Genomic DNA, 225,137 nt, shown 5'->3' on the forward strand with positions numbered 1-225,137 from the left:
TGGGCGCGGCCGAGTCCAAGGGGGCGCTGCGGGCCAGCGGCCTGCCCGCCGTGTCCAACGTGGGGGAGAAGGGCGGCTCCGCGGTGGCCGCCGCCGCCCTCAACGCCCTGCTGTACCTGGAGGACAAGTGAAGCACCTTCCCCCGCTGCTGATCGTCGGGCACGGCACCCGCAGCACGGCCGGCGTCGCGCAGTTCGCCGCGCTGGTCGAGCGGATCCGTCGCCGGGGCGCGGTCGCCGACGTCGAGGGCGGCTTCATCGAGCTGTCCCGCCCGCCGCTGACCGACGCGGTCGGCGCGCTGGTCGGCCGGGGCCACCGGAATGTGGTGGCGCTGCCGCTGGTGCTGGCCGCCGCCGGGCACGGCAAGGGGGACATCCCCGCCGCCCTCGCCCGGGAGAAGCAGCGCCACCCCGGCCTGCGGTACGCGTACGGGCGGCCGCTCGGGCCGCATCCGCTGCTCCAGGAGGTGCTGGCGCGGCGGATCGACGCGGCGCTCGACGGCGCCGACCGGGCCGGCACGTGGGTGGCGCTGATCGGGCGCGGCTCCACCGACCCGGACGCCAACGCCGAGGTGACGAAGGTGGCCCGGCTGCTCTGGGAGGGGCGCGGCTACGCCGGCGTGGAACCCGGCTTCGTCTCGCTCGCCGAGCCGTCCGTGCCGGCCGTGCTGGAGCGGCTGCGCCGGCTCGGCGCCCGGCGGATCGTGGTCGCCCCGTACTTCCTCTTCGCCGGGGTGCTGCCGGACCGGATCGTGGCGCAGACCCGGGAGTTCGCCGCCGACCATCCCGGCCTGGACGTGCGGGTGGCCGAGGTGATCGGCGACTGCGACGCTCTCGCCGACCTGGTCCTGGAACGGCACGCCGAGGCGCTGCGCGGGGACATCCGGATGAACTGCGACACCTGCGCGTACCGGGTGGCGCTGCCCGGGTTCGCCGACAAGGTGGGCCGGCCGCAGACTCCGCACCACCACCCCGACGACCCGGCCGACGGGCACGGCCACCACCATCATCATCACCACGCCGGCCAACACGAGCCGGCGCTGCGCCCCGGGCAGGTGGCCGTGGTGGGCGGCGGGCCCGGCCCGGACGACCTGATCACCGTACGGGGCCGGGCACTGCTCGACGCCGCGGACGTGGTGGTGGTCGACCGGCTCGCCCCGGCGGGGCTGCTGCGCCGGCTCCGGCCGGGCGTGCTGGTGGTGGACGCCGCCAAGGTGCCCCGGGGCCCGTCGATGACCCAGGACGCCATCAACGACACGCTGATCGCGCACGCCCGCGCCGGGCGGCGGGTGGTCCGGCTCAAGGGCGGCGACCCGTACGTCTTCGGCCGCGGCCACGAGGAGGTCCTGGCCTGCGCGGCGGCCGGGGTGGAGACGGTGCTGGTGCCCGGGGTGAGCAGTGCGGTGGCCGCGCCCGCCCTCGCCGGGGTGCCGGTGACCCACCGGGGCGTGGCGCACGAGGTCACCGTGGTGTCCGGGCACCTGCCGCCCGGGCATCCGGACTCCCTCGTGGACTGGGCCACGCTGGCCCGGGCCCGGGGCACGCTCGTGCTGCTCATGGCGGTGGACACCGTCGGGCGGATCGCCGCCGAGCTGCTCGCCCACGGGCGGGCGGCGGAGACGCCGGTGCTGGTGGTCCGCGACGCCGGCCACCCGGAGCAGTGGACGGCCCGGTGCCGGCTGGACGAGGTCGGCGCGCTCGCCGAGCGGGACGAGGTCCGGCCGCCGGCGGTCTTCGTGGTCGGGCCGGTGGTGGGGCTCGCCGCCGAAGCCACTGCGGAGTCCGCCGCCGCCGACCCGGTGCCCGCCGCCGTCCCCGCGCGGGGGTGAGCGCGGGCCCGGCGGTTCAGCCGGTCACGGCGTGGGCCAGGGCGTATCCGACGGTGGCCGCGGTGAGGCCGGCGGCGACGCTGCCCAGCGCGTTGGCCAGCGCGTGCCCGCGGTGGCGCGCGCGGTGCAGCCGCAGGGTCTCGTAGCCGAGCGTGGACCAGGTGGTCAGCGCGCCGCAGAAGCCGGTGCCGACCAGGGCGGTCACCGCGGGGGAGGCGGGCACGGCGGCCACCGCGCCGAGCACCAGCGACCCGACCACGTTGACCGCCAGCGTGCCCCACGGGAAGGGGGAGCCGTGCCGGGCCTGCACGGCCCGGTCGGTCAGGTAGCGCAGCGGCGCGCCCACCGCCGCCCCGAGCGCGATCAGCAGGACGGTCACCGGGCCGCCCCGCCGCGGGCTCGGGCCAGCAGCCGGCCGGCCACCGCGTCCCCGGCCCAGACCGCCAGCAGCGCCCCGGCCAGCGTCGCCGCCAGGTATGCCAGCGCGATGCCCGGCGCCCCGGCGGCGATCGCCCGCTGGGCGTCCACGGCGTAGGTGGAGAAGGTGGTGAAGCCGCCGAGCACGCCGACGCCGAGGAACGGCCGGACCAGCGGCCCGGCCGGGCGGGCGGTGAGCACCGCCATCAGCGCGCCGATCAGCAGGCAGCCGGCGACGTTGATGCCGAAGGTGGCCGACGGGAAGCCGGTGGGCGGGTGCGGGAACGCGGCCTGCAGTCCGGCCCGGGCCAGCGCGCCGAGCACCCCGCCGGCGGCGATGGCCCCGAGCACCGCCGCCGGGTGGGCGGGCAACTCCCGCCGGTCGGCGGGGACGCGCAGGTCGACGTCGGGGTCGACGCGGAACTCGGACGGTCCGGTCACGGTGCCTCCCACCAGGACGGGCATCACTGGCAGGGACCGTTGGCGAGCGTGTCGCGGTTCTCCCGGCGAATGCGCGGGACGGCGGGCCCCACCGCCGCGCCGAGCATAACGCCGCCCGCTCCGGCCGGCCGCCGCCCGCCGGACCGGGGGGAGACCGTCAGGCCGTGGCGTCGACCAGCTCGGGGCCGGCCGCCGCGTCCGCCGGGGTACGCGGGGCGCGCCGCTCGGCCACCAGCAGCACCGCGAGGCCGAGCAGGGTGAGCCCGGCGCCGGCCCAGATCGGGGCGGTGAAGCCGAGGCCGGCGTCGATGGTCAGCCCGCCGAGCCAGGCGCCGAGCGCGTTGCCGACGTTGAACGCGGCGATGTTCGCCCCGGAGGCCAGCGTCGGGGCCCGACGGGCGTACCTCATGATCCGCATCTGGAGCGGCGGGACGGTGGCGAAGCCGAACGCGCCCATCAGCACCAGCGCGACCACGGTCAGCGCCGGGCTCTCGGCGACCAGCGCGAAGCCGACCAGCACCAGGGTCAGCACCGCCAGGACGGTGACCAGGGTCCGGGACAGCGACACGTCGGCGGCCCGGCCGCCGGCCAGGTTGCCGGCGAACAGCCCGACCCCGAAGAGCACCAGCAGCCACGGCACGGTGCCGGCCGCGAAGCCGCTCACCTCGGTCAGCGTGTACGCGATGTAGGTGAACGCGCCGAACATGCCGCCGAAGCCGAGCACGGTGACCACCAGCGAGAACCAGACCTGGGCGTGGGTGAACGCCCGCAGTTCGCCGCGCAGCCCGCCGCCGGGGGCGGCGTCGGTGGCCGGACCGCGGCCGGGCACCAGCACGGCGAGGCCGACCAGCGCGACCAGCCCGATGCCGGTGATCGCCCAGAACGTGGCGCGCCAGCCGAGGTGCTGGCCGAGGAGGGTGCCGAACGGCACGCCGAGGACGTTGGCGATGGTGAGGCCGGCGAACATCATGGCGATCGCGCCCGCCCGGCGGGCCGGCGGGACCAGACCGGCCGCCACCACCGCGCCGATGCCGAAGAACGCGCCGTGGCAGAGCGCCGCGACGATCCGGCCGGCCAGCATGGTGCCGTAGTCGCCGGCCAGGGCGGAGAGCAGGTTGCCGGCGATGAAGAGCACCATCAGCCCGAGCAGCACCGGCTTGCGGCGCAGCCGGGTGACGGCCGCGGTGAGCGCCACCCCGCCGACGGCGACGCTGAGGGCGTACCCGGAGATCAACCAGCCGGCCACCGACTCGCTGACCGCGAAGTCGGCGGCGACCTGGGGGAGCAGCCCCATGATCACGAACTCGGTCAGCCCGATGCCGAACGCCCCGATCGCCAGGGCGATCAGGCCGCCGGGGAGGGCCGAGGTGCGCTGTGTCATGACGTACCCAATCCATGCGCTCGAAACAAAAAGGCGCGTGCAACTACCCGCGCCAGCAACAAGATAGTTGCACGCGCCGTATACCGGCGCAAGGGTGGTAGCCTGGGGGGACGTCCAGGTCACACCGGAGGGGGCGCCATGGGAATCGCCGACGACGCGGTGGAGATCCGCGCGCAGGGCTGGCGCACCCTCGCCGCGCTGCATGGCCTGATCGAGACCGCCCTGGAGCGCGCCCTCCAGGCCGAGCACGACCTCTCCGTCGTCGAGTACACGGTGCTCGACGCGCTCTCCCGGCAGGACGGCTGGCACATGCGGATGCGGCAGCTCGCCCGCGCCGCCGCGCTCTCCGGCAGCGCCACCACCCGCCTGGTCACCCGGCTGGAGGAGCGCGGCCTGCTCACCCGCGTGCTCTGCGCGGACGACCGGCGCGGCATCTACACCGAGCTGACCCCGGCCGGTTCGGAGCTGCTCGGCCGGGCCCGCCCGACCCACGACCGGGTGCTCGCCGACGCGCTCGCCGAGGCCGAGCGCACCCCGGAGCTGGCCCCGCTGGTCGACGCCCTGCACCGGCTCCCCGCCGCCCGCTGAGCCGCGCACCTGCCAGTCCGCCGACCGCAAGGAGGCCCCGCCGGACGCGCTGCTGCGCGAGCGGGGACTCGACCCGGACAACCGCTGACGAGCGGCCGCAGCCGCATCGGCGGCCGGCGATGCGGACCCCGCTGACCTGGCAGGACGGGCCGTACGGGCGTACGGTGATCGGCACCCGCCCGGCGCGACGCGGCGTCCGGGACCCCGTCGCGCAGGAGGCCACCGTGCAGGACCGCACCCCTCGTCCGGACGAGCTGGAACCCGTCGAGCGGGCCGGCGTCGACGAGCTGCGGGCGCTGCAACTCGACCGGCTGCGCTGGTCGCTGCGGCACGCGTACGACAACGTGCCGCACTACCGGCAGGCCTTCGCGGCGGCCGGCGTGCACCCCGACGACCTGCGCGAGCTGGCCGACTTGGCCCGCTTCCCGTTCACCGGCAAGGCCGAGCTGCGGGAGAACTACCCGTTCGGCATGTTCGCGGTGCCCCGGGAGCGGGTCGCCCGGCTGCACGCCTCCTCCGGCACCACCGGGCGGCCCACCGTCGTCGGCTACACCCGCGCCGACCTCGACACCTGGGCGAAGCTGATGGCCCGCTCGATCCGGGCCTCCGGCGGCCGCCCCGGCGACCGGGTGCACGTGGCGTACGGCTACGGGCTGTTCACCGGCGGGCTCGGCGCGCACTACGGCGCCGAGGAGTTGGGCTGCACGGTCATCCCGGTCTCCGGCGGCATGACCGAACGGCAGGTCATGCTGATCCGCGACTTCGCGCCGGACGTCATCATGGTCACGCCCAGCTACATGCTGGCCATCGTCGACGAGATGGAGCGCCAGGGCGTCGACCCGAGGTCCACCTCGCTCCAGGTCGGCATCTTCGGCGCCGAGCCGTGGACCGAGGACATGCGCCGGGAGATGGAGCAGCGACTCGACATGCACGCCGTGGACATCTACGGCCTCTCCGAGGTGATGGGCCCCGGGGTGGCGGTCGAGTGCGTGGAGACCAAGGACGGCCTGCACCTCTGGGAGGACCACTTCTACCCGGAGATCATCGACCCGGTCACCGGCGAGGCGCTGCCCGACGGCGAGCGGGGCGAGCTGGTGCTCACCTCCCTGACCAAGGAGGCCATGCCGGTGGTCCGCTACCGCACCCGCGACCTCACCCGGTTGCTGCCCGGCACCGCCCGCAGCATGCGCCGGATCGAGAAGATCACCGGCCGCACCGACGACATGATGATCGTGCGCGGGGTCAACGTCTTCCCGACCCAGATCGAGGAGCTGATCCTGCGCACGCCCGCGCTGTCGCCGCACTTCCAGTGCGTGCTGGACCGGCAGGGCCGGATGGACACCCTCACCGTCAAGGTGGAGCGGCGGGCCGGGGTGGCCGCCGACGAGGCCGAGCGGACCGGCGCGGCCCTGGTCGAGCAGATCAAGAACACCATCGGGGTGAGCGTGGCGGTCCAGGTCATCGAGCCGGACGGGGTCGAGCGTTCGATGGGCAAGATGCGCCGGATCGTCGACGAGCGGCGGGGGAACTGACGTGGCGGGCGAGGACGGCCGCACGGCGGCCCACGACATGTTCGACGCCGACGTGGCGTCCGAGGGGCTCGGCATCGAGCTGGTCTCGGCCGGCGACGGCGCGGCCGTGGCCCGGATGCGGGTCACCGCGGCCATGCTCAACGGCCACGCCATCGGCCACGGCGGCTTCGTCTTCCTGCTCGCCGACACCGCGTTCGCGCTGGCCTGCAACAGCCACGGCCCGGCCACCGTGGCCGCCGGCGGCGAGATCAGCTTCCTCCGCCCGGTCCGCGAGGGTGACCTGCTGGAGGCCCGGGCCGCCGAGCGGGTCCGCTACGGCCGCAGCGGCATCTACGATGTCACCGTGTGGCGGGACGGCGAGGTGGTCGCCGAGTTCCGCGGCCGCAGCCGCACCATCGCCCGTGCGTGACCGGCGGGCCGCCCGGCCCGCCGGCCCGGTGTGAGCCAGGATGGACCCATGGCACACATCCTGCTCCTGCACTCCGTCTACGGGCTGCGCCCCGCCGTGCTGGCCGCCGCCGACCGGCTCCGCGCCGCCGGGCACGAGGTGACCACCCCCGACCTGTACGACGTGCCGGCCGCCGACACCGTCGACGCCGGCTTCGCGCTGTTGGAGAAGATCGGCCGGGACGTGGTCCTCGACCGGGCCCGCGCGGCGGTGGCCGGACTGCCCGCCGAGACGGTGCTGGCCGGCTTCTCCATGGGCGCGGGCGTCGCCGGGGCGCTGCTCGCCGAGCGGCCGGAGGCCGCCGCGCTGCTCCTGCTGCACGGCACCGGCGGCGATCCCGCCTCGGTGCGCCCCGGGCTGCCGGTGCAGCTGCACCTCGCCGACCCCGACGATTACGAGACGCAGGACGAGGTGGACGACTGGCAGCGGGCGATGACCGCGGCCGGCGCCGAGCTGACCGTGTACCGCTACCCGGGCCCCGGGCACCTCTACACCGACCCCGGCACGCCCGACCACGACGCGCCGGCCGCCGCCCTCACCTGGGACCGCGTCCTGGCGTTCCTCGCCGACAGCTGAACCGCCCGCCCGCCCGGCCGTGGCGCGGCCCGTCCCGGCGCGACCCCTCGGTCCCGGCCGCGCCCGCCCGCCGCTCAGTGGCCGAGTCGACGTCCGGGTCGGAGTGGCGCCGACCCGTCCGCGGCCTGGTGGCCCCTTACGACGTTCCGGTCGGAGCGGCCCCCGCGCTCGTCAGCCCCGGGACGACGTCCGGGTCGGAGTGGCCCCGTGCCCGCTCCGGCCCGGACGTCGTCGCGTTCAGGCGGCGCGCACGGGCACGCCGGCGGCCAGGGTCAGCCCTGCTCGGTCGGAGGCCCCAGCCGGCCGCTCCCGGTGAGTCCGAGGCGGACGCGGCGGCCCGACGGCTGGCGGTCGCCCGCCCACCGGTCCCACCCGGCCCGCCGACTCTCGCGGCGGGCCGCCCGGTAACGGGTCGCGGAGCCCCGGGAACACCCCGAGGCGCGCCCGCACCGCCCGGCCCGCCCGGCTCCCACCGGACCCGGCCGCCGGGAGAGCCAGCCCGGCGGAGGCGCCCCCCGACACCCCCGCCGGACAGCCCGCCACGGCGTCGGCCCACACCGCGCCGACGGCAGCCGTCGGGCGGCCGGCCGGCGCGTCGGTTCCCCCCGCCGTCACACCCGCCGCCGTCACACCCGGCATCGAGCCGACCACCGCCGTCACACCCGGCATCGGCCCGACCGCCGCCGTCACACGCGGCATCGAGCCGACCACCGCCGGCACACCCGGCGTCGGGCCGCCCGCCCCCGGGACCGGCGCCGGTCGGGCCCCTCCACCCGACCGGCGCCCCGTCCCGGCCGGGCAGGCCGCCCGGCCGGTGGCGACCCCCGCGGCGGCGTCGGCCGGCCGCGTGACGGCCGGGCGGATCGCCCCGACCGTCTCGACGTCCCGCAGCCGGCGGGCGAACTCCGCCCGGACCGCGCGGGGCAGCCGGTGCGCGGCCACCCGGGCCACCGCCGGCTCGGCTACCGCGTACCCGCCGGTGGCGGCTTGGCGCAGCAGCCCGGCGTCGACCAGCGCACGCAGCACCGGCTCGGTGCGTCCGGTCGACCAACCGAGCATCCGCGCCACCGTGGCGGCCGGGACGTCCACGTCCCGGGTCGCGGCCGCCATCAGCACCGCCCGCTGCTCCCCGTCCAGCCGGTCCAGCCGCGCGTCGACCAGGCGGCGGACCGGCTCGGGCACTCCGGCCGGTTCATCGGCGGCGCCGAGCGCGGCGACGTACGCCGCCGCCGCGGCCGGGTTGCCGGCGACCAGCGGGAGCAGCTCCGCGGCCGGCGCGGTGGGCCGGCCGGCCCGGTCGAGCAGGTGCCGCAGCAGCCGTCCGGTGTCGACGGTGCCCAGCGCGGGCAGCGGCACCCGGCGCCGCCGACCGGCCGCCCCGGGCAGCAGGTCGGCCCAGCGCGGACCGTGGGTGGCCACCACCGCGAGCGGCAGTCCCCGCTCGCTGGCCGTGGCGAAGAGCCGGTGCAGGAACCGGTTCAGCGCCGGCGCGGCCCGGTCCACGTCGTCCACCGCCACCACCACCGGCTGGCCGGTGGCCAGGTCCAGCAGGACCTCCCGGCACACCTCGGCGCCGCGTGCGGCGGCCCCCGCGTCGCGCGGCGCGGCCAGGAACTCGGCCATCGCGTGCGCCGCCGCACCGCGCCGGGCCGCCGGCAGCAGCCCGTCCAGAATGGTGCCCAGCCGCCGGCGTACGGTCTCCGGCGACTGGCCGTCGCGGAGCCCGGCGAGGCCGCGGACCAGGTCCGCCAGCGGCGCCAGCTCCCCGTCCGGGAACGGCGGGCAGTGCGCGACGCACCAGCGCACCGGGGCGCCGTCCACCGTCGACACCGCGCGGACCAGCTCGTGCAGCAGCCGGCTGCGTCCGCTGCCGGCCGGGCCGACCAGGGAGATCCAGCGTGGACGCCGCTCCCGCACCGCCCGAACGATCTCGTCGCCGGCCGTGGCCAGCTCGCGGCGGCGGCCGAACACCGGGCCGTGGTGCCGGGCCAGCCGGCGCGGGGACACCCCGGTCACCCGCCAGACGTCCAGCGGCGCCGCTCGGCCGGCCACCGTCAGGGTGGAGAGGGGGCGCTGCTCGACCATGCCGGCGACGGCACGCCGGGTGGCCGCGCAGAGCACCACCCCGCCGGGCGGCGCGTACTCCTGGAGGCGGGCCGCCGTGGTGATCACCGCGCCGCTGGCCGTGCCATGCCCGCCGTCCCGGGTGCCCGCCAAGTCGACCAGCACCTCGCCGGTGGCCACGCCGACCCGGACCCGCACCCGGGTGCCGGCCGGCAGCCGCCGGTCCAGCGCGCCCTGGATCTCCAGCCCGGCGCGCACCGCCCGGTAGGCGTCGAACCCGTCGGAGCCGTGCGCCCCGAACAGCGCCATCACCGCGTCGCCGACGTACTTCTCCACCACGCCGTGCCACCGGCGCAGCACCGCGGCCACCGTGCCGAAGTACGCCTGTTGCAGCGCCCGGACGTCCTCCGGGTCGAGCCGCTCGACCAGGCCGGTCGACCCGACGATGTCGGCGAAGAGGACGGTGACCGTGCGCCGTTCCTCCGGCACCGGCCAGCGCGCGACGGTGACCGCTTCGCGACTCCCCACGGGCGTGGTGATCAGCATCGCACCCACCCTCTCCCCGGTCCGGTGCCTGACGACCACCGGAGACTTTCACCACCGGGTCCTCGGGGGATCGGTAGGACGACGTATGTCGACCACCCGCAACCATTAGTCGTAATGTCGACGCGAGGAGTACCACAAGGGCGCTGAGCCCGTAGAACGGTGCGGGAACCTGTGACTAGGCTGCCTGGCATGGCCAGCGATGTGGACACCGCGCCGCTCGTCGGCCGTGCCGACACGGTGGGGGCGCTGCGGTCGGCGCTGCTCGACGACGTCGCCCCCGGGCAGACCGCCGCGGTGTTCCTCACCGGCGAGAGCGGGGTGGGCAAGACCCGGCTGCTGGCCGAGGTCGGCGAGCGCCTGCGGGACGCGGGGGCGCTGGTCCTCACCGGCGTCTGCCTCGACATCGGCGACGCCTCGCCGCTGCACCCGCTGCGCCAGGCGCTGCGCCGCCTCGACGCCGACCTGACCGAGGCGCGCACCTCCTCCGCGGTCCGCGGCCTGCTCCAGGTCTTCGACGAGGAGACCCCCGGCCCGGACGGCGCGGGCGCGCTGCTGGAGCGGGTCTCGCGCGGCCTGCACCTGGTCGCCGGCGGGCGGCCGCTGGTGCTCGTCCTCGACGACCTCCAGTGGGTCGACCGCAGCACCCGCCAGCTCCTGCTCTACCTGCTCGCCGGCCTCGGCGACCTCCAGCTGTCGGTGCTCGCCGCGATCCGGGCCGAGTCGTTGCAGGGCGCGCACCCGCTGCGCCGGGTGCTCACCGAGCTGCGCCGGCTGCGCTCGGTCCGGGTGGTCGACCTGGCGCCGCTGGACCGGGCCGGCACCGACGAGCTGGCCGCCGCGATCGTCGGCGCGCCGCTGGCCCCCGAGGCCGCCGACCAGATGTGGCAGCGCAGCGGCGGCAACCCGTTCGTGGTGGAGGAGCTGGCCCGCGACCTGCGCGACGGCCACGACGGCCTCTCCGACACGCTGCGCGAGGTGTTCCTGGCCCGGGTCGACGCGCTGCCGCAGCCCGCGCACGCCGTGGTGCACGCGGTCGCCGCCGGTGTCGAGCCGGTCGAGCACTGGCTGCTGGCCCAGGTCGTCCGGCTGCCGGAGGACCAGCTGATCGAGGCGGTCCGGGAGGCGGTGGCGCACCGGCTGCTGGTCGGCGCCGACGACGGCTACCGGCTGCGGCACCGCCTGGTCGCCGAGGTGCTGGCGCACGAGCTGCTCCCCGCCGAGCGGGCCGCGCTGCACCGCCGCTACGCCGAGACGCTGACCTCGGCCACCGCCGAGCTGCACCAGGCCCGGCTGGCCCACCACTGGCGGCTGGCCGGCGAGCCGGCCCGGGCCCTGCCGGCCGCGATGGCCGCCGCCCGCGAGGCCGAGCGGCTCCACGGCTACGCCGAGGCGCACCGCCACTGGTCGGCCGCGCTGAGCCTGGCCGCCACCCCGCCCGCCGTGCTGCCCGACGGTGGCCGGCCCGAGCCGGTCGAGGTCGACCGGGCCGAGCTGCTCACCCACGCCGCCGAGTCGGCGCACCACTGCGGCGAGCACGCCCGCGCGCTGGCCCTGCTGGAGGAGCTGGCCGCCGACCCGGCCGGCCCGCCCACCTGCGCCCTGCACATCCGGCGGGCCCGCTACCTGGCCGCCGCGGGCCGGTCCGCCCCCGCGGAGGCCGAATACCGGCGGGTGCTCGCCGCGGCGGACTGCACGCCCCGGGAGCGGGCCACCGCCGCCGCCCACCTGGCCGAGCTGCTGCTGCACCTGGGCCGTTACGCGGAGGCCGGCGACCAGGCCCGGGAGGCACTCCGGCTCGCCGCCGAGGTCGAGGGCACCGCCTCGGAGGTGGTGCTGGCCAGCGCCGCGCTCGGGTTCAGCGAGGCCTACCTGGAGGACCCGGACGCCGGGCTGGCCGTCATGCGCAAGGCGCTGGACACCGCCGAGCGCTCCGGCCGGCCGGAGGACGTGGCCTGCGCGTACCTGCACCTGGCCGAGCTGCTCACCGGGCCGCTGAACATCCTCGAGGAGGGGGTGGTGGTGGCCCGCCGGGGCGCCGAGCGGGTCGCCGAGCTGGGGCTCGGCCGCACGTGGGAGACCCGGCTGCTGGCCATCGCCACCAACGGGCTGTTCCGGGTGGGGCAGTGGGCCGAGGCCGAGAAGGTCGTGGCGGCCGCGCTGCGGCACCGCCCGTCCGGCGCCGACGCGGTCGAGCTGCTGCTGGCCCGCTGCCGGCTCTCCGTCGGCTACGGCGACGTCGAGGCCTCCGACCGTGACCTGGAGGCGGTCGCCACCGTGCTGGCCGGCGGCGGGGCCCGGCACGTGCTGCCGATGCTCATCCTGCGGGCCGGGCTGGCCATGTGGCAGGGCCGGCACGACCTGGCCCGGCAGGCGGTCCAGCGGGGCCTGACCGAGAGCCGGTCCGACGACGTCATCGTGCTGGCCACGCTGGCCTGGCACGGGCTGCGCGCGGAGGCGGAGGCGTCGGCCAGCCGCACGGTCGAGGTGGACCCGAACGCGGTCCGCCGGCTGCGCGGGGTGGTCGACCGGGTGGCCGCCAAGAGCGGGAAGGCGGGCGCCCCGGTGCGCTACGTCGCCGACGCGTTCCTGGCCCTCTGCGCCGCCGAGCTGAGCCGGCTGGAGGACGGCCGGGGCGACCCCGAGCTGTGGGCCCGCGCGGCGACCGAGTGGGACTGGCGCAACCACCCCTACCCGGCGGCCTACTCGCGGTTGCGGCAGGCCGAGGCGCTGCTGGCCCGGCGCAGCCGGGTCGCCACCGCCGGCAAGCTGCTGCGGCAGGCCCACCAGACGGCCCAGGCGCTCGGCGCCGTGCCGCTGAGCGAGGAGATCCGCATCCTGGCCGGGCGGGCCCGGGTGGCCCTGGACGAGGGCCCGGCGGCCGCCCGTCCGGCGCCCCGGCCGCGGGCCGCGGAGCCGGCCGCGCCCTTGGTGGACGAGTTGGTCGTGCTCACCGCCCGGGAGCGGGAGGTGCTCGCGGCGGTCGCCGAGGGGCTGACCAACCGGGAGATCGGCCAGCGGCTGTTCATCAGCGAGCGGACCATCGGCGTGCACGTGTCGCACATCTTCGACAAGCTCCAGGTCCGCACCCGGGTGCAGGCCAGCGCGATCTTTCTGCGCAACCGGGCCGAGTAGCCGTACGTCGGCAATACGTCGTTCTACTGATCCGGCCGGCGTACGCCGGCTGGAAGGCTGTCCAGCGTCACCGGGTGGCGTCGTGGGGGCGCCGACCACTGTGGAGGAGAGATGACCGAACCCGTCTGGGGTCCCGTGCACCAGGACATCGTCGGGCTGCTCGCCGACCACCCCGCCGACGTGCCGGCGGTCGTCGACCACCTCACCAAGCTCCAGGACCTGCTGGTCCGGCTGCCTCCGCTGGAGGAGAGCTGCCCGCTGGCCGACTTCAACAAGCTCTACCTGGTCATCACCTCCACGGTCCTCGACGGCCTGTACGACGACCGCTTCACCGACCCGGCCTTCCTGGCCCGGCTCGACGTGGAGTTCGCCGCCCGCTACTTCGACGCGCTGCGGTTCTGGACGGACTGCCACCCGAGCACCCCGAAGGCCTGGTCGTGCCTGTTCCAGCGGATGCGCGGCCCGGACGCCCGGCCGCTGCCGTCGGCCGCCGCGGGGGTGAACGCCCACATCAACTACGACCTGCCGTTCGCGCTGGTGACCACCTTCGACAGCCTGGAGTCCGAGCCGGTCGACGGCAGCGACCAGCACCACGACTACCTGGAGATCAACAAGATCTTCGCCGAGCGGATCCCGGAGCTGCGCCGCGGCTACCTGGACCACTGGCAGCTGATGATCGACATGGTGAACGGCGACATCGACGACTGGTACCAGGGCGAACTGGTCGAGTACACCCGGAACGTGGCCTGGCGCAACGCGCAGAAGATCTGGCGCTGCCGGCACGACCCGGACGCCCGCGAGTGTGAGCGGATGCGGCTGGACGACAACGCCGCACTGCTCGGCCGGCTGCTGCTGTCGCCCCTCGGGGCGTTCCTCCAGTAGCCGGGACGGGGGGTCCCCGCGTCCCGCCGTGGGTAGGGCGCGGGACGCGGGGACGCCGTCCGTGGTGCGAGGATGGACCGGTGGAAGAGGCGCTCGCCGGCAACGTGACCGCCGGGGTGGTCCGGGTCGGCGACACCGTCCGGCGCCCGGCCGGCCCGTGGACCGCGAGCGTCGACGCCCTGCTCGGCCACCTGCACGGGGTGGGCTTCCGCGGCGCGCCCCGGCCGCTCGGCCGGGACGACCGGGGCCGCCAGGTGCTGGAGTACGTCCCGGGGGAGCCGGGCGATCCGGCCGGCACGTACTCCCTCGACGAGCTGGCCTCGATCGGCGCGTTCCTGGCCGACCTGCACCGCGCGACTGCCTCCTTCACGCCCCCGCCCGGCGCGACGTGGCAGCCGGCCATCGCGCCCGACGGCGCGGAGCTGGTCTGCCACCACGACGTGGCGCCGTGGAACCTGGTCCGCTCGCCCCAGGGGTGGGTCCTCATCGACTGGGACGGGGCCGGCCCGGGCACGCGGCTCTGGGAGCTGGCGTACGCGGGGCAGAGCATGGCGGGGATGCGCCCGGACCGGCCGCTGGACGAGTCCGCCACCCGGCTGCGCGCCCTGGTCGACGGCTACGGGCTGCCGGCGGCGGACCGGCCGGCGTTGGCCGCGCTGCTCGGTCGCCGGGCCCGGGCCATGGTCGACCTGCTAACGGCGGGTGCCCGCGACGGGGTGCAGCCCTGGGCGCGGATCGACGCCGAGGACGGGGCGTACTGGCGGGCCACCGCCGCGCTGTTGGACGGCGGGGTGGACCGCTGGGCGGCCGCCCTGGCGTGACCGGTCAGCCGCGCCGGGACCGCCCCCGGTATGCCGCCGCGGCGGCCCGGTTGTTGCACAGCTCGCAGCAGTAGCGCTGCCGGCCGGCCCGCGTCCGGTCCAGGTAGGGCGCGTCGCAGCCGTCGGCCGCGCAGACGCCGAACCGCTCGGTCCCGCCGGTCGCGGCGGCTCGGGCCAGCGCCCCGGTGACCAGGGCGGCGAACGGCCCGACGGGGCAGGGCCGGGGCAGCGGGGTGAGCTGCAGCGTGCCGTCGGGCCCGGGTTCGACCACCGTGCCGGCGCTGACCTCGGCCAGCACCCCGTTGAGCGTGGCCACCCGGGCGGCCGGGTCGGGCGCGGCGAAGACCCCGTGGAGGCGGTCGCGCAGCTCGCGCAGCCGGGGCAGGTCGGCCTCGGTGAGCGGCTCGGTGACCTCGGCGAGGCCGACGTCCCGGGCGGCGGCCCGCAGCCGGGCCACCGAGAGCTGGTCGACCGGGTCCTGGAGCACCCAGTAGCTGTGCAGCAGCGCGACGGCCAGGCGCAGCGCCGGTTCCAGGGGTGGCACGGCGCTCATCCGCGCCCCCTCCCTCGTCCGGTTGCCGACACGCCCGCCGTCCCTTCGCACTTGACCGATCGCCGCCCGCCATCCTAGCGTCGTCAGTTGTAAAACGCATTTAAAAACTTATGGAGGTGGCACATGCGACGTCTGCCTGTCCTCGTGTCCGTGGCCGCGCTGCTGGTCGCCGGCGGGCTCGCCGGTGGCGGCGGGGCCCACGCGGAGGCGCCCGCCGAGCCGGCCCCGGCGGCCGCCGGCCACACGGCGGCCACGGTGGTCCGCGACATCGAGATTCCGGTCGCCGGGCGGCCGGCCGTCCGGGCCTGGCTGGTCCGTCCGCAGCGCGTCGGCGGTGGGCTGGCCGGGGTGCTGGACCTGCACTGGTTCGAGCCCGGCCGGGCCAACCAGGACCGCACCGAGTTCCTGGCCGAGGCGACCGCCCTGGCCGGCCGGGGCGTGGTGTCGGTGCTGCCGCAGCTCACCTTCCCCTGGGCGGGCGACCCGGTCGGCGACGCCCGGGACCGGGCCGCGGTCACCGCCCAGCTCGACGCGGTGCAGGCGGCGTACCGGCGGCTGCTCGCCGAGCCGGGGGTGGACCGGAAGCGCACCGCGGTGGTCGGCCACGACTACGGCGCCATGTACGCCGTCGACCTGACCGCCCGCGAGCCGGGGCTGCGCACCGCGGTGCTGCTCGCGCCGGACGCGACCTGGGCCAACTGGTTCGACCTCTACTGGCTCGAGCTGCCGGCGGGGGAGAAGGAGGCCTACCGGGCGGTCTTCGCCGGCCTGGACCCGGTCGATCTGGTGGGACGGCTGGGCGCCGGGGCGTACCTCCAGTTCGCCGGCGCGGACCGGTTCGTCGGCGCCGAGACCCGCGCCGCCTTCGCCGCCGCGGCGCCGCGGGCCACGGTGTCGCTCTACCCGCAGGAGGAGCACGACCTGGGCGCCGCCCGCACCCGGGACGACCGGCTCGCCTGGCTGACCGACCGGCTGGGGCTGCGCGGATGACCCGAGGGAACCACCGGGCCGGGCGGCGTCGAGGGGCGCCGCCCGGTCGCCGGCGGCGGGGGAGCGGCTGGGCCGGCCCGGGCTGACCGCGTGCCGGCCGGGAGGGCTGCACCCCCGCCCGTCCTGATCATCTTTTTCCGCTTGCCCGGTTCGGCCGGGCCGCGCCCCGGGTACCGCCTACCGTCGGTTCAGGGCCTGGAGGGGTGCACATGGCGGAGGCACGGGACGGGGCGCAGCCCCGGCGGACGCGGGGGCGCCGCCACCACGCGCAGTCGACCCCCGCGGACCGGGCGCTGCGCGACGCCCGCGACCCCGAGCGCGGCGACCGCGCCCGCCGGGGACCCGCCAGGCTTCCGGAGCGCGTGGAGAGCCCGGTCCGGCCGGCCCAACCGACCAGCCGGCTCACCCGCTGGCTGTTCCAGCACCGGGTGCAGCCGGAAGGCCCGGAGACCCGGGAGCACCAGTCGAAGGGGCATCCCTGGTGGCGGGTGATGTGCCTGACCGGCGTCGACTACTTCTCCACCCTGTCCTACCTGCCCGGCATCGCGGCGGTGGCGGCCGGCGCGCTGAGCCCGCTCGCGACCCTGCTGATCGTCGCGCTGACCCTGTTCGGGATGCTGCCGATGTACCGGCGGGTGGCCCGGGAGAGCCCGCACGGGCAGGGCTCGGTGGCCATGCTGGAACGGCTGCTGCCGTTCTGGCGGGGCAAGGCCTTCGTGCTGGTGCTGCTCGGCTTCGTGGCCACCTCGTGGATCATCACGATCACGCTCTCCGCCGCCGACGCCACCGTGCACCTGCTGGAGAACCCGATCCTGCCCGAGTCGTTCCCGCACGGCGTCACGGCCGCCGTGGTGGTCACCGTGGTGCTGCTGCTCATCCTCGGCGGGGTGTTCCTGCTGGGGTTCAGCGAGGCGGTGCAGGTCGCCATCCCCCTGGTCGCGGTCTTCCTCGCGCTGAACGCGGTGATCGTGGTCGCCGGCCTGGCCGAGGTCGCCGCCGACCCGGGGACGCTCAGCGGGTGGACCGACCGGCTGACCGGGGTCGGCGGCGCGGGCGACGTGCTGGCCACCAGCGTGCTCGCGTTCCCGCTGCTGGTGCTGGGCCTCTCCGGCTTCGAGACCGGGGTGAGCATGATGCCGCTGGTCAAGAGCGACGGCGGCGACGCCGAGCACCGGTTGGCGGCGCGGATCCGCAACACCCGCAAGCTGCTCACCACCGCCGCGCTGATCATGTCGGTCTACCTGATCGCCACCACCTTCGTCACCACCGTGCTGATCCCGGCGCGCGACTTCGCGCCCGGCGGGGCGGCCAGCGGCCGGGCCCTGGCCTTCCTGGCCCACGAGCACCTGGGGGAGGCCTTCGGCACGGTCTACGACATCAGCAGCATCCTCATCCTCTGGTTCGCCGGCGCCTCGGCGATGGCCGGCCTGATCAACATCGTGCCCCGCTACCTGCCCTCCTACGGCATGGCACCCGAGTGGGGGCGGGCGGTCCGGCCGGTGGTGCTGGTCTACACCGCCATCAGCATCGCCATCACGGTCGCCTTCCGGGCCGACGTGAACGCCCAGGCCGGCGCGTACGCCACCGGCATCCTGGCCATGATGGTCTCCGGCGCGATCGCGGTGACCATCTCCGCGTACCGGTCGCGGCACCCGTTCGCCGGGATCGGTTTCACGGTGCTCACCCTGGTGCTGCTCTACGCGCTCGTCGAGAACGTGATCGAGAAGCCGGACGGCATCACCATCTCCGGCCTGTTCATCGCCGGCATCGTCGCCGTCTCGCTGATCTCCCGGGTGTCCCGCACGACGGAACTGCGCGCGGAGCGGATCGAGTTCGACGAGCCGGCACGGCGGTTCGTCGCCGATTCGATCGCCCACGACGGCCGGCTGCACCTCATCGCCAACAAGCGGCAGAGCGGCTCGCTGAAGGAGTACCGGCTCAAGGAGCGGGCGCAGCGCGGCATGAACCCGGTGCCCGGCGCCGCCGACGTGCTCTTCCTGGAGATCGACATCAGCGATCCCTCGCGGTTCAGCGAGGTACTGCGGGTGCACGGGGTCGAGGTCGGCGGATACCGGATCCTGCGGGCCAACAGCCCCGCCGCGCCCAACGCCATCGCGGCCATCCTGCTGGCGCTCCGCGACGCCACCGGGGTCCGCCCGCACTGCCACTTCGAGTGGTCCGAGGGCAACCCGATCGCGCACCTGCTGCGCTACCTGATCCTCGGCCGGGGCGACACCCCTCCGGTGGTCCGGGAGATCATCCGCAAGACCGAGCCGGACCCCGCCCGCCGGCCCGGCATCCACGTCGGCGGCTGAGCACCGCCGCCGGCCGCCGGCCCCGTCCCGGTCCGACGCCCCGAGGGGTACGCCGACCGGCACCCGCACCGGCCTGCGCCCGGCTACCGGCGCCCGGATCCAGCGCGCCCGTCACGCGAGTGCGCGCACCCGGGCGAGGAAGTCGTCGGCGCAGAAGTCGAGGAAGCCGTCCGGGTCCGGGCCGGCGTTCTGCAGCACGATGTGGTCGAAGCCGGCCTCGACGTACGCCTTCACCTTCGCCAGGTGCGGCTCCGGGTCCGGCCCGACCGAGAACTGCTGCCGGATGTGCTGGTCCTCCACCCAGACCGTCGCCGCGTCGAAGTTCACCGGGTTGGGCAGCTCGCTCATCACCTTCCACCCGGTGACGGCCCACCGGCTGGTCTCCTTCGCCGCGCGGACCGCCTGTTCCTCGTCCGGGGCCCAGGCCATCGGCACCTCCGCGTAGCGGGGCCCCTGCCCGCCGGCCTCCTGGTAGCGCTCCACGATCGACGACTTCGGCTCGGTGGCGAACAGCCCGTCGCCCAGCTCGGCGGCCATCGCCGCCGAGGACCGTCCGCTGGCCGCGACGGCGATCACCGGCGGCGTCTCCGGCAGGTCCCAGACCCGGGCGTCCTCCAGCTGGAGGTGCCGGCCCTCGTACGACTGGTAGCCGCCCTGCCAGAGCAGCCGGATGATCTCCAGGGCCTCGCGCAGCCGCTCGTGCCGGCCGCGGACGCTCGGGAAGCCCTGCCCGACCACGTGCTCGTTGAGCCGCTCGCCGGCGCCCACACCGAGGGTGAACCGCCCGTCGGAGATCAGTGCCATGGTGGCCGCGGCCTGGGCGATGATCGCCGGGTGGTACCGCACCGAGGGGCAGGTGACCCCGGTGGCCAGGCCGAGCGTGGTGGTCTTCGCCGCGATGGCGGCGAGCGCGCTCCAGGTGAAGCAGGAGTGCCCCTGCACCTCCAGCCAGGGGTGGTAGTGGTCGCTCATCTCGACGAAGTCGAAGCCGGCCTGCTCCGCGCGGACCGCCTGCCGGATGAGGTCCTGCGGGCCGAAGGCCTCCGAGGCCAGTTTGTAGCCGATCTGCATCGCCCTGGTCTCCCGTCCCCTGCGCGGCTGGACCGCTGCCCTTCCCGCCCCGCGCCCCGACAAACGCCCCCGGAAACCCAGCCTCCTAGGACGGCGGAGGGGTGGTGACGCTGCGTACGCCGGGCACGGAACGGCCCGCGCCGCGGGGGAGCGGGCGCGGGCCGGGGGTGGTGCGGGGTGGGGCCTACTTGGACGGCTCGGGGAGCTTGCAGTCCACCTTGGGGTTCGCGCCGATGTAGTTCAGCGGGCCGGCCACGATGGTGACGAGGATGGTGCCGGCCTCGGCGCAGTTGGTGTCGTCGTTGCTGTAGTAACCGCGCTGGCCGGCGGCGATCGCGCCGATGACGAGCCAGATGACGACCAGGACGCCGACTATCGAGGTGCCGCGCATGGGTTGCCTCCACTGGGGTTGTGGTGGATTCGAGGTGGAGGTCTTGTACCCAGGGCGGGGGAACGGTCAAACGGCGCCGCGGTTGCGGCACGGCCGATTCCGACCATGCGGGGTCGGGTCAGTGCGGCGGCGCGGGCTTCTCCGGCGGCCGGCCCCGGCTGCGCAGGTGGTCGGCGACGGCCACCCCGGCCAGCACCAGCATCGCGCCGAGGGCGGCGTAGACCGGGGCGAGGTACAGCAGGACAGGGGAGATGGTGAGCAGCGCCAGGACGCCGCCGGGGCGGGACCGGGACACCCGGCTGAACACCTCGTACTCGAAGGCGGCCCGACCGGTCAGGAACAGCGCCGGCCCACCCAGGATGACCGCCAGCCAGGCCGGCGGGGTGGTCCCGGTCGGTTCGAGCAGCACCAGGTCGAACCCCGCGGCGCTGGTCACCACCCCGGCCACCATGAGCAGGTGGGTGTACGGGGCGGAGTTCAGGAACTTGGCCGGCTGCTTGGACATGGCGATGGCGTGCGGCAGCAGCTCGCCGGACTTGTGCACGTAGATCCGCCAGAGCAGCAGCGTGGTGGCGAACGCGATGGCGAAGGCGCCGATGTTCTCCGCCTCGGAGTGGTGCAGGCTGAAGACCGTGCCCGTGACGAGGATGGCGTCGCCCAGCGCGATGATGAAGAACTGCTGGTAGCGCTCGGAGAGGTGCTCGGCGGTCACGTTGCGCTGGGCGTCCGGCACCACGCCGAGCCCCGGCACCGGGTACGCGAGCCGGAAGCCGAGGTAGTCGATGCCCAGCGCCAGCGCCCAGAACACCTCGCGGGCGTGGCCGGCCACCGTGGCGCCGACGAGCCAGGGGATCGCGGAGACCGCGAACCAGATGAAGATGCGGGCGGCCCGGCGCTGGGTCTGCCGGTGGCGCCGGACCGTCGGCATGAGGAACAGCCCGCGTCCGAGATGGATCGCCACGTACGTGCCGGCGAAGACCAGCCCGCGACCGCCGAACGCCTCCGGGATGGTGGTGGTCATCAGCAGGGCACCGAACATCACCGCGATGATCAGCAGCTTGATCTCGGGCCGTTGCGGGTCGTACATGTCGGTGACCAGGGTGGTGATCGCCCAGGTCCACCACATCGCCATCAACATGATCAGCGACTGGAAGGCCCGCTCCCAGTTGACCTCGGTGATCAGGCCACGCGAGATGAGCGAGAGCGCCACCACGTACACCAGGTCGAAGAAGAGTTCCAGCAGGGTCACCCGCCGCGGCGCCTCGGGGTCCCGGACCGGGGGCCGCCGCTCGGCGGGCTGCTCCGGCGTGGCGGTGGGCACGAGTGCTCCTGCGGTGGCGGGATCGGCGCGGCGGGCCGTCCGGCCCTGCACCGACCGTAGCGACGGCCGCTGGGGCCCGGGCCGGGTTTCCGGCATTCGCGCTCGTCCGAGGGCGCGGCGCCGGCGGCCGTGCCCGACCCGGCCCTCGCCGTGGCCGCGGGACGCCGGACACGGCGCGGGCCGGCGGTGACCCGAGGTCACCACCGGCCCGTGAATCGGATCAGGCGTCCTCGCCGGCGCCGACCGGGAGCACCCGCTCGGCCTCGGCGCGGGCGCCGGCCAGCACCTTCGCCTGCTGCGACCAGGTCGCCAGGCCCGGTGCGGCGCGCAGGCCGGCGGCCTTGACGGTCTCCCGCAGCGTGGCCTCGTCCAGCTCGCTGAGCTGCTGGTAGGTGCGGATGCCGGCGGCCTGGAGAGCGGCGGCCAGCTTCGGCCCGATGCCCTGGATCCGCCGGAAGTCGTCGGCGGCGTCCACCTGGGCCGGAACGGCGTCCTCGACCGCGGCACGCGGCGCGGGCACCGTCACCGGCGCGGCCGGCTCCGCCCCGACGAGCGGCTCGTCGGCCACCGGCTCGGCGGCCGGTGCCGGCTCGGTCGCGGCCGGCTCCTCCGCGGCGGCCACCGGCTCCGGCGCGGTCCCGGCCGGCTCGGTCTCCTCGGCGGCGGTCACCGGCTCGGTGACGGTCACCGGCTGCGCCTCCTCGGCCACCGGCTCGGCCGCCACCGTGCGGACCGGCTCCTCGTCGGACGGGGCCGGCTCGGCGACCGTCACCGGCTCGGCGGACGGCAGGCGGGTGGCCTCGGCGGCCAGCGTGGCGGCGGCCGGGGCGGCGTCCTCCTCGGCCGGGGTCGGCTGCTCGGTCACCGCGGCGGGCGCCGGCACCTCGTCGACCACGGCCTCCGGCCGCTCCCGGTCGAGCGTGGCGGTCACCTCGGGCGCCGGGGCGGCGGCACCCTCCACCGTGGTCGTGCCGCTGCTGGCGGCGCTCCGACGGCCGCTCACCACCCACCCGATGCCCAGGCCCACCAACAGGGCCAGGATCAGGACCAGCCACTGCCCGAAACTCGACGGCATGCCAACCTCCTCCTATGTACGTGTACGACAATCGCGAGAAAACCCGGGGCAGCTTCGCACACGTACGCGCGGGGCGACAGGGAGGTCGGCGGCTGCCGCCGCTGGTGGGACGGGAAGTGCCGGCCGGTGGCCGCGGGATGACCGAGCGTGTGCCCCGCGGGGCGGCGGAAGGAGCGCCCCGGGCCCTGGTGCCGTTCGAGGGTCCGGGACGCCCCGGTCTTCGCGCCGGAGGGCTCAGCAGGTCCGGCCGGGTGCGGGCAGGTCCGCCGCGTCCCAGCTGTAGAAGCAGCCGGCCACGGCGTCGCGGGGGGACCGCCAGGTCGGCAGGTACGGCGAGGTGTGTGCCGACAGCCGCTCGTTGACCTGCTGGTAGAACGGGTTGCCGCGGACCTCGGCGGCCAGGTCCGGGTCGACGTCCACCGTCTCCATGAGGTGCACGCACAGGTCGTGCAGGTAGTACAGCGAGCGGTGCCGGATTCCGGTGAGGCGGGGCAGTTCGGTGGCGTCGGACTCGGCGAAGATCTGGGCCACCCGGCCCTGTGCCCCCGGCACGATCCGGCTGACGACCAACAGTCGACTCATCGGGACCCCTCTCGCCGCTGGTGGGGTGCGCCGACTCCGGTCCAGGGCGCCGGCCACCGTGCGCCCACCCTGCCGGGTCGGCTGTCACCTGGCCGTCACGGTCCGGACGGGGACATTGATGGCGGTGGTGACGCCGGCGGCGGTGGTCAGCGGGGGTGCGGTGTGGTGGGCGCGGTCGAGCCGCGCGGCGCGGAGCCGGTCGGGCGGCCGGGGGCGTTGGTCCGGTCGGCGCGCCGCTGCGGTGCCTCCCGCCGGCTGGCTCGCCGGATCGGGGCGAGGGTCTCGTCGAGCAGCGCGCACATCGCCGGGGACGGCTCCAGGCGCAGCTCGCGCAGCAGCAGGTCCCGGTAGACGTAGAAGGCGTGCACCGCTTCGAACGCGTTGCCCTCGGCGAGGTGGATGCGGACGACCAGGCGGTGCGGGGTCTCGCGCAGCGGCTCGGCGGCCATCGCCTCCAGCGCCGCCTCCAGGGCCTCGCCGTGCCGCCCCGCGGCGAGGTGGTTGCCGGCGAGCTCCTCCAGCATGTGCAACCGGAGCTGCCGCAGCCGTTCCCGTTCGAGCAGCACCCAGTCGTCGTACCAGCCGGGGAGGAGGTCGTGCCGGCCGGCGCCGGCGGCGCCGCGGGGAACCTGGCCGTCGCGTACGCGGTCGGCGGTCGCCACGAGCTCGTCGACGTCGAGGTGGACGGTGGGGTCGAGGCGGACGGTGTCGCCGTCGGTGCGCAGCGGGCAGCAGGGGTCCTGGCGGAGCCGCCACAGCGCGGTGCGCAGTGAGGAGAGCGCCCGGTCCTCCGAGGTCTCCGGCCAGAGCAGCCCGGCGAGGTGGCTGCGGGTGGCGGCCGGGCGCAGTCCGATGAGGGCGATGACCCGTTGCAGGCCCCGGGGGACCACCACCGGGACGCCGTCGTGGAGCAGCCGGAACCCGCCGAGCAGGTGTAGCGACACCCGTGGGGCGGGGTCTCCCGCCGTCGGCTTTTTCGATACACCGGACACGGGCGCACCCCCCAGCACCGGAACCCTCGTCCCGACTGTCCTTTGTTGCCCGGCTCGGCTGCCCGCGACGCCGGTGTCGGAACGGCTCCGCCGTGGCGGAGAATGCCCGTTGTGGCCGGGCTGACCGGTACGGAGGATATCAACACTTGTTACTCTGAGTCAACGGCGCGTCGGTTTGCTGACCGTCCGTAGTGGTCACACGAGCGGCCTGTGAACTGCGAAGAAGTGTCGCTATTCAGTTGCGGAACTTGATCTTCCCACAGCTCGCGCACAGTTTGCGTCAACGCAGCGTCACCGACTTCCCGGGCCGATGGTGGGCGGTTGACGCCCCGTTGACGGTGCCGGCGGCACCGTGTCGCCAGTCGTGCGGCGAGACCGGTCGCCACGCACCGGGACGCATTCAGGGGAGGCCGCGCAATGGACCGTTCGCTCATCGTCGCCAAGGTGGTGCCGACCGCCGAGGATCGGGTCGCCGAGATCTTCGCCGCGTCCGACGCGACCGAGCTGCCCGGCCTGGTCGGCGTCCGGCACCGCTCCCTCTACCGGCTGCACGACCTCTACGTCCATCTCCTGGAGACGGAGGCGCCGACCGAGGGGGCCGTGGAGGAGGCGCGCGGACATCCCGAGTTCGTCCGGGTCAGCGAGCGGCTGCGCCCGTTCATCTCGCCGTACCTGCCGACCTGGCGCTCGCCGCGCGACGCCATGGCCCACTGCTTCTACCGGTACGACGCCCCCGGGCGGCGGCCGTGACCACCACCGCACCCCGGGACGAGCAACTCTGGTCCCGCTGCGACGGCTGCGCCTCGCTGCTCTACCGCAAGCGGCTGCGGCGCAACCTCGACGTCTGCCCGGAATGCGGGTCGCACGCCCGGCTCGACGCCCCCGACCGGGTGGCGCAACTGGTCGACCCGGACTCGTTCACCCCGCTGCCGGACCGGGCGGTGCGGGTCGACCCGATCGGGTTCGTGGACGCGCTGCCCTACCCGCACCGGCTCGGCGCGGCCCGCGCCGGCTCCGGCCTGGACGAGGCCGTGCTGTGCGGGACCGCCCGGGTGGGCGGCCACCCGGTCGCCCTGGCGGTGATGGACTTCCGCTTCCTCGGCGGCAGCCTCGGCTGCGCGGTCGGCGAGCTGATCACCCGTACCGCCGAGCGGGCGCTGGCCGACGCCACGCCGCTGGTGCTCGTCACCGCGTCCGGTGGGGCACGGATGCAGGAGGGCGCGCTGTCGCTGATGCAGATGGCCACGGTCAGCCAGGCCGTCGCCGGCCTGCGCGAGGCGGGGCTGCTCACCGTCAGCGTCGTCACCGACCCCACCTACGGCGGGGTGGCCGCCTCCTTCGCCACCAACACCGACGTGGTGCTCGCCGAGAGCGGCGCCCGGCTGGGCTTCGCCGGCCCCCGGGTGATCCGCCAGGTCACCGGCGCCACGCTGCCCGAGGGCTTCCAGACCGCCGAGTTCCTGCTCCGGCACGGCCAGGTCGACCTGGTGGTGCCCCGGCACGCGCTGCGCGGCCGGTTGACGGCGCTGCTCGCCGCCGCCGAGGCCGGCCGGCGGGTGCCCGTACCCCGGCAGGAGCCGGCGCCGCGACCGGCCGTCACGGCCGACGCGCCCGGGCCGGCCCGGGACGCCTGGGAGACGGTTCGCACGGCCCGGCACCCCGGCCGGCCCACCACCCTGGACTACCTGGAGACCGCCTTCGACGGCTTCGTGGAACTGCACGGCGACCGGATCGGCGCGGACTGCCCGGCGGTCGTCGGCGGGGTGGCCCGGCTCGACGGCCGGCCGGTGATGGTGATCGGCCACCAGAAGGGACACACCACCGCGGAGCTGGTGGCCCGCAACTTCGGCATGGCCAGCCCGGCCGGGCACCGCAAGGCGCTGCGGCTGATGCGCCTCGCGGCCCGGCTCCGCCTGCCGGTGGTCACCCTGGTGGACACCCCGGGCGCCGACCCGGGCGTGGACGCCGAGCAGCAGGGCCAGGCCGCCGCGATCGCCGAGAACATCCTCGCGCTGAGCGTGCTGCCCACGCCGGTCGTCGCGGTGGTCACCGGCGAGGGCGGCAGCGGCGGCGCGCTCGCCCTCGCGGTCGCCGATCGCGTGCTGATGCTGGAGCACGCCGTCTACTCGGTGATCAGCCCGGAGGGCTGCGCCGCGATTCTCTGGCCGGACAGCTCGGCCGCGCCACAGGCCGCCCGGGCGCTCCGGCTCACCGCCGCCGACCTGTGCCGGCTCGGGGTGGTCGACGAGGTGGTGCCCGAGCCGCGGCCCGCCGCCCACCGCGACCCGGCCGGCGCGGCCGAGCTGCTGGGCCGGGCCGTGACGGCGAACCTCGCCCCGCTGCTCGCCGTGCCGCCGACCACCCTGGTCCGCCGGCGGCGGCAGCGGTTCCGCCGCTTCGGCGCGGCCCGCTCGGCCGGCGTGAACCCGCCGATCCAGGCCACTGATCGCATACGAACGGAGGTGGCGCGATGAGCGCGGACGGCGGGGCCGAGGAGGTGCTGGAGGGGTTGAGCCGGCACGCCCGCAAGCTGGTCGCCGAACTCGCCGGCCCGGTGCGCCGGGTACGGCTGCGCAGCGGCGAGACCGTGCTGGAGGTGGAGTGGCACCACCCGGCCCCGCCGGCGCCCGCGCCGCGCGCCGAGGTGGACCCCGTCGCCGCACCGCAGGTCGAGGCGGCGCCCGTGACGGACCGGCCGGCGGTGCGGGCGCCCGTGGTGGGCACCTTCTACCGGGCCCCCGAGCCCGGCGCCGCCCCGTTCGTCGTGATCGGCGACGTGGTCCGGCCCGGCCAGGTGGTCGGCATCGTCGAGGCGATGAAGCTCATGAACGAGGTGACCGCCGGCCAGGCCGGACGGGTGGTCGAGGTGCTGGTGGAGGACGGCAAGCCCGTCGAGTACGACCAGCCGCTGATCGCCCTGGAACCGCTCACCGGACGGGACGCGTGATGTTCGACAAGGTGCTGATCGCCAACCGGGGCGAGATCGCGCTGCGGGTGCTGCGGGCCTGCCGGGAGCTGGGCGTCCGGACGGTGGTGGTGCACTCCAGCGCCGACGCCGACTCGCTTCCGGTGCGGCTGGCCGACGAGACCGTCCAAATCGGGCCGGCGTCCAGCCGGCAGAGCTACCTGAACGCCGCCGCGATCGTCGAGGCGGCCCGGCAGACCGGCGCGCAGGCCGTGCATCCCGGCTACGGGTTCCTCTCCGAGGACGCCGACTTCGCCGAGATCTGCGCGGAGAACGGCCTCGTCTTCGTGGGCCCGCCGCCGCAGGTGATGGCCGCCCTCGCGGACAAGTCCACGGCGCGGGCGCTGATGAGCCGGGCCGGCCTGCCACTGCCGCCGGGCAGCGTGCGGACCCTGCCGACCGCCGCCGACGCGCTCGACGTGGCCGCCGAGGTCGGCTACCCGGTGATCGTCAAGGCGGCCGCCGGCGGGGGTGGGCGCGGGATGACGGTGGTCCGCTCGGCCGCCGAGCTGCCCCGCGCATACGCCCGCACCCGCGCCGCCGCCCAGGTCGCCTTCGGCGACGACCGGGTGTACGTCGAGCGGTACCTGGCCGACGCCCGGCACGTCGAGGTGCAGGTGCTCTGCGACGGCCACGGCAACGGGATCCACCTGGGCACCCGGGACTGCTCGGTGCAGCGCCGGCACCAGAAGCTCATCGAGGAGGCGCCCGCCCCGGCGCTACGACCGGCCACCCTGGACACCCTCGCGGAGACCGCGCTGCGCGGTGCCCTCTCGGTCGGCTTCACCGGCGCCGGCACCGTCGAGTTCCTGGTGGACGAGGCGGAGCGCTGCCACTTCCTGGAGATCAACTGTCGGATCCAGGTGGAGCACCCGGTGACCGAGCTGGTCACCGGCATCGACCTGGTCCACGAGCAGCTGCACGTGGCCGCCGGCACGCCGCTGCGCTGGCGGCAGGAGGACGTCCGGCTGCGCGGGGTGGCGGTCGAGTGCCGGGTCAACGTGGAGGACCCGGACCGCGACTTCGCCCCGGCCCCCGGCCGGCTGGACCGCTTCCGGCCGCCCGGCGGCCCGTTCACCCGGGTGGACACCCACGGCCACGTCGGCTACCTGGTCAGCCCGCACTACGACTCGCTGCTGGCCAAGGTGGCGGTCTGGGCGCCGGACCGGGACGGCGCGCTGGACCGGCTCGACCGGGCGCTCGGCGAGTTCGACGTGGCCGGCCCGGGGGTGCGCACCACCATCCCGTTCGCCCGGCGGGTCCTGCGCGACGCCGCCTTCCGCGCCGGGCGGCACACCACCGCCCTGGTCGACCGCCTGCTCCACCCGCCCGCCGCCGACGCCGTACCGGTCGCCGCCCCGCCGCACGACGGCGCCGGCGCGCCCGCCTACCGCGCCGGACCGGCCGTGCCCGACATCCGCGCCGACGCCGACCCGGCCGGCCGTACCCCCGTCACCGCCGTGCCCGCCGCCGGCCCGAACGCCTGGAGGAACCCATGACCGTCGCTTCCGACCGACCGCTTACCAACGAGATCACCGACATCCTGGTGACCCACTGCGGCCTGGACGCCGACGCGGCCGCCCGCACCCCGGCCGCCAGCCTGGAGGAGCTGGGCATGGACTCGCTGGCGCTGCTCGAACTCTCCGCGGTCGTGTCCGACCGGTGGCGGGTGAAGATCCCGGAGCAGGCCGGGCAGCTCAGCATCGCCGGCGTCGCCGACCTGGTGGCCCGCAAGGCGGACCCGCCCGGGCACACCGAGAACGCGGTCGACATCGCCGCCCCGCTGCCGCTGGTCTGGGAGATCACCAACGACGTCGCCCGGTGGACCGAGCTGTTCACCGAGTACGCGGTGGTCGAGATCCTGCACCAGGAGGGCGACACGGTCCGGTTCCGGCTCACCATGCACCCCGACGAGAACGGCACGTCGTGGAGTTGGGTCAGCGAACGCACCGCCGACCCGGCCACCCGCGAGGTGCGCGCCCGGCGGGTGGAGACCGGCCCGTTCGAGTACATGCGCATCTACTGGCGCTACGACGAGATCCCCGGCGGCACCCGGATGAGCTGGGTGCAGGACTTCGCCATGAAGCCCACCGCGCCGGTCGACAACGCCGGCATGACCGAGCGGATCAACACCAACAGCAAGGTCCAGCTCGCCGTCATCAAGGAGCGGATCGAGCGGGCGCACGCGGGAGGCGCGCGATGACCGACACCACCACCGCCCGGGTCTCCGTCCACGACGTCACCGCCGACCGGCGGCGCGGCGGCGAGCTGCGGGTGCTGCTCGGCCCGAAGACCGTCGGCAGCACCTCCGGCTTCCTGGGGGTGGCCACCCTCGCGCCCGGGGAGCGGATCGCCGAGCACTACCACCCCTACAGCGAGGAGTTCCTCTACGTCGCCCGCGGCGTCATCACCGTCGACCTGGACGACCGGCCGGTGCCCCTCGCGGCCGGGGAGGCGCTCTTCGTGGCCAAGGACGTGCGGCACCGGCTGCGCAACACCGGCGACGAGCCGGCCGAGGTGGTCTTCCACCTCGGGCCCCTCGCCCCCCGCCCGGAACTCGGCCACGTCGACACCGAGGGCGCCCCACCACCCCGGAAACCGTCGTGACCGGCCGACGCACCGTGGTCACCGGCGTCGGCGTCGTCGCGCCCGGCGGCGCCACCCGGGACCGGTTCTGGAAGACCATCACCGAGGGGCGGACCGCCACCCGGCGGATCAGCTTCTTCGACCCGTCGCCGTTCCGCTCGCAGATCGCCGCCGAGTGCGACTTCGACCCGGACGCCGCCGGCATCACCCTGGCCGAGCGGCAGCGCGCCGACCGGTACGTGCAGTTCGCCCTCGCCTGCTCCGCCGAGGCGCTCGCCGACAGCGGCCTGACACTCTCCGACGCCGACCGGGAACGGGCCGGCGTGGTGCTCGGCACCGCGGTCGGCGGCACCATGGCGCTGGAGAAGGAGTACGTCCGGGTCAGCGACTCCGGCCGGCAGTGGCTGGTCGACCACACCCTCGGCGGGCCGTACCTGTACCAGGCGCTGATCCCGAGCAGCCTGGCCGCCGACGTGGCCTGCCGGCACGGCCTGCACGGCCCTGCGCAGGTGGTCTCCACCGGCTGCACCTCCGGCATCGACGCCATCGGCTACGCCCACCAGCTCGTCGCCGACGGCGAGGCGGACATCGTGCTGGCCGGGGCCGCCGACTCGCCGATCTCCCCGGTCACCGTCGCCTCGTTCGACGCCATCGGAGCGACCAGCCCGGACAACGACGACCCGGAGCACGCCTCCCGGCCGTTCGACGCCGACCGGCACGGCTTCGTCCTGGCCGAGGGCGCGGCCGTGCTGGTGCTGGAGGAGGCCGAGCATGCCCGCCGCCGGGGCGCGCACGTCTACTGCGAGGTGGCCGGCTACGCCAGCCGCAGCAACGGCTTCCACATGACCGGGCTGCGCCCCGACGGCGCGGAGATGGCCGTGGCGATCACCGACGCGCTGCGCCAGGCCCGGCTCGCCCCGTCGGCCGTGTCGTACGTCAGCGCGCACGGCTCCGGCACCCGGCAGAACGACCGGCACGAGACCGCCGCGTTCAAGCGGGCGCTGGGCGCGACGGCGTACCGGGTGCCGATCAGCTCGATCAAGTCGATGGTCGGGCACTCGCTCGGCGCGATCGGCTCCATCGAGATGGCCGCCTGCGCGCTGGCCATCGAGTACGGCGTGGTGCCGCCCACCGCCAACTGGGCCACCCGGGACCCGGAGTGCGACCTGGACTACGTGCCCAACGAGGCCCGGGAGGTGCCGGTGGACGTGGCGCTGTCGGTGGGCAGCGGCTTCGGCGGCTTCCAGTCCGCGATGATCTTCCGCCGGCTGGCGGTCACCCCGTGACCGCCCGGGCCGTGGTGACCGGGATCGGGGTGGTCGCACCGACCGGTGTGGGCGCCGACGCGCACTGGCACTCGGTGCTCGCCGGCACCCGGCACACCGGGCCGATCACCCTGTTCGACCCGGCCGGCTACCCGACCCGGATCGCCGGGGAGGTGCCCGACTTCGACCCGGCCGGCTTCAGTGACACCCGGCAACGGGTGCAGACCGACCGGTGGACGCACCTCGGCTTCGCCGCCACCCGGCTGGCGCTGGCCGACGCCGGCCTGCCCGAGGAGGCCCCCGACCCGTACCAGTGGGCGGTCACCCTGGCCAGCTCGTCCGGCGGGAACCTGTTCGGGCAGCGCGAGCTGCAACGGCTGTGGGGCGGGCCGAGCCGGACCGTCGGGGCGTACCAGTCGATCGCCTGGTTCTACGCGGCCAGCGTGGGGCAGCTCTCCATCCGGCACCAGCTCAAGGGGCCCTGCGGGGTGACCGTCTCCGAGTCGGCCGGCGGGCTGGACAGCCTCGCCCACGCGGTGCGGACCATCCGTCGCGGCACTCCGCTGGTGGTGGCCGGGGCGACCGAGTGCCCGCTCAGCCCGTACGCGCTGGCCTGCCAGCTCCGCTCCGGGCTGCTCAGCGACGTGGCCGACCCGGAGCGGGCGTACCGGCCGTTCGACGCGGGCGCCGCCGGTTACGTGCCCGCCGAGGGCGGCGCCGTCTTCGTGGTGGAGGAGCTGGGGCACGCCCTCGCCCGGGGCGCCCGGATCTACGGGGAGATCACCGGCTGGGCGGCCACCCACGACGCCGCCCCGACCGACCCGGAGGCAGGCCCCGACCCGACCCACTACGCCCGGGCGCTGCGCCTGGCCCTGGACCGGGCCGCGGTCCGCCCGCACGACGTGGACGTCATCTGGCCGGACGCGCTGGGTGTGCCGGCGTACGACCGGGCCGAGGCGGCCGCCCTGCGCGCGGTCTTCGGCCCGGCGAACCCGCCGGTGACCACCCAGAAGCCGCTGACCGGCCGGGCCCACCAGGGCGGTTCGGCGCTGGACGCGGCCACCGCGCTGCTCGCCTTCCACCACGGCCTGCTGCCCGCCTCGGCCGGACCGGAGCAGCCGGCGCCCGGCTGCGAGCTGACCTTCCTGCGCCGGCCGCGCCCGCCGCGCAGCCGCATCGCCCTGGTCGGGGCGCGCGGCTTCGACGGCTTCAACAGCGCGGTGGTCCTCCGCGGCGCCGCGCCCCCGCCGGCGGGGAGCGAGAGGTGACGGGGGCGGCCGGCCCTGGTACGCCGTCCGCTGCGCCGCGTCACGATGGTCGAGCCAGGTACGCCGTCTTGACGTCGCCGGAGAACCCGCAGGCTCGGTAGAAGGCGTGGGTCGCCGGCCTGCGCGAGCCCGTCATCAGCATCGCCTTGTAACAGCCCGCGTCCCACGCGGCCTGGAGCGTGCCGGCCATGATCTGCCTACCCAGGCCGACGCCGCGCCGCGACTCCTCGACGACGACGTTCTCGATGACGGCGTATGGCGATGCCGATCGGGTGATGTTGGGAATCACGTTGAGGTACGTGGTGGCGACGACGAGCCCGTCCAGTTCGAGGACGAACAGGTGCAGCGCCGGATTGCTCAGAATCTGCGCGAAGGCCCGTTCGTCAGATCCGTCGGTCAAACGCGGATCGTCGGGCTGCAATTGCCGGTAGAGGCGGATGAGCTGCGCGAAGTCGTCGGGTCGGGCCGCACGGAACATGCCCCGAGCGTAGACACCCGTCGGACCGCACCGCACTCCGCCGAGCACAGCGTCGGACGGCCGGCGGGGTACCGAGCCGACGTGCAGCCGATCCTGCCTGTCCGATCGATCCTGAGCAATCCGCCCAGCCGCTCTCATTGATCTAGCCAGTTACATGTAGCAATGCATGGAACGGCTGTCGTAGTGTTCCGTCAGCACCCCGGAGAACGCACCTGATGGGCGGATTCGCCCACTTCGAGGCTGGGCGGTGGGCGGTCGTGACAGCACATCCTATGGCGGAAGATCCTGCGTCGACAGCGGACAGTTGGGTGGACGACATCCTGTTCACCGGGCCCGTACCTGTTCGGCCGCACCGGCTCCGGCCCTGGCCCGGGTCGGCTACCCCGGCTGCGAGGGCGTCCTCAACCTGGCCCGAGGCGTCCTCATGACCGGCATCCTCCTCACCGGACTGACAGTGCCCCCGGCCCCGCCTCCCGCCGTGTTGATCAAGAGGTTTGCGTCACCCGGAGCGCCGATCCCGACGCAAACCTCTTGATCAACCGCAGGGCTGCGGGCGGAGGTGGGCGCCGAGGACGCGGAGGGTCTCGGCCGTGGCGACGGCGTCGCTGCGGGCGCTGCCGTGGCGGCCATCGCTGCTGTACAGCGACGGATCCGCGACGAGCGGGTGGTCGGTCAGGTGCACGTGCAGCGTGCCGAGGCGTTCCGTCAGCCGCCCGGTGTGCGCGGAGAGCCGCCGCATCCGCTCGCCCAGGGCCGCCCGCAGCGGATCCGGCACGGCCGGGCTGTGCGACACGTCGAACATGCCGACCGTGATGACGTCCGCCCCGGCGCCCTGGAGCGCGGTGACCATCGCGGTCAGCTCCGCGTCCACCGCCTCCGGGTCGTCCCCCGGGGTGGAAGGCGTCGTTGCCGCCGCACACCACCAGCGCCAGATCCGGCACGAACTCCAGCGCCGGTGCCAACTGGGTCGCCCGCACCTCGTGTGCCCGGAGCCCGCGCCGCCCCAGGTTCAGGTACGCCAGCTCGGGCCGCACCGCGCGCAGCTCGGCGCCGATCCGGTCGGCCCACTGGAGGTCGGGGTAGCCGTCGACCGGCTCGCACATGCCCTCGGCCACGCTGTCGCCCAGCACCACGAACCGCCGCCATGGATGCCCCCGCAGCAGCTCGCCGGCCTCACCGGGGCGCAGGCACCACGGATTCCTCGCTTCGGTCACCGTCGATCCCATGCCCGCACGCTAACCGAGCCGTACCGGATCCGTCGATCATGCGGTCGACGGCCGCGCACCCGGGATAATGGCGGGGTGCAGGTGGCTGTGTGCGGGCCGGCGGAGGCCACGCCGGAGGAGCTGGCGCAGGCCCGGCGGGTGGGGGAGCTGCTGGCCGAGCGCGGGGTCACCGTGCTCTGCGGCGGGGGCGGCGGGGTGATGGCCGCGGTCGCCGCCGGCGTCCGCGACCGCGCCGGCCTGGTCATCGGGATACGCCCCGACGACGGCACCGGCCCCGCCCCCGTCGAGCTGTCCGCCTCGGTGGTGACGAACATGGGCCAGGCCCGCAACGCGATCCTGGTGTGGAGCGCGGACGCGGTGATTGCGATCGGCTGTTCCTGGGGGACGCTCAGCGAGGTGGCGCTGGCCCTGCGGCGCGGCGGGATCCCGGTGGTGGTGCTCGGCGGCTGGCGGATCCTCGACGCCCACGGCGATCCGGTCCCCGGGCCGGTCCATGCGGCCACCCCCGAGGACGCCGTGCGCCTGGCCCTCCCGGATCCGCCGGGGCCGGCTCGTCCCGGTCCGGCTGCGCGGTGACCCTCCGGGGCCGGCTCGTGCGGGTCCGGTCGCGTGCTGATCCGCAGGTCGATGGTCGTCGTCACCGGCGGGCGGGGGGTACCGCCGGGGCGGGGCCGAGTCGCGTCGGCCGGTCGGCGCGCGCGTCCGTCGCGAGCAGCGTTCGCACCCGCACGAGCAGCAGCAGGTTCACCAGCACCAGCGGGAAACCGGCGAACTCGTGGTCGAGCAGCCAGAAGACCTGCACCACCAGTAGTTGCAGGACCAGCGCCGCGGCTGCGAGCCGCAGCGCGCCGTGCCGTCGTCCGGCCCGCCACCTGGCCAGCCCGAGGAGGGTGAGCAGCATCGACGCGGCGGCCGCCGCCGCGTGCACCTGGTGAGCGGCGGCCGGCTCCCGGGCCAGCAGCACGAGCGGCCGCCCCAGGGTGACGACCACGAACAGCGCGGTCGCGGTGAGGACGGTCGGCGCCGACGGCAGGCGCACGCCGGTCGACAGCCGTTCCAGCGGCAGCCCGGCGAACCGCCGCGCCGGGGCGACCGGAACGGCCTCCTCGCCCGCCGGCGCCGCCACCGCGTCGGCCCGGTCGTGCAGCCGGTTGACCAGGCGCTCCCGGTCGTTGAGCGGGCGATGGTGCACGCCGAGGCGGACCGCCAGCCAGACGAGGACGAAGGTGCCGTGGATGATGGCGGCGACCGGCTCGTAGAAGTAGTTGTTGTCCGCGGTGACGAACTTGCCGACCTCGTCGATGAAGAGTCCGAACCCGACTCCGCCGATCATGGCAGCGAGCCGGGCGACCCGGGGACCGAGGAAGAGCAGCGACAGCAGCTGACCGGTCAGCATCCCCAGCCCGCCCCAGAGGACGTGTGCCACGTGCAGACCGCCCGAGCCGACCTCGGGATAGTCCGCCGCCGCCAGGAAGGCGCGGGTCACCCCGATGCCGAGCACCGCGCTGACCAGGAACAGCTCGAGGCGTTCCGCCCCGGCCGCGGAACGGATCAGGACGGGTCGCCCGACCGGCGCGTGCCGAATACCCACCCCGCCCATGCTCGGCGACGGGCCCGCCGGGGACATCAGGTGTACTCCCCGGCCGGTCCCCGAACCCTGACCCGCACGGGTGTTCAGCCGGCCCGGCGTCCAGGTCGGGCGAACGGGGGTCGACGATCGGTCCGTCCGGCGCGGCGTCGCCGAGGATGCACCGGATGTTCCTGTGGATTCAGTCGAGCAGCGCCAGCAGATCCCCCGGTCGGGCCGCGCTGAGGTCCGCGGCCTCCGTGGGGTCGTACTGGTGGCCCCAGGCCGCGGCCACCGCCACCGCGCCGCTGTCCCGGGCGGCGCGCAGGTCCAGCGGCGAGTCACCCACGTACGCGGCGCGGCCCGGCGGCACGCCCAGCCGCCGGCAGGCCAGCTCGACGCCGTCGGGCGCCGGCTTGGGGCGCGGCACCTGGTCCCCGCCGAGGACGACCCGGAAGCGGCCGAGCAGGCCGACCCGGTCGAGCAGGATCTGGGCCGCGCGGTGGCTCGCACCGGTGAACAGGCCCACCGGCACCCGGGCGGCGACCTCGGCGAGCACCTCGGCGACCCCGGGGTAGACGGTGACCCGCTCGGCGAGCGCGGCCAGGTGGGCGTGGTAGGCGGTCAGGTCCGCGTCGGTGGCCGGCCGCCCGAGCAGGTGGGTCAGCAGATCGACCGGCGAGCCGAGCGAGTAGCCCGCGATGACCTCGGCGTCGGTGCGCTCCGGCCCGCCGCCGGCCAGCACGGCCGCCCGATAGGCAGCCGGCACCACCTCGTGCGACTCGATCAGCGTGCCGTCCATGTCGAAGACGATCCCGGCCAGCGGCCCGCTCATTCGGTCTCCGCCCGGTGGGCGGCGGCGAGCCGCTTCGGGGCGCGCGCGTACCAGGCCTCGGTGATCAGCTCGGTCAGCTCCTCGACCCCGATCCGGTCGAGCCGGACCAGCACCGCCGGGTAGCCCTCGAAATGCGGCGTGGTGAAGTAGATCTCGGGGTCGTCGGCGAGCAGCGCCTCCTTGACGCCCAGGTCGGGCACCCGGGCGCCGAGGATCGGGCCGTCGGGCGCGGTGTCGCCCAGCGCGTCGAGGTCGGCGCGGCGCAACGGCCGCTCCCAGACGAAGAGCTTGTCGCGCACCCGCCAGGCCGGCAGGTCGTCGTGCGAACCACGCTCGCCGGTCTCGGGCAGGGCGAGCGCGATCCGGCGGACATCGTCCCAGGTCGCCATGGGCCCGACCCTACGCCGCCGCACCGACGGTTCCCCGGCTTCAGCCGCCCAGCGCGATCGGCCGGAGCAGGGCGAGGTCGTGGTGGTCCACGTCGCGCAGTGGATAGCCGGTGCGGAAGCGCAGCTGCTGGGCCGCCGACAGGCAGGGGACGGGCCGCCCGTCGACGGTGCCGGTGGTGAAGCCGTCGGCGGCGTAGCGGAGCTCCGCGCCGTCCAGCCCGGCCTGCACCCCGCTGCCGTCCGGGCGGAACGCCACCGGGTGCAGGTCCACCCTGCGTCCGTCCGGCGCGGTCAGCTCGGCCCGGACCGGCAGCCAGTCCACCGTGGTCGCGAAGCCGAGCCGGCCGAGCAGCGCCAGCACGTCCGCCTGCTGGGCCGCGTCCACCGCGAGGTCGAGGTCCCCGTGCGGGCGGGTCACGCGCCCCACCAGGGCGTCCACCGCCCAGCCGCCGGCCACCCAGGCGCGCAGCCCGGCCGCGCGGAACTCGGCCAGCAACGCGGTCACCTGTTCCCCCTGCACGGCGGGAGATCCTGGCAGACTGGCGGCACGTCCGCCAACGAGATGGGTCTCAGATGCGCAGGATCATCGTGGCGTTGTCGGTCTCCCTCGACGGCTACTTCGAGGGGCCCGGTGGCGACCTGAGCTGGCACCGGGTCGACGACGAGCTGCACCGGCACTTCATGCCCGGGGTGTTCGACGCCGGCCGGCGGGCCCAGGAGCAGGCGGCCGCCTTCCTGCGAGCGCGGATCGGGCTCACCCCGGCTGGTTCGACCGCCGGCACGGCGGCGGGTGGGCCGGACCATGGCTGACCCCACGACGGCCGCCACCGCGCGTCCGGCGGTGCCCGGCCGGCGACCGGGCGACCCGGCGGATGCCACGACGCCCGGCGTCCCGCTGGACGCGACCGCCGTCGAGCCGGCGGTGCCGGACCGGCGACGGGAGGACTCGGCGGGTGCCACGACGACCGGCGTTCCGCTGGACGCGGCCCACGTCGGGTCGGCCGTGCCGGAGCCGCCGCCGGCCGACCTCGCCGGCCCGGACGCCCGGGCCGTATCCGCGTTCGCGCCGCCGGCGAGCCTGGCCGACTTCGCCGAGCTGGCCCGGGCGGCGCTTCCCGCCGAGGTGTGGGACTTCGTGGCCGGTGGCAGCGGCGCCGAGACCACGCTGACCGCGAACCGCGCCGCGCTGGACCGGGTGGCGGTGCTGCCCCGGATGCTGGCCGGGGTGGACGTCGCGTCGACCGAGGCGCCGCTGCCCGGTGGCCGGTACGCCCTGCCGGTGGCGGTCGCGCCGATGGCGTACCAGAAACTGCTGCACCCGGACGGCGAGGTGGGCCTCGCCGCGGCGGCCCGCGCGGCCGGCGTGCCCTACGTGGCGAGCACCCTGGCCAGCACACCGATCGAGGAGGTCGCCGCGATCGGCGGGACGGTCTGGTTCCAGCTCTACTGGCTGCGCGACCGGGGCATGGTGGCCGACCTGCTGGACCGGGCGCTGACCGCGGGCTGCGCCGGGCTGATGGTCACCGTCGACGTGCCGGTGCTCGGCCGGCGGCTGCGCGACGTGCGCAACGGCTTCACCCTGCCGCCGCACGTCACCGCGGCGAACCTGCCCGGCGGCCGGAACGACCTGGCCCACCAGGGCATCCCCGGGGTGTCCGCGGTGGCCGCGCACACCGGGGCGGTCTTCGCCCCTGCGCTGAGCTGGGCCGACCTGGCCTGGCTGCGGGAGCGTACCCCGGTGCCGTTGCTGGTGAAGGGCATCCTGGACCCGCGCGACGCGGTCCGCGCGGCGGAGCTGGGGGTGGACGCCGTGGTGGTCTCCAACCACGGCGGACGGCAGCTCGACGGCGCACCGGGCAGCGCGGCCGTGCTGCCCGAGGTGGTCGACGCGGTGGGGGAGCGCTGCGCGGTGCTGCTGGACAGCGGCGTGCGCGGCGGCACCGACGTGCTGCGCGCCCTCGCCCTCGGCGCGGCCGGCGTGCTGGTCGGCCGGCCGCTGCTCTGGGCCCTGGCGGCCGGCGGGCGGGCCGGCGCCGAGGCGGCCCTGGCGCTGCTCGCCGCCGAGTTGCGCGACGCGTTCATCCTCAGCGGCTGCGCCGACCCGGCGGCCGCCCGCGAGCTGCGCACCCTGACTCAAGGCTGACGTGGAGCCGGTGGACCTGGCCGTCACGGCCCTGCACCCGAGCGTGGACGACCCCGCGCTGAACTCGATGAACTTCCTGAACGAGGTGGCGCAGCACTACCCGGACGCGGTATCGCCGCCGGCCGGCCGTACGAGGAGTTCTTCGACTTGGCGGTGCTGCACGAGCACCTGGACGCCTTCCGCCGGCATCTCGCCGACGACCTCGGCCTGAGCCCGGTCCAGGTCGACCGGACGCTGCTCCAGTACGGCCGGACCAAGGGCATCGTGCACCACCTGATCGCCCGCAACCTGGCCGTCGACGAGCAGCTCACCGTCGACCGGAGGCGATCGTGGTGACCGTCGGCTGCCAGGAGGCGATGTTCCTGGCGCTGCGCGCGCTGCGAGCCGGGCCGCGGGACGTGCTGCTCGCCGTCGCCCCCACGTACGTCGGGCTGACCGGCGCGGCCCGCCTGGTGGACCTGCCGGTGCGCCCGGTAACCGGCGGCCCGGACGGCATCGACCTGGCCGACCTGCGCGACCAGGTGCACCGCGCCCGGGCCGAGGAGCTGCGCCCGCGCGCCTGCTACGTGATGCCCGACTTCGCCAACCCCTCCGGGGTCCGCATGGACCTGGCCCAGCGGCGGCGGCTGCTCGACCTGGCCGCCGAGGAGGACCTGCTGCTGATCGAGGACAACCCGTACGGCCTCTTCCCGGCCGCCGGCGCCGAGCGGCTGCCCACCCTCAAGGCGCTGGACACCCGCCGCCGGGTGGTCTACCTCGGCTCGTTCGCCAAGACCGTGCTGCCCGGCGCCCGGGTCGGCTACGTCGTCGCCGACCAGCGGGTGGCCGGCCCCGACGGCGCGGTCGGCCCGCTCGCCGACCAGCTCGCGAAGATCAAGAGCATGGTAACCGTGAACACCTCGCCGATCAGCCAGGCGGTGTCGGCGGGGCGCTGCTGGCCCACGACTGCTCCCTGGTCGCGGCGAACGTCCGGGAGCGGGCCGCGTACGCCCGCAACCTGCGGCACCTGGTCGACGGGCTCGCCCGCCGCTTCCCGGCCGGCGGCCCGGTGCGCTGGGACGTCCCGGCCGGCGGCTTCTTCGTGGTGGTCACCGTGCCGTTCGCGGTGGACGACGCGCTGCTGCACCGCTCGGCCCGCGAGTACGGCGTGCTCTGGACCCCGATGGCGCACTTCTACGACGCCGGCACCCCGGTGAACGCGCTGCGGCTGTCGGTCAGCGCGGTCACCCCGGAGCAGATCGACCTGGGCCTGGAACGGCTCGCCGCGCTGATCACCGAGGAGTCGGCCGGCGCGGTCGGCACCGCCGTCAGCGCGCGTGCAGCCCCCTGATCTCGCCGGATCCGCGCACCACCAGTCGGGTGGCGACCGGGTGGATGGTGGGTCGCCACTGATCTCCGTCCAGCCGCCGGAAGATCAGCGAGGCGGCCACCCGCCCCATCTCGGCCGGGTCCTGGGCGACCACCGTGACCGCCGGCTGGAGGAGGTCGGCCAGGGGGAAGTCGTCGAAGCCGACGAGGGCCACCTCGTGCTGCCGGCCAAGTTCCTGCAGGGCGCGGATGGCGCCGATGGTGACCAGGTTCTGGGAGGTGAACAGCGCCGTCGGGGCCGGATCGTCGCGCAGCAGCCGGCGGACCGCTTCCGCCGAGTCGCGCTCGGTGTGCAGGTCGTGGACCATGGTGGCCGGCCGGATGCCGTGATCGCTCAGCGCCTCCTTGAAGCCCTGCGCGCGCTGCCGGGCCGTCGCGATGGTCCGCAGGTCGCCCAGGTACGCGATGTCCCGGTGGCCGTGCGTGACGAGGTGGTGCACCGCGGTGGCGGCCCCGTGGTGATTGTCGGACAGCACGGCGTCGACCGCCAGGCCGACCGGCGGCCGGTCCACGAACACGACCGGGGTGCCGGCCGCGACCTCCCCGGCCAGGTAGCTCTGGTCGTCGGTGGCGGGCACCACGACCAGGGCGTCGGCCTGCCGCATCGTGAAGGCGTGCACCAGCTCCCGCTCCCGTTCCGGGCTCTCGTCCACGCTGCCGGCGAAGATGAGCACGCCCCGGTCCCGGGCGGCGTCCTCGAGGGCCCGGTGCAGGGCGGCCGAGAAGGGGTTGGCCAGATCCTCCAGGACCGCGGCGATGGCCGCGCTGCGGCCGCTGGACCGCCGCAGGCTACTCGCGGTGAAGTTCGGCCGGTAGTCGAGCTGGGCGATCGCCCGGCGTACCGCGGCGAGCTTCGGCGCGGAGACCCCCGCCTCTCCGTTGACCACCCGCGAGACCGTCTTGGTGCTGACCCCGGCCAGCAGCGCGACGTCTCGGAGCGTGGGCCGGGCCTTGACGCCGGCCGGCGGGGCGGAGGCGGCAGCGTGCATGGGCGCTCCTACCGGAAGGGAGTGCGTGCGGTGGCGGGTGGGCCATGGCGAAACGGCCCCACCCGCCGTTGATCGTCTGCCAGGTTAGCGCCACACCGACCGCAACGGCCGGACCGTGAGCGAGCGCACCACCACGGCGCCGCCCTCGGCGAACAGGCCGGTCCCGTCGCTCGTGGGCGCCGGGAAGATCTGGTCCGTCACGGTGGTCTGCCCGGCGCCGCCGAACACCTCGACGGAGGAACGATCCACGTACACCGTCATCCGTACCCGCTTGCCGTCCACCGGCAGGGGACCGGAGTGCACGGCGGGGAAGGGCGGGGCGGCCTGCCGGCCGGAGCGCGTCCGGTCGACGAAGATGCGGCCTGCCCCCGCGTCGTACCCGATCAGCGTCCGTTCGTCGCCACCGGCGCGTACCTGGAGGCCGAACCGGCGGGCGTCGCGGAGCTCGAACTCCGCCCGGATCTCCAGCACCGTGCCGTCCGCCGCGGCGGGCAGGTCGCGCACCCCTGCCGGGACGGTGGTGTCCCGCACGGTGTACGCCGGGCCATCGCCCCGCAGCGAGGTGAGCTGCGCGGTCGGCGACTGGACCAGGCGGACCCGGCCGTCGATCGTGCGCAGGGCGAGTTCCCGGGGCAGGGCCATCGCGCCGCGCCAGGGCGCGGTCGGGACACTGCCGGCGTACTGCCAGTTGTTCAGCCAACCGATCGCGACCCGCCGCCCGCCCGGGGCGTTGTTGTACGTGACCGCGGCGTAGTAGTCCGCGCCGTGGTCGAGCCAGTCGTAGTGGTCCAGCTCGCGCGGCGCTGGCCGGTCGGCGAACATCACGTGGTCGACGAGGATGTGCCCCCAGCCGCCCGAGTTGAAGTCGTTGACCTCCAGGTGGGCCCGCTTCCCGGCGAGGTCGCGGACGTCCCAGGCGACCCAGTCAAGGCGCTCGCTGTCCGTCCCGGTCGCGGTCCGGACCACCTGCGCGTCCACGACCAGGTTCACCGCGGTCTCCACCGCGCGGGGCAGGACAGGCTCGTCGCCGGCGACGAGCTGGTCCACCAGCAGGTGGCCCCAGCCGCCGGTGTTCTCGTCCACGATCCGCAGCTGGGCGCTGCGGCCACGGAACTCGGTCACGTCCCAGTCGCGCCAGTTCATGAAGCCGGAGAAGTTGCCGGTGGCGGTGCGCACCACCCGGCCGTCCACCAGCAGCTCGACCACCGTCCGCCCGGTGCCGTCGTCGAGGTGTCCGCCGGCCCCGACGAGCAGGCCGAGGTGGTCGCGGTCGACGGTGAAGGCGGGCGAGGTCAGGGTGCCGGTCGTCGAGTCGGCCTCGAAGAAGGTGGTGAGCAACTTGTCGCCGACGTGGCCGCGTTCCCACCGGGCCGGGCCCAACACCGGCGCGCGGTCGCGCAGGCCGCCGGTCGCCGTCCAGCCCGCCTGCTCGTACGTTTCACCGTCGGGCAGCTCGAAGTCGATCACCGGTTCGGCGCCGGCCGGCACGAAGTCCGTCGTCGTGTCTGGCAGGTGCGGGTGCGCGCCCCCGCCGACGAGCAGGTTGAGGTAGCCCCGGTCGATGGTGAAGTCGGGGGAGACGACCCGGCCGCGGGGGGCGTCGAAGCCGAGGAAGCTGTTCACCAGGGCCCCGCCCCGGAAACCGCCGACCTGCTGCTGGCCCGGCACCGTGCCCGGGTACGGGGCGCCGCCGAACGGCCCCGGTCCCAGCACCGGGCCGTTCTCCACCGTCCAGCCGGCGTAACCGTCCTCGAAGTCGGCGAAGAGTGTCCCGGCCGGCGACTCCGCCTCGCCGGTCACCACGTTGTCGGCGGTGAAGGTGGTGCCGTCCCAGTCGCCGACGAAGTACTGCGCGCCCGAACCGCCGGCGACCGCGCCGGGGTTGAGGTTGACGATCAGCACCCACTTCGGGTGCGCCGGGTCGCCGTCGACGGGCAGCTCGAACAGGTCCGGCACCTCCCACACACCACCGACCGCGTTGGCCGGACCGAAGTCGCTCAGGTGGGTCCACGACCGCAGGTCGGCCGAGCCGTAGAAGCTCACCTTGTGCTCGGTGGCCCGGACCACCGCCATGGTCCAGCGACCGGACCTGGTGTCCCAGAAGACCTTGGGATCGCGGAACTCCCGCGAACCGAGGTCCAGCACCGGGTTTCCGGCGTATCTGGTCCAGGTGCGACCCCGGTCGGTGCTGTACGCCAGCGACTGGGCCTGGATGCCGGTGGCCGGGTACCAGCTGGTGTAGACGGCGACCATCGCAGGCGCGCCGGGTCGGCCGAAGCCGGCGGTGTTCCGCTCGTCGACCACCACCGACCCGGAGAAGATGTGCTCGTCGGCCGAGTACGGGATGGCCAGCGGCAGCTCCTCCCAGTGCACCAGGTCCCGGCTGACCGCGTGCCCCCAGGACATGTTCCCCCACTGCGCGCCCTCGGGGTTGTACTGGTAGAAGAGGTGCCACTCGCCCTGGTACCAGACGAGCCCGTTCGGATCGTTCATCCAGTTGCGCGCCGGGCTGAAGTGCAGCTGTGGCCGGTACGGCTCGTCCCTGGTCGCCGCTCCCGCGGCAGCGGTGCCCGGTGCCGCCGCCACGAGAGCCGCGGCCGCGCACACTGCCAACCATCGGCGGATCCTCATCCCATCCTCCGTCCTTCGAGGACGCCCGGACCGACCGGGGTCGGTGCCGGGCGTGACCGTGGGGCGAATCCTGAGCCGGTTTTGACATCGATGTCAAGGGGGGCGTGCGAGTTACGTGGCGGTTAGAGAAAACCAGCGGCAAAGGCATTGACATCTTCCGGCTACTGCGCCGAAACTGCCCTGACATCGTTGTCAAACTGCCCGCCCACCGTGGGTCCCTGATGGGAGAACACATGATCCAGCGCATCGGCCGCCGCCGCGCCGCTCTGCTGGCCGCCGTAGCGGCGACCGGCATGGTCGCCGCCGGCTGCGGTGACAGCTCGGGTGACGGCGGCTCCGGCGACAAGAGCGTCGCGGTAGCCCTGATCACCAAGAACTCCACGAACCCGTTCTTCGTCACCATGCAGCAGGGCGCGAAGAAGGCCGCCGAGGCGGAGGGCGTGAAGCTGACCCTGGCCTCCGGCAAGGAGGACGGCGACGAGGCCGGCCAGGTGCAGGCCATCGAGGACGCCATCGCCCGCGGTGACGAGGGCATCCTGATCACCCCGAACGGCCCCGGCGTCAACCCGGCCATCAAGAAGGCCCGCGACGCCGGCCTCTACGTGATCGCGCTGGACACCCCGCCCGATCCGGCGAACACCGTGGACATCACCTTCGCCACCGACAACTTCACGGCCGGCGAGCTGATCGGCAAGTGGACGGCCACCCAGCTCGCCGGCAAGCCGGCCACCATCGCCCTGCTCGACCTCTTCAATGACAAGATCGTCTCCGTCGACTACAACCGGGACCAGGGCTTCCTGACCGGCATGGGCATCGGCACCGGCGACACGAAGAAGAACGGCGACGAGGCGAAGACGGGCAGTTACTCGGGCGGCAGCTACACGATCGCCTGCAACGAGCCGACCAACGGCGCCGAGGACGGCGGCCGGACGGCCATGGAGAACTGCCTGACCAAGAACCCCGACATCAACGTCGTCTACACCATCAACGAGCCGGCCGCGGTCGGCGCGCACAAGGCCCTCCAGGCAGCCGGCAAGACCCAGGGTGTCCTGGTCGTCTCGGTCGACGGCGGCTGCGACGGCGTACGGCAGGTCAAGGACGGCGTCATCGGCGCCACCTCGCAGCAGTACCCGCTGAAGATGGCCGAGCTGGGCGTCCAGGCGATCAAGAAGATCGCGAACGACGGGGAGAAGCCGAAGGTCTCCGAGGGCCTGGACTTCTTCGACACCGGCGTCGCCCTGGTCACCGACAAGCCGGCCGCCGGCGTCGAGAGCATCACCAGCGCCGACGGCGCCCAGCGCTGCTGGGGCTGACCATTCCCGCCACGGTCGAGGGCCCGGGGCATCCTCCGCCCCGCGCCCTCGGCCGGGCAGTCCGTCCGCCACCGCCGAATCCGGCAGGGAGCCTCCGATGACCGCCACGATCCCACCCACCACCGCCGCGCAGCAGTTCGCGCTGCGCCGGCACACGCCACTGCGACGTGTTCAGCACCTGCTGCACGCGCACCCTGCGATCAGCCCGTTCCTCGTGCTGGTCATCTCGTTCGTCGTCTTCTCCGCGCTGAACCCGCGCTTCGCGTCACCCAACTCGCTCTCGCTGGTGCTCCAGCAGGTGGCCGTGATCGGCGCGCTCGCCGTCGGGCAGACGCTGATCATCCTGACCGCCGGCATCGACCTCTCGGTCGGCGCCATCGTCATCCTGGCCATGATGCTCTCCGCGAAGCTGGCCGAGGGGCAGGGACTGCCGGGCCTCCTCGCCATCGTCCTCGCCATCGCGGTCGGCGCGGCTGCGGGCGCGCTCAACGGGGCGCTGGTGACCCGGCTCAAGCTGCCGCCGTTCATCGTCACGCTCGGCACGCTGAGCGTCTTCACCGCCCTCGGGCTGCTCTACTCGAGCGGCCAGAGCGTCCAGGCCACCGACCTCCCGGCGGTGCTGAGCTGGACCGGTGAGTCGTTCCCGGTGGGTCGGTTCCGGATCACCTTCGGGGTCGTCGCGGTCCTCGTCCTCTACCTCGCGGTGGGCTACGCCCTGGCCAAGACCGCCTGGGGACGGCACGTCTACGCCGTGGGCGACGACAAGGAGGCCGCCCGGCTGGCCGGCATCCGGGTCGACCGGGTGCTGCTCAGCGTCTACCTCGTCGCCGGCGCGATCTACGGCCTCACCGCCTGGATCCTCATCGGACGCGCCGGCGCGGCCAGCCCCAACGCCATCACGGACGCCAACCTGGAGAGCATCACCGCCGTCGTCATCGGTGGCACCAGCCTCTTCGGTGGCCGGGGCGCGGTGCTGGGCACCCTGCTCGGCGCGCTGATCGTCGGCTTCTTCCGCAGCGGCCTGTCCCTGGCCGGAGTGGACGACCAGTACCGGGTACTCGCCGTCGGCCTGCTGGTGATCCTCGCCGTGGCCGTGGACCAGTGGATCAGGAAGGTGAGGTCATGACCACCACCACGCCCGCCCCCGCAGGCCGGTCCGGCGCCGCCGACAGCGGCCAGCGGTCACCGGTGCTGTCGGCCCGGGGCCTGGTCAAGACGTTCGGCAGGGTCGTCGGGCTGGACGGGGTGGACCTCGACCTGTACCCCGGCGAGGTGCTCGCCGTGATCGGGGACAACGGCGCCGGGAAGTCCACTCTGATCAAGTGCCTGACCGGTGCGCTGACGCCCGACGCCGGCGAGATCCTCCTGGCGGGTAAGCCGGCACAGTTCAAGCGGCCGCAGGACGCCCGGGACGCCGGTATCGAGACGGTCTACCAGACCCTCGCCGTCGCGCCGGCCCTGGACATCGCCAGCAACCTCTTCCTCGGTCGGGAGAAGCGCCGGCCGGGCGTGCTCGGTTCGGTCTTCCGGATGCTCGACCACAAGGGCATGCGTCGGGAGGCCGCGCAGGCCCTGGCCGACCTGGGCATCGGCACCCTGCAGAACGTGGCGCAGGCGGTCGAGACGCTCTCCGGCGGCCAGCGTCAGGCCGTGTCGGTGGCCCGGGCCGCGGCTTTCGGCAGCAAGGTGCTCGTGCTCGACGAGCCGACCGCCGCGCTCGGCGTCAAAGAGTCCAACCAGGTGCTGCGGATGATCGAGGAGGTGCGCTCCCGGGGCCTGCCGGTCATCCTCATCAGCCACAACATGCCCCATGTGTTCGAGGTGGCCGACCGGATCCACATCCAGCGACTGGGTCGGTGCGCGGGCGTGGTGACTCCGGCCTCCCACACCATGCCGGAGGTGGTGGCCATCATGACCGGCGCGACCACCATCGAGGAGACGCCGGGCCGTGCGGCGGACTGAACCGCCGTGCACGTGACCGGGGTGGCGCGGGCGCCAGGAAAGGAAGACTGTGATCACCGTTGTCGGCGAGAGCCTGGTGGACCTCATCGAGGATCCGTCGGGCGTGGCGGCCGCCCACCCGGGCGGCAGCCCGGCGAACGTGGCGGTGGCGTTGGGCCGCCTCGACCAGCGCGCCACCCTGCTCACCCAGCTGGGTGACGACGCGTACGGGCGGCTTCTCCGCGCCCACCTGGCCGGCAGCGGCGTACGGCTGGATCCGGCGTCGTTGTCGGACCTGCCGTCCACCAGCGTCGCCCGGACCCGGGTGGGCGCGGACGGCCAGGCCGGCTACGACTTCGACATCGACTGGCGCTCCTTCCCGCAGCGGGCCCTGACCGATGTCGGGGCCGGCAGCGACTGCCTGCACACCGGCTCGCTGGCGACCGTGCTCGCGCCCGGCGCGGACGACGTGCTGGCGCTGGTCCAGGACCGGCGGGACACCACGATGATCAGCTACGACCCGAACTGCCGGCCGTCCCTGATGGGCGATCCGGCGACGGTCCGGCGCCGGGTCGAGGAGCTGGTGGCGGCGAGCGACGTGGTGAAGGTCAGCCGGGAGGACCTGGCCTGGCTCCACCCGGGACGCGCGCACGAACGGGTCGGACGGGAGTGGCTCGAGCGGGGCGCCGTCCTCGTCGTGGTGACCTGCGGTGACCGTGGAGCGTGGGCGGGTACCCGACACGGCGAGGTGCGGGTCGATGCCCCGCCGGTGCGGGTGGTGGACACCGTCGGGGCAGGGGACGCCTTCACCGCCGGCCTGCTGGACGCGCTGGCCCAGCGGGACCTGCTCGGCGCCGCGCGGCGGGCCGCCCTCGACGCCGCCGACCCGGCCACGATCGTCGGCGTGCTCCGGGACGCCGCACGCGTGGCCGCCTGGACGTGTGGGCGCAAGGGAGCCGATCCGCCCACCCGGGCCCAGCTGACCGCCCTGCCCGTCCCGGCCTGACGCCGAACTGTCGTCGTTCCGCCACCACCCGTGTTCCCGGCCGGCGCGGCCACCGTTGATAATGGACGGATGGTTGCCTGGGAGTACGCGTTGCTGGTCCGCCGCTATCAGGGGCAGGGCCGCAATTTCCACGTCACGTTCGTCTGGTACGGCCCGGACGGGTCCCGCAACGACGTGACAGCGTACGGCGACACCGCGATCGCCCACCTCAACCGCGTCGGCCGGGAGGGCTGGGAGCTGGTCTCCGCCGCCGAGGACGTGAACAACGTGCAGGGCAGCACCGAGGTCCACCGCTACCACCTCAAGCGCCCGCTGCGCTGACCGGCTAGCGTGATCCTCCCAGTTCGGGGAGGAGCAGCGGGTGGGCCGGTACGTCGTCGGGGTGGACTTCGGCACGCTCTCCGGGCGCGCCGTGGTGGTCGACGTGGCCGACGGCGCCGAGCGGGGCAGCGCCGTGCACGCGTACCGGCACGGGGTGATCACCGAGCGGCTGCCCGGCGGGCCGGCGCTGCCGCCCGGCTGGGCGCTCCAGGACCCGGCCGACCACGTCGAGGTGCTGCGCACCGCCGTGCCCGCCGCCGTCCACGCCGCCGGGATCGACCCGGCCGACGTGGTCGGCCTCGGCCTCGACGCCACCTCCTGCACGGTGCTGCCCACCCGCGCCGACGGCACCCCGCTCGCCGAGCTGCCGGCGTTCCGGGACCGGCCGCACGCCTGGCCGAAGCTCTGGAAGCACCACTCGGCGCAGCGGCAGGCCGAGCGGATCAACACGCTGGCCGCCGCCCGCGGCGAGCCCTGGCTGGCCCGCTACGGCGGCCGGGTCTCCGCCGAGTGGCAGCTCGCCAAGGCGCTGGAGGTGCTGGAGGAGGACCCGGAGGTCTTCCGCCGCGCCGAGCGCTGGGTGGAAACCGCCGACTGGCTGGTCCGGCAGCTCTGCGGCCGGGAGACGCGCAACGCCTCGGCCGCCGGCTTCAAGGGGCTGCGCCAGGACGGCCACTACCCGGCCCCCGACTTCCTCGCCGCGCTGCACCCGGACCTGCCGGACCTGCTCGCGAAGGTCGACGACGGGCCCTTGCTGCCGCCGGCCGCCCGGGCCGGCGCGCTGACCGCCGAGGCGGCCGGCTGGACCGGCCTGCCCGCCGGCATCACGGTGGCCGTCGGAGCGATCGACGCCCACGTCACCGCGGCGGCGGCCCGGTCGGTCGCGCCCGGCCGGATGCTCGCCGTCCTCGGCACCTCCACCTGCCTGATCATGAACGCGGAGACCTGCCACGAGGTGCCCGGTGTCTGCGGCGTCGTCGACGGCGGCGTCACGGCCGGCCGGTGGGGCTACGAGGCCGGCCAGAGCGGAGTCGGCGACATCTTCGCCTGGTACGTCGCGCGCGCCCTGCCCGCGCCGTACGCCGAGGAGGCCGCCCGGCGCGGGGTGTCCGTGCACGAGCTGCTGGACTCGCTCGCCGCCGACCAGCCGGTGGGCGGGCACGGGCTGCTCGCGCTCGACTGGCACAGCGGCAACCGGTCGGTGCTCATGGACCACGAGCTGAGCGGGGTGCTGGTCGGGCTGACCCTGGCCACCCGGCCGGAGGAGATCTGGCGGGCACTGCTGGAGGCGACCGCGTTCGGCGCCCGCACCGTGGTCGAGGCGTTCGAGGCCGTCGGCGTACCCGTCGACGAGCTGACCGCCGCCGGCGGGCTCACCGCCAATCGGCTGCTGCTACGCATCTACGCCGACGTGCTGCGCCGCCCGCTGCATGTGGTGGACGCCGCGCACCCGGCGGCGCTGGGCGCGGCGATCCACGCGGCGGTGGCCGCCGGGGCGTACCCGGACGTGGAGAGCGCCTCGGCGGCCATGGGCGCGCCGCGCCGGGAGACCTGGCACCCGGATCCGGCCCGCGCCGACGCCTACGACGAGCTGTACGCCGAATACCGCGCCCTGCACGACCACTTCGGCCGCGGCGGCACCGACGTCCTTCACCGCCTGAACACCCTCCGCCACCGCACCCACCCCACCCCCTGACCCCGCCCTGCCCGGCGCTCGCCCCGCCCCGCCTCGCCTCGTTGATCAAGACGTTTGCGTCCGGGAACGCGCTTCCCGGAGACGCAAACCTCTTGATCAACGCTCTCGGAGGCTCGCGCCTCTCTCGCGCCCGTTGAGCAGGTCCAGCTCGCGGGGCGGGTCGGGGTAGGGAACGGGGACGCCCCGCTCGGCCGGAGGGCCGGGCGGGGCGTCGGGAACGAAGGCGGGTGGGTCAGCCGAGGTCGACGGCGGGGTAGAGGGGGAAACTGGTGAGCAGGTCGCTGGCCTGCTTGCTCACGGTCTCGGCCAGGGCCGGGTCCAGGACGTACTTGGCCTTGGACGGGGTGCCGTCCGCGTTCGCGCCCGGCGTGGTCTGGCTGAGCACGGTGTGGATCAGCTCGGCGGTGGTGTCCATCTCGGTGGCGCCGAGGCCGCGGGTGGTCAGCGCCGGGGTGCCGATCCGGATGCCGGAGGTGTACCAGGCGCCGTTCGGGTCCTGCGGGACGGCGTTGCGGTTGGTCACGATGCCGGAGTCGAGCAGCGCCTGCTCGGCCTGCCGGCCGGTGAGGCCGTACCCGGAGACGTCGATGAGCACCAGGTGGTTGTCGGTGCCGCCGGTGACCAGCTTGGCGCCGCGGCGCAGCAGCCCCTCGGCGAGCGCCTGGGCGTTGTCGACGATCCGCTGTGCGTAGTCGGCGAAGTCGGGGCGGCGGGCCTCGGCGAGGGCGACGGCCTTGGCGCCCATCACGTGCGGCAGCGGGCCGCCGAGCACCATGGGGCAGCCCCGGTCGACCTGGTCGGCCAGCTCCGGGCCGCAGAGCACCATGCCGCCGCGCGGGCCGCGCAGCGACTTGTGCGTGGTGGTGGTGACGATGTGCGCGTGCGGCACCGGGTCGAAGTCGCCGGTGAAGACCTTGCCGGCGACCAGGCCCGCGAAGTGCGCCATGTCGACCATGAAGGTCGCGCCGACGGAGTCCGCGATCTCGCGCATGATCCGGAAGTTGACCTTCCGGGGGTACGCCGAGTAGCCGGCGACCAGGATCAGCGGCTTGAACTCGCGGGCCGCCTCGGCGACCTTGTCGTAGTCGATCAGGCCGGTGACCGGGTCGGTGCCGTAGCTGCGCTGGTCGAACATCTTGCCGGAGATGTTCGGCCGGAAGCCGTGGGTGAGGTGCCCGCCGGCGTCCAGCGACATGCCCAGCATCCGCTGGTTGCCCAGCTCGCGGCGCAGCGCGAACCAGTCCGCCTCGGTCAGGTCGTTGACCTGGCGCACCTGCGCCTTCTTGAGGGCCGGCGACTCGACCCGGTCGGCCAGGATCGCCCAGAAGGCGACCAGGTTGGCGTCGATGCCGGAGTGCGGCTGCACGTACGCGTGGGCCGCCCCGAACAGCTCCTTGGCGTGCTCCGCGGCGAGCGCCTCGACGGTGTCGACGTTCTGGCAGCCGGCGTAGAAGCGGCGGCCGATGGTGCCCTCGGCGTACTTGTCGCTGAACCAGTTGCCCATGGCCAGCAGGGTGGCCGGAGAGGCGTAGTTCTCGCTGGCGATGAGCTTGAGCGACTCGCGCTGGTCGGCCAGTTCGGCCCCGATGGCGTCCGCCACCCGCGGCTCGACGGCGCGGATCACCTCCAGCGCGCTGCGGAAGGCGGTGGACTCGGCGTTCAGCGACATGCGACCTCCAGGTGACGTGCGGAAGGCCCAGGCGCTCGGCGTGCGTCCTCATGACGGGACCGCTTCCCGATGGTTCTCCATCCCCACGCGCCAGTCACGGCCCGCGCCGATCCTACCGGGTGGGCCCGGAGCCGGGCGGGCGCACCTCCGCCGCGTGCCGGCGGGGTTGGGCCGCCCGGGGCTGGGCAAACCCCTCGCGAGGGGCCGGGCCAGGCGTCCCGCGTCCGGGGAAGGAGACCCGAGGATGAGCACACCGACCAGCGACCGTCCGCTCGCCGTGGTGACCGGCGCGTCCAGCGGCATCGGGTACGAGTTGGCCGCCCTCATGAAGGGGGAGCACAAGGTGTCGGCCGGCTCGTTCGTGAACAAGCTGCAGACCGCCGCGGGCAAGATCGTGCCGGACCGGCTGAAGGCGGAGCAGCACCGCAGGATGGCCGAGCCCGGCTCGGGCAGCTGAGCGGGCGGGAACGACGGCGGGACCCGGCCGAGGCCGGGTCCCGCCGTCACGTGGTGCCGGGTCAGGCGACGACGGCGTCCAGCGACTTCTTCAGCGCCTTTGGGGCGGTCGGCGTCTTCGGCGCCTTCGGGCGCAGGTCGATCATGCGCTGGCCGATCTCCTGGAGCTGGTTACGGCCGAGCGCCTCGCGGACCTTGGGGAACCACTCCTGCTCCTCCTCCTCGACGTGGTGCAGCACGTTCTCGATCAGCACCGTCGTCTTGGCGTTGAACCGCTCGTCGTCGGCGTCCATGGTGAACAGCTCGAAGCAGAGCACGTCGGCGACGTGGTGCTCCTCGTACGACTCCAGGATGTCGTCCTCGACGTCGGGCACGAGCTTGCGGACCTCCGGGTACATCACCTCGTTCTCGAGGTAGGTGTGCACCGTCAACGCCTCGAGGATCTGCCTCACCAGCTTCTGCCGCTCGCTCGCGGGGCCCTCCTCGGCGTCCTGGAAGGCCTTGAACAGGCGGCGCATCTCCTTGTGGTCTTCCTTGAGCAGGACGATCGCGTCGGTGGACACCGGTTACCTCCTAGAGTCGGCTGATGACGGCCCCCTACCCGCCTCCCGACCAGGACAAACAAGCGGGGCCCGGCGACGCGTCGCCGGGCCCCACCGTGGTGGTGCTGTCGTTACTTCACCGCGTTGTAGGCGTCGACCATGCCGGCGCCGTAGAACCCGTTACGCGCCCCGCCGGAGCAGGTCGCGTCGTAGGCATGAGGGCCGTCCGGGTGCAGCGGCGCCGGGTTGTACACGCCGTCCGGGCAGGACTGCGCCACCGACGTACGCTCCAGGAACGACGCCAGCTGGCCCGGGGTCATCCCCGGGTGCGCCGACAACGCCAGCGCCGCGACGCCGGTGGCGTGCGGGCCGGACATCGAGGTGCCCTGCTTGTACCCCCAACCGTTGGTCTTCGTCACCGTGTTGAAGGTGGTCGAGAGGATCTGGTCGGTGGTGGTCGGGCGAACGCCCTGCGTGCGGAACCGGCTGTCACCACCCGGCGCCGTCACGTCGATGACGCCCTGGCCGTACGAGGAGTAGTAGCTCTTCTCGCCGGTCGGACCGACCGCGCCGACCGTCACCACGCCCGGCGCCTCGGCCGGCAGGTCGAGGCAGGCGTTGGTGAGGTTCTCGCGCTCCTCCGGCGTCCCGTTGTTCGGGCTGCCGGTGTCGGTGATCTTGTGCGCCAGGTCGTAGTTGGAGTTGCCCGCGGACGCCACGTTGAGCACGCCCTTGGACTGCGAGTAGCGGAGCGCCCGCTGCACGGCCTGCCACACCGGACGCTGGCGCGCGTCGTTGCGGCAGTTCAGCTCCCACGGGTCGATGTAGTAGCTGTTGTTGGTCAGCTGCATCCCGTGGTCGGCAGCCCACATGAACCCGCAGACCGCGGCCTCCGGGAAGATGTAGCCGTCGTCGTTGACCACCTTGACGGCGGCGACCTTGACGCCCGGCGCGATGCCGGTCACGCCGACGCCGTTGACGGCGGCGGCGATGGTGCCGGCCACGTGGGTGCCGTGGTCGCTGGTGGTCGGGTTCCACGCCGACTCGGTGGTGTTGGTGACACCGCCGATGCACGACGTGCTCTTGTCCTTGGCGATCTGGGTCGCCAGGTCCGGGTGGGTGCTGGAGATGCCGCTGTCCAGCACGCCGACGACGACGTTCGCGCTGCCGTTGTTCACCGCGTGGGCCTGCGGCACGTGGATCATGTTCATGTCCCACTGCTGGCCGTAGAGCGGCTCCTTGGTCGGGTCGCCGGTGGCGCTGGCGACGTCGGCCGCGGAGACCTCCACGGTCTCGCCCTCGTCGAGGGCGGTGCCCAGGCCGGCGGTGGCCGCGACCGACTCGACGCCCGCGCCCGCCACCTGGGTGGCGAAGTCCGGGTTGGTCGAGCGGACGACGAGCACGCCGATCCGGTCGTAGCTGGCCACGACGGTGCCCTTGGCGGCCGCCACGCGGGCGGCGGCCTTGGTGGTGTTGGCGCCCTGCGGGGCGAGGACCAGATACGAGGTGTCCGGTCCGGCGGCCGCCGCCGGTGCCAGCCCGCCAGTGAGGGCGAGGCCGACGCCGAGCGTCGCGGCGGACGCGGCGGCCAGTGTCTTGCGACGGAGGTTCTTCACACAGACTCCCAGGGGGCCGATCTGGCCGGTTCCCACTCCCTGGCGGGGAGCGGGCCGGCGGAAGACGGGCAGGCTGCCCGCCTTCGAGGGATCAGCGACGGAAGCCGGTGTGGTGTTACACACACCCCGACGGCCGGACAACACCCGTCAGACGGTGGCCACCGTGTAGGGGATTTCGTCCAGCAGCTCGCGGGCCAGGAAGCCGATCCGGCCGTACCGGGGGACGAGGCGTTGCCCGCTCACCGCGTGGGCGAACGCGGCCCAGCAGGCGGCCTGCGCCGGCTCGGCGCCCCGGGAGAGCAGCCCCGCGAGCAGCCCGGCCCGGACGTCGCCGCTGCCCGAGGTGCCCAGGCCGGCGTCGCCGCTCTCCTCCCGCCAGGCCCGCCCGTCGGGCGTCGCGATGTGGCCGTAGAGGGAGACCACGGCGTCGTACCGGCGGGCCAGTTCGACCGCCTCGGCGTCCAGGTCCTCGCCGGGCTTCCGGTCGAGCAGGTGCCGGGCCTCGGTGAGGTTGGGCGTGAGCACCACCTTGCGGCCCGACCCGACCAGCAGGTCCGGCTCGTGGCTGAGCGCGCCGAGGGCGTACGCGTCGAGCACCAGCGCGGTCTCCGGGCCGGCCGCGTCGAGAACCACGTGCAGCAGCGCCCGGGTGGCGTCGATGTCCTTCAGGCCGGGGCCGACCGCCACCACGTCCGCCTCGGCGATCAGGCCGTCGAGCAGGTCGCCCGGGTCGCCCCGGACCGCGCCGTCGGCGGTCTCCGGCAGGCCGACCACCAGCGCCTCGGGCACCTGGATGCTCAGCGCGGCGGCCGTGGACTCGGCGGCGGCCAGTTGCAGCACGCCGGCGCCGGCGCGCAGCGCGGCCACCCCGGCCAGCAGCACCGCGCCGGGGGTGAACCGGGACCCGCCGACCACCAGCACGGTGCCCCGGGCCTCCTTGCCGCCGGTCGGCACCGGCAGCGCCCAGTCCCGCAGCAGCGCGGGGGTGATGACCTCAGACCGGCTCGGCATGGACCTCGTCCTCCCTGGTCGAACGTGCCCCCTGCCGGTGCAGGTGGGTGACGTCGTTGAACACGTCCGGGGTCAGCTGGCCGGTGGCGTCGGCCGACCAGCCGGTGACCGAGCAGTTGGCGATGACGTGGCCCCGGGTGAGCGCCATCAACTCCGCCTCGGTGAGGCCCTCCACGAGGTACCGCAGCAGGAACACCAGCGCGTCGTGGCCGAACAGCAGCACCCGGCCACCGGCGTGGTCCCGGCGCAGGTCGCCGAGGAGGGTGCGCAGCCGCAGCGCCACGTCGGTCCAGGACTCCCCGCCGGGCGGGCGGTAGTAGAACTTGCCGAGCCGGTCCCGGCGCGCCGCCTCGTCGGGGTACCGCCGCCGGACGCCGTGGCCGGTCAACCCGTCGAGGATGCCCAGCTCGCGGTCGCGCAGCCGCTCGTCCCGGCTCGCCGGCACCCCGGTGCCGGCGAGGGCCAGCTCGGCGGTCCGCACCGCCCGCAGGTACGGCGACACCACCGCGACGTCCGGCCGCCGCGCCTCGGGCAGCCCGGCCAGCCACCGGCCGGTCGCCCGGGCCTGCTCCTCGCCGGTGGACGACAGCGGCACGTCCGCGTCCCGGTGGGTCAGGTCGATCAGCTCGGCGCCCGACGCCTCGGCCGCCGTGGCCGCGACGTTCGCCGTGCTCTCGCCGTGCCGGACGATCCAGAGCGCTGCCAGTTCCGCCATGCGGCCTCCGGTACCCGGGCTGTCCGAGGGGTAACCGTGCCGCTCGGTGGCGGCCCGCACACCCGCGGGGCGTGAACGGCGGCCGGGCGGGTAAGCGCGGTCGGCTACCGGAAGCGGGCGAGGCCGACCCAGGGGAGGTGTGCCGTGGCGACGATGGTGCGAGAGCCGATGAGCCCGGTCAAGGACAAGAACTACGACCTGATCCACGCGGTGCAGATGTCACTCCAGCACGTCTGGCAGATGGAGACGTACATCGCGGACGCGGAGGACCGGGGCGACAGCGAGCTCGCCACCTGGTTCCGCAAGATCCAGGAGAACAACCGTAAGGCCGGCGACCAGGGCAAGAAGATGCTCATGGACCGGCTCCAGAAGGAGAACGGCTGACCGTACGCGCCGGTGGCCGGGTGGGTGTGCCCGCCCGGGTACCAGCGTGTCCGGAACCCGCCGCGCCGGGCGGGCGGCGCGGGGTGGCATCGACCCGGCAGAATGTCCTCCGACGCACCGGGGTGGGCCCGGTCGCGGGGGAGGCGACGCATGGCGACGGTCATCAGGGGTCTGCGGGAAGCGCTGGTGCTCTTCATCATCGCGGTGGTGACGATCGGGATCGCGGTGGGCATCTGGGTGGGGGCCAGCGGCGGCGACTTCGTCCACCGGCTGGGCGTGGCGTTCATGCTGGTCGGCGCGGTGATCGGGATGACCGGTGACCTGACGCTGAGCCGGATCGGCATGCTGCCGGCCCGATCCACGTTCGGCCTGGCCCCGGAGCGGGAGGACGCCGGCGGGGGCCGGGTGCTCACCGGCGTCGGCATCTTCCTCTTCGTCTCGGTGCCACTGATCTTCGTCGGGGTCCTGCTGATCACGTGACGAGATCCCCGCGCCGCGACCGTCCGCGTCGTACGGTGTGAGGCGTGGCGACCACGGCGGCCGAGGAGATCCGGGTGGGGGAGCGGCTGGTCCGCGTCTCCAGCCCCGACAAGCCCTACTTCCCGGAACGCGGACTGACCAAGCTGGACGTGGTCCGCTATTTCCTCGCCGTCGGCGACGGCATCCTGCGGGCGCTGCGCGACCGACCGACCATGCTGGAGCGCTGGCCGCGCGGCGTGTTCGAGGGCGCGACGATCGCCACCCGGCAGACCAACAAGGGTGACGCGTTCTACCAGAAGCGGCTGCCGGCCGGTGCGCCCGACTGGGTGCGCACCGCGCACATCACCTTCCCCAGCGGCCGGACCGCCGACGAGGTGGCCCCGAGCGAGCTGGCCGTGGTGATCTGGGCGGTAAATCTGGGCACCCTGCGGTTCCACCCGTGGCCGGTTTCGGCGGGCGACGTGGAGCGCCCCGACCAGCTCCGCATCGACCTGGATCCGATGCCCGGGGTGGATTTCGCCCAGGTGGTCCCGGTCGCCCACGAGGTGCGCGCGTTCCTCGACGAGCTGGGCCTGGTGGGCTACCCGAAGACCACCGGCGGCCGGGGGCTGCACGTCTACCTCTCCATCGAGCCGCGCTGGAGCTTCGGCGACTGCCGGCGGGCGGTGCTGGCGCTGGGCCGGGAGATGCAGCGCCGGCTGCCCGAGCTGGTCACCACCACTTGGTGGCGGGAGCAGCGGGACCGGCCCGTCTTCGTCGACTACAACCAGATGGCCCGCGACCACACCGTGACCTCGGCGTACTCGATCCGGCCCACCCCGCGGGCGCTGGTCTCCGCGCCGCTGGACTGGGCGGAGCTGGACGACGCCCGGCCGGAGGACTTCGACGTGGTCAGCCTGCCGGCCCGGTTCGCCGAGCGGGGCGACCCGCACGCCGGGCTGGACGAGCGCCGGTTCTCCCTGGAGCCGCTGCTCGAGCTGGCCGACCGGGAGGGCCTGGAGGCCCCGCCCGAGCGGTAGGCGGTCACTGCCAGGGGCTCAGCGTCCCGTCGAACTCCTCGAAGACCAGCCAGGTCCGGGTCGACAGCACCCCCGCGATGCTCTGCACCCGGTCCAGCACCACGTCCCGCAGGGTGGCGTTGTCCGGCGCCCGGACCAGGGCCAGCACGTCGTGCTCGCCGCTGAGCAGCGCCGCGTGCTCGATGTAGCGCACCCGGGCCAGCTCGGCGGAGACCTCGCGCCAGGTGTTCTGCTCGATGGTCAGCGCGATGTAGGCCGAGGTGCCCAGCCCGGCCGGCTCGGGCGCCACCTGGGCCCGGAACCCGGTGATCACCCCGTCCCGCAGCAGCCGCTCCACCCGCGCGTACGCGTTGGTGCGCGAGACGTGCACCCGTTCGGCCAGCGTGCGGATGGAGAGCCGGGCGTCCTCGGTCAGTTCGCGCAGGATCCGCCGGTCGACCTCGTCGAGGGGCCCGGCCGAACGTCCCGTTCCGCCCGCCGTGCCCGGCGTGCTTCCGGTCTCCTGGCTCATGAAGGCCGCCTTCCCGTGCCACTCGTCCCGCGTTCACGCCGGTTGTTGAGTCAATCATCCGACAGCGGAAGCATAGGGCCACCACACGTCCAGGAGGTCCCCGCCGTGACGACCACACCCCAGGCGGTCCGCAGGGCATCCCCGCGCACCCGCCGGCCGGCCACCCCGGCCGCCGAAGACCCGTCGGCCGGCCTGCTGCCGCGTACCGAGCCGGTCCGACTGCTGAACCCGGACGGCACCCCGCTGCCGGCCCGCGACGACTACCCCGAGCCGCCGGTCGAGGCGCTGCGCGAGATGTACCGCCGGATGGTCGTCGGCCGTCGCTTCGACGTCCAGGCCACCGCGCTGACCAAGCAAGGACGGCTCGCCGTCTACCCGTCCTCGCGCGGCCAGGAGGCCTGCCAGGTCGGCGGGGTGCTGGCGCTGCGCGACACCGATTGGGTGTTCCCCACCTACCGCGAGTCGATGGCGCTGACCGCCCGCGGCATCGACCCGGTCGAGGTGCTCACCCTGCTCCGCGGCGACTGGCACTGCGGGTACGACCCGACGGCCGTGCACACCGCGCCGCAGTGCACCCCGCTCGCCACCCAGTGCGTGCACGCCGCCGGGCTGGCCTACGGCGAGTCGTACCAGGGGCGGGACACTGTGGCGCTGGCCTTCATCGGTGACGGCGCCACCAGCGAGGGCGACTTCCACGAGGGCGTCAACTTCGCCGCCGTGTTCAAGGCCCCGGTCGTCTACTTCGTGCAGAACAACAAGTACGCGATCAGCGTGCCGCTGTCCCGGCAGACCGCCGCGCCGAGCCTGGCCTACAAGGGCGTCGGCTACGGCGTGCCCAGCGAGCAGGTCGACGGCAACGACCCGGTGGCCGTGCTCGCCGTGCTGAACCGCGCCGTCGCGCACGCCCGCGCCGGCAAGGGCCCGTACCTGGTCGAGGCGCACACGTACCGGATGGAGCCGCACACCAACGCCGACGACCAGACCCGCTACCGGGACGCCGAGGAGGTCGAGGCGTGGCGGGACCGCGACCCGATCGCCCGGCTGGAGGCGTACCTGCGGAACCGGGGCGTGCTGGACGACGCCGCGGTCGCGGCGATCGCCGAGGAGGCCGAGGCGTACGCCGCCGCGCTGCGCGACCGGATGAACGCCCAGCCCGAGGTGGATCCGCTCAGCCTCTTCGACCACGTCTACGCCGAGCCGACCCCGCAACTGGTCGAGCAGCGCGAACAGGTCCGGGCCGAGCTGGCCGCCGCCCGCGCCGAGGACGGGGACGCCTGATGGCCACCATGACCATGGCGAAGGCGCTGAACGCCGCGCTCGCCGACGCGATGCTGGACGACGAGCGGGTGGTCGTCTTCGGCGAGGACGTCGGGCAACTCGGCGGCGTCTTCCGGATCACCGACGGGCTCCAGGCCCGGTTCGGCGACAAGCGCTGCTTCGACACCCCCCTCGCGGAGGCCGGCATCGTCGGTTTCGCCGTCGGCCTGGCCATGTCCGGGCTGCGCCCGGTGGTCGAGATGCAGTTCGACGCGTTCGCGTACCCGGCGTTCGAGCAGATCGCCTCGCACGTGGCGAAGCTCCGCAACCGCACCCGGGGCGCGCTCAGCGTGCCGATCGTCATCCGGGTCCCCTACGCCGGTGGCATCGGCGGCGTGGAGCACCACTGCGACTCCTCCGAGGCGTACTACGCGCACACCCCGGGCCTGAAGGTGGTCACCCCGGCCACCGTGGAGGACGCGTACTCGCTGCTGCGCGAGGCGATCGACGACCCGGACCCGGTCGTGTTCATGGAGCCGAAGAAGCTCTACTTCGCCAGCGCCGAGGCGGAGCTGCCGGCCCGGCAGGAGCCGTTCGGCCGGGCCGTCGTGCGCCGCGCCGGCACCGACGCCACCCTGGTCGCGTACGGGCCGGCGGTGCCGGTCGCGCTGGAGGCCGCCGAGGCCGCCCGCGATGAGGGCTGGGACCTGGAGGTGGTCGACGTGCGCACCATCGTGCCGTTCGACGACGCCACCGTCACCGCCTCGGTGCGCAAGACCGGCCGCTGCGTGGTGATCCAGGAGGCGCAGGGCTTCGCCGGGGTCGGCGCCGAGATCGCCGCCCGGGTGCAGGAGCGGTGCTTCCACGCCCTGCACGCCCCGGTGCTGCGGGTCTCCGGGCTGGACATCCCCTACCCGGCGCCGATGCTGGAGCACACCCACCTCCCCTCGGTGGACCGGGTGCTGGACACCGTGGCCCGGCTGCAGTGGGACGACCAGCCCGACGAGCGGTGGGTGGCGGCATGACCGCCGCGACCGGCACCCGCGACTTCCTCCTGCCCGACCTGGGCGAGGGGCTGAGCGAGGCGGAGATCGTCGAGTGGCGGGTCGCCGTCGGTGACGTGGTCACCGTGGACCAGACCGTGGTGGAGGTGGAGACCGCCAAGGCCGTGGTCGACGTCCCCTGCCCGTACGCCGGCCGGGTCGTGGCCCTGCACGGCGCGGCGGGTGAGGTCCGCCCGGTGGGCCAGCCGCTCATCACGATCGCCCCGCTCGACGGCGACGGCGGCGACGACCCGCACGCCACCTACCGCGAGGAGGAGCGGGCCGGCTCCGGCAACGTCCTGATCGGGTACGGCACCGGCCACGGCGGCTCGGGCCGCCGGCGGCGCCGCCCCCGCCTGGCCCTGGCCCCCGAGCCCGGCGCCGGCGCACCGGCCACCGGCACCCCCGCCCCGGGGGCCGACGGCCCGGACCGCGCACCCCGCACCGCACCCCTGGTGATCTCGCCGATCGTCCGGCGGCTGGCCAGGGAGCGCGGCCTCGACCTGGCGGCCCTGCACGGCACCGGACCGGGCGGGGTGATCCGCCGCGCCGACGTGGAGGCGGCGTCGACCGCGCCGGCCGCGCAACTGGCCGCCGTGCCGGACGCCCCGGCCGCGCACCTGGGGCTGGCCCCGGCCGGCGACGGCGACGTGGTCATCCCGCTCACCGGCATCCGCAAGGCCATCGCCGACAAGCTCTCCCGCAGCCGGCGGGAGATCCCCGAGGTGACCATCTGGGTGGACGTGGACGCCACCGGGCTGCTGGCGACCCGGGCCGCGATCAACGCCGCCACCCCGGAGGCGCCGGTCAGCATCCTGGCCCTGCTGGCCCGGATCTGTCTGAGCGGCCTGCGGAAGTTCCCGCAGCTCAACGCGCACGTGGACACCGAAGGGCAGCGGATCATCCAGTCGGCCGGGGTGCACCTGGGCATCGCCGCGCAGACCGACCGGGGCCTCGTCGTCCCGGTGCTGCGCGACGCCCAGCGGCTGACCACCCGGGAGCTGGCCGCCGCACTCGCCGAGACCACCGCGGCCGCCCGGGCCGGCACCCTGCCCCCGGCACGGCTGACCGGCGGCACCTTCACTCTGAACAACTACGGGGTGTTCGGGGTCGACGGGTCGACCCCGATCATCAACCACCCGGAGGCGGCGCTGCTCGGCGTCGGCCGGATCGTGGACAAGCCCTGGGTGGTCGACGGGCAGCTCGCCGTGCGCAAGGTGACCCAGCTCAGCCTCACCTTCGACCACCGGGTCTGCGACGGCGGCGTGGCCGGCGGCTTCCTGCGGCACGTGGCGGACTGCGTCGAGCAGCCCGCCCTGCTGGTGGCGAACGTCTGAGTCCCGGCCCCGGCCCGGCCACCCCCCGGGGCCGGGGCCGAACCGGTCGTTCGCGGCCCGTCCGGCGCAACCGGTCGCGGCCGTGACGTCCCGCCCGTCGACGCCACCAATTCCCATTTCCGTACGCCGCAGTCGAAAGCGAAGTTGGTCCGCCCAAGCAATTCCGCCGAATACGCCACGCCGCCCCGAGGGCCATACAGAATGTGAGCCAAGGGGAGCGGAAATGGGGTGCGGAATATGGACGTGAGGCGGCGATTCACGCTGTTGGCGGTAACCATCGCAGCCACACCGTTGGTGGTCGGTGGGTGTACCGCCGGCCAGAGGGAGGCCGTGAAGCACGGCAAGGCGGCCGCGGCGCCGTCGGTGACCGTGAGCCCGGCGGACCGCACGAAGGGCGTGCCGGTCAGCGCCGAGGTGGGGACCACGGTCAGCGGCGGCAAGGTCACCGGGGTGAAACTCACCGACGACAAGGGCCGACCGGTGCCGGCGCAGCCGCGCGAGGACGGGTCGGGCTGGGTGCCGGACCGGCCGTTGGAGAATGCGCGGACGTACACCGCGGAGGTGACCGCGACCGGCGATTCCGGGCGGACGACCACGCAGAAGACGACCTTCACCACGATGGCGAAATCCACCAAACCGGCCGTCACCAGCGAACTCTATTTCACCGGTAATCAGACGTACGGGACGGCGATGCCGGTGGTCGTCGCATTCGATCCGCCAATTCCGAAAGAGGCCAGAGCGGACGTGCAGCGCCGGTTGTTCGTGAAGACCGACCCGCCGCAGCCGGGCGCCTGGTCGTGGGAGTCCGATGGGAAGCAGGTCGAGTACCGGGCGCCCGACCACTGGAAGTCCGGCACGAAGATCAGCGTGCGGAGCGCGCTGCAGGGGCTGCCGATCGGCAAGGACGCCATCGGCGACGCCGACCACAGCGCGACCTCCACGATCGGCCGGCAGGTCTCGCTCGACATCGACAACGCCACCAAGCAGATGTCCGTCTACCAGGAGGGCAAGCTGCTCCGCAAGGTCCCGGTGAGCATGGGCAAGTCGAGCACGCCCACCTCCAGCGGCAAGATGGTGATCATGGAGAAGTTCGACCGGACCACCTTCGACACCCGGGGTTCGGCCGATCCCTACGTGGTCGACGTCGATGACGCCCAGCGGCTCACCTGGGGTGGCGAGTTCATCCACTCCGCCCCGTGGTCGGAGGGGGAGCAGGGCTTTACCAACACCTCACACGGCTGCACCAACGTCTCCGCGGCGGCCGCGGACTGGCTGATGGGCGTCACCCACGTCGGCGACCTGGTGACCATCAAGGGCACCGAGGTGAAGCTGGATCAGGGCAATGGCTTCACGGCCTGGAACGTCGGCTGGGACGAGTTCATCAAGGGCAGCGCGCTGCCCGTACCGGCCGGGCTGAAGCCCACCCACGTCGCCACGCCGCACCCGGGCGCGGTGGCCGGCGGATCGGCGCCCGCCCCCGCCCCGTCCAAGAGCAACAGCGGCGGCTGACCACAGGGGGAGGAACGGCCGGGGCCGGCCCGCGAAGGATGCGGGCCGGCCCCGCGCCGGCTCGGTCCAGGTCGACCGGACACCGCCGGCCGGCTCCGCGTGGGCTCAGTCGAGGTCGACCCGGGCCGCGCCCGTCGCGGTCAGGCTGCCCAGCCAGAGGCGCCGCCCGTGCTGCCGCACGCCGGTGACCATCGGGTACGCCCCGCTGGGGCCGTGCAGGGTGCGCAGCACCCGCCCGGTCCCGTCCACCAGCGCGACCAGCCCGTAGCGGCGGGGCTGCGGCTGCACGGCCCCCGGCAGCAGGGCGACGAGCTGGCGCACCCGGGGATGCGGCAGCAGCTTCTCCATGATGGGCAGCCGGGGGCTGGGCAACGCGATCCAGTAGGTCCCGTCGCCGACGGCCGAGACGTTGTCCGGGTAGGCCGGCAGGTCGGCCAGCACGGTGGCCCGGCCGTCGGGCAGGTCCACCCGGAGCAGCCGGTGGGTGGCCGTCTCGACCAGCATCAGCGCCGACTCGTCCGGGGTGAGCGCCACCCCGTTGGGGAAGTAGAGCCCGGCCGCCACCACCTCGGTGTGCCCGGTCCGCCGGTCGTACGCCAGCACCCGGCCGTTGGGCCGGTGCTCCAGCAGGTCCCGCTTCCAGTGCGAGAGCGGGAACCGGTCCGAGGAGTCGGTGAAGTAGATCGTGCCGTCCCGGGCCACCGCCGCGTTGTCGGCCAGGTGCACCGGCGACCCCGTGCCGGTCAGCTCGTGCACCGCCCCGTCCGGCGTGACCCGCAGCAGCCCCCGGTAGGCGTCGCAGACCACCAGCCCGCCGTCGACCGGGTCCAGCTCGATACCGAGCGGCCTGCCGCCGGTCTCGGCGAGCAGCGTGGGGCGGGTGCCGGCCGGGGCGTCCGCCGGCCACCACCAGAGCCGGCCGTCCTCGTCGCCGCTGACCACCCGGCCGTCCGGGTCGATCAGCACGTCCTCCGGGCCGTGCGCGCCGTCGGGCAGCGGCAGCAGGTCGGCCCGGTCCAGCCGCACGTCGGTGGGGGCCCACGGCCCGTCCAGCGGCGGTGGCACGGTGGCCGGCTCACGGACCGGCCGGATCAGCAGGGGCACGCGCGGGCGGGGGACGACCATCCGGCCATTCTTCCCCGCCGATGCCCCGGCCGGGAGTACCCGGCGGCGTGTCACTGCGGCGGGTTCGCCCCCGTCAGGCGGCATGCGGGATGACCCGGAGGCCGCTCAGGGTCCCACCCGGGACCTACCCGGGACCCCGCCGCGGGCGGCCGGAAGTGTCGGTGGCGGGGGATAGGTTCGGGGACATGCGAGAGTGCGGTGACCGGTTCCACGTGGCGATGAGCGTCAGCGACCACGTGGTGGACCTGCGGGCGGTCGGCGAGATCGACATCGCCACCGTGGGCGCGTTCCGGGCCGCGCTCTGGGCCGCGCCGGCACGGCCGGTGCTGCGGCTGGACCTGTCCGGCGTGCGGCTGCTCTCCGCCGCCGGGGTGCGCGCGCTGGTCGCCGCCCACCTGCGGGTCCGGGCTCGCGGCGGCGAACTGGTGCTGGTCGACCCCGACCCGGTGGTCGCCCGGGTGCTGCGGGCCACCGGCCTGCACCGGGTGCTGCCGATCCGCGAGTCGGCCCGGGAACTGGTCACCTGCGCCGCCGCCTGACCGGCCGGACGACGCAGGGCCGCCGGCGTGCCGCCGACGGCCCTGTCCACGGTCAGCGGGTCAGCGCACGCCGACCAGGTCCACCACGAAGACCAGCGTCTCGTTCGGCTTGATGGCGCCACCGGCGCCCCGGGCGCCGTAGCCCAGGTGCGGCGGGATGGTCAGCCGGCGCCGGCCGCCCACCTTCATGCCGACCACGCCCTGGTCCCAGCCGGCGATGACCTGGCCGCCGCCGAGCGGGAACTCGAACGTGTCACCCCGGTTCCACGACGCGTCGAACTCGCGGCCGGTCGAGTGGGCCACGCCCACGTAGTGCACGCTGGCCAGCTGGCCGGGGCGGGCCTCCGGGCCGTCGCCGACCGTGATGTCCTCGATGACGAGATCGGCGGGCGGCGCGCCCTCGATCGGGCCAACCTCGGGCTTCTCCATGAGCAGGTCTCCTCGGTGCTGACGGGTGCGGTCCCCGTCGATCCTGCCGGATCGCGGCCGGCCGATACGCGTCGGTCCCCGTTCGCGGCGTGGCGGAGGGGAGCGGTCGGCGGCACGTCGGCCCTGCGGGACCAGGCTCAGGCGGCCGTGGCGAGCTGGGCGGCGAGCAGTGCGGGAGCCTCGGCGAGCGACGGCCCGTACCAGGTGAGGTGCCGGCCGGAGACCAGCGCGGCCGGCACGCCGGGGAAGGCCTCCGGCCCGTCGTCGGCCGTGAACCGGTAGGGCTCGTCCGGCAGCACCACCAGCTCCGGTTCCCGGGCGCGCAGCTCGTCCAGGCCGGGCCGGGGGTAGCGCTCCGGGTGGTCGGCGTACCGGTTGGTGACGCCGAGGCGGCGCAGCATGTCACCGGCGAAGGTGTCCCGGCCGAGCACCACCCAGGGGCGCCGCCACACCGGCACCACCGCCGCGCGCGGCATGGCCGGCACGGGCGGCGCGGTCCAGGCCCGGCGGGCGGCCCGCAGCCAGTCCGGCTCGCCGGGCTCGCCGAGCGCGGCGACCAGCTCGCCGAGCTGGGTCAGCGCCTCCGGCACGGTACGGGGAAAGGTGACCCGCACGGGCACGCCGGCCGCCCGCAGCGCGTCCGCGTCGGCGAGGCGGTTCTCCTCCTCGTTGAGCAGCACCAGGTCGGGCCGCAGCGCGCGCACCCGGTCCAGGTCCGGATACTTGCTCCCGCCCACCCGGGCCACGTCCAGCCCGGCCGGGTGGGTGCACCAGTCGGTGGCGCCCACCAGCACCTCGGGGCGGGTCAGCGCCACGGCCTCGGTCAACGACGGGACCAGCGACACCACCCGCACGACGGCTCCCTCCCTCGCCCCGCCCATCGTCGCCTATCGACGGTCGTCCGTGCGGGGGGGCCGGGACCGGTGGAGCGGCCGGTCAGCCGGCCGCCTCGTCGACGAGAGCCGTCACGTCCAGGTGGGCGGGGCGGCAGCCGACCGTGGCGGCGAACCGGCGTACCGCCGCGTCGACGTGTGCCCGGGCCGCGCCGACCCCGGCGGACGGGGCCAGGCGCACCTCGACCCACACGTCCGGGCCGGTGACCGGGCCGGTGAGCACCACCCGGGCCCGGCGGACCCCGGGCGCCCGCAGCAGATCGCGTTCCAGGACGCCGGTCAGCACCCCGCTCGGCACCCGGGTCCGGCCGGCGCCGTCGCCGGGGTGCGCCAGCGTGCCGTCGAGCCGGTCCGGCACCCGCAGCCCGGCGGCGAGCAGCCGCTGCCCGAGCAGGGCGAGCAGCAGCCCGCCCACGGCCGCCGCGAGGGCGCTCCACGGCGCGCCGGCCCGCCACCAGCTCACCGGCCCGGCCCCGATCAGCGGCACGCCACCGCCGGGCAGCCGGCCCGCCCCGACCGCCGACGCGGCGCCGCCCGCCGCCACGAGCAGCAGGGCGAGCACCGTCCACAGCAGCCGGTGGGCGGCGTTGCTCACGGCGTCCGCCGGGCGGGGACGAGCCGGACCTCGATCGGGTCGCGGCGAGGCGCGGCCAGCCGGTCCAGCTCCCGGCGCAGCGCGAACTCGACGTCGGCCCGGGCCGCCGGGTCGCCGGTGGCGGTCACCCGGGGTCGCCAGGCGTCCCCACGCCGGCGGACGCGGACCCGGGCCCGGCGGACGCTCGGCACCGACCGGACCGCCCGGGCCAGCCGCCGCTCCACCGAGCGGCGGTGCAAGTGCCAGCCGTCGTCGTCGGCGAGCCGCAGCCGGGTCGGCCGCCACCGGCGCAGCTCGGCGCCGAGCAGCAGGAGGCCCAGCAGGGTGACGGCGGCGGCGATCCCGCGCACCGGGGCGTCCTGCCAGCGGACCGTGGTCAGCGTGGCCGACCACCCGGCCGGCAGGGGACCGGGGCGGTCCAGCGCGGCCAGCAGCCCCGCGACGGCCACCAGCACCCCGCCGGCCAGCAGGGCCACGGCGAGCAGCAGGGTGGCGACCCGGTTCACCGTGCGCACGGCCCGCTCCGCTCTCCGCCGCCGGCGCTCACGTCGCCTCCCGCGCGTCCGCGCCGTGGCTCGTGGCCCGCTGCCGGCTCCGGTCGTCCCGGTCGACCGCCGGGCTCGTCGGCTCGCCGGGCAGCAGCAGGTCGACCACCGTGACGGTGACCGCCTCGACGGTCAGCCCGGTGTGCGCCTCGATCCGGGCGGCGACCCGGCGGCGGACCGCCTGGGCCACCGCGGTCAGCGGCGCGCCGTGCTCGACCACCAGGTCCAGGTCGACCCGGACGGCGGCGCCGTCGACGCGGACCGTGGCCACCGGCTCGGTGACGGCCGGGGTGCGCCGCGCCGCCTCCTCGGCGAGCCCCGCGGTCCACTCCTCCGACCAGGTGACCGGCGCGGGCGGGGCGGCGACGCGCCGGGGCAGGGTGCCGGTCATCGCGGGCCCGCCTCAGCGGCGCCGGTCGGCGGTGGCCCGATCGGCGAGCCCCGGCACGCTGACGTCGCCGTCGCGTACCCGGACCAGCAGCCAGCCCACCAGGCCGGCCACGGTGGCGGCGGCCGCCGCCCCGGCGCCGCCCAGCGCCCAGACCGCGACCACCAGGAAGCCGGCCAGGAAGCCGAACTGCCCGCGCGTCATGCCCCACCCCCGCTCCGCCACGATCGACCGGACCGGCGGGGCGTACCCGTTTCCGGGCGGGGCAGTCCTCCGGCCGCGGCGGTCAGCCCGCCCCGGCGGAGACGGGCACCCGCTCCGAGGGCAGGGAAGCCACGGGTACGCCCTGGCGCACCGCCCACTCCACCGCGTGCCGCAGGTCGGCGACCGGCAGTGGCCGCCGGGCGGTCACGGTGACCGCAGCGTGCACCGAGTACGCGACGAACGGGTACGAGTGGGCCAGCCCGCCCACCGCCTTGTGCAACCGGCCCACCACGGCGAGCGCCGCCGCCTCGTCCCGACCGGGCAGGATCAGCTGGAACTCGTTGTCGGCGAGGCGGACCGCCCGGTCGACCGGGCTCAGCACGCTGGTGACCGCCGCGAGCACGGCCTGGCCCTCCCGCGCCGCGCCCCGGCGGCCGAAGCGTTCCGGTGCGCCGGCCGGCTCGTCCACCCGGAGGCCGACCAGCGCCACCGGCAGGGTGCCCGAGGCGGTCACGCCGTCCACGCCGGTCCACCGGCGCAGCCCCGGCTCGTCGAGCAGCCCGTCCGCCGGCTCGATCGGGTGCGCCCGCTCGCCCCGCCGGGCCAGCAGCCGCAGCGCCGCCTCGGCGCGGGCCTCGCCCGGCGCGGCCGGGATGTCCCGCACCCGCGCCACCGCCGCCTCCAGCGCGGCCCGCGCCGGCGCGGGCAGCCGCTCGGCGAGCTGTCCCCACAGCCGGAGCACGTCGTGCAGCGCCTCGTCCCGGCGGAAACCCCAGCGCCCGTCGAAGAGGCGGCCCGCCTCCAGCGTCTCCGCCGGTGCCACCTCCGCCCGGTCGTACGCCACCAGGCTCGCCCCGAAGCGCGGCGTCAGCGCCACCACGCTCCACTCCCGAGCCAGCTCCTCGGTCTCCTCCAGCACCACCGGGTACGCCCCGGCGGGCAGGTCCGGCGGGGGCCCGCCGACCATTCCGACCACGGTGACCGCGGCCCGGGCGGCGATCCGCCGGTAGACCGCACGTTCCCGGGCGAAGTACGGCGGCCGCTGGAAGAGGGCGAACACGACCAGCGGCCCGTCCTCGGCCTCGGCCAGCGCGGCCCGTTCGATGGCGTGGGAGACGGCGACGAGACTGCGTTTGGTCAGCCGCTCCGGGCTCCGTCCGCTGTGCACCCGGCCGAGCCTAGGGGCCCGGCACCCGGCGCGCACCGGACGACGGGTCGGGATCGGTGGCCGGCCGGCGGGCGGCCCACTCCACACGGGTCAGCGCATACTCCACCTCGCCGTGTTCCGAGCCGGGGATCGCCTCCGGCCAGTCCTGGTGGAACGTCCGCCGGTACGCCAGCCCGGCCTTCGCCATCACCCGGCGGGACCCGGCGTTGACCGCCATGGTGGTTGCCACCACCCGCTCCACGCCGAGTGTGGTGAAGCCGTGGTCGACCAGCGCCCGCGCGCCCTCGGTGGCGTACCCGGCGCCCCAGGCGGCCCGGCGCAGGCGGTAGCCCAGCTCCACCTCGCGGGGGTCGCCGTCGCGCAGCGGTCGGAACTCGAACCAGCCGAGGAAGCCCCCGTCGGCCCGCCGCTCCGCCGCCCACCAACCGAGCCCCGGCGGCCTGCGGTACGCGGCCAGCATGGCCGGCAGCACCCGGTCGCGGATCTCGCCGGCCGGGGTGGGCCGGCCGCCGGTCAGGTAGCGCATCACCGCCGGGTCGCCGTCCAGCTCGGTCAGGAGCGGGGTGTCGTCCGGGGTGAACTCGCGCAGCACCAGCCGTTCGGTGGTCAGGAAGATCGCCACACGGGCGATTCCACCGGTCCCGGCCGGTCCGGGCAACCGGATTCCGCCGCACCGCGGAGGCGAACGCCATGATCGACGCCCTAGACTCGGGCGTCGACCGAGCGACGGATGGAACTGGCGAGATGACGAGCACCGGCAGGGTGGCCACCTCCTGGCTGCGTCCGATCCCGCCCGGGGGCGCGCCGCAGCTCAGCCGCGCCGGCCAGGTCGGGTATCCGGCCCGGCGGCTCGGTGAGCTGGTGCAGGGCCGGCCGCCGGGCGTCACCGGGCACCAGTGGAGCACCGCCGGCCGCGAGGGCCTCGACCAGGTGGTCTGCGCCGCCGACACCGGCCTGCCGCTGTTCGCCGTGCAGTTCGCCCCGCCTGCGCCCGCCGGGTCGCCGGCCCGCCGGGCCGAACGGATGACCAGCGCGGTCTGCGCCGCGGTCGGGCTGCCGCTGCTGCGGGTCGAGTCGCCGACGTTGCGCGCCGCCGAGCACGCCCGCCGCCTCGTCGAGTACGTCATCGACGCACGCGGCTACGCCGCCGGCACCGACCCGGACACCGGCGACGCCGTCGGGTTCCGGGACATCGTCGGCCGGCTCCCGGACGGCCGGCCCGGGCCGGTCAACGACCTCGGGGCGCTGACCCGTGCCGCCGCCGTCGAGGCGTACGTGGAGCGCCGGCTCGCCGACCCGATCGTCCGCGGGCTGCACGTGCGCTGGACGGACGGCCCGGCCGAGGGCTGGAGCTGGGTCGAGGTGCGGCCCGGCCGGTGCCTGGTCGAGCGGGTTCACCTGGTTGCCCAGCGCTTCTCCTGCGGCGTGGACCCGGGCCGGCTCGCCGAGGACCTGGCCGCCGTGGCGATCGGGGAGCGGCTGCGCGACCTGGACGCCGCCGGACCGTCCCTGATGGACCGGGACGAGTTGCGCGGGCAGATCCGGCGGCTGGCCGCCCGGCGTGACGAGTTCGACGGCGGCTTCGCCTTCGACCACCTCTGCGTCGACTGACCCGGGCGTTCCGCGGCCGCGTCCGGCCGCCCCGGACGTCGCCGCGAATTCTCCCGATCCCCGGTTGAACCTTCGCCGCCCTCGCTCCGTACCTAAGCGGGAATGGACGCAGATCTTCCCCGCCGCGCCGGACGGCGCGGGGACGGTGCGGAAAGGGCATCGTCGGTCATCGACGTGCGACCGGAACGTCGCAGTGATCCTTACCCCGAAATCCATCGGTCCGCCGGGGTCACCAGTCAACTACCGGATCGAGAAGGAGAGCAATTCGATGCGCAGGTCCACACGGGCGCGCCGGTCATCCGGTAACGCGCGGAGCAAGCGTCTGCTGGCCGTGGTCGGCACGCTCGCGGTCTTCGGCGGAATCGTCGCCGTCACCCAGATCTCGTCCGCCCAGGACCGGCGGACCACCGTCCGTACCGCCTCGGCGTCCTGCGTGGCCCCGAGCCCGGGGGCCACCGCGCCGGACGGCCGGGGCAGCACCACCCGGACCTGGCAGAACGGTCGCTGGGTGCGCAACCACTGGGGTGACGGGCAGATGTCCGCGGCCGAGTGCCAGGCGGTCAAGGGTGGCAACGCCCCGGTGAACACGCTCGGCTCGACGGTGAACTGCCCCGACGTGGCCGGCAAGCTTCCGCAGGTGCCGGATCAGGCGCGTGCCGAGGTGGACCGTAACCTGGCCCTGCTGCAGAAGCAGATCGACGAGGCCAACCGCCGGCTGGCCGCCGAGGGGCGCAAGGGCCAGAACTTCATCAACAATTCCGTCCTGCGCCCGCTCGAGGACAAGCGGAAGGCGACGATCAACCGCATTGTCACCGCGATCGACCGCGTCGCCCAGCGCCCGCAGGGCCTGGACCAGCTCGCGAAGTGCACCCTCGCCTCGAATAACAACGGCGGTGCGAACAATGGTGGCCAGAACGGCGGCGGTCAGACCGGCGGGAACAGCGGCGGTCAGAACGGCGGCGGTCAGACCGGCGGGAACAACGGCGGTCAGAACGGCGGGAACAACGGCGGTCAGAACGGCGGCGGTCAGAACGGCGGCAACAACGGCGGGAATGCCCTCGGCGTCCTGGCGAACGACTGCTCGAAGACCAAGCTCGAGCCGCACGACGGCTTCCAGAAGGGCGACCGCTGTGTCAGCACCGCCTTCGGTGAGGTCGGCGCGGCGGCCAACAACCCGTCGCTGCTGATCACCGACTTCCCTGAGGAGGTGCAGGCCAACCAGCCGTTCAGCCTGCGGGTCTCCACCCGCAACCTGATCCGCGACCGGTTCCTGGCCGCCGGCCAGGGCGGCTACTACGTGGAAAGCTCGCTGCTCAACGACCAGGGCCTGGTCCGCGGACACTTCCACACCGCCTGCCGGATGCTGCAGACCACCGAGGCGGCACCGTCGAACCCACAGGACGTTCCGGCGTTCTTCGTGGCGACCGAGGACGGCGGCGGCAGCAACCAGGCCGACCAGGTGACCATCCAGATCCCCGGTCTGCCCCAGTCGGGCCTCGCGCAGTGCGCGGTCTGGGCCGGTGACGGCTCGCACCGCATCCCGATGATGGAGCGGGCCAACCAGACCCCCGCCATCGACGTGGTGCGGATCCAGGTCAACTGAGCGCCGACGGCCGGAGCCGCCCGGGCATACCGCAGGCGGCTCCGGCCGTTCCGTGCGCGCCCTTCCGGATGGGTGGCCGGCCTCAGCTGCGCCCGGCCGGCCCGGTCGCGTCGCCGACCTCGAAGCGGGCCAGGTCGGTGCAGTGCACGACCGTGGCGTCGTCCGGTACCGGCGCGGCGGGGCCGACCGGGCTGTCGGCTTCGGCCCGTCGCACGCGGCGGACGACCTCGGCCGGCCCGTCGGCGGCGAGCAGTTCCCGCAGGCCGGGCCAGTCGGTCAGGCCGTACGGGCTGACGATGCGGCTGGCGCCGTTGCTGAGCAGCGCGACACTGTCCAGCTCGCGCAGGGGCCGGCTGCCGGTCACCGCTTCCTCCGCCGCGTGCGGATCGTCCTTGGCGATCCAGTAGCCGCCCGGCTGGTTCCGACGGGCGCGCAGCGCCTCGGCACAGGAGGCGCGGATGCGGTCGTACTCCGGCGTACCCCGCGGGATGCCGTCCAGCGGCGCCGCGCAGATGTGCCGGGCCGTGACCTCGCGCTCGTCGGTGACGACCTGCGGGCCACCGCGGACCTGGCCGAGGACGAGGAAGGAGTCCGCGAGCACGAGATGGTCCAGGCGGCCCCGGTGGGCGCGGACGATGGCCACGGTAGCCTGCGGGCTGCCGGGGTTCGTGATGTGGCAGGTGCCGCGGTGCTCGGCGGCGATCTCGTCGATCGCGTCGGCGAGGACCGTCGGGAGGCCGCGCCCGTCGCCGCGCGACAGCCGGCCGAGCAGCGCGCCGCCGAGCCGGTGGGTGTACCAGGCGACGCCGTGGGAGCAGATCGAGTCGGTCCCCGGGATGCCGGCGCCGTCGAGCAGCACCGCGGCGCCGGGCACGGCGCCGGCGAAGTCCTCGTTCGGCCGGCCGGCGGTGCCGGCGCTGGTCGTCATGCTGACGTGCACCGATGGACTCCCGGGTCGGGGAGCGCGGGCCTTCCGGAGGGCCGACGCGGGACGAAGTTGGCTGCCGGGACACCCCACCCGGCTGAAAATTGTTAACGCCGGGAAAAGCCGACCGGGGTCGCGCCGATTTCTCAGCGTGACCCCGGGGTGCCCGACGGTGAACCGGGAGGGCTCAGCGGTTCTTGTAGGCCTCCACCACGGAGACGGGGATGCGGCCTCGCTCGGAAATCTCGTAGCCGTTCTTGACGGCCCATTCCCGGATGGCGCGGTTCTGCTCGCGGTCCATTCCCGAGGTGCTCGGGCGGGAGCCCCCACGCGTGGCGCGACCGGCCTCCACCGGGCCGCGCCCGATCCGCCGGCCAGCGCTGATGTACGGGTCCAGCGCCTTGCGCAGGACGCCGGCGTTCTCGTCGGAGACGTCGATCGTGTACGCCACGCCGTCCAGGCTGAACTCGACGGTCCGATCGGCCTTTCCGCCGTCGAGGTCGTCGGTCAGAACGGTGATTACTTTCCTTGCCATCGCCATTACTCCCTGTGTCGGGCGGGGTGTGGCTATGAGTTTGACGTATCTCGCGGCAATTTCGCAACAATACCCGTCCTTGGCCATTCGGCGGGTCGGGTTATCCGCGCGCCGTCAAATGCGTCTTCACGCGCGCGGCGGGCTCGGCGGCGCGGCGGCAGTGGCGTGGGTCACAAGCCGGAACAAGGGAGACGGTTTGTTACTTGAGCCTGACACGCTCAACTCAACGCGATAGCAAGTGTTCGATGGCAACTCTTCCGGTACTTCCTCTGACCGACGCCGTCCTGCTGCCCGGCATGGTCATCCCGGTGACCCTCGACCCGACCACCCAGGCCGCGGTCGACGCGGCCCGCGCCAGCGGCGACAAGACGCTGCTCGCCGTGCCCCGCCTCGACGGCGAGTACGGCTCGGTCGGCGTGATCGCCACCATCGAGAAGGTGGGTCGGCTGCCCAGCGGCGAGCCGGCCGCCGTGGTCCGCGGCCTCGCCCGGGCCCGGATCGGCTCCGGCGTGCCCGGACCGGGCGCCGCCCTCTGGGTCGAAGCGACCACCCTCGACGAACCCGCCCCGGCCGGCCGGGCCCGGGAACTCGCCCGCGAGTACCGCGCGCTGATGACCTCGGTCCTCCAGGAGCGCGGCGCGTGGCAGGTCATCGACGCCATGGAGCGGATGACCGACCTCTCCGAGCTGGCCGACGCGGCCGGCTACGCGCCCTGGCTGACCCTGGAGCAGAAGACCGAGCTGCTCGCCGCCCCGGACGTCACCGCCCGGCTGGAACTGCTGGTCGGCTGGGTGAAGGACCACCTGGCCGAGCAGGAGGTCACCGAGCGGATCAACAGCGACGTCCGCGAGGGGCTGGAGAAGTCGCAGCGCGAGTTCCTGCTCCGCCAGCAGCTCGCCGCGATCCGCAAGGAACTCGGCGAGGACGAGCCGGACGGCTCCGCCGACTACCGCTCCCGGGTGGAGTCGGCCGACCTGCCCGAGAAGGTCCGCGAGGCGGCCCTGCGCGAGGTCGGCAAGCTGGAGCGGGCCAGCGACGCCTCGCCGGAGGCGGGCTGGATCCGGACCTGGCTGGACACCGTCCTCGAGATGCCGTGGAACGCGCGTACCGAGGACAACACCGACCTGGCCGCGGCGCGTGCGGTGCTGGACGCCGACCACGCCGGCCTGGCCGATGTGAAGGACCGCATCCTGGAGTACCTGGCGGTGCGCAACCGGCGCGCCGAGCGCAACCTCGGCGTGGTCGGCGGCCGTGGCTCCGGCGCGGTGCTCGCCCTGGCCGGCCCGCCCGGCGTCGGCAAGACCAGCCTCGGTGAGTCCGTCGCGCGAGCGCTCGGCCGCACCTTCGTTCGCGTCTCCCTCGGCGGCGTCCGCGACGAGGCGGAGATCCGCGGCCACCGACGCACCTACGTCGGCGCGCTGCCCGGCCGGATCGTCCGCGCGCTGCGCGAGGCCGGCTCGATGAACCCGGTGGTGCTCCTCGACGAGGTCGACAAGCTGGCCGTCGGCTACTCCGGCGACCCGGCCGCGGCCCTGCTGGAGGTGCTCGACCCGGCGCAGAACCACACCTTCCGGGACCACTACCTGGAGGTCGACCTCGACCTGTCCGACGTGCTCTTCCTGGCGACCGCCAACGTGGTGGAGAGCATCCCCGGCCCGCTGCTGGACCGGATGGAGCTGGTCACCCTGGACGGCTACACCGAGGACGAGAAGGTGGCCATCGCCCGGGACCACCTGCTGCCCCGGCAGCGGGAGCGGGCCGGGCTGACCGCCGAGGAGGTCACCGTCAGCGACGGCGCGCTGGCGCTGATCGCGGGGGAGTACACCCGCGAGGCCGGCGTGCGGCAGCTCGAAAGGGCCCTGGCGAAGATCCTGCGCAAGGTCACCGTGGCGCTGACGTCCGACCCGGCGCCGGTCCGCGTCGACACCGACAACCTCGCCCGCTACCTGGGCCGGCCCAAGTTCACGCCGGAGTCGGCCGAGCGGACGGCCGTGCCCGGCGTGGCCACCGGCCTGGCGGTCACCGGCGCCGGCGGGGACGTGCTGTTCATCGAGGCGACCAGCATGGAGGGCGAGCCGGGGCTGACCCTCACCGGCCAGCTCGGCGACGTCATGAAGGAGTCGGCGCACATCGCGCTGTCGTACCTGCGCTCCAACGGGCGACGCCTCGGCATCGACCCGAACGCCCTCGCCGGGCGGCGGATCCACGTGCACTTCCCGGCGGGCGCAGTGCCCAAGGACGGCCCCAGCGCCGGGATCACGATGGTCACCGCGCTGGCGTCGCTGGTGACCGGCCGGCCGGTCCGCCCCGAGTTCGGGATGACCGGCGAGGTGACCCTCTCCGGCCGGGTGCTGCCCATCGGCGGCGTGAAGCAGAAGCTGCTCGCCGCCCACCGGGCCGGCCTGACCGAGGTGATCATCCCGAAGCGCAACGAGCCGGACCTGGACGACCTGCCCACCGAGGTCCGCGAGGCGCTGACCGTCCACACCCTCGCCGACGTCGCCGACGTGCTCGCCCTGGCGCTGCGCCCGGCCGAGGTCGACGCGGAGACCCTGGGCACCCAGCCGCTCGCCGCGGCCTGACCGGACCCGCACGCGGAAGCCCCCGCCGTCCCCGAGGACGGTGGGGGCTTCCCGTGTCAGGAGGAGAGCTTCCGCGCTCAGCGGCGGTCGCGGCGCTCCCGGCGGTCGCCGTCGAAGCGGCGGTCGCCGCCATCGGCGTCCCGGTCGCGGTCCCGGCGCACCGTGGCCTTGCGGCCCTTGATGGTGCTGCCGCGCAGCCCCTGGATCACCTCGTCGGCGACCCCGTACGGGACCTCGACCAGGGAGAACCGGTCGGCGATCTCGATCGAGCCGATGTCCCGGCCGCTGACCCCGGTCTCCCCGGTGATCGCCCCGACCAGGTCCTGCGGGCGTACCCCGGCGCGCCGGCCCAGGCCGATGAAGACCTGCGTGGTGCCGCCGGAGCGGGGACGCGCGCCGCCCCGCCGGTCCCGGCTGTCGTACCCGGGTCGGGGCTCGCGCGACGGGCGGACCGCGACCTGCGGGATCTCCTCGTCCTCGTCGGCCGTGCCGGGCAGGGTGGCCTCGTGGGCCAGCCGCACGGCAGCCAGCGCGACCTCCATGAGGTCGAACTCGTCGGTCAGCGACTCGACGATCGCCCGGAACGGCTCCAGGTCGTCCTCCAGCAGCGACTCCCGCAGCGCCGCCTGGGTCAGCTCCAGCCGCCGGGTACGCAGGTCCGCCACCGTGGGGATCTTGTCGACCGCGATCCGCTGGCCGGTGACCCGCTCGATGGTCTTGAGCATCCGGTGCTCGCGCGGCTCGGCCAGGGTGATCGCCACGCCCTCCCGGCCGGCCCGGCCCACCCGGCCGATCCGGTGCACGTACGACTCGGGCGCCGACGGGACGTCGTAGTTGACCACGTGGGTGAGCTGCTCCACGTCCAGCCCGCGGGCCGCCACGTCGGTGGCGACCAACAGGTCGGCGGTGCCCGACCGCAGCCGGCCCATCACCCGGTCGCGCTGCTCCTGGCTCATCCCGCCGTGCAGCGCCTCGGCCCGGTAGCCCCGGCCGTTCATCGTCTCGGTGAGCCGGTCCACCTCCTCCCGGCTGCGGCAGAACACGATCGCCGCGGTGGGCGACTCCACGTCCAGCACCCGGCCCAGGGCCGCCGGCTTGTGCGCCCGCGCGACGATGTACGCGCTCTGCCGCACCCGCGGCGCCTCGCCCGCGACCGGCCGCTCGCGCTCGATCTGGATGCGCACCGGGTCGGTCAGGTGCTGGCGGGCCAGCCCGTCGATCCGGGCCGGCATGGTGGCCGAGAAGAGCACGGTCTGCCGGCCGGCCGGGGCGTGCTCCAGGATCGCCTCGATGTCCTCGGCGAAGCCCATGTCGAGCATCTCGTCCGCCTCGTCCAGCACCACGGTGGCCAGCGCGCCCAGCCGCAGGGTGCCGCGGGCGATGTGGTCCAGCGCCCGGCCCGGCGTCGCCACCACCACGTCCACGCCGGCGTCGAGGGCACGCAGCTGCCGGCCGATCGGCTGGCCGCCGTAGATCGGCAGCACCCGGGCACCCAGGTCCTTGCCGTAGCGGTGGAACGCCTCGGAGACCTGCACCGCAAGCTCCCGGGTCGGCACCAGCACCAGCGACACCGGGTCCCCGCCGGAACGGTCGTCGGGCATCCGCTGGAGCAGCGGCAGGGCGAACGCCGCGGTCTTGCCGGTGCCGGTCGCGGCCTGCCCCAGCAGATCCTGGCCGGCGAGCAGCGGCGGGATCGCCTCCCGCTGGATCGGGGTCGGCTCCTCGTAGCCGAGGACGGCCAGCGCGTTCAGCAGTTCGGTGCGCAGCCCGAGGTCCGTGAAGGCGGCGGCCTCGTCCTCGGCGGGGTGGGCGGGATCGGTCGGGGTTGGTGCGGAACTCATGGGACAAGCCTTTCATCATCGCCACCCGGCCGTCGCGGCGACCGTCGCAAACCGTCGCCCCCACCACGTCGAGGCTGATCCGGCCGGCCCCCCGCGAGGCCGCCTGGCCCTGGCCCGGGGCCGGTCGCCAGCTGGGCGAGGTGGCGGCATCGCACCGGCCGGAGCACCGCCACCCGGCCGAGCCGGAGCCGATCAAGGCGGCGACGGCCGGGCTCAGGCGCGGGCGGGGCCGGTGTCGCGGGAGGGCGGGGCGAGGGCGGCCGGGTCGAGCGCGAGGGCCGCGGCCAGGGCGGGGCGACCGGCCGGGGTGAGGCGGACGGCCCGGCCGGCGCCGCGGGCGGTCCAGCCGACGTCGAGGAAGTGCCGGCACAGGGCGGCGCCGAGCGCGCCGGCCAGGTGGGGGCGGCGCTCGGTCCAGTCCAGGCAGTCCCGGACCAGTGGCCGCCGGCCGGCGCGCAGCGGCTCGACGGGCACGCCGAGGTCGGTCAGCCAGGTGATCCCGGTCGGGGTCAGCGCCAGGCCGCCGGCGCGGTCGAGCACGCCCCGGGCCAGCAGGGCGTCGTGCACCAGCACGCCCAGCCGGCCGGCCAGGTGGTCGTAGCAGGTCCGGGCGTACGCGAGGGAGGCCTGGGCCGACGCGGCGCGCAACGTGCGGGGCGGGGCCACCGGGGCGGGCGCCCGTCCGGCCAGGTCCTCGATGAGCTGGGCCACCGACGGGTCGGCGAGGCGGACGTACCGGTGCCGGCCCTGCCGCTCCTCGGCCAGCAGCCCGCCCCGGACCAGCCGGGTGAGGTGGTCGCTCGCGGTGGACGGGGCCACCCCGGCGGACCGGGCCAGTTCGCCCGCCGTCCAGGCCCGCCCGTCGAGCAGGGCGAGGCAGAAGCCGGCGCGGGTCGGGTCGGCGAGCAGCGCGGCGAGCCCGGCCAGCGTGCGGCCGTCGGTGGGGGTGGTCATGCGGCAATGCTGGCACGGGAACGGTTCGGTCCCCACCGACGCGTGCGCGTCGCTCTTTACATCGTTGTCTCCAACGTTGTAGAAAGCGGGGGCACCGCAGTGACCTTCGTCTACCTCCAAAGGCAGGCCTGATGGGACACCTCCACCGCGCCGGCGTGCTCGCCGCCGCTCTCGCACTGCTGCTGACCACGTCCACGGCCGCGGCGGGCGCGCCCGCCGCCGGGGCCGACCGCTACCGGAACCCGGTCTCGGCCGACTTCGCCGACACCTTCGCCGACCCGGCCGTCCTCCGTGGCGACGACGGCCTCTGGTACGCCTTCGGCACCTCCGACCCACTGCGCGAGGGCGAACGCCAGGCGCACCGGGTGCCGATCGCCCGCTCCGCCGACCTGGTCGACTGGACCTACGTGGGCGACGCCTTCGCGCCCGACCAGCGGCCGTCCTTCGCCGCACCCGGGGCCGCGTTCTGGGCGCCCGACGTGCGCCGGGTCGCCGACCGCTGGGTGATGTACGTGACCGTCACCGACACCACCGTCTCCGGCGACACCTTCGACACCGCGATCGGGGCGGCCACCGCGCCCACCCCGGCCGGACCGTGGACGTTCTCCGACGCGCCCGTGGTCGCCCCGCGGCCGGGCGGGGGCGGCGGCTACCTCTGGACCATCGACCCCAGCCAGTTCACCGATTCCGACGGCCGGTCGTACCTCTACTTCGGCAGCTACTACGGCGGGATCTCGGTCACCGAACTCTCGCCGGACGGGCTGCGCGCCGTCGGCACGCCGAGCATGGTCGCCGTCGACAACAAGTTCGAGGGCAGCTACGTGCTGCGCCACGACGGCTGGTACTGGCTGTTCGCCTCCACGGCGAACTGCTGCGCCGGCCCGGCCACCGGCTACTCCGTGCAGGTCGGCCGGGCGCGTGACCCGCGCGGGCCGTTCGTGGACCGGGACGGCCAGCGGCTGGACGTCTCCCGGGCCGGCGGCACCCCGGTGCTCACCCAGAACGGCAACCGGTGGATCGGCACCGGGCACAACGCCGTGCTCACCGACCTGTCCGGGCAGGACTGGATCGCCTACCACGCGATCGACCGGGCCGACCCGTACCTGGACGAGCCGTTCGGGATCAACGAGCGGCCGATGCTGCTGGACCGCCTGGACTGGGTGGACGGTTGGCCCACGGTCAACGCCGGCGCCGGCCCCTCCGAGGACCCCCGGCCCGCGCCGGTCACCAACGGCCGGATCGACGCCCGCTTCGACACCGCCGACCTCGGCGACTGGCGGGGCGGCGGGGGCCACTGGCGGGTGACCGGCGGCGTGCTGGCCGGCACCGGCACGCTGACCGCCCGGGCCGGGCTCGGCGGCGACGTACGCGCCGAAGCCGACCTGCGGCTCGCCGGCGCGGACGCGGCCGGGCTGCGGCTCGGCCGGGTGGAGGTCACCGTCGGCGGCGGCCGGCTCACCGCCCGGGAGAGCGGCGGCGCGACGGCGAGCGTGCCGCTGCCCGCCGGGCTCGACCTCACCGGCCGGCACAACCTGGCCGTCGAGGTACGCGACCGCCAGCTCGTCGCCGAGCTGAGCCCGGCCCGCCTCGGCGACCAGCTCGCCGTGGTGGCGCTGAAGCTCACCAAGCCGGCGGCCGGCCCGCTCGCCCTGAGCGCCGACGGCGGCACGGCCGAGTTCGACAACGTCAGCGCGGCCGCGCTGTACCGCCCGGTCCGGCACCCGGTCGCCCCGCCCCGGGTCGGTCCGGTGCTCTCCCGGTTCTCCGACGAGTTCTCCGACGGGCTCGACCCGGCCTGGCAGTGGATACGGCCGAACCCGGCCGCCACGGTGAGCGGCGGCGCGCTGCGCTGGCCGGTCGAGTCGACCGACCTGGTGGGCACCGGCAACACCGCCGGGGTGCTGCTGCGCGACGCGCCCGCAGGCGACTACGTCGCGGAGACGAAGGTGACCCTCGACCTGGGCGAGGACGTCGTCCGCAACTACCAGCAGGCCGGTCTGGTGGCGTACGTGGACGACGACCGGTTCGCCCGGCTCGCCCAGGTGGCCATCTGGAACACCCGCCAGGTCGAGTACGGCTACGAGCTGCCCTTCGCCGGCCAGCCCGTGTACGGCGGCAGCATCGTCGGCACCCCGGCCACCACGACGTGGCTGCGGCTGGCCCACCACATCGACCGGGTCACCGGCGAGCACGAGTTCCGGGCCGGGTCGAGCCGGGACGGCGCGCACTGGACGTGGGGCGCGGTCTGGACCTTCCCGGCCGACACCACGCCCCGGATCGGTCTGGTCGCGCACGGCGGCGCCACCCCGGCGCTGACCGCGGAGTTCGACTACCTGCGGTTCCACCGCTGACGGTGCGACCGGGGCCGTCCGGCTGCGGGCGGCCCCGGTCAGGCGGGGTCGTCCGGGGACGGGCGGCCCCGGTCAGGCGCCGGGGCGCGGGCAGGCCGCGGTCAGCTCGCAGACCGTCCGGGTGTCGCTGTCGTAGCTGCGCGCGGCCACGAACTCCCCGCCCGGCCGGTCCGGTCCGGCGACCGCCCGGGCCCGGCGGCGGTCGGCGTCGCGGAACCGCAGCGCCAGGCTCAGGTGCGGCACCCAGCGCCCGGGCAGGTGCCACGGGTGCGGCCCGGGCGCCCCGGCGAGCACGTCCCAGACCGCGCCGTGCAGGGCGACCAGCTGCGGCGTGGGGCGGACCAGCCAGACCAGCGGGGCGCTGCCGTCGAGAACCGCCACCCGGTCCAGCCGGGCCGGCAGCGGCAGCGCCGCGTCGCAGAGGTCGGCGAGGCGCTGCTCGGCGCCGGGCGGGAACTCGTCGACCGAGGCGAGGGTCAGGTGCGGCCGGTTGGTCGGGTGCGGGTGGCGGGCCAGGCTGGGCAGGCCGGCGGCGGCGAGGCGGTCCCACGCCGCCCGTACCGCCTCCTCCAGCTCCGGCGAGCAGAGCAGTTCGACCGTACGCACGCCGTCAGGCTAGTCGTCGGCGGTATGTGGCGGCGTCCGGTGCGGAATGCCCGCCGGGGCGAGCGGGCGACGGCGCGATCGTTCGGTCGGGGCCGAAGGGATCCGGCAATACCGTCGGGCGATGAGTTGGCCGATGATCCCGCCCGCCCCTGACACGCCGGCCTGCGGGCCGCCGGTGCCCGTCGACGACGGCTGGGTGGTCACCCGGCACGCCGAGGTCGTCGCCGTGCTGACCGATCCCCGCTATGTGGTGCCGGTCGCGCCCGGCGGGCCGCCGGGCACCCTGGCCTGGCTGCGCGGGACGGTCAGCCGGTTCAGCGCCCCGGACCGGCATCCCGGCCGGCGCGCGTTCGGGGTGGCCGCGCTCCGCGACCTCGACCCGGACGAGCTGCGCGCCGCCGCCGCCCGGCTGACCGGCGAGACGCTGGACCGACTGGCCGGGGCCGGGCAGGCGGACCGGGTGGAGGTGATGGGCCGGCTGGCACGGCGCGTACCCCTGGAGGTGCTGGCGGCGCGGCTCGGCCTGGCCGACCCGGCGGCGGCCGTGCCGGCGGTGACCGCGGTGGCCGCCGCCTACCATCCGGGCGCCGAGCCGGCGGTGGTGGCGCGCGCCGACCGGGCGGTGGCCGCGCTGCTGGCGATGTCGCCGCCGGCCCCCGCGGAGGCCGCCGCCAACCGGATCGGGCTGCTGGTGCAGGCCGCCGACGCCACCGCCGGGCTGATCGGCGCCGCCGTCCGGTACGGGCTGGCCGCGCCGGTCGCGCTCGACACCGCCGACCTGCTGGCCGAGGTGCTGCGCCTGGACCCGCCGGTGCGCGCCACCCGCCGCGTCGCGACCGACGCGGTGCGCCTGGGCGGGCGGGACATCGGCCCGGAAGCCGTGCTGCTGCTCCGCTTCGACGCGGCCAACCGGGACCCCGCCGTCCACGCGGACCCGGACCGGTTCCGCCCCGGCCGACACGTCGCGGCGCTGACCTTCGGCGCCGGGCCGCGGGGCTGTCCGGGCGAGCGGCACGCCCTCGCCCTGGCCGCCGGCGTGGTCGAGGTGCTCCGATGACCGACCGCGCCGCCGCCTTCCGTGCCCTGCACCGGCCGGGCCGGCCCCTGTTGCTGCCGAACGCCTGGGACCACGCCTCCGCCGCGGCGCTCGCCGCCCGCGGCCACCCGGCCGTGGGCACCACCAGCCTGGGGGTGGCCGCGGCCGCCGGCAAGCCGGACGGGACCGGGGCAACCCGCGACGACACCCTCGACCTGGCCCGCCGCCTTCGGGACCTGCCGGTGCTGCTCACCGTCGACATCGAGGACGGTTTCAGTGCCGATCCGGCGGCCGTGGCCGGGTACGTCGGCGAGCTGGCCGCGCTCGGCGTGGTGGGAGTGAACCTGGAGGACGGCCGGCCGGACGGCACCCTCGCACCGGTGGAACTCGCCGCCGCCAGGATCGCCGCGGTGAAGGCGGCCGTGCCGGGGCTGTTCGTCAACGCCCGCACCGACGCCTGGTGGCTGGGCGTGCCCGACCCGCTGCCGGCGGCGCTGGACCGGGCGGCGGCGTACCGGGCGGCGGGCGCGGACGGGCTGTTCGCGCCGGGCGCCCCGGACGACACCGTCGGGTCGCTGGTGGCCGAGGTGGGGCTGCCGCTCAACGTGCTGCACCGGACGGGCGGCCCGGACCTGGGCGCGCTGGCCCGGCTCGGGGTGGCCCGGGTCAGCACCGGCTCGCTGCTGTTCCGCGCCGCCCTCGGTGCGGCGCTGCACCTGGCCGACGCCGTCCGCACCGGCCGGGACGCCGGCCTGCCGGCCGCACCGGATTACGCCTGGGTGCAGGACCTCTCGTCGGGATGAGCACCTTCGGGGAGAGATAGGAGGATTGTTCAGGGAGCTGCCGATCCTGGCGATTACGGTGTGTTCAGGTTCGACTACGCCGTGTCTTGCCCGGAGAGGGGCCGACCATGCGAGTGCCCAGCCGAAGCCCCGGCCACCAGCCCGGGCCCGCCGTCGCTTCCGCCGCCCCCGCCCGCCGACTGCCCCCGGCCGCCGGCCCGCGTACCGGGCCCGGGGAGCCGGACCTGGCCGCGTACCGGGCCGCGGTGGCGGAGCTGCTGGTCGAGGTGGGCGCCCTGGCGGACGCCCCGTCGACCACGGCCCGCCAGGTGCTGCTCGACCAGCGGCTGCGTGAGCCGGCCATCGCCGCCGTCCTCGACGCCACCCCGCAGGGGTTCGTCGGCGCCCGGGAGACCCTGCTGCTGGAGATGGCCAGATACCAGCCGAACACCCGCAGCTCGGCGCACGACCTCACCGCGCTGGTCCGGATCTACCTGCTCTCCCGGATCGACGTGATGTGGTGGCGGGACACCGGGACCTTCCTCACCGACGGCCAGGTCGACACCAGCACCGACCTGGTCGACCTGGAGTGGCTGCGCCGGCGCGGGCTGCTCGCCTTCCGCTACCAGCAGCAGCCCGCCACGGCCCTCGGTCGAGGGCTGCGCGCGGTCCAGCGGAGGCTGCGCCCGGACGCCACCCCGCGTACCGCCGGGTTGCGGTTCCGCCGGGCGCGGCGCGAGGTGATCGCGCTGCTCAACGACGTGGGCCGGGAGTTCGCCGCGGCGGTCGGGCCCGGCACCCCGGCGCTCTGGGTGACCAGCCTCGCGCGCAGCGCCGAGCACCAGTACCGGCTGCGCCGGCTCGGCTACGCCGCCTTGGTGCCCAGCGGGCACTGCCTCGGCTGGGCGGCCGACGTGGAGCTGGAGTGGTACGGACGGTTCGGCGCCCGGGACGTCCTCGCCGAGCTGCTGCTGGCCCGGCAGGAGGCCGGTGAGATCAACGTGGTCGACGAGGGCCAGGCCTGGCACCTCTGCCTCGCGCCCGTCGCCCGCCGCCGGTTCCGGCGCGCCTACGAGGCCGAGATGGGGATGTGAGCGGATGTGCGGGATCGCGCTGAGCATCGGCCCCGAGGCCGATCCGGCCCTCTTCCGGCGGATGCTGGCCGTCCTCGCCCCGCGCGGCGAGGTGACCGAGACGCGGCAGGAGGACGGCCTGCTCGCCGGCGTACGCCGGTTGCGGGTGGTGGACCGCGAGCGGGCGGTGCAGCCGTGGGTCTCGCCCGACGAGCGGCACGTCCTCTGCTACAACGGCGAGGTCTTCAACCACCACGAGCTGCGCGCGGAGCTGACGCGGCTCGGGCACGAGTTCCGCACCACGGGCGACACCGAGGTGGTGCTCACCGCCTTCCGGCAGTGGGGTGCGGAGGCGGTCCGCCGGCTGCGCGGCGAGTACGCCTTCGCCGTGGTGGAGCGGGCCACCGGCCGGGCCTACCTGGCCCGGGACCCGCTCGGGGTGAAGCCGCTCTACTGGTCGCGCGGCCCGGGCTGCCTGCACGTCGCCTCGGAGGTGAAGGCGCTGGTCGGGCACGGCGCGCCGATCAGTGAGGTGCCGCCGGGGCACCACGGCTGGGCCGAGCCCGACGGGCCCGTCCGGCTGAGCCCGTACGTCGACCTGCTCACCCTCGGCGCCGGGCTGCCGGTGATCGACGACCCGGACGAGGCCGCCCTGCTCGTCCGGGTCGCGCTCACCGACAGCATGCGGGTACGGCTGGACACCGACCTGACCGTCGGGGTGGTGCTCTCCGGCGGTCTGGCCAGCTCGCTGGCCCTGCTGCACGCCACCCGGCTGCACCCGGACTGCGTGGCGGTCACGGTCGGCGTGCCGGACAGCCCGGACGTGGCGTACGCCCGGCGGCTCGCCGCCGACCTGGGCGTGCCGCACGAGGTGATCGAGCTGCGCCCGCGCGACATCCGGCTGGCCGACGTACGCGAGGCGATCCGGATCTCCGAGCTGACCGAGTACGGCGACATCATCAACGCCGTGGTCTCCGTGCCGATCTTCCGGCGGCTGCGGGAGCTGGGCGTCAAGGTGGTGCTCACCGGCGACGGCTCCGACGAGCTGTTCGGCGGCTACCCGATGTACCACCAGGTCGGCCCGGAGCGGTCCCGCCGGCTCTTCCTCCACAAGATCCGCAACCTGTGCCGGACCGAGCTGCAGCGGGTGGACCGGGCCAGCATGGGGCACGGCGTGGAGGCCCGGGTGCCCTTCCTCGACCTCAGCGTGGTCGAGCTGGCCAAGCGGCTGCCGCTGGACCTCAAGCTGCGCGACGGGCAGGAGAAGTGGATCGTCCGGCGGGCCTTCGCCGACCTGCTGCCCGACTACATCCGGCGCCGGCCGAAGAACCCGATGTCGTACTCGTCGGGGCTGCACGAGCGGGCCCGGCTCTACAAGCCGCTCTTCGCCCGGCTGCACCGATCCTTCGGCTACCAGCTGCTCGAACCCGTCCGGCGCGACTTCGACAGCGTGCTCACCCGGTGCGGCAACGACCTGGACCGGGCCATCGCCGACGGGCTGGCCCGCCCCGACTACACGGTGCTGGAGCACGCCCGGGACCTGGTCGGCGCGGCGAAGTGGAACGCCGTGCCGGTGGTCCGGCGCATGGTCGGCCCGCGCGTCGTGCGTCGCGTCGCGTCCCGTCCGTGACCCCGAGCCTCGACCACGCGAGGTCCGATCGCCGCCAGCCATCGGCCGCCGGCCGGGCCAGGCTGGACGCATGACGAGGACGCGCACCAGGTACCTGATCCAACCCGTGCCCGCCGAGGTGCTGGCCGAGGTGCGGCGGTCCGGCCGCGACGCCTCCGGCCAGCCGCCCGAGCGGTGCTGCGCCGAGGGCGGCGAGCCGCTGCGCTGCTGCCTCCGCGACGCCGCCCCGGGCGAGTCGCTGCTGCTCTTCGGGTACGCCCCGCAGCTGCCGCCCGGCCCGTACCGGGAGGTGGGGCCGATCTTCGCGCACGCGGCCGACTGCCCCGGCCCGGCGGACGTGACGGCGTATCCGGCCGACTGGCGGGGGCGACCCCAGGTGCTGCGGGCGTACGACCGGCGGGGCCGGATCGTCGGCGGCCGGCGGCACGACGGCGACGACCCGGAGGCGGTCGTCGCCGAACTGCTGGCCGACCCCACGGTGGATCGCCTGCACAGCCGCAACGTGGTGTACGGCTGCTACATGTTCACCGTGGTCCGCGGCTGAGCCGGGCGTGACCGGCGGCGGCCCGGGTATCAGCCCGGCATGACCGGACTGGACGCGATCGTGGTGGGGCAGGTGGCCCGGGACCTCGTGCTGCGGGTGGACGAGGTGCCCGGCCCGTCCGGGACGGCCCCGGTGCGCTGCCGGCGGGAACTGCTCGGCGGCAAGGGTGCCAACCAGGCCGTCGGATTGGCCCAGCTCGGCGTGCGGGTCGGGCTGCTCGGCGTGGTCGGCGAGGACGAGGTCGGTGACCGGCTGCTGGGCCGGGCCCGCAGCGACGGCATCGACGTCGCGCCGGTGCTGCGCCGGCCGGACACGCCGAGCGCGCTGATCGTGGACGTGGTGGACGGCCGGGGCCGCTGGCGGTACCTGGAGGACATCCCCGAGGCGACCCTGCTCACCGAGGCGGACGTGACCGGCGCCGCCGGGATGCTGCGGGCCGCCCGCGCCGTGGTCGTCCAGCTCCAGCAGCCGCTGCCGGCGGCGCTCGCGGCGGTCCGGCACGCCAGTGACGCCGGCCGGCTCGTGGTGCTCGACGGGGCGCCGGACGACCCGGACGGCGCGGCGGAGCTGCTGTCCCGGGCGGACGTGCTGCGGGCCGACGCGCGGGAGGCCGGCCTGCTGCTGGGCGGCGACCCGCCGAAGGACGCCGAGGCGGGCCTGGGCGCCGGCCGGGAGCTGGCCGCCCGGGGGCCGGCGCTGGTCGCGGTCGAGGTGGCGGGGGAGGGGAACGCCTTCGTCTGGCCGGACGGGGAGTTGTTCGTGCCGCTGAGCGAGACGCCCACGGTGGACAGCACCGGGGCCGGGGACGCCTTCGTCGCCGCCGTCACGGCCGGCCTGCTCCGCGACGACCCGTACCCCCGGATCGCCCGGTACGCGGTCGCGGCGGCCGGCGCGACCGTCGGCCACGTCGGGGGTCGGCCCGCCCTCACCCGGGAGGCGATCGAGGCGCAGCTGGCCCGGATCCCCGACCGCTGATGTCCCCGATGGACAACCGTCGCCGCCTCTTCTAGCGTCGCGGGCATGCGGAGGACCCTGCTCGCCACCGGGCTCGCGCTGCTCCTCGTGACCACCGGCTGCGCCGAGAGCCGCCGGCCCGCCGTGCCGGCCGGGGCCGGCACGCCGACCGCCTCCCGGCAGGACGCCGGCCAGGTCGAGCAGACCCTGGCCAGCCTGCGCCGGGTCGACGACCTGCCCCTGTACGAGATGACCTACGTCGGCGACTACGACCCCACCGTCGGCGTCGCGGGCACCCCGCAGGCGACCCCGTTCGGCTGCTCGCTCTTCGCCGCCGGCGGGGACCGGAACCGGCCGCTGTTCGCCCGCAACTTCGACTGGGACGCGAACCCCGCGCTGGTGCTGCGCACCGACCCGCCGGACGGCTATGCCTCGATCTCCCTGGTGGACATCTCCTACCTCGGGGTCACGGCCGATCCGGCCGGCGACCGCCGGCTGCTGAACGCGCCGCTGCTGCCCTTCGACGGCATGAACGAGCGGGGCCTGGCCGTCGGGCTGGCCGCCGACGACGGCGCGACCGCCGAGCCGGTGCCGGGCCGGCCCACCATCGGCTCGGTGCGCGTCCTGCGCCTGGTGCTGGACTCCGCCGCCACGGTGGACGAGGCGATCGCCGTGTTCGGGCGTTACAACCTGGACTTCGAGGGCGGCCCGCCGCTGCATTACCTGATCGCCGACGCCGGCGGGGCGTCCGCCGTGGTCGAGTTCGTGGACGGCGGGATGCGGGCCGAGAAGGGCCGGGGCGCCTGGCAGGCGCTGACCAACGTGCCGGCCGTCGGGGTGGCCGACCGGGACCTGCGCAACGACCACCGTTACGGGGTGCTGGCCGAGGCGCTGGACCGGGCCGGCGGCGCGGTGGACGCCCCGGCGGCGCTGCGCCTGCTCGACGCCGTGCGGCAGCCGCACACCCGCTGGTCCGTGACGTACGGGCTGCGCACCGGCGAGGTGCGGCTGGTCGCCGCGGGCGGTGGCGAGCGCGACTACCGCCTGCCGATGAGCTGAGCCGGGCCCGACCCCCGACGGGGGCCGGGCCCGGCCGGCGGGTCACCAGCTCAGGTAGCCCGTCTGGGTCTGCACGTTCAGCTCGGGCACCCGGATCAGCCGGGCCACCCAGGTACGCGGATCGCGCAGCTCCAGCACGTCCAGGCCCTTCTGGATGTCACTGGAGTAGATGTGGCCGTTGTACCAGTAGGCCGACCAGGAGCCGCCGGTGCGGAGCTGACCGGCGTCCAGGGGACCCCGCTCCCAGAAGGCGATCTCCTTGGGGTGCCGGGAGTCGGTGAAGTCCCAGACCGAGATGCCACCCTGGTACCAGGCCTGGACCATGATGTCGCGACCGGGCACCGGCACCAGGGAGCCGTTGTGCGCCACGCAGTTCTCGGTGTCGGCGTTGGCCCGGGGGATCTTGTAGTAGCTGCGGAACTCCAGCCGGCGGTTGTCGCCGCGACCGGTGAGGTCGTAGATGGCGTCCGCGCCGCGGTTCGGCCCGGTGGCCTCGTTGCAGGTCGCGGCGCCACCGCCGCCCAGCTCGTCGGTGAAGACCACCTTGGTGCCGGAGTTGTTGAAGGTCGCCGAGTGCCAGAAGGCGAAGTTCTCGGTGTCCCGGACCCGCTCGAGCACCCGCGGCGCTTCGCGGTTCGCGATGTCGAGCAGGATGCCGTCGCCCATGCAGGCGCCGGCGGCGATGTCCTTCGCCGGGTACGCGGTGATGTCGTGGCAGCCGGTGGTGGCCGACTTCTCACCCGGGATGCCCGGGTAGCCGCCGTCCGGGAAGAGGTTCGGGGTGGCCACCACGGCGGCGTCGGTCGGCGTCCGCAGCGGCACCTTCACGATGGAGATCGAGTCGTGCGGCGGCTGGCAGTCCGGGAACTCGGCCCGCGGGCTGTACGACGAGACGTACAGGTAGACGGTCCGGCGGTCTTTACCCGGCACCAGCGTGTGGGTGTGCGAGCCGCAGGCGGTCTCCACCGATTTGATGTAGCGCGGGCTGCGCTTGTCGCTGATGTCGAAGATCTTGATGCCCTCCCACGACCCCGCCTCGGAGGCGGGCTGGGCGACGCTGTTGCACGAGTCGTCGCTGCGGGAGGAGTCGGTGGACAGGAACAGCAGGTCATCGTGGACCGAGACGTCGTTCTGGGAGCCGGGGCAGAGCACCTGCGACACGATCGTCGGCGCGCTCGGCCGGGAGACGTCGTAGATGACGAAACCGTCGTAGTTGCCGGCGAAGGCGTACCGGCCCTGGAACGCGATGTCGGTGCCGAACGCCGCGGACGTGTCGAACGGCGCCTGCTTCGGCAGGTTGGCGACCTGGCGCAGGTTGGGGCTGCTGGAGACCTCGTCGACCCCGGGGACGGCGCTGTCCACGGTGGCCGGTGCGGCCTGCGCCCGGGGGATTTCCTGGGCGCTGCTGGGTGGGGCGGTGACGACGCCGGCGAGGAGCAGGCCGGCGGCGGCGAGGCTGACGATCCGGGTTCGGGACGTACGGATGCTGATCATCGGCGGCACCCTCCGAAAGGGGATGATGATTTTCCACACCTTACCGGTCGATGACATTCATCAATGTGATGCCGATCACATTCAGGCAGGATTGTCTATGGATAGGATCGCTCTCACCTCGACCGGAGGGAGTGTCGTATGACCGGCCGGCAGGGACGTGTCTGGCTCGCCGTCACAGCGCTGGCGGTGCTCCTGGTCGTCGCCGGCGTGGCGCTGGCCCGGCGGGGGGACAGCCGACCCGCGGCCGGCCCGTCCGCCACCACCACCGCTGTGCCACCGGTCGACGCGCCACCCGTCGTCGTGCCTGGCCGGCCGGGGGAGCCGGCGGCCACCCGCGCCGCCCAGGAGGTCCGGGACGCGGCCCCGCCCCGCTACAACGGCCTCGACGTCTGGTACGTCCGGATGATGATCCCGCACCACCAGCAGGCGGTGGAGATGGCGAACCTCGCCCCCGACCGGGCCGCCGACCCCCGGGTGCGCGCCGTCGCCGACCGCATCCGGGCGGCCCAGGGGCCCGAGATCGGGGTGCTGCGCGGCTGGCTGGGCACCCGCGGACTGCCCGCCGAGGTCCCCGGTCACGACCACGGCACGATGCGCGGCATGCAGTCCGCCGAGGCTATGCGGCAGCTCGCCGCCGCCCGGGGCGCCGACTTCGACCGCCTCTTCGTGCGGATGATGACCGCGCACCACGAGGGCGCGGTCATCATGTCCACCGACCTGCTCAAGGTCGGCGCGGACCAGACCCTGCAGGAATTCGCCAATGCCGTCGCCGTCGAGCAGTCCGCCGAGATCACCCGCCTCCGCGAGCTGATCGCCCCCTGAGCCGCCCGATCTTGGAGACTTTCCGTTCGCTCCGAACGCTAAGTCGCCAAGATCTGGGGGATCGCGCTGCCGCAGGCGCCGTCGTGGTCGGCCGGGCGGGGGCAGCGGGCGTCGCCGGGCAGCCGGGCGTCGCACCAGATCCGGGTACGCACGAACTGGCGGTCCTCCTCGCTGAGTGTGGTCTCGCCGAAGTCGATGGCGGGAATGTGGCCCAGCGAGTCGCGCAGCGCGACGGCGAGCGCGGTGGCCTCGGCGAGCCGGGTGAGTGTCGTGGGCAGATGGATGATCCAGCGCGGCTCGGGCGGTGCGTCCGTGGTGTTCATGGCTCTCCCTGGGAGCGACGGAGGGGCGGTGCCGAGGCGGGCGGGGACGGCCGGCGCGACCGCGCGCCCGAGCCGGTCGGAGCCCGGCACCCGCCCCGGGCCGGTCGGTGGCATCTGGTGCCGGGGCTGTGGTCGGAGCAGCGGGACGGCCGGGCCGCCGGACGCCGCTCCGAGAGGTGACGCCGCAGTGCCTAGCTGGGAGCCTCCTCGCTCACGAACCATACCGACAATACTGGTAAAGTCAACGATGCTCTTGAAGTCCTCCCGCATGGCATGATCAGATGGGCGTGCCTAGCTGGGAGTACTTCGCATGTCCGCACCACGGAAGTTCGAGCCGCACTATCGGCGGATCATCGCCGACATCAGGGGTCGCATCGCCTCGGGCGAGTGGCCGCCGGGGCACAAGCTGCCGTCGACCAAGGCGCTGGCCGACATCTATGAGGTCGGCAGCCAGTCCACCGTCCGGCAGGCGATCACGATCCTGATCGAGACCGGCGAACTCTACGGACACCAGGGTCTCGGCGTCTTCGTCGCCGAGCGGTCGTGACGCGGTAAGCATGGACGTGCGCGCCAGCCCGTACCCTGGGTGACCGTGGAGCGCATCGTCTTCGGCCGCCCGCTGCGCAGCGTCGCGTTCGACGTCGCCGTCTCGGGGCTGGTGGCCTTCTCCGCCGTCCTGGGGATCTTCGCCGAGCACGGGGGTGTCGCGGAAACCGCCGTCGGCCTGGTGATGGCGCTGGTCCTGTTGTTCCGGCGGATCCACCCGTCGGCGGTGGCGGCCGGGGTGGCCGTGCTCGCGCTGCTCCAGGTGGTCGTGGGCTGGGGCCCGCTGGCCTACGACATCGGCGTGCTCATCGCCCTCTACAGCGTGGTGAAGTACGCCGACCGGCTGCGCGACGGCGTCCTGGCCGGGATCGTCGCCGCGATCGGCGTGCTGCTCGCCGCCGCCCAGATGCCCGGTCCGGCGCCCTGGTGGGCCGGTGCTCTCTACTACGGCCTGGTCACCGGCGCGGTCTGGCTGGTCGGGCTGAACGTGCGGACCCGCCGGCTCTACGTGGTGAGCCTGGAGGAGCGGGCCACCACCCTGGAACGCGAGCGGGAGGCCGAGGCCCGGGCGGCGGTCGCCGAGGAACGCACCCGGATCGCCCGCGAGCTGCACGACGTCGTCGCGCACAGCATGGCCGTCATGATCGTGCAGGCCGACGGAATCCGGTTCACCATCGACCGCGACCCGGCCACTGCCCGGGAGGCGGCCAAGGTCGTGGCGGACACCGGCCGGCAGGCGCTGGAGGAGATGCGGCGTCTCGTCGGCGTACTCCGGGAACCGAGCCGGCCGGAGCCGGCCGAGCCCGGCGGCGCTCTCGACGCCGAGCCGGCGCACCGGCGGCCCGCCCTGGTCGAGCTGCCCGACCTGCTGGACCGCTTCCGCGTCGCCGGCCTGCGGATCACCGACACCGCCACCGGCACGGCCGTCGCCCTGCCGCCCGGGCTGGAACTGACCGTCTACCGGGTGGTGCAGGAGAGTCTCACCAACGCGCTCAAGCACGCCGGCGTGGGCGCGGCGGTCGAGCTGCGCCTCGACTGGTCCGCGGACTCCGTCGTGGTCCGGGCGGTCGACGACGGGCGCGGCCGTCCCGTGGTCCGGCCGGCGCCGTCCGGCGGGCACGGCCTGGTCGGCATGCGCGAGCGGGTCGGCGTGTACGACGGCAGCCTCGCCGCCGGCCCCACGCTGGGCGGGGGCTGGCGGGTCGAGGCGCGGCTGCCGCTACCGTCGGCGTCGGGCACCGAGGAAGGGAAGGCGGCGGCATGACCGTCCGGGTGGTGATCGTCGACGACCAGGCGCTGGTGCGCGCCGGGTTCCGGATGGTGCTCGACTCCCAGCCCGACCTCGCGGTGGTCGGCGAGGCGATCGACGGCGCGGACGCCCTGCGGGTGCTGGACCGGGTCGAGGCCGACGTGGTGGTGATGGACCTGCGGATGCCGACCATGGACGGCGTGGAGGCGACGAAGCGGATCTGCGCCCGGCCGGCCGAGCGCCGCCCCCGGGTGCTGGTGCTCACCACCTTCGACACCGAGGCCGACGCGTTCGCCGCGCTGCGCGCCGGGGCCAGCGGCTTCCTGCTCAAGAACGTGCCGCCGGAGGATCTGCTCGCCGCGATCCGGGTGGTCGCCGAGGGCGACTCGGTGGTGGCCCCGTCGATCACCCGGCGGCTGCTCGACCGGTTCGCCGGGCAGCTCGGGCCGGCGCCCACCGAGGACCCGCGGCTGGCCCAGCTCACCGAGCGGGAGCGGGAGGTGCTGCTGCTCGTCGCGCAGGGGCTCTCCAACGCCGAGATCGCCGCCCGGGTGCACGTCGCCGAGGCGACCGTGAAGACCCACGTCGGCCGGATCCTGGCCAAGCTCCAGCTCCGCGACCGGGTCCAGGCCGTGGTGCTGGCGTACGAGAGCGGGCTGGTCACCCCGGGCGGCTGACCCGGCGTACGACCTGGGTCGTACGGGTCCACCCGGTCGGGGGCGACCACCGGCGTACCGAGGTCGAGCGCGCAGGTGGAGATCATCGGCGGGGTGCCGCACCTAGCGTCGGAAGGGTCTTCAGGAGCCGTCCGACAGGAGCACCACGTTGTCCGCAACCACCACCACCGGCGTCGCCGTCACCGCCCGTGAGCTGCGCAGGGAGTACGGCGCCGGGCTGTCCCGGGTCGTCGCCCTCGACGGCGTCGACCTCGACCTGGCCGCCGCCCGGTTCACCGCCGTGATGGGCCCGTCCGGCTCCGGCAAGTCCACCCTGCTGCACTGCCTCGCCGGCCTGGACCGGCCGTCCGCCGGCAGCGTGCGCATCGGCGACGCCGACCTCGCCCGCCTGGACGACCGCCGGCTGACCGGGCTGCGCCGGGACCGGATCGGCTTCGTCTTCCAGAAGTTCAACCTGCTGCCCACCCTCACCGCCGAGGAGAACATCGTGCTGCCGCTGGCCATCGCCGGCCGGCGGCCCGACCCGGAGTGGCTGCGCCAGGTGGTGACCGCGGTGGGCCTCGCCGACCGCCTCCGGCACCGGCCCGCCGAACTCTCCGGCGGCCAGCAGCAGCGGGTCGCCGTGGCCCGGGCCCTGGTCACCCGGCCCTGGGTGATCTTCGCCGACGAACCCACCGGCAACCTGGACTCGCGCTCCGGCGCGGAGGTGCTGCGGCTGCTCCGCGAGGCGGTGGACACGCTGGGTCAGACCGTGGTCATGGTGACCCACGACCCGAAGGCCGCCGCCCACGCCGACCGGGTGGTCTTCCTCGCCGACGGGCGGCTGGTCGACGAGCTGCACGCCCCGACCGCCGGCCAGGTCCTCGACGCGCTCACCAGGCTCGAGGCCGGCACGCCGCTGGTGGGGCGGTGACCGGGATGCTGCGCCTGACCCTGCGCCAGGTCCGCTCCGACGGGCTGCGCCTGCTGCTCTCCTCGCTGGCGATCGTCCTCGGCGTCGCCTTCGTCGCCGGCACCCTGATGCTCACCGACGGCATGCGCGCCGGGGCGTACGAGCGGGCCGGCGCCTTCGACCGGCACACCGACCTGGCCGCGTACGCCGGCACGGCCCCGCTGCCGCCGGCCCTGGTCGACCGGGTGCGCGCGGTCGACGGGGTGGCCGCCGCCGAGGGGGAGCTGACCGGCACCGCCGGGGTGGTGGGCGCCGACGGGCGGCCGGTGCTCGGCTACGCCGTGCTCGCCGCGATCCCGACCGACCCGGCCCTCCAGTCGTACGACGTCGTCGCCGGGCGGCTGCCGCAGCGGGCCGGCGAGCTGGTGCTCGACGAGGAGACCGTCGCCGACCAGCGCTTCGCCCTCGGCAGCCCGGTGCGGGTCGGCGGGAACGGCGGGCCGGCCCGGCCGTACACCCTGGTCGGCACCGTCGACGTGGCCGGCAGCTCGCGCGACGTCGGCGGCCCATTCATCGGCCTGGCCGGCCCGGACGCGCTGGTCGTGGGCGGGGAGCGCGGCTACGGCCGGATCATGGTGGCCGCGCGGCCCGGCGTGGACCGGGCGGCGCTCGCCGACCGGGTCCGCGCGGCGGTCGGGCCGAAGGTCGTGGTCCGGGACCGCACGGCGATCCTCGACGAGGCCGTCGCGGACGCGGTCCGCGACCGGCGGCAGTTCGAGCTGTTCCTGGGCACCTTCGCCGCGGTGGCGGTGGTGGTCGCCGGCTTCGTGATCGCCAACACCTTCGCCATCGTGCTCGCCCAGCGGTCCCGGCGGACCGCGCTGCTGCGGCTGGTCGGCGCCACCCGGGGGCAGATCTACCGGGCCGCCCTCGGCGAGGCGGCGCTGACCGGGCTGCTCGCCTCGGCGGCAGGGGTGCTGGCCGGGGTGGGCCTGGCCGCGGGCCTGGGCGCGCTGCTGTCCACCCTGGACGCGCCGGTCGCCGGCACGGTCACGGTCACCGCCCGGACGGTGCTGCTCTCCCTCGGGCTCGGGACGCTGCTGACCGTGGTGGCCGCCGCCGTGCCGTCCTGGCAGGGCACCCGGGTCGCGCCGGTGGCCGCGCTGACCGACGCCGCCGTGCAGCCCGCGGGGCGGGCCGGTCGGGTCCGGCTCGCGGCCGGAGCCCTGGTCCTCGCCGCCGGGGTGGCCGCCCTGGTCGGCGCCGGGGCCATCGGCCAGGTGCCGCTGGTCGCCGCGGGTGGGGTGCTGGCCTTCCTCGGCATCGTGCTGTTCGGCCCGGTGCTGGTGCCGGCGCTGGTCCGGGTGCTCGGCCTGCCGGCCCGCCGGCTGCTCGGCGTCCCGGCCGGGCTGGCCGTGGCGAACGCCGTGCGCAACCCGCGCCGGGTGGCGGCCACCGCCACGGCCATGGTCATCGGCATCGGCCTGGTCTCCGCGTTCGTGGTCGGCGCGGGCAGCGCGAAGGCGGGCATCGAGCGCGCCGTGGACGCGCAGATCGGGGTGGACTTCGTGGTCACCGGGATCGGTGGGGACCTGCCGGCGCCGCTGGCCGGCGAGCTGGCCGCCCGGCCGGAGCTGGGCGTGGTGCACGAGCAGCGCAGCCGGGTGGTCGACGGGATCGAGGTGCGGGCCGCCCACCCGGCGCTGGTCCGGCGGACGCTGTCCGCGGTGGACGCCGGTGACCCGGCCGCACTGGGTCCGGGCGCGGTGCTGGTGCACCGCGAGCTGGCCGCGGCCCGCGGCTGGTCGGTGGGCAGCACGGTTTCGCTCGCCGGCGGGTCGTTCCGGGTGGCCGCCGTGGTGGCCGACGACAACCCGGCCCTGGCCGGCAGCCCGGTGCCCGCCGGACACGTGGTGGACGTCGCCGACGCCGACTTCGCCCGCCTCTTCCCGGCCGAGCGTGGCCACCTGGCCGAGGTGGACCCCGCCGACGGGGTCTCCACCGACGCCGCCCGGGCCGCCGTCGAGTCGGTGCTCACCCGCTATCCGACGGTCAACCTGCTGGACCAGGCGGCCTACAAGAAGATGCTTACCGGCACCGTGGACCTGGTGCTCGGCTTCGTCACGGCGCTGCTCGGCCTGGCCGTGGTGATCGCGCTGGTCGGCCTCGCGAACACGCTCACCCTCTCGGTGGTGGAGCGGACCCGGGAGAACGCGGTGCTGCGCGCCGTGGGCCTGACCCGCGGCGGGATGCGGGCGGTGCTCGCCGTCGAGGCGGTGCTCACCGCGCTGGTCGGCACGCTGCTCGGCGTCGCGTTGGGCACCGGGGTGGCCGCCGGCGGGATGGCCGTGCTGGCCCGGATCGGCGGGGACTTCACCCTGGTGCTGCCCTGGGGGCGGCTCGGCCTGATCGTCGCGGTCGCGGTGGTCGCCGCGCTGGCCGCCTCGATCCTGCCGGCCCGGCGGGCGCTGTCCCGACCGGTGGTGGCGGCCCTCGGCGCGGAGTGAGCGCCGGTCGCCCGAGACGCGTCGAGCCGGTCCCGCGACAGTTGCGGGGCCGGCTCGACCGGGTCCGGAAGCCGCTCGGGTCCGGGTGCCGCCCGGTCCGGGTGCCGCCGGGTGGCGTTGTCGGCTCCGGGTGCCGCTGGGTCAGCGCTCGGACACCGGCTGGGCGCCGCCGCCGTCGCCCCCGCCCTCGCCGCCGTCCGCGGGGGCGGTCGTGGTGGTCGTGGTCTCGGTCGGCGCGGTCGTCTCGACCGGCGGCGAGGTGGTGGTCGGGGCCGTGCTCGGTGCGGTCGGCAGGGTCGACGGGACGCCTGACGGGCTCGGCTGGACCGATCCGCTCGCGGAGGGGCTCGGCGTCGCCGAGCCCGAGGTCGACGGCCGGCCGGTGGGGTTCACCGGGCGGTAGCTGTGGCCGCCCTCGTCCGTCGGCGGCCCCTCGGTGACCGCCGCGTCCGCGACGGAGTTGCTCGGGGCAACCGCCGGTGCGGTCGTGTCGATCCGGGTGGCCGGCGCCTCGGCGTTCTTCGCCGCGCCCAGGGCGGCGCCCAGCGCGGTCAGCGCCACCAGCACCGCGGCCAGCGCGCCGACCAGCGTGCCGCGGCGGCCCGGCCGGCGGGCCGGGGCCACCAGGGCCCCCGGCGCGGCGGCGGTCAGGTCGTCGCGGGTGCGGCTCGACCCGGTCGCGCCGCGCAGCGTCACCGGCACCATCGCGGTGGGCGACTCGGAGCCGGCCGCCCGCGCCGCCTCGGCCATCGCCGCGGCGGTGGGGTAACGGTCCGCCGGGTCCTTGGCCAGGGCCCGGGCCACCAGGTCCCGGACCGGCTGCGGGATCTCCACCGGCAGCTCCGGCGGCTCGTCGTCGAGGTGCCGGACCGCCACCTGGAGCGGGTTGTCACCGGTGAACGGCGGGCTGCCGGTGAGGCAGCAGTAGGCCACCGCGCCGAGCGCGTAGACGTCGGTGGCGCCGGAGACCGGCCGCCCGGCGGCCTGCTCGGGGGCCATGTAGAGGGCGGTGCCGGGCACCGCGTTGGTGCTGGTGATGCTGGTCACATTGGTCGACCGGGCCACCCCGAAGTCGACCAGCACCACGGTGCCGTCGTCCTGCACGAGCAGGTTGCTCGGCTTCACGTCGCGGTGGACGATGCCCCGGGCGTGCGCCCCGTGCAGGGCCTGGGCCACCTGCGCCACGATCGACATGGTCTCGCCGACCCCGAGGTGCCCGGCGGCCTCGATCCGCCGGGAGAGCGGCTCGCCCGCGACGAACTCCATGACCAGGTAGTCCGCCCGGCTGCCGTCGGGCAGCTCGTCCTCGCCGCAGTCGAAGACCTGGACCACGCCCGGATGGCGCAGCGACGCCATGATCCGCGCCTCGGAGCGGAAGCGGGCGATGAAGTCGGGGTCGGAGACCAGTGCGGGCAGCAGGACCTTCACCGCGACCGGACGGCCGAGCACCAGGTCCGTGGCACGCCAGACGTCGCCCATGCCGCCGGTGGCGACACGGTCATCAAGGCGGTACCGACCGCTGAGTACGACGTCGGAAGTCAACACGTCAATACCGTACCCAGAGTGGCCGCGGAGTATTTCCCGCGATGTCTCCCGTCACGACCGGCGGGCGGCCCGAGGCGGCTCGGCCGAACGGTCAGCCGCCCCCGCACCGATCGGCTGACCGTGACGAATCGCGTACGATCGGGCAGGAAAATGTGCCCGGAGGTTCGTGTGTCCGGCTCTGACCTGGTGTTTCGTCTCAGTTCACCGGACCGCAGCGAAACCTGGGTCGCATTCGTTACGTCGACGCGCCGTGCCAGACCGTAGACAATTCTCACTCTTTCTCCGGCGGGCGGCGCCTTGTCGAACCCACCGTCCGCTCCTAGCGTTGGCCCGGCTCCCGGCCGCCCCATGACGCCGGTACGGTATGTCCGCCGACGGTCGTCCTTACACGGCGACGTCCATACGCGCGCCCGCACCCTTCGGTGCTGGTGCCGATCAGGTCAGCGGGGGACTGATGGTGCGGGTGGAGGTCCGGTCGTCCGACCGGGCGGGCGTCGGGCACACCGGCACCGGTGGGCGCCGGTGCGGGAAGTCGGCACGGCGAGAGCGGCGGGTCCATGACCGGTGAGCTGAGCGAGGCGGTCGCCGCCGCGCAGGCGGGCGACGAGGAGGCGTTCCGCTTCCTCTACCGCAGCCTCCAGCCCGGCCTGCTGCGCTACCTCACCGCCCTGGTCGGCGCCGACGCCGAGGACGTGGCCTCGGAGACCTGGCTGCAGATCTCCCGAGACCTGCCCAGCTTCACCGGCGGCGAGTTCCGCGCCTGGACGGTCACCATCGCCCGCAACCGGGCCATGGACCACCTGCGCCGGCAGCGCCGGCGGCCCGCCCTGCCGGTGCCCGTGCAGGCGCTCAGCGAACTGGCCGGGGACGCGGACACCGCCGAGCGGGCCGGCGAGACCATCGGCACCGAGAGCGCGCTGGCGCTGATCGCCAGCCTGCCGCCCCGCGAGGCGGAGGCGGTGCTGCTGCGCGCCGTGATCGGGCTCGACGCGGAGACCGCCGGGCGGGTGCTCGGCCGGCGGGCCGGCGCGGTGCGCACCGCCGCGCACCGGGGACTGCGGCGCCTGGCTGGGCTGCTGGAGCGCGCCGACCCGGATCAGCCGGCGGACCGGGCCGGGGGAGCGACGCCGCCCCGCGCCCGTACCGGCCGGGGACGGCAGGCGCCGCAGGCGCCCAAGGCCGAGCCGGCGGACGGTTGACGTGGAGGGAAACGGGATGAGTTCTGGCCGGTCCGACGGGCCCGCCGACCGCGCGGAGTCGGAGCGTCTCCTCGACGCGGCCCGCGCCGGGACACCCTCCGACGCGGCGGCCGACCCGCTGGCGCACCTGCTCGCCGCGGCGGCCGCCCCGGGCACCGCGGCGGAACTGACCGGCGAGGAGCAGGCTCTCGCCGCGTTCCGCGCCGCCCGGGCGAACCCGGCCCCGGCCCCCCCGCCTCGACCGCGCCGCCGCCTCCGGGTCGGCGCAGCGCTGGCCGGGCTCGCCGCCACCGCCACCGCCGGGGTCGCGTTCGCCGCGGTGAGCCTCGACCGGACCCCGGAACCGGCGCCGCCGCCGGCCCCGACCGCGCCGGGCGGCAGCACCGGTGGCGCGAGCGACCCGGGCACGCCGACGCACTCCGGGGGCGCGACCCCGACCGGCGGGGCCTCCGGCGGCGTTCCGTCCACCGGGCCGACGCCCGGCGACTCCGGTGGACCCGGCAAGCCGGCGAGCGCCGAGCAACTCGCCGGGCAGTGCCGGGCCTACCTGGCCAAGTCCGACCCGCAACGGGCCAAGGCGCTGGAGAGCCCCGGGTTCGCCGACCTGGTGACCGCCGCGGGCGGCGCCGACCGGGTGGAGGACTACTGCCTCGCGCTGGTGCCGGAGAAGTCCCCGGAGCCGAAGTCGGAGCCCAAGCCGAAGTCGGAGCCCAAGCCGAAGTCGGAGCCCAAGCCGAAGTCGGAGCCGAAGCCGAAGCCGAAGTCGGAGCCGAAGCCGAAGTCGGAGCCCAAGCCGAAGTCGGAGCCGAAGTCGTCGGCCGGGGCGCGGGAGGGGGCGCCCGCCGTGCCCGCCGCGTCGCCCTCGCGCTCCGGAAAGCCGGGCGCCGCCTCCGCCCGCTGAGCCGGGCAGCGCCCGCGCCGCAATCGGATTCCGGACAAAAATTCATCTCCTCGGGCGCGCGGATTCCGTCTGCTAGACAGAAGATGGTGGGACCCGCCGACGCCCGGCCGCCATGGCACGGACGCCGGCCGACAGCGTGGTCGCCCGCCCTGGGGAGAGGAGCCGTCTCTTGGTGATGTCGCCGGAGTTGGACCGGACCACCGTGCTGGGGGATGAGGAGGCGGCCCGCGGGCACCTCGCCAGGATCTGCTTCAAGACCGGGCCACCCACCCTGACCGGCGTCGAGCTGGAATGGACGGTGCACGACGCCGCGGACCCGACCCGCCCGGTCGGCCGCGAGCGACTGCGCCGGGCGTTGGGACGGCACAGCCCCGTCACCCTCGACCCCACCAGCCCGGCCGCCGGGCTCCGGCGCGGTGGCACCGTGACCGTGGAGCCGGGCGGGCAGGTGGAAATCTCCTCCGCGCCGCGACCGTCGGTCGCCGCGCTCATCCTGGCCACCGAGTCCGACCTCGCCGAGTTGCGGGCCCTCCTGGACGCCGCCGGCCTCGTCCTGGGCCGCACCGGCATGGACCCCTGGCGCCCCCCGCGCCCCGTCGTGGAGACCCCGCGCTACCGGGCCATGCGCCGCGTCCTCGACCGGCACGGACCGGCCGGTCGGGCGATGATGTACAGCACCGCCGGGCTCCAGGTCTGCCTGGACGCGGGCGAGCCGGATCGGCTGGCCGAGCGGTGGGCCGCCGCGCACGCCGTCGGGCCGCCGCTGCTGGCCGCCTTCGCCACCGCGGACCGGCACGCCGGCCGTCCCACCGGCTGGGCCTCCACCCGGATGGCCGCCTGGCTGGCCATCGACCCGGCGCGCACCCGCCCGGTCTGGTCCCCGGCGCGGGCCGACGGCGACCCGGTCGCCGCCTGGACCGCGTACGCCCTGGCCGCGCCCCTGCTCTGCGTCCGCGGCGAGGGTTCCGACTGGACACCGCCCGCGGGCGTCACCTTCGCCGACTGGCTGGCCGGGGCGCTGCCGCACCCGCCGACCACCGACGACCTGGAATACCACCTCACCACGCTCTTCCCGCCGGTCCGCCCGCGCGGCTACCTGGAGGTCCGCTACCTGGACGCCCAGCCGGGTCGGCAGTGGACGGTGCCGCTGGCGGTGCTGGCGGCCCTCTTCGCCGACCCGGCCACCACCCGGGACGCCCTGGCCGTCGCCGCCCCGGTCGCCGAGCGCTGGTCCGCCGCGGCCCGGCGCGGGCTGGCCGAGCGACCCCTGGCGGCCGCCGCGGCCGCCCTGTTCGACCTGGCCCTGGCCGCCCTGCCCCGGCTGGACCTGCCGGCCGGGATCCACGACGAGACGAGCCGAGCGATCCGGCGGCGCCGCGCCGCCGCGGAGAGGGGACACCGGTGACCACGACCGAGCGGCCGGCCACGGAGGGCGAGCAGTTACGCAGCCGGATCGCGGCCGAGCTGGAGCGCACCCGCGCCCGCACCGCGCTGCTCACCGACGCGGTGGACGACGACGACCTGGTCCGGCAGCACTCCACGCTGATGTCCCCGCTGGTCTGGGACCTGGCGCACGTCGGCAACCAGGAGGAGCTGTGGCTGGTCCGCGACGTCGGCGGGCGCGAGCCGGTGCGCCGCGACATCGACGACCTGTACGACGCGTTCAAGCAGCCCCGCAAGGACCGGCCCGCGCTGCCCCTGCTGCCGCCGGCCGAGGCGCGGGCGTACGTGCGGACCGTCCGGGACAAGGTGTACGACCTGCTGGACGGGATCCGGTTCACCGAGCGGAAGCTGGTCGAGGACGGCTTCGCGTTCGGGATGATCGTCCAGCACGAGCAGCAGCACGACGAGACCATGCTCGCCACCCACCAGTTGCGCGCCGGCGGCCCGGTGCTGGACGCCCCGCCGCCGCCCGAGCCGCGGGTCCGGGTCGGCGGCGAGGTGCTGGTGCCGGCCGGGCCGTTCACCATGGGCACCTCCACCGACCCGTGGGCGCTGGACAACGAGCGACCCGCGCACACCGTCGACCTGCCGGCGTACGCCATCGACGCGGCGCCGGTCACCAACGGGCAGTACCGCGCCTTCCTGGCCGACGGCGGCTACGACGAGCCGCGCTGGTGGAGCGCGGCCGGCTGGCGGCACCGGGTCGAGGCCGGGCTGAGCGCACCGATGCACTGGCGGCGCGACGCGGACGGCTGGGCGTACCGCCGGTTCGGGCGCTGGTCGCCGGTGCGCGACGACGAGCCGGTGGTGCACGTCTGCTTCCACGAGGCGGCGGCGTACGCGGCCTGGGCCGGCAAGCGGCTGCCCACCGAGGCGGAGTGGGAGAAGGCGGCCCGCTGGGATCCGGCGACCGGCCGGTCGCGCCGCCACCCGTGGGGCGACGCGGACCCGACGAGCGCCCACGCCAACCTGGGGCAGCGGCACCTGTGGCCGGCGCCGGTGGGGGCCTACCCGGACGGGGCCTCGCCGCTCGGCGTGCACCAGCTCATCGGTGACGTCTGGGAGTGGACCTCGTCCACCTTCCGGGGCCACCCGGGCTTCGTCGCGTTCCCCTACCGAGAATATTCGGAGGTCTTCTTCGGCGACGACTACCGGGTGCTGCGCGGCGGCTCGTTCGGCACCGACCGGTCGGCGTGTCGGGGCACCTTCCGCAACTGGGACTACCCGATCCGGCGGCAGATCTTCAGCGGTGTCCGCTGCGCCCGCGACGCCCGGCCCGAGGAGTCGCACGCGTGAGCGGTGCTGCCTGATGTGCCGGCATCTGGCGTACCTCGGTGCGCCGGTCAGCCTGCGGAGCCTGCTCTTCGACCCGCCGTACGGGCTGCTGCGGCAGTCCTGGGCGCCCCGCGACATGCGCGGCGGCGGGACGATCAACGCCGACGGCTTCGGGGTCGGCTGGTACCCGGGCGACGGCGACCCGGTCCGCTACCGGCGGGCGCAGCCGATGTGGAGCGACACCACCCTGCCGGAACTGGCCGCGGTGACGGTCGCGGGCGCGGTGCTGGCCGCCGTCCGCTCCGCCACGGTCGGCATGCCGCTGCACGAGACGGCGGCCGCGCCGTTCGCCGAGGGGCGCTGGCTGTTCAGCCACAACGGGGTGGTCCGCGGCTGGCCGGACAGCCTGGTCCCGCTGGCCGGCGGGCTGCCCGTCCGCGACCTGCTGACCCTGGAGGTGCCGAGCGACTCGGCGCTGCTCTGGGCGCTGGTCCGGCACCGGCTGCGGGCCGGCGCCCCGCCCGGCGACGCGGTGGCCGAGACCGTCGCGGCGGTCTCCGCCGCCGCCCCCGGGTCGCGGCTGAACCTGTTGCTCACCGACGGCGCCACGGTGGCGGCCAGCGTGGCCGGGCACGCGCTGTCGGTACGCCGTACCCCGGATTCGGTGCTGCTCGCCTCCGAGCCCTCCGACGACGACCCCGGCTGGCGGCCCGTGCCGGACGGCCGGCTGGTGGTGGCCACCGCCGCCGGGCTGGACATCCGGGAGCTGACGGTCGCCTGACATCCCGTTTCCCACACCGGTAGGAACAGGAAGGACAGCTGATGAGCGCGGAGCCACTGGAAATCCACCTGGAGGAGCAGGACCTCGACCGCGGCCTGCGGGAGGACGTCCGGGTCGGTCTGACCGCGACGCCGAAGTGGCTGCCACCGAAGTGGTTCTACGACGCCCGGGGCAGCGAGCTGTTCGAGGAGATCACCCGGCTGCCGGAGTACTACCCGACCCGGGCCGAGCGGGCGGTGCTGGCCGCGCACGCCGACGACATCGCCGCGCTGACCGGTGCGAAGACCCTGATCGAGCTGGGCTCCGGCTCGTCGGAGAAGACCCGGCTGCTGCTGGACGCCTTCACCCGCCACGGCGACCTGGGCAGTTTTGTACCGCTGGACGTCTCGGTCAGTGCGCTGCGCGGGTCCACCGAGCAGATCGCCGCCGCGTACCCCCGGCTGCGGGTGCGCGGCATCGTCGGCGACTTCACCCGGCACCTGGACCGGCTGCCCACCGGCGGCCGGCGGCTGGTGCTGTTTCTCGGCGGGACCATCGGCAACCTGCTGCCCGCGGAGCGGGCCGAGTTCCTCACCGCGATGCGCGCGGCGCTGGAGGCCGGCGACTGGCTGCTGATCGGCACCGATCTGGTGAAGGACCCGTCGGTGCTCGTGCCCGCCTACGACGACGCGGCCGGGGTGACCGCCGAGTTCAACCGCAACGTGCTCCGGGTAATCAACCGGGAGCTGGGGGCGGACTTCGACCCGGGGGCGTTCCGGCACGTGGCGGTGTGGAATCCGGAGCACGAGTGGATCGAGATGCGGCTGCGGGCCGAGCGCCCGGTCCGGGTGCGCGTGCTCGACCTGGACGTCCAGTTCGCCGCCGGCGAGGAGCTGCGCACCGAGGTCTCGGCCAAGTTCCGGCCCGAGGGGATCGCCCGGGAACTGGTCGCGGCCGGGTTCGTCCGGCAGGCGTTCTGGACCGACCCGGAGGGGCTCTTCGGGGTCAGCCTGGCCCGGGCCGACTGAGGCGGCGGGCGCGCCGCCGGTGAACCTGTTCACCCGGCGCGGCCCGCCCGCTGGTGATCGGCTAGGCTGGGCGGTGCGAAGGGGAGTAGCCCCCAATGTCGTGGTCGACATACTGGTGCGTTCCGCATCCGGCCACGCGGCCCCGTTCCCCGGGGCGGGCGAGACCTTCGACTCAGGCTGTCGCAGCCGGGTCGAGGGCGCCCCGTACCTCCTCCCGGCTTGATCGGGAAGGTTCACATGGACGGTTTCCTCGTCGCGCTGGTGGTCAGCTTCGGCGTCATCTTCGTCGCCGAGCTGGGCGACAAGTCCCAGCTCATGGCCCTGACGTTCGCCACCCGCTTCCGGCCGCTGCCGGTGCTCATCGGCATCACCGTGGCCACCGCGGTCGTGCACCTGGCCTCGGTCGCCATCGGGTACGGCCTCCACGCGGCGCTGCCCACGAGTTGGATCTCGCTCGTCGCCGGTCTGGCGTTCCTCGGCTTCGGCGCCTGGACCCTGCGCGGCGACAAGCTGACCGAGGAGGAGAAGCGCAAGGCGGAGAAGAGCAGCCGCAACGCCGTCGTCGCCGTCGGTGTGGCGTTCTTCCTGGCCGAGCTGGGCGACAAGACCATGCTCGCGACCATCACCCTGGCCACCAAGTACGGCTGGTTCGGCACCTGGCTCGGCTCGACGCTGGGCATGGTCGCCGCCGACGCCCTGGCGATCCTGGTGGGCCGCCTGCTCGGCCGGCACCTGCCGGAGAAGGCCATCCGGTACGGCGCCGCCGTGCTCTTCGCCATCTCCGGCCTCTGGCTCGTCCTCGAGGCGGTCGCCGAGCTGACCTGAGCCACCGGCGGATGATCGAGGACCGCGTCCGCCGGGTATGAACATCTCGGCGACGCTGCGGCGGGTGACGACCACCGCCTACCGTGAGCCACGAGAGGAAACCGGACGACCGGGAGGTCCGCGCATGAGCAGGCACGACGAGCCCAACGAATACGGCTTCGCCGGGGACGCCACGGCTCCGGAGCCGCCGGCGGGCGGGCGCCCCGACGAGCAGGACCGGATCGAGGAGATCGCGGTTCCGGGCGACGACTTCACCGAGCCGCTCGCCGACGCGCTGGAGGAGACCGAGGAGCACGGCGAGGAACGCCCGGCCGACCGCCGACGCTGAGCCCGCGCGCCGGCCGCCACCGGGCGGCCGGCGCGCGGGCTAGGCGCGCCGGTCCTGGTAGACGTCCGGGATGCCGTCGCCGTCGGAGTCGCGGCTCTCCCGCTCGCTGATCCGCCGGTAGACCCGGTTGCGCCGGGTCAGCACCGCCGAGGCCAGCCCGGCGGAGACCAGCGAGCCGAGCAGCACGGCCGCCTTGACCCGCTCGTCCTCGGGGCTGCCCGGCCCGAACGCCAGCTCGCCGATGAGCAGCGACACGGTGAAGCCGATGCCCGCCAGCAGGGCCAGCCCGGCCAGGTCCGCCCAGGTGATCTCCTCGTCGAGTTCGGCCCGGGTGAACCGGGCCAGCAGGAAGGTCGAGCCGAACACCCCGACCGCCTTGCCGAGCACCAGCCCGGCGGCCACGCCGAGGACCACCGGGTCGGCGAGGACCGCGCCCGGGTCGACGTCGACCAGGGACACCCCGGCGGCGAAGAACGCGAAGACCGGCACCGCGAGGCCCGCGGAGATCGGCCGCCACCGGTGCTCCAGCCGCTCGGCCAGCCCGGGCCCGTCGCCCCTGGTGGGACGCACGGGCACGGTGAAGCCGAGCACCACCCCGGCCACCGTGGCGTGCACGCCGGAGGCGTGCACCAGCGCCCAGGCGGTCACCGCGAGCGGGAGCAGGGCCCACCACCAGGTGCGCCGGCGCCGCACCAGCAGGGCGAAGGCGGCGATCGGCAGCACCGCGCCGAGCAGCGGCAGCGGGTGGAACTCGGCGGTGTAGAAGACCGCGATGATGACGATCGCGAAGAGGTCGTCGACCACCGCGAGGGTGAGCAGGAAGGCCCGCAGTCCCTGCGGCAGGTGTGAGCTGACCACGGCGAGCACGGCGAGCGCGAAGGCGATGTCGGTGGCGGTGGGGATCGCCCAGCCCCGCAGTCCCGCACCGCCGGCGCCGAGCGTCACCGCGAGGTAGACCAGAGCCGGCACGACCATGCCGCCCAGCGCGGCCACCACGGGCAGCGCCGCGCGGCGCGGGTCGCGCAGGTCCCCGGCGACGAACTCCCGTTTGAGCTCCAGGCCGGCCACGAAGAAGAAGATCGCCAGCAGGCCGTCGGCGGCCCAGGCGGCGAGGCTGAGGTCCAGGTGCAGCCCGGCGCCGCCCGGCCACGGCACCCACTCGCCCAGGTGGGCGTACGCGGCCCGCCAGGGGGAGTTGGCCCAGAGCAGGGCGATCAGCGCACCGAGCAGGAGCAGTCCGCCGCCGACGGTCTCGGCGCGCAGCACGTCGGCCAGGAAGCGGGCCTCCGGCCAGGACCGGCGGGAGAGCAGGCGGGGGGACGGCGGGAGGCGCTCGGTCATGCGGCGTCCGTTCCGGGAGCAGGGGTCGGCGGAGTCGTCGCCGACCAGACTTCCCGGCACACCGGTTCCGACCCTATCCGGCCGGCCGCCCGGCCGCACCACGCGGCCGTGTCCGGCGTTAACAGGGGGAGGGCGGCCACGTCGGCGGCCTGACGATCCATGGGTTGCCTGGATATGTGCTCGGGAATGGAAGGATTTAGACCGTCTGTGCGGTTCTGATCGTTTACATTCGTCGAGTCGCTTAACTTCATGTATAAGCGTTTTGATCCGCCACATGTACCGGGGTTTTAGGGGGCTTTCGTGCAGTTTCATCGGCAGACCGGCGTGTCGCGAGGGGGAGCGTGATGGACGTTCTCGGTTATCTGCGCCTGGTCCGACGCCACTGGTGGATCGTGCTGGTCACGGTGATGGTCGCCCTGGGCGCCGCCGCTCTGGTGACGGTGCGGACGGCGCCCCGCTACGAGGCCTCGGTGACCTTCTTCGTCACCACGCCGAGCCAGGGCGTCACCGACGCCTACCAGGGCGGCCTCTTCCTCCAGCAGCGGGTGAAGTCCTACGGTGACCTGCTCACCAGCGACCGGCTGGCGCAGAGCGTCGTCGCCGAGGCCCCGCTCGGGCTCACCGCCGACCAGGTGCAGCGCCGGATCACCACCTCCACGGAGGCCGGCACCGTGCTGCTGAAGGCCACCGTCAGCGACACCGACCAGACCCGGGCGCTGAAGACCACCGAGACGCTCTCGGCCAAGTTCATCGAGCTGGTGCAGAAGGTGGAGACCCCGCCGGACGGCAAGGCGCCGCCGATCAAGCTCGAGGTGGTGAGCGGCCCCCGGGTGACCTCCAACCCGGTCTCGCCGCAGCCGGTGCGGAACCTGGTCATCGGCGGCCTGCTGGGGCTGCTGCTCGGGGCGGGGCTGGCCGTGCTGCGTGGGCTGGCCGACGTCCGGATGCGGGACGCCGCCGCGCTCCAGCGGGTCACCGGCAGCCCGCTGCTGGGCGAGATCCCGTTCGAGTCCGGGGCCAAGGCGGCCCCGCTGATCGTCGGCGAGGCGGCCAACTCGCGGCGCGCGGAGGCGGTCCGCAAGCTGCGGACCAACCTGCGCTTCGTCGACGTGCACGAGCCCGCCCGGGTCATCGCGGTCACCAGCGCCCTGCAGGGCGAGGGGAAGACCACGATGGCCTGCAACACCGCCATCGCGCTGGCCGAGGCGGGCTGGCGGGTACTGCTCATCGACGCCGACCTGCGCCGTCCGAAGGTCGCCGACTACCTCGCCGTGGACGGCGGGGTGGGGCTCACCGACGTGCTGGTCGGCGACGTCCAGGTCGGCGACGTGGTCCAGCGGTGGGGCGACAAGTCGCTGCTGGTGCTGCCCAGCGGCGCCACCCCGCCCAACCCCAGCGAACTGCTCGGCTCCAAGGCGATGGCGGACCTGCTGGTGGCGCTGCGCGAGTCGGCGGACATCGTGATCATCGACACCGCGCCGCTGCTCGCGGTCACCGACGGCGTGGTGGTGGCCGTGCAGGCCGACGGCGCGCTGCTGGTCACCCAGCAGGGGCGGACCTCGCGCAGCCAGGTGGCCGCCGCGGCCCACGCCCTGCACTCGGTCTCGGTGCGCCTGCTCGGCTGCGTGCTGAACATGGCCAAGGTGGCCAAGGCGGACGCCTACCAGTACGAGGCGTACAAGGTGGCCGCGCCGGCCGCCGGGCCGTCCGTGCCCACCGACCGGGCCAGGGTGGCCCGGCGCGGGGAGCAGGTCCCGGTGGGCGACCACACTCAGGAACTCACCCGGCTGTCCCGATGAGCGCCAGCACCGGTCGGATCGAACGCTCGATCTCCTCGGCGCAGCGCCGGAAGTCGGCCGGGGAGCCGCCGATCGGGTCGCGCAGGTCGTCCGCGTCGGGGGCGGCGGGTTGCAGCCGCCCCCGGGCGCGGGCGGCCGCCGCCACCGCGGCTCGCAGCGGCGAATCCTCGCCCGTGGCGGCGGGCCCGATCGGCTCCGTCTGCTCGGCCGCCTCGGTCACCTCGACCGTGGCGGCGGCGGCCAGCCGGGCGAACTGGCGGAGCGTGAAGGTCCGGGGCAGCGCCGCCGGGGCCAACGCGGTGCAGACCGAGCGCTGCCGCAGGGTCGCGGTCAGCACGAGTGCGGCCCGGGTCAGATGCTCCGGGCGGAGCCGGCGGGTGCGGAACGCCGCCGGGTCCGCGCCGGTCCCGGCGGCGACCTCGACCGCGTACGGGTGCATGGCCGCCCCGTCGAGAGCGTCGGTGCCCGCGCTGGTCACCGCGACCGGCAGGTGCCTCAGCAGCCGGCGGGCGATGAACTCCGCCATCGGTGACCGGCACATGTTGGCGTGGCAGACGAAAAGCACCCCGTCGACCATCTGCACCCCTCTCGTCGGCACGGTCGCGGGACGCGGCGCCGCGACGGCGGTGTTCCGGCGATCGCGGCCGGACGCAGAGGGGATGCCGGCATCCTACGGGGTGCCGGGGCCCGCGCGTCGGGAAGCCGCGCCGGGAGCGCGGCCATGAAGATCGGCATCCTGTCGTACCACTTCCCGCCCGAGCCCGCGTTCATCCCGGGCAGCCTGGCCGAGGAACTGGCCGCCCGCGGTCACGAGGTACGCGTGCTCACCGGCTTCCCCGACTATCCCGGCGGGCACGTCTATCCGGGCTGGCGGCAGCGCTGGCGGCACCAGACGCACAGCGAGCGGCTGACCGTCCGCCGGGTGCCGCGGTACCCGGCCGGCGACGGCTCCGCGGGGGCGCGGATGGCGAGCTGGCTCTCCTTCGCCGGCAGCGTGGCGCTGACCGGCCGGCGTTACCTCGGGGACGTCGACGCCCTGTACGTCTTCCAGCTTCCGGCGGTCACCTTCGCCGCGGCCGGCCTGCTGCGCTTGCTCGGTCGGGTGCCGTCCGTCCTGCACGTGCAGGACGTCTGGCCGGAGGAGGAGCCGTCCCGGGCGGGGGAGACGCGCCGGTGGTCGGGCCGGCTGGACGCCACCCTGCGCCGGATCTACCAGGAGGCGGGCGCGGTCGCGGTCACCGCACCGTCCATGCGGGACCTGGTCGTGGCCGGGGGCGCCGACCCGGACCGGGTTCGGGTGGTGCTGAACTGGACCGACGAGCGGATCTTCCGCCCGACCGAGCCCAGCCGGGCGGCCCGGAAGCTGATCCGCCGGGACGACCGTTGCGTGGTGATGCACGCCGGCACGATCGGCATACGGCAGGGGCTGGAGACCGCGGTGCGCGCGGCGGCCGCCCTGGGCGACCGGATGGACGTGGTCCTGGTCGGCTCGGGAGCCGAGGAGCGGCGGGTGCGGGGGCTCGCCGCCGAGCTTCAGGCCGACAACGTGCGGTTCGTCGATCGGCGGTCCCCACTGGACATGCCGGAGCTGTACGCGGCGGCCGACTACCAGCTCGTCATGCTGCGTGACCTGCCGGAGCTGCGGGGCATGGTGCCCGGCAAGCTCCAGGCCGCGCTCTCCTGCGGCGCGCCGGTGGTGGCGTCGGCCGGCGGCGACACGATGGCACTGGTGGAGCGGGCGCGGGCCGGGCTGTCCTGCCCGCCGGAGGACTGGGCCGCGCTGGCCGACCGGTTCTGGCTCGCCTCGGCGATCCCGCCGCCGGCCCGGGCGGACATGGGCCGCCGGGGGCGGGACGCCTACCTGCGGGAGATGTCGCTGCGGGCCGGCGTCGACCGGATCGAGGGACTGCTGCACGAGGTCTCGGCGCGTGCCGGGGGTGCCCGCCGCTGACCGGAGCGGTATTCACGAAACCGCCACACAACGGCTAAGTGCGTAATAACGCCACGAATCAGCGGACATTCGTGCTAGAAAGCGATCAATCGTCAATGGTGTCCGATTCGAGCCGCGGGAGAGTGGTGTGACGGAAAGCGGTGAGCTGCGCCGCCGGCGGCGGCGCTCCCGGCGTCGCAGCCGGGCCCACGTACGCCGGGTCCTGCTCGTCGGGCTGGTCGTCTTCTCGGTGCTGCTGGCCACCGGCGGCTGGGTCGGGTTCCGCGGCTGGCAGGCCCGGGCGCACCTGCTCAACGCGGCCGGGCTGGCCCAGGAGTTGAGCACGCAGGTGGTCGGCGGCGACGTGGCCCGGGCCCAGCGCACGCTGGCCGCGCTCCAGGAGCAGGCCGCCTCGGCCCGGACCGCCACCGGCGACCCGGCCTGGTGGCTCGGCCAGCAGACCCCGTACGCGGGCGACGACCTGGCCGCGGTGCGCCAGATCGCGGTGGCCGTGGACGACCTGGCCCGGCTCGCCTTCCCCACCCTGCTCCGGGTCGACCTCGCCTCGCTGGTGCCGAAGGAGGGGAAGCTCGACCTGGGCCGGCTGCGTGCCGTCTCGGCCGAGGTCTCCGCCGCCGACCGGGCGGTGCGGCAGACCGGCGAGCGGTTGCGCGCGGTGTCCACCGACGACCTGGTCGGGCAGGTGCGGGAGGCCGTCTCCGGGTTGCGGACCGAACTGGACCGGCTGGGCGAACTCACCTCCGCCGCGGACCAGGGCGCCCGGCTGCTGCCATCGCTGCTCGGCGCCGACGGCCCCCGCAGCTACCTGCTCGTCTCGCAGAACCCGGCCGAGTTGCGTGCCACCGGTGGCATGTTCGGCGCGTACGCCGTGCTGCGGGCCGAGGGTGGCCGGATCCGGATGTCCGGTCAGAAGAGCGCGAGCAGCCTCGCATCGTTCACGCCGCCGCTGCCGGTGAGCCGGGAGATGCGGAACCTCTGGAAGGACCTCCCCGGGACGTACCCGGCGGACGTCAATCTCAGCCCGGACTTCCCGACGGCGGCGGCGCTCTACCGGGAGATGGTCCGCCGGCGCACCGGCACCGAGGTGGACGGAGTGCTCGCGGTGGACCCGCTGGTGCTGTCGTACCTGCTCGGCGTGATCGGGCCGGTCACCGTGCCGGACCAGCCGAGCCTGGCCGGCAGCACGGTGGTCCGGACCCTGCTCAGCGACACCTACCGGACGCTGGACACCAAGGCGCAGGACGCCTTCTTCGCGCGGGCCGCGTCCGCGGTGTTCGACACCCTCTTCACCAAAGCGGTGAATCCCCGGGCGCTTTTGACCGTTTTCAACCGTTCTATTGCAGAACGTCGGATATTGTTCTGGAGTGTCCATCCGGCGGAGCAGCGGATCCTCGGCGACAGCCAGTTGGCCGGGAAGCTCCGCGAGAAGGACATCGTGCCGACTGTCGGCGTGTTCCTCAACGACGGCAGCGGCGCGAAGCTCGGCTACTACCTGAGGTTCTCGGCAACCGCGACGGTCGGCGACTGCCAGCCGGACGGGCGCCGCGAGCTGCGGCTACGGGTCACGGTCCACTCCACCGTCCCGCGGTCGGGCCTGTCCGAGTCGGTCACCGGCCTCGCGCTCTCCGGCGATCCGTACACCGCCCGCACCTTCGTGTCGGTGTACACGCCGACTGGAGGGGCGGTGCTCGGCGGCCGGCTGGACGGCAAGGACACCGCGATGGGCAGCGGGACCGCCGGTAGCCGCCAGGTGACCGTGGCGAACGTGGAGGTCAAGCCGGGTCGGACGCGGACCCTCGACATCACCCTGCTCACCGGCAAGACGAGCGCCGGCACTGCCGAGCTGGTGCTCACACCCACCGTCACCCCATGGACCACCCAAGTTGTTACCGCACCAAGCTGTGATCAGTAGGAGGGAATCCATCATGCGGCTATCCCGCATCATCATGGCGTTCACGGTCGGCCTGGCCGTGGCGGCCGTGCCGACCGCGGCCGGCGCGGCACAGCCGCAACCGCCCGTGTACCCGCCGACGGAAGTGTCGCTGACCATCGAGCCGCCGGCCATCCGTCTCGGCGGAACCTTCACCCTGAGGGGCACGGGCTTCGCGGCCGGCGAGGTCAGGATCGACGTGGAGATCAGCGGCAACCCCAACGCGGCACCCGCCCAGGGGACGGTCCGCCGCAGCGACGGCAGCGCCGTCGCGATGAGCGCGGTGGCCTACCAGCAGCCGCAGCCGGCGCCGACCACGTTCACCGTGACGGCGCTCGGCGACGGCACCTTCACCGTCACCTACAAGCCCAGCCGGACCGGGCGGCACCACTTCACCGCCACCCAAGGGAAACGAGCGGACGATGCCACGGGCATCGTCCTGCCGGCTCGACCGGACCGGCCGGGCGGCGGCAACCTGCCGGTGACCGGTGACAGCCTCAGCACGCCGGTGAAGCTCGGCGGCGGTCTGGCCGGTGCGGGTGCGCTGCTGGTGCTGCTCTCCCTGGCCTGGCGTCGGCGCGGTCGCTTCGGGATCGGCTCCCGCTGACCCTGCGGCACCCCGGGCAGCGCCCGGACCGTTCGTGACGGTGCCCGCCGGACCAGGTCCGGCGGGCACCGTCACGCCTGCTGTCCCCGACGCCCCACAATGACCGGATGGATCCCACGCAGCCGTGGACGGACCGCACGGGCCTGCTGGTGCTGCCCGGCGGCGCCACCGTACGCGGGCGGCGGATCGCCGCGCCCGCCGCGCCCGCCGACTTCGCCCTGCTGCTGGCGCCCGGGCCGGACCCGGCCTGGCCGGCCCGCCGGATCCGCTGGCCCGACTTCTGGCTGCCGCTCGACCGCGCCGACGCGCTCGACGCGCTGCGGGAGGCGTGGCGCCGCGCGTACGCGGGGGAGCGGGTCGAGGCCGCCTGCCACGGCGGCGTCGGCCGGACCGGCACCGCCCTCGCCGCGCTGGCCGTCCTGGACGGGCTCGATCCCGAGCACGCGGTGACCTGGGTCCGCGCGGGCTACCACCCGCGAGCGGTGGAGACCCCCTGGCAGCGCCGATGGCTGCGCCGCGTCCGCCGAGCCGCTGGGTAGGGTGCCTCTTCATGAGATCCCGGGTCCTGGCCGCGCCCACCGTCGTCGCCCTGCTCGTCACCGGGACGCCGGCCCCGGCGCACGCCGCGCCGCCGGTGACCGCCGCCCCCGCGGCGGCGGTGCCCTGTCCGCGGCTGCCGGCGCCGAAGGTGACCCGGCCGCCGCGCCCCACCCCGCCGCCGTCCGTGCCCGAGGAGCAGGCCGTCGGCGGTGACGCGCTGGCCACGGCCGGCCTCGTGACGCCGCCCGGCAGCCCGGCACCCCCGGCGATCACGGCCACCACCTGGCTGGTCGCCGACCTGGACACCGGCGCCGTGCTCGGCGCCTGCGGCCCGCACGAGTACGGGACCCCGGCGAGCACGCAGAAGCTGCTGCTGGCCGCCACCATGCTGAAGCGGCTCGATCCGAAACAGGTGGCCACCGTGACCGGGGCCGACCTGGACATCGAGCGGGGCAGCTCGGCCGTCGGCCTGCTCGTCGGCGGGCGCTACGCGGTGGAGACGCTCTGGTTGGGGCTGCTGCTCCAGTCCGGCAACGACGCGGCCAACATGCTGGCCCGGCTCGGCGCCGGCAGCGCCCGCGCCGGCGTCGCCGAGATGAACGCCGAGGCGCACCGGCTGGGCGCCCGCCAGACCCACGCCGTGACCCCGTCCGGGTTGGACGGTCCCGGGCAGTTCACCAGCGCGTACGACCTGGCGCTGATCGCCCGCGCCTGCTTCGCCGATTCGCGGTTCCGCCGCTACGCGCTCACCGAGCGGACCCAGATCCCCGCCCAGCCCGCGCTCAAGGCCGGCGGCTTCCAGATCCAGAACGAGAACCAGCTGATCTATCGCTACCCGGGTGCCCTCGGCGGCAAGACCGGCTTCACCGAGCTCGCCCGGCACAGCTACGTCGGCGCGGCCCAGCGCGGCGGCCGGCGGCTCGTGGTCACCCTGCTCGGCGCCGAGGCCCGCCCGGTACGCGGCTGGCAGCAGGGCGCCCAACTGCTCGACTGGGGCTTCTCGCTCCCCCGGGACGCCTCGGTCGGCCGGCTGGTGGAACCCGGCGAGCTGGACGCCGGGCCGGTCGCCCCCAGCGGCTCCCCGGCAGCGGCCCGCCCGGCCCCGCCGCCGCCGTGGCGCGGACCGGCCGGGACCGCGCTGCGCCGGATGGCCGACGGGGACTGGCAGGTCATCGTGCCCGCCGCCGGCCTGCTCGCCCTCATCGTCGGCGGGTCGGTGGCGGCCCTGGCCGCCCGCCGCGGCCAGTCCCGCCGGCTCGGTCGCCGCCGCGCCTGATCGCCCGTCGGCCCCCCGCACCGGTCGGGGGGATCGGCCATGATGCCGCCCGCCCCGGCGGCGCGCCCCCTATGGTCGGGTCATGCGGGACAGCCGGCCAGCCGACGGAACCACGCCGGGCGCGCCCGCAGCGGTGCACGGGCGTCCGGTAACCGGCCGCTGACCTCGGCGATGCGCCGGAGCCACCCGCACTCCGACCGCCTGCCCCGAGCCGTGCGGATCACCCCGCGGGACGTGTTCCTGCTGGTCATGCTCGGTCTGCTGGTGCACTTCCTGCTGCCGCAGCTCGGCCAGGTACGCGACGCGCTGCACGCCCTGCGGCACGCCGACCCGGTCGCGGTGACCGGCTCCCTGCTCGCCGCGGCCGCCACCTACCTCCTCAGCGCGCTCGCGCTGAAACTCGCCGTCGCCGCCCCGGTGCCGCTCGGCCGCACGGTCGCCGTCCAGGTGGCCGCCGCCTTCGTCAACCGGCTCGCCCCCGGCGCGCTCGGCGGCGTCGCGCTGAGTCTGCGCTACCTGAACCGGCAGGGAGTGACCGTGCCGGCGGCGGCCACCGCGGTCGCCGTGAATCGGGTCGCCGGGGTGCTCGGGGTCGTCCTGCTGCTGCCCGTCCTGCTGCCGTTTACCCGGGGGACCCGCCGGCACCTGGCCGACGCCGCCGCCGGGCGCGGGCTGGTCGTGCTGCTCACCGTGCTCACCGTGCTGCTGGCCGTCGCTGTGGCGCTCGCCGTACCCCGGTGGCGGGCCCGGCTCCGGGCGGCCCGGCACCAGGTCGTGGACGCCCTGCGCGCACTGGTCCGGGGTGGCCGGGTCGTGCCGCTGCTGACGGTGAGTGTGGCGCTGACCCTGGCCTACGGCGCCGCGCTCTGGCTGGCCCTGCTCGCCGTCGGACTGCCGGCCGAGCCGGCGCTGCTCGCGCCGGTGGTGCTGGTGTCCATGGTGGGAGAGGGGGTGGCCACGGCCGCGCCCACCCCCGGTGGGCTCGGTGCCACCGAGGCCGCCCTGGTCTCCGGCCTGCTGCTCTACGGCGTCCCGACCGAGACCGCGGTGGCCGGGGTGCTCGTCTACCGGCTGGCCACCTTCTGGCTGCCGGTGCTGCCCGGCTACGTGGCGTTACGCCTGCTCGTGCGGCGTGGCGCGGTGTGACGCCCGGCGGGAGCAGGCGTCAGCCGGAGGCCAGCGGGACCGGGCCGGCGGGCTCGGCGCGGACCGGCTCCGGCCAGGTGTGACCGGCCGGCTCCGGCTCGGGCACCCGCAGGCCGACCCTTGCGCCCCCGTCCGGTCCGCTGCCGACCACCACCGTGCCGCCGAGCGCGCCGGCGACCGCCCGGACGATGGCGAGCCCGAGGCCGGTGCCGGTGGCGGTGGGGAGGCCCGGCCGCCCGGCGAGCAGCTCGGGTACGGCCTCCTGGGGGATGCCCGACCCCGAGTCGACCACCTCCACCGTCCACCCGGCGGCGTCCCGCCGGCCCACCAGCGCGATCCGGTCCCCGGGACCGGTGAACTTCACGGCGTTCTCGATGAGGCAGTCCAGCGCCGCCTCCAGGCGCTCCGGGTTGACCCGGGTCAACCCGACCGCCGATCGGCAGGACCAGTCCCGGTCCGCCGCGGGCGCCCAGCGCCGGGCGATCCGGGCCAACTCGACGTCCAGGTCGACCGGGCGGATCGGGTGCCGCCGCTCCAGCTGCATCAGGGTGACCAGTCGGTGCGCGATCCGGGTCGCCTTGTCCAGCTCGTCGAGGATCACCGCGGTGTCCGCCACGGTCGACGGGTCGTCGTGGGTGCCGCGCAGCAGCTCGGTGTAGCCGCGGGCGATCGTCAGCGGCGTCCGCAGCTCGTGCGAGGCGAGCCGCACCAGCAGCTCCTGCCGGTGCGCCCGGTCCCGGTCGGCCTCGCCGATCCGGCGCATCTCGTGCAGCAGCACGTGGCGGCGGTGCACGTGCCAGGCCATCACGATGAAGATCACCGCCATCAGCGGCTCCTCGGCGGTCTCCTCCCAGCGGATCTCGCCGACCGCGGCGTGGTGCGCCAAGATCGCCCCGGTCGTGCTGGTCACCCCGGCCAGCGCGCCCACCATCCAGCCCAGCGGCCAGGTGGTGAAGCCGTAGACCAGCGCCAGACTGATCCAGACCAGGTGGAACGGCACGGTCTCCTGCCCGGGCAGGAACCACATCAGCGCCACGTTGACCGCGGCGAAGAAGATCCAGGCCCAGGCGAGCGCGCGGTCAGTCGACGGCGTACGCATAGCCCACGCCCCGAACCGTCTCGATCCGGTCCGTGCGGTCCAGCCGCCCGCGCAGCCGGCGCACCGAGACGTCGACCACGTTGCTGCCCGGGTCGAAGTCCAGGCCCCACACGTCGGACAGCAGCTCCTCCCGGCTGCACGCCCGGCCGGCCCGGCTCATCAGGTGCTGCAACAGCAGGAACTCCCGCAGCGGCAGGTCGACCCAGACCCCGTCGACGGTCGCGCGCCGCCGGTGCAGGTCCAGCTGCACCGGGCCGACCCGCAGCCACCGGCCGGCGTCACCGGCCGGCCGGCCGCGCATCCGGGCGCGTACCCGGGCCAGCAGCTCGGCCACCGCGAACGGCTTGCCCAGGAAGTCCGCCGCGCCCGCCTCGAGTACGGCGACCCGAGTGCTCACCTCCGGCACCGCGGAGAGCACCAGCACGGGCTGCTCGGGCCGCTGCGCCAGCAGCCGGTCCAGCACCTGCCGGCCGTCCAGCCCGGGCAGCATCAGGTCCAGCACGACCAGGTCGAAGTCCCGGCGCAGCGCGGCGTTCAGGCCGTCCGTCCCGGAGGCCGCCCGCTCGGTGAGCAGGCCCCCGCCCTCCAGCGCCCGCGTGACCAGCCGGCCGATCCGCTCGTCGTCCTCGATCACCAGTACCCGTCCCACCGTGCCCCCACAGACCTCGGCGACTATCTGGTGACTCAATGAAGCCCATCTGATCCTGATTCACACCACCGCCGAACGGGGTGGATTGCTGTCGCCGTTCCGACACGACCGGTCACCGCCCGGATGACGACCACATGACGGCGTGGTCATAAGCGGTCACTGGCGGGCCCGCGCTGCCCATGCTCCTGACACCGGCCCGGCCGCACGTCGTCGCGGCCGCCTTCCGCTGACCGAGGGGGTGAGGGCATGCCGCGTCGTTCCGTCTGGCCGCGCTGGTTCGTGTCCGCCAGTTGCCTGCTGCTCGTCGGGTTCGTGGTGCCACCGGGCCCCGCCGCCGCCGAGCCCACCACGGGCGCCATCACCCTGGCGGTGGTCAGCGCCCGTACCGTCGGGCCGGCGCCGCAGATCCAGCAGGGCGACCCGGTCACCGACTACCGGTGGATGATCACTGCGGACGACACCGGCGACCCGCACGACGCGCTCGAGCACTGCCTGCCCGCCCGGGCCGGGGTGGCCAGCGCGCCCGACTTCGCCGACCACTGCCGCTGGCCGTCCATCCGCAACACCCCGGGGGCGGTCCCGGTGATCGCCCAGGGCGACCAGGACACCCTCTCCTCGGGAACAGCGCTGGACGGCCTGCCCGCCGGCCGCTACCTGATCTCGGTGACCGCCGACGGCTACAAGATCGACGGCGAGCACTTCACCGTCACCGCGGGACGGACCGGCGCGGTGACCGTCGGCATGCAGCCGTACCCGCTGCCGCTCGGCGCGGTCCGGCTGCGGATCTTCGAGGACAGCGTCCCGGTCGACGGCACCTACGAGGTGGGCGCCGAACGCGGGCTCGCCGGCTTCACGGCCCACCTGGCCGACGTGATGGGCGAGGTGACCGTCGACTACTACGGCAACCCGCTATGCACCGAGTACCGGCACACCACCCCGGACGCCACCCACCCGGCCGGTCAGGTCGTCTTCGCCGACGGCCGGCCGGTCGTCGCCCGGGAGTCCACCGGCTGCCGCAGCGACGACGAGGGCGACATCGTCATCCCCAACCTCGGCCCCGACCGGTACGCGGCCTCGGTGGTCGCGCCGAGCGGGCAGTCGTGGGTGCAGACCACGACCTTGGAGGGCGGCCACGACTGGGACGTCTGGGTGCAGGAGGCCGACACCGGCTACGACACCGAGCAGAGCCTGGGCGGCGAGCCGGTCCCGTACGTCGACTTCGGCTTCGTCGCCCCGAAGCCCCTCACCGGCATCGCCGCCGGCGCGATCACCGGCACCGTCGTGCAGGCGTACACCTATGTGGGCGGTCAGGGGGGTGTGACGCTGCCGGCCGACGGGGTGGCCGGGGCGAAGATCGCCGGTCCGGTCGTCCGGCCCTGGGTGGCCCTGTCCGACCTGGGCGACGGCGACCGGATGATCTACCTGGACCGCGGTGCCGCCGACGGCTCGTTCCGGATCCCGCACGTCCCCGACGGCGACTACCAGCTGACCCTGTGGGACGGTCCGCAGGAGATGCTGCTCGACTCGTTCAACGTCACGGTCAGCGGCGGGAAGACCGTGGACATCGGCGCCAAGCCGCTGGTCGGCTGGTTCACCGAGATCACCGGCACGGTCTTCGTCGACACCAACGGCAACGGCAGGCAGGACCCGGGGGAGAGCGGCGTGCCCCGCTTCCCGGTGGTGCTCAAGGAGCGCGACAACTCCCTGATGGACCAGGCCACCAACAGCGTGGTCACCGACAGCGCCGGCCACTACGCCGTCAAGGAGGCGTACCCGCTGACCAAGTGGCTGGTGCTGGAGGCGTTCAACACCCGCTACAAGACGACCGGCATCACCTACCAGGCGCCGAACGAGCCCAACCCGACCACCCTGCTCGGCGCGGCCGTCGACGTGGACGTGCTGCCCATCATCGGGCTCGCTGGCCGGGTCGACTGGGGGGTGCAGCCCTACCAGGGCGCGGAGAACGGCGGCATCGCCGGCACCGTCACCTACGACACCACCCGCAACGAGCTGGACCCGGCGAACGCGGCCACCGAGCCGTACCAGCCGGGCGTCCCCGGCATCAAGGTCCACCTCTACGCGGTGGTCCGGGACGCCAACGGCGACCCGGTACGCGAGGCCGACGGCTCGCTGAAGAAGGGCCCGGAGCTCAACGACGCGTACACCTCGGAGACCTGGCAGCCGGGGCGGGGCTGCACCGCCCGGATGTTCGACGGGCGCCCGCTCACCGACCAGCTCGCCCTGCCGGACTTCGGCACGGAGGCGGACCAGACGTGCGTCGAGGCCCCGATGATGGGCTTCCAGGCCGCGCCGACCGACAACGACCCGACCAACTTCGGGCAGACCGTCAACGGCAACTACGCGTTCGCCGACTCCACGCTCAACCTGATCCCGCCGGGTGACCCGGCGAACCCCGGCGCGGGCCACGACCTGCCGCTGTACGCCCCGCTGCCCGACGGCGCGACCCAGCCGCTGGTGCCGGACGACTACCTGGTCAGCGTGGAGAGCCCGGCCAACCCGGTCGGCGGCGGCCCGATCTACCAGCCCACCCGCGAGGAGGACGTCAACGTCTTCGACGGCGACGGCTTCCTGCCCCAGGAGAACTTCCCGCCCGCGCCCGACCAGGCCGCCGACCAGCCGGCGCCGCCCGACCCGCAGCCCGACCCGGGTGAGCCGCCCTCGCAGGGCAACGGCATCATCTCGTCCTGCGCCGGGGCCCTGCACACGGTGCATGTCACCGACCCCGGCTTCCTCGACGGCGGCGGCAGCCCGTTCGAGGGCCAGCGGCGTCCGCTCTGCGACACCAAGCTGGTCGAGGTCCGCGGCGGGCAGGCCAGCGCCCCCAACTTCAACCTGTTCACCCCCGTGCCGCTGCCCACCCACTTCTGGGGCCTGGTGATCAACGACCTCGGGCTGACCCACGACAGGCGCAGCGCCAACTACGGCGAGGCCGAGGGCATCCCGGACATTCCCGTCGGCCTGTACGACTGGGCCGGCCGCCTGGTGGACACCGTGGACACCGACTTCAACGGCATGTACGAGGCGATCGAGCCGTCCACGAGCACCTACAACTGCCCGCTGCCGGCCGGGCCGTGCCCGAACATGTACCGCTTCGTCGGCAACGACCCCGGCCAGCCGGGCCACCTCAACGGCAACTACAACCCCCGCTACCGGACCATCGCCACCAACTTCCAGGCCTGGCCCGGCCTCTACACGGTCACCGACACCGCGCCCACCGCGGTCGCGGCCGTCGGCATCTCTCCCGGCTCGGGCCAGCTCGGCGCCGTGCAGTGCGACCCGGCCGGGGACGTTCCCCAGCTCTTCGCGGTCTCCCGACCGTTCCTGCGCAGCACCGACACCGACCGCCGGGTCACCATCACCGGCACCGGGTTCGGCAGCCGCGGCCCGGGCAGCGCGGTCGTCCTCGACTCCGCCGGCACCGACCCGACGGTGACCATCACCTCCTGGTCCGACCGGAAGATCGAGGTCACCCTGACCGGCGGCTCGGTCGGCCCGGCCGAGCTGCGGGTGACCGCCGCCAACCGCCGGACGACCACCAACGGCCTCACCTTCCAGCTGCTCGGCGCCACCACCGGCACCGGCGTCGGCGGCGCCGCCAACCCGCGGCTGTTCCAGGTCAAGCCGCCCGCGTGGGCGGTCCGCGCCGGGGAGACCACCTACGGCACGGTGCAGTCGGCGCTGGAGGCGGCCGCCGCCGCCGGCGGCATCGCGGTGGTCGCGGTCTGGCCGAACGCCCCCGGACCGGACAACCCCGCCGGCGCCTACTACGAGAACGTCGTCGTGCACTCCTCGGTCCGCCTGCAGGGCGTCGGCCCGGGCGGCCGGTACGCCGACAACACCGTGGTCGCCGGGTCGATCCTCGACGGCCGGGCGTTCGGCATCGACAACCCGACCGGCACGGCCTGGCTGAACCTGGTCGGTTCGCTGACGCACCTCGGCCCGGAGGCGGTGCCCGACGGCGCCGTGGTGACCGTGCTGGCCCGGTCGGGCCAGTTCGGCGCCGGCAACCCTGTCATGATCGACGGCTTCCGGATCACCGGCGGCAACCAGTCGGACTTCGCCGGCAACGTCAACGACGTCACCGGTGGGGTCACGACGCCGTACGGGGCGCCCGGCGCGGTGGTCACCCAGGGCGGCGGCGTCTACCTGCACGCCGGCGCCGACTACACCCGGATCACCGACAACCTCATCGTCGCCAACAGCGGTTCCTACGGCGGCGCGATCCGGGTCGGGACCCCGTACCTGAACACCAGCAACGACCACGTGAGCATCTCCCGCAACCAGATCCGCGACAACGGCGGCACCAACCTGGCCGGCGGGATCGGCATCTTCGCCGGCAGCAACGCGTACTCGGTGGACCACAACGCCATCTGCGGCAACTTCTCCGCCGAGTACGGCGGCGGGATCAGCCACTACGGCCTGTCCTACAACGGCCGGATCGCCGCCAACCGGATCTGGCTCAACCAGTCGTACGACGAGGCCGGCGGCATCATGGTGGCCGGGGAACTGCCGTCGGACCCGACGAGGCTGTCGCCCGGCTCCGGGGCCGTCGAGATCGACGCCAACGTGGTGGAGGCGAACCTCGCCAACGACGACGGCGGCGGCGTCCGGCTGCTCCAGGCCGGCAACGTGCCGATCTCGCTGGCGAACAACATGGTGGTGGACAACATCTCCACCCACGAGGGCGCGGGTGTCGCGCTCGACGACGCGCCGGACGTCCGGATGGTCAACAACACGGTGGCCGGCAACCTCACCACCGCGACCGCTGCCACCAGCAACGGTCGGGCCGCTCCCGCCGGCCTCTCCACCACCGCCAACAGCGAGCAGCTCCAGGCCACCCTGCCGGACGGCTCGCCCACCTTCAGCAAGCCGAAGCTGTTCAACAACATCTTCTGGGACAACCGGGCCGGGGAGTGGAACGGCGTCCGGGTCACCGGCATCGGCGCCGCCGACGCACCCGCCGGGGAGCCGGTCCGGCACTGGGACATGGGCTCCGCCGACGGGGTGGGCCCGCTGACCCCGACCAACTCGGTGCTCCAGGACACCACCGGCACCACGCTCAGCAGCACCAACCGGGTGGGCATCGACCCGGCGTTCCGCAGCCCGTTCCCGGTGTCGGTGCAGATCCTGACCTCGCGCACCTTCCCGTCGTTCCGCCAGGCGGTGATCGTGCTTCAGCAGGTCCCGCTCACGCAGATGGGTGACTGGCACCTGGCCGGCGCCGGCTCGTCGGCCAGTGGGCTCGGGGTGGTCTCCCGCACCTACGGCACGTTCACCGTCACCGCCCCGACGGTCGACGTCGACGGCCAGCCGCGCAGCACCACGCGACCGGACGCCGGCGCCGACGAACTGCCCTGACCGCCCGCGGGCGGCCGGCTCACACCGGCCGCCCGCGGATCCCGCCCGTCCCACCGATGGAGGAGGAGATCGTGACCGATCCCGTACGGCAGCCGAGCATCAGCCGGCGTGCCCTGCTGGCCGGCGTCACCGGTCTGGGCACCTGGGCGGTTCTGCCGGAGCGCGGCTCCGACGCCCAGCTCCGAGGCCCGGCCGCGGTGCTGCCCCGCGCGGTCCCGAACCCGACCGCGACCCTGCACCTGGCCGCCACCGACGGCTGGGTCTCCATGCCGCAGGGCGCCCCGCCGATCAGCCCGTTCTGGCCCGACCCGCTCGCCCCGTCCGGCACCGACCTCTACGTCTTCGGCTTCCGCGACGTCACCGGCCTGTCCGCCACCCAGGTCACCGCCCAACGCGGCAAGGCGCAGATCAGCGCCCCGCTGCTCGGCTTCGACCAGGAGACCGACATCAAGATCACGCTGACCAATCTCGGCCTGTCGGTCCGCCCCGACCTCACCGACGGGCACACCGTGCACTGGCACGGCTTCCGCAACGCCATCCCGCTCTTCGACGGCGTGCCGGAGCTGTCCATCTCGGTGCCGATCGGCCGCGACTTCACCTACTTCTACCGCCCGCACGACGCCGGCACCTACATGTACCACTGCCACTTCGAGGACGTCGAGCACGTGCAGATGGGCATGACCGGGATCGTCTACGTCCGCCCGGCGCAGAACGCCGGCACCGCCGACGTCCCGGCCGGGAAGTACGTCTACAACGACGGCGACGGCACCACCCGGTACGACCGGGAGTTCGCCCTGATGCTCACCGAGGTGTGGGCCGAGGCGCACTACCGGGACGCGCACATCCAGACCACCGACTGGACCGACTACAAGCCGTCCTTCTTCGCCTTCAACGGCCGCTGCCACCCGGACACCCTTGCCCCGAACGGCGACCCGATGAGCGCCGCCGCCGGCCGGCTGCGCTACCAGCCGATCTCCTCGCTGATCACGGCGAACGCGGGGGAGCGGGTGCTGCTGCGGCTGGCCAACCTCGGCTACCAGAACCACACCGTCACCGTGGACGGCGTCGACCTGCTGGTGGTCGGCAAGGACGCCGCGCTCCTGCGCGGCCGCGACGGCAGCGCCGAGTACCAGGTGACCAACACCGTCCAGATCGGGCCTGGGGAGAGCCGGGACGTCATCTTCACCGCGCCCGACCCCGGTACGTACCTGCTCTACGACCGCGACCTGACGGCGCTGGCCAACGCCGGCGGCGGACGGGGCGGGCAGCTGACCGAGATCCGGGTCTCACCGCCGGGCACGCTGCCGGCACAGATCCGGGCCAACGCCTGAGATGGGGGTTCCGATGCTTCGTCTCGACCTCGGCCGGTGGAAGCGGCTGAGCGCGGTGCCGCTCGTCGCGGCCATCGTCGCCGTGCTCGTCGTCCCCGGGCCGAGCCAGTCGGCCGCCAGCCCGCCCGCCGGCCTGCAGTGCCTCACCGCCGGCGACAGCGCCTTCGACCTGACGGCCACCGGCGGGTACGCGGCCATGCCGGACGGCAACACCATCTACATGTGGAGCTACGCGGCCGGCGGCGGCGCGTTCCAGCTCCCCGGCCCGACGCTCTGCGTCACCTCCGGGGTGAAGGTGACCGTGGTGCTGCACAACAGCCTGCCCGAGCCCACCTCGATCACTTTCCCCGGCCAGGTCCAGGTGCTCGCCGACGGCCAGCCGGCGCAGCCGGAGACCGACGCCGCCGGCACCCTCACCTCGCTGACCACCACGGCCGTCGCCAACACCGGCTCGGTCACCTACACCTTCACCGCCGGTCCGCCGGGCACCTATCTCTACCAGTCCGGCACCGACGTCCAGAAGCAGGTGCAGATGGGCCTCTACGGCGGCCTCGTGGTCCGCCCGGCCGGCCACCCCGAGCGGGAGAACGACCGGGCCGACTCGGCGTTCGACCCCGACCGCGAGTACCTCTACCTGCTCGGCGAGATCGACCCCGACCTGCACCTGGCCGTCGAGCGGAAGCGGGCCTACGACTTCGCCCGGTACAAGGCCCGCTACTTCACCATCAACGGGCGCAGCATGCCGGACACCATCGCGCCCAATTACGCCGACTGGCTGCCCGCCCAGCCGTACGGGGCGCTGATCCACATCCGCCCGTACGACCCGGTGGGCAACCCGAAGCCGGCGTTGATCCGCTATCTCAACGCCGGCTCGGTGAGCTACCCGTTCCACCCGCACGGCAGCGACGAGCAGCTCATCGCCCGCGACGGCCGGCCCGCGCAGGGCGCCGGCGGGCAGGACCTGTCCTACTCCAACTTCCTCATCGACGTGGCGCCCGGGCAGACCGTGGACACGCTGATGATCTGGAAGGACGCCGAGCACTGGGACCCGCAGGGCAACCCGATCCCGGTACCGCTGCCCTCGTTGCAGGACCAGATCGTCGGCCCCGGCCCGGAGACCTGGTTCGCGGAGAACCCGTACCTCGGCGGCGCCCCGGGCGAGCTGCCGCCCGGCGTGGTGCAGAACAACCAGTGCGGCGAGTACTACCACGTCGCGCACAGCCACGCGCTGGAACAGGCCACCAACTACGGGGCGAGCTTCGGCGGAATGATGACGCTGATCCGCATCGACCCGCCCGCCGGATGCCCGGCGTGATCAGGCAGGGGAGGGCGACGATGACACCGACCCGTACGCCTCGGCTGGCCGCCGGGATCGCGGCCGCGCTGCTGGCTCTCGGCCCGGCCCCGGCGAACGCCGCGGCCCCGCACGCGGCTCCCGCCGGGCGGGCGCCGGCCACCCTCGTCGGGGAGCCGGGCCCGCCGCAGGGCGCGCTGCCGCAGACCGGCTGCCAGCTCGCCGACGGCACGGCCAGCTGCGAGCTGTGGGCCAAGCCGGGCTCGGTGGTGCTGCCCGGCGCCGCCGCGCCGGTGCCGATCTGGGGCTTCGCCTCGACCGACGCCGCCCCGGCCACCCTGCCCGGGCCGGTGCTCGTGGTCGATCAGGGCGACCGGGTGACGATCACCGTGCACAACGGACTCGCCGACGACCTGGCGCTGGCCCTTCCGGCGGTCACCGGGCTCGCCCCGGACCGCACCGGCGCCGCACCCGGCGGCACCCGAAGCTACGCCTTCACCGCGTCCCGCCCCGGCACCTACCTCTATGAGGCCGGGCACACCGCGCTCGGTCCCCGGCAGGTCGCCATGGGCCTGGTCGGCGCGCTGGTGGTTCGCGCTCCCGCCGTCGGCGGGCGGCCCAGCGCGTACGGGGACGCCGCCTCGGTCTACGACGACGAGGCCGTGCTGGTGCTCACCGAGGTCGACCCGGCCTTCAACGCCGCCCCGCGCACCTACGACATGCGCGCCTACGCCCCGACGTACCGGCTGATCAACGGCAAGGCGTTCCCGGAGACCGACGTGGTCGCCACCGACGTCGGCCGCCGGGTGCTGCTGCGCTACGTCGCCGCCGGGCTCCAACCGCACCCGATGACCCTGCTCGGGCTGGACCAGTTGGTGGTCGGCCAGGACGCCCGTCCGACCGCGTACCCGGAGGCGGCGGTGACCGTGCCGCTGCAACCGGGGCAGGCGGTCGACGCGGTGGTGGGTGTGCCGTCCGGCCCGGACGGGCGGCGCTTCGCGCTGCTCGAGTCCGGCGGGCTGCTCAACAACGCCGGCCAGCGCTACGGCGCCACCGTCACCGGGGTCAGTCCTCAGCAGGCGTTCGGCGGCATGCTCACCTTTTTGGACACCAACCCGCCGCCGGTCAGCGGCGACCACGTCGGCCCGACCGCGGCCAACGTCCGGGCCGCCCCGAACCCGGCCAGCGTGCGCGACGCCGTGACCGTCACCGCCGACTTCACCGACGCCCGTAACGGCAACTCGGTGGTGGACCGGGCCGAGGCGGTCGTCGACGACCTGCGGGTCGCCGAGGGCACCGGCATCCCGTTCACCGCCGCCGGCTTCGGCGCCGGTCCCACCGTCACCGGGGCCACCGCCGCACTTCCCGCCGACCTGCTCACCACCCTGGCCCAGGGTCGGCACACCATCTGGGTACGCGGCCACGACGCGGCCGGCAACTGGGGCGTGGTGGGCAGCACGACGCTGAACCTCGCGGTCACCGGGGCGGTCACCACCGGGGTCACCCTCAGCCCCAGCCCGACCGCCGGCACCGCCGACATCGCGATCTCCGCCACCGGCGACGACCGCGGCCTCGGCGGCACGGTCACCGGAGCCGAGTACTTCGTGGACACCACCGGGGCCAACGGCACCGGCACCCCGCTCACCCTGGGCAGCCCGGGCGCGGCGGTCAGCGCCGAGTCCGGCACGGTGCCCGCCATGGTGGCCGCGGCACTCGCCGAGGGCCGGCACACCGTGCTGGTGCACACCCGGGACTCGTTCGGGCTCTGGGGCCCGTACGCCACCGCCGACCTGGTGGTGGACCGGACAGTGCCGACGCTGCTCTCCGCGGCGGTCGATCCGGCCACCACCGACGGCCGCACCGGATCGGCGTCCGACCCGACCGGCCTGCGGATCAACGCCGCGTTCACCGACCCGGCCGGGGCTGGGACGCACTCCGCCATCGCCGGTGCGGAGGGCTTCCTCGACGCCGGCGGCGCGGACGGCACCGGCTTCACCTTCGTCGCCCTCGACGGGTCGTTCAACGGCGGTACCGAGAACACGTACGGGCTGCTGCCGCTGAGTGAGCTGACCGGGCTCGCCGACGGCGCCCACCAGGTGCTGGTGCACGCCCGGGACTCGGCCGGCAACTGGGGCCCACTCGCCGCGGTCGGCTTCGTGCTGGACCGCACCGGGCCGGTGATCGGCGCGGTCACCGCCGCCCCGAACCCGACCGCCCGGGCGGCGACGCTCACCCTGAGCGCCACCGCCACCGACGCGGCCTCCGCAGTCGCCGCCGCCGAGTGGTACGAGGGCGCCGACCCCGGCGCCGGCCATGGCCACCCGATGGCGGTCAGCGGCACCGCCGTCTCCGCCACGGTCGCTCTCAACGGGTTCAGCCGGGGCGCTCACACCCTGCGGGTCCGGGCCCGGGACGCGCTGGGCAACTGGGGCACAGCCGGCAGCGTGACGGTCACCGTGGACCCGCCGAACGCGATCTTCGCCGACGGCTTCACCAGCGGCACGAGCGCCTGGTCGCAGGTGGGCGGCACGGTGTCGGTCAGCGGTGGGCAACTGGTCGCCGGCACCGTCGGGTACGTCGTGGACACCATCCCGGCCGCCGAGCGGACCGTCCACGCCAAGGCCGACGTCATCCTCGGCACCGTCAACCCGCAGACCGCCGTGGTCACCGTCTACCAGCTCCGCAACGCCTCCGGCGGGGCCCTGGCGGTGGTGCAGTACCGGCGCAGCAATGGTGTCAACCAGTTCCGGCTGGGGCTGCTGCGGCCGGCGGGCTGGGCGTACACCGGCTGGGTCGCCGCCGGCGGCGGGACCGTACGGCTCGACTGGGCCTCGGCCACCGCGGGCTCGGCCACGCTCAAGGTCGGCGCCGTCACGGTCGGCACGCTGACCGGCGACACCGGCGGCTACACGGTGGAGTCGGCGGCGCTGGGCCTGGTCGCCCGTACCGCCACCACCAGCGGGTCGCTGCGCTTCGACAACTACGCCGCCACCCGCTACACCGCACCCTGACGCCCGGGGGCCGGGTACCCGCCCGGCCCCCACCCTCCCCGAGGAGTCCTGATCATGGTCGCGATCCCGTTCCGCATCCCGCGCCCCCGCCTCGGCCGGCTGGTCCTCGCGCTGCTCGTGCTGGCGCTGGTCGCGGTGTCGATCGTCCGCTTCGGCGGGTACGCCGACGCCCGCCAGGGCTACGCCGTCCCGCACGACGGGCAGTTGGAGGCCACCCTCGGCATCCGCTTCACCCAGGCCGCCGTCGTCGGCGACGGCGGGCTGGTGGAGCTGCGTTACGTGGTGCTGGACACCCAGAAGGCGTCGGCCTTCCAGAACGACACCAAACATCCGCCGCGGCTGCGCAACGAGCGCTCCGGCAAGCTGGCCTGGCGGGCGGCGCTGATGAAACAGGGCCACGAGCTGCGCCCCGGGCAGAGCTACTACCTGCTCTATCTGAACAACGGCAGCGCGATCAAGCGCGGCGACAAGATCGAGATCACGTCGGGGCAGCGCCGGCTGGCCCACGTGCCGGTGCGGTGAGCGTCGTGCGCCGCCGGCTCGGCCGTCTCCTCGCCGCCCTCGCCGTGGCGGGCCTGACCGTGCTGATCGGGCCCGCGCCGGCGCGGGCGCACGCGTACCTGGCGAGCAGCGCGCCTGCCGACGGCGCGGTGCTCGACCGGGCGCCCGAGACGCTGACCCTGACCTTCACCGAGCACGTCGAGCTCTCCGCCGCCCGGGTCGCCCTGGTCGACGGGGACGGCCGGCACTGGGCGGTGACCGGGCTGGCGCTGCGGGGCGCGGACGGGGAGCCCGCCGCCGAGGACGCCGACAGCGAGGAGCCGGTCAGCCTGGTCGCCGGCCTCCCCGCCCTCCCGCCGAACACCTACCACGTCTCCTGGCGCACCCTGTCCAGCGACGACCTGCACACCACCAGCGGGACCCTGGTCTTCGGCGTCGGCCGGCAGGTCACCCCCGCCGGCGCTCCCGGCCCGGTCGGCCCCGGCCCCCGGGAGACCGCCGCCCGCGCCGCCGGCCTGCTCGGCCTCGCCGTCCTGCTCGGCGGCGCCGCCCTCACCCTCCTCGCCGGCCGCCGCCGGTCGCCGGGACCCACCATGGACCGCGCGCTCCGGCGGCGGTTGCTCGTGGTGTCCGGATACGGGGGAGCGGTCGCGATGCTCGCCGCACCGCTGCAACTGGCCATCCAGCTCGCCGGAGCGGCCGGCGGGTGGCGGCTGCTGGCCGACCAGCTCACCAGCGGCCGCTGGTTGCTCCGAGAGGCCGGCACCGCGACCCTGCTCGCGGTCGTGCTCGGCGCCGCCCACCGGCTCCGCACGGCGCCCGACGCGCGGATCGCTCCCGCGAGCGTCGCTGTCGGGCTGGCCGGGGCGCTCGCCGCGGCGGCCGGCACCGCGCTGCTCGGCCACCCGACGGGCGGCCCGGTCCGCACCGCGCTGATCGGCGGCGGGCACGTCCTCGCGGCCGGGGGCTGGGCCGGCTCACTGCTGGTCGCCGTGCTCGCCCTGCTGCCCGTGGCCTGCCGGACGGCCGAACGTGCCGCCCAGCTCCGTGTCCTGCTGCGTGCGTTCGCCGCCCTCGCGGTCGGCTGCGTCACCCTGCTCGTGCTGACCGGGCTCCTGCTCACCGGCCCCCAGGTGTCCACGGTGGATGCGCTGCTCGGCTCACCGTACGGGTTGCTGCTGCTGGCCAAGGCCGGGGTGGCCGGGGTGGCCGGTCTGCTGGGGCTGCGGACCGCCCGACGGCTGCGCCGGGCCGACCTGCCCCGCCGGGGCCTGCTCGCCGAGGCCGGGGCGCTCGTGGTCGTCCTCGGCCTGGCCGGGGCGTTGGCCGCCGCCGGGCCCGCCCGGGCGCCCGCCTTCCCGGTGGCCGGCGCCGTCCGGCTCGAACCGCAGGTGAGTGGCCAGATGGCCGACCTCGTCGACACCGTGGCCGTCCGCCCCAACCGGCCCGGTCGCAACATCGTCAGCATCGCCGTCGGGGACACCCGGCGTCCGGCGCCCGGCCCGGTGACCGGGGTGTCGCTCCTGCTCACCGGCCCGAACGGGGAGCGGGCCGTGCACCCGGTGACCCGGACCGCCGACGGCTGGGTGGTGGCCGTGGACGACATCCGTACCCCGGGCACCTGGCGGGTGGGGGTGACTGTGCTCCGCGACGGCCTGCCCCCGGTCACCGACACCCACCCCTGGCCGGTGCCGGCCGGGGACGGCACCGCCACCCCGGTACGCGTCTCGGCGGCCCCGCTGCGACCGGCGCTGGACCTCTCGGCGCTGGCTCTCGGCGTGGCGGCGGTGGTCGGCGTGGTCCTCGTCGCCGCCTGGTGGTGGCGACGCCGGCGGCCGGGCGGGCGGGACGCTGACCCGCCGCTGCCCGCCGACACCGTCGCACCGGCGGGGCGGCACGGCGAACCGGTCGGGGTCGGCGCGGAGGTGGTCGGCTCCGGGTGACGACCGGCCGCGCGACGGCTCCGGGGCGGGAAGCCTACGCCGCGCCGCCGCCCGCGGGATGCGAATCCCCAACCCGGTGACCCGTTCGGGTCGGCGTGGCTAGCCTCCGGCCATGAGGACGTGGGGACCGCCCGTGGCGCTGGCCGCTGCCCTGCTCGTGCCGGCATCGATGCTGCCCACGCCCGCCGGGGCGGCCGCCCGGACGGGCGGGACGACAACCCGTGTCGGCCGGTTGCCCGCCGGGGCGCCGCCCTGTCCGAACGTGCCGGCCCCGGCGACCCGGCCCCCGCAGCCGCCGCCCGCGGCCAGCCCTGCCGCGCGGGCCGTCGGCGGCGCCGCCCTGGCCACCGCCGGGCTGGTCCTGCCGCCGGCAGCGCCCGCGCCACCGGCGGTGACCGCGACCTCCTGGGTGGTCGCCGACCTCGACAGCGGCGCGGTGCTCGGCGGCTGCGGCCCGCACGAGTACGGCGTACCGGCCAGCGTGCAGAAGCTGCTGCTGGCCGCCACCATGCTGCCGAGGCTGGACCCGGACCGCGAGGTCACCCTGACCGCGGAGGACCTGGCCATCGAGCCGGGCAGTTCGGAGGTCGGGCTGGCCGAGGACGGGCGGTACCGGATCGAGACGATCTGGTTGGGGCTGCTGCTGAAGTCCGGCAACGAGGCGGCCAACGCCCTGGCCCGGCTGGGCGGCGGCCCGGACGGGACGGCCGGGGGCATCCGCGCGATGAACGAGGAGGCCCGGCGACTCGGCGCGTTGCAGACCCACGCCGTCACGCCGTCCGGGCTGGACGGTCCGGGCCAGTTCACCAGCGCGTACGACCTGGCGTTGATCGCCCGCGCCTGCTTCGCCGACCCGGCGTTCCGCCGGTACACCGCGACCCGGACCGCGCAGGTTCCCGCCCAGCCGGCGCTGCGCGAGAAGGCGTTCGAGATTCAGAACGACAACATGCTGCTCGACCACTACCCGGGCGCGATCGGCGGCAAGACCGGCTTCACCGACCTCGCCCGGCACACGTACGTGGGGGCGGCCGACCGGGGTGGCCGCCGGCTCGTGGTCACCCTGCTCGGGGCGGAGATCCCGACCCAGCGCGGCTGGCAGCAGGGGGCCGCCCTGCTCGACTGGGGCTTCGGCCTGCCGGGGGACGCGGCGGTGGGCCGGCTGGTCGGCCCCGGCGAGCTGGACCGCGCCGCCGCGACGCCAACCGGAGCCGCGTCGGCCCTCGCCGGGGGCGCGGGGCTGGGCGCCGCCGGCTCCACGGCCACCGGCGCCTGGCCGGGCGTCGGCCCCTCGGTCGCCGTCGGCGTGGTGCTGGTGGTCGGGGGAGCGGTGCTGCTGGCCCGGCGTCGCCGGCACGCCGCCGCCCTCGCCGCGCTGCCGCCCGGGACGGCTCTCCGGAGCGCGGAACTTCCGGAAGACGACTAGGGGGTTCGACCTACCGGCCGGCGGGGCGCGCGGTGCTGTCCCGCACCACCAGTTCGGTGGCCAGCTCCACCCGGGGAGACTCGATCTCCTCGCCCTGGGCCAATCGCAGGACGGTGCGGGCGGCGAGCCGGCCCATCTCCACCAGCGGCTGGCGCACCGTGGTCAGCGGCGGGGAGGCCCACCGGGCCTCCGGCAGGTCGTCGAAGCCGACGACGCTCACGTCGTCGGCCACCCGCAGCCCGCGCCGGCGGACCGCCTCGTAGACGCCGAAGGCCATCTGGTCGCTGGCCGCGAAGATCGCGGTCGGCGGGTCGTCGAGGCCGAGCAGCGTGCTGCCGGCGGTGAAGCCGGAGGCGTGGTAGAAGTCGCCGGCCTGCACGAGCCGGTCGTCCAGCGGCACGCCGGCCGCCTCCAGCCCGGCCCGGTAGCCGTCCAGCCGGGCGCGGCTGCACAGCAGGTGGGTCGGGCCGGCCACGAAGCCGATCCGGCGGTGACCCAGCCCCAACAGGTGCTCGGTGGCGGCCAGGCCGCCGGCCCAGTTGGTCGCCCCGATCGCCGGCACGTCCGTGCCCGGCACCCCGGCGGCCGGGTCGACCACCACCACCGGCACGTTGAGCCGGCGCAGCTGGGCGTGCACCGGTGGGGTCAGGTGGGAGGTCACCACGATGACCCCGTCCGAGGCGCGGGCCCGCAGGTTCTGCAACCACGTCCGGGTCGAGGTGGACTCGCTGTGGATCGCCGACACGACGGTGCCCACCCCGGCGGCGTGGCCGACGTCCTCCACGCCTCGGATGATCTCCACGGCCCACGGGCTGTCGAGGTCGTTGAAGACCAGGTCGACCAGGTCCGCCCGGCGCACCGTGCGGCTGGCCCGGCGCTGGTAGCCGTGGTGGCGCAGCAGTTCCTCGACCCGTTCCCGGGTGTCCGGGGCGACATCCGAGCGCCCGTTGAGCACCCGGGACACGGTGGGCACGGAGACGCCGGCCTCCTGCGCGATCGCGGTGATCGTCACCCTGCGCCCGTCGTCCGCGTTCACCCGTGTCTCCTTCACCGGCCGGAAGTGCCTGCCGCGAATTCCGCGGCGGCGGGCCCGTCCCACCGGCCATCCTGCCACCCGGGCCATCGACGCGGCGATGCCGGCCCGGGGGCCCGGCGATGCTGGTAGACACGGCAGGGTGGGAACCGGGACACGGGTGGCCGCGACCCTGGCCGTGCTGGCCACGGCGCTCGCCGCCGGGTGCCAGCGGCCCGCCCCGCGTCCGGTCCCGTCCGCTTCGCACCCCGCCCCGTCCGCCCCGCCCACGCCGTCGGCCGGCCCGAGCGGCCCCCGCGCCCCGGCCGACATCGTCGATGTGGCCGCCGTCGACCCGAGCATCCGCACCGACGTCCGGTACGCCACCGCGCACAACTTCGTCGGCCGACCGATCACCGGCTATCCCGAGCCGCTCTGCCTGCTGACCCGCCGGGCCGCGGAGGCGCTGCACCGGGTGCAGGTCGCCGCCCTGGCGCAGGGCCGCAGCCTCAAGGTGTACGACTGCTACCGCCCACAGCGGGCGGTGGACGAGTTCGTCGCCTGGGCGAAGCTCCCGGGCGAGCAGCAGATGAAGGGAGAGTTCTATCCGGACGAGCCGAAGAGCCGGCTCTTCGCCGACGGCTACATCGGCGCGCCGACCGCCCACAGCCGGGGCAGCACCCTCGACCTCACCCTGGTCCCGGCGCCCACCCCCGACCAGCCGGCGTACGTGCCGGGCCAGCCGTTGACCGCCTGCACCGCGCCGGCCGGGGGGCGCTTCCCGGACAACTCCATCGACATGGGCACCGGCTTCGACTGCTTCGACCCCCGCGCGCACACCGCCGACGCGCGGATCACCGGGGCGGCCCGGGACAACCGGGAGCTGCTGAAGCGGCTCATGACCGCGCAGGGCTTCGAGAACTACCCGCGCGAATGGTGGCACTACCGGTACGTCGACGAGCCGTACCCGGACAAGTACTTCGACTTCCCGGTGGCCCGGTCGTCGCTGCGGTGAGCGCCGCCCCGGCGGGGAGCGGCGCCCACCGCGGCGGTCAGAGGATGCCGCGGGCGACGAAGGCGGCCCGGGTCGCGCTCGCCGCCTGGGTGCCGTAGAGGCGCTGCGCGGCGGCCACGGTGGCCAGCGCCGCGTCCCGGAACGTGACGTCCGTGGTGAAGGCGAACTGCGCCTCCACGATCAGCGTGCTGGCCCTCCGGTCGCCGAGCGCGGTGCGGATGTCCCACAGCGCGCGGGACCAGATCTCGCCGTCGGCGTGCACCTCGCCCACCAGGTCGGCGGGGTAGACCTTGGTGCCGTCGAGGCGGCGCAGGCAGTGCGGGGCGGTGCGGGTGTAGGAGACCGAGTCCCAGTCGGCCACGCAGGCCTCCGGGGTTTTCGTCGGCACGCCGCTGGCCCAGCTGGTCACCGCGACCGCCAGGTAGTCGCCGAACGCCTCGCCGATCGCGCCGGACTCCAGCGTGGTGCCGAAGCCGGGCACCTGGCCGTCCTGCACCGAGTGGCCGTACTCGTGGACGATCACCTCGGCGTCCTCGCCGTCGTCGACGCCGCCCTTGCCGAGGGTGATGTTGGCCTTGTCCTCGCGGAAGAACGAGTTGTCGCCGCCGTACTGGTCGATGCGCAGCTCGATCTGCCGCTGGTTGACCGGCCGCAGGGTGCTGCCGAAGCCGAGCGACTGGAGGTACGCCTGGGCGGTGTTCACCCAGTGGTAGCCCATCACCTGCTCGAACTGGTCGGCGTCGCGGTGCCAGGCCGGGTACGCGCCGTCGATCGCGCGGGCCGGGGTGCCGGTCTTGCTCTTGACCACCACGTACGGGCCGGTGAGGGTGCCGGAGCCGTCCAGGTTCGTCAGCAGCACCGACCGGTACGCCCCGGCCAGCGCCGGCTGGTCGGCGTCCTTGGCGTCGGTCAGTGACTGGTCGCCGAGTTGCTGGACGGGGTTCGGCGCGAAGACCGTGGCGGTGGCGGTGTGGTCGTAGGGGTCGCCGGCGGCCTGTGCGGTGGTGCCGCCGGCGACCAGCGCCGCGGTGACCGCCGAGGCGACCAGCGCGGTACGTCGGATGTGGGGGTGCATCATGATCCCTTCGGAGGCGGATCGATCCGCTGAGATTAGGCTTCCCGGGCAACACTGCCAAGCAACCACGTGCAGGCCGTCCGGCCTGCGAGGAGGGACCCTCGTGCAGACCGAACGGATCGGCCCGCCCCTGCTGGCCGGTGAGCGGGAGACGCTGCGCGCGTTCCTCGACTTCCACCGCGCCACCCTGGCAATGAAGTGCGAGGGGCTGACCGACGAGGAGCTGCGGCGGCAGTCGTCGCCGCCGTCGACCCTGTCCCTGCTCGGCCTGGTGCGGCACATGGCCGAGGTCGAGCGCACGTGGTTCCGTCGGGTCATCAACGCCGAGGACATCCCGCTGGTCTGGTCGGAGACCGGCGACTTCCAGCAGGCGTACGACGCGGACGGCGCGAGCCGTTCGGAGGCGTTCGAGGCGTGGCAGCGGGAGGTCGAGCACGCGCGCCGCATCGAGCGGGAGGCCGAGTCGCTCGACGTCACCGGCCACCAGGCCCGCTGGGGCGAGGACGTCTCGCTGCGTCTCGTGATGCTGCACATGATGCACGAGTACGCCCGGCACAACGGCCACGCCGACTTCCTCCGCGAGGCCATCGACGGCACCGTCGGCGCCTGACCCGCCGCCCGGGTCAGCCGTCGCGGCGCAGGGGCAGCCAGGCCAGCACGTCCTGGATCTTCGCGTCCCAGTACGCCCAGTCGTGGTCGCCGGGGGAGAAGTCCACCGTGACCGGTACGCCCCGGCGGCGCGCCGTCTCCACGAAGCGGGTGTTGTCCTCGTACAGGAAGTCCTCGGTGCCGCAGGCGACGTAGAGCGCCGGCAGGTCGTCGCCGGCCCGCTCCAGCAGCGCCACCGTGTCGTCGTCCGGGCCGGCCACCTCCCGGTCGCCCCACACCGTGTCCCAGACGGCGGGGTCCAGGGGGCTCGTCGGGTGGTGGCGTCGCCGGGCGACGTCCAGGGCGCCGGAGAGGCTTGCGGCCGCCGCGAACCGGTCCGGGTGGCGCAGCGCCCACTTCAGCGCACCGTAACCACCCATGGACAGGCCGGCCACGAACGTGTCCGCCGGGCGGTCGGAGAGGCGGAAGAACGACCGGCACACCTCGGGCAGTTCCTCGCTGAGGAAGGTCCAGTACCGGTTGCCGTGCGCCTCGTCGCCGTAGAAGCTGCGTTGCACCTGCGGCATCACCACGGCCAGCCCCAGCGGCGCGACGTACCGCTCGATCGCGGTGCGCCGGGTCCAGATGGTGTCGTCGTCGGTCAGGCCGTGCAGCAGGTAGAGCACCGGCGGGTCCCCGGCGGTGGCCCCGCCGGCCATGCCGATCCCGGCCGAGTGGTCGGGCAGCAGCACCGTCATCGACGTGCCCATGCCGAGCGCCGAGGAGAAGAAGTCACACCGGATCCTGGCCATGCAGCGGGAGCGTACCCGGCCCTGGACGCGGGCCCGATGGTGGTCGAATCGACCGTTCCTATTGCCGTGGGGTGTCCAGGGGGGACAGGATGACCAGGCGCGCCGGAAACACACCCGTAACCTGCGTGCAGCTGGTCTCTGTCACGAGGAAGTGGGAGTCAGTCATGAGCGACGTGTCCACGGCACTGGGTGTGCGGCTCTACCCGGACCTGGTCGAACCGGGCGGCCTGGCTCCCGCACTCGTGCAGACCGCGGCCCGGCACCAGCTCGACATCGGCCGGGTGACCGCCCCCGAGCAGGGACGCAGCCGGTTCACCTGCGCCGAGGCGACCTCCGACCGGGGCGTGGTCTGCGTCAGCCTCGGCGCCCAGGCCCGCTACTTCATGATCGACCTTCGGGTCTCCGGTGACGTCCAGGCCCGTGGCGACGCCACCGACCTGCTCCAGGTCGCCCAGGTGGCCGCCGCCTGGCGGGCCGGGTGCACGCTCGCCGAGCTGACCGCGCGCTACCCCTTCATGGAGGAGATGAAGCGCCACCCGGTGGCGCACGCCCAGTAGCGCACCGCCGGTAAATCGGTTGTCGGCGCCCGCGCCGACTGCTGCAATCGACCACGACAGCCAAGGGAAGGAGGAGCTCGAGATGCGAGCCGCGTGCATGTCCCCGCAGAAGCGAATCACCGCCGACCTCAAGGACATGACGCTGCGTGAAAACCCTCAATCTCGGCATCCTCGCCCATGTCGACGCCGGTAAGACGAGCCTGACCGAACGGCTGCTGCACAGCGCCGGGGTCATCGACGAGCCCGGCAGTGTCGACGCCGGCAACACCCGCACCGACACTCTGGCGCTGGAGCGGCAGCGGGGCATCACCATCCGCTCCGCCGTGGTCTCCTTCGCCGTCGCCGGGACCACCGTCAACCTCATCGACACTCCCGGGCACCCCGACTTCATCGCCGAGGTGGAACGCGTGCTCGGCGTGCTCGACGGCGCGGTGCTCGTGGTCTCCGCCGTCGAGGGCGTCCAGGCCCAGACCCGGGTGCTGGCCCGCACCCTGCGCCGCCTCGGCATCCCCACCCTGTTCTTCGTGAACAAGGTGGACCGGGCCGGCGCCGACCCGGACGCGGTGCTGCGCCAACTCGCCGACCGGCTCACCCCCGACGTCGTCGCCCTCGGCCGGGTCGACGCCGCCGGCACCCCGGGCGCCCGCTGGGTCCCGCACCCGCCGGGCGACCCCGGCCACCACGCCCGCCTGCTGGACCTGCTCTCCGCGCACGACGACGCGCTGCTGGCCGCGTACGTGGCCGACGAGCGGGCCGTCACCGCGCACCGGCTGCGCACGGCGCTCGCCGCGCAGACCGCCCGTGCCCGGGTGCACCCGGTGCTCGCCGGCTCCGCCATCACCGGCGCCGGGGTGGCCGACCTGATCGACGCGGTCACCGCGCTGCTCCCGGCCACCGCCGGGGACGACGACGGACCGCTCTCCGGCGCCGTCTTCAAGGTCGAGCGCGGCCCGGCCGGGGAGAAGGTCGCGTACGCGCGGATCTTCGCCGGCACCGTGCGGGTCCGCGACCGGATCCGCCACGGCGACGGCCAGGAGGCCCGGGTCACCGCCCTCGGCGTCTTCGACGGCGGCGACGCGACGCCCGGCGACGCGGCCGGGGCCGGCCGGATCGTCCGGCTGCACGGCCTGGCCGGCGTCCGCGTCGGCGACGTGCTCGGCGTCCCGCCCGAGCGCCCGGCCGCCCGCCGCCACTTCGCCCCGCCCACGCTGGAGACCGTCGTCGAACCGGTACGCCCGGCCGACCGCCCGGCCCTGCACACCGCCCTGACCCAGCTCGCCGAGCAGGACCCGCTGATCAACCTGCGCCAGGACGACCGGCGCCAGGAGATCGCCGTGTCCCTGTACGGCGAGGTGCAGAAGGAGGTCATCGAGGCCACCCTCGCCGACGACTACGGCGTCCCGGTCACCTTCCGGGAGACGACCACCGTCTGCGTGGAGCGGGTCGTGGGCGTCGGCGCCGCCGTCGAGTGGATCGGCCGCGAGCCCAACCCGTTCCTCGGCACCGTCGGCCTGCGCGTCGAGCCCGGGCCGGTCGGCGGCGGCGTCGAGTTCCGGCTCGGCATCGAACTCGGCTCGATGCCCCTGGCGTTCCTCAAGGCCATCGAGGAGACCGTCCGGGAGACCCTGCGGCAGGGCCTGCACGGCTGGGACGTCATCGACTGCGTGGTCACCCTCACCCACGGCGGCTACTGGGCCCGGCAGAGTCACGCCCACGGCGTGTTCGACAAGAGCATGTCGAGCACCGCCGGGGATTTCCGGAACCTCACCCCGCTGGTGCTGATGACCGCGCTCACCCGCGCCGGCACCCGCGTGCACGAGCCGGTGCACCGCTTCCGGCTCGACCTCCCCGCCGACCTGGTGGGCACGGTGCTGCCCGTGCTCGCCGGGCTGGGCGCGGCGCCCCGCACCAGCACCCTGCGCGGCACCTCCTATCTGGTCGAGGGCGTGGTCCCCGCGGGGCGGGTGCACGCGCTGGACCAGCGGCTGCCCGGGCTCACCCGCGGCGAGGGCACCCTGGAGGCCGAGTTCGACCACTACCGGCCGGTACGCGGACCAGCCCCGAGCCGGCCCCGCTGGGACCACGACCCGCTGCACCGCGGGGAGTACCTGCTGGCCGTCGCCCGCCGGGTCACCGGCCGGTCGACGCGCTGACCCGCCGCGGATACCGGGCGCGCACCGCGTCGATGCAGGTGTCCCGGGAGGTCGGGCCGTCGAATCGGAGCCGGTCGTAGCCGGTGAACGCCGGCTCCAGCGCGTCCAACTCGTCGACCAGCGCGTGCAGCCGGTCGAGCCAGGCCGCCGACCCGGCATCCGGCTCGGCCGGCGCCGCCCGGATCGCCGCGGTCAACTCGTCCTTGCGCCGGATCGACTCCGGCGTCACCGAGCGCAGGCAGACGTACTGGCCGCTCAGGTAGGCGTCCCACTCCGCCGCGCCGCGCGCCGGGTCCGCCCACTGCCCCACGAACCACCCGGGCAGCGCGTCCACCCCGCCGGCCCGCTCCGCCAGCGCGAACAGGTCCGCCGGAACCATCTCCGCGCCGTCCGAGCGCAGATAGCCCGGCAGCGGCAGCCGCCGGTCCAGCATCAACCGGCGTACGCCGTCCGGGTCCCGCCCGGACGCCGCGCACAGCGCGTCGAGCACCACGAACTGCGCGCTGACGTACGCGTCGTCCGCCGCTGTCATCGGGTGCTCCCCGTTGACCTCCCGGAACCGTTCCGCCACCCGACGCCGCCCGTCCATCCCGTACCCCTTCCTTCTGCCTGGTCCGAGGCTAGAGCGGGCACCGTTCGGCGCCGGCCGAAACGTCCTCGCGAATATCCGTTGCGGCGTTTCCGGCCCGCCCGTACCGTGAACGGGCCAACATCAACCGGTTCCACCACCCAGGGAGCGCACCGTGTCGCAGCAGAATCGCACCCAGGCCGAGCGGCCCGCGCCGCGCGGCGGTGCCCTGCTGCCCGAATCGGGCCTGGGTCGCTGCCGACGGCAGCAGTGGCAACCGGGGTGGTGGCGCGACTAGCGCCGGCGCGACACACGCGCAGCCGCCCGCCCCGAGACCAGGGACCGGGCGGCTTTCTCGTCACCGGGTCCGAGGGGCGTAGCTCAACGGAAGAGCACCGGATCCCAAACCCGGCGGTTGCAGGTTCGAATCCTGCCGCCCCTGCTTCACCTCGTTCCGACCTCCGGCCGGCGACGTCGCATCTTCTCAACTCCACAGTGGACGGCATGAGCACGACTCCCGGCCGGCGCCCGCGCGCCGGCCGGGCAACCGGGACGAGGGAGCTGGCTGACCCGCTCGCCTTGGGCGCGAGAGACACGCGGTTCGATTCCGCGGTCCCGGACATCACACGGACGGCACCCGCCGTCCGACGACATCACCCCTGAACCGAGGAGACGACGATGGGTTTCACCCCGCTGGCCGGTACCCGGGCGCCGGTCCGGGTCTGGACCGACCCGTACACGATCGAGGCGCAGGCGGCCCGGCAGCTGCGCAACATCGGCGCGCTGCCCTGGGTGCAGGGCGTCGCCGTCATGCCGGACGTGCACTTCGGCAAGGGCGCCACCGTCGGCTCGGTCATCGCCATGCGGCAGGCCGTCTCGCCGGCCGCGGTCGGCGTCGACATCGGCTGCGGCATGTCCGCGGTGCGCACCTCGCTCACCGCGGCCGACCTGCCCGACGACCTCGGCCCGCTCCGGACCGCGATCGAGGCGGCCATCCCGGTCGGCTTCGCCATGCGCGCCGACGCGGTCGACCCCCGTCGGGTGCGCGGGCTGGAGCAGGGTGGCTGGGACGAGTTCTGGCGGCGCTTCGCCACCCTCGATCGGAAGGTGGCGCAGCTGGAGACCCGGGCCCAGCGCCAGCTGGGCACCCTCGGCGGCGGGAACCACTTCGTCGAGGTGTGCCTGGAGCAGGGCGGCCCGGACGACGGCCGGGTCTGGCTGATGCTGCACTCCGGCTCCCGGAACATCGGCAAGGAACTGGCCGAGCGGCACATGGCGGTGGCCCGCGGGCTGCCGCACAACGTCGACCTGCCCGACCGGGACCTCGCGGTGTTCCTCGCCGGCACCCCGGAGATGGCCGCCTACCGCCGGGACCTCTTCTGGGCCCAGGAGTACGCGCGCCGCAACCGGGCCGTCATGCTCGCCCTGCTCTGCGGGGTGGTTCGGGACGAGTTCCCCCACGTCGGCTACGACGAGCCGATCTCCTGCCACCACAACTATGTGGCGGAGGAGAGCTACGACGGGGTTGAGGTGCTGGTGACCCGCAAGGGCGCCATCCGGGCCGGCCGCGGCGACCTGGGCATCATCCCGGGGTCGATGGGCACCGGGTCGTACATCGTGCGCGGCAAGGGCAACCTCGACGCGTACTGCTCGGCGTCGCACGGGGCCGGACGGCGGATGTCGCGGGGGCAGGCGAAGCGGACGTACAGCACCGCCGACCTGGCCGCGCAGACGGCGGGCGTCGAGTGCCGCAAGGACGCCGGGGTGGTCGACGAGATCCCCGGCGCGTACAAGGACATCACCCAGGTGATGGCCCAGCAGGAGGACCTGGTCGAGGTGGTCGCCCACCTCAAGCAGGTCGTCTGCGTGAAGGGTTGAACCGACCGGCGCCCCTGGAGGGGGAAGGGCGCCGGTCGCCCGCCCCGGTGGCGCAGCGGAGAGCGCGCCGGTCTACGAAACCGGAGAGCCCAGGTTCGAATCCTGGTCGGGGCACGGTCCGCGGTCCGCGGACCCCATGCGAGCTGGTGCAACCAGGCAGCACATCCGATTCTGGATCGGAGAATTGAGGTTCGAATCCTCAGCTCGCAGCGACAGCTACCGGCTGCGCCGGGCGATCCGCACGCCGATCGCGACCGCGCCGATGACGAGCAGGCCGGCCAGGAGCTGGAGGCCGGGGGAGTCGTCGGCCTCCCCGTACACGATGCCCGCGACGCCGAGCGCGACGGCGAGGACGGCGACGACGGCGAGGACGGCGACGACGGCGAGCACGTACTTCATCGGTTCTCCTGTTCCTCGACCCACTCGAGCAGGTCACCGGGCTGGCAGTCCAGCACCCGGCACATGGCCTCCAGCGTGCTGAAGCGGACGGCCTTGGCCCGACCGTTCTTCAGCACCGCGACGTTGGCCGGGGTGAGCCCGACCCGCTCGGCGAACTCGCCGACGCTCATCTTGCGTTTGGCCAGCTCGACATCGATGCGGACGACGATGGGCATCAGATCACCGCTTCCATGTCGGTCCGGAGCGTGGTGGCCTGCCGCAGCAGCTCCCGCATCACCACCATCAGCAGCCCCAGCACGGTCACCCCGGTCACCAGCAGGAACAGCAGGAGCGGCAGGCCCGGATCGTTCGCGTTGAAGCCGACGTAGAGGAAGACGCCCACCAGCACCACCCACGCGGCGGCGATCGCCCACACGATCGCATCCACCCACGACAGGGACGCCTCGCTGAAGATGCGGTCCTTCTTGACCAGGGTGAGCAGCTTCCAGGTGCAGACGATCACCACCTGGATGCAGAGCACCCAGAACACCGACACCGCGGTCGCCGGCCACCTCAGGTAGGCCAGGTCCGGATTCTCCCTGGCCATGTGCGCGAACTGCCCGGGCAGCGACATGACCTGGAACAGGACCAGGATCCCGAACAGCAGCACGAGGAAGGCTTTGAGCGGAGCCACCGCCCGTTGAGCTGTGAACATGCATCGACTATCACTCGCTACCTATCGAATGTCAATAGGTTTCGGGTGATTGCCCAGGCCCCCGTGGCGCAGTGGAGAGCGCGTCGGATTCCGAATCCGAAGGCCGCTGGTTCGAATCCAGCCGGGGGCACGCCTCACCCCGACCGAGTGCCCAGGTCGACCGGGACACGGACCACGTTGATCCGGGAGCCGTCGCGCGCCGACACCTCGTACACCTCGATCGTTCCGAGTCGGGACGCCGCCCGCCCGTAGCGGACGTTCAGCCGGTAGGCGCCGCGGCAGCCGGAGCCGCAGGAGGCCGTGGTGAACGCGGTGCCGATCTCCTGGCCCGCCGCGTCCAGCACCCGGACGCTCACCGTCGCCTCGTACACGTCGGCGGTCCCGGTGACGGTGACCGGGCTGGTGACCCGGTCGCCGATCGCCGGGGCGGTCACCACGATGGGCGGCAGCAGGTCCGCGTAGTCGTCCCGACCGGTCGCGGTGTCGGCCGGGGCGAAGGCGACCCGCCGCACGGTGGAAAACTGCGTGAGCGTCCAGACCACCTGGGCCCGGCGCAGCCGCGCGGTGGCCGTCCCGCCGGCGTCGAAGCCGGCCGGCGGGACCAGCGTCGCCACCCCGCCGGCGATGCGGGTCACCTCCGTGCCGGCCGGGACCAGGGTGGTCAGGCCGGTGGCGCTCTCGGCCGGGGACGGTCCGTCGGCCAGTGCGGTGAGCGCCAGTCGGGACGTGGCCACGGTGGCCGGCAGCGTACGCCGGGTGGGCACCAGTCTTCCGGCCCGGGCGAACCAGAGCTGCACGGTCAGCGTCCCGTCCGGCCCGGTCGGCGCGGCGGTGCTCGGCGTACCCGTCCTGGCGGGCGTGGTCGGGGTGCGCGGCGCGGACGGAGGCGGCGTCGGCGTGCCGGTCGGTGCGGCGGCGGTGGTGGGCGACGGGCCGGCCGGGGCGGGCCCGAGGGTGCCGGTGCGCGGTGGGGCGCAGCCGGCGGCGAGCAGCAGCAGCACGGCGAGCGGCGGGATCAGGCGTCGCACGGCGTGCCTCCGGTGTCGAGGGGGAGGGTGAGGCGGAAGCGGGTGCCGTGGCCGACCTCGCTGGTCACGTCGAGCCGGCCGCCGAGCAGCCGGGCGTTCTCCCGGGCGATGGCCAGGCCCAGTCCGCTGCCCGGGCCGGTGCGCGCCGGGTCCACCTTGTAGAACCGGTCGAAGATGTGGGCCAGGTGCTCGGCGGGGATGCCGGGTCCACGGTCGGCGACCTCGACCACCAGCTCGCCGCCGGTGTGCCGGATCTCGGCGCGCAGGTCGCCGCCGCCGTGTTCGACCCCGTTGGCCACCAGGTTGGTCAGGATCCGTTCGAGGCGGCGCGGGTCGGTCACCACGGGCGGCGCGTCGCCGTCCACGCTGGCCCCGGCGGCGTCCCGGTGGTCGGCGACGATCCGGCGCAGCAGCGCGCCGACGTCCACCGGGCGGGTGGCGAGCACCTCCCGCCCGGCGTCCAGGCGGGATATCTCCATCAGCTCCTCGACCAGCCGGCGCAGCCGGACCACGTCGGCCACGAGCAGTTCGGCGGCGCGGCGGGCGTCGGCCGGGAGGGCGTCCAGCTGGTCGGCGAGCAGCGAGGCAGCCGCCACCAGGGCGGTGACCGGGGTACGCAGCTCGTGCGCCACGTCGCCGGTGAACCGTCGCTCCCGGGCCTGCGCCTGGGACAGCGCTACGATCTTGGTTTCCAGTGCCTCGGCCATCTCGTTGAAGGAGCTGGCCCAGGCGCTGAACTCGTCCCGGCCGCGCACCGGCAGCCGGGTGTGCAGCAGCCCCTCGGCGACGGCCCGGGCGGCCCGGCTGGCCCGGCCGACGGGTTCCAGGGTGCGGCGGGCGAGGGCGTTGCCCACGCCGGCGGCGAGCAGCACCACCGCCGCCCAGCCGACCACCGAGGCGGTGCGGAGCTGGTCGAGGGCGTCGACGAGGTCGTCCTCGACGGTCACCACGTACAGCTCGGCCGTGGAGCCGGGAATCCGCCCGCCGACGACCAGCAGGTGGGGCCGGCCGGGGATGCGTTGGAAGCCGAGCTGCCCGGCGGCGACGGTCGCGCGCAGGTCGGGGTCGGGGGTGGGCGCGTACCGGGGGTTGGACGCCTGGGTGTCCCCGGCGACCAGCAGCACGTGCCGGCCGGACTCCTCGAAGCTGGCCAGCAGGTCGGCGCGGCGGGCGTCGGTCAGCGGCAGGAACTGCGCGGCGACCACCAGTTGGTAGCGGGCGTCAGCCGCCGCGCGTTGCAGCGAGCCGTCGAACCGGGCCTGCCGCAGCATGAGGTAGGACCCGGCGGCCAGCGTGCCGGCGGACATGCCGGCGACGAGGACGAACGCGACGACGAGCCGGCGCCGCAGCCGCCCGGGTACGACTCTGCCGGCCACCATGACGCGCTCACCCCGTCGAGAGCTTGTAGCCGGCCCCGCGGACCGTCCGGATCAGGGTCGGCGCCCCGGGGTCGTCCTCCACCTTGGCGCGCAGGCGCTGCACGGCGACGTCGACCAGCCGGGAGTCGCCGAGGTAGCTGTGCCCCCAGACCCGGTCGAGCAGCAGCTCGCGGGTGAACACCTGGCCGGGGCGCCGGGCCAGCTCCAGGAGGAGCCGGAACTCGGTGGCCGTGAGGGTCAGCTCCCGGCCGTCCCGGCGGGCCACGAAGCGGGCCGGGTCGATCTCCAGCGGCCCGGCGGTCACGGTGGTGTCGGGGTCCGGGGCCACGCTCCGGCGGAGCACGGCACGGACCCGGGCGACCAGCTCCGGCAGGTCGAACGGCTTGCGGAGGTAGTCGTCGGCCCCGCACTCCAGGCCGACCACCACGTCGATGGTGTCGGTGCGGGCGGTGAGCATGAGAATCGGCACCTGACTGGTACGCCGGATCTCCCGGCACACCTCGAATCCGTCCAGGCGGGGGAGCATCACGTCGAGCACGATGAGGTCGACCGGGCCGGCCCGCCAGGCGGCCAGGGCGGCCGGGCCGTCGACGGCGGTGGCCACCCGGAACCCGGCCCGGCGCAGGCCGAGGGCCGTCACCTCCCGGATGGAGGCGTCGTCCTCGACGACCAGCACGCGGCCCTCCATGACCACTGAGGGTAGTCCGGTGCGACGCCGGGCGGCGTGGGCGCAACGGACGGTGATGAGGGGCCGGTCGGCCCCTCTCACCTGGGGAAAGGTCACGCCTGCCACTGGTGGGCCACGTCGATCACGATGCGGCTGTGCGTGCCGGGGCCGCTGAGCACGAAGACCCGGAACGGCAGTCGGGCGCGGACGCCCACCGCGAAGGTGGTGTAGCCCTCGAAGCTGCCGCCGAAGACGACGTCCCGCAGCGTGCGGTAGCCCAGCACCGTCGCGGCGTGCTCACCGGCGCGGTAGGGCAGGGTGGCGACGTGCTCGTCGTCGTAGGCGGGCGCCCGCAGCGACACCGACAGGAGCGCGCCGCCGGCGGTGTACGGGCTCAGCGGAAGGCCCTGCCCCTCGGTGTACGTCTCGCCGTAGGCGACGGAGTAGCCGTTCGCCGGTCCGGCGAACTCGAAGACCACCCGGTCCCAGCAGTCGTGCCGCCCGGTGCGGACCTCGATCAGCGGGTCGGTGCTGAGGGCGCCGGCCGTCTTGGCCGTGCTGCCCCAGGTGATCCCGCAGTACGGCGCCGCCGCGGTCGCGCCGCCGGCCCCGGCGACCAGCCCGCCGAGCACGACGACCAGCGCCAGCAGTGTTCTCCTCAGTTTCATGGTGGCCTCCCTGACGGTGTGCCGGGACGCCGTCCGGTGTCCCTGCCCAGACGGTCGGCCCGCCGTGCCACAGCGCCTTCGCAGCCGGGTAACCGCCGGGTAACAACCGGGCGGGTCAGCCGTGCACGGGATGTTCGGCCTGGAAGGCGAGCCGGCCGTCCGCGTCGGCGGCCAGCCCGGCGAGCACGTCGTCGAGGTCCAGGAAGGCCTGCCAGGGCGGCTGCCCGGTGATGTCGGCCAGCCGGTCGACCACCAGTTCCTCCAGGTCGGTGACGCGCTTGCCCTTCCACACCTTGTCGGCGAGGCTGACCAGCAGGTCCTCCAACTGGACGCCCGGCGTGTGCCAGGCCGCGTGGGTGACGGCGAAGCGGGCCCGCTCCTCGGGTACGCCGAAGCGCAGCAGCAGCTGGTAGCCCGCCTCCTCGTGCGCCGAGCCCGGCCCGGACAGCTCCTCCGGGTGCTCGACCTTGCCGAGGTCGTGGATCGCCGCCCCGAACAGCACCGCCTGCCGGTCGAACGGCACCAGGGGGAAGCGTTCCGCGAACACGGCGGTGAGCTGCCGGGCGACGTCGTGCACCAGCCGCAGGTGCGCGGCGAGCCGGGGCGGCGCGTCAAGGGCGGCGAGCAGCTCGACGGCCACCCCGGGCAGGGGCGGCAGCGGCGGATCGCCGGGATCGGTGAGGGCGCGGCGCAGCGCGTCGGAGGTCACCGGGGCGAGGGTACCGGCCGCCGGGGCGGTCACCGTGCGGGCTGACCGAGTGGCCGACGGTGGACGGACCGCTCGCCCGATGCCGTCCTGATCGTCCGTTCAGGAGGGTGGAGCGACGTCTATTACGGGGGTTGTCCATGACTGAGATGAATCGACGTGCGCTGCTGCGTACCGCCGCCCTGGCCGGCGTGGCCACGGCGACCGGGCTGGCCGGTGGGTTGACCGCCGCGGCGCCCGCCGTCGCGGCGGAGGCCACCGAGGTGGTCAACGGGCCGTGGCTGGTCAGCGTCGGCTGGGGCGTGCTCCAGGTCAACCCGGGGCGAACCACCCCGCAGCAGCTGCTGACGGACGGAGACCAGGCCACCACGTCGCCCGACGGCCGGTACGTGGCCTGGAAGAACACCGCCTGGTCGGGCGACGGTCGCCTCCTGCCCTACGTGGCGCTGTTCGACCGGGTCACCGGCGAGATCCGGAAGCTGCTCACCGACCCGCCCGGCGTCCACTACGGCGCCCCGACCTGGTCCCCGGACGGCAGGCAGATCGCCCTGGTCACCGGGTCCGAGGACGACACGCTGATCGCGGTCGACGTGGCCACCGGCGGCAAGCGGGTGCTCGTCCAGGGGCACCCCATGTCGCACCCGAACTGGTCCCGGGACGGCTCGATGATCGTCATGCGCTGGGTCAGCCGTTCCGAGGGGCCGCAACTGCGCACGCTGGAGCTGGCCACCGGCAAGGTGCGGCCGATCTACACCCCGGAGGCGCCCGGCGAGCTCTTCCACGGGCCGGTCTTCATGCCCAACTCCGAGCGGGTGGTGTTCTGCACCAACCGCTGGACCCGGGACACCGAGGTGCTCGGCGGGGCGGCGCTCGGCTCGGTGCGGATCGACGGCACCGGCCTCAAGCGGCTCACCGACGAGCCCCGGTACTACCTGTCCCCGGTCTTCTCGCCCGACGGGCGCTACTGCGCTGCCCTGTCGGTGCCCCCGACCAACGAGGCCCCGGACGGCGGCAACATCATCGTCTCGACCAGCGGCTTCGGCGAGCCCTGGTGGATCCCCGGCGACGAGTACGACGACAGCAGCCGGCTGGACTGGGCCCGCGCCATCTGACCCGACACCCGCGACGCGGCGACCGGACCCCCGGCCGCCGCGTCGCTGTACCCGGGGTGGATTTCCGCGCCCCCGGCCGGGAGCGGTGCGAGGCTGGAGGGCGGGCGCCGCCGACGGGGGCGACGACCGCAGTGGAGGGTGCGATGGCCGAGCCGCCGACCGGGACCTCGTCGCGCAGCGCACAGGCGCACGGCCGCCGCGCGAACCGGCGCAGCTACCACGACGGCGCACAGGTCAACGGGTACGTCGACGACCCGTACCATCGGATCCGCCGGGCGGTCGCCGCGCGGCTCATGGTCGACGGCGTGCCCGGCGGACGGCCGGTGCTGGAGCTGGGCTGCGGCCCGCGCAGCATGCTCGACCCGGCGGCGCTGCCCGGCCCGCTCGTGGTGGCCGACATGGCCGAGACCGCGCTGGGCGCGGCCCGGCGGGCCGCCGGCGGCGCGGCCCTGCCGGTCTGCCTGGACGCCACCCGCGGCCTGCCGTTCCGCGCCGGCAGCTTCGCCGGCCTGCTCACCGGCGAGCTGATCGAGCACGTCTACGACCCCCTCGCGCTGCTGCGCGAGTGCCACCGCGTCCTCGCCCCGGGCGGCCTGCTCGTGCTCACCACCCCCAACCTGGCGCCCGCGCAGGACCGGCTCGCGTTCCTCGCGGGCCGGGCGCCCCGCCAGGTGGACCCGCTGCACCCCTACCTCTGGCTGCACATCCGGCCGTTCACGGCCTCGCTGCTGCGGCGGGTGCTGTTCCGAGCCGGGTTCGCGCCGCTGGCGATCCGCTCCAATGAGGTCGGCTGGCGGCTCCCGGGTGGACGGTGGGTCGCCTCCCGGCTGCTGGCCCGGGTCGCGCCGGGGCTCGGCGGGTCGCTGATCTGCGCCGCCCGGCGGACGGCGGAGGCGCCGTCACCGAGGGGTACGGGGCACCCGAACAGCGCGTGATGGCGAGATTGACAAAGGGCTATCATGAGGGTTCCGTCGTCGACCGGGGGATGTCATGGCGCGCCTGTTCACCTGGGTCGTCAACAATCTCGACGCGTTCATCGGCCTGGTGCTGGCCGTGACCGTGGCCGTGCTCGGCCTGACCAACACGGTCAGCCAGGACGTGGTCAACAGCGCCATCCTGCTGGTCCTCGCCGTGCTCGCCCAGGCCGTGCTGCGCGACCGGCTGCGCCGGGAGACCGCCCAGCAGGAGGTGCGGGAGGTGATGCGGGACACTCGCGCCCGGCTCACCGAGCTGGTCCCGCAGATGCACGAGATCACCGGGCCGGAGGGGGCGCTGAACCGGGCCCGCGGGGCGATCGACAGCGTCTCCATGGTGCGGGTGCTGCACGGCAGCGAGGTCGGGCAGGCCCTGGCCGAGGCGCGCCGGCACACCGACCGGTGGACCTTCAAAGGCGGCACCGGCACCTTCACCCGCGCGGTGACCCTGCCGGAGTGCCTGGAGCACGCCCGCCGGCGCAACGCCACCCTGCACTTCGCCATCGAGATCATCGACCCGACCGACGAGGACGTCTGCGAGCGCTACGCGCGGTTCCGGCGCAGCCTCGACCCCGACGCGCCGGGGGAGCGGTGGACCGTCGACCGCACCCGCAAGGAGTCGTACGCGACCGTGCTGGCCGCCTGCTGGCACCTGCAGCGCTCCGGGCTGCTCACCGTCGAGGTCCGGCTCTCCGCGCAGATGACCACCTTCCGCTACGACCTCTCCTCATCCTGCGTGGTCATCACCCAGGAGAACCCGCAGACCCCGGCCCTGCGGATCGACCGCAAGGAGCTCTACTACAACCGGTTCAACATCGAGTTGCAGTACAGCCGCGAGCAGAGCCGGCGGGTGCCCGTCGAGGCCGCGGCACAGGTGAAGCTCGACGACGAGCCCTCGGTGGAGCAGGTCCGCCGGCTGTTCACCACCCTCGGGCTGCCGCTACCCCGGTCCTTCGGCGACCGCGAGGTCGCCGACATCGTGGGCCGGGCCATCCAGGCGAGGAACCCGTACGCATGATGACCTACGCCGACCTCGAACGGGAGATCGACCGGGGCGCCCGGCCGGAGCTGCTGCGCGGCTGGGTGCTCGACATCCTCGACGACGTCGCCGAGGGGCGGCGGCCGCTGCTGGCCGTCCGGCACCCGCTCGGCTTCACCTGCCTGCCGGTGGAGCGCACCGGCGCCGACGGGATCTGCGTGCACGCCTGGCCGGCCGACCCGCCGCCGGTGCAGCCGACCACCTCGACCATGCACTCGCACAGCTGGGACCTGCTCAGCCACGTGCTGCACGGCACGGTCCGCAACGAGCTCATCGAGGTGACCGACGCCCCCGCCGACCCCTCGTGGCGCATCTACGAGGTGCACAGCCGGGGCGACGTGGACGAGATGGCGGCCACCGACCGGCTGGTCACCGCGGCGACCGCCACCGTGGAGACGCACTCCGCCGGCGACTCGTACGCGCTGCGCGCCGGCGGCTTCCACACCTCGGAGGTCGACGCCGGTGAGCCGGCGGTGACCGTGGCGCTCGGCCGCACCACTCCCGGCGTGTGCGACCTGAGCCTCGGCGCGGTGGACGGGCGCAGCCACCGGATACGCCGGGACCGCTGCGACGCGGCGGAGACGGCACGGATGGCGCGGGAGATCGCGCGACTGGTGGCACGGGGCTGACTGGCTGGAGGAGCCATGGACGTGGAGCCGAACAGAGGCGGGCCCGACCTGCGCGACGCGCACCGGTTCGCGGTGGAGGCGGCCCAGGCGGCCGGGCGGCTGCTGCGCCGGGGGACCCGGGGGGAGCTGCACGCCCGGGCCAAGAACGACTCCGGTGACCTGGTCACCGACCTGGACCTGGCCGCCGAACGGCTGATCGTCGACCGGATCCGCGCCCGCTGGCCGGAGCACGGGGTGATCGCCGAGGAGGGCGGCGAGTACGCCGCCGACAACACCTGGGCCTGGCTGGTCGACCCGCTCGACGGCACCAACAACGTGGCGATCGGACTGCCCGCGTACGTGGTCGGGATCGCCCTCTGCGACCGCGGTTCGCCGGTGCTCGGCGTGGTGCACGACCCGGTCGCCGGCCGCACCTGGTCGGCCGTGCGCGGGCGGGGCGCCTTCGTGCACAGGTCCGGGCCCGCCGGCCGCCCGCTGCACGCGCCCAGCCGGCCGGTGCCGACCGCGCCGGTGCTGGCCTGGACCCAGGGGCACGGGGTGGCCCGCGACGACAGCACCGCCCGGGCGCTGAAGGTGGTGCTCGACACCACCGCGCGCCGGGTGCTGCAACTGTGGGCGCCGCTGCTGTCCTGGGTGATGCTGGCGCGCGGCGACATCGACGGCATAGTCGGCTACCGCCCCGAGGCGGTCGACCTGCCGGCCGGGATGCTGCTCGCCGCCGAGGCCGGCATGGTGGTCCGGGCCCTCGACGGCGGCTGCTTCGACGACCGCTACGGCTGCCCGGCCGACCGGCGCAGCTTCGTGGCCGGCCCACCGGAGACCATCGACCGGCTGGTCAAGCTGGTCACCGCGGCACAGTGGATCGAACCGCAGGTCCGCCAGCTCACCCCCATCAGCCTCACCACCGTCGGCTGGTAGGGCCCGCCGGATCGTCGAGGTCTGGAACGAGCAGGTCCGGCAGCACCTGCACCGGCACCTGCGCAAGCCCTTGGTGTCCCGACCTGTGTCGGTGTCTGCCATGCTCGGGGCGATGACGACCGGCCAGCCACCCGGACGGCGCGACCGGCGCCGCGCGGTTCGCGTCGGTCTCGCGGTCGGCGCGCTCGCGACCCTTCTCGCCGTCGCCGTGGTCCTCGTGCCGCTGCTCCGCCCGCCGGGCCCGCGCCCGCTGTTCCAGCTTCCCGTGCCCTGCGGCGAGACGTGGCGGCTGGGCACCTATCCCGGCCACGACGACTACGACGTCGACCTGTTCCCCACCCGAGGTGACGCGTGGGGGCGGCCGGTGCTCGCGTCGTATGACGGCACGGTCACCGTGGCGGGGATCAACGGGTCGCTGGGTGGGCGTACCCCGGAGGACCCGAAGGGCCCGCGCGGCCGTGGTGGAGGGTACTGGGTGAAGATCGACCACGGTGGCAAGTGGGAGACCCAGTACCTGCACCTGCTCGAACCGCCGATGGTCCGGGCCGGACAGCGGGTGGCCCGCGGCGAGCAGCTCGGGCGGGTGGGCAGCACCGGCGACTCCGGCGCGCCGCACCTGCACTACGAGCAGCACCGGGGCTGGGAGAAGGTCGAGACCTGGTTCGACGGCTCGGCGTCGGGCATCACCCACGACGACACCGAGTACAGCGTCACGATGACGAGCAACAACTGTCCCGCCGGGTAGTTTGGTGATCATGGCGGACTGGGCGTTCCGACCGGCGTCGGTGGCGGACGTCGATGCAGTGGCTGAGTTGCGGGCCGTGGTGCTGCGGGCGGATCTGGAGCGGCTCGGGCGGTACGACGAGCAGCGGGTGCGGCAGCGACTGCGGGACGGGTTCGCGCCGGCGCACACCCGGGTGATCGAGGTCGGCGGCATGTTCGCCGGCAGCGTGTCGCTGCGGCCGGCCGGGGACGCCCACTGGTTGGAGCACTTTTACCTGGCCCCGCACCTGCAGGGCGGCGGCATCGGTGCGGCCGTGCTGCGCGGGCTGCTGGAGCAGTGCGACCGCGATGGCACCCTGGTCCGGCTGAACGTGCTGCAGGGCAGTCCGGCCCGGCGGCTGTACGAGCGGCACGGATTCACCGTCGAGACCGAGGACCTGGTGGACGTGTTCATGGTGCGCGAGCCGGCCCTGGCCGTGCGTGACGAATGACGACCTGGCGGGTACGCGGAGCCAGAGGACCATGGGGAACGGACTTGGGTGAGCCCTCCGTGCTAGGTTCTGCGTCGCTGTGCGCTGCTGCGAACTGAGGAGGTGAGACCGATCAACGCTGTGACAGGTCGGGGCTCCCTCCCTCGCATGGTCTAGGGAGTGCCCGCAGAAGGCATTCCGAAAGGCTTGACACGCTGTGCGCTTCAATTCTGTAACGTCGTCCGACGGCGTCTTCGAACAGCTCTTCACCCTCGGTGAGATTCCCGGCGTGCTGTGGACGCCGGACGGTGCTACCGGTACTCGTCCCCTCATCCTGATGGGACACGGCGGCGGCCAGCACAAGATGGCACCCGGCATCGTGGCCCGTGCCCGTCGCCTCGTGGTGGAGTGTGGGTTTGCGGTCGCGGCGGTCGATGTCCCCGGCCATGGCGACCGGCCGAAGGACGACGAGTACGACCGGATCGCGACCGGGAACCAGGCTCGCGCGGATGCCGGAGAGGAACTGGCTCCGCTGATCGCCGGTTTCCAGGCGCTCGTGGCTCGCCGGACCGTTCCGGAGTGGCGGGCGGTCCTGGACACGGTCCAGGATCTCGAGTACGTCGGCGCTGGTCCGGTGGGCTACTGGGGGGTGTCGTTGGGGTGTGGCCTGGGCGTTCCGTTCGTCGCCGCCGAACCCCGGGTCCGTGCGGCGGTGCTCGGCTTGGGCGGGGCGCTGGCCTCAGCGGAGGTCGCCGCGCGGATCACCGTCCCGGTGGAGTTCCTGCTGCAGTGGGACGATGAGCGGGTGCCGCGGGCCCAGGGCTTGGCGCTGTTCGACGCCTTTGCCTCAGCCGAGAAGACCCTGCACGCCAACCCCGGCCGGCACGGGGAGATCCCGGCGTTCGAACTGGACAGCACGCTGCGGTTCTTCGCCCGGCACCTTGGCTGATACCGCCCGTCGGTAGGTCGCGACGCGCCGACCGGGATCGTTTCCGGTCGGCGCGTTCTCTGTCGCCGGCGACCGCCCCGGAGCTGCGGGGTCGAGACCTACGAGGCCAACCGCTCGCGGGCATTGCGACCTGATCTTGCGAGGTCGACCCCGCCGCCTGACTGGTTGATCTCCGACCACACCGCGTCGAGGGAAAGGCCGAGGACGTCGGCGATCGCCGCGATGGTGGGGAAGGCGGGGGTGGCTACGCGACCGGACTCGATCTTCCGAAGAGTCTCCGGCGAGACACCTGCGTCCAGCGCGGTGCCGAGCATCGAGCGCTGCCCCCTGGCTTGACGCAGGAGGGCGCCGAGGCGCTGTCCGCGCTCGACCTCTGCGGGAGTGAGCGGCAACCTGACCATGGCTCCTATTCTAGTACCGGGATAATATGGCCGGGATACTTATTGGCTGTACGAGTGAGGCGCCACGTGATCGAGATCCTGAACCCCACAGACCTGCTGCGAGCGAAGGACGCCGGCACCCTGGTCGCCGGCATCTTGCAGACCCTGAAGAGCCGCAGCGCGGTCGGTACAAACCTTCGGGACATCAACCGGTGGGCCCAGGCCATGATCACCGAGGCCGGGGCGCAGTCCTGCTATGTCGACTACGAGCCCTCCTTCGGGCGCGGGCCGTTCGGCCACTACATCTGCACGTCGGTCAACGACGCCGTGCTCCACGGCCTGCCGTACGACTACACGCTTGCCGACGGCGACCTGCTGACGCTCGACCTCGCTGTCTCCACCGGCGGAGTTGTCGCTGACTCCGCCATCAGCTTCATCGTGGGCGACTCGAAGCCCCCGGAGAGCGTCGCGATGATCAACGCGACCGAGCGCGCACTGAGTGCGGGGATAGCCGCGGCCGGACCGGGGGCTCGCATCGGCGACATCTCCCATGCCATCGGCGCGGTCCTCAGCGACGCGGGATATCCGATCAACACCGAGTTCGGCGGTCATGGCGTCGGATCGACGATGCACCAGGACCCGCACGTCCCGAACACGGGGCGGCCCGGTCGCGGTTACAAACTGCGCCCCGGGCTGCTGCTGGCACTGGAGCCATGGGTCATGGCGAACACCGCCGACCTCGTCACCGATGCCGATGGCTGGACACTCCGCAGCGCGACAGGCTGCCGGACAGCGCACAGTGAGCACACGATCGCCATCACCAACGACGGAGCCGAAGTTCTCACCGTGCCGAAGCAGGCACAACCGTGAGGTGACCGCCGTCCGCGTTCCCCGCTGCGAGCCGGTCACCACGCATCGTCGCCGAAAGAGAAGGTCCCGGACGGTACAACTAGCGGCGCGCGTCGGCGGCCGGCTGCCGCAGCCGCTCGGCCAGGAAGGCCTCCCAGGTGCGTACGCCGAGGGTGGCGCCGGGGCGGGCGAGGTTGTCCCCGTTCCGGTACGCGCGGCCGGCCTTGCCGGGCAGACGGACGGGCAGCCGCAGCCGCCGCCGGCCGACGGCCGCCAGGTAGCCGGTGACCAGATCGTCGAGGCCGTATACGCGGGGGCCGGCCAGCTCGGGCACCAGGCCGGCCGGCGCGCCCAGCGTCAGTTCGACCATCCGGGCCGCCACCTCGCGGGCGTCGACCGGCTGCAGCCGCAGCCCGCCGGGGACCGGCACCACGGGCAGCTTCGCCATCTTCTCCACCATGACCAGCACGAGGTCGTGGAACTGGGCGGCCCGCACCGTGGTCCACGGCACGCCCGATCCGGCGACGGCACGCTCGGCGTCCAGCTTGGACCGCAGCCACGCCAGCGGCACCCGGTCCGCCCCGACCACCGAGATGTGCACGAGGTGGCTCGCGTCCGCCCGGCGGGCGGCGTCGACCAGGTGGCGGGTGGCGACGTCGTCGCCCTTGGGGCCGCCGGCCAGGTGCAGCACGGTGCCGACCCCGCGTACCGCCGGGTCGACGCCGTCGCCGGTGAGCAGGTCGGCGGTGACGTGCGTGACGCCGTCGCCGGGCCGGCCGCCGCGACGGCTGAGCACGCGCACCGGGTGGCCGGCCGCGCGCAGCAGGGGCACGACGAGCCGGCCGAGGGTGCCGGTGCCGCCGGTGACCAGGATGGGTGCGCTCATGTCGTCCTCCGCGTCGTGAAGATCCGCTACGTTTCGCTTCACCGGCTCGACCCGCGGCGGACGGGAAGTGTGACCGGAGTGACCGGCGTCACCTCCGGTCACACCGGCGGGTCGGGCCGGGTCGGTCAAGCGGGACCCCGCGGGAAAGGACTGGGACATGGGCGAGGACACCTGGCTGGCCGAGCGGTTCGAGCAGGAGCGGCCGCAATTGCGGGCGGTGGCCTACCGGATGCTCGGCTCGCTCAGCGAGGCCGAGGACGCCGTGCAGGAGACCTGGCTGCGGCTCGCCCGCACCGACACCACCGAGGTCGACAACCTGGCCGCCTGGCTGACCACGGTGGTCGCCCGCGTCTGCCTGAACACCCTGCGGGCCCGCGCCACCCGGCGGGAGGACCCCCTCGACGTACGCCTGCCCGACCCGATCGTCGACGTCACCGAGGCGGACGCCGATCCGGCGCACGCCGCGGTGCTGGCCGACTCGGTCGGGCTGGCGCTGCTGGTGGTCCTGGACACCCTCACCCCGACCGAGCGGCTCGCCTTCGTGCTGCACGACATGTTCGGCGTGCCGTTCGAGGAGATCGGCGCGCTGGTCGACCGGTCGCCGGCCGCTGCCCGGCAGCTCGCCAGCCGGGCCCGCCGCCGGGTGCGCGGACAGGCGCCCGCGCCCGACCCGGACCTGGCCCGGCAGCGGGAGGTGGTCACCGCGTTCCTCGCCGCCGCCCGCGAGGGTGACTTCGACGGGCTGGTCGCCGTGCTGCACCCGGACGTGGTGCTCCGCTCCGACGGCGGGACCGCCCGGGCCCGGCACTCCACCGTGCTCACCGGCGCGCGTGTCGTGGCCGCGCAGGCCACCACGTTCGGCCGGTTCTCGCCGTTCGCCCGGCCGGTGCTGGTCAACGGCGCCGCCGGGGTGCTGGTCAGCGCGGCCGGCCGGCCGCTGTCGGTGATGGCGTTCACGGTGACGGCCGGGCGGATCGCCGCCATCGACGTGATCGCCGACCCGGAGCGGCTGGCCGCGCTGGACCTCGCCGGCTGATCCCGATGCGGACGGCCGCCCCCTGCGGCGCGGGGCCGGCCGGGGTCGGCGTCAGGGGACGATGACGAGGTTGGCCATGTCGGCCACCGGTCGGTAGCCGAGGTTGGCGTAGATCCGGTTCGAGGTCGGGTTGGCCTGGTCGGTGAAGAGGCACACCCGTGCGCCCTCGGCCCGCAGCAGCCGGGAGACCTCGGCGACCGCGTTGCTGGCCCAGCCATGCCCGCGCTGCTCCGGCGGGGTGTACACCGGGCCGATGCGCGCGACGCCGAACGACGGCGGGTTGGCGGCGGTGAGGTGCACCCGTCGGCCCGCCTCGTCGGTCCAGAACCACAGCCGTCCGCCCCGGATCCGGCGCAGCAGTTCGGCGCGGTCGGGGGTCTCGTGCGCGCTGACCCCGCGCGGCCGGCCCGCCTGCTCGTCTGCGTCGGCCATGAACGCGTGGAACCACTCGGCGGCCAGGTCCACGTCGTCCTCGGTGGCGACCGTCAACGCGCCGGGCACCCGCGCCGGTGGTACGAGGTCGCCGAGCTCGTGCAGCCGGGTGTGCTGGGCGACCTCGACCCGGCCGCCGCCGAGCCGGGTCACCTCGGCGGCGCACCGCTGCACGGCGGGCAGCGCGCCGTTAAGGGCACGCACCTCCTCCCCGCGCTCGTGCCATACCCGGGCCAGCGCCACGGCCGCCTCGTCGGGCATCGGCAGCAGGAACGGCGGGCGGGGCGCGAAGGGCGCCGCCCGCATCCCGGCGCCGACGACCTCGCCGGAGGCGTCCCGGACCACCAGCCACCAGTCGTCCTCGGGCAACGCGACGCCGTCGGCCCGCTGGGCCAGCTGCCGGTGCGCGACGGTGGCCACGACCGTGCCGACCACGGGGTTCGCCGCCAGGTGGTCGCCGGCCGCGGCGAGGAACTCACCCGGGTCGGTGTGGAAGTGCAGGGTCGGGGCGTCGCTCATCCGCGCACGGTAGCCCGCCGCCGGGGCACGGCCGTACCGGATTTCCGGGCGGGCGTTTTCTGGACTTGCGGGTCCATTTTTGCCGAGACACAGTGACGTCAGGCGGTCGGGCCCGGGCCGGTCGCCGCCGGAACGGTCCCCGCGCCGACAGCCGGACTAGCCCGGCCGGACCGCGGTCAGGACCCGGGGCCGATCAGCAGGGCGGCCACGGTCGCCGCGGTGGCCAGCACGGCGAGCGCGGCGCTGGTGGCCACGAACCGGCCCAGCGGCACGGCCACCCCGGCGGCCCGGCAGCGCTCGTACCAGATCAGCGTGGCCAGCGACGCCCACGGGGTGGCGAGCGGGCCGACGTTGGTGCCGATCAGCAGGGCGAGCAACTGGGTGTGCCGGTCGGGGGCGATGACCCCTTCGCCGGCCAGGTACGCGGGCAGGTTGTTCACCACGTTGGCGAAGAGCGCGCCGACTCCGCCGGCCCGTAGCGCGCCCTCCGCGCCCGGGTCGGCGCCGATCAGCGTGCCCATCACGGTGTCCAGGCCGTGCCGGCCGATGGTCTGCACCGCGAGGAACAGCCCGGTCACGAAGACCAGCAGCCGCCACGGCACCAGCGCGAACCGCAGGCTGCCCCGGGCGCGCACCGCGAACCCGGCGACCAGGATCGCGGCGGCCACCCCGGAGGCCAGTCCGATCTCGACCCCGACCAGGATCCCGGCCACGAAGAGCAGGCAGGCCGCGAGCGCGGTGCGGTAGAGCACCCGGTCCGGCGGCACGTGCGGCGGCGGCGGGACGAACGGGTCGGCGCCGGCCTGGGCCGGCCGCCAGTACCACCACCAGAGCAACAGCATGGTGATCACGATGGCGACCAGCTGCGGCCACCACATCCGGGCCGCCCAGGGCGCCGGGTCCAGGCCGATCCGGTCGCTGGCCAGGATGTTGGTCAGGTTGGACACCGGCAGCAGCAGACTCGCCGTGTTGGCCAGCCAGACCGTGGTCATGGCCAGCGGGGTCGGCGGCACGCCCAGCTTGCGGGCCAGGGCGATCATCACCGGGGTGAGCAGGACGGCCGTGGTGTCCAGGTTGAGCGCGATGGTGGTTACCGAGGCGAACCCGACGCAGAGCCAGAACAGCGCCCGGTAGCTGCCCCGGGCGGTGATCGCCACCCGGGCCGCGAGGGCGTCGAACACCCCGGCCACCGCGGTCAGCTCGGCCAGCACCACAACCGTGCCGAGGAAGATCAGGATGGGCACGATCCGGCGTACGGTGGCCTCGGCGTCGGCCCGGGGGAGGAGTCCGGTGAGGACGCAGAGGACGCCCACCACGGCCAACCCCAGCGCGATCCAGTCCAGGACGTGCAGCCGCCCCCAGCGGGATCGGTCCGGCGCGGCGGACGGCGGCTCGCCCACGGTCTCCACGAGGGATGATCCTCGCACACCCCCGCCCGGCCGGCCCGGCCCGACGCGACCGGCACAGCGGCTGCCGAGGGTGTCCACGGATTGACCGTCAGTGGCCATAATGACCATGTGGCTGTAGGCGCGCACCCGACCCGGTCCGACCGCCCCATCGACTTCTTCATCAGCTACTCGCCGGCCGACGAGCGCTGGGCGACGTGGCTGGCGTGGGAGTTCGAGGCGGCCGGCTACCGCACCCTGCTCCAGGCGTGGGACTTCGTGGCCGGCACCAACTTCATCGACTTCATGGACCGCGGGGTCCGTGAGGCCGAGGTGGTGGTGGCGGTGCTGTCCGAACGCTACCTGCACTCGACCTACGGCAAGCTCGAATGGCAGGCCGCGCTGCGCGCCGACCCGGACGGCACCGGCAACAAGCTCGTCACGGTGCGGGTCGAGGACTGCCCGATAGACGGGCTGCTCGCCACCATCACCTACGTCGACCTGGTCGGCGTGAGCGATCCGGCGCAGGCGCGAGGCCGGGTTCTCGACCGGATCCGGGAGGCGCTCGACGGCCGGGCCAAGCCGATGCGGCAGCCCGCCTTCCCGCACCATCCCGCCGACCCGGCCGGGGTGCTCGCCGCGCCCGCCACCGGTGCGCCCGCGCCGCGCCGCGCCCGGCGTACCCCGATCAACCCGCCGCCGTTTCCGCCGGCCGCGGCGGCCGTGCCGACGGCGCGCGGCACCCTGACCGTGCTCCAGGTCGCCGGGCCGCGCTTCGGGCGCGGGATGATCGAGCCGGGTGCCCCCGTCACCCCGGGCGAGCTCCAGGAACACCTCATGGGCGACCTCACCCTGCTGATGAACGACGGGGTGCCCCGGCCGGATCTGCTGGTGGTGGCCGGCAACCTGACCGAGTCGGGCAGCCCTCGGGAGTTCTCCGACGCGCTGAGCTTCCTCACCGGGCTGCGGGTGCTGCTCGGCCTGGAGCCGCACCGGCTGGTCGTGGTGCCCGGCCCGCGCGACGTCACCATGGCCGCCAGCCGGGCCTACTTCGCCACCTGCGAGGCCGACGACGTCGACCCGCAGCCGCCGTACTGGCCGAAGTGGCGGCACTACGCGCGCCTCTTCGACGAGCTCTACCAGGGCCTCGAGGACCGGATCTTCGACAGCGAGCAGCCGTGGACCCTCTTCCCGGTGCCGGACCTGCGGGTGGTGGTGGCCGGGCTGAACTCCACCGTCGCGATCACGCACCGCGAGGAGGACCGGTACGGCTTCCTCGGCGAGGCCCAGTCCACCTGGTTCGCCCAGCGGCTGCGCCACTACCAGCAGTCCGGCTGGCTGCGGCTCGGCGCGATGGCGCACGCCCCCGGCCCGCGCACCCCGTACGCCGACGAGGTGGCCGTGCCCGACCGGGTGTCGCTGCGGGACCGCGGCTCGTTCAACCGGCTGGTCGGCCCGATGCTCAACCTGCTGCTCGCCGACGCCGCGCCCGGCCCGCGGGTCGACCCGGTGGTGCCGCTGGCCACCGCCTCCCGTGACGGCCGGGCCCAGGTGCTCGGGCTCGGCGCCGACGGGATGACCCGTTGGGTGCTCGGCCGCGACGACCGGCACGACGTGGGCGAGCTGACCCGGCTGAGCTGGCCGCGTGCCGAGGCGACGTTCGGCGCGGCCGGCCCGGCCCAGGTCCCCGACCCCCGGCAGCCCACCGTGGTCGAGGGGCCCACCCAGGGCGCCGCCGACCCGCCGGCCGCCGTGCCGGCCGTGCCGGCGCCCGCCCCGCTGGACCGCCTGCTCGACCGGCTCGCCGAGGTCTGCGAGGCCCGCCACGACCGGGTGGTGGTCCGCCGGGTCGAGGCCGACCCGCCGCACCTCTACATCACCTACCGCGCCGACGGGGTGGTCCGGCAGCAGCGGGTCGCGGCGCACGTGGGCACCCCGTCCCCGGCCGACGTCGACCACTTCGCCCGGCGGGTGCACGCCACCGACCCGGACATCCCCTCCGAGCTGGTCTACGACGGCGACCGGGTGCCGCGCGGGCTGGCCGAGGCGGCGCAGCGGCGCGGCGTGCGGCTGCTGCACCTGACCGAGTTCCAGGGCCTGCTCGACCTGCGCGACTACGTCGCCGCGCAGACCGCCCGGCTGCAGGCCGACCGGCTCTACCCGCCCGGCCAGTACGTGCCGCAGCGCTACCGGCACCTGGTCGGCGCCGACCAGCGGGTCCGCGAGGACGTGGTCGACGAGCTGCTGGAGCTGATCTCCGCGCCGGACGGCCGGTTCGTGCTGGTGCTCGGCGACTTCGGCCGGGGCAAGACCTTCGCGCTGCGCGAGGTGGCCCGCCGGCTGCCCACGGCCGCCCCCGACCTGATCCCGATCCTGGTGGAGCTGCGCGCGCTGGACAAGGCGCACTCGGTCGACGGGCTCGTAGCCGCGCACCTGGCCAACCACGGTGAGCAGGTGATCGACCTCAAGGCGTTCCGCTACATGCTCCGCCAGGGCCGGATCGTGCTGCTCTTCGACGGCTTCGACGAGCTGGTCGCCCGGGTGACCTACGACCGGGCCGCCGACCACCTGGAGACGCTGCTCCAGGCGGCCGAGGGCCACGCGAAGATCGTGGTGAGCAGCCGGACCCAGCACTTCAAGACCAACTCGCAGGTGCTGACCGCCCTGGGCGAGCGGGTGGGCCTGCTGCCGCACCGCCGGGTGCTGGCCATCGAGGACTTCACCCCCGGCCAGATCGAGACCTTCCTGCGGCACCGCTACGGCGGCGACGAGCGGGCCGCCCGCGAGCGGCTGGACCTGCTGGCCGGGGTGAAGGACCTGCTCGGCCTCTCCCGCAACCCGCGGATGCTCGGCTTCATCGCCAACCTCGACGAGGGGCGGCTCGCCGCCGTGGCCGGGGCGGGCGGCACGTTCAGCGCGGCAGCGCTCTACCGGGAGATCCTGGAGTCCTGGCTGGACTTCGAGGAGCGGCGCACCCAGGGCATTCCGGGCGCGCCGGTGAGCCTGCGCCGGCCCGAGCTGTGGCACGCGGTGAGCCGGCTGGCCTTCCAGCTCTGGGAGAGCGGCGAGTCCTACCTGCGGCTGGCCGAGCTGGCCGAGGCCGCCGGGCAGCTCGCCGGGCTGGCCGACTCCCGGCTGTCCGGGCCGCAGGCGATCCACGCGGTGGGCGCCGGCAGCCTGCTGGTCCGCACCGACGACGGGCTGTTCGGGTTCATCCACACCTCGGTGATGGAGTGGCTGGTCGCCGAGGGGGTCGCCGCGCAGCTCAACCGGGGGGAGGAGCCGGCCGCGCTGGCGGTGCGCCCGCTGTCCGCGCTGACCGTGGAGTTCCTCGGCGACCTCGCCGACCCGGCCCGCTGCACCGCCTGGACCGCCCGGGTGCTGGGCGACGAAACGGCCGGTGAGACGGTCCGGGCCAACGCGCTGCGGCTCAGCGCCCGGCTGCGGCTGCCCGACCGGGCCGACCTGCGGGGCGCGGTGCTGCGCGGCGAGGACCTGTCCCACCGGGAACTCGCCGGGGCGGACCTGACCGGCGCCGACCTGACCGACACCCGGCTGGTCGCCACCAACCTCACCGAGGCGCGGCTGGAGCACGCCCGGCTGCGCGGCGCCCGCCTGGACCAGGCCCGCCTCGCCGGGGCGGACCTGCGCGACGCCGAGCTGGCCGGCGCCCGGTTGTTCCGCGCCGACCTGCGCGGCGCCCGGATCACCGGCAGCAGGTGGCACCGGACGGCGCTGATCGACGTGAGCGCCGACGCGGCGCTGCTGCGCGCGCCGGAGCTGCGCGGCGCCGTGGTCGCCCCGGGCCGTCCGGTCGCGCCGGGCCTGGCCCCGCCCGCCGTGGGCGTCGCGTACGGCTTCGAGGTGGGCCGACTGCCGGTGCCGGTGGCGTACAGCCCGGACGGAGCGGTGCTCGCGGTGGGCAGCGACGACGGGGGTGTGCTCATCTGCGACACCGCGTCCGGGCTGCCGGTGCGAACCCTCCAGGGCCATCGGGGCCGGGTCTACGCGGTCCGCTTCGACGCCAACTCGCACCAACTGGTGACCGGGGCGGCCGACCTCACCGTACGGCTCTGGGACGCCGACCACGGCGACGTGCGGCACGTCATCGAGGACGTCTTCGACGGCTGGGTGTGGCCGCTGCTCACCGACGGCGAGCGGGGCCGGCTGGTGGTCGGTGACGCGGCCGGCGTGGTCCGGCTCTACGACTCCCGGACCGCCCGGCTGCGCCACGAGTGGCCCGGCCACGCGGCGCCGATCTGGGGCACGTCGTTCAGCCCGGACGGCCGGCGGGTCGTCGTGGTCGACAGCGCCGGCGTGGTGCGGGGCTGGGACATCCCCTCGGGCCGGCTCGCCTTCGAGGTGCGCGAGCCGGAGGTGGTCTACCGGGTGGTGCACAGCCCGGACGGCCGGCTGCTGGCCGCGGTCGGCCAGCACGGCCGGATCTGGATCCGCCGGGCCGCCGACGGCGAGCTGCTGCGCCAGCCGCGCGGCCACGAGGCCGACGTGTACGCCCTCGACATCCACCCCGACGGCACGCTGATGGCGACCGGCGACACCCACGGCGCGTTGCGGCTCTGGGAGCTGGAGACCGGCCGCCCGGTCCGGGTGCTCGGCCGGCAGCGCGGGGCGATCTACAGCGTCCGGTTCAACGGCGACGGAAGCCTGCTGGCCACCGCCGCCAGCGACGGCGCGATCCAGCTCTGGGACAGCGCCGACGGCCAGCCGCGGCACGAGCTGACCCGGCACCGCGGCTCGGTCTGGCCGGTGGTCTGGCGCCCCGACCAGGCCCAGGTGGCGACCAGCAGCAACGACGGCACCACCCGGCTGTGGGACGTGCGCTCCGGGCAGCTCCAGCACACCCTGCGGGGGCACGGCCGGCGGGTCACCGCACTGTCCTTCCGGGACGACGGCGAGGTCCTCGCGGCCTGCGGCAACGACGGCGTGGTCCGGCTCTGGGAGCCGCGCACCGGCCGGCTGGTCCGGCAGCTCGCCAGCCCGGCCGACCGGCTGCTCTCGGCCGTCTTCTGCCCGGGTGAGTCGCTGGTCGCCGCGCCGAGCGGCGACGGCGGTGTGCACCTGTGGAACACCGACACCGGCCTCGACGAGCGCGAACTCAACGTGGACACCGACCACGTCTGGGCGACCGCGTTCAGCCCCGACGGCGACGCCCTCGCCACCGCCAACGACGACGACACCGTGCGGCTGTGGTACAGGCGTACCGGCCGGCACTTCGCCACCCTCACCCCGCACCGGGGAAGGGTGCGCGCGATGGCGTTCAGCCCGGACGGCGAGACCATCGCCACCGGCTGCGACGACCAGCTCGTCCGGCTCTGGGACGCGGCCACCGCGACCTGCCGGCTCACCCTCGAACACCACACCGACCGGGTGTACGCGGTGTCCTTCAACACCGACGGGTCGCTGCTCGCGAGCGCCAGCAACGACGGCGTCGCCGTGGTCTGGGACGCGCTCACCGGCGAGCGGCGCACGGTGCTCACCGAGCACAGCGGCCGGCTCTGGTCCTGCGCGTTCAGCCCCAGCGGCAACCTGCTCGCCACCGCCGGCGACGACCTGGTGATCCGGCTCTGGGACCCGGGCACCGGCCGGCTGCACGGCACCCTGGCGGCACACACCCGGCGGGTCTGGTCGGTGGCGTTCAGCCCGGACAGCAGCCTGCTGGCCAGCGCCGGCGACGACGGCACGGTGCGGCTGTGGGACGTCGCCGACCCGGAGCACGCCCAGCTGCGGGCCACCCTGATCGGCCTGCCCGACGGCTGGGCGGCGGTGAGCCCGGACGGCCGGTACAAGCTGGACGGCGACTCGGGCGGCCAGTTCTGGCACGTCATCGGCACCTGCCGGTTCGAGGTGGGGGAGCTGGACCCGTACCTGACCCAGGTGCGGCGGCTGTCCGTGGACGCCCCGTTCTGAGCCCGGGTGGCCGCCGGCCGGGTGGCCGGCGGCCGTGCGACGTGACCGTGACCAGCGTCGTGGCCGTTCGTTTCGTTACACGCTTCGACGGGTTCTGGCTGACCGATCAGTCCGACCAGGACGTGCGGCGTGCCGGCGTGAACCGATCAGTTTGACGCTCTGTCACGATCTCGACACAGAAGTTGTGGGTCTCTTCCGCGATCGATGTGCTGGCGCGGGACCAGCGCCGTCGGTGACGGCCATCGAGGAAGAGGTGGCTCATGGTGGCACTACGGCGGCTGCTAGCCGGCCTGACCGCGGCGGTGGTGACCGCCGCGCTCGCCCTGGTGTGGACGGCGGCGCTGGCCCACGCGGACGAGGCGTGGGAAAGCGCGCTCAAGACCCTGATGTCCCGCACCGCCACCTGGGCGGAGGGCGGCCTGTCCCGGGTCGGCCTGCTCGGCCAGCCGTTGCCGCTGCTCGGCGTCAGCCCGGGTGCGCTCGTGGACACCGACAAGCTCGCCCGCAAGGCGTCCGACGCTCTGGCCGGCGATCTGACCAAGGACGACGTGGATCTCGGCGGCGGCACCCGGTTGACCAGCACGGTCACCACCAGCGGCGGTGACCACCTGCTCGACGTGCTGGTCACCACGAAGCGCCAGGTCACCGCGAAGGACCTGGCGGTCGGCGGGGTGACCGTCGCCAAGGCCGTCGACGTCACCGGCTGGGCGACCCTGCACCTGCGGGCCCGGCACACCGCCGCCGGCGAGACCTACCTGGTCCGCGACGGGGACACCCCGCGCCTCGACGTCGACGCCGCGGCGACGCTCCGCGCCGACCTGGACCAGGCCACCGCCTCGGTCGGCATCCTCGGGGTCACGCTCACCGCCGGGAGCACCCTCGCCGCCCGTACCCACGTCAAGGTCACCGTCACCGACCCGAACGGCGACGGCCGGCTCGCCTTCGACACCGGCGCCGGGACCGGTGAGCTGGGCGCGGCCGGTTCCCTCGCCGGGCTGGTCCAGGTCACCCTGGACAACTCCGGCGGCGGCCGGATCTCCGACACCGAGAGCGAGCCGGGCCCCGGCTCCGTCCACGGGCAGGTGAACCTCGGCGCCGCCACCGCCGGCGCCCCGTTCGACCTGCCCGCCGTCGCCGCCACCGTGAAGGTCGACTGGAACGACATCAGCGTGGGCAGCCCGACCGTCACCACCACCGGCCTCGACGAGACCATCGCCACGTTCCGGAACATGAGCCCGTTGGACCTGGCCGCCGGGCTGGCCCAGCTCGCCACCCTGCTCGGCGGGGTGCAGCAGAGCGGGCCGGCCGGCAACCTGAGCCTGCCCTTCCTGCGCGGCACCTTCGCCGACGCCGTGAAGGTCAACGAGAAGCTCACCGGCTTCCTCAAGAAGTACGTGCACCCCAAGCCGGACGACCCGGAGTTCGACCCGGCCACCGACGACCCGGCGAAGGCCGGCCAGCCGAAGTTCAGCTCGATCCAGCAACTCGTGGCGCTGCTCGCCGCCGAGGGGCTGCCGGTCGACAACCTCTCCTTCGCCGGCGAGAAACTGGTCTTCCGGGTGAAGCTGGAGCGGGAGTCCACCGTGGCCGTGCCGCTGGACCCGGGCGCCGCCTCGGTCTCCGGCCGCGGCGCCACCTTCACGGCGAAGGGCTTCAGCGTCGTCCAGAACCGGTTCACCCCGGATGAGCTGGTCGGTCAGCGGGTCGTGGCGGGCACCTCGGCCGGCACCATCACCGCGAACACCGCCACCACGGTCACCCTGGCGGAGAACTGGATCGGCGGACAGCCCAGCCCGGACAGCGTCTGGGTGATCAGCGGCTCCAGCCCGAACATCGGCGCGGTCGAACTGGCCGGCACGCTCACCAAGCCGGCCGGCGGGGACAAGAAGGTCGGCCTGCGGGCCGCCAACGCCCAGGCCAGCTTCGCCACCGTGAAGCCCCGCTACAGCGCGGCGGTCACCCTCGTGCTCGACCTGCGTGACGACCTCGGCAGCCCGGCCGCCAACGCCGACCGGGTGCTGCTGCGCACCGACCCGGCCACGCCGCTGTTCGCCGCCGACTTCCCCATCGACACCGGGGTCGACTTCTTCGCCACCGCCGGCTTCCTCAAGGTCAGGCTCGGCGGCGATCTCACCGTCGGGCCGGCCGCCGCCGGGCAGCGGATGGTCCAGGTCAGCTTCAAGCAGGCGCAGGACGTCAGCCTGGGCGAGCTGTTCCGCCGGTTGCAGTCCGAGCCGGGCAACCTGCTCGCCGTCTCCTCCTCGGTGAAGACCACCGGCCGGGTCACGGTCAGCGTGCCGGGCGCCACCGGGGCCCTCGGCGAGGGCGTCGGCGTGGACGTCAGCTGGAAGGCCGGCGAGCAGCCGGTGGTGGACACCAGCAGCCTCGACGGCATCTTCGCCGTCGACTTCAACCCGGACGACCCGAAGGCCCTCTTCGCGGTCGTGGTCGAGGCGCTGCGGCTGGTCAACGCCGCGCTCACCCAGCCCGGCGGCGGCAGCGGGCCGTTGAACACCGAGATCCCGCTGCTCGGCCGCTCGGCGCGCGAGCTGCTCGGCGCGGACGAGAGTGGCGTCGGCAAGGGCGTCACGTTCACCGCCGACGGGGCGAACTTCCTGCTCAAGGACGCCAACCGCAGCGGCGACGCGACCTTCGACCCGCGGCTGGCCGGGCGGACCCTGGTGATCGGCAGCAAGGCGTACCGGGTGCTGGACCGGGTGGACGGCCAGACCCTGCGGGTCGACGCGGCCGGCACGCCGAAGCCGGCGGACGGCACGGCGTACGCGCTGCGGCCCGAGCTGGCCGACGCGCTGGACACGCTGCTCGCCGCGCCCCCGGACACCCTCCAGGACGCCCTCGACCAGCTCAACAACGCGATCGGGGCGGACAGCGGGATCCAGTTCACCCTCGACGAGCGGGCCGGCGGCCCGTACCTGCGGGTCGGGCTGGACTGGAAGCGCAACGTCCGCACCGCCGGGCCGCTCGCCTTCGCCTGGGACGGCGCCCGCGAGCTGGTGAGCCTGGACAGCTCGGGCACCTTCGCCCTCGACGTCGACGCCCGGGCGCAGCTCGGCCTGCTGCTGCCGCTGAAGCTCAACGCGGCGCCCCTGCTGGACAAGAACTCCTCCGCCAAGGTGACCGTCAAGGGCGGGGTGAGCGACGCGGCGCTGGCCGCCCGGGTGGGCCCGCTCGCCCTCGACCTCGGCAAGGACCCCGACTTCGCCACGATCAAGGCCGACCTCAGCGTGGGCCTGGGCGGACTCGCCGCCGACGGGCCGGTCACCGACCTGCTCGGCCTGACGCCGACGTTCACGACCGCCGGCGTCGACTGCGGCGGAGGGGTCGGCAGCGCGACGACCCCGATCTGCGCCCGCGCGCCGCTGTTCGTGGACAATTGCGAACCCGCCGACGCCACCAACCTGCTCACCTTCACCATGGGGCTGGACCTTGCGCCGCACGCGCAGACCCCGGACCTCACCTCCTGCTTCGCCAACCTGTCGCTGAAGCTGACCGACTTCAACGTCGGCATCGACGGTTACCTGGCCAAGGTGGAGGACGCGCTCCGGCTGGCCAGCTTCGACGGCAAGCTGCCCCTGGTCGGCGACGACCTGCAACAGGGCCAGCGCTTCGTGGCCCAACTGCGCGCGGACGTCAAGGCCGCCATCGGCCCGGTGCTGGCGGACGCCACGCTGGACAGCGCCGGGGTGCAGAGCGCCCTCAACGACGTGCTGGCCGACCTCGACCCGGGCGTGAGCGCGGTGGTCGGCTGCCGCAGCGGGGTGGCCACCCCCTGCCAGCCGGAGGACTTCCAGTCCATCCGGATCAAGCTGACCGCCTCGCGCGGCGCGCCCTCGGCCGCGGACGGCTGCAAGGACGCCGGGGACAGCGACGCATGTCTCGGCGTCAACGTGCCGCTCGACCTGGGCATCCCCGGCCTGTCGCTGAAGGCGAAGAAGGGCGCCCCCGACGGCATCCAGGCCAAGCTCGGCTGGAAGCTGCACCTGGACCTGGTCCTCGACCGGGACGAGGGCTTCTACGTCCCCACCCATGATGGGGACACCGCCCCCGAGGTGCAGATCGGCGCCACCTTCGACATGACCGGCGACCTGGCCGCCCAGCTCGCCTTCATCCAGGTGAACGCCACCAAGCAGGGCGGCGCGCCGCTGGTGCGGGCGTACTTCGGGGTCGACCTGAAGGGCTCGCCGGGGGAGAAGAGCTGCTTCGACCCGGCGGTGGCCGCGGACTGCGCCGCCGACCCCGACGCGAAGCTCACCCTCGCCGAGTTCGCCGACCTGGGCTCCCTGCTCGCCACCGACCTCACCGCCCAGGTCAACATCGACTGGAAGCTGGCGGCGGCGGTCAACACCGGCGACGAGGTGGGTTCCGCGCTGCCCGGCGTCAGCGCCCGCTTCGGCCTGAAGTGGGGCTTGGAGCACAAGCAGGGCGGGCTGAGCGCCACCGGCGGCGGGGTCACCACCCCGCTCCAGGTGACGTTCACCGACATCGCGCTGGACGCCGGCGCCTTCTTCAGCAAGATCCTCAAGCCGGTGGTGGACAAGCTCAAGGCGGTCACCGGCCCGCTCCAGCCGGTCATCGACACCCTGTACGCGCCGATCCCGGTGCTGTCGGACCTGTCGAAGGCCACCGGGGGACCGGACATCACCCTGGTCTGGCTCGCCAAGACGTTCAGCACCCTCACCGGCGGGCCGAAGCTCGACTTCGTCGACACCGTACGCGCGGTGATCACCTTCGTGAACCGGATACCGGACTGCGACGACGAGGACGGCTGCTCGATCCCGCTCGGCCAGTTCCTGGTCGACCCGGCCAGGGCGCTCACCACCGAGGCCTCCCCGGCGTCGGCGGAGAGCCTGATCAAGCGGGACGACCCGTTCACCCAGGCCAAGTCGGCCGCGCAGGTGAAGTCCGCGGTGGACACCGCCGCCGGGGACGACGGGGAGAAGCTGTTCGCCGCGGGCGCCGACGGGAAGTCCAACGCCCAGAAGACCGGCTTCAGCTTCCCGATCTTCGACAACCCGGGCTCGCTGTTCGGCCTGCTCATGGGGCAGGACGTCGAGCTGGTCAGCTTCGACTCCGGTCCGCTGTCGCTCGGCTTCAACTGGCGGCAGTCGTTCGGCCCGGTGTACGCCCCGCCGCCGGTGCTGGTCACCCTCTCCGGCAGCGCCTCGGTGACCGCCCGGTTCATCGCCGGCCTGGACACCGCGGGCATCCGGCACGCCGTGGAGGCCGCCACCGACGGCACCGACCTCGACGCGGTCAGCCTCCTCGACGGCCTCTACTTCAAGACCGCCGACAGCACCGGCAAGGCCGTCCCGGTGGTCACCCTGCGCGGCGAGATCGCCGCCGGGGCCGAGGTCAGCGTGCTCATCGTCAAGGCGGGCATCGAGGGCGGCATCCGGCTGACCGTCGGGTTCAGCTGGAACGACCCGAACAACGACGGGAAATTCCGCACCAGCGAGTTCCTCCAGGCGCTGCTGGTGAACCCGGTCTGCCTCTTCACCACCACTGGGCAGCTCTCGGTCTTCCTCAAGGTCTACATCACCATCGACCTGTTCCTGTTCTCCAAGACCTTCGACTTCACCCTGGTCGACGCCACCCTGCTCGACTTCCGCGCGCAACCCGACTGCACACCGAAACCACCCGAGCTGGGCGGCACGGTCGGGGACACCCTGGTCGTCTTCGCCGGCAAGTTCGGCAAGAAGGAGCAGCGCGGGGACAAGGCGTGGGACAACGGCGCCGGCACCTACGCCGGTGACGTCGTGAAGGTGTACGCCGTGCACTACGCCGACGGCGACGCCGACTTCGACGGCTTCGCGGTCGAGGCGCTCGGGCGCAAGCAGGAGTTCCTCGACCCGAACCTGACCCGGGTGGTCGTCGACGGGCGGGGCTACCAGGTCGCCGACGCGGACAAGGTCTCCCTGTCGGTGCTGCTGCTCGGCGACGGTGACACCGGCGGTGACGGCACGAAGACCTCCGCTTTCGACAAGGCGGCCGTGGTCCTCGGCTCCGACGGCCGGGACCAGATCCGCACCGGCACCGGCCCGAGCTGGGTGGACGGCCGCGGCGGCGACGACGTGATCGTCACCGCCGAGGCGGCCGGCCAGGTCAGCCGGGTCGCCGGCGGCGCCGGCAAGGACACCGTCACCACCGGCGACGGCAACGACGTGGTGGCCGGCGACAGCGACCTCGGCGCGGTCGACCGCGCCGGCGCCACGACCGTGCACACCTCGGTCGGGGACAAGAGCCTGACCGGCCTGGTCGACTGGACGAAACTCAAGGACCCGACCGAGGAGACCACCGGCGCGGACGACCACGTCACCGTCGGGCACGGCGCCAGCACGGTCTACGGCAACGGCGGCGACGATGTCGTCGGCGTGGTCCTCGACGACCGGCCGAACGGCAGGAACGTCCTCATCGGCGGGCCCGGCGCGGACATCCTCAACGGCGGCAAGGGTGACGACACCATCCACACCGCCGGCAGTGGCGTCCCGGCCGACCCGGACAGCGCCGGCAGCGGCGACGCCGGGCTGACCAACCGGGTCGACACCGGCTCCGGCCAGGACACCGTGCACGGCAGCGCCGGCGCCGACCTGGTCGTGTCCCACTCGGCCAACGGCCAGACCGGCCACGTGTACGGCTACGGCGGCGACGACGTGCTGGTCGGCGGCTACGGCACCGACGAGCTGTTCGGTGGCCCGGACGAGGACTACGTGATCGCCGAGCCGTCCAGCGTCGGCGACCCGGACGGCACCGACGGGTACGGCCCGGCCCGCCAGGTCGTCCACCAGCCGCTGCCGGCCGGCACCCAGTCGCAGACCAAGCTGCTCGTCGGCGGCCTGGGCAGCGACCACGTGGTCGGCGGCGACGGCGGGGCCACCGTCTTCGGTGACCGGCAACTGACCGCCGAGACCTGCGCCGACGCCACCCTCGCCGGCGACCAACCGGCCCCCACCGACCAGGGCGCGGCGGACCTCATCCTCGGCGGCGCCGGGGTCGAGGTGGTCACCGCCGGCAGTGGGAACGACCGCGCCGACCTCGGCGGCGGCAACGACCGGGCCTGCGGCCAGCTCGGCGACGACACCCTGCACCTGGGCGGCGGCGACGACCGGGCCTGGGGCGGTCCGGGCGTCGACCAGCTGCACGGCGACGACGGGATCGACCTGCTCTTCGGCAACACCGGCGACGACGGCCTGTACGGCGGCGCCGGCGTGGACACCGCCGAGGGCGACGAGGGCGGCGACCAGGTGCTCGGGGGCCCCGACGACGACGTGCTCTACGGCGGCGGACGGGTGGCCGGCGTGGCCGACGGACGGGACTTCGTCTACGGCGAGGAGGGCGCCGACCGGATCGTCGGGGACAACGGCACCCCGCGGATCGGCGACGTCGGGCCGTACCCGCTGGACCTGGCCGGGGACGTGCCGGCCGCCGGCGCCGGGGACGTGCTCTCCGGCGGGCCGGAGGGCGACGTCGCGTACGGCGGGCTCGGCGACGACCGGGTCGACGGTGACGGCGGGGACGACCAGCTGGAGGGCAACAACGGCGCCGACCTGGTCCACGGTGGCCTCGGCAGGGACGAGATCGTCGGCGGCTCCGCCCAGGAGCCCGTCGCCGGCACCGGCCGCCCGGACACCGGGGACCAGCTCTTCGGCGACGGCGACGCCGACCTGATCGCCGGGGACAACGCCCGGTTCACGCCGGCCACCGCCGACGCGACCCGGGTCACCCAGGCCCGGACCGTGCCGTCGCGCAAGGTCACCCTGCTCGACCTCGGGTTCACCCCGGCGGCCGGCACCGGCGGCGGTGACCTGATCTCCGGTGGCGACGCCGACGACGTGATCTTCGGCCAGGGCGGCCCCGACCGGGTGCACGCCGACGCGGGCGCGGACTTCGCCGAGGGTGGCCCCGGCTCCGACTGGGTCGAGGGCGACGCCGGCGACGACGACCTGGTCGGCGGCTCCAGCACCGCGTACGACGGGACCGGGGCGACCACGACGGGCCAGCCGGACACCGCGGACGCCCTGTTCGGCGGACCCGGCTCCGACGCGGTCATCGGGGACAACGGCGCGGTGCTCCGCCCGCTGCCCGGTGAACAGCCCACGGCGGTGACGGTCCGGCTCGGGGCGGACGGCAACCCGTTCAGCCCGCGGATCGTGGTGCTGCTGGACCGGGCGGCGGCCACCGCCAACCGGTTCGGCGCCGACCGGATCAGCGGCGGCGACGGCGTCGACACCCTCTGGGGCCAGGACGGCGCCGACGCCATGACCGGCGACGGCAACGGCGACTACCTGGAGGGCAACGGCGGCCCGGACGCGCTGCGCGGCGACACGGCGCTCGGCGCGGCGGGCCGGACCACGGTCACCCCGCTGCCCGACCCGGGCTGGCCGGGTGACCCGGCGGCCCCGGCCGACCTGGTCGGCGCCGGCGCGCCCGCCGGGCAGGACGACCTGATCGGCGGCAGCGCGGCCGCCGGGTTCCGGGACACCGGGGACGTGGTCGAGGGCAACGGCGCCGACGACGTGCTCCTCGGCGACAACGGCTCGCTGCTGCGCACGGTCGTCACGGTCGACGGGAAGGCGGCCGAGCGGGTCTACACCGAGCGGTACCCGACCGGCGCGGTGCCGGCCGACGCCACGGCGGCCCGGACCCACGACCCGGCGTTGCCCGGCCCGTCCACCCGGTTCTGCACCACCGCCCAGGCCACGTGCGAGCCGGCCGGCGCCTACGGCAACGACCAGCTCTACGGGGACGCCGGCAACGACGGCGCCTGGGGTCAGGACGGCGACGACCTCCTCCGGGGCGGCGCCGGCGACGACGACCTCTTCGGCGAGTTGGGCGCGGACAGCCTCTACGGCGAGGACGGCCGGGACGCCATCCTCGGCGACCGGGGCGGCGTGGTGAACCAGTTCCTCAACGCCGACGACGTGGCGGCGCTGGGCTTCACCGTGACGCTCTCCTCGGTGCCGCAGGAATCGTTCACCGGGTTCCGCGCCGGCGGGTACGACCGCCGGGTGGACCTGCTGCACGACACCGACGGGAACGCCTGGATCGGCAGCGCCACCTCGGCGCCCATGCCGTACGCCGGGCTCACCGTCGGGGCGGCCGACCTCATCCGGGGTGGCGCCGGCGCGGACAACATCCACGGTGGCTTCGGCGACGACGTGGCCAACGGCGACAGCGGCGGCGATGAGGTGTTCGGCGGCGAGGGCTCGGACGTGCTCTGGGGTGGCAGGGGCTGCGACCCGGTGCTCGACGCGGCCAACCAGCAGTGCCTGGTGAACGGCGTGTTCAGCGCCGCTGCCCGGGGCGACCAGGACCAGTACGTCGACCACCTGTTCGGCGGCGCCGGGGCGACCAGCGGTCCGGCGGTCACCGCGGTGCTCGGGTCCGACCTGCTGGACTTCCGGCCGCGTGGCTCCTACCCGGACAACTGTGCGGCGGGGGCCTGGCCGGTGGACCTGACGGCCGGCACGGTCGACCCGTGCCGCTGGTTCGAGGCGACCAACCTGGACAACGACGTCCTCGCCGACAACCAGCACCACCACGGCACCGACTGGATCTACGGCGGCTGGGACCGGGACGTGCTGCAGGGCGATGTGACGCAGAACGGGCCGAACAATGGTGACCGGCTGCTCGACTGGAACGGCGCCTACAACCTGTTCACCCACTGCAACTCGGCGTACGGCGGTTTCAACGACGTCCGCCAGCACAGCCCGGCCATGCAGAACTTCCTCGGGCGGGTGGCCTGGGCGACCGGCGCCGGTCGCGGCGCGAGCGACGTGACCACGGCCGGCACCTCGGCCTTCCTGGAGCTCGCCATGACCTATCCGCGGGACAACAAGGACCACGGGGCCGGCCCGGCGTTCCCCGGCACGCCGGGGCACTTCGACACACCGTCCTGCACCGACTGACCGACGCGTCCGGGGCCCGGCTCTCTCGGGGAGCCGGGCCCCAGCGTGTCAGCTCCGCGGCACGTCGGGCATGACCACGGCGTTGCCGGTCACCCGGATGCCGCCGGTGGCCGGCACGTCCACCACCAGCAGACCCGGCCGGCCCAGGTCGGCGCCCTGGTGCAGGTGCAGGGTGGTCGGCGGCTCGACCAGACCATGCGTACGCAGGTAGCCGCCGAGCGCGGCGGCGGCCGCGCCGGTCGCCGGATCCTCGACGACGCCGCCGACCGGAAAGGGATTGCGGACGTCGAACCGCGTGCCGGAGGAGCGCCACACCAGCGCCACGGTGGTCCAGTCCCGCCGCAGCATCAGGTCACGCAGCCGGTCGAAGTCGTAGTCGAGCGCGGCCAGCCGCTCCCGAGTCGCCGCGCCCAGGATCAGGTGGTGCGCCCCGGCGTACGCGACGCGGGGCGGCAACGCCGGATCCAGGTCGGCCGCGGCCCAGCCCAGGGCGGCGAGCGCCTCGGCGAGGTCGTCCGGCGCCACCGGAGCGTCGGAGGGCGCCACGCTGGTCAGGGTCGCGGTGGGCCGCCCGTCGCCGTCCCGGGCGGTCGCGACCCGAACCGTTCCCGCTCTGGTCCGGAAGATCAGCTCGCCGGTGCCGTGGCGCTCGGCGACGGCCACCGCCGAGGCGATGGTGGCGTGGCCGCAGAACGGCACCTCGGCCCGCGGACTGAAGTAGCGGACGTCGAACTCGCCGGGGCCGGCGGCGGTGAGGAACGCCGTCTCCGAGTATCCGACGTCGGCGGCGATGGCCTGCATCTCCGGGTCGGTGAGGTCACGCGCGTCGAGGACCAGGCCGGCGGGGTTGCCCGCCGCCGGGTCGGTGGTGAAGGCGGCGTACCGCAGGACATCCGTCATGGCGCCACGGTACGCGTCAGCGCCCGGCGGACCCCGCCCACCGGATCTCGCCGTCGTGCACCACGTCGGTGGGGGTCAGGCCGGCGGCCGTCGCGACGGCGGCGGAGGCCCGGTGCTCCGGGTGGATGTGCGCGACGACGCTGCGCACCGATTGCCGCCCGAGCCAGTCCACCAGCCCCCGGGCCGCCTCGCCGGCGATGCCCCGCCCCTGCCAGGAGGTGCCCACCACCCAGGCGATCTCGGCGACGCGATCGTGGGCCGGGCCGGTGACGGTCGCCTGGACCGTGCCCACCAGGCACGCCTCGTCGCGGAGCCGGATCACCCAGTTGCACCAGGAGACGGCGGGGTCGGGCGAGCCGGCGACGAGGCGCTCGTAGCGGGCGCGCAGGGCCGCCGGACCGGCCGGAGCGCCGCCGATGAAGGCGTGCAACTCCGGGTCGCCCAGCACGACCGCCATCTCCTCGGCATGCGCGACGACCAGCGGTAGGAGATCCAACCGCTCGGTGCGGATGCTCCGGGCCTCGACCACGCTCATACCCGCCCCTCGAAAGTCCCGACCCCGACGCTATCTCCACCCGCCCAGCCCCGCGCCCCCGACCCGTCGATCATGAAGTTAGCGCCAGTGGAAAGCGCGTTCCAGGGCGCTAACTTCATGATCGACAATGCGCGGTCGTCAGCGGCGCCACTTCTGGTTGGCGCCGCCGGTGCAGTCCCAGATCTGCAGGCGGGTGCCGTCGGCGGAGCTGGCGCCGGTCGCGTCCAGGCACTTGTTGGCCTGGGGGTTCAGGATGTCGCCGGCGGCGCTGAAGGTCCATCGTTGGGCACCGCTGCCGTTGCAGTCCCAGAGCTGCACCTTCGCCCCGTTGGCGGTCGACCCGCTGCTGACGTCGAGGCACTTGCCGAGGGCGCGGACCGAGCCGTCGGCGTTCCAGGTCCACCGCTGGGCGGCGGTGCCGTTGCAGGTCCAGAGCTGGACCGCGGTGCCGTTGGCGGTGTTGGCGCCGGCCACGTCCACGCACTTGTTGCCGTACCCGACGATCTGCCCGCCGGTGCCACCGCCCCCGCCGCCGCCACCGTTGTCCCAGGCCTGCACCCGGACGTAGTCGATCGTCATGGTCTGCGGGAAGGTGGTGCTGCCGTCCGGCGAGCCCGGCCAGTTGCCGCCGACCGCGACGTTCATGATCATGAAGAACGGGTGGTCGAAGACCCACCGGTTGCCGCCCGCGTCGGCCGGGGTCTTGCGGGAGTACGCCACGCCGTCCAGGTACCAGGTGATCGAGTCGGGCGCCCAGTCGACGGTGTAGGTGTGGAACGCGTCGGCGAGCGCCTGGCCGCCGGGGAGCGAGGTCTGCCCGGTCAGCGGGTTGCCGCCGGAGTAGCCCGGCCCGTGCAGGCTGCCGTGCACGGTGGACGGTTCACGGCCGATGTTCTCCATGATGTCGATCTCGCCGCTGTTGGGCCACGGGTTGGTGCCGATGTCGTTGCCGAGCATCCAGAACGCGGGCCAGATTCCCTGGCCGCGCGGGATCTTGAGGCGCGCCTCGAAGCGGCCGTACGCCTGGCTGAACGTGCCGTTGGTGAGCAGCCTGGCCGAGGTGTACTGGCAGCTTCCGTACCAGCAGGAGTAGCCGGAGGGGTTCTCCCGGCGGGCGGTGATGACCAGGTTGCCGTTGCCGTCGAGGGCGGCGTTGCGGGTGCTGTTGGTGTAGTACTGCAGCTCGTTGTTGCCCCAGCCGCTGCCGCCGGTGTCGTACCGCCACCGGCCGGCGTCCGGCGGCGTGCCGGCCGCCCCGTTGAAGTCGTCGGACCAGGTCACCGCGCCGGGCGCAGCCACGGCGGGGGTGCCGGTGACGGTGGTGAGCGCGGCCGTGAGGCCCACGGCCGCGAGGGCCACGGCGGCGATGGTGCGGATCCTGCGCACTGGTGCCTCCTGCGGTTAACAAACCATAAAGATAGACTTCGATGAAGTTATGAACGAAGTTCGGAGCTGTCAAGAGAGCGCTCCCCAGCCCGGCATGACGGTTCCGGAACCGGCCGGAAATATTGACGTAATGCGATGCGGTTCGGGAGGATCCGGAACCGGGACGCGGAGCGGACCGGGGCCGACGGGGCGCCGGGCGACCGGTCCCGTGGGGAGGCGCGAGATGAGACTGCCCAGACACGCCACGCTCGGCGCGGTCGGCGCCCTGGTGGCGGCCCTGCTGCCGGCCACGCCCGCGGCGGCCGCCGACGCCGGCACGGTCACCGTCACCGCCGGCCGGTCGGTCTACGCGGCGGCCGAGGGGAGCCGGGTGCCGGTGGACCTCGCGGTGTCCACCGTCGACGGACGCCCCCTGGCCTCGGCGGTCACCGTGCGCTGGGCCACCGGCGCCGGCACCGCCACCCCCGGCGCCGACTACACCGCCGCCTCCGGCACGCTCACCTTCCCGGCGGGCAGCCCGTCCGGCGCCACCCGCTCGGTCGCGGTCGCGCTGCGCGCGGACGGCGTCGCGGAGACCGCCGAGACGGTGCCGCTGACCCTCGCCGCCGACGGTGCCACCGTCGCGGCCCGGCCCAGCGTGGTGGTCGACGCGCACGGCTTGCCGTACCTCGACCGGCGGCTGCCGGTGCGGCGGCGCGTCGCGGACCTGCTGGGCCGGATGACGCTCGCCGAGAAGGTCGGCCAGATGGCCCAGGCCGAGCGGGCGGCCGTCGCCGACGACCCCACCGCCGTGGCCCGCTGGCAGCTCGGCTCGGTGCTCTCCGGCGGCGGCTCGACCCCGGCCAGCAATACCCCGGCCGCGTGGGTCGAGATGGTCAACGGACTCCAGGCGCAGGCGCTGAGCACCCGCCTCCAGATCCCGCTGATCTACGGCATCGACGCCGTGCACGGCCACGGCAACGTCGTGGGCGCCACCGTCTTCCCGCACAACGTCGGGCTCGGCGCCAGCCGCGACCCGAAGCTGGTCGAGCGGGTCGGCCACGCCACCGCCGCCGAGGTACGCGCCACCGGCATCCCGTGGAACTTCGCGCCCTGCCTCTGCGTGTCCCGGGACGAGCGGTGGGGCCGCAGCTACGAGAGCTTCGGCGAGGACCCGGCGCTGGTGGTGTCGATGGAGACCGTCATCGACGGCCTCCAGGGCCGGCCCGGCCGGCTCGACGACGCCGACCGGGTGCTCGCCACCGCGAAGCACTACGCCGGCGACGGCGACACCGACTACGACGAGGCGGTCGCCGCCGCGAACGAGGGCAAGCCCTGGTGGGAGCAGAAGTACCCGATCGACCAGGGCGTCACCGTCACCGACCGGGAGCACTTCGCCCGCGTCGACCTGGCCCCGTACCTGCCGGCCGTGCGGGCCCACCGGGTGGGCAGCGTGATGCCCTCCTTCTCCAGCGTGGACTGGACCGAGGACGGGCTCGGCAACCCGACCAAGATGCACGCCCACCGCGAGCTGATCACCGACGTGCTCAAGGGCCGGCTGGGCTTCGACGGGTTCCTCATCTCCGACTGGGAGGGCATCCACCAGATTCCCGACCCCGCCGAGCCGACCAACGGCGGGCTGACCGCGTACAAGGTCCGGGTCGGGGTCAACGCCGGCACCGACATGTTCATGGAGCCGTACAACGCCGAGCAGTTCGAGCAGCTGCTCCTCGCCGAGGTGACCGCCGGCCGGGTGCCCGCCGCCCGGATCGACGACGCCGTACGGCGGATCCTCACCAAGAAGTTCGAGCTGGGGCTGTTCGAGCACCCGTACGCCTCGGCCGCCAACGTCGACCAGGTCGGCAGCGCGGCGCACCGGGCCGTCGGCCGGGAGGCCGTGGCGAAGTCCCAGGTGCTGCTGAAGAACAGCGGCCGGGCCCTGCCGCTGCGCCGGGACGCCTCGCTCTACGTGGCCGGACGCAACGCCGACGACCTCGGCAACCAGGCCGGCGGCTGGACGGTCACCTGGCAGGGCGCCTCGGGCGCCGACGCCGTCCCGGGCACGTCCATCCTGGACGGAATCCGTCAGGTCGCCCCGGGGGCCCGGGTCACCTACAGCGCCGACGCCTCGGCACCCACCGACGGCGCGCAGGTCGGTGTCGTGGTGGTCGGCGAGACCCCGTACGCGGAGGGTTACGGCGACGTCGGCGGCCCGGAGTGCGGCTGGTGCAGCGGGCCGCAGCAGGAGGAGAAGTCGCTCCGGCTCCAGCCCGGCGACCGGGCGGTCGTCGACAAGGTCTGCGCGGCGCTGCCCACCTGCGTGGTGTTGGTGGTCTCCGGCCGGCCGCAGGTGCTCACCGACCAGCTCGGCGAGATCGACGCCCTCGTGGCGTCCTGGCTGCCGGGCAGCGAGGGGGCCGGCGTGGCCGACGTGCTCTTCGGCCGCCGTCCGTTCACCGGCCGGCTGCCGGTGAGCTGGCCGCGGGACGAGGCGCAGGTGCCGATCAACGTCGGCGACGCCGACTACCGGCCGCTGTTCCCGTTCGGCTGGGGCCTGCGGACCGTCCCGGGTCGGGACGGGCTGGCCAACGTCGCCGCCGACCGGCCGCAGGTGCGGGCGGCCCTCGCGCCGGCTGGCTGGAACGCCGACGGCTCGTTGCGCGACGCCCCTCGGGTGCTGGACCGGCTCGGGCGGCAGCTCGGCGCCGACCACCGGGACGCCGCGCTGGTCGAGGCCATTCTCGGGGTGGCCCGGGACGCCGCCCAGGCGGCCGTGGTGCGGGGGAGCGCACCGGACAACTGGGCCGCCCTGATCGCCGGCGCCGACCACGCCCAGCTCACCGGCGACCCGGTCCGCGCGTTCACCCTGCTCGCCCGCGTCGCCGCCTGATCGGCCCAGGTCGGTCTCCCCGGACACGCGTCACCGGGGAGACCGACCGGCCGGTCGCCGCTGTGGTCGACGCGCACCGGGAGGAGCTGGCGCGTCGTCACTCCGTTGCGGCGGCGGCGGGCGCCGGCGTGCGGTCGGGCGCCGGCCGGTCCGCGGCGGCCGGCCGGCGCAGGTCCCGCCACGGGCCGCCGAGCAGCGGGGTGAGCACCACCAGCAGGTAGCAGGTGCCGACGGCGACCAGGGTCGTGGTGGTGCCGAACCGGTCGGCGGCCAGCCCGGCGCCGAAGGCACCCACCGGCATGGCCGCCCAGGCGCCCGCGCCGATCACCCCGTAGACCCTTGCCCGCATGGTCGCCGGGACCCGTTCCAGCTCCACCGCGCCGATGAGCGGGTTGATCGCGCCGGCGGCGAGGCCGGACACCACGCAGACCGCGGCGATTACCGGCAGCGGCGGAGCGGCGGCGAGCGCCCAGAAGGGCGGGGCGCCGCAGACGGCGAAGGCCGTGACGAAGGTGGCGCGGCGGGGCAGCCGGTGCCCGACGGCGCTGAACAGCAGCGAGCCGACCAGCGCGCCGCCGCCCATGGCGCCGACCAGCAGGCCGAAGGCGGCCGCCCCGCCGAGGTCCCGGGTGGCGACGACCGGCATGAGGACGTTGCTCTTGGTGGCGTCGAAGAGGTTGGTCACCAGCACGAGCAGCACCATGGCGCGCAGCAGCGGCTCGCGGACCAGGAAGCGCAGCCCGGCGGCGAAATCCCGCCAGTAGCCGGCCGAGGGGGCGTCGTGGTCGGCGGCGGGCCGCAGGCTCGCCGGCACCAGCATGGCCACCGCCAGCGCCGACATGGCGAACGTGGCCGCGTCGACGGCCAGCACCGGCAGCGCGCCGAGCGCGCTGACCAGCAGACCGGCCACCGGCGCGCCGATCAGGCGGGCGCCGCGTTCGGTGGCCCCGAACCAGCCGATCGCGCGCTCGATCGGCACCCCGGCCGCGGTCGCTGCCTCGGGCAGCAGCGCCGTCCGGGCCGTCTGCCCCGGGGTGTCGAGCAGGCCGCTGACGAAGACCAGGCCGAGCAGCGCCGGGAACGGCAGCCCCACCGTGGCGTGCAGCAGCGGCACGGCGGCCACCGTCACGCCGGAGACCAGGTCGGCCAGCATGCTGGCCCGGCGGTAGCCGATCCGGTCGACGAGCACGCCGCCGAAGGCCCCGCCGAGCACCACCGGGGCGGTGGCGAACGCGCCGGCCAGCCCGGTGGCGGCGGGAGAGCCCGTCTCGGCGAGGACGTAGAGCGGCAGCGCGATCAGGGTGAGCATGTTGCCGGTCAGCGAGACCGTGTGCGCGGTCAGCAGCCCGGCCAGCGGAACCCACCGGCGGCTCACTGCGGCCCCCGGTAGGCCTGCCAGATCAGCGTGACGGTGCGCGCGTCCGGCCGGTCGGGGTTGCTGCGTTGCTGCCAGCGGGCGCCCAGCTCGGACAGCTCCCGGCGCAGCTCCACGAGTTCGTCGGGGGTCAGGTGGAGGAAGCTGTCACTGCTGGTGGTGCCCCGGACCCAGGCCGGGTCGAGGGACGCCTCGGCGTCGAGATAGGCCTCGAACCGGGCCACGTAGCGCTGGAGGACGGCCCGGCGGAGCAGGTCGGAGGCCAGTCGCCGCTCCGGGTCGTCGAGCAGCTCCACCGGCTCCCAGTCGGTGCGCGCGTGCGCGGCCCGCCACCACCGCTCCCGGCGGTTGCGGGCCAGCTCGGGCGCCTCCCGGACGAAGCCGTGTTCGGCCAGCTTGCCCAGGTGGTAGCTGACCGAGCCGACCGCCTCGCCGGTGACGTCGCTGAGCATGCCGACGGTCTGCGGGCCGCGGATGCGCAGCTCGCCCAGGAGCCGGATCCGGGTCTGGTGGGCCAGCGCCCGCATGGCCTTGGGATCGGTGAGGTGCCGTGTGCTCGGCTCGTCCGTCATGCCGCCCAGGCTAGACCCACAACGACTGATGTACAAGGAGTCTTGTATTAGCGAGCCGGCACGGGCCGGCCGCGTGGGCGGGAGTGGATCAGGCGGGGCGGCGGCCCTTGAGGCGCCGGCCCAGCTCGCGGGCGATCTCCCGGTTGGCGTCCCGCTCGGCGAGCGCCTGGCGCTTGTCGTACGACCTGCGGCCCCGGGCCAGACCCAGCTCGACCTTGGCCCAGCCGTTGGAGAAGTACATCGACAGCGGCACCAGGGTGACCCCGCTGTCGCGCAGCTTCTCCAGGATCCGGGCGATCTCGACGCGGTTCAGCAGCAGCTTCCGGGTGCGCCGGGGCTGGTGGTTGGTCCAGGTGCCGAAGCCGTACTCCGCGATGTGCAGCCCGTACAGCATGATCTCGCCGTCGCGCTCCTGGGCGAACGCGTCGACCAGCGACGCTCGCCCCTCACGCAGCGACTTCACCTCGGTGCCGGCGAGCACGATCCCGGCCTCGTACGTCTTCAGGATCGTGTAGTCGTGCCGCGCCTTCTTGTTGGAGGCGACGAGCTTGCGCCCGGTCTCCCTGGTCACGCCCCCACCTCCCCGCTGGTCGACGCCGAGCACGATACCCGCCCGGTTCGGATGCCGGCGGGGTGTCCTCCCCGGGGCGCGGGTGCGAAATTCGGCCGGGCCGTGGGTGTCGGGCGGGCGCCGCGCCCCCTAGCGTCGGGGAATGGACCGACTCGGCGAGATCGCCTTCCGGCTGCCCCGGACGCCCGCCTCGCAGACCTTCCTCGACCAGGTCCGCACCCTGCTCGTCGACGTGCCGTACGCCGAGCCGGTCCGCCCGCCGGGCGCCGTCGACGGGCCGGTGGACCGCCTGGTCCTCACCCCGCCGCGACCGGACGGCGCCCGACCGGTGACCACCATCGGGCTGGCCGACGTGCCCGCGCCGGTGGTCACCTTCGACCCCGGCCCGTCCCTCGCCGTCGAGGGCGCCGAGCCGCCCGCCGGGCCCGCGCCGACGGTCGACGTGGCGGAGCTGGCGCGCCGCCTCGCCGGGCACGTGCGGCGGGTCGACCACACCGGCGTGAACCTGCCCGCCGGCACGACGTCACCCGAGGCGTGGCGCGGCCTTCTGCGGGCGCTCGCCGCGACGTCGGCCATGTACCGCTATCCGACCGGCGAGGAGTGGCCGTTCATCCTCCCGTCCACCCCGGCCGAGCTGCGCGGCGACATCCGGAGCTTCGTCGTCGGCCGGGAACCGCGGTTCGAGCTGGTCCACGACGCGTGGCGCAGCCGCACCGAGTGGCAGTTCGCGCTCTGGACCGACCTGACGCGGACGGAGCTGGCGGAGCTGTTCCCCGAGCCCGAGGGGACCACGTTTCCCGGGCTCGAGGACATCTTCCGCGTGGTCCCGGTCCACCACCCCTGGTGGCCGGAGCTGGGGATCCGGTTCGACCTCTGCTACCGGGTGGCGGGCGGCCCGTCGGACTGGGAGACCGGCGAGTGGTTGGTCACCGCGGGCGGCCGCATCGGGTGAGCCCGCTCGTCGGGAAGCGCCCCGGCGACGCGGCGCAGGTGACCGTCGAGGTCGGCGAGCCAGCCGTCGACCTCCACCAGTGCCAGCACCTCCGGCCGGTCCTCGCCGTCGCGCACCAACCCGTGCACCTGCCGTGCGACGTCCCCGGTCGGTTCCGCCGGCGCCGGTGGCCGGTCGACCCGGCCCCGCGTCACCTGGCGGCCGAGGTCGGCGTAGCCGTCGCGCAGCCGGGTGGCCCGCGCGACCAGCGCGGCCGCCGGGCCGGGCCACGGGGCCAGCGCCCCGGGCCGGCGGTCGGCGAGCAGCGCCTGCCCGCCGTAGCCGGCCCGGTGCGCGGCCGCCAGCACCGCGTCCCAGTCGACGTGCGACAGCCGCGGGTCGTGGCGCTCCCCGTGGTACTGGACGAGGGACGCGGTGGCGAGCGCCTCCGCGCGCCGGGCCGCGGTGACGGCGGCGCGCGCGTCCGCCCCACCCGCGAACGCCTCGACGATCTTCTCGGCGGCCCGCCCGCTCGCCGCCAGGTAGGCGCCCGCGTTGCGGCGCAGCTCGCCGCCGCTGCCCCGCGGCCAGAGCAGCAGGCCGGCGAGGACGCCCACCACCGCGCCGATCGCGACGTCCACCACCCGGGCGCCGGCCAGTTGCCAGGACGCCGGGCTGAGCTGGGCGAACACGACGATGAGCAGCAGGGTGAGCAGCGCCTGGGCCCACCCCAGACCCAGCAGCGGGCCGACGCCGAAGGCCAGCACGAGCGCCAGCGGCAGCAGGGCGGCGTACGCCTGTCGTTCGGGCGAGACCAGCAGGAGCAGGCCGCCGGCGGCGCCCCCGGCGAGGGTGCCGACCAGCGCCGGGCGCAGCGTGGTCCGGGTGTCCGACGCGGAGGCCCGCATCAGGCTGAGCGTCGCCAGGAGCACCCAGAACCCGTGTTGCAGGTTGACCACCCCGGCGATCACCCGCGCGGCGGCCAGGGCCACGGCGAGCCGGACCGCTCCCTCGAGGTACACCGACCGCGGGGTGAGGTGTGCGCGGAACTGTCGCCGGTACAGCGACCAGGTGCTGCGCCCGGCGTACCAGAACCGGTCCGCACCCGCCTCGGGTGGCCGCGCGGCGTGGCGGCCGCGCGGACCGGTGGCGATCCCGATCGCGGTCGCGTACGTCCCGACCTGGTCGGTGAGGGTCCGTACCGTCGCGTCCACGCGCAGCCGGGCCGGACCGGCGGCCCGCCACGACGTCGGGAGCGGGGTGGCCGGCCCCGGCTCGTCGACGGCCGGCGTGCCCGGCCGCCCCACCGCGACGTCGGCGGAGCGCCGGAGCGAGGCCGCGCACCGTCGGAGCACGCCTGCCAGGTCGGCGTCCCCGCTACCCGCGACGTCCGGGCGGGACGCGAGGGACTCGGCGACCGCGAGCACCTCCTTGACGGCCGCCGCCGCGTCCCGCCAGGCCCGGTCGCGGCGACCGGCCGAGGTGGGGCGTGCCGTCACCGGTAGTCGAGGCATCCGCACCTGGTCGATCAGCTGCGCCGCCCGGGCCTGTCGGCGCTCCGCCTCCTCCGCCGCGCCCGGCCGCGCGACCAGCACGTCCGCCAGCGCGTCGACGAGGTCCGCGAGGCCGCCCGCCGCCGTGGCGAGGCGCTGCGGGAAGGAGACGGGCGCCGGGTCCGGCCAGAGCGTCACCTCGGCGAGCGCGACCAGGACGACGCCCAGGGTGACGCCGGCCAGCCGGGCCGGGAGGGTGTCGGGCTGGTACGGCGGGAAGCAGGCCAGGATGTAGAAGAGCTGGAGCGCGTTGGCCAGCCCGACCAGGCGTGGCCCGCCGACGCCCGCGAACGCCACCGCGAACCCGACGACGAGCATCCCGGCCGACGCGGCCCCGGTGCTGACCGCCAGCACTGTGCCGATCGCCACGAGCGCCCAGGCCACCGGTACGGCCGCCAGCAGGGTGCGCGCCCGCACCGCGGCCGGCCCCGGCAGCTGGGCGAAGCTGCCCGTGGCGACCGTGCCGAACAGCGCGTACGTGGCGAGGGTGACGCTGCCCAGGCCGTAGCGGCAGCCGTAGAAGGTGAGGGAGGCGACGACGGTCAGGCGGGCCGCCCGACGGATGAGGCGGTAGCCCGGGTCGCGCCGGCGCAGCCGGTCCCGCAGCTCCTCGCCGGGCCGTCGACCCATGCCCACACCGCTCCCCACCAGGTCTTCCCGGGGGCGGGCCGTCTGCTCCGGGACTCTATCCGGTCGGGGGCGGTGACGTTTCCCGGATGGGCCGTCGGGGTGTCGCCGGCCGGGAGAGTGTCCGCGATCGGGATGCCGCCCGGTTCCCGTGCGCCTAGGCTGCCCGGTAGGCGAGGCGGGGGAGCGGTGGATGACGCGGGTGGCGGTGCTCGGACTCGGCGGCATGGGTGCGCCGATGGCGGCGAACCTCGTCCGGGCCGGCTTGACGACGGTGGTGTGGAACCGGCACCCGGAGCCGGCCCGCGCGCTCGGCGACCGGGGCGCCGAGGTCGCCGCGGACCCGGCCGAGGCGGTACGCGGGGCCGACGTGGCGGTGACCATGGTGACCGATGCGGACGCGGTGCGCGCGGTCGCCGTCGACCAGGGGATGCTGGCCGCGCTGCCCGAGGGGGCGGTCTGGGCGCAGATGAGCACCATCGGGGTGACCGAGACCGCGCGTCTGGCCGAGCTGGTCGGTGCCGAGCGTCCCGGGGTGACCCTGGTGGACGCGCCGGTGGCCGGGAGCCGGGGCCCGGCCGAAGAGGGTCGCCTCGTCGTCCTCGCCTCCGGCCCGGAGCAGGTGCGGGACCGGGTGGCGCCCGTCTTCGACGCGGTCGGGCAGCGGACCGTCTGGGTGGGGCCGGTCGGCGCCGGGTCGCGGCTGAAGCTGGTCAACAACCTGCTGCTCGCCTTCGTGAACGAAGGGCTCGCCGCGGCGGTCGCCCTCGGCGACACGCTGGGTCTGGATCGCGGCACCGTGCAGGGGGCCCTGCGCGGCAGCCCGCTGGTGTCGCCGTGGGCGGCCGACAAGCTGGACCGGATCGCCGGGGACGACTACACGACGCAGTACTCCCTGGCCCTGGCTCTCAAGGACGTGGACCTCGCGTTGCGCGAGGTGCCGCCCGGCCGGTTCCCGGCGGCCGAGGCACTGGCCGGCGAGTGGCGACACGCGGTCGAGCAGGGCCTCGGCGGCGACGACCTGACGGTGGTGACGCGAGCCCTCGCCCGGCAGGCGACCGGATAGCCCGCGCGCCGGACCGCCCGTGTGCGGCTACCGCGGTCGGCCGTCCAGCGCGCGAGCCCGGCGGCCGCCACGCGGCGGCCGACCGCCGCCCCGACCTCGTCGGTGTGCCGGAAGTGGATGCCCGACCACACCCGGGCGTCGATGTTGTCCCGGGTCAGCTCGCGCCAGTCCCGGTAGGTCACGCTGACGTCGGGAGCGGTGGGGCTGGTCAGCTCCACCGGCCCGGCCGGCGGCCCGGCGAGCGCCCGCAGGACGATCTCCGCGGCCCCGGCGTAGGTGGTGTGCCCGCTGGGATACTCCGGATGGGCGGGGGTGGTGATCAGCGGGGTCCACGCCGGGTCCGGCGCGATGTTCCCGGTCCGGATGGCGGTGACCGGGCGCCAGCGCAGGTCCCGGTACTTGGCCGCGTACGTGACGATCTGGGCGTCGACAGTCGCGGCGTGGAAGAGGGCGACGAGCGCCGCCCTGCGGGCAGCCCCGTGGACCCTTCCCGCGGCGGTGACCGCGGCGCGCAGCGCCCCGGTGTAGCCGTTCAGCGAGGTCTGCGCCCAGAAGCGGGCCACGCCGGTCTGCCGGTCGGTGCGGCTGCTGCTCTGCACCGCCCCGACCGCCCGGCTCTCGGCGAGGTCACGGGCGTAGCGCGCGGTGTCGAGTGCCGTCGGCGGCCCGGGCAGGTACGCCCGCACGTCGTCGATCAGGAACGGCCGGCCGTCGCCCTGGCCGGCCTGCACCGCGGCGGCGAAGCCCGGCGGGGTCGGCTGTCAGACGCCGGGCGCCGGCGCCCGGCGGGGTGAACGTCCGGTTGACCGAGGCGAGGTCGAGCCCGTCGCCGGCCCGCTCGGCGAGCACGTCGCGTGCGGCGTCCCGGCCGCTCTCGACGGCGGCGCGGACGGCCGCGCCCGGACCCAGCCGGTCGAGCGTGGTCGCGAGGGCCGCGTCCAGGTCGGCGGTGCGCGCCGGCGCCAGCGTGGTGAGGGCCTCGTGCACGGCCCCGGCGAGCGCGGCGTCCGCGGCGGCGCCGCCGCGCACCCGGCTCACCGCCCGCCAGGCGGCGATCCAGCCGACCGTCCAGGATGGAGGCACCTTAACCGAAACCAGAGGTTGCCTTAACCACGCCGCAGCCCGTCACCCCCTACGGTCGGACGGTCACATCCAGTAGGGACGAGGGGAGTATCGGTGATCAAATGTCACGTCGCACGGATCGCCGGCGTGTGCACAGGTGTGGTCGCACTGCTGATGGCGGGGCCGGTCGCGGCCCTCGCCGCGCCGGAGAGTGGAGACCTCGCCCTGACGGCGGTGAACGACGACTTCGCCGCCGCGCTACCGGTCGACGCGCTGCCGTACGCGAACGTCCAGGACCTCAGCACGGCGACCGCGGAGGACGGCGAGCCGACGTCCTGCTTCGGCGCCACCCGCACGGTGTGGTACTCGTACACACCCACCACCACCGGCATGGTCACGGCCGGCACGGGCCCGGACTACCCGGGCATCGCCGTCTACACGGGAAGCTCGTTGGACAGCCTCTCCGAGGTGTACTGCCGGCCGCTGTACGGCTACGCGCCGGTGACCTTCGAGGCGCAGGCCGGCACGACCTACCTGTTCCGGACCGGGGCGGACTTCGCCGAGCAGGTCACCTTCCGGCTGGATGTCGCGCCGGACCCGGAGGTCGACTTCTCACCGCCGGGGTACGAGCCCAGCGAGTTCGACACGGTAGCCTTCTGGCCCTCGGTCCACGACCCGGCCGGCCTCGGGATCGCCTCCTACCGCTGGGAGTTCGGCGACGGGACCACGTCGGACGCCCAGTTCCCCCGCCACCGGTTCACCGCCGACGGCGACTACACCGTCCGGCTGACGGCGTCGACGGTCGACGGGCGGAGCCGCACCGCCGCGCACCCGGTCGTGGTCCGTACCCACGACGTGTCGATCGTCCGGCTCGCCGTGCCGTCGACCGCCCGGGTCGGGCAGGCCCTCGGCGTCACGGTCACCGTGCGGAACACCCGGTACGCCGAGAACGTCGAGGTCCGTCTCCACCGGGGCGGCCCGTACGGATACGAGCAGGTCGGCGTCGAGACGCAGCCGGTTCCGGTGAAGGCGGCGGGCAACGGCACCACCTTCTCGTTCCGGTACGTCGTCACGGCGGACGACCGGGCCGCCGGGAAGATCACCTTCCGGGCGGTGGCCGCTGTGCTGCAGAACCGGGACGCCCTTCCGGCCGACAACGAGTTGCTCTCGACCCCGGTCCGGGTGAGCTGAGCCCGGTGACGCCACCACGGGGGTGAGCGACGCCAGGGCGGCAGGTGGCGGTGCCCGGAAACACCGGGCACCGCCACCGCTGCGGTCCGGGATCAGGAGACGGGTTGTGCGGCCTCGGCGGGCGACGGAGGGCGGGCCGGCCGGGCCGCCCCGGCGGCGGCCCAGCCGGTGGTGATCAGGAGGAGCGCCGCCGCGTAGGTCGTCATGACGAGGAGCTCCCGGCCGGGGAAGTCGCTGCCCGCCGCGCCGACCCCGATCAGCAGGTCGGAGACGAGGAACAGCGCCCCGCCGGCCGCCGTGCGCCGGGACACCCGGGTCGCGGCGGCGGCCATCAGGGACAGCGCCAGGCTGTAGCCGAGCACCGGCAGCCGCAGCGGCCCCAGCGCACCCCAGAGCAGCGCGTTCCCGCCGGCCCAGGCGAGCAGGTAGCCGACCACCGCCGCCGCCACCGGCGGCCGGCGCCGGCGCAGGAAGGCGGCGAGGAAGGCGACCTGGGTGACCAGGAAGCACCCCATGCCGGCCAGGAACGCGGCCTGCCCCGGCACGAGCAGCGCCACGTCCCCGGCGGTGGCGGCGACCAGGCCCACCGCCACCGGGTCCACGCGGCGTCGCCGGTCCCACAGGTACGCCAGCAGCAGCGGCGCCAGCAGCGGTTTGGCCAGCCACTGCGTCGGCGTCGAGTCGAGCGCGACCCCGACCAGCTCGACCAGGGCGACGACCCCGAACAGGGCCAGCCAGGGGCGCCTCATCGGGCCGGCTGCCAGCCGGGCCGGCCGAAGACGTAGCCGAGCCGGGCCCGCCACGAGGTGGCGTGCCGGACGTCGGACCAGATCGCGGCGAACTCGTGGGTGGCCACCCGCAGCGGGTTGAAGGTCTGGATGTTCTTGGTCAGCCCGTACCGGGCCGGGGCCCGCTCGGGCTCGAAGGAGCCGAAGAGCCGGTCCCAGACGATGAGGATGCCGCCGTAGTTGCGGTCGAGGTACTCGGCGTTCGAGCCGTGGTGCACCCGGTGGTGGGAGGGCGTGTTGAAGATGAACTCGATCGGCCGTGGCAGCACGCTCACCCGCTCGGTGTGCAGGAAGAACTGGTAGAGCAGGCTGATCGACTGCTGCAGGAAGATCATCCACGGCGGGATGCCGAGCAGCGCCAGGGGTAGCCAGAACGGCAGCGAGGTCATCGGCGTCCAGCTCTGCCGCAGCGCGGTGGAGAGGTTGTAGTAGACGCTGGAGTGGTGCACCACGTGGCTGGCCCAGAGCACGCGGACCTCGTGGTGCAGCCGGTGGAACCAGTAGTAGGCGACGTCGTCGGCGAAGAAGACGATCACCCAGGTCCACCAGTCGCCGGGGGAGAGGTGCACCGGCGCGACCACCCACAGTGCGGCGTAGACGCCGACGGTGAGCAGTTTCCAGGGGAAGCCGATGACCTGGCTGCCCAGTCCCATGGAGAGGCTGGTGGTGGTGTCGCGCAGCTCGTAGCCGCGTTCGTCGTCGTCGGGGAGGAAGCGGTAGGAGACCGCCTCGATGATGATCAGGAGGAGGAACGCCGGGACGGCGTAGAGCACGGCGGGGATCACGCTCGGGCTTCCCTTCTGGCGGCGGGGGTGGTGGGGGTGGTGACCGGGGCGGTCAGCAGGGCCCGGGCGTGCCGGGCGGCTGCCGTGCCCTGGCCGGCCGCGATCGCGGCGGCGAGCCGGCGGTGGCCGGCGACGTCGAGCAGCTCGGCGGCCCGGGCGTCCGGGGGGACGTCGCCCACGGCGAAGGTGCCGGCCACCAGGCTGTTGAACGCCAGCAGGTAGGCGGTGTTGCCGCTGCCCCGGACGATCAGCCACCAGATCGCGATGTTCGCCTCGTTCATCCGGTCCAGGTCGGGGGCGAGCGGGCCGTACTCCTCGGCGGCCCGGACCAGCGCCTCCGTGACCTCCGGGTCGCCGCGCTCGGCGCAGAGCCGGGCCGCGTCGATCCCGACGCAGGCCCGCATCTCCAGCATGTCGCGGACCAGGTTCTCGACCGGGAGTACGTCACCCGAGCGGGCCAGCGACAGCGCCAGGTCCAGCCCGGCGTGCACCCGCCAGTCGAGCACCCGGGTGGCGCCGCCCTGGCTGACCCGGACCAGGCCGAGTTGCTGGAGCCGGCGCAGCGCCTCGCGGACGGCGTGCCGGTTCACCGCGAACGCGGCGGCCAGTTCCCGTTCGCCGGGCAGCGTCTCCTCCGGCCGGTAGCCGCCGCTGACGATGGCGTCGCGGAGCTGGCCGAAGACGTGGTCGGAGACCGAGGCGCGGGGGACGGGAGCGAAGGCCATGCGCAGCAGTGTGGCCCCGCACACATCAACCCGTCAACTGGTTGGACCAGACTCGATCGACCACCCTCCGGTGGCGGTGCGCGCACGCCTCGTATCCTTTCCGCCGGAAGCCCGCGAAGTGGAAGGGAGTCGGTGTGAGCGATCGGGTCGAGACGTTGGAGTTCCAGGCCGAGGCCCGTCAGCTGCTCCAGCTGATGGTGCACTCGATCTACTCCAACAAGGACGTCTTCCTGCGCGAACTGATCTCGAACGCCTCCGACGCGCTGGACAAGGTGCGCCTGGAGTCGCTGGTCGACAAGGACCTCCAGGTCGACACCACCGACCTGCACATCGAGATCGAGGTCGACAAGGAGGCCCGCACGCTGACCGTGCGGGACAACGGGATCGGCATGTCCCGCGACGAGGTGGTCGGACTGATCGGCACCATCGCCAAGTCCGGCACCGCCGAGCTGCTGCGCACGCTGCGCGAGTCGAAGGACGCCGCCGCCCCGCAGGAGCTGATCGGGCAGTTCGGCGTCGGCTTCTACGCCACCTTCATGGTCGCCGACCGGGTGACCCTGGTGACCCGCCGCGCCGGGCAGGCCGGCGGCACCCGGTGGGAGTCCACCGGCGAGGGCACCTACTCGGTCGAGGCCGTCGAGGACGCCCCGCAGGGCACCACGGTGATTCTGCACCTCAAGCCGGCCGACGCCGAGGACAACCTGCACGACTACACGGCCGAGTGGACCATCCGCGAGATCGTCAAGCGCTACTCGGACTTCATCGCGTGGCCGATCCGGATGACCGTGGAGAAGCCCGGGGAGGACGGCGCCACCACCCGCGAGGAGCAGACGCTCAACTCGATGAAGGCGCTCTGGGCGCGCGCCAAGGACGAGGTCGACGAGGCCGAGTACAAGGAGTTCTACCGGCACGTCGCGCACGACTGGGCCGACCCCCTCGACACCATCCACATGCGCGGCGAGGGCACCTTCGAGTACGAGGCGCTGCTCTTCCTGCCCTCGCACGCCCCGCTCGACCTCTTCTCGCCGCAGGGCCGCCGGGGCGTGCAGCTCTACGTCAAGCGCGTGTTCATCATGGACGACTGCGACGCGCTCATGCCCAACTACCTGCGCTTCGTCAAGGGCGTGGTGGACGCGCACGACCTGTCGCTGAACATCTCCCGGGAGATCCTTCAGCAGGACCGGCAGATCCGCGCCGTGCGCCGCCGCCTGGTCAAGAAGGTCCTCGCCACGCTCAAGGGCCTCTCCGCCGAGGCGTACCGCACCTTCTGGAGCGAGTTCGGCCCGGTGGTCAAGGAGGGCCTGCTGGAGGACCCGGACAACACCGAGGCGCTGCTGGACCTGGTCCGGGCGGCCAGCACCCACGACCCGGCCGAGCTGACCACGCTGCGCGACTACGTCGAGCGGATGAAGGACGGCCAGACCGAGATCTACTACGCCACCGGCGAGAACCGGGCCACCATCGAGAACTCCCCGCACCTGGAGGCGTTCCGCGCCAAGGGCTACGAGGTGCTGATCCTCACCGACGCGGTCGACGAGGTGTGGGTCGAGCGGGTCGGCGCGTACGACGGGAAGACCCTGCGCTCGGTCGCCAAGGGCCAGGTGGACCTGGAGACCGACGAGGAGCGGGAGCGGGCCGAGGCCGAGCGGCAGGAGTACGCCGACCTGCTCACCTGGATGAGCGGCGCGCTCGCCGACAGCGTCAAGGAGGTCCGGCTCTCCACCCGGCTCACCACCTCCCCGGCCTGTGTGGTGGGCGACGCGCACGACATGACGCCCACGCTGGAGAAGATGTACCGGGCCATGGGGCAGGAGGTGCCCCAGGTCAAGCGGATCCTGGAGCTCAACCCGACCCACGCCCTCGTCACCGGGCTGCGCAAGGCGCACGAGCAGGGCGGCGACAGCACCGCGCTGACCGAGACCGCCGAGCTGCTGTACGGCATGGCGCTGCTCGCCGAGGGCGGGGAACTGGCCGACCCAGCCCGGTTCACCCGGATTCTCGCCGACCGGCTCGCCCGGAACCTGTAGGCCGAGCCGCCCGCCGGCCCGGGCTTCCGTGCCCCGGCCGGCGGGCGGTCAGCCTCACAGCAGGGCCGGGTAGAGGGCGGCGACGCCGCCGGAGAGGCCGGCGAGGACCTGGCGGGAGGTCTCGTCGGCGATGATCTCGTACCGGTCGGCCTCGATCCCGTCGACGGCGAGCCGGGCGATCTCGGCCGGGTCGGACTTCGGCGCGGTCACCCGCGCGGTCATCTCGGTGTCCATGTAGCCGACGTGCAGGCCGGCGACGCGGACGCCCCGGTCGGCGAGCTGCGCGCGGAGCGCGTTGGTCATCGACCACTCGGCGGCCTTGGCCGCCCCGTAGGCGCCCACCTGCGGGAACGTGATCCAGGACAGGGCGGAGAGGATGTTCAGGACGGTCCCGCCGCCGTTGGCCGCGATCCTCGGCGCGAAGGCCCGCACCACGGACAGCGTGCCGAGGTAGTGGGTCTCCAGCTCCAGGCGGATCTGCGCCAGGTCGCCGTCGAGCAGGTCGGCCCCGGTGCTCACGCCGGCGTTGTTGACCAGCAGGGTGACGTCGCCGGCCAGCTCTGCGGCGGCGGCCACCGAGGCCGGGTCGGTGATGTCGAGCCGCACCGGGGTGGCGCCCGGCAGGTCGACGGTGTCCGGGTTGCGGGCGCCGGCGTAGACGGTGGCGCCCCGGGCCAGCAGCTCGGCGGCCAGGTGCCGGCCGAAGCCCCGGTTGGCCCCGGTGACCAGGGCGGTGCTTCCAGCGATCTTCATGTCGTGCTCCTGAGGGTGCGAAGGGTGGGTCGTCAGGACGGCAGCAGGCCGGGCCCGGGCAGCAGGTCCACCTGGTCGGCCGGCACGTCGTGGCCGGCCGCGCAGCGCAGCGCCACGTGCACCGCCGCGCCGCAGTCGTGGTGGGCCAGCCGGACCGAGGGCTCCTCGACGGCGTACGTGTCGCCCCACTCGCGCAGGGCGGCGAGCACGGGCAGCAGGTCCCGCCCCTTGGCGGTGAGCACGTACTCGTCGCGGGTGCGCTGCCCGGGCTCCCGGTAGGGCCGCCGGTCGAGCAGCCCGTCGGCGACGAGCTGCTTCAGCCGGGCGGCGGCCACCGGCTCGCTGACGCCGACCCGGCGGGCGAAGTCGTCGAAGCGCCGGGTGCCGAACGACGCCTCGCGCAGCAGGAGCAGCGTGGTGCGGTTGCCGACCACGTCGAGCGCGCCGGCGATCGAGCAGTTGGCGGTGGACCAGGAGTCGCGCCGCGCGAGGAAGTCCGTCATGGGGCCGACGCTACCCGGCTGACTTAGGAAAACAAAAGCCAGCTATCTCACGCCGGCGCCGGGAATATTCCCCCTCAGAGTTGGCCGGCGTAGAAGCCGTGCCGGGCGAGGGGCTCGACGATCTCCCGCTCCTCGTACGACAGGTGCGACAGCAGGGTGTCGGTGAGCAGGTCCACCGCCGCCTGGAGCTCGGTGAAGTCGCCCGGCTCGCGGATCAGGTCCACCAGCGCCCGGTCGACGTTCTCCACCACCCCGTGGATCACCACGTGCTCCTCCTCGAGGCGGTCCAGCACCGCCGCGAGCCCCGCGTCGGCGCGGCGCAGGTGCGGGAAGATCGAGTTGTCCTCCAGGCCGTGGTGCTGGGTCACCACCGTGCAGTACGCCGCGCAGTACGCCCCCAGCGTCCAGTTGTTCTGCCGCATGGTCATCTCGTTCAGCACGGCGCGGGCGGCGCCCGGGGCGACCGCGCCGCGCTTGACCTGTTCCAGCAGGTCACGCACCTGTGCGAGCTCCTGGCGCAGGTGGTCGTGCACGTCGACCAGGTGCTGACCGGCGGCCTGCCCGTGGGGCGTGTAGAGGTGCCCGGCCGGTGCGGGTGGCGCCGCCGGTCGGGTGGACTCGTCCCACAGCCGGCGCGCGCTCAGCCGTACCCCCGGATCGGGGGTGGGAGTGACCGCGAGCGCGGTCGACCCGCCGGCCGCGACGGCGGCCTGCTGCTCCTCCACGGCGCGGGAGCGGCTGCCCGGCGTGGTGCGTTCGGCGGCGACCAGCTCGCGGACCGCGGGCGCCACCTCCTGGGCGAAGAGCTGGACGGCCCGCGGCTCGTCGCTGCCGAGGATGAACGTGGCGACGCCGTGGTCCAGGGCGAGCCCGGCCAGTTCCTCCACCCACTGCTCCGGCGGGCCGTCCAGGAAGCCGCCGGAGGACCGGGCGAAGGTGCCGGTGACGTTGAGCAACCGGCGCACCGCGCCCGGCTCCCGCCCGGCCTCCGCGGCGGCCTCGTCGATCAGCGCGTTCAGCGCCGGCAACTCCGCCGGGCCCTCTGGCAGGTACGCCAGCGACGGCAGCCAACCGTCCGCCGCGCGGCCGACCAGCCGCAGCATCCGCGGCTTGTACGCGCCGACCCAGACCTGCACCGGGTGCGCCGGGGCCGGCCCGCGCTTCGCCCCGATCACCCGGTAGTGCTCGCCATCGACCCGGACCATGCCGCGCCGCTCGGTGTCCCAGACCTCGCGGATCACCCGGATCGCCTCGTCGAGGGCGTCCACCGCCGCGCCGGGGGAGAGCCGCCGACCGCCGACGGCCTCGATCGCCTCCCAGAACGCGCCGGCGCCGAGCCCCAGCTCGACCCGGCCACCGGTGAGCAGGTCCAGGCTGGCCACGCTGCGGGCCAGCACCACCGGCTGGCGCAGCGGCAGGTTGAGCACGTTGCCGGCCAGCGTGATGCGGCTGGTGGCCGCGGCCACGAAGGACATCAGCGTCCAGGTGTCCAGGAAACCGGGCTGGTACGGGTGGTCCTGGAAGGTCACCAGGTCCAGGCCGACCTGCTCGCAGAGCTTGGCGCGCGCCACCACCTGCTCGGGCCGCCCGGCGCTCGGCGTGAGGAAGCCGCCGAAGGCCAGCTCGTGTCCGTGGTCGCTCATGCCTCGCCGCCTCGTGCCGATCTTGCGCGAACCTGCTCACGGTAGCCTCCCGCGTTGCCCGCCGGGCCGGGAACCCACCGCCCCGGGATCCGCGACGCGCGCCGTGGCCACTTGCCACGGTGGACCCGGCGCCGGTGGGTCGTCCTCTTCGGCCGGAGCGCGGAAACACCGCTGTGAGCTGCGAAAACACATCGTCGGCCGGGCCGCTACGACAGATCCGACGGTTCCGCAAGCCGAGGGACGGTGCCGTCGCCCAGCCGGGTGAACAACTTCACAAGAAGTGGGCGTTCGTCGCAAACCGTTCCTAACGTCGAATCCGTTCGCGATCGCGGACACCCCGGGCCGGCAACGCCTAATCCCGCCGCCGGCCCGGTGGTACCTGGACCTTTGGGCGGGAGCGGGGGACCCACACGTTCCTCGGTGCACGACACCTCGGGGTGAAGCCGCCTGCGGCGGCCGGGCTCCTCGGCCCGAACCCGACAGCTCACCTCGTCGGCGTGGAGGAAACCCACATGGCAACTGAACACGTCGCCCGTCATCGACGGACCGCGCAGCGTCGCACCGCCGTCGGGGCGCTCGTCGTCGGCGCCGCCACCGGCGCCGCCGCCCTTCTCGGCCCGGCCGCCCCGGCCAGCGCCGCCAGCGTCAACTGGGACGCCGTCGCCCAGTGCGAGTCCGGCGGCAACTGGCACATCAACACCGGCAACGGCTACTACGGCGGGCTCCAGTTCTCCCGGAGCACCTGGAACGGCTACGGCGGCCAGAAGTACGCCAGCCGGGCCGACCTGGCCAGCCGCGGCGAGCAGATCGCCATCGCCGAGAAGGTCCTCGACGGACAGGGCATCGGCGCCTGGCCGGTCTGCGGCAAGAAGGGCGGCTCGACCAAGAAGTACTCGGCCACCGACTCGGGCGCGAGGAAGGCCACGACGAAGAAGGCCACGACGAAGAGGGCCACGACGAAGAAGGCCACGACGAAGAAGGCCACCTCGGAGCGGTCGTCGCGTGGCGACCGGCCGGCCGTCCGCAGCGAGCGGCGCACCGCGCCGACCGCCGGCAGCTACCTGGTGCGGGCCGGAGACACCCTCTCCGAGATCGCCGACGCGAAGAACGTCGCCGGCGGTTGGCACGCCCTCTACGAGCGCAACAAGAGCGTGGTCGGCGACGACCCGGGCCTGATCTTCCCGGGCCAGAAGCTGCGCCTGCGCTGAGCCCCCACCGGACCCGGTCGCACGCGGGCCGGTCCGCCGCGCCACGAACGCCCGGCCGGGCCTCCCGGCCGGGCGTTCGACGTCGGGGCCGGTTGCTATCGTCACGGTGCTCGGAAAGACGTGAAGAAAGCGCGGATATGACCAACGACTCGTTCTCCGCGGCCGCGAGCCTCGACGAGCTGCTGACCAGGACGCAACAGGCGCTCTCCGCGATGCGGTCCCGGGCCGCCGAGCACGCCGACGGCGCGCCGGCCGAGCTGCTCCGGGCCGAGGGCAGCGCGGCCGACGGCCGGATCCGTGCCGTCGCCGTCCAGGGTGGCCGGCTGGAGTCCGTCACCGTCGACCCGGCGCTGGCCGGGGAGCCCATGGAGACCGTCTGCGGGCACCTCGTGACCGCCGTGAACGCGGCCCTCACCGAGCTGGACGCCCGGGTCAGCGCCTCGGCCCGGGCTGACGTGGACGCCCTCGCCGCGCGGCTCGGCGGCCTGCCCGAGCAGTCCGCGCGGGACATGGAGCGCTTCGGCCGGGCCATGGAGGGCGTCGCGGCCCGGATCCGCCGCGACGACGCCGCGGGTTCGCGCGCGGCCCGCCCGGCCTGACCGCGGAGCGGAAACCGCATCCCCGGATTGGCGGGGACTCACGGCGGAGACGACGAAGCGGCCGGCCGTCGGGAGGACGACGGCCGGCCGCTCCGGTGTGGTCAGCTCAGGGTGAGCGAGGTGTCGTCGACGACGAAGGAGGTCTGCAGGGAGCTGTCCTCCACGCCGGTGAACGAGATGGTGGCGGTGGTGCCGGCCAGCGACGAGACGTCGAAGGACCGCTGCACGTAGCCGGTGGCCTTGTTGAGGTTGGAGTAGGTGGCCAGGGTGGTGCTGCCCGCCTTCACGGTCAGCTTGTCGTAGGCGGTGGTCGTGGTCGACTCCGCGCTGTCGATGTGCAGCCAGAAGCTCAGCGTCGCCCGGCAGCCGGCGGGGATCGTCACCGACTGGGTGACGGTGTCGGTGTGCGTCGACCCGTAGCCGTCGAGCCAGGCCTTGTACGAGCCGCCGTGCGCGGCCTGGGCGGCGTCGTTCGTGATGACGCCGGAGCTGGCGCTCCAGCTCACGTTGCCCGACTCGAAGCCGGGGTTGGCCAGCTTCTGGCCGGTGCAGCTGCCCGACGGCGGGGTGGTCGTGGTGGTCGGGGTCGGCGTCGGGGTGCCGGTGCAGGTGGCCTCACCGGTCTGCGCCGGCACGCTGATCGCGGTCCAGGCGGCCTTGACCGCGTTGAACTCGGTGCAGCTGGTCGGGTAGAGGTTCTTCGCCGCCTGCAGCGTCCAGACCCGGTACTTCAGGTACGACGAGGACGAGGTCTTCAGCAGCATGGCGTTGTACATGATCTTCATGGCCTTCTGGATGCCCAGGCCGGTGACGCTGCTGCCGTTGCAGGTGGAGCTGGCCGGCTGGCCGTTGGTCGGGCTGCTGCCGTTGGCCAGCAGGTAGAACCAGTGGTTGCCGGGGCCCGCGGCGGCGTGCACCTCGGTGCCCGGGATGCTGCTGGAGTAGCAGTTGGGGTCGCCCAGCGCCGACGGGTTGTACATGTTGCGGATCGGGCCGCTGCCCACCAGGTTGACCTTCTCGCCGACCAGGAAGTCGGGGGCGTCGTAGCTGGACGGCTCGTTGGCGAACCACTCGGTGGACGCGCCGAAGGTGTCGGCCACGAACTCCTGGGTGCCGCCGCCGGAGATGCCGCCCGGGGTGTGGTCGTCGATGCCGTGGCCGATCTCGTGGGCCACCACGTCGAGCGAGCCGATCCACTGGCCCGAGGTGTTCTTGCCGATCTGGACCTGGGTGCCGTCGTAGTAGGCGTTCTGGTCGTTCAGGCCCACCCGGATCGGCCAGTAGCCGCCGTTGCCGTCGGCGCCGTTGCGGCCCAGCCACTGCGCGAGCATCTTGTGCTCGGTCTGCGCGGCGAACAACGCGTCGACGCAGCCGGTCTCCCGGCTGGTGGCGGTGCCGTTGCCCCAGACGTCGTCGGAGCCGCTGAACGTCGTGTTCGTGGCGGCGTCCTGGCAGCTCAGGTTGGTGACCGTCGGGTCCTTCATGGAGTAGGTGCCGCCCGACTGCGTGGTGTTCAAGGTCAGCGGGCTGGGCCCGTTCCACGCCCCGGTGCCGGTGCCGTGCACGACGTGCTCCTGCGTGCGCAGCACCGTGCCGGTGAGGGCGTCGACGTCGACCGTGAGCCGGCTCGGGCCCTCGGCGTCGGTGCCCCGCACCGTGGTCTCCCAGGCCAGCGCCGGCTTGGCGCCGAGGGTGTAGACGACCAGGTTGGTGCCCTCGACGGTGCTGACCGTCTTGAGCTGGGCGCGCGCGGTCTTCGCCGCGGTGGCCGAGGTCAGCTTCGGCGTGGTGGCGAGGCTGCCGATGGCCTGCTGCTGGGCGACGGAGGCGTACTTCAGGTTGCCGGCCGTGTCGGTGGCCAGCACGAAGTCACCGCCGACCACGGGCAGGCCCTTGTAGGTGCGCTCGTAGGGCACGTACTGGGTGCCCTCGGAGGAGATGACCGTCTTCTGCACGAACGCGTCGTCCGAGCTGGCGTGCAGGTAGGCGGGCCGGCCGGCGACCAGCGCGCGGGCCGAGTCGGCGGCGATCGCGCGGGCCTGGGCGGCGTCGGGTGCGGCGGGGCCGGGCGGCGCGGCCTGCACGGCCGCGGCGGTGCCGGCGGCGATCAGACCGGCCGCCGCCGCGCCGGAGAGCGCGACGAGGCGAGGTGAGAGCTTCAAGGGGGTTCGCTCCTGTTCCTAGGCGCGCCGCACGGAGCCCGGTGGGGACGGGCGGCGCGGTGTGGCGAGGCGGGGTGACGGTCGGTCTCCGAGGCTGCCGGCGTGGCCCCGGTTCGACAGATCGACCGTCGTGAGCCGCCGGGGTTCGGCGACTCGCTGGGGGCACAATCACACGGGCCCGGGCCGGGATCAATGGGTGACCCGGGCAACCGACGCCGCGCGGTCGCCGCGCCGTCGCCGGGAATTCAGGAAGCCATGATCTTCAATAGGCGCTGATCAGGCCGAATGTTCCCGGCACCGGACGACGGCCTGTCGGAAATGAGTCGATTGCCGCTCCGTGCGGATGGCGCGCATTGACCCGTGGCTATGCGCCGTGGTCAACGGCGTGCGACAGGCGTAGGAGCCGGCGGCGACCATCTTCCACAGGTGTCCGAAGACCTGGACGTCCGTCGATCCGTAGGTTCGGGTCGACCGTCGCGGCGGCGTGTCCCCTGTGTACGTCGCCTGGTGGACGGCCGGCGCGGGGAGGAGGAGCACGCGGATGCGAAGCGGAAGACATGCCTGGCGGGCCTCGGTGGTGGCCCTGGCGATCGCGGTCACCGGACTGCCGGCGACCGCCGCCCTGGCCGGGCCGGGCGCGGACGAGCGCGCCCGGCTCGTGATCGAGGGTGGCGTCACCCAACCGGTGTTCGGCTACGCCGACGCGGTCCGGGAACGGATCTTCGTCACCTCGGACGTGGACACCGACGGCGACGGCGCCCGCGACATCGTGGCCATGGACATCATCCGGCCCCGGGCCAGCGAGAACGGGCTCAAGGTGCCGGTGGTCATGGATGCCAGCCCGTACTACTCGACGGTCTGCCGGGGCAACGAGGGCGAGTGCAAGGCCGACGTCGACGGCGACGGGCTGAACGACACCTGGCCGCTGTTCTACGACAACTACTTCGTGCCGCGCGGTTACGCGGTGGTCCTGCTCGACATGATCGGCACCAACAACTCGACCGGCTGCCCGGTCACCGGCGGCCGGGCCGACAACATCAGCGCGCCGACGGCCATCGACTGGCTCAACGGGCGCCGGCCCGGCGTCGACGCCGCCGGCCGCAAGGTCGTGGCGGACTGGCACAACGGCCGGACCGGCATGATCGGCAAGTCGTACGACGGGACGCTGGCCAACGCCGCCGCGGCCGCCGGGGTGCGCGGGCTGACCACGATCGTGCCGATCTCGGCCATCTCCAGCTGGTACGACTACTCGCGGAGCAACGGCCTCGTCACCCGGGCGAACAACTACTCCGGCAGCCTCGCGAACACGGTCACCAACCCGGCCCGCCGGGCGTACTGCGCGCCGGTGCGGACCGCCCTCGGGGAGGGCGGCGACGACGTCACCGGTGACTACAACGACTTCTGGGCGGAGCGGGACTACGTGCCGCACGCCGACCGGGTCCGGGCCAGTGTCTTCGTGGTGCACGGCATCAACGACGACAACGTCCGCCCGGACCACTTCAGCAGGTGGTGGGCCGCGCTGGGCGAGCAGGGCGTGCCCCGCAAGCTCTGGCTGACCGGCACCGGCCACGTCGACCCGTTCGACTTCCGGCGGGGCGCCTGGGTGGACACCCTGCACCGCTGGTTCGACTACTGGCTCCAGGGCCTCGACAACGGGATCATGCGGGAGCCGGCCGTCGACATCGAGCGGGCGCCCGACGTCTGGGAGACCGCCCGTACCTGGCCGCTGCCGGGTGCCCGGCCGACCCAGGTGTTCCTCCGGGCGCCGGCGGCCGGGAACGTCGGCGGGCTCGCCGTCCGCTCCGGCCCCGGCAACGCGTCGGCGACCTTCCAGGACACCCCCACCATGACCGCCGCCAACGCCATCCGCCACCCGTCGGACCCGGCGGCCAACACGGACAACCGTCTGGTGTTCCTCTCCGCGCCGCTGACGGCGCCGCTGCACGTCTCCGGCACCCCGGTCGTGAAGATCAACGCCACCGTCGACGGCGAGGACACCAGCTTCGCCGGACTCCTCGTCGACTACGGCACCCGGCCCCGGTTCAGCACCAGCGGCGACGGCATCCGGACGCTCACCGAGGAGGATTGCTGGGGCGCGACGGCGACCTGGGGCGGCTTCGCCGAGAACGCCTGCTACCGGAAGACGGAGAAGACCGTCGCCACCAACCCGCAGGAGCTGGTCACCAAGGGGATCATCGACGGCCTCAACCTCGACTCGCGGTCGGTGTCGACGCCGCTGGTGCCCGGGCGGAAGACCGCCGTCGACCTGAACCTGCTCCCCGAGGACTACGTCTTCGCCGCCGGTCACCAGATCGGCGTGATCCTGCTCGGTTCGTACTCCGGCTACAGCAGCCGGGCCAAGCAGAACCAGGCCCACATCACCGTCCACTTCGACCGGAGCCGGATCACCCTGCCGGTCGTCGGCGGCCGCGGCGCGGCGGTGGCCGCCGGCCTGTAGGAGACACCGGGGCGGGGCATCGGGGCCCCGCCCCGGCTACCGGTCCGGCTGGTAGCGGCCGGTGAGCCGGCCCAGCTTCAGCGCCAGGTGCAGGCAGAGCCGTTCGTTGCCGTCCTTGAGGTCGGTGCCGGCGAGCAGTTCGACCCGCTGCAGCCGGTAGTACAGCGTCGTCCGGTGCAGCCGCAGCCGTTCCGCGGTGGCGTGGGCGTTGCCAGCCAGGTCCAGGTAGGCCTCCAGGGTCTCCAGCAGCACCTGGTGTGCCTCGTCGCCGAGTAGCCGGCCCAGCCCCGGGTGCACCCGCGCGACGTCCAGGTGCCCGGCGTCCACCCCGGACAGCAGCCGGTAGATGCCCAAATCGGCCCAGGGCACCACCGGGCCGAGGACGGGCAGTTGCACGCCCACCCGGGCCGCCTGGAACGCCTCCTGGTAGGACAGCACGCTGTCGTACAGCCGGGGCCGGCCGTCCCCGACCCCGAGCACGGTACGGCTCACCGACGCCAGCCCCCGGGTCGCCGCCCGCAGGGCCTGGTCGAGGTGCGCGGCCGCGTCCTCCGCCGCCACCCGGCCGGTGGCCCGCCCGCCGCAGAGCAGCAGCACCCCGTGATCGTGCCGGACCAGGTGCAGGGTCTCGCGCGACCCCACCCACTGCCGGGTGGCGACCAGCGCGTGCTCCAAGGCGATCCGCGCCGCGTCGTCGAGCACCTCGTCCCGGGTCACCGCGAGCTGCGCGACCAGCGCGGTGACCTGCCCGTCGCGGGCCACCACACCGTCGGTCAGCAGCGACCGGACGGCCTCGCGCCGGGACTCCGGGGACTCGACCAGGAGCGTCCGGGTCGCTTCCGCCTCCCGCTGCGAGGTCAGCTCGCCGAGCAGGTTCTCCCGGTAGAGAGCCAGCGACAGGTCCGGCATCGCCTCGGTCACCACGGAAATGTCCTCGTCGGTCATCCCGTCCACCGCGTCGATGAACCAGACGAAGCCCAGCAGCAGGTCCTGGTGCCGGATCGGCACGCAGACCCGCGGGAGCAGGTCCAGGTCGGGGCAGGCCGGGGTACGCACGGGCTGCCGGGCCTCCATGATGCCGATCTCCCGCGCCCAGGCGATCACCTCGGGCGTGGTGTGCCGGCGCAGGATCGAGCTGCGGCGCACCCCGTCGATGACCCCGGTGTGTTCGCTGTAGACGACGACGCGCTGGCGCCGGTCCTCGATGAGTGCCGGACGCTTCACCCGCGCCGCGACCCGGTCGACGATGCGTTGCAACTCCATGCGCATGCGCTTCCCCCGGACCGGCCCGGGTCCCGGCGGGGTCTCCGCACGGCGCGGGCCGGACGTGTGCTGGTAGGACCCTCGGCCTACCTTCCGATGATGTTGGGCGGACGCGCAATACCCCGCGACAGCCGTACCTCCCGGCGCGGCGGGGTTCCGGCATCTGTCGGAAGACCGCCGGCCGGCACGCCCCTAACGTGTGCGGGGCCGGGTCCGCCGAGAAGGGAACACCGTCGTGGCCGCAACCAGGCCCTGGCAGGGCGTCGTCGTCGCCGTCCCCACGCCGTTCCGGAACGACCTCTCCGTCGACTACGACCGGCTCCAGGAGCACGTGCGCTGGCTCGGCGACTCCGGCTGCCGGGGCGTGACCCCGTGCGGCCCGCTGGGGGAGTACCCGGCCCTGTCCGAGGGGGAGCGCGCCGACGTGGTCCGCGCCGCCGTGGAGGCGGCGCCGCCGGGCTGCGCCGTGTTGCCGGCCGTCGGGGGGTACGGCAGCCGGCAGGCGTGCCACTGGGCCGAGCAGGCGCGGGCCGCCGGGGCGCAGGCGGTGCTCGCCCCGCCACCGGTCGGCTACCCCGGCGGCCCCGCCGAGGTGGTGGCCCACTACCGGGAGGTGGCCGCCGTCGGGCTGCCGCTGGTGGTCTGCCGCGATCCGGCCGAGGCCACGATGGACCTCACGCCGGACCTGCTGGCCCGGGTCGCCGAGACCGACGGTGTGGTGGCGGTGCGGGAGGACGACGTCCGCCGGCTGCACCGGATCCGCGACCTCTGCCCGCACCTGGACGTGCTGGCCGGCGCCGACGACGTGCTGCTGGAGCTGACCGTGTGCGGCGCGACCGGGTGGCTCGCGCGCTGCCCCAACGCCCTGCCCCGGCTCTGCCTGCGCCTGCACCGGCTCTGCGCGGCCCGCGACCTGGCCGCCGCGCTGCCGCTCTACGCCCGGCTGCACCCCCTGCTCGGCTGGGGCGCCCGGACCGAGGGGGTGCAGGCGGTGAAGCTGGCCATGGGGCTGGTCGGCCGGTACGGCGGCCCGTGCCGGCCGCCCCGCGGCGCGCTGCCGCCCGACCTGGAGGAGCGGCTGTGCCAGGACCTGCGGCGGGCCGAGCGGGCCGACGTCGGGCCGGTGCCCGCGGCGTGACCGTCCTGCACCTGTCGGAAGTCGCCGGTCCACCTGCCGACATCTGCACGGTGACCGCCGCGCCGGCCGGCTCCTAGGGTCGGGATCGGGCGTGATCAATGCGGACGGGTGAGCGCCCTCTGATCACCCCGCTCCCTCCGCCCGGACCTGAGAGGTGACCTTGATGCGCCTTCTGCTCACCAGGCGTGCGTTGTGGCGCTCGGTGCTGGCCGCCGCCGTCACGACCGTCCTGGTCGCGACCGGCTCCGCCGGGCCGGCCTCCGCCGCACCCAACGGCCCGCCGGCCGGGCCCGCCCCGTTCCAGCCGCTCGACCCCCAGCACTGGCAGAACCCGGACACGATGACCTGGGACGACTACCGGCAGGTGCCGGGCCGGAACTGGGCCGACCCGACGGTGCGCGGCTCGGTCCGCAACTTCAAGATCGCCCTGGTCACCCTGGACTATGTGGACCAGCCGTTCGTCATCACCCAGCCGGCCGGCTCGACGGTCTTCGGCAACCCGCAGGCGACCGCCGCTAACGTGCCCCGCAACCAGGTCGCGGGGTTCTACACCGACTTCCTCAACAAGCCGGGAGACCTCAACCGGGGACACACCCTGCACGAGTACTGGATGCAGGATTCCAACGGCCGGTACGGGGTGGACCTCAGCGGCTTCGGCCCGTACGAGATGCCGGCGAAGTCCTACCAGTACGGCATCGACAACGGCTTCAACCCCGGCGCCTGCCCGACCGGGGAGGCGTGCGCCAAGAACATCCGCACCGACGGGCTCGGCGCCTGGCGCGCGGCGGTCGGCGATGCGGTGGCCGACAGCTTCGAGCTGGTCTTCATCCTCTCGGCCGGCCAGGACGAGTCGTCGACCTGGCAGGAGTTCGGCCAGATGATGTTCCAGACCAAGGAGGACGTGCCGGACGCGTGGGGCCCGCCGGACCCCACCCTGCCCAACTATGCGAAGACCCGGTACGTCGAGTGGACCTCGTGGAAGGCGGCCGCCACCATCTGGCCGAACGCCGGCGGCGGCTCGTCCACCCAGGCGGAGAGCTCCGGCATGGGCGTGTACGCCCACGAGCTGAGCCACCTGCTGAGCATCGGGGACAACTACAACAACCCGTACGGCACGCCGTTGCGCCGGGCGTACACCGGCATCTGGAGCATGATGTCGCGCGGGTCGTTCAACGGGCCGGGCGGGCCGCACACCCGCTGGCAGATCCCGCCGGTCAACGGCGGCTCGATGGGCTCGCTGCACACCCTGCGGGACAAGCTGAAGATCGGGCTGCTCGGTGAGGAGCACGTGCTGCGGCTGTCCCGGGAGGGGCTGGGCGCCTCCGGGATGGTGGTCGCCGACGTGACCGCCCGGGCCGTGGACGCCGGTCCCGGCGGGCTGACCGGCGTCAACATCGCGATGAACACCGACCGCGCGCCGGCGTGCAGCGTCACCACCGACCCGCTCTGCGACGGCGGCCGGTACAACAACTACACGGTCGAGGTCGTCGACCGGATGGGCGCGGACTCGTTCACCCCGGACAACGGCGTGCTGATCAGCAAGACCAAGAACACCGACAGCGCGCCGTTCGTGTGGGTGGTCGACGCCAACCCGCAGGACATCGACATGGTCGACTTCTACCAGCCGAACGGCACCCCGCAGAAGATCACCATGGGCGACTACCGGCAGCTGTCCGACGCGCTGTTCCACGCCGGGGCCAACTCCGGCAGCGAGTACGAGTACGTGGACGAGGCCAACCGGCTGCACTTCTACGTGCTCAACCTGCGTCGCGACGGCGACGGGGTGCTGGCGTACACGGTGGCCGTCCGGTCGCTGGACGGCGCCGGGCCGAGCGCGCACGGGGTGGCGCTGTCCAAGGGCCACCTGGAGACCCGGGGCAAGCCCACCGGCAAGGGCGCAACCTGCACGTTCGACCTGACCAACACCGGGACGTACGTGGCCGGCGGGCAGCCGCACCCGGAGGACGCCGGGGCGTACCTGAAGTCCGACGTCTACCGGCTCTCGGCGAGCGTCGGTGGCCGGGGCTGGCGGGTGGAGCTGCCCAACGAGCTGGCCACGGCCGAGTTCGGGGCCCGCACCCCCGTCGCCGTCTCGGTCGGCGCCGGCTCCGGCGCGACCGCGACCACCCTGGTCACGCTCACCGCCACCTCGGAGAGCGACCCGAGCAAGACCGTGACCAGCCAGTGCCGGGTCGAACGGCCCCGCGCGCTGCTCGGCTGACCGCACCCGGGGCGGTGCGGACCGCGTGCCGCACCGCCCCGGGCACCGCCCCCGAACGACCAGGAGGACAGATGCGGCGCCTGCTCGCAGCGCTCGTGCTGCCGTCGCTGCTCACCGGCGCGCTCACCGGGTGCGGTGACGCCGAGGAGGCCCGGAGGGCGGTGACCGTGCGGGTGCTCGTCCGGGACATCAACATCCGGCCGGCGGGCGTCGAGTGCGCCGGCACCGGCCCCTACACCCACTTCCACAACCGTTCGCCGTTCCAGGTGGTCGACGCCGCCGGCCGGACGCTCGCCGAGGGGGCGCTGTCCCCGGGCCGGTCGGTGGCGACGTTCGCCGAGGACCTGGAGGTGACGCGCGTGCCGACGTACTGCGAGTTCGCCGTGCCGGTCGACCTGGCCGCGCGGGACGCGTACCGGCTGGTGGTGGACGGCCAGCCGCCGGTCGACCTGACCCCGAACGACAGTGAAGGGCCGGCGCTGGTCGCGGTGGTGCCGTCATGACCCGGGGGTACGCCGTCCGGCTCGCCGCCGTCGCGCTGGCGGCGGCGCTCGCCGCGACCGCCTGCTCCGGCGGCGACGAGGCGCCCACCCCGCCGGCGCCGGTCGCCGGTGGGGCCGCGGCGCTCCCGGGACCCGCGCCGGCGGGTCTCGCGCTGCGCCCGGCGCCGTCCGGGGCGCCCGGCGCGCCGGCCGTCACCGGCGCGCTCACCGACGGCAGCCCGGTCGCCCTCGCCGAGCTGTGGGCCGACCGCCCGGTCGTGCTGGTCTTCTTCACCTCCTGGTGCACGCTCTGCGCCGACCGGCAGGCGGCCCTGGGCGAGCTGGCTCGCCGCCACTCCGACGAGGTCGTCCTCGTCGGGGTGGCCACCGAGGACAAGCCCGACGACGTCCAGCGCTACCTGCGGGAGCACCGGGTCGAGTACCCGGTCGTGCTCGACGCCGACGGCGCGATCTGGCGGTCGTACGCGGTCCGCGAGCCCCCGGCCGTGGTGGTGATCGCCAAGGGCGGCGCGCTGCTGCGCGGCTGGCCGGGCGGCGTGGACGCGGCCACCCTCGACACCGAGCTGGCCAGGCTCGTGCTCGCCGGCTGACCGGCGGGCTCAGTCCAGCGCGGCCGGCCGGCGCTTCTGCGGGTGCGGGGTCTCGCCCCGGGCGAGCATGTCGACGAACTCGGCGAGCCGCCGCGCCCGGGTCTCCGCCCGCTTGGCGGTGCCGAGCCGGTAGATGACCGCGTACCGGTTCTGCGCGGTGAGCACCTCGAACACCGCCCGGGCGCGGGGGTTCCCGGCGAGCGCCGCCGCCAGGTCCGCCGGCACGTCCGCGGCGGCCTGCCCGGCGTACGCGGCGTCCCAGCGGCCGTCGGCGCGGGCGCGCTCCACCTCGGCGAGCCCGGGCGGTCGCATCCGTCCCTCGTCGACCAGCCGGGCGACGATCCCGACGTTCCGCGCCGACCAGGGGCTGCGCGCCCGGCGCGGGGTGAAGCGCTGCCGGTAGGTGGCCTCGTCCCGGCGCCGCACCTGGCCGTCGATCCAGCCGTGGCACAGCGCCTCGTCCAAGGCCTGGTCATAGGTCAGGCTGGTGGGCGAGGCCGCGCCCCGCTTGGCCAGCACCAGCCACACACCGGCCGGCTCGTCGTGGTGCGCGGCCAGCCAGTCCCGCCAGGCGTCCGCGTCGGGCACCACCAGCTCCGGCGGTTCCTGCGCCATCGGTCCCTCCTCGATCCGGCTCAGCGGGCCAACCAGGCGGCCGCGTCGCCGCCCCAGCGCGTCGGCGGGCTCGCCCAGGTACGCGGACCGCCGGGCAGGGTGACCGGCGGCAGCGCGTAGCGGAGGCGGCCCGCGGGGGCGTCCCGTTCGGCGCACCAGGGGTCGGGGTCGGGCGGGGTGCCGGCCGGGGCCGGCGCGGCGGGCAGTTCGTGCCGCAGCCACCGGGCGATACGCGCCAGCGACAGCTCGGCCGTCCAGGCGCCCCCCTCGTGGGCGCGCCGCGCCAGCGCCCGGAGCACTGCCGCGGCGAGCAGGTAGCCGGCGCCGTGGTCGAGCGCCTGGGCGGGCAGCACCCCCGGCGTGCCGTCCGGCCGCCGCTCGACCTCGGCGATGCCGGTGGCGGCCTGCACCAGGCTGTCGAAGCCGCGCCGCCCGGCCCACGGGCCGGTGCCGCCCCAGGCGGACAGCCGCGCCACCACCAGGTCGGGGCGGTGCCGGCGCAGCGCCTCGGGGGAGAGACCCCATCGGTCCAGCGCCCCCGGCCGGTAGCCGGTGACCACCACGTCGGCGTCGGCGAGCAGCGCCGCGAACCGGGCCCGGTCGGCGGCCCGGCCCAGGTCGAGCAGGGTGGAGCGCTTGCCGGCGTCGGTGTCCAGGTGCTGTGGTTCCAGCTCCGGCAGCCCGGGGGAGTCGACGCGCAGCACGTCGGCGCCGAGCAGGGCGAGGAACCGGGTGGCCACCGGGCCGGCGATCACCCGGGTCAGGTCGAGCACGCGTACCCCGGCGGCGGGGAGCCCGGGCGGCGCGGCCGGCGCGGCGCGGGCCGCCGTTGGAGCCTCGGCCCGCAGCCGGACCAGGGGTTCCGCCGCGACCGCCGCGGCCTGCGGATGGGCGTCCCACTCCTCCGGCGTGCGGGCGGCGACGGCGAGCCCGTCGGCCGCGGTGACCCGCTCCTCGACCTCGATGGCCGGGTGGGCGCCGACCCGCTCGCCCACCGCCGCCACCAGCGCCTCGTCGTCGGGGCGCGCCGGGTCGAGGTCGAGCGCGGCCAGCAGCCGCCGCCGGTGGTGCGGGTAGTTGGCATGGGTACGCACCCAGCCGTCGGCGGTCGGCCAGTACCGGGACAGCGGGGCGAAGCCGCTGAACCCCTGCCCGTCCACCCGCAGGTGCCGTTCGCTGGTGAAGGAGACCGCGACGGCGCGGCTGTCCACGGTCAGCGGGCCGTCCGTCCCGGCCCCGCGGGCCCGGGCCAGCTCCAGCGCGGCCAGTCCGGCGGCGGCGACGCAGGCCACGGCCAGGTCGGTGACCGGCAGCCGGGCCGGCAGCACCCCGGCGGGACCGGCCGGCCGCACCGCTGCGGCGTCGGCCGGGTGCCCGCCGAGCGCGGCCCAGGCCGACCGGATCGGGTCCACCGTTGAGTTGACCATGCCGTCGATCATCCCACCGCCGGCGGCGGTCCGGCGCTCACCGGGGTCGCCGGGTCTTCGACGGCGACAGGCTGGGCAGCGGGCTGAGCGAGGGTGAGATGGTCGGCCGCGAGGTCGGCCGCTCGCTCGGGGTGGGGCTGGGGCGCGACGGGGTCGGGCTCGGCGTCGGCGGCGCCGACGGGGTGGGCGAGGAGGTCACCGGTGGCGTCGTCGGCGCGGTGGTCTCCGGGGCGTCGTCCGGGAACGCGGGCTCGGCGAACCGGTACTTGTCCGGGTCGAGCTTCAACGCCGCGGTGGCGTCCGCCATGAACTGCCGCCAGATCGGTCCCGGCCCGGTGGAGCCGTAGACCTCGTAGCTGCCGTCCTTCGTCTTGAGTGGCTTGCCGTCGGTGGTGCCCAGCCAGACGGCGGAGGCGAGCGCCCCGGTCCAGCCGACCATCCACGTGTGCACGTTCTGGGTGGTGCTCTGCCCGGCCTGCCAGGTGCCGGTCTTGCCGGCGGAGTCCCAGTCGTTGTCCAGCTTGGCCGCCTTGACCCGGCGCAGCGTCCAGTCGAGCTGGTTGATCGCCTCCTGGTCGAGGCCGAGGTCGGTCTGCTTGAGCTGCTCGCTCCAGACCTTCTCGTCGCCCTTGGTCACCGAGCGGACGAAGTGCGCCTCGGCACGCTTGCCGCCGGCCGCGAACGTGGCCATCCCGTTGGCGTGGTCCTGGACGCTGATGCCGTACTGGCCGATGCCGACCTCGGTGGAGAACCGCCGGGCCACCTCGTCGGCGGACCCGTCCCGCAGGTCGACCCGCTGGGGTTGCGGGTTGCCCTTGACGGTCTCCCACATCGACTCGACCCCCGCCCGCTTCGCCATGTCGATCACCTTGGCGGTGCCGAGCTTCTCGGTCAGCTCGAAGTAGGTGACGTTCAGCGAGGCGACGGTCGCCTCCCAGAGCGCGCAGTTCGGCTGGCAGGGCGCGTGCTCGGCGTTGCGGATCGGGCCGGCCGGGCTGCCCTTGGTCCGCCCCGACCCGGGGAACTCCTTGGTGTCCGGCGAGTCGAACCGCTGCTTCACCGAGATGTCGTTCTCGACGGCGGCGGCCAGGTCGTACACCTTGAACGACGAGCCCGGCGGGTGCTGGCCGAACCCGCGGGCCTGACCGTTCTCGTCGCGGTACCAGCCGGCGTAGTCGGCGCCGGAACCGCTGCTGCCGCCGTAGTAGCCGAGCACCCGGCCGGTGCCGGGTTCCACCGCGACCAGCGCGGCCTGCCAGTTCTTCGGCTGGCCGCGGACCGCCTCCGGTGCGGTGTCCCGGCGGATGTCGGCGGCCGCCTCCGCCGCGTCCTGCACCCGCTTGTCGATCGTGGTGACGATCTTGTAGCCGCCGTCGCGGATCACCTCGTCCGGCTTGCCGCGGAACTGCTCGGTCTCCCGCAGTTCGCTGAGCACGTGGTTGACCACCAGGCCGGTCGGCCGGTCCAGGCCCGAGCGGCCCGCATTCGGGTCGATCGGCCGCACCGAGTCCGGGTACGCCAGGTTCGCCGCCTGCTCCGAGGTGAGGTAGCCGAGCTTCACCATGCCGTCGCGGATGTAGTTCCAGCGGTCGATCGAGTTCTGCTTGGCCGTGGCGTTGCGCCGGGGGTCGTAGCCGGGGGAGCCCTCGGGGTCGGCCGGGTCCGCCTCCGGCTGCTTCACCATCGCGCAGAGCACCATCGCCTCGGCCTGGGTGAGCTGCTGCTGCGGCGGGGCGTCCCGGCGCACCGTCTTGCCGAAGAAGGCCTGCGCGGCCGCCTCGATCCCGTACGCGCCCCGCCCGAACGGGACGGTGTTCAGGTAGAAGCCGAGGATCTCCTCCTTGCTGTAGGTGTCGTCCAGCTTCCAGGCGACCACCGCCTCGCGCAGCTTCCGCGAGTAGGTCACCCCGCGCAGGTCGGCGGCGACCCGCGCGTACTGCTGGGTGAGGGTGGAGGCGCCCTGCCGCTGCCCGCCGGTGACGTTCGCCCAGGCCGCCCGGAGCACGCCCTTGAAATCCACGCCCTTGTTGGTCCAGAAGGTGCGGTCCTCGGCCGCCACGATGGCCTGCTTGGCCGAGTCGTTCATCTGGTCGTAGGGGACGATGGTGCGGTTCTCCGCGCCCAGCTTCGCCATCGGCGTGCGCCCGTCCGCGTAGTAGACGGTGGTCGACTCCGGCAGCTTGAGGTCGGTAGGGGTCGGCACGCTGTCGAAGTAGTAGCCGCCGGCCACCAGGCCCGAGCCGGCCAGCAGCGCGAACACCGCCAGGACGGCCAGCAGGCGGTGCCGTCGACGCCTCCGCCCCGGCGTGGGGGTCGCGGAGCCGTCAGCGTCGTCGTTGTCACCGGTCTGAAGCATCCGCACCCGATACCCTCCGACTGCTCGGCCGAATCGTGTCCCTGCCCGGCTCGCAGGCTAGCGGAGCTGCGACGACGGCACCGGCCTCCGGCGTTCTTTCGGGTGGCGGGATCGCGTCGACCGGCCCGGGACATTGACAGCCGCGGTTGCTCCGGGCAGGCTCTGACGAGCTGCGGGAACGCTCCCATCGCCCGTTCCCCCGTCCCTTCCGGAGCAATGACGTGGCCCTGACTCCCCTCCGGCGGCGCGCCCTGACCGGCGTCGCCGCCGTCGCCGCGACCCTCGCCGCGGCAGTGCCCTTCTCGCCCGCGCCGGCCGGCGCGGACATCCGCGACGGCGTGCGGTTCTACACCCCCCGACCGGACCACGGCGCGGTGGCGCAGATCGCCGAGCTGACCGCCGCCGGGCACCACCGGCAGGCCGCCGGACTGCGCGCCATGATCCGTACGCCCCAGGCGGTGTGGGTGACCGGCGGCTCCGCCGCGACGGTCACCCGGACGGTCAACGCCGGGGTGCACCGGGCGGCCGGCAAGCGGACCGTGCCCGTGCTCGTGGCCTACAACATCCCGTTCCGCGACTGCGCCCAGTACTCGGCCGGCGGCGCCACCTCCGTGACCGGGTACGAACAGTGGATCGACGCCTTCGCCCGGGGCATCGGCGGCCACGAGGTGGCCGTCATGCTGGAGCCGGACGGCCTGGGCATCATCCCCTGGTACACCACGATCAACGGCAGCCAGGACTGGTGCCGCCCGGCCGAGGCGGACCCGGCGACGGCCGCCGCCGACCGGTTCGCCATGCTCAACTACGCCGTCGACAAGCTCACCGCGCTGCCCCGCACCAGCGTCTACCTCGACGGCACGCACAGCGCCTGGCTCGGCGTCGGCGACGCCGCCGACCGGCTGGTCAAGGCCGGCGTCGGCCGGGCCGACGGCTTCTTCCTCAACGTCTCCAACTACGAGACCACCGAGCGCCAGCTCAAGTACGGCAACTGGATCTCCAAGTGCGTGCACTACGGCACGGCGGGTCCCGAGTGGGCCCGCGGCCACTTCGAGTGGTGCGCCAGCCAGTACTCGCCGGCCGATCCGGCCGACTTCAGCACCTGGGTCCGCACCGACGCCTGGTACGCCGAGAACATCGGCGACGTGCCGGCCGACCGGCTCGCCCATTTCGTGGTGGACACCAGCCGCAACGGGCAGGGGCCGTGGACCGCGCCGGCCGGGGTGAGCTGGCCGGACCCGCAGACCTGGTGCAACCCGCCGGACCGGGGGCTGGGCCTCCGTCCCACCACGGCCACCGGTGACCCGCTCGCCGACGCGTTCCTCTGGGTGAAGACGCCCGGTCAGTCCGACGGGCAGTGCGACCGGGGCACCGGCACCGGGCGGGACCCGGCGCGTGGCGGCATCGCCGACCCGGCCGCCGGCGCCTGGTTCGACGAGCAGGCCCTCGAACTGGTGCGGTACGCCAACCCGCCGCTGCGCTGAACCGACCCGGGCCGGGGCGGCCGACCGCCCCGGCCCGGATCCCGCTCAACGAAGCGCCCACCCGGTGGCCCGGCCGTTGCGGGTCCTGGTGATCCGGCGCGCCGGCCAGCGGCCGTTGTCGCCGGACCGGCTGCCCCAGAGCGGCGAGAGCCGCCACATCGGGTGGGTGGTGGTGTCGCCCGGTCCCGCGATGGCCTCCCGGTCGGCGTACCCGTGCCGCCGGAACAGGTCCCGGTCGGTCTCGGTGAACACCTCCGCGTACGTCGGCAGGCTCAGCGTGTCCATCCACCGCTGCGCCCCGACGAGCACGGCGGCGGCCCGGCGGGCCGCCGCCGGGCCGGGCGCGGCCAGCAACGCGAGGTGGTTGTGTGCCTCCGCCGGTCGCCGGACGGCGAGCGCCTCGTCGAGCCGCAGGAAGTTCTCCTCGTCCGGGCCCGCGGCCGCGGCGAGGCGATCGGCGTACCGGTTCGGCGACGGGATCGGCCGGTAGCGGTGGAACCACACGGTCGCCGCCCTGCCGTCCCCGAGCAGGAACGCGTCGCCGAAGAGCATCGCGTGTTCGGTCCAGATTCGGGCCACGGCGGCCAGTACGGCGGTGCGGCGTTGCGTGTCGGGAACGAGCCACGACGCCAGTGCGGTGGGGGAGAGGGCCTCGGCGACGAGATCGGCGATGCGGCCGATGTCGCACCAGCGGGCCCGGACGACGGGTGTGCCTGTGCTCATGAAGACTCCTGGTAACCAGGGTGATGGCGTAAGTGGGAGGGCGCCGGGAGTCGTCGCCGGCCGGCGCCGGCCGTGAGCGGCCGTGCAGCTGTCGCGGGGAGGAAACCGGGTGCGGTACGCGGCGGCGGCCGCTACCGCGGGCCGGTCAGGCGGGCCGGGTGCCCGGGCGGGGCGAGCGCGACGCCGGCGGCGGGCCGTCGGTCGGGCTGCTGCCCTGGCCAGCGAGGGCCGGCGGGGCCCAGGGGGTGGCGCCGACGACGGAAGCCCAACCGTGGCCGGTGCCCGACGATCCGGCCGCTCCGCTGCTGCCCGCCGGGGCCGGCACGGCCGGGACCCGGTCCAGCTCCGACCGGAACGGGCGCGGCCGGGAGGACTGTCCGGAACCGCCGTCGTCGGGCCGCCCGACAGCGGTGGCGTCCGACGGGCCGCTGGTGGTGGCCGGGCGCGCATCGCGCCCGGCGGCGTGGTCGGTGGCGTACTCGGTGGCGTGCTCGGTGGCGTCGGCCGGAACCCTCGGGGTCGCGGCGGGCCGGTGCGGGGCCGGCCGATCGGCGGGTCCGCCGGCGGAGGGCGGCGACGTGTCGGGCGGGGTGGTGGCGGGTGGCGGTGTGGTCACCGGACCGGTGGGCGGATCCAGCAGATCGGTCACCGGGGTGAGCGGTGCCAGGATCGGATCCAACGGCCGGCACACCGGCTCCAGGGCGCGCCACACGGGGGAGAGGATCGGGGCGAGCGGCTTGGTGACCGGGGCGAGCACGCCGGCCACCGGGGCGAGCACCCCGTCCCGCAGCGGGTCGGTGACCGGTCGGAACGCGCCGGCGACGGGGGCGAGCACCGCGTCGCGCAGCGGGTCGGTGACCGGCCGGAGCGCTTCGGTCACCGGGTCGAGCCCCCGGGCGCGGATCGGGGCCACGGCCGCGTCGAGCCCGCCGCCGGCACCCGCCCGCCGGTCCCGCCCGCTCGGGGCGCGCCGCGGGTCGGCCGGTCGCCGCGGGTCGTCGCGGGTCGCGCCGGACCGCCGGCCGTCCGGGCGGGCGCCCGGGGTCGGCCGCCGGTCGGCCGGTCCCCACCCGCCGTCCGGGGCCGACCCGGGCCGAGTGGCGGGACCGGGTCGGGGGCGCTCGGGCCGGGTGCCGACCCGCTGGTCCGGTGGTGCGTCGGCGCGGTCGCCGGGAACGGGACGGCCGCCGGCCGCGGGCAGCGGCGCGGCCGTGGCGTCGTCGGAGGGCGGCGTCACCGCGCCGAGGACGGGGCCCAGCGTGTCGGTGAGCAGGTCGACGACGGCGGTGAGCGGGGCGGCGGGCGGGCGTTCGGCGGCGTGCGCGGCGGTGCCGGTGGCGACCTCGTGGGCGCCCCAGACGGCCGCGACCCCGCCGAGCAGCAGGCCGAGGCGCAGCACCACCCGCGTCAGCCGTCCGCCGCGTCGAGTCATCCCGGGACCCCTCCGACCACCGGGCAGCGCCGGCGATCAACGCCCGTACTCTACCGAACGAGGTCGGTCGATTACAGCAGGCGGCTGATCGGAATCGGGCGCGTCGCCGGGCCGCCAGGCGTGGGAAAGGCGGCGGCGGGGTACCAACGGGGGTCATGAGCACGAGCACCGCCGACCGCCCCACCACCGACACCGGCGTGCCGCCGGCCGGCGTGGTCGCGGTCGTCGCCCATCGGAAGAAGACCTTCGGCGGCGGTCTCGACGAGCTGCGCGCCGGCCTGGTCGCCGCCGGGGTCGGGCGGCTCCTCTGGTACGAGGTGCCGAAGAGCCGCAAGGCCCCGAAGAAGGTCCGTAAGGCGCTCGACAAGGGCGCCGAGCTGATCCTGGTGTGGGGCGGCGACGGCATGGTGCAGCGGTGCGCCGACACCCTCGCCGGATCGGACGTGCCCATGGGCATCCTGCCCGCCGGCACCGCCAACCTCTTCGCCACCAACCTCGGCATCCCCGCCGACCTCCCCGAGGCGCTCCGGATCGCCCTGCACGGCCGGCGGCGCGAGCTGGACCTGGGCCGGCTCAACGGGGAGCACTTCGCGGTGATGGCCGGCGCCGGGTTCGACGGCGACCTGATCCGCGACGCCGACCGCAGGCTCAAGGGCCGGCTCGGCCGCGTCGCGTACGTCTGGACCGGGCTGCGGCACGTCCGCGGCGAGTGCGTCCGGACCAGGATCAAGGTCGACGGCGCCGACTGGTTCGACGGCGACGCGAGCTGCGTGCTCTTCGGCAACGTCGGCACCATCACCGGCGGCATCCCCGCTTTCGACGACGCCCGACCCGACGACGGCGCGCTGGAGATCGGCGTCTCCACCGCCAGCGGCGCCGTGGACTGGGCCCGCACGCTGGGCCGGATGGCCGCCGGCCGCTCCGACGAGTCGCCGTTCGTCCGGATCACCCGGGGACGGAAGGTCACCGTCCGCTTCGCCGAGCCGAAGACGTACGAGCTGGACGGGGGCGCGCGGGGCACGGCGAAGCGGCTGAAGGTGACGGTGGTCCCGGGCGGGCTGACCGTCTGCTGCCCGGACCCGCCGGCCTGACCCCGCCCCGCGTCGCCGCGACCCCGACCGGGCAGGATGCGGGCATGGACGACGACGTGCGCCGCTACCTCGACGAGCTGGTCGGGCGGGCCCGGGGCGTGCTCGGCGACGGCCTGGTCGGCGCGTACGCGGCGGGCTCGGTGGGGCTGGGCGTGTACCAGCCGGGACGCAGCGACGTGGACGTGGCCCTGGTGGTCGCCCGGCCGGTCGACGGGCCGGCGAAGCGGGCGCTGGTGGACCGGCTGCGGCACGAGGCGCTGCCCTGCCCGGCGCGGGGCCTGGAGCTGGTGGTCTACCGGCGGGACGTGGCCGGCTCCGGCACCCCCGAGCCGGGCTTCGAGGTCGAGGTGAACACCGGCGCCACCATGCCGTTCCGGGCCACCTACGACCCGGCCGAGCGGCCCGCCGCCGACGGGCGGTTCTGGTACGCGCTGGACCGCAGCATCCTGCGCCAGTCGGGGCTGGCCCTGCTCGGCCCGCCCGCCGCCGAGGTCTTCGCCGACCCGGGGCCGGCGGAGCTGCGGCGGCTTCTGGTCGAGGCCCTGCGCTGGTGGCTGGCGCTGCCCACCCCGCCCGGCGACGCACCCGCCCCCGGCGCCGAGGACGCGGTGCTGGGCGCCTGCCGCGCGCTGGTCCGCTGCCGCGACGGCGTCTGGCTGGGCAAGGTGGACGCCGGGCGGCGGCTCGCAGCGGACGACCCGGACGCCGAGCTGATCCACCGGTCGATCGCGGCCCGCCGGGGCGCCCCGCCGCCGGCGGGACCCGAGGCCCGCGCCTTCCAGCGACGGGTGCTGGACCGGATCGCCGCAGCGCATTGACGCAGCTCGTCGCCCTACTGTAAATAAGGCGTACTGAACAGTCGGGGAGGTCCTGATGCGACGCTCGGTACTCCTGGCCACGTTCCTGCTCGTCCTCGCCACCAGCGGCCCGGCCGTCGCCGCGCCCCCGCCCGCGCCGCTGGCGGCCACCCCGGTCCAGGTCTACGGCGCCTGGCACTGCGGCAACGACTTCTGCACGTGGGGCACGGCCCGCACGGTCGCCCAGTTCGACAGCCAGAACCACTGGCTGATCGACCGCGGCGACGGCCGCCCCTCGGTCAACCTCGTGGTGCTCAGCTTCGTCAACCCGCTCGACCTGCTGCGCCAGACCACCGACGCCACCACCCTCGACGGGGTGCCCCGCGGCATGACCAGCGAGATCGTGCAGTACTTCACCGCCCGTGGCATCCGGGTGATGCTCTCCGTCGGCGGCATCACCTACACCGACGACTGGGACACCGCGCTCGCCGAGAACCCCACCCTGCTCGGGCAGCGGGCCGCCGCGGTGGCCACCCGGCTCGGCGTCGGCATCGAGATCGACTACGAGCAGAACACCGGTCCGAACGTGACCGGCCTCCAGTCCTTCATCGACGCCTACCGGGCGGTCCACCCCTACGACGCCACCGGCGCCCGCCCGCCGGCCCGGCTCACCATCGACGTGGCCGCCGGCGACCGCTGGTTGATCGACCTCAACCGCAAGGCCACCGCCGACTGGCTGCGCACCGACGCCCCGGTGCTCGACTACGCCAACGCCATGGTCACCGCCCGGCCCGCCTCGGCCAGCACCGCCCAGGCGGACTGGCAGGAACACGTCGACGGCAAGCCGCAGTACAACCCGCCGGTGCCCCCGCTCGCCCCGGCCAAGTTCACCGGGGCGGTCTATCTGGCCTACGGCGGCAAGCCGCTGCCCGAGTGCGTCAACTACGCCAACTCGGTGCAGAAGACCGCCGCCCCGTACGTGCAGAGTGTCGCCCCGCACGGCGCGGGCAGCACGGCCGGCATGCTGGGCTTCATGTTCTGGGCGGCGGAACGGCCGGCCACCCGGGGCATCGGCACCGTGCCGCCGAACACCTGCGAGGGCGGCGCGGGCGCCGGGGCGACCGCGCTCGCCGTGCCGGTGCCCATGCCGGCGCTGCGGCAGGGCTGACCGGGTCCCGACCGGTCAGTAGGTGATCCGCACGCCCATCTGCCCCCAGGTGAGCCGGCCGACGACGCCGTCGTCGTCGAGCCCGCGCATCCGCTGGTACCAGCGGACCCCGTCCTCGGTGCCCGCGTCGAAGTCGACCCCGGCCGGACCGCACCGGCGGGCGCCGATGAACCGCTTGACGAACGCCACGTCCTCGCCGGTGCTGCCCCGCTTCAGGGTGCGGCACCCGGGCGCCCGCCCCGGCTGCGGCTGCGGCTGAGGTCGGGCGGTGGCCTGCCGCACGGCGGCCAGGGTGGCCGGGCCGACGACCCCGTCCACGGTCAGCTTCCGGGACTGCTGGAACGCCCGGACCCAGGCGGCGGTGCGCGGCCCGAAGGCGCCGTCGACGGTGAGCCGGGCGTTCAGGCGGTTGGCCAGCGTCTGCAACTCGCGGACGTCGCTGCCCCGGCACCCGTTCTTCAACACCCGGTCACCCAGCCGGGTCACCGCCGCGCCGGCGATGCCCCACGACCGCCGGCTGTCCTCCAGCGACCGCTGGTGGCTGACACTGACGTGCAGGTGCTTCTGGTGCGGGTTGCTGCCGGTGTAGCGGGCGGCGGTGAAGCCGCGGGTCCGGCTCCAGATCGTCCGGTTCCAGATCACGTACTGGCAGGACGGGTGGGTGATGGCGTGCCGCACCACCAGCAGCGGGTCGATGCCGTCGACGTCCACGTCGAGGGCGTTGACCGAGGCGTCGTCGCCGTCCGGGTTGTGGTCCGAGCGGCGCGCCTGGTGCGCGGCGTCGCCGATCCAGCCGTCCGAGCTGTGGTCCCGGTGCGGCCACCGGGCGTTGATCTCGTCGCGCAGCACCCCCAGCGCGGGTGCCAGGTGAGCGCTCACGTCACTGCTCCTCTTCCGCGGCGAGGTCGTACTCGATCTCGTCGCCGATCAGGGTCTCCGGGTCGTCGTCCTCCTCGAAGACGGTCACCTGGTAGTCGGGGTCGATGGTGGCGGTGTCCATCGCGGTGCCTCCGCTTCCTGCTCGGGCCGGCGTCGCGCGGCGGCGCGACACGCCGGCGGATCACCGCCGCGGCGTGCGCGGCGGAGCTTGTGTCCACTGTCGAAACCGCAGGTCACCGGCGCAATACCTGAGTCGGCTATCGGCGCCACGCCGACCCGGGCGGCCGCCGCGGCCCGCCGATCGTGCCGGCCGCCCGCCGACCGGCGGGCCGACCCCGGGGATCGGCGGACCCCACCGCTCCGCCACCCGGGCCACGCGCTCACCCGATCGGACGAGCCAGCGGGCGGCCCGCTCGCTCGCAGGTCAGCCCGCCAGCTCGGCCAGCGCGGTCCGGAGCGCGGCCGTCAGCTCCCCGCCGGAGACCCCGGAGGCGTGCGCCGGCAGGGCGCCGAGGACCCGCGCGGCCACCGCGTCGGCGAGCGCGTCGACCTCGGCCGGCGTCCGGGGCGGACCGGCCGGGGCCGGCGGGCCGCCATCCGCCCGACCGGACGGCTCCGGCGGGTCGGCGGCCGGGCGCGGCTCGGGCAGCCGGGCCAGCGCCGCCCGGACCGGGGCCGGGTCTGCGGCCTGCCGGGCGACGGTCTCGCCGATGACCCGGACGGTCTGCACGATCTCGTTGAGCACGCCGAGCGTGGACATGCCCTTCGGGATGCCGCCGCCGACGTACTGCCAGGGCAGCGCGCGCAGCTGGAGCGCCACCGCCGGGTCCTTGATCAGCGCCAGGAACCGGGTGGCGTCGGACCCGGCCTCCTCGACCAGGCCCCACGGGCGCTGGTCCCGCTCCGCCGCCTCGGTCGACCGGATGCCCACGTGCAGCCGGTCACGGCCCGGGTCGGCGCCGGCGTACGGCCGCCGGGTCCAGCCGTCGTCGGCGCGGGCCGCGGCGCCGGCGTGGATCCAGTGCGCCGCCGACGGGTGGCGCTGGAACGCGGCCAGCAGCGCCGCGGTGTCCACGCCGGTGACGTCCACGTCGAGCGCGTCGACGGCGCCCCGGGCGTTGGGCCGGTGGTCGGCGTGGTGGGTCGCGTCGGCCACGGTCCGCCCGGCGCCCGGCCAGCGCCGGGTCAGCTCGCCGCGCAGCGTCTCCAGGGCCGGGGCGAGCCGGCGGGGCGCGGCCGCCTCGGCGGCGATCAGCTCGCGCAGCGCCTGCTGCTCCGTCTTCCGCTCGGTGAGGTCGCCCTCGTCCCGGTGGTAGTGCGAC

193 protein-coding genes, 5 tRNA genes, 4 pseudogenes and 2 riboswitches (2 of these 204 cut by a window edge) are annotated in these 225,137 nt (G+C 74.7%); of the genes and pseudogenes, 116 read left to right on the top strand and 86 right to left on the bottom strand.

Translation table 11 applies throughout. The features are described 5' to 3' along the window. Positions 1 to 131, top strand: partial view of a precorrin-8X methylmutase gene (locus tag ACFYPD_RS06940; protein ID WP_387109843.1) — the final stretch only. Its footprint begins 463 nt before the window's first position; only the last 131 of its 594 coding nucleotides appear in the window; its start codon lies off the left edge, out of view; the stop codon is at positions 129 to 131. Beyond that, on the top strand, positions 128 to 1,828 hold the full coding sequence (gene cobA, locus ACFYPD_RS06945; protein WP_387109845.1) for a uroporphyrinogen-III C-methyltransferase: 1,701 nt from the start codon (positions 128 to 130) through the stop codon (positions 1,826 to 1,828). The genes ACFYPD_RS06940 and cobA overlap by 4 nt, the downstream gene beginning before the upstream one ends. Positions 1,829 to 1,844: 16 nt before the next feature. On the opposite strand, the gene crcB is transcribed toward cobA, so the two are convergent. From crcB to ACFYPD_RS06960, 3 genes are all read right to left on the bottom strand, one after another. Continuing rightward, positions 1,845 to 2,207 (bottom strand): fluoride efflux transporter CrcB, encoded by a 363-nt coding sequence (gene crcB, locus ACFYPD_RS06950; RefSeq protein ID WP_387109847.1) that lies wholly within the window; start codon positions 2,205 to 2,207, stop codon positions 1,845 to 1,847. Further along, a complete protein-coding gene (locus tag ACFYPD_RS06955) occupies positions 2,204 to 2,698 on the bottom strand; it encodes a CrcB family protein (protein WP_387110595.1) in 495 nt (164 codons plus the stop codon). The genes crcB and ACFYPD_RS06955 overlap by 4 nt, the downstream gene beginning before the upstream one ends. 145 nt (positions 2,699 to 2,843) lie before the next feature. After that, on the bottom strand, positions 2,844 to 4,067 hold the full coding sequence (locus tag ACFYPD_RS06960) for an MFS transporter (protein WP_387109849.1): 1,224 nt from the start codon (positions 4,065 to 4,067) through the stop codon (positions 2,844 to 2,846). Positions 4,068 to 4,205: 138 nt separating this feature from the next. Between ACFYPD_RS06960 and ACFYPD_RS06965 the strand changes: the two genes are divergently transcribed. The 4 genes from ACFYPD_RS06965 to ACFYPD_RS06980 all read left to right on the top strand — a co-directional run bounded on the left by ACFYPD_RS06965 (position 4,206) and on the right by ACFYPD_RS06980 (position 7,211). Continuing rightward, positions 4,206 to 4,655 carry a MarR family winged helix-turn-helix transcriptional regulator gene (locus ACFYPD_RS06965; RefSeq protein ID WP_387109851.1) on the top strand — a complete coding sequence of 150 codons (450 nt, stop codon included), beginning with the start codon at positions 4,206 to 4,208 and terminating at the stop codon, positions 4,653 to 4,655. 224 nt (positions 4,656 to 4,879) lie between these two features. Next, complete coding sequence (paaK, locus tag ACFYPD_RS06970) at positions 4,880 to 6,187, top strand: phenylacetate--CoA ligase PaaK (protein ID WP_387110597.1); 1,308 nt, start codon at positions 4,880 to 4,882, stop codon at positions 6,185 to 6,187. Positions 6,188 to 6,224: 37 nt separating this feature from the next. Further along, the gene (gene paaI, locus ACFYPD_RS06975; protein WP_387110599.1) at positions 6,225 to 6,596 is read left to right on the top strand and encodes a hydroxyphenylacetyl-CoA thioesterase PaaI; all 372 of its coding nucleotides are present in this window, start codon (positions 6,225 to 6,227) and stop codon (positions 6,594 to 6,596) included. Positions 6,597 to 6,644: 48 nt separating this feature from the next. Next, positions 6,645 to 7,211 carry a dienelactone hydrolase family protein gene (locus ACFYPD_RS06980; protein WP_387109853.1) on the top strand — a complete coding sequence of 189 codons (567 nt, stop codon included), beginning with the start codon at positions 6,645 to 6,647 and terminating at the stop codon, positions 7,209 to 7,211. 237 nt (positions 7,212 to 7,448) lie between these two features. Here the strand turns inward: ACFYPD_RS06980 and ACFYPD_RS06985 are convergent, their stop codons facing one another. Next, positions 7,449 to 9,821, bottom strand: coding sequence for an AAA family ATPase (locus tag ACFYPD_RS06985; protein WP_387109855.1), 2,373 nt, complete (start codon positions 9,819 to 9,821; stop codon positions 7,449 to 7,451). Positions 9,822 to 10,010: 189 nt separating this feature from the next. On the opposite strand from ACFYPD_RS06985, the gene ACFYPD_RS06990 reads away from it, so the two are divergent. The 3 genes from ACFYPD_RS06990 to ACFYPD_RS07000 all read left to right on the top strand — a co-directional run bounded on the left by ACFYPD_RS06990 (position 10,011) and on the right by ACFYPD_RS07000 (position 14,656). Beyond that, complete coding sequence (locus ACFYPD_RS06990; RefSeq protein ID WP_387109857.1) at positions 10,011 to 12,953, top strand: ATP-binding protein; 2,943 nt, start codon at positions 10,011 to 10,013, stop codon at positions 12,951 to 12,953. A gap of 111 nt (positions 12,954 to 13,064) precedes the next feature. Next, positions 13,065 to 13,835: a DUF5995 family protein gene (locus ACFYPD_RS06995; protein WP_387109858.1), complete on the top strand. Its 771-nt coding sequence runs from the start codon at positions 13,065 to 13,067 to the stop codon at positions 13,833 to 13,835. An 80-nt stretch (positions 13,836 to 13,915) separates the two neighbouring features. After that, a complete protein-coding gene (locus ACFYPD_RS07000) occupies positions 13,916 to 14,656 on the top strand; it encodes a phosphotransferase enzyme family protein (RefSeq protein WP_387109860.1) in 741 nt (246 codons plus the stop codon). Between the two features lie 4 nt (positions 14,657 to 14,660). Here ACFYPD_RS07000 and ACFYPD_RS07005 read toward each other — a convergent pair whose 3' ends face one another. Beyond that, positions 14,661 to 15,209 carry a CGNR zinc finger domain-containing protein gene (locus tag ACFYPD_RS07005; RefSeq protein WP_387109862.1) on the bottom strand — a complete coding sequence of 183 codons (549 nt, stop codon included), beginning with the start codon at positions 15,207 to 15,209 and terminating at the stop codon, positions 14,661 to 14,663. 123 nt (positions 15,210 to 15,332) lie between these two features. On the opposite strand from ACFYPD_RS07005, the gene ACFYPD_RS07010 reads away from it, so the two are divergent. Continuing rightward, a complete protein-coding gene (locus ACFYPD_RS07010) occupies positions 15,333 to 16,199 on the top strand; it encodes an alpha/beta hydrolase family protein (protein WP_387109864.1) in 867 nt (288 codons plus the stop codon). A 209-nt stretch (positions 16,200 to 16,408) separates the two neighbouring features. Next, a complete protein-coding gene (locus ACFYPD_RS07015) occupies positions 16,409 to 18,514 on the top strand; it encodes an APC family permease (RefSeq protein WP_387109866.1) in 2,106 nt (701 codons plus the stop codon). Positions 18,515 to 18,625: 111 nt separating this feature from the next. Here the strand turns inward: ACFYPD_RS07015 and ACFYPD_RS07020 are convergent, their stop codons facing one another. The 6 genes from ACFYPD_RS07020 to ACFYPD_RS07045 form a co-directional block, all read right to left on the bottom strand. After that, entirely contained in the window at positions 18,626 to 19,585 is a 960-nt protein-coding gene (locus ACFYPD_RS07020; RefSeq protein WP_387109868.1) for a TIGR03557 family F420-dependent LLM class oxidoreductase, read from the bottom strand. A gap of 184 nt (positions 19,586 to 19,769) precedes the next feature. Next, positions 19,770 to 19,976: a hypothetical protein gene (locus ACFYPD_RS07025; protein WP_091660994.1), complete on the bottom strand. Its 207-nt coding sequence runs from the start codon at positions 19,974 to 19,976 to the stop codon at positions 19,770 to 19,772. A 118-nt stretch (positions 19,977 to 20,094) separates the two neighbouring features. Then, positions 20,095 to 21,297, bottom strand: coding sequence for a low temperature requirement protein A (locus tag ACFYPD_RS07030; RefSeq protein WP_387109870.1), 1,203 nt, complete (start codon positions 21,295 to 21,297; stop codon positions 20,095 to 20,097). 220 nt (positions 21,298 to 21,517) lie between these two features. After that, positions 21,518 to 22,372, bottom strand: coding sequence for a hypothetical protein (locus ACFYPD_RS07035; RefSeq protein ID WP_387109872.1), 855 nt, complete (start codon positions 22,370 to 22,372; stop codon positions 21,518 to 21,520). A gap of 234 nt (positions 22,373 to 22,606) precedes the next feature. Next, positions 22,607 to 22,954: a TcmI family type II polyketide cyclase gene (locus ACFYPD_RS07040; RefSeq protein ID WP_387109874.1), complete on the bottom strand. Its 348-nt coding sequence runs from the start codon at positions 22,952 to 22,954 to the stop codon at positions 22,607 to 22,609. Between the two features lie 146 nt (positions 22,955 to 23,100). After that, entirely contained in the window at positions 23,101 to 23,946 is an 846-nt protein-coding gene (locus ACFYPD_RS07045) for a BTAD domain-containing putative transcriptional regulator (protein WP_387109876.1), read from the bottom strand. A gap of 417 nt (positions 23,947 to 24,363) precedes the next feature. On the opposite strand from ACFYPD_RS07045, the gene ACFYPD_RS07050 reads away from it, so the two are divergent. From ACFYPD_RS07050 to ACFYPD_RS07085, 8 genes are read left to right on the top strand one after another with little or no spacing between them, the layout of a single operon-like run. Beyond that, positions 24,364 to 24,696, top strand: coding sequence for a TcmI family type II polyketide cyclase (locus ACFYPD_RS07050; protein ID WP_387109877.1), 333 nt, complete (start codon positions 24,364 to 24,366; stop codon positions 24,694 to 24,696). Further along, on the top strand, positions 24,693 to 26,420 hold the full coding sequence (locus ACFYPD_RS07055; RefSeq protein ID WP_387109879.1) for an acetyl-CoA carboxylase carboxyltransferase subunit alpha: 1,728 nt from the start codon (positions 24,693 to 24,695) through the stop codon (positions 26,418 to 26,420). The genes ACFYPD_RS07050 and ACFYPD_RS07055 overlap by 4 nt, the downstream gene beginning before the upstream one ends. Next, positions 26,417 to 26,893, top strand: coding sequence for an acetyl-CoA carboxylase biotin carboxyl carrier protein (gene accB, locus ACFYPD_RS07060; protein WP_387109880.1), 477 nt, complete (start codon positions 26,417 to 26,419; stop codon positions 26,891 to 26,893). Before ACFYPD_RS07055 ends, accB begins: the two co-directional genes overlap by 4 nt. After that, positions 26,893 to 28,410 carry an acetyl/propionyl/methylcrotonyl-CoA carboxylase subunit alpha gene (locus ACFYPD_RS07065; RefSeq protein WP_387109882.1) on the top strand — a complete coding sequence of 506 codons (1,518 nt, stop codon included), beginning with the start codon at positions 26,893 to 26,895 and terminating at the stop codon, positions 28,408 to 28,410. Before accB ends, ACFYPD_RS07065 begins: the two co-directional genes overlap by 1 nt. Next, positions 28,407 to 29,114, top strand: a complete 708-nt coding sequence (locus tag ACFYPD_RS07070) for an SRPBCC family protein (RefSeq protein ID WP_387109884.1) — start codon at positions 28,407 to 28,409, stop codon at positions 29,112 to 29,114. The genes ACFYPD_RS07065 and ACFYPD_RS07070 overlap by 4 nt, the downstream gene beginning before the upstream one ends. Next, positions 29,111 to 29,518: a cupin domain-containing protein gene (locus ACFYPD_RS07075; RefSeq protein ID WP_387109886.1), complete on the top strand. Its 408-nt coding sequence runs from the start codon at positions 29,111 to 29,113 to the stop codon at positions 29,516 to 29,518. The genes ACFYPD_RS07070 and ACFYPD_RS07075 overlap by 4 nt, the downstream gene beginning before the upstream one ends. Beyond that, positions 29,515 to 30,783, top strand: coding sequence for a beta-ketoacyl-[acyl-carrier-protein] synthase family protein (locus tag ACFYPD_RS07080; RefSeq protein WP_387109887.1), 1,269 nt, complete (start codon positions 29,515 to 29,517; stop codon positions 30,781 to 30,783). Before ACFYPD_RS07075 ends, ACFYPD_RS07080 begins: the two co-directional genes overlap by 4 nt. Then, complete coding sequence (locus ACFYPD_RS07085; RefSeq protein ID WP_387109889.1) at positions 30,780 to 32,030, top strand: beta-ketoacyl synthase N-terminal-like domain-containing protein; 1,251 nt, start codon at positions 30,780 to 30,782, stop codon at positions 32,028 to 32,030. The genes ACFYPD_RS07080 and ACFYPD_RS07085 overlap by 4 nt, the downstream gene beginning before the upstream one ends. Positions 32,031 to 32,070: 40 nt before the next feature. On the opposite strand, the gene ACFYPD_RS07090 is transcribed toward ACFYPD_RS07085, so the two are convergent. After that, the gene (locus ACFYPD_RS07090) at positions 32,071 to 32,508 is read right to left on the bottom strand and encodes a GNAT family N-acetyltransferase (RefSeq protein ID WP_387109891.1); all 438 of its coding nucleotides are present in this window, start codon (positions 32,506 to 32,508) and stop codon (positions 32,071 to 32,073) included. 324 nt (positions 32,509 to 32,832) lie between these two features. On the opposite strand from ACFYPD_RS07090, the pseudogene ACFYPD_RS07095 reads away from it, so the two are divergent. Continuing rightward, positions 32,833 to 33,043, top strand: a pseudogene (locus tag ACFYPD_RS07095) (hypothetical protein); the annotation flags it as partial. On the opposite strand, the pseudogene ACFYPD_RS07100 reads toward ACFYPD_RS07095, so the two are convergent. Continuing rightward, positions 33,044 to 33,734 (bottom strand): annotated as a pseudogene (locus ACFYPD_RS07100) (SGNH/GDSL hydrolase family protein). A gap of 75 nt (positions 33,735 to 33,809) precedes the next feature. Between ACFYPD_RS07100 and ACFYPD_RS07105 the strand changes: the two are divergent. Then, a complete protein-coding gene (locus ACFYPD_RS07105) occupies positions 33,810 to 34,310 on the top strand; it encodes a dethiobiotin synthetase (protein WP_387109893.1) in 501 nt (166 codons plus the stop codon). A gap of 61 nt (positions 34,311 to 34,371) precedes the next feature. Here the strand turns inward: ACFYPD_RS07105 and ACFYPD_RS07110 are convergent, their stop codons facing one another. The 4 genes from ACFYPD_RS07110 to ACFYPD_RS07125 form a co-directional block, all read right to left on the bottom strand. Then, complete coding sequence (locus ACFYPD_RS07110) at positions 34,372 to 35,325, bottom strand: hypothetical protein (protein WP_387109894.1); 954 nt, start codon at positions 35,323 to 35,325, stop codon at positions 34,372 to 34,374. A 178-nt stretch (positions 35,326 to 35,503) separates the two neighbouring features. Next, positions 35,504 to 36,136, bottom strand: a complete 633-nt coding sequence (locus ACFYPD_RS07115) for an HAD family hydrolase (RefSeq protein ID WP_387109896.1) — start codon at positions 36,134 to 36,136, stop codon at positions 35,504 to 35,506. Then, the gene (locus ACFYPD_RS07120) at positions 36,133 to 36,525 is read right to left on the bottom strand and encodes an MmcQ/YjbR family DNA-binding protein (RefSeq protein ID WP_387109897.1); all 393 of its coding nucleotides are present in this window, start codon (positions 36,523 to 36,525) and stop codon (positions 36,133 to 36,135) included. Before ACFYPD_RS07120 ends, ACFYPD_RS07115 begins: the two co-directional genes overlap by 4 nt. A 40-nt stretch (positions 36,526 to 36,565) precedes the next feature. After that, positions 36,566 to 37,045 carry a nucleotidyltransferase domain-containing protein gene (locus tag ACFYPD_RS07125; protein WP_387109899.1) on the bottom strand — a complete coding sequence of 160 codons (480 nt, stop codon included), beginning with the start codon at positions 37,043 to 37,045 and terminating at the stop codon, positions 36,566 to 36,568. A 53-nt stretch (positions 37,046 to 37,098) separates the two neighbouring features. Between ACFYPD_RS07125 and ACFYPD_RS07130 the strand changes: the two genes are divergently transcribed. The 3 genes and pseudogenes from ACFYPD_RS07130 (at position 37,099) to ACFYPD_RS07140 (ending at position 39,998) form a co-directional block, all read left to right on the top strand. Then, complete coding sequence (locus ACFYPD_RS07130) at positions 37,099 to 37,335, top strand: hypothetical protein (RefSeq protein ID WP_387109900.1); 237 nt, start codon at positions 37,099 to 37,101, stop codon at positions 37,333 to 37,335. Positions 37,336 to 37,528: 193 nt separating this feature from the next. Further along, positions 37,529 to 38,668, top strand: coding sequence for an alpha-hydroxy acid oxidase (locus tag ACFYPD_RS07135; protein WP_387110600.1), 1,140 nt, complete (start codon positions 37,529 to 37,531; stop codon positions 38,666 to 38,668). A 1-nt stretch (position 38,669) separates the two neighbouring features. Beyond that, positions 38,670 to 39,998: pseudogene (locus ACFYPD_RS07140) on the top strand (PLP-dependent aminotransferase family protein). Here ACFYPD_RS07140 and ACFYPD_RS07145 read toward each other — a convergent pair. After that, positions 39,976 to 41,025, bottom strand: a complete 1,050-nt coding sequence (locus ACFYPD_RS07145; RefSeq protein ID WP_387109902.1) for a LacI family DNA-binding transcriptional regulator — start codon at positions 41,023 to 41,025, stop codon at positions 39,976 to 39,978. The pseudogene ACFYPD_RS07140 and the gene ACFYPD_RS07145 sit on opposite strands and share 23 nt — an antisense overlap. Before the next feature lie 84 nt (positions 41,026 to 41,109). Beyond that, positions 41,110 to 43,656: a GH32 C-terminal domain-containing protein gene (locus ACFYPD_RS07150; protein WP_387109904.1), complete on the bottom strand. Its 2,547-nt coding sequence runs from the start codon at positions 43,654 to 43,656 to the stop codon at positions 41,110 to 41,112. Between the two features lie 233 nt (positions 43,657 to 43,889). On the opposite strand from ACFYPD_RS07150, the gene ACFYPD_RS07155 reads away from it, so the two are divergent. From ACFYPD_RS07155 to araB, 6 genes are all read left to right on the top strand, one after another. Next, entirely contained in the window at positions 43,890 to 44,969 is a 1,080-nt protein-coding gene (locus tag ACFYPD_RS07155; RefSeq protein WP_387109906.1) for a substrate-binding domain-containing protein, read from the top strand. A 97-nt stretch (positions 44,970 to 45,066) separates the two neighbouring features. Further along, positions 45,067 to 46,095, top strand: a complete 1,029-nt coding sequence (locus tag ACFYPD_RS07160) for an ABC transporter permease (RefSeq protein WP_387109908.1) — start codon at positions 45,067 to 45,069, stop codon at positions 46,093 to 46,095. Further along, positions 46,092 to 46,931, top strand: a complete 840-nt coding sequence (locus ACFYPD_RS07165; RefSeq protein ID WP_387109911.1) for an ATP-binding cassette domain-containing protein — start codon at positions 46,092 to 46,094, stop codon at positions 46,929 to 46,931. The genes ACFYPD_RS07160 and ACFYPD_RS07165 overlap by 4 nt, the downstream gene beginning before the upstream one ends. 49 nt (positions 46,932 to 46,980) lie before the next feature. After that, positions 46,981 to 47,916, top strand: a complete 936-nt coding sequence (locus ACFYPD_RS07170; protein ID WP_387109913.1) for a carbohydrate kinase — start codon at positions 46,981 to 46,983, stop codon at positions 47,914 to 47,916. 69 nt (positions 47,917 to 47,985) lie between these two features. Then, complete coding sequence (locus tag ACFYPD_RS07175; protein ID WP_091258764.1) at positions 47,986 to 48,237, top strand: hypothetical protein; 252 nt, start codon at positions 47,986 to 47,988, stop codon at positions 48,235 to 48,237. A gap of 40 nt (positions 48,238 to 48,277) precedes the next feature. Further along, a complete protein-coding gene (gene araB / locus ACFYPD_RS07180; protein ID WP_387109915.1) occupies positions 48,278 to 49,933 on the top strand; it encodes a ribulokinase in 1,656 nt (551 codons plus the stop codon). 232 nt (positions 49,934 to 50,165) lie between these two features. On the opposite strand, the gene ACFYPD_RS07185 is transcribed toward araB, so the two are convergent. Beyond that, positions 50,166 to 51,602 (bottom strand): glycine hydroxymethyltransferase, encoded by a 1,437-nt coding sequence (locus ACFYPD_RS07185; RefSeq protein ID WP_387109917.1) that lies wholly within the window; start codon positions 51,600 to 51,602, stop codon positions 50,166 to 50,168. Between the two features lie 18 nt (positions 51,603 to 51,620). Then, positions 51,621 to 51,710, bottom strand: a riboswitch (ZMP/ZTP riboswitch). A gap of 136 nt (positions 51,711 to 51,846) precedes the next feature. Here ACFYPD_RS07185 and ACFYPD_RS07190 point away from each other — a divergent pair. Beyond that, positions 51,847 to 52,059, top strand: coding sequence for a hypothetical protein (locus tag ACFYPD_RS07190; protein ID WP_387109919.1), 213 nt, complete (start codon positions 51,847 to 51,849; stop codon positions 52,057 to 52,059). 61 nt (positions 52,060 to 52,120) lie between these two features. Here the strand turns inward: ACFYPD_RS07190 and ACFYPD_RS07195 are convergent, their stop codons facing one another. From ACFYPD_RS07195 to ACFYPD_RS07210, 4 genes are all read right to left on the bottom strand, one after another. Beyond that, the gene (locus ACFYPD_RS07195; RefSeq protein ID WP_387109921.1) at positions 52,121 to 52,621 is read right to left on the bottom strand and encodes a hemerythrin domain-containing protein; all 501 of its coding nucleotides are present in this window, start codon (positions 52,619 to 52,621) and stop codon (positions 52,121 to 52,123) included. A gap of 110 nt (positions 52,622 to 52,731) precedes the next feature. Next, entirely contained in the window at positions 52,732 to 54,216 is a 1,485-nt protein-coding gene (locus ACFYPD_RS07200) for a S8 family serine peptidase (RefSeq protein ID WP_387109923.1), read from the bottom strand. A gap of 147 nt (positions 54,217 to 54,363) precedes the next feature. Beyond that, positions 54,364 to 55,227: an NAD(P)H-hydrate dehydratase gene (locus ACFYPD_RS07205; protein WP_387109925.1), complete on the bottom strand. Its 864-nt coding sequence runs from the start codon at positions 55,225 to 55,227 to the stop codon at positions 54,364 to 54,366. Beyond that, a complete protein-coding gene (locus ACFYPD_RS07210) occupies positions 55,211 to 55,942 on the bottom strand; it encodes a histidine phosphatase family protein (protein WP_387109927.1) in 732 nt (243 codons plus the stop codon). Before ACFYPD_RS07210 ends, ACFYPD_RS07205 begins: the two co-directional genes overlap by 17 nt. Before the next feature lie 153 nt (positions 55,943 to 56,095). On the opposite strand from ACFYPD_RS07210, the gene ACFYPD_RS07215 reads away from it, so the two are divergent. The 3 genes from ACFYPD_RS07215 (at position 56,096) to ACFYPD_RS07225 (ending at position 57,825) form a co-directional block, all read left to right on the top strand. Then, positions 56,096 to 56,326 (top strand): hypothetical protein, encoded by a 231-nt coding sequence (locus ACFYPD_RS07215; RefSeq protein ID WP_387110602.1) that lies wholly within the window; start codon positions 56,096 to 56,098, stop codon positions 56,324 to 56,326. A gap of 150 nt (positions 56,327 to 56,476) precedes the next feature. Next, on the top strand, positions 56,477 to 56,806 hold the full coding sequence (locus ACFYPD_RS07220; protein WP_387109929.1) for a hypothetical protein: 330 nt from the start codon (positions 56,477 to 56,479) through the stop codon (positions 56,804 to 56,806). Between the two features lie 44 nt (positions 56,807 to 56,850). Then, complete coding sequence (locus ACFYPD_RS07225) at positions 56,851 to 57,825, top strand: DNA polymerase domain-containing protein (RefSeq protein WP_387109931.1); 975 nt, start codon at positions 56,851 to 56,853, stop codon at positions 57,823 to 57,825. A 4-nt stretch (positions 57,826 to 57,829) separates the two neighbouring features. On the opposite strand, the gene ACFYPD_RS07230 is transcribed toward ACFYPD_RS07225, so the two are convergent. Beyond that, the gene (locus tag ACFYPD_RS07230) at positions 57,830 to 58,336 is read right to left on the bottom strand and encodes an Lrp/AsnC family transcriptional regulator (protein ID WP_387109933.1); all 507 of its coding nucleotides are present in this window, start codon (positions 58,334 to 58,336) and stop codon (positions 57,830 to 57,832) included. 72 nt (positions 58,337 to 58,408) lie between these two features. Here ACFYPD_RS07230 and pdhA point away from each other — a divergent pair, with 72 nt between their 5' ends. The 4 genes from pdhA to ACFYPD_RS07250 all read left to right on the top strand — a co-directional run bounded on the left by pdhA (position 58,409) and on the right by ACFYPD_RS07250 (position 63,482). After that, entirely contained in the window at positions 58,409 to 59,614 is a 1,206-nt protein-coding gene (gene pdhA / locus ACFYPD_RS07235) for a pyruvate dehydrogenase (acetyl-transferring) E1 component subunit alpha (RefSeq protein WP_387110604.1), read from the top strand. Further along, the gene (locus ACFYPD_RS07240; protein WP_387109935.1) at positions 59,614 to 60,618 is read left to right on the top strand and encodes an alpha-ketoacid dehydrogenase subunit beta; all 1,005 of its coding nucleotides are present in this window, start codon (positions 59,614 to 59,616) and stop codon (positions 60,616 to 60,618) included. The genes pdhA and ACFYPD_RS07240 overlap by 1 nt, the downstream gene beginning before the upstream one ends. Continuing rightward, the gene (locus tag ACFYPD_RS07245; RefSeq protein ID WP_387109937.1) at positions 60,615 to 61,973 is read left to right on the top strand and encodes a dihydrolipoamide acetyltransferase family protein; all 1,359 of its coding nucleotides are present in this window, start codon (positions 60,615 to 60,617) and stop codon (positions 61,971 to 61,973) included. The genes ACFYPD_RS07240 and ACFYPD_RS07245 overlap by 4 nt, the downstream gene beginning before the upstream one ends. Before the next feature lie 237 nt (positions 61,974 to 62,210). Next, positions 62,211 to 63,482 carry an Ig-like domain-containing protein gene (locus ACFYPD_RS07250; protein WP_387109939.1) on the top strand — a complete coding sequence of 424 codons (1,272 nt, stop codon included), beginning with the start codon at positions 62,211 to 62,213 and terminating at the stop codon, positions 63,480 to 63,482. A gap of 105 nt (positions 63,483 to 63,587) precedes the next feature. Here ACFYPD_RS07250 and ACFYPD_RS07255 read toward each other — a convergent pair whose 3' ends face one another. Continuing rightward, on the bottom strand, positions 63,588 to 64,607 hold the full coding sequence (locus tag ACFYPD_RS07255) for an SMP-30/gluconolactonase/LRE family protein (RefSeq protein ID WP_387109941.1): 1,020 nt from the start codon (positions 64,605 to 64,607) through the stop codon (positions 63,588 to 63,590). Positions 64,608 to 64,792: 185 nt separating this feature from the next. On the opposite strand from ACFYPD_RS07255, the gene ACFYPD_RS07260 reads away from it, so the two are divergent. After that, entirely contained in the window at positions 64,793 to 65,146 is a 354-nt protein-coding gene (locus tag ACFYPD_RS07260) for an STAS domain-containing protein (RefSeq protein ID WP_387109943.1), read from the top strand. A 60-nt stretch (positions 65,147 to 65,206) separates the two neighbouring features. Here the strand turns inward: ACFYPD_RS07260 and ACFYPD_RS07265 are convergent, their stop codons facing one another. The 8 genes from ACFYPD_RS07265 to ACFYPD_RS07300 form a co-directional block, all read right to left on the bottom strand. Continuing rightward, positions 65,207 to 65,575, bottom strand: coding sequence for an FKBP-type peptidyl-prolyl cis-trans isomerase (locus ACFYPD_RS07265; RefSeq protein ID WP_387109945.1), 369 nt, complete (start codon positions 65,573 to 65,575; stop codon positions 65,207 to 65,209). 137 nt (positions 65,576 to 65,712) lie between these two features. Beyond that, positions 65,713 to 66,429: a helical backbone metal receptor gene (locus ACFYPD_RS07270; RefSeq protein ID WP_387109947.1), complete on the bottom strand. Its 717-nt coding sequence runs from the start codon at positions 66,427 to 66,429 to the stop codon at positions 65,713 to 65,715. Between the two features lie 82 nt (positions 66,430 to 66,511). Then, entirely contained in the window at positions 66,512 to 67,063 is a 552-nt protein-coding gene (locus tag ACFYPD_RS07275) for a hypothetical protein (RefSeq protein ID WP_387109949.1), read from the bottom strand. Then, positions 67,060 to 67,578 (bottom strand): DUF6286 domain-containing protein, encoded by a 519-nt coding sequence (locus ACFYPD_RS07280; protein ID WP_387109951.1) that lies wholly within the window; start codon positions 67,576 to 67,578, stop codon positions 67,060 to 67,062. Before ACFYPD_RS07280 ends, ACFYPD_RS07275 begins: the two co-directional genes overlap by 4 nt. Positions 67,579 to 67,606: 28 nt before the next feature. After that, on the bottom strand, positions 67,607 to 67,999 hold the full coding sequence (locus ACFYPD_RS07285) for an Asp23/Gls24 family envelope stress response protein (RefSeq protein ID WP_387109953.1): 393 nt from the start codon (positions 67,997 to 67,999) through the stop codon (positions 67,607 to 67,609). A gap of 12 nt (positions 68,000 to 68,011) precedes the next feature. Continuing rightward, positions 68,012 to 68,200: a hypothetical protein gene (locus tag ACFYPD_RS07290; RefSeq protein WP_387109955.1), complete on the bottom strand. Its 189-nt coding sequence runs from the start codon at positions 68,198 to 68,200 to the stop codon at positions 68,012 to 68,014. An 82-nt stretch (positions 68,201 to 68,282) separates the two neighbouring features. Beyond that, positions 68,283 to 69,368 carry a DICT sensory domain-containing protein gene (locus ACFYPD_RS07295; protein WP_387109957.1) on the bottom strand — a complete coding sequence of 362 codons (1,086 nt, stop codon included), beginning with the start codon at positions 69,366 to 69,368 and terminating at the stop codon, positions 68,283 to 68,285. Positions 69,369 to 69,378: 10 nt separating this feature from the next. After that, on the bottom strand, positions 69,379 to 69,990 hold the full coding sequence (locus ACFYPD_RS07300; protein ID WP_387109959.1) for a GNAT family N-acetyltransferase: 612 nt from the start codon (positions 69,988 to 69,990) through the stop codon (positions 69,379 to 69,381). A 122-nt stretch (positions 69,991 to 70,112) separates the two neighbouring features. Here ACFYPD_RS07300 and ACFYPD_RS07305 point away from each other — a divergent pair, with 122 nt between their 5' ends. Further along, the gene (locus tag ACFYPD_RS07305; RefSeq protein WP_387109961.1) at positions 70,113 to 70,979 is read left to right on the top strand and encodes a hypothetical protein; all 867 of its coding nucleotides are present in this window, start codon (positions 70,113 to 70,115) and stop codon (positions 70,977 to 70,979) included. A gap of 268 nt (positions 70,980 to 71,247) precedes the next feature. Further along, positions 71,248 to 72,582, top strand: coding sequence for a hypothetical protein (locus ACFYPD_RS07310; RefSeq protein WP_387109963.1), 1,335 nt, complete (start codon positions 71,248 to 71,250; stop codon positions 72,580 to 72,582). Positions 72,583 to 72,664: 82 nt separating this feature from the next. Here ACFYPD_RS07310 and ACFYPD_RS07315 read toward each other — a convergent pair whose 3' ends face one another. Together ACFYPD_RS07315 and ACFYPD_RS07320 are read right to left on the bottom strand one after the other, a co-directional pair. Beyond that, a complete protein-coding gene (locus tag ACFYPD_RS07315) occupies positions 72,665 to 73,510 on the bottom strand; it encodes a hypothetical protein (protein ID WP_387109965.1) in 846 nt (281 codons plus the stop codon). A 184-nt stretch (positions 73,511 to 73,694) separates the two neighbouring features. Further along, positions 73,695 to 74,042, bottom strand: coding sequence for an Lsr2 family protein (locus ACFYPD_RS07320; protein WP_387109967.1), 348 nt, complete (start codon positions 74,040 to 74,042; stop codon positions 73,695 to 73,697). Between the two features lie 245 nt (positions 74,043 to 74,287). On the opposite strand from ACFYPD_RS07320, the gene lon reads away from it, so the two are divergent. Further along, positions 74,288 to 76,624, top strand: coding sequence for an endopeptidase La (lon, locus tag ACFYPD_RS07325; protein ID WP_387109969.1), 2,337 nt, complete (start codon positions 74,288 to 74,290; stop codon positions 76,622 to 76,624). A 77-nt stretch (positions 76,625 to 76,701) separates the two neighbouring features. Here lon and ACFYPD_RS07330 read toward each other — a convergent pair whose 3' ends face one another. Further along, positions 76,702 to 78,465 (bottom strand): DEAD/DEAH box helicase, encoded by a 1,764-nt coding sequence (locus ACFYPD_RS07330; protein WP_387109971.1) that lies wholly within the window; start codon positions 78,463 to 78,465, stop codon positions 76,702 to 76,704. A 213-nt stretch (positions 78,466 to 78,678) separates the two neighbouring features. Beyond that, a complete protein-coding gene (locus tag ACFYPD_RS07335) occupies positions 78,679 to 79,419 on the bottom strand; it encodes an ArsR/SmtB family transcription factor (protein WP_387109973.1) in 741 nt (246 codons plus the stop codon). Between the two features lie 131 nt (positions 79,420 to 79,550). Between ACFYPD_RS07335 and ACFYPD_RS07340 the strand changes: the two genes are divergently transcribed. Continuing rightward, a complete protein-coding gene (locus ACFYPD_RS07340; protein ID WP_387109975.1) occupies positions 79,551 to 81,770 on the top strand; it encodes a family 43 glycosylhydrolase in 2,220 nt (739 codons plus the stop codon). A gap of 72 nt (positions 81,771 to 81,842) precedes the next feature. Here ACFYPD_RS07340 and ACFYPD_RS07345 read toward each other — a convergent pair whose 3' ends face one another. After that, on the bottom strand, positions 81,843 to 82,376 hold the full coding sequence (locus ACFYPD_RS07345; RefSeq protein WP_387109977.1) for a 2'-5' RNA ligase family protein: 534 nt from the start codon (positions 82,374 to 82,376) through the stop codon (positions 81,843 to 81,845). A 121-nt stretch (positions 82,377 to 82,497) separates the two neighbouring features. On the opposite strand from ACFYPD_RS07345, the gene ACFYPD_RS07350 reads away from it, so the two are divergent. From ACFYPD_RS07350 to ACFYPD_RS07380, 7 genes are all read left to right on the top strand, one after another. Further along, entirely contained in the window at positions 82,498 to 83,433 is a 936-nt protein-coding gene (locus ACFYPD_RS07350) for a cytochrome P450 (RefSeq protein WP_387109979.1), read from the top strand. After that, on the top strand, positions 83,430 to 84,215 hold the full coding sequence (locus tag ACFYPD_RS07355; RefSeq protein ID WP_387109981.1) for an isocitrate lyase/phosphoenolpyruvate mutase family protein: 786 nt from the start codon (positions 83,430 to 83,432) through the stop codon (positions 84,213 to 84,215). The genes ACFYPD_RS07350 and ACFYPD_RS07355 overlap by 4 nt, the downstream gene beginning before the upstream one ends. Positions 84,216 to 84,322: 107 nt before the next feature. Continuing rightward, complete coding sequence (locus ACFYPD_RS07360; RefSeq protein ID WP_387109983.1) at positions 84,323 to 85,288, top strand: hypothetical protein; 966 nt, start codon at positions 84,323 to 84,325, stop codon at positions 85,286 to 85,288. A 4-nt stretch (positions 85,289 to 85,292) separates the two neighbouring features. Beyond that, the gene (locus ACFYPD_RS07365; RefSeq protein WP_387109985.1) at positions 85,293 to 86,897 is read left to right on the top strand and encodes an asparagine synthetase B family protein; all 1,605 of its coding nucleotides are present in this window, start codon (positions 85,293 to 85,295) and stop codon (positions 86,895 to 86,897) included. A gap of 70 nt (positions 86,898 to 86,967) precedes the next feature. Continuing rightward, a complete protein-coding gene (locus ACFYPD_RS07370; RefSeq protein WP_387109987.1) occupies positions 86,968 to 87,441 on the top strand; it encodes a DUF1203 domain-containing protein in 474 nt (157 codons plus the stop codon). 39 nt (positions 87,442 to 87,480) lie between these two features. Further along, positions 87,481 to 88,416, top strand: coding sequence for a PfkB family carbohydrate kinase (locus ACFYPD_RS07375; protein WP_387109989.1), 936 nt, complete (start codon positions 87,481 to 87,483; stop codon positions 88,414 to 88,416). A 45-nt stretch (positions 88,417 to 88,461) separates the two neighbouring features. Then, positions 88,462 to 89,454: a linear amide C-N hydrolase gene (locus ACFYPD_RS07380; RefSeq protein WP_387109991.1), complete on the top strand. Its 993-nt coding sequence runs from the start codon at positions 88,462 to 88,464 to the stop codon at positions 89,452 to 89,454. A gap of 42 nt (positions 89,455 to 89,496) precedes the next feature. Here ACFYPD_RS07380 and ACFYPD_RS07385 read toward each other — a convergent pair whose 3' ends face one another. Beyond that, positions 89,497 to 90,948 carry an LVIVD repeat-containing protein gene (locus ACFYPD_RS07385; RefSeq protein ID WP_387109993.1) on the bottom strand — a complete coding sequence of 484 codons (1,452 nt, stop codon included), beginning with the start codon at positions 90,946 to 90,948 and terminating at the stop codon, positions 89,497 to 89,499. Between the two features lie 138 nt (positions 90,949 to 91,086). Here ACFYPD_RS07385 and ACFYPD_RS07390 point away from each other — a divergent pair, with 138 nt between their 5' ends. Then, positions 91,087 to 91,770: a DUF305 domain-containing protein gene (locus tag ACFYPD_RS07390; protein ID WP_387109995.1), complete on the top strand. Its 684-nt coding sequence runs from the start codon at positions 91,087 to 91,089 to the stop codon at positions 91,768 to 91,770. Positions 91,771 to 91,808: 38 nt separating this feature from the next. On the opposite strand, the gene ACFYPD_RS07395 is transcribed toward ACFYPD_RS07390, so the two are convergent. Continuing rightward, positions 91,809 to 92,093 carry a hypothetical protein gene (locus ACFYPD_RS07395; RefSeq protein ID WP_387109997.1) on the bottom strand — a complete coding sequence of 95 codons (285 nt, stop codon included), beginning with the start codon at positions 92,091 to 92,093 and terminating at the stop codon, positions 91,809 to 91,811. A 310-nt stretch (positions 92,094 to 92,403) separates the two neighbouring features. Here ACFYPD_RS07395 and ACFYPD_RS07400 point away from each other — a divergent pair, with 310 nt between their 5' ends. From ACFYPD_RS07400 to ACFYPD_RS07420, 5 genes are all read left to right on the top strand, one after another. Then, positions 92,404 to 92,640, top strand: a complete 237-nt coding sequence (locus tag ACFYPD_RS07400) for a GntR family transcriptional regulator (protein ID WP_387109999.1) — start codon at positions 92,404 to 92,406, stop codon at positions 92,638 to 92,640. Positions 92,641 to 92,679: 39 nt separating this feature from the next. Further along, entirely contained in the window at positions 92,680 to 93,903 is a 1,224-nt protein-coding gene (locus ACFYPD_RS07405; protein WP_387110001.1) for a sensor histidine kinase, read from the top strand. Next, complete coding sequence (locus tag ACFYPD_RS07410) at positions 93,900 to 94,565, top strand: response regulator transcription factor (protein WP_151460504.1); 666 nt, start codon at positions 93,900 to 93,902, stop codon at positions 94,563 to 94,565. Before ACFYPD_RS07405 ends, ACFYPD_RS07410 begins: the two co-directional genes overlap by 4 nt. Positions 94,566 to 94,713: 148 nt before the next feature. Further along, entirely contained in the window at positions 94,714 to 95,478 is a 765-nt protein-coding gene (locus ACFYPD_RS07415) for an ABC transporter ATP-binding protein (RefSeq protein ID WP_387110003.1), read from the top strand. Between the two features lie 5 nt (positions 95,479 to 95,483). Then, positions 95,484 to 97,964 carry an ABC transporter permease gene (locus ACFYPD_RS07420; protein WP_387110005.1) on the top strand — a complete coding sequence of 827 codons (2,481 nt, stop codon included), beginning with the start codon at positions 95,484 to 95,486 and terminating at the stop codon, positions 97,962 to 97,964. A 141-nt stretch (positions 97,965 to 98,105) separates the two neighbouring features. Here ACFYPD_RS07420 and ACFYPD_RS07425 read toward each other — a convergent pair whose 3' ends face one another. After that, on the bottom strand, positions 98,106 to 99,509 hold the full coding sequence (locus ACFYPD_RS07425) for a protein kinase (protein ID WP_387110007.1): 1,404 nt from the start codon (positions 99,507 to 99,509) through the stop codon (positions 98,106 to 98,108). A 557-nt stretch (positions 99,510 to 100,066) separates the two neighbouring features. On the opposite strand from ACFYPD_RS07425, the gene ACFYPD_RS07430 reads away from it, so the two are divergent. The 8 genes from ACFYPD_RS07430 to ACFYPD_RS07465 all read left to right on the top strand — a co-directional run bounded on the left by ACFYPD_RS07430 (position 100,067) and on the right by ACFYPD_RS07465 (position 107,268). Continuing rightward, positions 100,067 to 100,708, top strand: a complete 642-nt coding sequence (locus ACFYPD_RS07430) for an RNA polymerase sigma factor (protein WP_387110009.1) — start codon at positions 100,067 to 100,069, stop codon at positions 100,706 to 100,708. A gap of 16 nt (positions 100,709 to 100,724) precedes the next feature. After that, positions 100,725 to 101,609: a hypothetical protein gene (locus tag ACFYPD_RS07435; protein ID WP_387110011.1), complete on the top strand. Its 885-nt coding sequence runs from the start codon at positions 100,725 to 100,727 to the stop codon at positions 101,607 to 101,609. Between the two features lie 169 nt (positions 101,610 to 101,778). After that, positions 101,779 to 103,014: an ergothioneine biosynthesis glutamate--cysteine ligase EgtA gene (gene egtA / locus ACFYPD_RS07440; RefSeq protein WP_387110013.1), complete on the top strand. Its 1,236-nt coding sequence runs from the start codon at positions 101,779 to 101,781 to the stop codon at positions 103,012 to 103,014. Next, entirely contained in the window at positions 103,011 to 104,348 is a 1,338-nt protein-coding gene (egtB, locus tag ACFYPD_RS07445) for an ergothioneine biosynthesis protein EgtB (protein ID WP_387110015.1), read from the top strand. Before egtA ends, egtB begins: the two co-directional genes overlap by 4 nt. A 13-nt stretch (positions 104,349 to 104,361) precedes the next feature. Beyond that, positions 104,362 to 105,108, top strand: a complete 747-nt coding sequence (gene egtC, locus ACFYPD_RS07450; RefSeq protein WP_387110017.1) for an ergothioneine biosynthesis protein EgtC — start codon at positions 104,362 to 104,364, stop codon at positions 105,106 to 105,108. Between the two features lie 41 nt (positions 105,109 to 105,149). Then, positions 105,150 to 106,115: an L-histidine N(alpha)-methyltransferase gene (egtD, locus tag ACFYPD_RS07455; protein WP_387110019.1), complete on the top strand. Its 966-nt coding sequence runs from the start codon at positions 105,150 to 105,152 to the stop codon at positions 106,113 to 106,115. Between the two features lie 237 nt (positions 106,116 to 106,352). Next, positions 106,353 to 106,940, top strand: coding sequence for a TMEM165/GDT1 family protein (locus ACFYPD_RS07460; RefSeq protein WP_387110021.1), 588 nt, complete (start codon positions 106,353 to 106,355; stop codon positions 106,938 to 106,940). 124 nt (positions 106,941 to 107,064) lie between these two features. Further along, positions 107,065 to 107,268, top strand: a complete 204-nt coding sequence (locus ACFYPD_RS07465) for a hypothetical protein (RefSeq protein WP_387110023.1) — start codon at positions 107,065 to 107,067, stop codon at positions 107,266 to 107,268. A gap of 39 nt (positions 107,269 to 107,307) precedes the next feature. Here the strand turns inward: ACFYPD_RS07465 and nhaA are convergent, their stop codons facing one another. After that, positions 107,308 to 108,609, bottom strand: a complete 1,302-nt coding sequence (gene nhaA / locus ACFYPD_RS07470) for a Na+/H+ antiporter NhaA (protein ID WP_387110025.1) — start codon at positions 108,607 to 108,609, stop codon at positions 107,308 to 107,310. A gap of 344 nt (positions 108,610 to 108,953) precedes the next feature. On the opposite strand from nhaA, the gene ACFYPD_RS07475 reads away from it, so the two are divergent. After that, the gene (locus tag ACFYPD_RS07475; RefSeq protein ID WP_387110027.1) at positions 108,954 to 110,408 is read left to right on the top strand and encodes a polysaccharide biosynthesis tyrosine autokinase; all 1,455 of its coding nucleotides are present in this window, start codon (positions 108,954 to 108,956) and stop codon (positions 110,406 to 110,408) included. Here the strand turns inward: ACFYPD_RS07475 and ACFYPD_RS07480 are convergent. Then, positions 110,389 to 110,985: a low molecular weight phosphatase family protein gene (locus ACFYPD_RS07480; protein WP_387110029.1), complete on the bottom strand. Its 597-nt coding sequence runs from the start codon at positions 110,983 to 110,985 to the stop codon at positions 110,389 to 110,391. The genes ACFYPD_RS07475 and ACFYPD_RS07480 overlap by 20 nt on opposite strands. A gap of 144 nt (positions 110,986 to 111,129) precedes the next feature. Between ACFYPD_RS07480 and ACFYPD_RS07485 the strand changes: the two genes are divergently transcribed. From ACFYPD_RS07485 to ACFYPD_RS07510, 6 genes are all read left to right on the top strand, one after another. Further along, positions 111,130 to 112,359: a glycosyltransferase family 4 protein gene (locus ACFYPD_RS07485; protein WP_387110031.1), complete on the top strand. Its 1,230-nt coding sequence runs from the start codon at positions 111,130 to 111,132 to the stop codon at positions 112,357 to 112,359. A 127-nt stretch (positions 112,360 to 112,486) separates the two neighbouring features. After that, positions 112,487 to 114,271 (top strand): DUF4012 domain-containing protein, encoded by a 1,785-nt coding sequence (locus ACFYPD_RS07490; RefSeq protein WP_387110033.1) that lies wholly within the window; start codon positions 112,487 to 112,489, stop codon positions 114,269 to 114,271. Between the two features lie 13 nt (positions 114,272 to 114,284). Next, the gene (locus ACFYPD_RS07495; protein ID WP_387110035.1) at positions 114,285 to 114,896 is read left to right on the top strand and encodes a hypothetical protein; all 612 of its coding nucleotides are present in this window, start codon (positions 114,285 to 114,287) and stop codon (positions 114,894 to 114,896) included. Positions 114,897 to 115,003: 107 nt separating this feature from the next. Beyond that, the gene (locus ACFYPD_RS07500; RefSeq protein ID WP_387110037.1) at positions 115,004 to 115,435 is read left to right on the top strand and encodes a protein phosphatase; all 432 of its coding nucleotides are present in this window, start codon (positions 115,004 to 115,006) and stop codon (positions 115,433 to 115,435) included. A gap of 11 nt (positions 115,436 to 115,446) precedes the next feature. After that, the gene (locus ACFYPD_RS07505; RefSeq protein WP_387110039.1) at positions 115,447 to 116,712 is read left to right on the top strand and encodes a D-alanyl-D-alanine carboxypeptidase family protein; all 1,266 of its coding nucleotides are present in this window, start codon (positions 115,447 to 115,449) and stop codon (positions 116,710 to 116,712) included. A 213-nt stretch (positions 116,713 to 116,925) separates the two neighbouring features. Beyond that, complete coding sequence (locus tag ACFYPD_RS07510) at positions 116,926 to 117,858, top strand: flippase-like domain-containing protein (RefSeq protein ID WP_387110041.1); 933 nt, start codon at positions 116,926 to 116,928, stop codon at positions 117,856 to 117,858. Positions 117,859 to 117,877: 19 nt separating this feature from the next. On the opposite strand, the gene ACFYPD_RS07515 is transcribed toward ACFYPD_RS07510, so the two are convergent. After that, positions 117,878 to 118,957 (bottom strand): sensor histidine kinase, encoded by a 1,080-nt coding sequence (locus ACFYPD_RS07515; RefSeq protein WP_387110043.1) that lies wholly within the window; start codon positions 118,955 to 118,957, stop codon positions 117,878 to 117,880. Beyond that, entirely contained in the window at positions 118,938 to 119,606 is a 669-nt protein-coding gene (locus ACFYPD_RS07520) for a response regulator transcription factor (RefSeq protein WP_387110045.1), read from the bottom strand. The genes ACFYPD_RS07515 and ACFYPD_RS07520 overlap by 20 nt, the downstream gene beginning before the upstream one ends. 246 nt (positions 119,607 to 119,852) lie before the next feature. Between ACFYPD_RS07520 and ACFYPD_RS07525 the strand changes: the two genes are divergently transcribed. The 7 genes from ACFYPD_RS07525 (at position 119,853) to ACFYPD_RS07555 (ending at position 134,488) form a co-directional block, all read left to right on the top strand. Continuing rightward, positions 119,853 to 124,985: an IPT/TIG domain-containing protein gene (locus ACFYPD_RS07525; protein ID WP_387110047.1), complete on the top strand. Its 5,133-nt coding sequence runs from the start codon at positions 119,853 to 119,855 to the stop codon at positions 124,983 to 124,985. 71 nt (positions 124,986 to 125,056) lie between these two features. Next, positions 125,057 to 126,316 (top strand): multicopper oxidase domain-containing protein, encoded by a 1,260-nt coding sequence (locus tag ACFYPD_RS07530; protein WP_387110049.1) that lies wholly within the window; start codon positions 125,057 to 125,059, stop codon positions 126,314 to 126,316. Between the two features lie 13 nt (positions 126,317 to 126,329). Further along, complete coding sequence (locus ACFYPD_RS07535; RefSeq protein WP_387110051.1) at positions 126,330 to 127,631, top strand: multicopper oxidase domain-containing protein; 1,302 nt, start codon at positions 126,330 to 126,332, stop codon at positions 127,629 to 127,631. Positions 127,632 to 127,651: 20 nt separating this feature from the next. Beyond that, entirely contained in the window at positions 127,652 to 130,621 is a 2,970-nt protein-coding gene (locus tag ACFYPD_RS07540) for a multicopper oxidase domain-containing protein (protein WP_387110053.1), read from the top strand. Positions 130,622 to 130,675: 54 nt separating this feature from the next. Continuing rightward, a complete protein-coding gene (locus ACFYPD_RS07545; protein ID WP_212835459.1) occupies positions 130,676 to 131,143 on the top strand; it encodes a hypothetical protein in 468 nt (155 codons plus the stop codon). Beyond that, on the top strand, positions 131,140 to 133,065 hold the full coding sequence (locus ACFYPD_RS07550) for a copper resistance protein CopC (RefSeq protein WP_387110055.1): 1,926 nt from the start codon (positions 131,140 to 131,142) through the stop codon (positions 133,063 to 133,065). The genes ACFYPD_RS07545 and ACFYPD_RS07550 overlap by 4 nt, the downstream gene beginning before the upstream one ends. 112 nt (positions 133,066 to 133,177) lie before the next feature. Next, the gene (locus tag ACFYPD_RS07555) at positions 133,178 to 134,488 is read left to right on the top strand and encodes a D-alanyl-D-alanine carboxypeptidase family protein (RefSeq protein WP_387110057.1); all 1,311 of its coding nucleotides are present in this window, start codon (positions 133,178 to 133,180) and stop codon (positions 134,486 to 134,488) included. 10 nt (positions 134,489 to 134,498) lie between these two features. On the opposite strand, the gene ACFYPD_RS07560 is transcribed toward ACFYPD_RS07555, so the two are convergent. Then, entirely contained in the window at positions 134,499 to 135,524 is a 1,026-nt protein-coding gene (locus tag ACFYPD_RS07560; protein WP_387110059.1) for a LacI family DNA-binding transcriptional regulator, read from the bottom strand. A 139-nt stretch (positions 135,525 to 135,663) separates the two neighbouring features. On the opposite strand from ACFYPD_RS07560, the gene ACFYPD_RS07565 reads away from it, so the two are divergent. Then, positions 135,664 to 136,515, top strand: coding sequence for a M15 family metallopeptidase (locus ACFYPD_RS07565; protein WP_387110061.1), 852 nt, complete (start codon positions 135,664 to 135,666; stop codon positions 136,513 to 136,515). A gap of 37 nt (positions 136,516 to 136,552) precedes the next feature. Here the strand turns inward: ACFYPD_RS07565 and ACFYPD_RS07570 are convergent, their stop codons facing one another. Beyond that, positions 136,553 to 137,590 carry a M36 family metallopeptidase gene (locus ACFYPD_RS07570; protein WP_387110063.1) on the bottom strand — a complete coding sequence of 346 codons (1,038 nt, stop codon included), beginning with the start codon at positions 137,588 to 137,590 and terminating at the stop codon, positions 136,553 to 136,555. A 103-nt stretch (positions 137,591 to 137,693) separates the two neighbouring features. On the opposite strand from ACFYPD_RS07570, the gene ACFYPD_RS07575 reads away from it, so the two are divergent. Next, positions 137,694 to 138,200 carry a DinB family protein gene (locus tag ACFYPD_RS07575; protein WP_387110065.1) on the top strand — a complete coding sequence of 169 codons (507 nt, stop codon included), beginning with the start codon at positions 137,694 to 137,696 and terminating at the stop codon, positions 138,198 to 138,200. A gap of 13 nt (positions 138,201 to 138,213) precedes the next feature. Here ACFYPD_RS07575 and ACFYPD_RS07580 read toward each other — a convergent pair whose 3' ends face one another. Then, the gene (locus ACFYPD_RS07580) at positions 138,214 to 138,990 is read right to left on the bottom strand and encodes an alpha/beta hydrolase (RefSeq protein WP_387110067.1); all 777 of its coding nucleotides are present in this window, start codon (positions 138,988 to 138,990) and stop codon (positions 138,214 to 138,216) included. 164 nt (positions 138,991 to 139,154) lie between these two features. On the opposite strand from ACFYPD_RS07580, the gene ACFYPD_RS07585 reads away from it, so the two are divergent. Both ACFYPD_RS07585 and ACFYPD_RS07590 read left to right on the top strand, forming a co-directional pair. Next, positions 139,155 to 139,547, top strand: a complete 393-nt coding sequence (locus ACFYPD_RS07585; RefSeq protein WP_387110069.1) for a hypothetical protein — start codon at positions 139,155 to 139,157, stop codon at positions 139,545 to 139,547. A gap of 146 nt (positions 139,548 to 139,693) precedes the next feature. After that, positions 139,694 to 141,700 carry a GTP-binding protein gene (locus ACFYPD_RS07590; RefSeq protein WP_387110071.1) on the top strand — a complete coding sequence of 669 codons (2,007 nt, stop codon included), beginning with the start codon at positions 139,694 to 139,696 and terminating at the stop codon, positions 141,698 to 141,700. Here ACFYPD_RS07590 and ACFYPD_RS07595 read toward each other — a convergent pair. Next, positions 141,678 to 142,289 carry a DUF6058 family natural product biosynthesis protein gene (locus tag ACFYPD_RS07595; RefSeq protein WP_387110073.1) on the bottom strand — a complete coding sequence of 204 codons (612 nt, stop codon included), beginning with the start codon at positions 142,287 to 142,289 and terminating at the stop codon, positions 141,678 to 141,680. The two genes, ACFYPD_RS07590 and ACFYPD_RS07595, sit on opposite strands and share 23 nt — an antisense overlap. A gap of 349 nt (positions 142,290 to 142,638) precedes the next feature. Here ACFYPD_RS07595 and ACFYPD_RS07600 point away from each other — a divergent pair. The 5 genes from ACFYPD_RS07600 (at position 142,639) to ACFYPD_RS07620 (ending at position 144,356) form a co-directional block, all read left to right on the top strand. After that, positions 142,639 to 142,710, top strand: a tRNA-Trp gene (locus ACFYPD_RS07600). Positions 142,711 to 142,815: 105 nt separating this feature from the next. After that, positions 142,816 to 142,888, top strand: a tRNA-Pro gene (locus ACFYPD_RS07605). Between the two features lie 58 nt (positions 142,889 to 142,946). Next, entirely contained in the window at positions 142,947 to 144,146 is a 1,200-nt protein-coding gene (locus ACFYPD_RS07610; RefSeq protein WP_387110075.1) for an RtcB family protein, read from the top strand. 41 nt (positions 144,147 to 144,187) lie between these two features. Next, positions 144,188 to 144,260 (top strand) — tRNA-Arg (locus ACFYPD_RS07615). Between the two features lie 23 nt (positions 144,261 to 144,283). Then, a tRNA-Gln gene (locus ACFYPD_RS07620) sits at positions 144,284 to 144,356 on the top strand. A gap of 6 nt (positions 144,357 to 144,362) precedes the next feature. Here the strand turns inward: ACFYPD_RS07620 and ACFYPD_RS07625 are convergent. Genes ACFYPD_RS07625 through ACFYPD_RS07635 form a run of 3 tightly spaced genes read right to left on the bottom strand, consistent with a single transcriptional unit; the run spans position 144,363 to position 145,239 of the window. Next, positions 144,363 to 144,545 carry a hypothetical protein gene (locus ACFYPD_RS07625; RefSeq protein ID WP_387110077.1) on the bottom strand — a complete coding sequence of 61 codons (183 nt, stop codon included), beginning with the start codon at positions 144,543 to 144,545 and terminating at the stop codon, positions 144,363 to 144,365. Next, on the bottom strand, positions 144,542 to 144,760 hold the full coding sequence (locus tag ACFYPD_RS07630; RefSeq protein WP_387110079.1) for a helix-turn-helix domain-containing protein: 219 nt from the start codon (positions 144,758 to 144,760) through the stop codon (positions 144,542 to 144,544). The genes ACFYPD_RS07625 and ACFYPD_RS07630 overlap by 4 nt, the downstream gene beginning before the upstream one ends. Next, positions 144,760 to 145,239, bottom strand: a complete 480-nt coding sequence (locus ACFYPD_RS07635; RefSeq protein ID WP_387110081.1) for a DUF2975 domain-containing protein — start codon at positions 145,237 to 145,239, stop codon at positions 144,760 to 144,762. The genes ACFYPD_RS07630 and ACFYPD_RS07635 overlap by 1 nt, the downstream gene beginning before the upstream one ends. Before the next feature lie 57 nt (positions 145,240 to 145,296). Here ACFYPD_RS07635 and ACFYPD_RS07640 point away from each other — a divergent pair. Further along, positions 145,297 to 145,369 (top strand) — tRNA-Arg (locus tag ACFYPD_RS07640). A 4-nt stretch (positions 145,370 to 145,373) separates the two neighbouring features. On the opposite strand, the gene ACFYPD_RS07645 is transcribed toward ACFYPD_RS07640, so the two are convergent. The 5 genes from ACFYPD_RS07645 to ACFYPD_RS07665 form a co-directional block, all read right to left on the bottom strand. After that, positions 145,374 to 146,267: a Gmad2 immunoglobulin-like domain-containing protein gene (locus ACFYPD_RS07645; protein WP_387110083.1), complete on the bottom strand. Its 894-nt coding sequence runs from the start codon at positions 146,265 to 146,267 to the stop codon at positions 145,374 to 145,376. Further along, on the bottom strand, positions 146,255 to 147,646 hold the full coding sequence (locus ACFYPD_RS07650; RefSeq protein ID WP_387110085.1) for an ATP-binding protein: 1,392 nt from the start codon (positions 147,644 to 147,646) through the stop codon (positions 146,255 to 146,257). The genes ACFYPD_RS07645 and ACFYPD_RS07650 overlap by 13 nt, the downstream gene beginning before the upstream one ends. A gap of 7 nt (positions 147,647 to 147,653) precedes the next feature. Beyond that, positions 147,654 to 148,334, bottom strand: a complete 681-nt coding sequence (locus ACFYPD_RS07655; RefSeq protein WP_387110087.1) for a response regulator — start codon at positions 148,332 to 148,334, stop codon at positions 147,654 to 147,656. Between the two features lie 92 nt (positions 148,335 to 148,426). Further along, a complete protein-coding gene (locus tag ACFYPD_RS07660) occupies positions 148,427 to 148,981 on the bottom strand; it encodes a hypothetical protein (RefSeq protein ID WP_387110089.1) in 555 nt (184 codons plus the stop codon). A gap of 115 nt (positions 148,982 to 149,096) precedes the next feature. After that, positions 149,097 to 149,690 (bottom strand): HD domain-containing protein, encoded by a 594-nt coding sequence (locus ACFYPD_RS07665; RefSeq protein WP_387110091.1) that lies wholly within the window; start codon positions 149,688 to 149,690, stop codon positions 149,097 to 149,099. 137 nt (positions 149,691 to 149,827) lie between these two features. Here ACFYPD_RS07665 and ACFYPD_RS07670 point away from each other — a divergent pair, with 137 nt between their 5' ends. The 8 genes from ACFYPD_RS07670 (at position 149,828) to ACFYPD_RS07705 (ending at position 156,501) form a co-directional block, all read left to right on the top strand. Next, the gene (locus tag ACFYPD_RS07670; RefSeq protein WP_387110093.1) at positions 149,828 to 150,799 is read left to right on the top strand and encodes a TolB family protein; all 972 of its coding nucleotides are present in this window, start codon (positions 149,828 to 149,830) and stop codon (positions 150,797 to 150,799) included. A gap of 143 nt (positions 150,800 to 150,942) precedes the next feature. Beyond that, positions 150,943 to 151,734, top strand: a complete 792-nt coding sequence (locus ACFYPD_RS07675; RefSeq protein WP_387110095.1) for a class I SAM-dependent methyltransferase — start codon at positions 150,943 to 150,945, stop codon at positions 151,732 to 151,734. A 55-nt stretch (positions 151,735 to 151,789) separates the two neighbouring features. Continuing rightward, positions 151,790 to 152,791, top strand: coding sequence for a hypothetical protein (locus ACFYPD_RS07680; RefSeq protein ID WP_387110097.1), 1,002 nt, complete (start codon positions 151,790 to 151,792; stop codon positions 152,789 to 152,791). Continuing rightward, the gene (locus ACFYPD_RS07685) at positions 152,788 to 153,441 is read left to right on the top strand and encodes a hypothetical protein (RefSeq protein ID WP_387110099.1); all 654 of its coding nucleotides are present in this window, start codon (positions 152,788 to 152,790) and stop codon (positions 153,439 to 153,441) included. The genes ACFYPD_RS07680 and ACFYPD_RS07685 overlap by 4 nt, the downstream gene beginning before the upstream one ends. Before the next feature lie 15 nt (positions 153,442 to 153,456). After that, the gene (locus tag ACFYPD_RS07690; protein WP_387110101.1) at positions 153,457 to 154,359 is read left to right on the top strand and encodes an inositol monophosphatase family protein; all 903 of its coding nucleotides are present in this window, start codon (positions 153,457 to 153,459) and stop codon (positions 154,357 to 154,359) included. 112 nt (positions 154,360 to 154,471) lie between these two features. Next, positions 154,472 to 155,104 carry a M23 family metallopeptidase gene (locus ACFYPD_RS07695; protein WP_387110103.1) on the top strand — a complete coding sequence of 211 codons (633 nt, stop codon included), beginning with the start codon at positions 154,472 to 154,474 and terminating at the stop codon, positions 155,102 to 155,104. Positions 155,105 to 155,162: 58 nt separating this feature from the next. Continuing rightward, positions 155,163 to 155,573, top strand: a complete 411-nt coding sequence (locus ACFYPD_RS07700) for a GNAT family N-acetyltransferase (RefSeq protein WP_387110105.1) — start codon at positions 155,163 to 155,165, stop codon at positions 155,571 to 155,573. 196 nt (positions 155,574 to 155,769) lie between these two features. After that, positions 155,770 to 156,501: a dienelactone hydrolase family protein gene (locus tag ACFYPD_RS07705; protein ID WP_387110107.1), complete on the top strand. Its 732-nt coding sequence runs from the start codon at positions 155,770 to 155,772 to the stop codon at positions 156,499 to 156,501. Between the two features lie 98 nt (positions 156,502 to 156,599). Here ACFYPD_RS07705 and ACFYPD_RS07710 read toward each other — a convergent pair whose 3' ends face one another. Further along, on the bottom strand, positions 156,600 to 156,902 hold the full coding sequence (locus ACFYPD_RS07710) for a helix-turn-helix transcriptional regulator (RefSeq protein WP_387110109.1): 303 nt from the start codon (positions 156,900 to 156,902) through the stop codon (positions 156,600 to 156,602). A 66-nt stretch (positions 156,903 to 156,968) separates the two neighbouring features. On the opposite strand from ACFYPD_RS07710, the gene map reads away from it, so the two are divergent. Further along, the gene (gene map, locus ACFYPD_RS07715) at positions 156,969 to 157,751 is read left to right on the top strand and encodes a type I methionyl aminopeptidase (RefSeq protein ID WP_387110111.1); all 783 of its coding nucleotides are present in this window, start codon (positions 156,969 to 156,971) and stop codon (positions 157,749 to 157,751) included. A gap of 79 nt (positions 157,752 to 157,830) precedes the next feature. On the opposite strand, the gene ACFYPD_RS07720 is transcribed toward map, so the two are convergent. Further along, complete coding sequence (locus tag ACFYPD_RS07720) at positions 157,831 to 158,616, bottom strand: SDR family oxidoreductase (RefSeq protein ID WP_387110113.1); 786 nt, start codon at positions 158,614 to 158,616, stop codon at positions 157,831 to 157,833. A 157-nt stretch (positions 158,617 to 158,773) separates the two neighbouring features. Between ACFYPD_RS07720 and sigJ the strand changes: the two genes are divergently transcribed. Continuing rightward, complete coding sequence (gene sigJ, locus ACFYPD_RS07725; RefSeq protein WP_387110115.1) at positions 158,774 to 159,652, top strand: RNA polymerase sigma factor SigJ; 879 nt, start codon at positions 158,774 to 158,776, stop codon at positions 159,650 to 159,652. 51 nt (positions 159,653 to 159,703) lie between these two features. Here the strand turns inward: sigJ and ACFYPD_RS07730 are convergent, their stop codons facing one another. Next, entirely contained in the window at positions 159,704 to 160,603 is a 900-nt protein-coding gene (locus ACFYPD_RS07730; RefSeq protein WP_387110117.1) for a GNAT family N-acetyltransferase, read from the bottom strand. Between the two features lie 176 nt (positions 160,604 to 160,779). After that, complete coding sequence (locus tag ACFYPD_RS07735) at positions 160,780 to 162,012, bottom strand: SLC13 family permease (protein ID WP_387110119.1); 1,233 nt, start codon at positions 162,010 to 162,012, stop codon at positions 160,780 to 160,782. 108 nt (positions 162,013 to 162,120) lie between these two features. Between ACFYPD_RS07735 and ACFYPD_RS07740 the strand changes: the two genes are divergently transcribed. Continuing rightward, on the top strand, positions 162,121 to 167,916 hold the full coding sequence (locus ACFYPD_RS07740) for a TIR domain-containing protein (protein ID WP_387110121.1): 5,796 nt from the start codon (positions 162,121 to 162,123) through the stop codon (positions 167,914 to 167,916). Between the two features lie 260 nt (positions 167,917 to 168,176). Further along, entirely contained in the window at positions 168,177 to 177,842 is a 9,666-nt protein-coding gene (locus tag ACFYPD_RS07745) for a hypothetical protein (protein WP_387110123.1), read from the top strand. Positions 177,843 to 177,890: 48 nt separating this feature from the next. Here ACFYPD_RS07745 and ACFYPD_RS07750 read toward each other — a convergent pair whose 3' ends face one another. The 3 genes from ACFYPD_RS07750 to ACFYPD_RS07760 all read right to left on the bottom strand — a co-directional run bounded on the left by ACFYPD_RS07750 (position 177,891) and on the right by ACFYPD_RS07760 (position 180,663). Then, complete coding sequence (locus tag ACFYPD_RS07750; RefSeq protein ID WP_387110125.1) at positions 177,891 to 178,742, bottom strand: PhzF family phenazine biosynthesis protein; 852 nt, start codon at positions 178,740 to 178,742, stop codon at positions 177,891 to 177,893. Positions 178,743 to 178,758: 16 nt separating this feature from the next. Next, positions 178,759 to 179,277 carry a GNAT family N-acetyltransferase gene (locus ACFYPD_RS07755; RefSeq protein WP_387110127.1) on the bottom strand — a complete coding sequence of 173 codons (519 nt, stop codon included), beginning with the start codon at positions 179,275 to 179,277 and terminating at the stop codon, positions 178,759 to 178,761. Between the two features lie 138 nt (positions 179,278 to 179,415). Continuing rightward, on the bottom strand, positions 179,416 to 180,663 hold the full coding sequence (locus ACFYPD_RS07760; protein WP_387110129.1) for a lectin: 1,248 nt from the start codon (positions 180,661 to 180,663) through the stop codon (positions 179,416 to 179,418). A gap of 223 nt (positions 180,664 to 180,886) precedes the next feature. Here ACFYPD_RS07760 and ACFYPD_RS07765 point away from each other — a divergent pair, with 223 nt between their 5' ends. Then, positions 180,887 to 183,532 (top strand): glycoside hydrolase family 3 N-terminal domain-containing protein, encoded by a 2,646-nt coding sequence (locus ACFYPD_RS07765; RefSeq protein WP_387110131.1) that lies wholly within the window; start codon positions 180,887 to 180,889, stop codon positions 183,530 to 183,532. Between the two features lie 97 nt (positions 183,533 to 183,629). On the opposite strand, the gene ACFYPD_RS07770 is transcribed toward ACFYPD_RS07765, so the two are convergent. From ACFYPD_RS07770 to smpB, 3 genes are all read right to left on the bottom strand, one after another. Then, positions 183,630 to 184,907 (bottom strand): MFS transporter, encoded by a 1,278-nt coding sequence (locus tag ACFYPD_RS07770; protein WP_387110133.1) that lies wholly within the window; start codon positions 184,905 to 184,907, stop codon positions 183,630 to 183,632. Continuing rightward, positions 184,904 to 185,479, bottom strand: a complete 576-nt coding sequence (locus tag ACFYPD_RS07775) for a helix-turn-helix domain-containing protein (protein ID WP_387110135.1) — start codon at positions 185,477 to 185,479, stop codon at positions 184,904 to 184,906. Before ACFYPD_RS07775 ends, ACFYPD_RS07770 begins: the two co-directional genes overlap by 4 nt. A gap of 88 nt (positions 185,480 to 185,567) precedes the next feature. After that, positions 185,568 to 186,050: an SsrA-binding protein SmpB gene (smpB, locus tag ACFYPD_RS07780; protein ID WP_387110137.1), complete on the bottom strand. Its 483-nt coding sequence runs from the start codon at positions 186,048 to 186,050 to the stop codon at positions 185,568 to 185,570. Positions 186,051 to 186,192: 142 nt separating this feature from the next. On the opposite strand from smpB, the gene ACFYPD_RS07785 reads away from it, so the two are divergent. Then, positions 186,193 to 187,002 (top strand): hypothetical protein, encoded by an 810-nt coding sequence (locus tag ACFYPD_RS07785; RefSeq protein WP_387110139.1) that lies wholly within the window; start codon positions 186,193 to 186,195, stop codon positions 187,000 to 187,002. Here ACFYPD_RS07785 and ACFYPD_RS07790 read toward each other — a convergent pair. Beyond that, positions 186,927 to 189,164, bottom strand: a complete 2,238-nt coding sequence (locus tag ACFYPD_RS07790) for an FUSC family protein (protein WP_387110141.1) — start codon at positions 189,162 to 189,164, stop codon at positions 186,927 to 186,929. The two genes, ACFYPD_RS07785 and ACFYPD_RS07790, sit on opposite strands and share 76 nt — an antisense overlap. A gap of 190 nt (positions 189,165 to 189,354) precedes the next feature. Between ACFYPD_RS07790 and ACFYPD_RS07795 the strand changes: the two genes are divergently transcribed. Continuing rightward, entirely contained in the window at positions 189,355 to 190,227 is an 873-nt protein-coding gene (locus ACFYPD_RS07795; protein WP_387110143.1) for an NAD(P)-dependent oxidoreductase, read from the top strand. Between the two features lie 128 nt (positions 190,228 to 190,355). Here the strand turns inward: ACFYPD_RS07795 and ACFYPD_RS07800 are convergent. Beyond that, positions 190,356 to 190,958: pseudogene (locus tag ACFYPD_RS07800) on the bottom strand (vanadium-dependent haloperoxidase); the annotation flags it as partial. Further along, on the bottom strand, positions 190,855 to 191,310 hold the full coding sequence (locus tag ACFYPD_RS07805; protein ID WP_387110144.1) for a hypothetical protein: 456 nt from the start codon (positions 191,308 to 191,310) through the stop codon (positions 190,855 to 190,857). The pseudogene ACFYPD_RS07800 and the gene ACFYPD_RS07805, both read right to left, overlap by 104 nt. 126 nt (positions 191,311 to 191,436) lie before the next feature. Between ACFYPD_RS07805 and ACFYPD_RS07810 the strand changes: the two genes are divergently transcribed. Continuing rightward, complete coding sequence (locus ACFYPD_RS07810) at positions 191,437 to 192,480, top strand: PKD domain-containing protein (protein ID WP_387110145.1); 1,044 nt, start codon at positions 191,437 to 191,439, stop codon at positions 192,478 to 192,480. Between the two features lie 92 nt (positions 192,481 to 192,572). On the opposite strand, the gene ACFYPD_RS07815 is transcribed toward ACFYPD_RS07810, so the two are convergent. Genes ACFYPD_RS07815 through ACFYPD_RS07825 form a run of 3 tightly spaced genes read right to left on the bottom strand, consistent with a single transcriptional unit; the run spans position 192,573 to position 194,778 of the window. Continuing rightward, the gene (locus tag ACFYPD_RS07815) at positions 192,573 to 193,229 is read right to left on the bottom strand and encodes a lysoplasmalogenase (RefSeq protein ID WP_387110147.1); all 657 of its coding nucleotides are present in this window, start codon (positions 193,227 to 193,229) and stop codon (positions 192,573 to 192,575) included. After that, positions 193,226 to 194,053, bottom strand: coding sequence for a sterol desaturase family protein (locus tag ACFYPD_RS07820; RefSeq protein ID WP_387110149.1), 828 nt, complete (start codon positions 194,051 to 194,053; stop codon positions 193,226 to 193,228). The genes ACFYPD_RS07815 and ACFYPD_RS07820 overlap by 4 nt, the downstream gene beginning before the upstream one ends. Continuing rightward, complete coding sequence (locus tag ACFYPD_RS07825) at positions 194,050 to 194,778, bottom strand: FadR/GntR family transcriptional regulator (RefSeq protein ID WP_387110151.1); 729 nt, start codon at positions 194,776 to 194,778, stop codon at positions 194,050 to 194,052. Before ACFYPD_RS07825 ends, ACFYPD_RS07820 begins: the two co-directional genes overlap by 4 nt. 134 nt (positions 194,779 to 194,912) lie before the next feature. On the opposite strand from ACFYPD_RS07825, the gene htpG reads away from it, so the two are divergent. Further along, a complete protein-coding gene (gene htpG / locus ACFYPD_RS07830) occupies positions 194,913 to 196,805 on the top strand; it encodes a molecular chaperone HtpG (protein ID WP_387110152.1) in 1,893 nt (630 codons plus the stop codon). Between the two features lie 54 nt (positions 196,806 to 196,859). Here the strand turns inward: htpG and ACFYPD_RS07835 are convergent, their stop codons facing one another. The 3 genes from ACFYPD_RS07835 to ACFYPD_RS07845 form a co-directional block, all read right to left on the bottom strand. Then, entirely contained in the window at positions 196,860 to 197,558 is a 699-nt protein-coding gene (locus ACFYPD_RS07835; RefSeq protein ID WP_387110154.1) for an SDR family oxidoreductase, read from the bottom strand. 32 nt (positions 197,559 to 197,590) lie between these two features. Continuing rightward, the gene (locus ACFYPD_RS07840; protein ID WP_355342455.1) at positions 197,591 to 198,061 is read right to left on the bottom strand and encodes a helix-turn-helix domain-containing protein; all 471 of its coding nucleotides are present in this window, start codon (positions 198,059 to 198,061) and stop codon (positions 197,591 to 197,593) included. Between the two features lie 74 nt (positions 198,062 to 198,135). After that, on the bottom strand, positions 198,136 to 199,704 hold the full coding sequence (locus tag ACFYPD_RS07845) for an LLM class flavin-dependent oxidoreductase (RefSeq protein WP_387110156.1): 1,569 nt from the start codon (positions 199,702 to 199,704) through the stop codon (positions 198,136 to 198,138). Positions 199,705 to 200,043: 339 nt separating this feature from the next. After that, a riboswitch (cyclic di-AMP (ydaO/yuaA leader) is annotated at positions 200,044 to 200,217 on the top strand. Here ACFYPD_RS07845 and ACFYPD_RS07850 point away from each other — a divergent pair. Continuing rightward, a complete protein-coding gene (locus ACFYPD_RS07850; RefSeq protein WP_387110158.1) occupies positions 200,217 to 200,912 on the top strand; it encodes a transglycosylase family protein in 696 nt (231 codons plus the stop codon). (Overlaps the previous riboswitch by 1 nt.) 137 nt (positions 200,913 to 201,049) lie before the next feature. Beyond that, complete coding sequence (locus ACFYPD_RS07855) at positions 201,050 to 201,511, top strand: YbaB/EbfC family DNA-binding protein (RefSeq protein ID WP_387110160.1); 462 nt, start codon at positions 201,050 to 201,052, stop codon at positions 201,509 to 201,511. A gap of 101 nt (positions 201,512 to 201,612) precedes the next feature. Here the strand turns inward: ACFYPD_RS07855 and ACFYPD_RS07860 are convergent, their stop codons facing one another. After that, on the bottom strand, positions 201,613 to 203,673 hold the full coding sequence (locus tag ACFYPD_RS07860) for a M4 family metallopeptidase (protein ID WP_387110162.1): 2,061 nt from the start codon (positions 203,671 to 203,673) through the stop codon (positions 201,613 to 201,615). A gap of 541 nt (positions 203,674 to 204,214) precedes the next feature. Between ACFYPD_RS07860 and ACFYPD_RS07865 the strand changes: the two genes are divergently transcribed. Then, on the top strand, positions 204,215 to 206,131 hold the full coding sequence (locus ACFYPD_RS07865) for a Xaa-Pro dipeptidyl-peptidase (RefSeq protein ID WP_387110163.1): 1,917 nt from the start codon (positions 204,215 to 204,217) through the stop codon (positions 206,129 to 206,131). A gap of 36 nt (positions 206,132 to 206,167) precedes the next feature. Here ACFYPD_RS07865 and ACFYPD_RS07870 read toward each other — a convergent pair whose 3' ends face one another. Continuing rightward, positions 206,168 to 207,394, bottom strand: coding sequence for a PucR family transcriptional regulator (locus ACFYPD_RS07870; protein WP_387110165.1), 1,227 nt, complete (start codon positions 207,392 to 207,394; stop codon positions 206,168 to 206,170). A gap of 235 nt (positions 207,395 to 207,629) precedes the next feature. On the opposite strand from ACFYPD_RS07870, the gene ACFYPD_RS07875 reads away from it, so the two are divergent. The 4 genes from ACFYPD_RS07875 (at position 207,630) to ACFYPD_RS07890 (ending at position 211,846) form a co-directional block, all read left to right on the top strand. Next, positions 207,630 to 208,532 (top strand): dihydrodipicolinate synthase family protein, encoded by a 903-nt coding sequence (locus ACFYPD_RS07875; RefSeq protein WP_387110167.1) that lies wholly within the window; start codon positions 207,630 to 207,632, stop codon positions 208,530 to 208,532. A 163-nt stretch (positions 208,533 to 208,695) separates the two neighbouring features. Beyond that, entirely contained in the window at positions 208,696 to 210,753 is a 2,058-nt protein-coding gene (locus tag ACFYPD_RS07880; protein WP_387110169.1) for a M6 family metalloprotease domain-containing protein, read from the top strand. Positions 210,754 to 210,824: 71 nt separating this feature from the next. Then, a complete protein-coding gene (locus tag ACFYPD_RS07885; protein ID WP_387110171.1) occupies positions 210,825 to 211,256 on the top strand; it encodes a hypothetical protein in 432 nt (143 codons plus the stop codon). Continuing rightward, positions 211,253 to 211,846, top strand: coding sequence for a TlpA family protein disulfide reductase (locus ACFYPD_RS07890; protein ID WP_387110173.1), 594 nt, complete (start codon positions 211,253 to 211,255; stop codon positions 211,844 to 211,846). The genes ACFYPD_RS07885 and ACFYPD_RS07890 overlap by 4 nt, the downstream gene beginning before the upstream one ends. 9 nt (positions 211,847 to 211,855) lie before the next feature. Here the strand turns inward: ACFYPD_RS07890 and ACFYPD_RS07895 are convergent, their stop codons facing one another. From ACFYPD_RS07895 to ACFYPD_RS07905, 3 genes are read right to left on the bottom strand one after another with little or no spacing between them, the layout of a single operon-like run. Beyond that, positions 211,856 to 212,461 (bottom strand): YdeI family protein, encoded by a 606-nt coding sequence (locus ACFYPD_RS07895; protein WP_387110174.1) that lies wholly within the window; start codon positions 212,459 to 212,461, stop codon positions 211,856 to 211,858. A gap of 20 nt (positions 212,462 to 212,481) precedes the next feature. Next, positions 212,482 to 213,888 carry a CoA transferase gene (locus ACFYPD_RS07900; protein ID WP_387110176.1) on the bottom strand — a complete coding sequence of 469 codons (1,407 nt, stop codon included), beginning with the start codon at positions 213,886 to 213,888 and terminating at the stop codon, positions 212,482 to 212,484. A 37-nt stretch (positions 213,889 to 213,925) separates the two neighbouring features. Further along, a complete protein-coding gene (locus tag ACFYPD_RS07905; protein ID WP_387110178.1) occupies positions 213,926 to 216,244 on the bottom strand; it encodes a transglycosylase domain-containing protein in 2,319 nt (772 codons plus the stop codon). 221 nt (positions 216,245 to 216,465) lie between these two features. Between ACFYPD_RS07905 and ACFYPD_RS07910 the strand changes: the two genes are divergently transcribed. Next, positions 216,466 to 217,725, top strand: coding sequence for a glycoside hydrolase family 6 protein (locus ACFYPD_RS07910; RefSeq protein ID WP_387110180.1), 1,260 nt, complete (start codon positions 216,466 to 216,468; stop codon positions 217,723 to 217,725). Positions 217,726 to 217,770: 45 nt separating this feature from the next. Here the strand turns inward: ACFYPD_RS07910 and ACFYPD_RS07915 are convergent, their stop codons facing one another. Then, the gene (locus ACFYPD_RS07915) at positions 217,771 to 218,448 is read right to left on the bottom strand and encodes a hypothetical protein (RefSeq protein WP_387110182.1); all 678 of its coding nucleotides are present in this window, start codon (positions 218,446 to 218,448) and stop codon (positions 217,771 to 217,773) included. A 145-nt stretch (positions 218,449 to 218,593) separates the two neighbouring features. Next, a complete protein-coding gene (locus ACFYPD_RS07920) occupies positions 218,594 to 219,880 on the bottom strand; it encodes a hypothetical protein (RefSeq protein ID WP_387110184.1) in 1,287 nt (428 codons plus the stop codon). Positions 219,881 to 220,035: 155 nt separating this feature from the next. Between ACFYPD_RS07920 and ACFYPD_RS07925 the strand changes: the two genes are divergently transcribed. The 3 genes from ACFYPD_RS07925 to ACFYPD_RS07935 are packed head-to-tail and all read left to right on the top strand — an operon-like array spanning position 220,036 to position 222,936. After that, positions 220,036 to 220,971: a diacylglycerol/lipid kinase family protein gene (locus ACFYPD_RS07925; RefSeq protein WP_387110186.1), complete on the top strand. Its 936-nt coding sequence runs from the start codon at positions 220,036 to 220,038 to the stop codon at positions 220,969 to 220,971. 44 nt (positions 220,972 to 221,015) lie between these two features. Beyond that, complete coding sequence (locus tag ACFYPD_RS07930) at positions 221,016 to 221,789, top strand: nucleotidyltransferase domain-containing protein (RefSeq protein ID WP_387110188.1); 774 nt, start codon at positions 221,016 to 221,018, stop codon at positions 221,787 to 221,789. Between the two features lie 55 nt (positions 221,790 to 221,844). Beyond that, positions 221,845 to 222,936 (top strand): hypothetical protein, encoded by a 1,092-nt coding sequence (locus ACFYPD_RS07935; protein WP_387110190.1) that lies wholly within the window; start codon positions 221,845 to 221,847, stop codon positions 222,934 to 222,936. Positions 222,937 to 222,951: 15 nt separating this feature from the next. Here the strand turns inward: ACFYPD_RS07935 and ACFYPD_RS07940 are convergent, their stop codons facing one another. Both ACFYPD_RS07940 and ACFYPD_RS07945 read right to left on the bottom strand, forming a co-directional pair. Next, positions 222,952 to 223,815, bottom strand: coding sequence for a peptidoglycan-binding protein (locus tag ACFYPD_RS07940; RefSeq protein WP_387110192.1), 864 nt, complete (start codon positions 223,813 to 223,815; stop codon positions 222,952 to 222,954). A 424-nt stretch (positions 223,816 to 224,239) separates the two neighbouring features. Beyond that, positions 224,240 to 225,137, bottom strand: the 3' portion of a protein-coding gene (locus tag ACFYPD_RS07945) for a hypothetical protein (protein WP_387110193.1). 758 nt of this gene lie beyond the right edge of the window; 898 of the gene's 1,656 nt are visible here — the last part of the coding sequence; its start codon lies off the right edge, out of view; its stop codon occupies positions 224,240 to 224,242.

This window comes from Micromonospora sp. NPDC005299 (genome assembly GCF_042872345.1).
GTDB lineage: Bacteria > Actinomycetota > Actinomycetes > Mycobacteriales > Micromonosporaceae > Micromonospora.

What these genes read in the sequence shown, in the direction of transcription:
- ACFYPD_RS07650 (WP_387110085.1), bottom strand. Translation starts at nt 147,646, where the DNA reads ATGGTGGCCGGCAGAGTCGTACCCGGGCGGCTGCGGCGCCGGCTCGTC.
- ACFYPD_RS07495 (WP_387110035.1), top strand. Translation starts at nt 114,285, where the DNA reads ATGCGGCTATCCCGCATCATCATGGCGTTCACGGTCGGCCTGGCCGTG.
- ACFYPD_RS07130 (WP_387109900.1), top strand. Translation starts at nt 37,099, where the DNA reads ATGCGCAGGATCATCGTGGCGTTGTCGGTCTCCCTCGACGGCTACTTC.
- ACFYPD_RS07935 (WP_387110190.1), top strand. Translation starts at nt 221,845, where the DNA reads ATGCGACGCTCGGTACTCCTGGCCACGTTCCTGCTCGTCCTCGCCACC.
- ACFYPD_RS07505 (WP_387110039.1), top strand. Translation starts at nt 115,447, where the DNA reads ATGAGATCCCGGGTCCTGGCCGCGCCCACCGTCGTCGCCCTGCTCGTC.
- ACFYPD_RS07570 (WP_387110063.1), bottom strand. Translation starts at nt 137,590, where the DNA reads ATGCACCCCCACATCCGACGTACCGCGCTGGTCGCCTCGGCGGTCACC.
- ACFYPD_RS07160 (WP_387109908.1), top strand. Translation starts at nt 45,067, where the DNA reads ATGACCGCCACGATCCCACCCACCACCGCCGCGCAGCAGTTCGCGCTG.
- ACFYPD_RS07880 (WP_387110169.1), top strand. Translation starts at nt 208,696, where the DNA reads ATGCGCCTTCTGCTCACCAGGCGTGCGTTGTGGCGCTCGGTGCTGGCC.
- ACFYPD_RS07915 (WP_387110182.1), bottom strand. Translation starts at nt 218,448, where the DNA reads ATGAGCACAGGCACACCCGTCGTCCGGGCCCGCTGGTGCGACATCGGC.
- ACFYPD_RS07265 (WP_387109945.1), bottom strand. Translation starts at nt 65,575, where the DNA reads ATGGAGAAGCCCGAGGTTGGCCCGATCGAGGGCGCGCCGCCCGCCGAT.
- ACFYPD_RS07115 (WP_387109896.1), bottom strand. Translation starts at nt 36,136, where the DNA reads ATGAGCGGGCCGCTGGCCGGGATCGTCTTCGACATGGACGGCACGCTG.
- ACFYPD_RS07710 (WP_387110109.1), bottom strand. Translation starts at nt 156,902, where the DNA reads ATGGTCAGGTTGCCGCTCACTCCCGCAGAGGTCGAGCGCGGACAGCGC.
- ACFYPD_RS07815 (WP_387110147.1), bottom strand. Translation starts at nt 193,229, where the DNA reads ATGAGGCGCCCCTGGCTGGCCCTGTTCGGGGTCGTCGCCCTGGTCGAG.
- accB (WP_387109880.1), top strand. Translation starts at nt 26,417, where the DNA reads ATGAGCGCGGACGGCGGGGCCGAGGAGGTGCTGGAGGGGTTGAGCCGG.
- ACFYPD_RS07610 (WP_387110075.1), top strand. Translation starts at nt 142,947, where the DNA reads ATGGGTTTCACCCCGCTGGCCGGTACCCGGGCGCCGGTCCGGGTCTGG.
- ACFYPD_RS07395 (WP_387109997.1), bottom strand. Translation starts at nt 92,093, where the DNA reads ATGAACACCACGGACGCACCGCCCGAGCCGCGCTGGATCATCCATCTG.
- egtC (WP_387110017.1), top strand. Translation starts at nt 104,362, where the DNA reads ATGTGCCGGCATCTGGCGTACCTCGGTGCGCCGGTCAGCCTGCGGAGC.
- ACFYPD_RS07340 (WP_387109975.1), top strand. Translation starts at nt 79,551, where the DNA reads ATGGGACACCTCCACCGCGCCGGCGTGCTCGCCGCCGCTCTCGCACTG.
- ACFYPD_RS07245 (WP_387109937.1), top strand. Translation starts at nt 60,615, where the DNA reads ATGACCGCCGCGACCGGCACCCGCGACTTCCTCCTGCCCGACCTGGGC.
- ACFYPD_RS07675 (WP_387110095.1), top strand. Translation starts at nt 150,943, where the DNA reads ATGGCCGAGCCGCCGACCGGGACCTCGTCGCGCAGCGCACAGGCGCAC.
- ACFYPD_RS07855 (WP_387110160.1), top strand. Translation starts at nt 201,050, where the DNA reads ATGACCAACGACTCGTTCTCCGCGGCCGCGAGCCTCGACGAGCTGCTG.
- ACFYPD_RS07720 (WP_387110113.1), bottom strand. Translation starts at nt 158,616, where the DNA reads ATGAGCGCACCCATCCTGGTCACCGGCGGCACCGGCACCCTCGGCCGG.
- ACFYPD_RS07835 (WP_387110154.1), bottom strand. Translation starts at nt 197,558, where the DNA reads ATGAAGATCGCTGGAAGCACCGCCCTGGTCACCGGGGCCAACCGGGGC.
- ACFYPD_RS07035 (WP_387109872.1), bottom strand. Translation starts at nt 22,372, where the DNA reads ATGCCGTCGAGTTTCGGGCAGTGGCTGGTCCTGATCCTGGCCCTGTTG.
- ACFYPD_RS07330 (WP_387109971.1), bottom strand. Translation starts at nt 78,465, where the DNA reads ATGAGTTCCGCACCAACCCCGACCGATCCCGCCCACCCCGCCGAGGAC.
- ACFYPD_RS06965 (WP_387109851.1), top strand. Translation starts at nt 4,206, where the DNA reads ATGGGAATCGCCGACGACGCGGTGGAGATCCGCGCGCAGGGCTGGCGC.
- ACFYPD_RS07630 (WP_387110079.1), bottom strand. Translation starts at nt 144,760, where the DNA reads ATGCCCATCGTCGTCCGCATCGATGTCGAGCTGGCCAAACGCAAGATG.
- ACFYPD_RS06980 (WP_387109853.1), top strand. Translation starts at nt 6,645, where the DNA reads ATGGCACACATCCTGCTCCTGCACTCCGTCTACGGGCTGCGCCCCGCC.
- ACFYPD_RS07585 (WP_387110069.1), top strand. Translation starts at nt 139,155, where the DNA reads ATGAGCGACGTGTCCACGGCACTGGGTGTGCGGCTCTACCCGGACCTG.
- ACFYPD_RS07545 (WP_212835459.1), top strand. Translation starts at nt 130,676, where the DNA reads ATGGTCGCGATCCCGTTCCGCATCCCGCGCCCCCGCCTCGGCCGGCTG.
- ACFYPD_RS07285 (WP_387109953.1), bottom strand. Translation starts at nt 67,999, where the DNA reads ATGACCGGCACCCTGCCCCGGCGCGTCGCCGCCCCGCCCGCGCCGGTC.
- ACFYPD_RS07850 (WP_387110158.1), top strand. Translation starts at nt 200,217, where the DNA reads ATGGCAACTGAACACGTCGCCCGTCATCGACGGACCGCGCAGCGTCGC.
- egtD (WP_387110019.1), top strand. Translation starts at nt 105,150, where the DNA reads ATGAGCGCGGAGCCACTGGAAATCCACCTGGAGGAGCAGGACCTCGAC.
- ACFYPD_RS06990 (WP_387109857.1), top strand. Translation starts at nt 10,011, where the DNA reads ATGGCCAGCGATGTGGACACCGCGCCGCTCGTCGGCCGTGCCGACACG.
- ACFYPD_RS07775 (WP_387110135.1), bottom strand. Translation starts at nt 185,479, where the DNA reads ATGACGGACGAGCCGAGCACACGGCACCTCACCGATCCCAAGGCCATG.
- ACFYPD_RS07310 (WP_387109963.1), top strand. Translation starts at nt 71,248, where the DNA reads ATGCGCAGGTCCACACGGGCGCGCCGGTCATCCGGTAACGCGCGGAGC.
- ACFYPD_RS07120 (WP_387109897.1), bottom strand. Translation starts at nt 36,525, where the DNA reads ATGGCGACCTGGGACGATGTCCGCCGGATCGCGCTCGCCCTGCCCGAG.
- ACFYPD_RS07430 (WP_387110009.1), top strand. Translation starts at nt 100,067, where the DNA reads ATGACCGGTGAGCTGAGCGAGGCGGTCGCCGCCGCGCAGGCGGGCGAC.
- ACFYPD_RS07480 (WP_387110029.1), bottom strand. Translation starts at nt 110,985, where the DNA reads ATGGTCGACGGGGTGCTTTTCGTCTGCCACGCCAACATGTGCCGGTCA.
- ACFYPD_RS07335 (WP_387109973.1), bottom strand. Translation starts at nt 79,419, where the DNA reads ATGACCACCCCCACCGACGGCCGCACGCTGGCCGGGCTCGCCGCGCTG.
- ACFYPD_RS07525 (WP_387110047.1), top strand. Translation starts at nt 119,853, where the DNA reads ATGCCGCGTCGTTCCGTCTGGCCGCGCTGGTTCGTGTCCGCCAGTTGC.
- ACFYPD_RS07755 (WP_387110127.1), bottom strand. Translation starts at nt 179,277, where the DNA reads ATGAGCGTGGTCGAGGCCCGGAGCATCCGCACCGAGCGGTTGGATCTC.
- ACFYPD_RS06960 (WP_387109849.1), bottom strand. Translation starts at nt 4,067, where the DNA reads ATGACACAGCGCACCTCGGCCCTCCCCGGCGGCCTGATCGCCCTGGCG.
- ACFYPD_RS07885 (WP_387110171.1), top strand. Translation starts at nt 210,825, where the DNA reads ATGCGGCGCCTGCTCGCAGCGCTCGTGCTGCCGTCGCTGCTCACCGGC.
- ACFYPD_RS07840 (WP_355342455.1), bottom strand. Translation starts at nt 198,061, where the DNA reads ATGACGGACTTCCTCGCGCGGCGCGACTCCTGGTCCACCGCCAACTGC.
- ACFYPD_RS07680 (WP_387110097.1), top strand. Translation starts at nt 151,790, where the DNA reads ATGGCGCGCCTGTTCACCTGGGTCGTCAACAATCTCGACGCGTTCATC.
- sigJ (WP_387110115.1), top strand. Translation starts at nt 158,774, where the DNA reads ATGGGCGAGGACACCTGGCTGGCCGAGCGGTTCGAGCAGGAGCGGCCG.
- ACFYPD_RS07485 (WP_387110031.1), top strand. Translation starts at nt 111,130, where the DNA reads ATGAAGATCGGCATCCTGTCGTACCACTTCCCGCCCGAGCCCGCGTTC.
- ACFYPD_RS07075 (WP_387109886.1), top strand. Translation starts at nt 29,111, where the DNA reads ATGACCGACACCACCACCGCCCGGGTCTCCGTCCACGACGTCACCGCC.
- ACFYPD_RS07465 (WP_387110023.1), top strand. Translation starts at nt 107,065, where the DNA reads ATGAGCAGGCACGACGAGCCCAACGAATACGGCTTCGCCGGGGACGCC.
- ACFYPD_RS07555 (WP_387110057.1), top strand. Translation starts at nt 133,178, where the DNA reads ATGAGGACGTGGGGACCGCCCGTGGCGCTGGCCGCTGCCCTGCTCGTG.
- ACFYPD_RS07370 (WP_387109987.1), top strand. Translation starts at nt 86,968, where the DNA reads ATGACGAGGACGCGCACCAGGTACCTGATCCAACCCGTGCCCGCCGAG.
- ACFYPD_RS07260 (WP_387109943.1), top strand. Translation starts at nt 64,793, where the DNA reads ATGCGAGAGTGCGGTGACCGGTTCCACGTGGCGATGAGCGTCAGCGAC.
- ACFYPD_RS07745 (WP_387110123.1), top strand. Translation starts at nt 168,177, where the DNA reads ATGGTGGCACTACGGCGGCTGCTAGCCGGCCTGACCGCGGCGGTGGTG.
- ACFYPD_RS07845 (WP_387110156.1), bottom strand. Translation starts at nt 199,704, where the DNA reads ATGAGCGACCACGGACACGAGCTGGCCTTCGGCGGCTTCCTCACGCCG.
- ACFYPD_RS07380 (WP_387109991.1), top strand. Translation starts at nt 88,462, where the DNA reads ATGCGGAGGACCCTGCTCGCCACCGGGCTCGCGCTGCTCCTCGTGACC.
- ACFYPD_RS07730 (WP_387110117.1), bottom strand. Translation starts at nt 160,603, where the DNA reads ATGAGCGACGCCCCGACCCTGCACTTCCACACCGACCCGGGTGAGTTC.
- ACFYPD_RS07215 (WP_387110602.1), top strand. Translation starts at nt 56,096, where the DNA reads ATGGTGCGAGAGCCGATGAGCCCGGTCAAGGACAAGAACTACGACCTG.
- ACFYPD_RS07500 (WP_387110037.1), top strand. Translation starts at nt 115,004, where the DNA reads ATGGATCCCACGCAGCCGTGGACGGACCGCACGGGCCTGCTGGTGCTG.
- ACFYPD_RS07375 (WP_387109989.1), top strand. Translation starts at nt 87,481, where the DNA reads ATGACCGGACTGGACGCGATCGTGGTGGGGCAGGTGGCCCGGGACCTC.
- ACFYPD_RS07795 (WP_387110143.1), top strand. Translation starts at nt 189,355, where the DNA reads ATGACGCGGGTGGCGGTGCTCGGACTCGGCGGCATGGGTGCGCCGATG.
- ACFYPD_RS07065 (WP_387109882.1), top strand. Translation starts at nt 26,893, where the DNA reads ATGTTCGACAAGGTGCTGATCGCCAACCGGGGCGAGATCGCGCTGCGG.
- ACFYPD_RS07625 (WP_387110077.1), bottom strand. Translation starts at nt 144,545, where the DNA reads ATGAAGTACGTGCTCGCCGTCGTCGCCGTCCTCGCCGTCGTCGCCGTC.
- ACFYPD_RS07750 (WP_387110125.1), bottom strand. Translation starts at nt 178,742, where the DNA reads ATGACGGATGTCCTGCGGTACGCCGCCTTCACCACCGACCCGGCGGCG.
- ACFYPD_RS07695 (WP_387110103.1), top strand. Translation starts at nt 154,472, where the DNA reads ATGACGACCGGCCAGCCACCCGGACGGCGCGACCGGCGCCGCGCGGTT.
- ACFYPD_RS07205 (WP_387109925.1), bottom strand. Translation starts at nt 55,227, where the DNA reads ATGCCGAGCCGGTCTGAGGTCATCACCCCCGCGCTGCTGCGGGACTGG.
- ACFYPD_RS07040 (WP_387109874.1), bottom strand. Translation starts at nt 22,954, where the DNA reads ATGAGTCGACTGTTGGTCGTCAGCCGGATCGTGCCGGGGGCACAGGGC.
- paaI (WP_387110599.1), top strand. Translation starts at nt 6,225, where the DNA reads ATGTTCGACGCCGACGTGGCGTCCGAGGGGCTCGGCATCGAGCTGGTC.
- ACFYPD_RS07175 (WP_091258764.1), top strand. Translation starts at nt 47,986, where the DNA reads ATGGTTGCCTGGGAGTACGCGTTGCTGGTCCGCCGCTATCAGGGGCAG.
- ACFYPD_RS07290 (WP_387109955.1), bottom strand. Translation starts at nt 68,200, where the DNA reads ATGACGCGCGGGCAGTTCGGCTTCCTGGCCGGCTTCCTGGTGGTCGCG.
- ACFYPD_RS07540 (WP_387110053.1), top strand. Translation starts at nt 127,652, where the DNA reads ATGACACCGACCCGTACGCCTCGGCTGGCCGCCGGGATCGCGGCCGCG.
- ACFYPD_RS07790 (WP_387110141.1), bottom strand. Translation starts at nt 189,164, where the DNA reads ATGGGTCGACGGCCCGGCGAGGAGCTGCGGGACCGGCTGCGCCGGCGC.
- ACFYPD_RS07580 (WP_387110067.1), bottom strand. Translation starts at nt 138,990, where the DNA reads ATGGCCAGGATCCGGTGTGACTTCTTCTCCTCGGCGCTCGGCATGGGC.
- ACFYPD_RS07050 (WP_387109877.1), top strand. Translation starts at nt 24,364, where the DNA reads ATGGACCGTTCGCTCATCGTCGCCAAGGTGGTGCCGACCGCCGAGGAT.
- ACFYPD_RS07595 (WP_387110073.1), bottom strand. Translation starts at nt 142,289, where the DNA reads ATGGACGGGCGGCGTCGGGTGGCGGAACGGTTCCGGGAGGTCAACGGG.
- ACFYPD_RS07920 (WP_387110184.1), bottom strand. Translation starts at nt 219,880, where the DNA reads ATGACTCGACGCGGCGGACGGCTGACGCGGGTGGTGCTGCGCCTCGGC.
- ACFYPD_RS07535 (WP_387110051.1), top strand. Translation starts at nt 126,330, where the DNA reads ATGCTTCGTCTCGACCTCGGCCGGTGGAAGCGGCTGAGCGCGGTGCCG.
- ACFYPD_RS07865 (WP_387110163.1), top strand. Translation starts at nt 204,215, where the DNA reads ATGCGAAGCGGAAGACATGCCTGGCGGGCCTCGGTGGTGGCCCTGGCG.
- ACFYPD_RS07925 (WP_387110186.1), top strand. Translation starts at nt 220,036, where the DNA reads ATGAGCACGAGCACCGCCGACCGCCCCACCACCGACACCGGCGTGCCG.
- ACFYPD_RS07685 (WP_387110099.1), top strand. Translation starts at nt 152,788, where the DNA reads ATGATGACCTACGCCGACCTCGAACGGGAGATCGACCGGGGCGCCCGG.
- ACFYPD_RS07210 (WP_387109927.1), bottom strand. Translation starts at nt 55,942, where the DNA reads ATGGCGGAACTGGCAGCGCTCTGGATCGTCCGGCACGGCGAGAGCACG.
- ACFYPD_RS07690 (WP_387110101.1), top strand. Translation starts at nt 153,457, where the DNA reads ATGGACGTGGAGCCGAACAGAGGCGGGCCCGACCTGCGCGACGCGCAC.
- ACFYPD_RS07315 (WP_387109965.1), bottom strand. Translation starts at nt 73,510, where the DNA reads ATGACGACCAGCGCCGGCACCGCCGGCCGGCCGAACGAGGACTTCGCC.
- ACFYPD_RS07190 (WP_387109919.1), top strand. Translation starts at nt 51,847, where the DNA reads ATGAGCACACCGACCAGCGACCGTCCGCTCGCCGTGGTGACCGGCGCG.
- ACFYPD_RS07765 (WP_387110131.1), top strand. Translation starts at nt 180,887, where the DNA reads ATGAGACTGCCCAGACACGCCACGCTCGGCGCGGTCGGCGCCCTGGTG.
- ACFYPD_RS07515 (WP_387110043.1), bottom strand. Translation starts at nt 118,957, where the DNA reads ATGCGTACGCCGTCGACTGACCGCGCGCTCGCCTGGGCCTGGATCTTC.
- ACFYPD_RS07220 (WP_387109929.1), top strand. Translation starts at nt 56,477, where the DNA reads ATGGCGACGGTCATCAGGGGTCTGCGGGAAGCGCTGGTGCTCTTCATC.
- ACFYPD_RS07165 (WP_387109911.1), top strand. Translation starts at nt 46,092, where the DNA reads ATGACCACCACCACGCCCGCCCCCGCAGGCCGGTCCGGCGCCGCCGAC.
- ACFYPD_RS07825 (WP_387110151.1), bottom strand. Translation starts at nt 194,778, where the DNA reads ATGGCCTTCGCTCCCGTCCCCCGCGCCTCGGTCTCCGACCACGTCTTC.
- ACFYPD_RS07320 (WP_387109967.1), bottom strand. Translation starts at nt 74,042, where the DNA reads ATGGCAAGGAAAGTAATCACCGTTCTGACCGACGACCTCGACGGCGGA.
- ACFYPD_RS07015 (WP_387109866.1), top strand. Translation starts at nt 16,409, where the DNA reads ATGGCGGAGGCACGGGACGGGGCGCAGCCCCGGCGGACGCGGGGGCGC.
- ACFYPD_RS07420 (WP_387110005.1), top strand. Translation starts at nt 95,484, where the DNA reads ATGCTGCGCCTGACCCTGCGCCAGGTCCGCTCCGACGGGCTGCGCCTG.
- ACFYPD_RS07070 (WP_387109884.1), top strand. Translation starts at nt 28,407, where the DNA reads ATGACCGTCGCTTCCGACCGACCGCTTACCAACGAGATCACCGACATC.
- ACFYPD_RS07930 (WP_387110188.1), top strand. Translation starts at nt 221,016, where the DNA reads ATGGACGACGACGTGCGCCGCTACCTCGACGAGCTGGTCGGGCGGGCC.
- ACFYPD_RS07350 (WP_387109979.1), top strand. Translation starts at nt 82,498, where the DNA reads ATGAGTTGGCCGATGATCCCGCCCGCCCCTGACACGCCGGCCTGCGGG.
- ACFYPD_RS07255 (WP_387109941.1), bottom strand. Translation starts at nt 64,607, where the DNA reads ATGGTCGTCCCCCGCCCGCGCGTGCCCCTGCTGATCCGGCCGGTCCGT.
- ACFYPD_RS07090 (WP_387109891.1), bottom strand. Translation starts at nt 32,508, where the DNA reads ATGTTCCGTGCGGCCCGACCCGACGACTTCGCGCAGCTCATCCGCCTC.
- ACFYPD_RS07635 (WP_387110081.1), bottom strand. Translation starts at nt 145,239, where the DNA reads ATGTTCACAGCTCAACGGGCGGTGGCTCCGCTCAAAGCCTTCCTCGTG.
- ACFYPD_RS07400 (WP_387109999.1), top strand. Translation starts at nt 92,404, where the DNA reads ATGTCCGCACCACGGAAGTTCGAGCCGCACTATCGGCGGATCATCGCC.
- ACFYPD_RS07150 (WP_387109904.1), bottom strand. Translation starts at nt 43,656, where the DNA reads ATGAGGATCCGCCGATGGTTGGCAGTGTGCGCGGCCGCGGCTCTCGTG.
- ACFYPD_RS07240 (WP_387109935.1), top strand. Translation starts at nt 59,614, where the DNA reads ATGGCCACCATGACCATGGCGAAGGCGCTGAACGCCGCGCTCGCCGAC.
- ACFYPD_RS07435 (WP_387110011.1), top strand. Translation starts at nt 100,725, where the DNA reads ATGAGTTCTGGCCGGTCCGACGGGCCCGCCGACCGCGCGGAGTCGGAG.
- ACFYPD_RS07360 (WP_387109983.1), top strand. Translation starts at nt 84,323, where the DNA reads ATGCGAGTGCCCAGCCGAAGCCCCGGCCACCAGCCCGGGCCCGCCGTC.
- ACFYPD_RS07460 (WP_387110021.1), top strand. Translation starts at nt 106,353, where the DNA reads ATGGACGGTTTCCTCGTCGCGCTGGTGGTCAGCTTCGGCGTCATCTTC.
- ACFYPD_RS07230 (WP_387109933.1), bottom strand. Translation starts at nt 58,336, where the DNA reads ATGAGCCAGGAGACCGGAAGCACGCCGGGCACGGCGGGCGGAACGGGA.
- ACFYPD_RS07305 (WP_387109961.1), top strand. Translation starts at nt 70,113, where the DNA reads ATGACGAGCACCGGCAGGGTGGCCACCTCCTGGCTGCGTCCGATCCCG.
- ACFYPD_RS07870 (WP_387110165.1), bottom strand. Translation starts at nt 207,394, where the DNA reads ATGGAGTTGCAACGCATCGTCGACCGGGTCGCGGCGCGGGTGAAGCGT.
- ACFYPD_RS07410 (WP_151460504.1), top strand. Translation starts at nt 93,900, where the DNA reads ATGACCGTCCGGGTGGTGATCGTCGACGACCAGGCGCTGGTGCGCGCC.
- ACFYPD_RS07025 (WP_091660994.1), bottom strand. Translation starts at nt 19,976, where the DNA reads ATGCGCGGCACCTCGATAGTCGGCGTCCTGGTCGTCATCTGGCTCGTC.
- ACFYPD_RS07660 (WP_387110089.1), bottom strand. Translation starts at nt 148,981, where the DNA reads ATGAAACTGAGGAGAACACTGCTGGCGCTGGTCGTCGTGCTCGGCGGG.
- ACFYPD_RS07250 (WP_387109939.1), top strand. Translation starts at nt 62,211, where the DNA reads ATGGACGTGAGGCGGCGATTCACGCTGTTGGCGGTAACCATCGCAGCC.
- ACFYPD_RS06985 (WP_387109855.1), bottom strand. Translation starts at nt 9,821, where the DNA reads ATGCTGATCACCACGCCCGTGGGGAGTCGCGAAGCGGTCACCGTCGCG.
- nhaA (WP_387110025.1), bottom strand. Translation starts at nt 108,609, where the DNA reads ATGACCGAGCGCCTCCCGCCGTCCCCCCGCCTGCTCTCCCGCCGGTCC.
- ACFYPD_RS07890 (WP_387110173.1), top strand. Translation starts at nt 211,253, where the DNA reads ATGACCCGGGGGTACGCCGTCCGGCTCGCCGCCGTCGCGCTGGCGGCG.
- ACFYPD_RS07895 (WP_387110174.1), bottom strand. Translation starts at nt 212,461, where the DNA reads ATGGCGCAGGAACCGCCGGAGCTGGTGGTGCCCGACGCGGACGCCTGG.
- ACFYPD_RS07670 (WP_387110093.1), top strand. Translation starts at nt 149,828, where the DNA reads ATGACTGAGATGAATCGACGTGCGCTGCTGCGTACCGCCGCCCTGGCC.
- ACFYPD_RS07155 (WP_387109906.1), top strand. Translation starts at nt 43,890, where the DNA reads ATGATCCAGCGCATCGGCCGCCGCCGCGCCGCTCTGCTGGCCGCCGTA.
- ACFYPD_RS07005 (WP_387109862.1), bottom strand. Translation starts at nt 15,209, where the DNA reads ATGAGCGCCGTGCCACCCCTGGAACCGGCGCTGCGCCTGGCCGTCGCG.
- ACFYPD_RS07020 (WP_387109868.1), bottom strand. Translation starts at nt 19,585, where the DNA reads ATGCAGATCGGCTACAAACTGGCCTCGGAGGCCTTCGGCCCGCAGGAC.
- ACFYPD_RS07475 (WP_387110027.1), top strand. Translation starts at nt 108,954, where the DNA reads ATGGACGTTCTCGGTTATCTGCGCCTGGTCCGACGCCACTGGTGGATC.
- ACFYPD_RS07655 (WP_387110087.1), bottom strand. Translation starts at nt 148,334, where the DNA reads ATGGAGGGCCGCGTGCTGGTCGTCGAGGACGACGCCTCCATCCGGGAG.
- ACFYPD_RS07900 (WP_387110176.1), bottom strand. Translation starts at nt 213,888, where the DNA reads ATGGTCAACTCAACGGTGGACCCGATCCGGTCGGCCTGGGCCGCGCTC.
- ACFYPD_RS07010 (WP_387109864.1), top strand. Translation starts at nt 15,333, where the DNA reads ATGCGACGTCTGCCTGTCCTCGTGTCCGTGGCCGCGCTGCTGGTCGCC.
- ACFYPD_RS07385 (WP_387109993.1), bottom strand. Translation starts at nt 90,948, where the DNA reads ATGATCAGCATCCGTACGTCCCGAACCCGGATCGTCAGCCTCGCCGCC.
- ACFYPD_RS06995 (WP_387109858.1), top strand. Translation starts at nt 13,065, where the DNA reads ATGACCGAACCCGTCTGGGGTCCCGTGCACCAGGACATCGTCGGGCTG.
- ACFYPD_RS07390 (WP_387109995.1), top strand. Translation starts at nt 91,087, where the DNA reads ATGACCGGCCGGCAGGGACGTGTCTGGCTCGCCGTCACAGCGCTGGCG.
- ACFYPD_RS07145 (WP_387109902.1), bottom strand. Translation starts at nt 41,025, where the DNA reads ATGCACGCTGCCGCCTCCGCCCCGCCGGCCGGCGTCAAGGCCCGGCCC.
- ACFYPD_RS07785 (WP_387110139.1), top strand. Translation starts at nt 186,193, where the DNA reads ATGGACCGACTCGGCGAGATCGCCTTCCGGCTGCCCCGGACGCCCGCC.
- ACFYPD_RS07355 (WP_387109981.1), top strand. Translation starts at nt 83,430, where the DNA reads ATGACCGACCGCGCCGCCGCCTTCCGTGCCCTGCACCGGCCGGGCCGG.
- ACFYPD_RS07905 (WP_387110178.1), bottom strand. Translation starts at nt 216,244, where the DNA reads ATGCTTCAGACCGGTGACAACGACGACGCTGACGGCTCCGCGACCCCC.
- ACFYPD_RS07185 (WP_387109917.1), bottom strand. Translation starts at nt 51,602, where the DNA reads ATGTCGCTGAACGCCGAGTCCACCGCCTTCCGCAGCGCGCTGGAGGTG.
- lon (WP_387109969.1), top strand. Translation starts at nt 74,288, where the DNA reads ATGGCAACTCTTCCGGTACTTCCTCTGACCGACGCCGTCCTGCTGCCC.
- ACFYPD_RS07365 (WP_387109985.1), top strand. Translation starts at nt 85,293, where the DNA reads ATGTGCGGGATCGCGCTGAGCATCGGCCCCGAGGCCGATCCGGCCCTC.